The 230,686-nt window shown below is 44.3% G+C and carries 219 protein-coding genes, 2 tRNA genes, 1 other RNA gene, 3 pseudogenes and 1 riboswitch (2 of these 226 only partly in view); of the genes and pseudogenes, 71 read left to right on the top strand and 154 right to left on the bottom strand.

Translation table 11 applies throughout. The features are described from left to right. Positions 1-719: the 5' portion of a family 78 glycoside hydrolase catalytic domain gene (locus AC58P7_RS02520; RefSeq protein WP_497339827.1), read on the bottom strand. The gene continues 2,110 nt to the left of window position 1, outside the view; 719 of the gene's 2,829 nt are visible here — the first part of the coding sequence; it begins with the start codon at positions 717-719; the stop codon falls past the left edge of the window. A 911-nt stretch (positions 720-1,630) separates the two neighbouring features. Between AC58P7_RS02520 and AC58P7_RS02515 the strand changes: the two genes are divergently transcribed. Both AC58P7_RS02515 and AC58P7_RS02510 read left to right on the top strand, forming a co-directional pair. Continuing rightward, positions 1,631-1,912 carry a cupin domain-containing protein gene (locus AC58P7_RS02515; protein WP_497339826.1) on the top strand — a complete coding sequence of 94 codons (282 nt, stop codon included), beginning with the start codon at positions 1,631-1,633 and terminating at the stop codon, positions 1,910-1,912. Positions 1,913-2,376: 464 nt separating this feature from the next. Beyond that, the gene (locus tag AC58P7_RS02510; protein WP_497339951.1) at positions 2,377-2,703 is read left to right on the top strand and encodes a helix-turn-helix domain-containing protein; all 327 of its coding nucleotides are present in this window, start codon (positions 2,377-2,379) and stop codon (positions 2,701-2,703) included. 203 nt (positions 2,704-2,906) lie between these two features. Here AC58P7_RS02510 and AC58P7_RS02505 read toward each other — a convergent pair whose 3' ends face one another. From AC58P7_RS02505 to AC58P7_RS02475, 7 genes and pseudogenes are all read right to left on the bottom strand, one after another. Beyond that, on the bottom strand, positions 2,907-3,053 hold the full coding sequence (locus AC58P7_RS02505; RefSeq protein WP_497339950.1) for a helix-turn-helix domain-containing protein: 147 nt from the start codon (positions 3,051-3,053) through the stop codon (positions 2,907-2,909). A 431-nt stretch (positions 3,054-3,484) separates the two neighbouring features. After that, the gene (locus tag AC58P7_RS02500; RefSeq protein ID WP_497339825.1) at positions 3,485-3,874 is read right to left on the bottom strand and encodes a hypothetical protein; all 390 of its coding nucleotides are present in this window, start codon (positions 3,872-3,874) and stop codon (positions 3,485-3,487) included. Between the two features lie 16 nt (positions 3,875-3,890). Further along, positions 3,891-5,129: a competence protein CoiA family protein gene (locus tag AC58P7_RS02495; protein WP_497339824.1), complete on the bottom strand. Its 1,239-nt coding sequence runs from the start codon at positions 5,127-5,129 to the stop codon at positions 3,891-3,893. Between the two features lie 12 nt (positions 5,130-5,141). Next, on the bottom strand, positions 5,142-5,492 hold the full coding sequence (locus tag AC58P7_RS02490) for a hypothetical protein (protein WP_497339823.1): 351 nt from the start codon (positions 5,490-5,492) through the stop codon (positions 5,142-5,144). A gap of 745 nt (positions 5,493-6,237) precedes the next feature. Beyond that, positions 6,238-6,675, bottom strand: a pseudogene (locus tag AC58P7_RS02485) (ABC transporter ATP-binding protein); the annotation flags it as partial. A gap of 155 nt (positions 6,676-6,830) precedes the next feature. Continuing rightward, the gene (locus tag AC58P7_RS02480) at positions 6,831-8,546 is read right to left on the bottom strand and encodes a TniQ family protein (RefSeq protein ID WP_497339822.1); all 1,716 of its coding nucleotides are present in this window, start codon (positions 8,544-8,546) and stop codon (positions 6,831-6,833) included. Next, entirely contained in the window at positions 8,546-8,878 is a 333-nt protein-coding gene (locus AC58P7_RS02475) for a hypothetical protein (protein WP_497339821.1), read from the bottom strand. Before AC58P7_RS02475 ends, AC58P7_RS02480 begins: the two co-directional genes overlap by 1 nt. A gap of 146 nt (positions 8,879-9,024) precedes the next feature. Between AC58P7_RS02475 and AC58P7_RS02470 the strand changes: the two genes are divergently transcribed. Further along, positions 9,025-9,369, top strand: coding sequence for a helix-turn-helix domain-containing protein (locus tag AC58P7_RS02470; RefSeq protein ID WP_497339820.1), 345 nt, complete (start codon positions 9,025-9,027; stop codon positions 9,367-9,369). Positions 9,370-9,425: 56 nt separating this feature from the next. Here the strand turns inward: AC58P7_RS02470 and AC58P7_RS02465 are convergent, their stop codons facing one another. From AC58P7_RS02465 to AC58P7_RS02435, 7 genes are all read right to left on the bottom strand, one after another. Next, positions 9,426-10,376: a TniB family NTP-binding protein gene (locus AC58P7_RS02465; RefSeq protein WP_497339819.1), complete on the bottom strand. Its 951-nt coding sequence runs from the start codon at positions 10,374-10,376 to the stop codon at positions 9,426-9,428. 123 nt (positions 10,377-10,499) lie between these two features. After that, positions 10,500-12,605: a transposase family protein gene (locus tag AC58P7_RS02460; protein ID WP_497339818.1), complete on the bottom strand. Its 2,106-nt coding sequence runs from the start codon at positions 12,603-12,605 to the stop codon at positions 10,500-10,502. A 6-nt stretch (positions 12,606-12,611) separates the two neighbouring features. Next, positions 12,612-13,361, bottom strand: a complete 750-nt coding sequence (locus AC58P7_RS02455) for a hypothetical protein (RefSeq protein ID WP_497339817.1) — start codon at positions 13,359-13,361, stop codon at positions 12,612-12,614. Between the two features lie 401 nt (positions 13,362-13,762). Further along, positions 13,763-13,981, bottom strand: coding sequence for a sporulation protein Cse60 (locus AC58P7_RS02450; protein WP_497339816.1), 219 nt, complete (start codon positions 13,979-13,981; stop codon positions 13,763-13,765). Positions 13,982-14,088: 107 nt separating this feature from the next. Beyond that, on the bottom strand, positions 14,089-14,343 hold the full coding sequence (locus tag AC58P7_RS02445; RefSeq protein ID WP_497339815.1) for a hypothetical protein: 255 nt from the start codon (positions 14,341-14,343) through the stop codon (positions 14,089-14,091). Between the two features lie 618 nt (positions 14,344-14,961). Beyond that, positions 14,962-18,606, bottom strand: coding sequence for a YobI family P-loop NTPase (locus AC58P7_RS02440; protein WP_497339814.1), 3,645 nt, complete (start codon positions 18,604-18,606; stop codon positions 14,962-14,964). Positions 18,607-19,075: 469 nt separating this feature from the next. Continuing rightward, positions 19,076-21,721 (bottom strand): adenosylcobalamin-dependent ribonucleoside-diphosphate reductase, encoded by a 2,646-nt coding sequence (locus AC58P7_RS02435; RefSeq protein WP_497339813.1) that lies wholly within the window; start codon positions 21,719-21,721, stop codon positions 19,076-19,078. 276 nt (positions 21,722-21,997) lie between these two features. Here AC58P7_RS02435 and dat point away from each other — a divergent pair, with 276 nt between their 5' ends. The 4 genes from dat (at position 21,998) to AC58P7_RS02415 (ending at position 25,953) form a co-directional block, all read left to right on the top strand. Continuing rightward, positions 21,998-22,828 (top strand): D-amino-acid transaminase, encoded by an 831-nt coding sequence (gene dat, locus AC58P7_RS02430; protein WP_497339812.1) that lies wholly within the window; start codon positions 21,998-22,000, stop codon positions 22,826-22,828. Positions 22,829-23,117: 289 nt separating this feature from the next. Next, positions 23,118-24,170 (top strand): ABC transporter substrate-binding protein, encoded by a 1,053-nt coding sequence (locus AC58P7_RS02425; RefSeq protein WP_497339811.1) that lies wholly within the window; start codon positions 23,118-23,120, stop codon positions 24,168-24,170. 74 nt (positions 24,171-24,244) lie between these two features. After that, positions 24,245-25,159: an ABC transporter permease gene (locus tag AC58P7_RS02420; RefSeq protein ID WP_497339949.1), complete on the top strand. Its 915-nt coding sequence runs from the start codon at positions 24,245-24,247 to the stop codon at positions 25,157-25,159. Beyond that, the gene (locus AC58P7_RS02415; protein ID WP_497339810.1) at positions 25,159-25,953 is read left to right on the top strand and encodes an ABC transporter ATP-binding protein; all 795 of its coding nucleotides are present in this window, start codon (positions 25,159-25,161) and stop codon (positions 25,951-25,953) included. The genes AC58P7_RS02420 and AC58P7_RS02415 overlap by 1 nt, the downstream gene beginning before the upstream one ends. 123 nt (positions 25,954-26,076) lie before the next feature. On the opposite strand, the gene AC58P7_RS02410 is transcribed toward AC58P7_RS02415, so the two are convergent. Continuing rightward, a complete protein-coding gene (locus tag AC58P7_RS02410; protein WP_497339809.1) occupies positions 26,077-26,916 on the bottom strand; it encodes a lipoate--protein ligase family protein in 840 nt (279 codons plus the stop codon). 217 nt (positions 26,917-27,133) lie between these two features. Between AC58P7_RS02410 and AC58P7_RS02405 the strand changes: the two genes are divergently transcribed. The 3 genes from AC58P7_RS02405 (at position 27,134) to AC58P7_RS02395 (ending at position 30,968) form a co-directional block, all read left to right on the top strand. Next, complete coding sequence (locus AC58P7_RS02405) at positions 27,134-28,924, top strand: DEAD/DEAH box helicase (RefSeq protein ID WP_497339808.1); 1,791 nt, start codon at positions 27,134-27,136, stop codon at positions 28,922-28,924. Beyond that, positions 28,921-29,916, top strand: a complete 996-nt coding sequence (locus tag AC58P7_RS02400; RefSeq protein ID WP_497339807.1) for a YqhG family protein — start codon at positions 28,921-28,923, stop codon at positions 29,914-29,916. Before AC58P7_RS02405 ends, AC58P7_RS02400 begins: the two co-directional genes overlap by 4 nt. A gap of 116 nt (positions 29,917-30,032) precedes the next feature. Then, complete coding sequence (locus AC58P7_RS02395) at positions 30,033-30,968, top strand: hypothetical protein (protein ID WP_497339806.1); 936 nt, start codon at positions 30,033-30,035, stop codon at positions 30,966-30,968. 300 nt (positions 30,969-31,268) lie between these two features. Here the strand turns inward: AC58P7_RS02395 and AC58P7_RS02390 are convergent, their stop codons facing one another. Further along, entirely contained in the window at positions 31,269-31,460 is a 192-nt protein-coding gene (locus AC58P7_RS02390; protein WP_497339805.1) for a YqzE family protein, read from the bottom strand. Between the two features lie 92 nt (positions 31,461-31,552). After that, entirely contained in the window at positions 31,553-31,834 is a 282-nt protein-coding gene (locus AC58P7_RS02385) for a hypothetical protein (protein ID WP_497339804.1), read from the bottom strand. Between the two features lie 179 nt (positions 31,835-32,013). Between AC58P7_RS02385 and AC58P7_RS02380 the strand changes: the two genes are divergently transcribed. After that, entirely contained in the window at positions 32,014-32,226 is a 213-nt protein-coding gene (locus AC58P7_RS02380) for a hypothetical protein (RefSeq protein WP_497339803.1), read from the top strand. An 82-nt stretch (positions 32,227-32,308) separates the two neighbouring features. Here the strand turns inward: AC58P7_RS02380 and AC58P7_RS02375 are convergent, their stop codons facing one another. Together AC58P7_RS02375 and AC58P7_RS02370 are read right to left on the bottom strand one after the other, a co-directional pair. Beyond that, positions 32,309-32,962 carry a Bax inhibitor-1/YccA family protein gene (locus tag AC58P7_RS02375; RefSeq protein WP_497339802.1) on the bottom strand — a complete coding sequence of 218 codons (654 nt, stop codon included), beginning with the start codon at positions 32,960-32,962 and terminating at the stop codon, positions 32,309-32,311. A gap of 141 nt (positions 32,963-33,103) precedes the next feature. Next, positions 33,104-33,187, bottom strand: a tRNA-Leu gene (locus AC58P7_RS02370). A 111-nt stretch (positions 33,188-33,298) separates the two neighbouring features. On the opposite strand from AC58P7_RS02370, the gene AC58P7_RS02365 reads away from it, so the two are divergent. Further along, a complete protein-coding gene (locus tag AC58P7_RS02365) occupies positions 33,299-33,478 on the top strand; it encodes a hypothetical protein (protein ID WP_497339801.1) in 180 nt (59 codons plus the stop codon). Positions 33,479-33,609: 131 nt separating this feature from the next. Here the strand turns inward: AC58P7_RS02365 and AC58P7_RS02360 are convergent, their stop codons facing one another. Together AC58P7_RS02360 and AC58P7_RS02355 are read right to left on the bottom strand one after the other, a co-directional pair. Next, entirely contained in the window at positions 33,610-34,386 is a 777-nt protein-coding gene (locus AC58P7_RS02360; RefSeq protein ID WP_497339800.1) for an adenosylcobinamide amidohydrolase, read from the bottom strand. Continuing rightward, positions 34,373-34,636, bottom strand: coding sequence for a hypothetical protein (locus tag AC58P7_RS02355; protein WP_497339799.1), 264 nt, complete (start codon positions 34,634-34,636; stop codon positions 34,373-34,375). Before AC58P7_RS02355 ends, AC58P7_RS02360 begins: the two co-directional genes overlap by 14 nt. A 175-nt stretch (positions 34,637-34,811) precedes the next feature. Between AC58P7_RS02355 and AC58P7_RS02350 the strand changes: the two genes are divergently transcribed. After that, positions 34,812-35,129 carry a hypothetical protein gene (locus tag AC58P7_RS02350; protein WP_056615935.1) on the top strand — a complete coding sequence of 106 codons (318 nt, stop codon included), beginning with the start codon at positions 34,812-34,814 and terminating at the stop codon, positions 35,127-35,129. Positions 35,130-35,193: 64 nt separating this feature from the next. Here AC58P7_RS02350 and AC58P7_RS02345 read toward each other — a convergent pair whose 3' ends face one another. Both AC58P7_RS02345 and AC58P7_RS02340 read right to left on the bottom strand, forming a co-directional pair. Then, entirely contained in the window at positions 35,194-35,520 is a 327-nt protein-coding gene (locus tag AC58P7_RS02345; RefSeq protein ID WP_057309824.1) for a hypothetical protein, read from the bottom strand. Positions 35,521-35,600: 80 nt separating this feature from the next. Next, positions 35,601-36,170, bottom strand: coding sequence for a xanthine phosphoribosyltransferase (locus tag AC58P7_RS02340; RefSeq protein WP_497339798.1), 570 nt, complete (start codon positions 36,168-36,170; stop codon positions 35,601-35,603). 266 nt (positions 36,171-36,436) lie between these two features. Here AC58P7_RS02340 and AC58P7_RS02335 point away from each other — a divergent pair, with 266 nt between their 5' ends. Next, positions 36,437-37,150, top strand: coding sequence for a DUF4309 domain-containing protein (locus tag AC58P7_RS02335; protein ID WP_497339797.1), 714 nt, complete (start codon positions 36,437-36,439; stop codon positions 37,148-37,150). Positions 37,151-37,211: 61 nt separating this feature from the next. Here AC58P7_RS02335 and AC58P7_RS02330 read toward each other — a convergent pair whose 3' ends face one another. Further along, positions 37,212-37,847, bottom strand: a complete 636-nt coding sequence (locus tag AC58P7_RS02330; RefSeq protein ID WP_497339796.1) for a DedA family protein — start codon at positions 37,845-37,847, stop codon at positions 37,212-37,214. Between the two features lie 144 nt (positions 37,848-37,991). Between AC58P7_RS02330 and AC58P7_RS02325 the strand changes: the two genes are divergently transcribed. After that, the gene (locus AC58P7_RS02325; RefSeq protein WP_497339948.1) at positions 37,992-39,032 is read left to right on the top strand and encodes a YkvI family membrane protein; all 1,041 of its coding nucleotides are present in this window, start codon (positions 37,992-37,994) and stop codon (positions 39,030-39,032) included. Positions 39,033-39,266: 234 nt separating this feature from the next. On the opposite strand, the gene AC58P7_RS02320 is transcribed toward AC58P7_RS02325, so the two are convergent. From AC58P7_RS02320 to AC58P7_RS02300, 5 genes are read right to left on the bottom strand one after another with little or no spacing between them, the layout of a single operon-like run. Continuing rightward, complete coding sequence (locus AC58P7_RS02320; RefSeq protein ID WP_497339795.1) at positions 39,267-39,401, bottom strand: hypothetical protein; 135 nt, start codon at positions 39,399-39,401, stop codon at positions 39,267-39,269. 29 nt (positions 39,402-39,430) lie between these two features. Beyond that, complete coding sequence (locus AC58P7_RS02315; protein ID WP_497339793.1) at positions 39,431-39,709, bottom strand: hypothetical protein; 279 nt, start codon at positions 39,707-39,709, stop codon at positions 39,431-39,433. Between the two features lie 26 nt (positions 39,710-39,735). Beyond that, positions 39,736-42,960 carry an AAA family ATPase gene (locus AC58P7_RS02310; protein ID WP_497339791.1) on the bottom strand — a complete coding sequence of 1,075 codons (3,225 nt, stop codon included), beginning with the start codon at positions 42,958-42,960 and terminating at the stop codon, positions 39,736-39,738. Beyond that, the gene (locus AC58P7_RS02305; protein ID WP_497339790.1) at positions 42,957-44,234 is read right to left on the bottom strand and encodes a metallophosphoesterase family protein; all 1,278 of its coding nucleotides are present in this window, start codon (positions 44,232-44,234) and stop codon (positions 42,957-42,959) included. The genes AC58P7_RS02310 and AC58P7_RS02305 overlap by 4 nt, the downstream gene beginning before the upstream one ends. A 25-nt stretch (positions 44,235-44,259) precedes the next feature. Further along, positions 44,260-45,423 carry a glycosyltransferase family 4 protein gene (locus AC58P7_RS02300; RefSeq protein ID WP_497339788.1) on the bottom strand — a complete coding sequence of 388 codons (1,164 nt, stop codon included), beginning with the start codon at positions 45,421-45,423 and terminating at the stop codon, positions 44,260-44,262. Between the two features lie 171 nt (positions 45,424-45,594). Here AC58P7_RS02300 and AC58P7_RS02295 point away from each other — a divergent pair, with 171 nt between their 5' ends. After that, on the top strand, positions 45,595-46,731 hold the full coding sequence (locus AC58P7_RS02295) for a GGDEF domain-containing protein (protein WP_497339787.1): 1,137 nt from the start codon (positions 45,595-45,597) through the stop codon (positions 46,729-46,731). Positions 46,732-46,875: 144 nt separating this feature from the next. Next, positions 46,876-47,817 (top strand): aldo/keto reductase family protein, encoded by a 942-nt coding sequence (locus AC58P7_RS02290; RefSeq protein ID WP_497339785.1) that lies wholly within the window; start codon positions 46,876-46,878, stop codon positions 47,815-47,817. A 58-nt stretch (positions 47,818-47,875) separates the two neighbouring features. On the opposite strand, the gene AC58P7_RS02285 is transcribed toward AC58P7_RS02290, so the two are convergent. From AC58P7_RS02285 to AC58P7_RS02130, 32 genes are all read right to left on the bottom strand, one after another. Continuing rightward, the gene (locus AC58P7_RS02285; protein WP_497339784.1) at positions 47,876-48,172 is read right to left on the bottom strand and encodes a DUF6509 family protein; all 297 of its coding nucleotides are present in this window, start codon (positions 48,170-48,172) and stop codon (positions 47,876-47,878) included. A gap of 172 nt (positions 48,173-48,344) precedes the next feature. After that, on the bottom strand, positions 48,345-48,620 hold the full coding sequence (locus AC58P7_RS02280) for a transporter suffix domain-containing protein (protein ID WP_497339782.1): 276 nt from the start codon (positions 48,618-48,620) through the stop codon (positions 48,345-48,347). A gap of 11 nt (positions 48,621-48,631) precedes the next feature. Continuing rightward, the gene (locus AC58P7_RS02275; protein ID WP_497339780.1) at positions 48,632-49,585 is read right to left on the bottom strand and encodes a substrate-binding domain-containing protein; all 954 of its coding nucleotides are present in this window, start codon (positions 49,583-49,585) and stop codon (positions 48,632-48,634) included. A gap of 208 nt (positions 49,586-49,793) precedes the next feature. Further along, positions 49,794-50,768 carry a formylglycine-generating enzyme family protein gene (locus AC58P7_RS02270; RefSeq protein WP_497339779.1) on the bottom strand — a complete coding sequence of 325 codons (975 nt, stop codon included), beginning with the start codon at positions 50,766-50,768 and terminating at the stop codon, positions 49,794-49,796. A 42-nt stretch (positions 50,769-50,810) separates the two neighbouring features. Continuing rightward, the gene (locus tag AC58P7_RS02265; RefSeq protein ID WP_497339778.1) at positions 50,811-51,347 is read right to left on the bottom strand and encodes a chromate transporter; all 537 of its coding nucleotides are present in this window, start codon (positions 51,345-51,347) and stop codon (positions 50,811-50,813) included. A 17-nt stretch (positions 51,348-51,364) separates the two neighbouring features. Continuing rightward, a complete protein-coding gene (locus tag AC58P7_RS02260; protein WP_497339776.1) occupies positions 51,365-52,012 on the bottom strand; it encodes a chromate transporter in 648 nt (215 codons plus the stop codon). A gap of 332 nt (positions 52,013-52,344) precedes the next feature. After that, positions 52,345-53,100, bottom strand: a complete 756-nt coding sequence (locus AC58P7_RS02255) for an MgtC/SapB family protein (protein WP_497339775.1) — start codon at positions 53,098-53,100, stop codon at positions 52,345-52,347. After that, entirely contained in the window at positions 53,097-55,337 is a 2,241-nt protein-coding gene (locus AC58P7_RS02250) for a glycoside hydrolase family 88/105 protein (RefSeq protein ID WP_497339774.1), read from the bottom strand. Before AC58P7_RS02250 ends, AC58P7_RS02255 begins: the two co-directional genes overlap by 4 nt. A 14-nt stretch (positions 55,338-55,351) precedes the next feature. Then, a complete protein-coding gene (locus AC58P7_RS02245; RefSeq protein WP_497339773.1) occupies positions 55,352-57,091 on the bottom strand; it encodes a hypothetical protein in 1,740 nt (579 codons plus the stop codon). 9 nt (positions 57,092-57,100) lie between these two features. Beyond that, positions 57,101-58,048 carry a TIM barrel protein gene (locus tag AC58P7_RS02240; protein ID WP_497339772.1) on the bottom strand — a complete coding sequence of 316 codons (948 nt, stop codon included), beginning with the start codon at positions 58,046-58,048 and terminating at the stop codon, positions 57,101-57,103. Positions 58,049-58,146: 98 nt separating this feature from the next. Next, positions 58,147-59,166, bottom strand: coding sequence for a Gfo/Idh/MocA family protein (locus tag AC58P7_RS02235; RefSeq protein ID WP_497339770.1), 1,020 nt, complete (start codon positions 59,164-59,166; stop codon positions 58,147-58,149). 26 nt (positions 59,167-59,192) lie between these two features. Beyond that, positions 59,193-60,272 carry a Gfo/Idh/MocA family protein gene (locus AC58P7_RS02230; RefSeq protein WP_497339769.1) on the bottom strand — a complete coding sequence of 360 codons (1,080 nt, stop codon included), beginning with the start codon at positions 60,270-60,272 and terminating at the stop codon, positions 59,193-59,195. A 121-nt stretch (positions 60,273-60,393) separates the two neighbouring features. Further along, a complete protein-coding gene (locus AC58P7_RS02225) occupies positions 60,394-62,070 on the bottom strand; it encodes a type 2 periplasmic-binding domain-containing protein (RefSeq protein ID WP_497339768.1) in 1,677 nt (558 codons plus the stop codon). 60 nt (positions 62,071-62,130) lie between these two features. After that, entirely contained in the window at positions 62,131-63,003 is an 873-nt protein-coding gene (locus AC58P7_RS02220) for a carbohydrate ABC transporter permease (RefSeq protein ID WP_497339767.1), read from the bottom strand. A 43-nt stretch (positions 63,004-63,046) separates the two neighbouring features. Next, the gene (locus AC58P7_RS02215) at positions 63,047-64,012 is read right to left on the bottom strand and encodes an ABC transporter permease (RefSeq protein ID WP_497339766.1); all 966 of its coding nucleotides are present in this window, start codon (positions 64,010-64,012) and stop codon (positions 63,047-63,049) included. Positions 64,013-64,185: 173 nt separating this feature from the next. Beyond that, the gene (locus AC58P7_RS02210) at positions 64,186-65,199 is read right to left on the bottom strand and encodes a LacI family DNA-binding transcriptional regulator (RefSeq protein ID WP_497339765.1); all 1,014 of its coding nucleotides are present in this window, start codon (positions 65,197-65,199) and stop codon (positions 64,186-64,188) included. A gap of 74 nt (positions 65,200-65,273) precedes the next feature. Continuing rightward, entirely contained in the window at positions 65,274-66,092 is an 819-nt protein-coding gene (gene iolB / locus AC58P7_RS02205) for a 5-deoxy-glucuronate isomerase (protein ID WP_497339764.1), read from the bottom strand. A gap of 20 nt (positions 66,093-66,112) precedes the next feature. Next, complete coding sequence (gene iolG / locus AC58P7_RS02200) at positions 66,113-67,153, bottom strand: inositol 2-dehydrogenase (protein WP_497339763.1); 1,041 nt, start codon at positions 67,151-67,153, stop codon at positions 66,113-66,115. Continuing rightward, on the bottom strand, positions 67,150-68,028 hold the full coding sequence (gene fba, locus AC58P7_RS02195) for a class II fructose-1,6-bisphosphate aldolase (protein WP_497339762.1): 879 nt from the start codon (positions 68,026-68,028) through the stop codon (positions 67,150-67,152). Before fba ends, iolG begins: the two co-directional genes overlap by 4 nt. A 32-nt stretch (positions 68,029-68,060) precedes the next feature. Then, positions 68,061-69,506: a CoA-acylating methylmalonate-semialdehyde dehydrogenase gene (locus tag AC58P7_RS02190; RefSeq protein ID WP_497339761.1), complete on the bottom strand. Its 1,446-nt coding sequence runs from the start codon at positions 69,504-69,506 to the stop codon at positions 68,061-68,063. Between the two features lie 30 nt (positions 69,507-69,536). Further along, the gene (gene iolC / locus AC58P7_RS02185; RefSeq protein ID WP_497339760.1) at positions 69,537-70,547 is read right to left on the bottom strand and encodes a 5-dehydro-2-deoxygluconokinase; all 1,011 of its coding nucleotides are present in this window, start codon (positions 70,545-70,547) and stop codon (positions 69,537-69,539) included. Positions 70,548-70,554: 7 nt separating this feature from the next. After that, positions 70,555-71,463 carry a myo-inosose-2 dehydratase gene (gene iolE, locus AC58P7_RS02180; RefSeq protein ID WP_497339759.1) on the bottom strand — a complete coding sequence of 303 codons (909 nt, stop codon included), beginning with the start codon at positions 71,461-71,463 and terminating at the stop codon, positions 70,555-70,557. A 20-nt stretch (positions 71,464-71,483) separates the two neighbouring features. Further along, on the bottom strand, positions 71,484-73,349 hold the full coding sequence (gene iolD, locus AC58P7_RS02175; protein WP_497339758.1) for a 3D-(3,5/4)-trihydroxycyclohexane-1,2-dione acylhydrolase (decyclizing): 1,866 nt from the start codon (positions 73,347-73,349) through the stop codon (positions 71,484-71,486). 149 nt (positions 73,350-73,498) lie between these two features. Continuing rightward, entirely contained in the window at positions 73,499-75,055 is a 1,557-nt protein-coding gene (locus AC58P7_RS02170; RefSeq protein WP_497339757.1) for a response regulator transcription factor, read from the bottom strand. A gap of 1 nt (position 75,056) precedes the next feature. Then, a complete protein-coding gene (locus AC58P7_RS02165) occupies positions 75,057-76,847 on the bottom strand; it encodes a sensor histidine kinase (protein ID WP_497339756.1) in 1,791 nt (596 codons plus the stop codon). A gap of 212 nt (positions 76,848-77,059) precedes the next feature. Further along, positions 77,060-77,860: a pyruvate, water dikinase regulatory protein gene (locus AC58P7_RS02160; RefSeq protein WP_497339755.1), complete on the bottom strand. Its 801-nt coding sequence runs from the start codon at positions 77,858-77,860 to the stop codon at positions 77,060-77,062. A gap of 23 nt (positions 77,861-77,883) precedes the next feature. Beyond that, positions 77,884-80,565 carry a pyruvate, phosphate dikinase gene (gene ppdK / locus AC58P7_RS02155; RefSeq protein ID WP_497339947.1) on the bottom strand — a complete coding sequence of 894 codons (2,682 nt, stop codon included), beginning with the start codon at positions 80,563-80,565 and terminating at the stop codon, positions 77,884-77,886. After that, positions 80,565-80,741 carry a hypothetical protein gene (locus AC58P7_RS02150; RefSeq protein WP_497339754.1) on the bottom strand — a complete coding sequence of 59 codons (177 nt, stop codon included), beginning with the start codon at positions 80,739-80,741 and terminating at the stop codon, positions 80,565-80,567. Before AC58P7_RS02150 ends, ppdK begins: the two co-directional genes overlap by 1 nt. Beyond that, a complete protein-coding gene (gap, locus tag AC58P7_RS02145) occupies positions 80,720-81,775 on the bottom strand; it encodes a type I glyceraldehyde-3-phosphate dehydrogenase (RefSeq protein ID WP_497339753.1) in 1,056 nt (351 codons plus the stop codon). The genes AC58P7_RS02150 and gap overlap by 22 nt, the downstream gene beginning before the upstream one ends. A 503-nt stretch (positions 81,776-82,278) precedes the next feature. Beyond that, positions 82,279-83,376: a mandelate racemase/muconate lactonizing enzyme family protein gene (locus AC58P7_RS02140; protein ID WP_497339752.1), complete on the bottom strand. Its 1,098-nt coding sequence runs from the start codon at positions 83,374-83,376 to the stop codon at positions 82,279-82,281. A 38-nt stretch (positions 83,377-83,414) separates the two neighbouring features. Further along, positions 83,415-83,546 carry an SDR family oxidoreductase gene (locus AC58P7_RS02135; RefSeq protein WP_497339751.1) on the bottom strand — a complete coding sequence of 44 codons (132 nt, stop codon included), beginning with the start codon at positions 83,544-83,546 and terminating at the stop codon, positions 83,415-83,417. A 290-nt stretch (positions 83,547-83,836) separates the two neighbouring features. Continuing rightward, on the bottom strand, positions 83,837-84,709 hold the full coding sequence (locus AC58P7_RS02130; RefSeq protein ID WP_497339750.1) for an AraC family transcriptional regulator: 873 nt from the start codon (positions 84,707-84,709) through the stop codon (positions 83,837-83,839). Positions 84,710-84,849: 140 nt separating this feature from the next. Here AC58P7_RS02130 and AC58P7_RS02125 point away from each other — a divergent pair, with 140 nt between their 5' ends. The 4 genes from AC58P7_RS02125 (at position 84,850) to AC58P7_RS02110 (ending at position 90,180) form a co-directional block, all read left to right on the top strand. Then, on the top strand, positions 84,850-86,307 hold the full coding sequence (locus AC58P7_RS02125) for a HEAT repeat domain-containing protein (RefSeq protein ID WP_497339749.1): 1,458 nt from the start codon (positions 84,850-84,852) through the stop codon (positions 86,305-86,307). 161 nt (positions 86,308-86,468) lie between these two features. Continuing rightward, positions 86,469-87,959 (top strand): spore germination protein, encoded by a 1,491-nt coding sequence (locus tag AC58P7_RS02120; protein ID WP_497339748.1) that lies wholly within the window; start codon positions 86,469-86,471, stop codon positions 87,957-87,959. Then, entirely contained in the window at positions 87,956-89,041 is a 1,086-nt protein-coding gene (locus tag AC58P7_RS02115; RefSeq protein WP_497339747.1) for a GerAB/ArcD/ProY family transporter, read from the top strand. Before AC58P7_RS02120 ends, AC58P7_RS02115 begins: the two co-directional genes overlap by 4 nt. Next, positions 89,038-90,180, top strand: a complete 1,143-nt coding sequence (locus AC58P7_RS02110; protein WP_497339746.1) for a Ger(x)C family spore germination protein — start codon at positions 89,038-89,040, stop codon at positions 90,178-90,180. Before AC58P7_RS02115 ends, AC58P7_RS02110 begins: the two co-directional genes overlap by 4 nt. A 5-nt stretch (positions 90,181-90,185) precedes the next feature. On the opposite strand, the gene AC58P7_RS02105 is transcribed toward AC58P7_RS02110, so the two are convergent. Together AC58P7_RS02105 and AC58P7_RS02100 are read right to left on the bottom strand one after the other, a co-directional pair. Next, complete coding sequence (locus AC58P7_RS02105) at positions 90,186-91,133, bottom strand: DUF5107 domain-containing protein (protein WP_497339745.1); 948 nt, start codon at positions 91,131-91,133, stop codon at positions 90,186-90,188. A gap of 2 nt (positions 91,134-91,135) precedes the next feature. Then, the gene (locus tag AC58P7_RS02100) at positions 91,136-94,468 is read right to left on the bottom strand and encodes a DUF5107 domain-containing protein (protein WP_497339744.1); all 3,333 of its coding nucleotides are present in this window, start codon (positions 94,466-94,468) and stop codon (positions 91,136-91,138) included. 115 nt (positions 94,469-94,583) lie between these two features. Here AC58P7_RS02100 and AC58P7_RS02095 point away from each other — a divergent pair, with 115 nt between their 5' ends. Beyond that, on the top strand, positions 94,584-95,474 hold the full coding sequence (locus AC58P7_RS02095) for a helix-turn-helix domain-containing protein (protein ID WP_497339743.1): 891 nt from the start codon (positions 94,584-94,586) through the stop codon (positions 95,472-95,474). A gap of 98 nt (positions 95,475-95,572) precedes the next feature. Here AC58P7_RS02095 and AC58P7_RS02090 read toward each other — a convergent pair whose 3' ends face one another. Together AC58P7_RS02090 and AC58P7_RS02085 are read right to left on the bottom strand one after the other, a co-directional pair. After that, positions 95,573-95,872 (bottom strand): hypothetical protein, encoded by a 300-nt coding sequence (locus AC58P7_RS02090; RefSeq protein ID WP_497339742.1) that lies wholly within the window; start codon positions 95,870-95,872, stop codon positions 95,573-95,575. 1 nt (position 95,873) lies between these two features. After that, entirely contained in the window at positions 95,874-97,376 is a 1,503-nt protein-coding gene (locus AC58P7_RS02085; protein WP_497339741.1) for an aldo/keto reductase, read from the bottom strand. Between the two features lie 295 nt (positions 97,377-97,671). Here AC58P7_RS02085 and AC58P7_RS02080 point away from each other — a divergent pair, with 295 nt between their 5' ends. Beyond that, a complete protein-coding gene (locus AC58P7_RS02080; protein ID WP_497339739.1) occupies positions 97,672-98,235 on the top strand; it encodes a helix-turn-helix transcriptional regulator in 564 nt (187 codons plus the stop codon). Positions 98,236-98,287: 52 nt separating this feature from the next. On the opposite strand, the gene AC58P7_RS02075 is transcribed toward AC58P7_RS02080, so the two are convergent. Beyond that, positions 98,288-99,100: a phytanoyl-CoA dioxygenase family protein gene (locus AC58P7_RS02075; protein WP_497339738.1), complete on the bottom strand. Its 813-nt coding sequence runs from the start codon at positions 99,098-99,100 to the stop codon at positions 98,288-98,290. Between the two features lie 159 nt (positions 99,101-99,259). Between AC58P7_RS02075 and AC58P7_RS02070 the strand changes: the two genes are divergently transcribed. After that, on the top strand, positions 99,260-100,033 hold the full coding sequence (locus AC58P7_RS02070) for a helix-turn-helix domain-containing protein (RefSeq protein WP_497339737.1): 774 nt from the start codon (positions 99,260-99,262) through the stop codon (positions 100,031-100,033). A 50-nt stretch (positions 100,034-100,083) separates the two neighbouring features. Here AC58P7_RS02070 and AC58P7_RS02065 read toward each other — a convergent pair whose 3' ends face one another. After that, a complete protein-coding gene (locus tag AC58P7_RS02065; RefSeq protein WP_497339736.1) occupies positions 100,084-100,302 on the bottom strand; it encodes a helix-turn-helix domain-containing protein in 219 nt (72 codons plus the stop codon). Positions 100,303-100,552: 250 nt separating this feature from the next. Here AC58P7_RS02065 and AC58P7_RS02060 point away from each other — a divergent pair, with 250 nt between their 5' ends. Beyond that, entirely contained in the window at positions 100,553-100,915 is a 363-nt protein-coding gene (locus AC58P7_RS02060) for a helix-turn-helix domain-containing protein (protein WP_497339735.1), read from the top strand. Positions 100,916-100,945: 30 nt separating this feature from the next. Here AC58P7_RS02060 and AC58P7_RS02055 read toward each other — a convergent pair. Together AC58P7_RS02055 and AC58P7_RS02050 are read right to left on the bottom strand one after the other, a co-directional pair. Continuing rightward, a pseudogene (locus AC58P7_RS02055) lies at positions 100,946-101,230 on the bottom strand (MBL fold metallo-hydrolase); the annotation flags it as partial. Further along, positions 101,230-101,385 (bottom strand): hypothetical protein, encoded by a 156-nt coding sequence (locus tag AC58P7_RS02050; RefSeq protein ID WP_497339733.1) that lies wholly within the window; start codon positions 101,383-101,385, stop codon positions 101,230-101,232. The pseudogene AC58P7_RS02055 and the gene AC58P7_RS02050, both read right to left, overlap by 1 nt. Before the next feature lie 140 nt (positions 101,386-101,525). Between AC58P7_RS02050 and AC58P7_RS02045 the strand changes: the two genes are divergently transcribed. The 3 genes from AC58P7_RS02045 (at position 101,526) to AC58P7_RS02035 (ending at position 104,054) form a co-directional block, all read left to right on the top strand. Beyond that, entirely contained in the window at positions 101,526-101,819 is a 294-nt protein-coding gene (locus tag AC58P7_RS02045) for a Rieske (2Fe-2S) protein (protein WP_497339732.1), read from the top strand. A gap of 80 nt (positions 101,820-101,899) precedes the next feature. Next, complete coding sequence (locus tag AC58P7_RS02040) at positions 101,900-103,243, top strand: amino acid permease (protein WP_497339731.1); 1,344 nt, start codon at positions 101,900-101,902, stop codon at positions 103,241-103,243. A 49-nt stretch (positions 103,244-103,292) separates the two neighbouring features. Continuing rightward, positions 103,293-104,054, top strand: a complete 762-nt coding sequence (locus AC58P7_RS02035) for a MerR family transcriptional regulator (RefSeq protein ID WP_497339730.1) — start codon at positions 103,293-103,295, stop codon at positions 104,052-104,054. Between the two features lie 163 nt (positions 104,055-104,217). Here AC58P7_RS02035 and AC58P7_RS02030 read toward each other — a convergent pair whose 3' ends face one another. From AC58P7_RS02030 to AC58P7_RS02020, 3 genes are all read right to left on the bottom strand, one after another. Then, positions 104,218-105,600, bottom strand: a complete 1,383-nt coding sequence (locus AC58P7_RS02030; protein ID WP_497339729.1) for an MATE family efflux transporter — start codon at positions 105,598-105,600, stop codon at positions 104,218-104,220. A 167-nt stretch (positions 105,601-105,767) separates the two neighbouring features. Next, on the bottom strand, positions 105,768-106,787 hold the full coding sequence (locus AC58P7_RS02025; protein ID WP_497339728.1) for a Gfo/Idh/MocA family protein: 1,020 nt from the start codon (positions 106,785-106,787) through the stop codon (positions 105,768-105,770). A gap of 1 nt (position 106,788) precedes the next feature. Next, positions 106,789-107,631, bottom strand: coding sequence for a sugar phosphate isomerase/epimerase family protein (locus tag AC58P7_RS02020; RefSeq protein ID WP_497339727.1), 843 nt, complete (start codon positions 107,629-107,631; stop codon positions 106,789-106,791). A 149-nt stretch (positions 107,632-107,780) separates the two neighbouring features. On the opposite strand from AC58P7_RS02020, the gene AC58P7_RS02015 reads away from it, so the two are divergent. Further along, positions 107,781-108,689 carry an AraC family transcriptional regulator gene (locus AC58P7_RS02015; RefSeq protein WP_497339726.1) on the top strand — a complete coding sequence of 303 codons (909 nt, stop codon included), beginning with the start codon at positions 107,781-107,783 and terminating at the stop codon, positions 108,687-108,689. A gap of 71 nt (positions 108,690-108,760) precedes the next feature. On the opposite strand, the gene AC58P7_RS02010 is transcribed toward AC58P7_RS02015, so the two are convergent. The 7 genes from AC58P7_RS02010 to AC58P7_RS01980 form a co-directional block, all read right to left on the bottom strand. Further along, complete coding sequence (locus tag AC58P7_RS02010) at positions 108,761-111,862, bottom strand: efflux RND transporter permease subunit (protein ID WP_497339725.1); 3,102 nt, start codon at positions 111,860-111,862, stop codon at positions 108,761-108,763. 99 nt (positions 111,863-111,961) lie between these two features. Continuing rightward, the gene (locus AC58P7_RS02005) at positions 111,962-113,362 is read right to left on the bottom strand and encodes a sensor histidine kinase (protein ID WP_497339724.1); all 1,401 of its coding nucleotides are present in this window, start codon (positions 113,360-113,362) and stop codon (positions 111,962-111,964) included. Next, positions 113,359-114,036 carry a response regulator transcription factor gene (locus AC58P7_RS02000; RefSeq protein WP_497339723.1) on the bottom strand — a complete coding sequence of 226 codons (678 nt, stop codon included), beginning with the start codon at positions 114,034-114,036 and terminating at the stop codon, positions 113,359-113,361. The genes AC58P7_RS02005 and AC58P7_RS02000 overlap by 4 nt, the downstream gene beginning before the upstream one ends. Before the next feature lie 28 nt (positions 114,037-114,064). Further along, positions 114,065-114,760, bottom strand: a complete 696-nt coding sequence (gene queC, locus AC58P7_RS01995) for a 7-cyano-7-deazaguanine synthase QueC (protein WP_497339722.1) — start codon at positions 114,758-114,760, stop codon at positions 114,065-114,067. Positions 114,761-114,825: 65 nt separating this feature from the next. Next, entirely contained in the window at positions 114,826-115,506 is a 681-nt protein-coding gene (locus tag AC58P7_RS01990) for a 7-carboxy-7-deazaguanine synthase QueE (RefSeq protein ID WP_497339721.1), read from the bottom strand. Further along, positions 115,506-115,979, bottom strand: a complete 474-nt coding sequence (queD, locus tag AC58P7_RS01985) for a 6-carboxytetrahydropterin synthase QueD (protein ID WP_497339720.1) — start codon at positions 115,977-115,979, stop codon at positions 115,506-115,508. The genes AC58P7_RS01990 and queD overlap by 1 nt, the downstream gene beginning before the upstream one ends. A gap of 72 nt (positions 115,980-116,051) precedes the next feature. Beyond that, complete coding sequence (locus AC58P7_RS01980) at positions 116,052-116,333, bottom strand: hypothetical protein (RefSeq protein ID WP_497339718.1); 282 nt, start codon at positions 116,331-116,333, stop codon at positions 116,052-116,054. A gap of 212 nt (positions 116,334-116,545) precedes the next feature. Between AC58P7_RS01980 and AC58P7_RS01975 the strand changes: the two genes are divergently transcribed. Next, complete coding sequence (locus tag AC58P7_RS01975; RefSeq protein WP_497339717.1) at positions 116,546-117,175, top strand: nitroreductase family protein; 630 nt, start codon at positions 116,546-116,548, stop codon at positions 117,173-117,175. 71 nt (positions 117,176-117,246) lie between these two features. Here the strand turns inward: AC58P7_RS01975 and AC58P7_RS01970 are convergent, their stop codons facing one another. Further along, positions 117,247-118,335 (bottom strand): hypothetical protein, encoded by a 1,089-nt coding sequence (locus tag AC58P7_RS01970; protein WP_497339716.1) that lies wholly within the window; start codon positions 118,333-118,335, stop codon positions 117,247-117,249. Between the two features lie 154 nt (positions 118,336-118,489). Here AC58P7_RS01970 and AC58P7_RS01965 point away from each other — a divergent pair, with 154 nt between their 5' ends. Continuing rightward, positions 118,490-118,576 carry a YjcZ family sporulation protein gene (locus AC58P7_RS01965; protein WP_497339946.1) on the top strand — a complete coding sequence of 29 codons (87 nt, stop codon included), beginning with the start codon at positions 118,490-118,492 and terminating at the stop codon, positions 118,574-118,576. A gap of 56 nt (positions 118,577-118,632) precedes the next feature. On the opposite strand, the gene AC58P7_RS01960 is transcribed toward AC58P7_RS01965, so the two are convergent. The 7 genes from AC58P7_RS01960 to AC58P7_RS01930 form a co-directional block, all read right to left on the bottom strand. Continuing rightward, positions 118,633-120,084, bottom strand: coding sequence for a glycosyltransferase (locus tag AC58P7_RS01960; RefSeq protein WP_497339715.1), 1,452 nt, complete (start codon positions 120,082-120,084; stop codon positions 118,633-118,635). 1 nt (position 120,085) lies between these two features. Then, positions 120,086-121,909 (bottom strand): hypothetical protein, encoded by a 1,824-nt coding sequence (locus AC58P7_RS01955; protein WP_497339713.1) that lies wholly within the window; start codon positions 121,907-121,909, stop codon positions 120,086-120,088. A gap of 81 nt (positions 121,910-121,990) precedes the next feature. Beyond that, positions 121,991-122,791 (bottom strand): Cof-type HAD-IIB family hydrolase, encoded by an 801-nt coding sequence (locus AC58P7_RS01950; protein ID WP_497339712.1) that lies wholly within the window; start codon positions 122,789-122,791, stop codon positions 121,991-121,993. Between the two features lie 112 nt (positions 122,792-122,903). Further along, on the bottom strand, positions 122,904-129,359 hold the full coding sequence (locus AC58P7_RS01945; protein WP_497339711.1) for a PKD domain-containing protein: 6,456 nt from the start codon (positions 129,357-129,359) through the stop codon (positions 122,904-122,906). Positions 129,360-129,395: 36 nt separating this feature from the next. Further along, positions 129,396-130,610: an S-layer homology domain-containing protein gene (locus AC58P7_RS01940; RefSeq protein WP_497339710.1), complete on the bottom strand. Its 1,215-nt coding sequence runs from the start codon at positions 130,608-130,610 to the stop codon at positions 129,396-129,398. 253 nt (positions 130,611-130,863) lie between these two features. Beyond that, positions 130,864-131,616, bottom strand: a complete 753-nt coding sequence (locus AC58P7_RS01935) for a pseudouridine synthase (protein ID WP_497339709.1) — start codon at positions 131,614-131,616, stop codon at positions 130,864-130,866. Between the two features lie 5 nt (positions 131,617-131,621). Next, on the bottom strand, positions 131,622-133,223 hold the full coding sequence (locus AC58P7_RS01930; RefSeq protein ID WP_497339708.1) for an RsmB/NOP family class I SAM-dependent RNA methyltransferase: 1,602 nt from the start codon (positions 133,221-133,223) through the stop codon (positions 131,622-131,624). Positions 133,224-133,399: 176 nt separating this feature from the next. Here AC58P7_RS01930 and AC58P7_RS01925 point away from each other — a divergent pair, with 176 nt between their 5' ends. Then, the gene (locus AC58P7_RS01925) at positions 133,400-133,909 is read left to right on the top strand and encodes a thioredoxin family protein (protein ID WP_497339707.1); all 510 of its coding nucleotides are present in this window, start codon (positions 133,400-133,402) and stop codon (positions 133,907-133,909) included. A gap of 53 nt (positions 133,910-133,962) precedes the next feature. Here the strand turns inward: AC58P7_RS01925 and AC58P7_RS01920 are convergent, their stop codons facing one another. The 8 genes from AC58P7_RS01920 to AC58P7_RS01885 all read right to left on the bottom strand — a co-directional run bounded on the left by AC58P7_RS01920 (position 133,963) and on the right by AC58P7_RS01885 (position 142,126). Next, a complete protein-coding gene (locus AC58P7_RS01920) occupies positions 133,963-134,382 on the bottom strand; it encodes a DUF309 domain-containing protein (protein WP_497339706.1) in 420 nt (139 codons plus the stop codon). A 3-nt stretch (positions 134,383-134,385) separates the two neighbouring features. Next, on the bottom strand, positions 134,386-135,183 hold the full coding sequence (gene yjbM / locus AC58P7_RS01915) for a GTP diphosphokinase (protein WP_497339705.1): 798 nt from the start codon (positions 135,181-135,183) through the stop codon (positions 134,386-134,388). Positions 135,184-135,209: 26 nt separating this feature from the next. Then, complete coding sequence (locus tag AC58P7_RS01910) at positions 135,210-136,307, bottom strand: quinone-dependent dihydroorotate dehydrogenase (RefSeq protein ID WP_497339704.1); 1,098 nt, start codon at positions 136,305-136,307, stop codon at positions 135,210-135,212. Positions 136,308-136,464: 157 nt separating this feature from the next. Beyond that, entirely contained in the window at positions 136,465-137,298 is an 834-nt protein-coding gene (locus AC58P7_RS01905) for a PRD domain-containing protein (protein ID WP_497339703.1), read from the bottom strand. Between the two features lie 32 nt (positions 137,299-137,330). Continuing rightward, positions 137,331-138,755: a PTS transporter subunit EIIC gene (locus AC58P7_RS01900; protein WP_497339945.1), complete on the bottom strand. Its 1,425-nt coding sequence runs from the start codon at positions 138,753-138,755 to the stop codon at positions 137,331-137,333. 146 nt (positions 138,756-138,901) lie between these two features. Beyond that, positions 138,902-139,741, bottom strand: a complete 840-nt coding sequence (locus AC58P7_RS01895) for a carbohydrate ABC transporter permease (RefSeq protein WP_497339701.1) — start codon at positions 139,739-139,741, stop codon at positions 138,902-138,904. Positions 139,742-139,782: 41 nt separating this feature from the next. Continuing rightward, positions 139,783-140,688: a carbohydrate ABC transporter permease gene (locus AC58P7_RS01890; RefSeq protein ID WP_057310671.1), complete on the bottom strand. Its 906-nt coding sequence runs from the start codon at positions 140,686-140,688 to the stop codon at positions 139,783-139,785. Between the two features lie 88 nt (positions 140,689-140,776). Then, on the bottom strand, positions 140,777-142,126 hold the full coding sequence (locus AC58P7_RS01885; protein WP_497339699.1) for an ABC transporter substrate-binding protein: 1,350 nt from the start codon (positions 142,124-142,126) through the stop codon (positions 140,777-140,779). A 350-nt stretch (positions 142,127-142,476) separates the two neighbouring features. Here AC58P7_RS01885 and AC58P7_RS01880 point away from each other — a divergent pair, with 350 nt between their 5' ends. Then, positions 142,477-142,629: a hypothetical protein gene (locus AC58P7_RS01880; protein ID WP_497339698.1), complete on the top strand. Its 153-nt coding sequence runs from the start codon at positions 142,477-142,479 to the stop codon at positions 142,627-142,629. A 188-nt stretch (positions 142,630-142,817) separates the two neighbouring features. Here the strand turns inward: AC58P7_RS01880 and AC58P7_RS01875 are convergent, their stop codons facing one another. The 7 genes from AC58P7_RS01875 to AC58P7_RS01845 all read right to left on the bottom strand — a co-directional run bounded on the left by AC58P7_RS01875 (position 142,818) and on the right by AC58P7_RS01845 (position 152,061). Then, complete coding sequence (locus AC58P7_RS01875; protein ID WP_497339697.1) at positions 142,818-144,341, bottom strand: L,D-transpeptidase; 1,524 nt, start codon at positions 144,339-144,341, stop codon at positions 142,818-142,820. A 130-nt stretch (positions 144,342-144,471) separates the two neighbouring features. Next, positions 144,472-146,076 (bottom strand): NHL domain-containing protein, encoded by a 1,605-nt coding sequence (locus AC58P7_RS01870; protein WP_497339696.1) that lies wholly within the window; start codon positions 146,074-146,076, stop codon positions 144,472-144,474. A 44-nt stretch (positions 146,077-146,120) separates the two neighbouring features. Continuing rightward, on the bottom strand, positions 146,121-147,899 hold the full coding sequence (locus tag AC58P7_RS01865; RefSeq protein WP_497339944.1) for a FecR family protein: 1,779 nt from the start codon (positions 147,897-147,899) through the stop codon (positions 146,121-146,123). A gap of 31 nt (positions 147,900-147,930) precedes the next feature. After that, complete coding sequence (locus tag AC58P7_RS01860) at positions 147,931-149,778, bottom strand: CHASE2 domain-containing protein (RefSeq protein WP_497339695.1); 1,848 nt, start codon at positions 149,776-149,778, stop codon at positions 147,931-147,933. 170 nt (positions 149,779-149,948) lie between these two features. Then, the gene (locus AC58P7_RS01855) at positions 149,949-150,182 is read right to left on the bottom strand and encodes a ferredoxin (RefSeq protein ID WP_127454548.1); all 234 of its coding nucleotides are present in this window, start codon (positions 150,180-150,182) and stop codon (positions 149,949-149,951) included. Between the two features lie 67 nt (positions 150,183-150,249). Beyond that, on the bottom strand, positions 150,250-150,753 hold the full coding sequence (gene mobB, locus AC58P7_RS01850; protein ID WP_497339694.1) for a molybdopterin-guanine dinucleotide biosynthesis protein B: 504 nt from the start codon (positions 150,751-150,753) through the stop codon (positions 150,250-150,252). Between the two features lie 6 nt (positions 150,754-150,759). Then, positions 150,760-152,061 carry a DNA polymerase IV gene (locus AC58P7_RS01845; protein WP_497339693.1) on the bottom strand — a complete coding sequence of 434 codons (1,302 nt, stop codon included), beginning with the start codon at positions 152,059-152,061 and terminating at the stop codon, positions 150,760-150,762. A 235-nt stretch (positions 152,062-152,296) separates the two neighbouring features. Here AC58P7_RS01845 and cimA point away from each other — a divergent pair, with 235 nt between their 5' ends. After that, positions 152,297-153,916: a citramalate synthase gene (gene cimA, locus AC58P7_RS01840; protein WP_497339692.1), complete on the top strand. Its 1,620-nt coding sequence runs from the start codon at positions 152,297-152,299 to the stop codon at positions 153,914-153,916. A 51-nt stretch (positions 153,917-153,967) separates the two neighbouring features. Here the strand turns inward: cimA and AC58P7_RS01835 are convergent, their stop codons facing one another. Then, positions 153,968-154,501 (bottom strand): TlpA family protein disulfide reductase, encoded by a 534-nt coding sequence (locus AC58P7_RS01835; protein ID WP_497339691.1) that lies wholly within the window; start codon positions 154,499-154,501, stop codon positions 153,968-153,970. 177 nt (positions 154,502-154,678) lie between these two features. Between AC58P7_RS01835 and AC58P7_RS01830 the strand changes: the two genes are divergently transcribed. Both AC58P7_RS01830 and AC58P7_RS01825 read left to right on the top strand, forming a co-directional pair. Then, positions 154,679-155,935: an MFS transporter gene (locus AC58P7_RS01830; protein ID WP_497339943.1), complete on the top strand. Its 1,257-nt coding sequence runs from the start codon at positions 154,679-154,681 to the stop codon at positions 155,933-155,935. Positions 155,936-155,975: 40 nt separating this feature from the next. Next, the gene (locus tag AC58P7_RS01825) at positions 155,976-156,404 is read left to right on the top strand and encodes a M67 family metallopeptidase (RefSeq protein WP_497339690.1); all 429 of its coding nucleotides are present in this window, start codon (positions 155,976-155,978) and stop codon (positions 156,402-156,404) included. Here the strand turns inward: AC58P7_RS01825 and AC58P7_RS01820 are convergent. Genes AC58P7_RS01820 through AC58P7_RS01810 form a run of 3 tightly spaced genes read right to left on the bottom strand, consistent with a single transcriptional unit; the run spans position 156,398 to position 159,691 of the window. Then, positions 156,398-157,132 carry an exonuclease domain-containing protein gene (locus AC58P7_RS01820; RefSeq protein ID WP_497339688.1) on the bottom strand — a complete coding sequence of 245 codons (735 nt, stop codon included), beginning with the start codon at positions 157,130-157,132 and terminating at the stop codon, positions 156,398-156,400. The two genes, AC58P7_RS01825 and AC58P7_RS01820, sit on opposite strands and share 7 nt — an antisense overlap. A 51-nt stretch (positions 157,133-157,183) precedes the next feature. After that, positions 157,184-158,266, bottom strand: a complete 1,083-nt coding sequence (locus AC58P7_RS01815; protein ID WP_497339686.1) for a DUF294 nucleotidyltransferase-like domain-containing protein — start codon at positions 158,264-158,266, stop codon at positions 157,184-157,186. 39 nt (positions 158,267-158,305) lie between these two features. Beyond that, complete coding sequence (locus tag AC58P7_RS01810; protein ID WP_497339685.1) at positions 158,306-159,691, bottom strand: ammonium transporter; 1,386 nt, start codon at positions 159,689-159,691, stop codon at positions 158,306-158,308. Positions 159,692-159,996: 305 nt separating this feature from the next. Here AC58P7_RS01810 and AC58P7_RS01805 point away from each other — a divergent pair, with 305 nt between their 5' ends. Then, complete coding sequence (locus tag AC58P7_RS01805) at positions 159,997-160,437, top strand: MerR family transcriptional regulator (RefSeq protein ID WP_497339683.1); 441 nt, start codon at positions 159,997-159,999, stop codon at positions 160,435-160,437. Positions 160,438-160,458: 21 nt separating this feature from the next. Next, a complete protein-coding gene (locus AC58P7_RS01800) occupies positions 160,459-161,148 on the top strand; it encodes a zinc metallopeptidase (protein ID WP_497339682.1) in 690 nt (229 codons plus the stop codon). Positions 161,149-161,199: 51 nt separating this feature from the next. Here AC58P7_RS01800 and gltC read toward each other — a convergent pair whose 3' ends face one another. Continuing rightward, on the bottom strand, positions 161,200-162,084 hold the full coding sequence (gene gltC / locus AC58P7_RS01795; RefSeq protein WP_497339680.1) for a glutamate biosynthesis transcriptional regulator GltC: 885 nt from the start codon (positions 162,082-162,084) through the stop codon (positions 161,200-161,202). A 158-nt stretch (positions 162,085-162,242) separates the two neighbouring features. Here gltC and tpx point away from each other — a divergent pair, with 158 nt between their 5' ends. Further along, the gene (gene tpx / locus AC58P7_RS01790) at positions 162,243-162,761 is read left to right on the top strand and encodes a thiol peroxidase (protein ID WP_477592160.1); all 519 of its coding nucleotides are present in this window, start codon (positions 162,243-162,245) and stop codon (positions 162,759-162,761) included. A gap of 48 nt (positions 162,762-162,809) precedes the next feature. Here the strand turns inward: tpx and AC58P7_RS01785 are convergent, their stop codons facing one another. Then, complete coding sequence (locus AC58P7_RS01785; protein WP_497339679.1) at positions 162,810-163,199, bottom strand: DUF1499 domain-containing protein; 390 nt, start codon at positions 163,197-163,199, stop codon at positions 162,810-162,812. Between the two features lie 147 nt (positions 163,200-163,346). After that, positions 163,347-164,681, bottom strand: coding sequence for an Nramp family divalent metal transporter (locus AC58P7_RS01780; protein WP_497339677.1), 1,335 nt, complete (start codon positions 164,679-164,681; stop codon positions 163,347-163,349). A gap of 327 nt (positions 164,682-165,008) precedes the next feature. On the opposite strand from AC58P7_RS01780, the gene xylB reads away from it, so the two are divergent. Then, positions 165,009-166,547, top strand: a complete 1,539-nt coding sequence (gene xylB / locus AC58P7_RS01775; protein ID WP_497339675.1) for a xylulokinase — start codon at positions 165,009-165,011, stop codon at positions 166,545-166,547. A 48-nt stretch (positions 166,548-166,595) separates the two neighbouring features. Here xylB and ssrS read toward each other — a convergent pair. From ssrS to cshA, 3 genes are all read right to left on the bottom strand, one after another. Next, positions 166,596-166,777: non-coding RNA, 6S RNA (ssrS, locus tag AC58P7_RS01770), on the bottom strand. A gap of 49 nt (positions 166,778-166,826) precedes the next feature. Next, complete coding sequence (locus AC58P7_RS01765) at positions 166,827-167,663, bottom strand: YesL family protein (protein WP_497339673.1); 837 nt, start codon at positions 167,661-167,663, stop codon at positions 166,827-166,829. A gap of 360 nt (positions 167,664-168,023) precedes the next feature. Then, positions 168,024-169,643: a degradosome RNA helicase CshA gene (gene cshA / locus AC58P7_RS01760; protein WP_497339672.1), complete on the bottom strand. Its 1,620-nt coding sequence runs from the start codon at positions 169,641-169,643 to the stop codon at positions 168,024-168,026. A 286-nt stretch (positions 169,644-169,929) separates the two neighbouring features. On the opposite strand from cshA, the gene AC58P7_RS01755 reads away from it, so the two are divergent. The 7 genes from AC58P7_RS01755 (at position 169,930) to AC58P7_RS01725 (ending at position 175,411) form a co-directional block, all read left to right on the top strand. Continuing rightward, positions 169,930-170,466 (top strand): DUF4178 domain-containing protein, encoded by a 537-nt coding sequence (locus AC58P7_RS01755; RefSeq protein WP_497339670.1) that lies wholly within the window; start codon positions 169,930-169,932, stop codon positions 170,464-170,466. Positions 170,467-170,527: 61 nt separating this feature from the next. Beyond that, positions 170,528-171,217 carry a DUF4247 domain-containing protein gene (locus AC58P7_RS01750; protein WP_497339669.1) on the top strand — a complete coding sequence of 230 codons (690 nt, stop codon included), beginning with the start codon at positions 170,528-170,530 and terminating at the stop codon, positions 171,215-171,217. A 149-nt stretch (positions 171,218-171,366) separates the two neighbouring features. Then, the gene (locus AC58P7_RS01745) at positions 171,367-172,188 is read left to right on the top strand and encodes a YitT family protein (protein WP_497339668.1); all 822 of its coding nucleotides are present in this window, start codon (positions 171,367-171,369) and stop codon (positions 172,186-172,188) included. Between the two features lie 243 nt (positions 172,189-172,431). Further along, complete coding sequence (locus AC58P7_RS01740; protein ID WP_028556555.1) at positions 172,432-172,626, top strand: hypothetical protein; 195 nt, start codon at positions 172,432-172,434, stop codon at positions 172,624-172,626. A 124-nt stretch (positions 172,627-172,750) separates the two neighbouring features. Next, entirely contained in the window at positions 172,751-172,984 is a 234-nt protein-coding gene (locus tag AC58P7_RS01735) for a Sec-independent protein translocase subunit TatA/TatB (protein WP_497339667.1), read from the top strand. 146 nt (positions 172,985-173,130) lie between these two features. After that, positions 173,131-174,324 carry a putative glycoside hydrolase gene (locus AC58P7_RS01730; RefSeq protein ID WP_497339665.1) on the top strand — a complete coding sequence of 398 codons (1,194 nt, stop codon included), beginning with the start codon at positions 173,131-173,133 and terminating at the stop codon, positions 174,322-174,324. Between the two features lie 130 nt (positions 174,325-174,454). Further along, entirely contained in the window at positions 174,455-175,411 is a 957-nt protein-coding gene (locus AC58P7_RS01725) for a D-2-hydroxyacid dehydrogenase (RefSeq protein ID WP_497339663.1), read from the top strand. A 234-nt stretch (positions 175,412-175,645) separates the two neighbouring features. Here the strand turns inward: AC58P7_RS01725 and serS are convergent, their stop codons facing one another. The 5 genes from serS to AC58P7_RS01700 all read right to left on the bottom strand — a co-directional run bounded on the left by serS (position 175,646) and on the right by AC58P7_RS01700 (position 180,279). Further along, a complete protein-coding gene (gene serS, locus AC58P7_RS01720; protein WP_497339661.1) occupies positions 175,646-176,926 on the bottom strand; it encodes a serine--tRNA ligase in 1,281 nt (426 codons plus the stop codon). A gap of 303 nt (positions 176,927-177,229) precedes the next feature. Beyond that, complete coding sequence (pfkA, locus tag AC58P7_RS01715) at positions 177,230-178,198, bottom strand: 6-phosphofructokinase (protein ID WP_497339659.1); 969 nt, start codon at positions 178,196-178,198, stop codon at positions 177,230-177,232. 36 nt (positions 178,199-178,234) lie between these two features. Continuing rightward, a complete protein-coding gene (locus AC58P7_RS01710) occupies positions 178,235-179,260 on the bottom strand; it encodes a tetraprenyl-beta-curcumene synthase family protein (RefSeq protein ID WP_497339942.1) in 1,026 nt (341 codons plus the stop codon). Between the two features lie 43 nt (positions 179,261-179,303). Next, the gene (locus AC58P7_RS01705) at positions 179,304-179,936 is read right to left on the bottom strand and encodes a hypothetical protein (protein ID WP_497339658.1); all 633 of its coding nucleotides are present in this window, start codon (positions 179,934-179,936) and stop codon (positions 179,304-179,306) included. A gap of 28 nt (positions 179,937-179,964) precedes the next feature. Continuing rightward, positions 179,965-180,279, bottom strand: a complete 315-nt coding sequence (locus AC58P7_RS01700) for a hypothetical protein (RefSeq protein WP_497339657.1) — start codon at positions 180,277-180,279, stop codon at positions 179,965-179,967. 170 nt (positions 180,280-180,449) lie between these two features. On the opposite strand from AC58P7_RS01700, the gene AC58P7_RS01695 reads away from it, so the two are divergent. The 3 genes from AC58P7_RS01695 to AC58P7_RS01685 all read left to right on the top strand — a co-directional run bounded on the left by AC58P7_RS01695 (position 180,450) and on the right by AC58P7_RS01685 (position 183,774). After that, positions 180,450-181,784, top strand: a complete 1,335-nt coding sequence (locus AC58P7_RS01695) for a multi antimicrobial extrusion protein MatE (protein WP_497339656.1) — start codon at positions 180,450-180,452, stop codon at positions 181,782-181,784. Between the two features lie 65 nt (positions 181,785-181,849). Further along, positions 181,850-182,983 carry an MFS transporter gene (locus AC58P7_RS01690; protein ID WP_497339941.1) on the top strand — a complete coding sequence of 378 codons (1,134 nt, stop codon included), beginning with the start codon at positions 181,850-181,852 and terminating at the stop codon, positions 182,981-182,983. Positions 182,984-183,126: 143 nt separating this feature from the next. Continuing rightward, on the top strand, positions 183,127-183,774 hold the full coding sequence (locus AC58P7_RS01685) for a nitroreductase family protein (protein ID WP_497339655.1): 648 nt from the start codon (positions 183,127-183,129) through the stop codon (positions 183,772-183,774). A gap of 257 nt (positions 183,775-184,031) precedes the next feature. Here the strand turns inward: AC58P7_RS01685 and AC58P7_RS01680 are convergent, their stop codons facing one another. Then, positions 184,032-184,229 carry a cold shock domain-containing protein gene (locus AC58P7_RS01680; protein WP_028556542.1) on the bottom strand — a complete coding sequence of 66 codons (198 nt, stop codon included), beginning with the start codon at positions 184,227-184,229 and terminating at the stop codon, positions 184,032-184,034. Between the two features lie 139 nt (positions 184,230-184,368). Then, positions 184,369-185,073 carry a class I SAM-dependent methyltransferase gene (locus AC58P7_RS01675; protein WP_497339654.1) on the bottom strand — a complete coding sequence of 235 codons (705 nt, stop codon included), beginning with the start codon at positions 185,071-185,073 and terminating at the stop codon, positions 184,369-184,371. A gap of 197 nt (positions 185,074-185,270) precedes the next feature. On the opposite strand from AC58P7_RS01675, the gene AC58P7_RS01670 reads away from it, so the two are divergent. The 5 genes from AC58P7_RS01670 (at position 185,271) to AC58P7_RS01650 (ending at position 189,560) form a co-directional block, all read left to right on the top strand. Then, on the top strand, positions 185,271-185,516 hold the full coding sequence (locus AC58P7_RS01670) for a hypothetical protein (protein WP_497339652.1): 246 nt from the start codon (positions 185,271-185,273) through the stop codon (positions 185,514-185,516). 258 nt (positions 185,517-185,774) lie between these two features. Next, positions 185,775-186,611: a TerC family protein gene (locus AC58P7_RS01665; protein ID WP_497339651.1), complete on the top strand. Its 837-nt coding sequence runs from the start codon at positions 185,775-185,777 to the stop codon at positions 186,609-186,611. A gap of 89 nt (positions 186,612-186,700) precedes the next feature. Continuing rightward, positions 186,701-186,883, top strand: coding sequence for a hypothetical protein (locus tag AC58P7_RS01660; protein WP_028556538.1), 183 nt, complete (start codon positions 186,701-186,703; stop codon positions 186,881-186,883). 456 nt (positions 186,884-187,339) lie between these two features. Continuing rightward, complete coding sequence (gene pepF / locus AC58P7_RS01655) at positions 187,340-189,130, top strand: oligoendopeptidase F (RefSeq protein WP_497339650.1); 1,791 nt, start codon at positions 187,340-187,342, stop codon at positions 189,128-189,130. A 124-nt stretch (positions 189,131-189,254) separates the two neighbouring features. Beyond that, positions 189,255-189,560, top strand: a complete 306-nt coding sequence (locus AC58P7_RS01650) for a LapA family protein (RefSeq protein ID WP_497339649.1) — start codon at positions 189,255-189,257, stop codon at positions 189,558-189,560. Between the two features lie 19 nt (positions 189,561-189,579). On the opposite strand, the gene AC58P7_RS01645 is transcribed toward AC58P7_RS01650, so the two are convergent. Beyond that, complete coding sequence (locus tag AC58P7_RS01645) at positions 189,580-190,392, bottom strand: DUF92 domain-containing protein (protein ID WP_497339648.1); 813 nt, start codon at positions 190,390-190,392, stop codon at positions 189,580-189,582. Positions 190,393-190,584: 192 nt separating this feature from the next. Here AC58P7_RS01645 and AC58P7_RS01640 point away from each other — a divergent pair, with 192 nt between their 5' ends. After that, complete coding sequence (locus tag AC58P7_RS01640; protein ID WP_497339647.1) at positions 190,585-191,772, top strand: HD domain-containing phosphohydrolase; 1,188 nt, start codon at positions 190,585-190,587, stop codon at positions 191,770-191,772. 83 nt (positions 191,773-191,855) lie between these two features. On the opposite strand, the gene AC58P7_RS01635 is transcribed toward AC58P7_RS01640, so the two are convergent. Continuing rightward, positions 191,856-192,482: a fumarylacetoacetate hydrolase family protein gene (locus AC58P7_RS01635; protein WP_497339645.1), complete on the bottom strand. Its 627-nt coding sequence runs from the start codon at positions 192,480-192,482 to the stop codon at positions 191,856-191,858. Positions 192,483-192,501: 19 nt separating this feature from the next. Next, positions 192,502-193,770, bottom strand: coding sequence for a CapA family protein (locus AC58P7_RS01630; RefSeq protein WP_497339644.1), 1,269 nt, complete (start codon positions 193,768-193,770; stop codon positions 192,502-192,504). A 150-nt stretch (positions 193,771-193,920) separates the two neighbouring features. Here AC58P7_RS01630 and AC58P7_RS01625 point away from each other — a divergent pair, with 150 nt between their 5' ends. Then, a complete protein-coding gene (locus AC58P7_RS01625; protein WP_497339643.1) occupies positions 193,921-194,742 on the top strand; it encodes a metallophosphoesterase family protein in 822 nt (273 codons plus the stop codon). A 454-nt stretch (positions 194,743-195,196) separates the two neighbouring features. On the opposite strand, the gene AC58P7_RS01620 is transcribed toward AC58P7_RS01625, so the two are convergent. Then, the gene (locus AC58P7_RS01620) at positions 195,197-195,832 is read right to left on the bottom strand and encodes an O-methyltransferase (RefSeq protein ID WP_497339642.1); all 636 of its coding nucleotides are present in this window, start codon (positions 195,830-195,832) and stop codon (positions 195,197-195,199) included. 136 nt (positions 195,833-195,968) lie between these two features. Between AC58P7_RS01620 and AC58P7_RS01615 the strand changes: the two genes are divergently transcribed. Then, positions 195,969-197,114, top strand: coding sequence for a THUMP domain-containing class I SAM-dependent RNA methyltransferase (locus AC58P7_RS01615; protein WP_497339641.1), 1,146 nt, complete (start codon positions 195,969-195,971; stop codon positions 197,112-197,114). 315 nt (positions 197,115-197,429) lie between these two features. On the opposite strand, the gene gloA2 is transcribed toward AC58P7_RS01615, so the two are convergent. The 4 genes from gloA2 to AC58P7_RS01595 all read right to left on the bottom strand — a co-directional run bounded on the left by gloA2 (position 197,430) and on the right by AC58P7_RS01595 (position 200,799). Further along, positions 197,430-197,825, bottom strand: coding sequence for an SMU1112c/YaeR family gloxylase I-like metalloprotein (gloA2, locus tag AC58P7_RS01610; protein ID WP_497339639.1), 396 nt, complete (start codon positions 197,823-197,825; stop codon positions 197,430-197,432). A 70-nt stretch (positions 197,826-197,895) separates the two neighbouring features. Further along, a complete protein-coding gene (locus tag AC58P7_RS01605) occupies positions 197,896-198,810 on the bottom strand; it encodes an exopolyphosphatase (protein ID WP_497339638.1) in 915 nt (304 codons plus the stop codon). Between the two features lie 145 nt (positions 198,811-198,955). Then, positions 198,956-199,261 (bottom strand): hypothetical protein, encoded by a 306-nt coding sequence (locus AC58P7_RS01600; RefSeq protein ID WP_497339637.1) that lies wholly within the window; start codon positions 199,259-199,261, stop codon positions 198,956-198,958. A 107-nt stretch (positions 199,262-199,368) separates the two neighbouring features. Continuing rightward, a riboswitch (cyclic di-GMP riboswitch) is annotated at positions 199,369-199,462 on the bottom strand. Positions 199,463-199,575: 113 nt separating this feature from the next. After that, the gene (locus AC58P7_RS01595; protein WP_497339635.1) at positions 199,576-200,799 is read right to left on the bottom strand and encodes an MDR family MFS transporter; all 1,224 of its coding nucleotides are present in this window, start codon (positions 200,797-200,799) and stop codon (positions 199,576-199,578) included. 201 nt (positions 200,800-201,000) lie between these two features. Here AC58P7_RS01595 and AC58P7_RS01590 point away from each other — a divergent pair, with 201 nt between their 5' ends. Both AC58P7_RS01590 and AC58P7_RS01585 read left to right on the top strand, forming a co-directional pair. Then, positions 201,001-201,891, top strand: a complete 891-nt coding sequence (locus AC58P7_RS01590) for a TIGR01777 family oxidoreductase (protein ID WP_497339634.1) — start codon at positions 201,001-201,003, stop codon at positions 201,889-201,891. A gap of 70 nt (positions 201,892-201,961) precedes the next feature. Further along, positions 201,962-202,456, top strand: coding sequence for a glutathione peroxidase (locus AC58P7_RS01585; RefSeq protein ID WP_497339633.1), 495 nt, complete (start codon positions 201,962-201,964; stop codon positions 202,454-202,456). A gap of 59 nt (positions 202,457-202,515) precedes the next feature. On the opposite strand, the gene AC58P7_RS01580 is transcribed toward AC58P7_RS01585, so the two are convergent. Beyond that, positions 202,516-202,737: a YuzB family protein gene (locus tag AC58P7_RS01580; protein WP_028556521.1), complete on the bottom strand. Its 222-nt coding sequence runs from the start codon at positions 202,735-202,737 to the stop codon at positions 202,516-202,518. Continuing rightward, the gene (locus tag AC58P7_RS01575; RefSeq protein WP_065855741.1) at positions 202,737-203,039 is read right to left on the bottom strand and encodes a heme biosynthesis protein HemY; all 303 of its coding nucleotides are present in this window, start codon (positions 203,037-203,039) and stop codon (positions 202,737-202,739) included. The genes AC58P7_RS01580 and AC58P7_RS01575 overlap by 1 nt, the downstream gene beginning before the upstream one ends. A 213-nt stretch (positions 203,040-203,252) precedes the next feature. On the opposite strand from AC58P7_RS01575, the gene AC58P7_RS01570 reads away from it, so the two are divergent. Genes AC58P7_RS01570 through ytvI form a run of 3 tightly spaced genes read left to right on the top strand, consistent with a single transcriptional unit; the run spans position 203,253 to position 205,527 of the window. Beyond that, positions 203,253-203,612 (top strand): winged helix-turn-helix transcriptional regulator, encoded by a 360-nt coding sequence (locus tag AC58P7_RS01570; protein ID WP_497339632.1) that lies wholly within the window; start codon positions 203,253-203,255, stop codon positions 203,610-203,612. 37 nt (positions 203,613-203,649) lie between these two features. Next, positions 203,650-204,396, top strand: coding sequence for a type I methionyl aminopeptidase (gene map, locus AC58P7_RS01565; protein ID WP_477589691.1), 747 nt, complete (start codon positions 203,650-203,652; stop codon positions 204,394-204,396). Between the two features lie 18 nt (positions 204,397-204,414). Then, complete coding sequence (gene ytvI, locus AC58P7_RS01560) at positions 204,415-205,527, top strand: sporulation integral membrane protein YtvI (protein ID WP_497339631.1); 1,113 nt, start codon at positions 204,415-204,417, stop codon at positions 205,525-205,527. Here the strand turns inward: ytvI and AC58P7_RS01555 are convergent. Next, positions 205,524-205,745, bottom strand: a complete 222-nt coding sequence (locus AC58P7_RS01555) for an AraC family transcriptional regulator (protein WP_497339940.1) — start codon at positions 205,743-205,745, stop codon at positions 205,524-205,526. The two genes, ytvI and AC58P7_RS01555, sit on opposite strands and share 4 nt — an antisense overlap. A gap of 117 nt (positions 205,746-205,862) precedes the next feature. Here AC58P7_RS01555 and AC58P7_RS01550 point away from each other — a divergent pair. Together AC58P7_RS01550 and AC58P7_RS01545 are read left to right on the top strand one after the other, a co-directional pair. Then, a pseudogene (locus AC58P7_RS01550) lies at positions 205,863-208,109 on the top strand (FAD-dependent oxidoreductase). A gap of 259 nt (positions 208,110-208,368) precedes the next feature. Beyond that, a complete protein-coding gene (locus AC58P7_RS01545; protein ID WP_497339630.1) occupies positions 208,369-208,548 on the top strand; it encodes a hypothetical protein in 180 nt (59 codons plus the stop codon). A 199-nt stretch (positions 208,549-208,747) separates the two neighbouring features. Here AC58P7_RS01545 and AC58P7_RS01540 read toward each other — a convergent pair whose 3' ends face one another. From AC58P7_RS01540 to AC58P7_RS01520, 5 genes are all read right to left on the bottom strand, one after another. After that, positions 208,748-208,960, bottom strand: coding sequence for a hypothetical protein (locus tag AC58P7_RS01540; protein ID WP_497339628.1), 213 nt, complete (start codon positions 208,958-208,960; stop codon positions 208,748-208,750). A gap of 103 nt (positions 208,961-209,063) precedes the next feature. Continuing rightward, positions 209,064-209,939: a M14 family metallopeptidase gene (locus AC58P7_RS01535; protein ID WP_497339627.1), complete on the bottom strand. Its 876-nt coding sequence runs from the start codon at positions 209,937-209,939 to the stop codon at positions 209,064-209,066. Between the two features lie 127 nt (positions 209,940-210,066). Beyond that, entirely contained in the window at positions 210,067-210,876 is an 810-nt protein-coding gene (gene racE, locus AC58P7_RS01530) for a glutamate racemase (protein WP_497339626.1), read from the bottom strand. 111 nt (positions 210,877-210,987) lie between these two features. Beyond that, entirely contained in the window at positions 210,988-212,007 is a 1,020-nt protein-coding gene (locus tag AC58P7_RS01525) for a polysaccharide deacetylase family protein (RefSeq protein ID WP_497339625.1), read from the bottom strand. 89 nt (positions 212,008-212,096) lie between these two features. Further along, positions 212,097-212,486, bottom strand: a complete 390-nt coding sequence (locus AC58P7_RS01520) for a disulfide oxidoreductase (protein ID WP_497339939.1) — start codon at positions 212,484-212,486, stop codon at positions 212,097-212,099. 237 nt (positions 212,487-212,723) lie between these two features. Here AC58P7_RS01520 and AC58P7_RS01515 point away from each other — a divergent pair, with 237 nt between their 5' ends. Beyond that, complete coding sequence (locus tag AC58P7_RS01515; RefSeq protein ID WP_497339624.1) at positions 212,724-213,386, top strand: helix-turn-helix domain-containing protein; 663 nt, start codon at positions 212,724-212,726, stop codon at positions 213,384-213,386. Between the two features lie 116 nt (positions 213,387-213,502). Further along, a complete protein-coding gene (locus AC58P7_RS01510; protein ID WP_497339623.1) occupies positions 213,503-214,621 on the top strand; it encodes a phosphodiester glycosidase family protein in 1,119 nt (372 codons plus the stop codon). Positions 214,622-214,674: 53 nt separating this feature from the next. Here the strand turns inward: AC58P7_RS01510 and AC58P7_RS01505 are convergent, their stop codons facing one another. Both AC58P7_RS01505 and AC58P7_RS01500 read right to left on the bottom strand, forming a co-directional pair. Then, on the bottom strand, positions 214,675-215,040 hold the full coding sequence (locus AC58P7_RS01505; protein ID WP_497339622.1) for a YtxH domain-containing protein: 366 nt from the start codon (positions 215,038-215,040) through the stop codon (positions 214,675-214,677). 14 nt (positions 215,041-215,054) lie between these two features. Next, a complete protein-coding gene (locus AC58P7_RS01500; protein WP_497339621.1) occupies positions 215,055-215,501 on the bottom strand; it encodes a DUF948 domain-containing protein in 447 nt (148 codons plus the stop codon). Positions 215,502-215,680: 179 nt separating this feature from the next. Between AC58P7_RS01500 and AC58P7_RS01495 the strand changes: the two genes are divergently transcribed. Further along, complete coding sequence (locus AC58P7_RS01495) at positions 215,681-216,316, top strand: bifunctional 4-hydroxy-2-oxoglutarate aldolase/2-dehydro-3-deoxy-phosphogluconate aldolase (protein WP_497339620.1); 636 nt, start codon at positions 215,681-215,683, stop codon at positions 216,314-216,316. Positions 216,317-216,426: 110 nt separating this feature from the next. Here AC58P7_RS01495 and AC58P7_RS01490 read toward each other — a convergent pair whose 3' ends face one another. The 3 genes from AC58P7_RS01490 to AC58P7_RS01480 form a co-directional block, all read right to left on the bottom strand. Beyond that, positions 216,427-217,677 carry a S1C family serine protease gene (locus AC58P7_RS01490; RefSeq protein WP_497339619.1) on the bottom strand — a complete coding sequence of 417 codons (1,251 nt, stop codon included), beginning with the start codon at positions 217,675-217,677 and terminating at the stop codon, positions 216,427-216,429. A 215-nt stretch (positions 217,678-217,892) separates the two neighbouring features. Then, a complete protein-coding gene (locus AC58P7_RS01485; protein WP_497339617.1) occupies positions 217,893-218,525 on the bottom strand; it encodes a helix-turn-helix transcriptional regulator in 633 nt (210 codons plus the stop codon). An 83-nt stretch (positions 218,526-218,608) separates the two neighbouring features. Then, positions 218,609-219,040, bottom strand: coding sequence for a DUF86 domain-containing protein (locus tag AC58P7_RS01480; RefSeq protein WP_497339616.1), 432 nt, complete (start codon positions 219,038-219,040; stop codon positions 218,609-218,611). 272 nt (positions 219,041-219,312) lie between these two features. On the opposite strand from AC58P7_RS01480, the gene AC58P7_RS01475 reads away from it, so the two are divergent. Further along, positions 219,313-220,371 carry an acyltransferase gene (locus tag AC58P7_RS01475; RefSeq protein ID WP_497339615.1) on the top strand — a complete coding sequence of 353 codons (1,059 nt, stop codon included), beginning with the start codon at positions 219,313-219,315 and terminating at the stop codon, positions 220,369-220,371. An 11-nt stretch (positions 220,372-220,382) separates the two neighbouring features. Here AC58P7_RS01475 and AC58P7_RS01470 read toward each other — a convergent pair whose 3' ends face one another. Next, positions 220,383-221,048 (bottom strand): tetratricopeptide repeat protein, encoded by a 666-nt coding sequence (locus tag AC58P7_RS01470; RefSeq protein WP_497339614.1) that lies wholly within the window; start codon positions 221,046-221,048, stop codon positions 220,383-220,385. A gap of 158 nt (positions 221,049-221,206) precedes the next feature. Between AC58P7_RS01470 and AC58P7_RS01465 the strand changes: the two genes are divergently transcribed. Next, positions 221,207-221,470, top strand: coding sequence for a hypothetical protein (locus AC58P7_RS01465; protein WP_497339613.1), 264 nt, complete (start codon positions 221,207-221,209; stop codon positions 221,468-221,470). A gap of 18 nt (positions 221,471-221,488) precedes the next feature. Here AC58P7_RS01465 and AC58P7_RS01460 read toward each other — a convergent pair whose 3' ends face one another. From AC58P7_RS01460 to AC58P7_RS01445, 4 genes are all read right to left on the bottom strand, one after another. Beyond that, entirely contained in the window at positions 221,489-223,306 is a 1,818-nt protein-coding gene (locus AC58P7_RS01460) for an ABC transporter substrate-binding protein (RefSeq protein ID WP_497339612.1), read from the bottom strand. A 242-nt stretch (positions 223,307-223,548) separates the two neighbouring features. After that, the gene (locus AC58P7_RS01455; protein ID WP_497339611.1) at positions 223,549-224,067 is read right to left on the bottom strand and encodes a VanZ family protein; all 519 of its coding nucleotides are present in this window, start codon (positions 224,065-224,067) and stop codon (positions 223,549-223,551) included. 19 nt (positions 224,068-224,086) lie between these two features. Then, a complete protein-coding gene (locus AC58P7_RS01450) occupies positions 224,087-224,374 on the bottom strand; it encodes a hypothetical protein (RefSeq protein ID WP_497339610.1) in 288 nt (95 codons plus the stop codon). A gap of 221 nt (positions 224,375-224,595) precedes the next feature. After that, complete coding sequence (locus AC58P7_RS01445; protein ID WP_497339609.1) at positions 224,596-226,302, bottom strand: recombinase family protein; 1,707 nt, start codon at positions 226,300-226,302, stop codon at positions 224,596-224,598. Positions 226,303-226,430: 128 nt separating this feature from the next. Between AC58P7_RS01445 and AC58P7_RS01440 the strand changes: the two genes are divergently transcribed. Beyond that, a tRNA-Ala gene (locus AC58P7_RS01440) sits at positions 226,431-226,503 on the top strand. 41 nt (positions 226,504-226,544) lie between these two features. Here the strand turns inward: AC58P7_RS01440 and AC58P7_RS01435 are convergent. From AC58P7_RS01435 to AC58P7_RS01400, 8 genes are all read right to left on the bottom strand, one after another. Continuing rightward, positions 226,545-226,721 carry a hypothetical protein gene (locus AC58P7_RS01435; RefSeq protein ID WP_497339607.1) on the bottom strand — a complete coding sequence of 59 codons (177 nt, stop codon included), beginning with the start codon at positions 226,719-226,721 and terminating at the stop codon, positions 226,545-226,547. An 87-nt stretch (positions 226,722-226,808) separates the two neighbouring features. After that, a complete protein-coding gene (locus AC58P7_RS01430) occupies positions 226,809-227,306 on the bottom strand; it encodes an ArpU family phage packaging/lysis transcriptional regulator (RefSeq protein WP_497339606.1) in 498 nt (165 codons plus the stop codon). Positions 227,307-227,397: 91 nt separating this feature from the next. Continuing rightward, positions 227,398-227,853 carry a hypothetical protein gene (locus AC58P7_RS01425; protein ID WP_497339604.1) on the bottom strand — a complete coding sequence of 152 codons (456 nt, stop codon included), beginning with the start codon at positions 227,851-227,853 and terminating at the stop codon, positions 227,398-227,400. An 892-nt stretch (positions 227,854-228,745) separates the two neighbouring features. After that, on the bottom strand, positions 228,746-228,898 hold the full coding sequence (locus AC58P7_RS01420; RefSeq protein WP_497339603.1) for a hypothetical protein: 153 nt from the start codon (positions 228,896-228,898) through the stop codon (positions 228,746-228,748). Between the two features lie 30 nt (positions 228,899-228,928). Further along, positions 228,929-229,333 carry a hypothetical protein gene (locus AC58P7_RS01415; RefSeq protein WP_497339602.1) on the bottom strand — a complete coding sequence of 135 codons (405 nt, stop codon included), beginning with the start codon at positions 229,331-229,333 and terminating at the stop codon, positions 228,929-228,931. Positions 229,334-229,364: 31 nt separating this feature from the next. Further along, positions 229,365-229,817 (bottom strand): hypothetical protein, encoded by a 453-nt coding sequence (locus tag AC58P7_RS01410; RefSeq protein ID WP_497339601.1) that lies wholly within the window; start codon positions 229,815-229,817, stop codon positions 229,365-229,367. Between the two features lie 2 nt (positions 229,818-229,819). Beyond that, complete coding sequence (locus tag AC58P7_RS01405; RefSeq protein WP_497339600.1) at positions 229,820-230,473, bottom strand: dUTP diphosphatase; 654 nt, start codon at positions 230,471-230,473, stop codon at positions 229,820-229,822. 35 nt (positions 230,474-230,508) lie between these two features. After that, a protein-coding gene (locus AC58P7_RS01400; protein ID WP_497339599.1) for a hypothetical protein crosses the window boundary here: on the bottom strand, positions 230,509-230,686 show its 3' end. 185 nt of this gene lie beyond the right edge of the window; the window shows 178 of its 363 coding nt (coding positions 186-363); its start codon lies off the right edge, out of view — the gene reads right to left on this strand; its stop codon occupies positions 230,509-230,511.

Here is a 230,686-nt window from a genome sequence, read left to right as displayed (position 1 = left end):
TACCATCCTTCCGCGATAACGGCTCCCGCCACATTGACACCTGTTGTAAGAAGGTGAGTAATGTCATACGTCTGGTACTGCAAATACTTCCCATACGAAGTAGCTTCCGGAGCCAGCTCTTGATCACCTACCCGAACGCCATTCACTTCTAGAGCATACACACCGTGAGCGGTGGCATATATCCTTGCACGGCTGATATCCATTCCGACTCGGAACGATTTACGGATGAGCTGCGGCGGGTGCAGGCGATCGATTACAGCAGGATCATGGTTATATTTTCCCATGAACATCTCGAACAACAAGATTTTATCTTCCATCACAACCGGCTCCTGCTCCGGTTCTATCCACTTTGCCGACCAGTCCTCTTCCTGAAGCAGCCCCATTTCCCAACGTGCGCTATCGCTCCATGATGACTCTTGGCCGAACTGATCCCAGACCTTCACTTTCCATACATAGGTCCTGCGGGACTGCAGCTCCTTCCCCTTATAATTCACGTGAATGGATTCATCTGACTTGACTTTCCCCGAATCCCACACGAGATTGGCTTGACTATCCAAATCCGCTTCGTTCTCTGCCACCAGAATCTGATAATCGGCTTGGACGACTCCACGCTTGGAGGAAATGATTTTCCAGCTCAGATTGGGTGCCGGAATATCCATTCCAATCGGATTGGACATAGCCTCAACCTTCAAATCCTTAACATTCAAATGTATACTCATGTTCAATATCACTCCGCTTTTTCAAATTAATAAAGAAGGGCATCAGGGCGCCAAAGGACTTTCCTTTTCCTACATGCCTACAACCGAACGAATGCTTTCTGTTCCACTTTCGCCTTCATTTCAGGAATAAGCGCTTCAGCTACAGCACTTAATATTCCGACTACTGCAAGTATTCCAAAGAAAAGAGGAACCCGCTTAAAGTAAGCAACATATTCGAGAAGGACGACACAATCGAATTGGGCAAATTACCTGTGGTATTCACGATACCGAAGTGTTTAGCCGAATCCACCTTATGCGGAGTAATTCAGAAAGGATACCTCGAGCACTTCGAATACGACTAACACAGTGTTTAAATTAGGGTGTTCAAAGAAACCAGACCAGTAACCTAGGCACATCAAACTTCTGAATCAAGTAAATCGCCGTAACGTTTGGAAAGCGTAAGCGATTCCATTAGGAACCTGGTTATGAATCCCCATGTTCACGCAGGATATTTGTGCGGACTCAGGAAGAACGACAATCAGCATCATTGGAACAAACGTCACCTAAAATCCCATAAAACTATACTGCTGACTAATCTGCCAATGGCATTTGGATTTTCATGGCTGGAACCGATGAGAATTGATTACCTGTCGTAATAGCTCCAATGAACCATTCATACCCAAATCTTGTTGTATTGGAACAGTTAACAACATTAACAAATTCAAATATTTAAACAATAATGTTGTAACCGCTTATATATTTATAATATTCGATTTTTACATAGTTAGAAATAACATAATCACTCAATATTTTATATCATTTTCAAACCTCATCATTTATGTCATAATATAAAAATCGAAACCTTCGAACATTTCGTGAAAGGAAGATGAGTTGATGCGATTTGAAAGGATTGTAGCAATATTTTATATGCGATGAATGATATTGAAGTGGAAGCTTATAAGAACCCAATTGTTCCGCGTATTCACATTGCGCAGTCTTCGCCTGGACAAATTACTGAGAATTCTTTCTTGAAGCCTGAGCAGAGAATCGCATTCATGAAGCATCCCAGATATATGTTAGCTCCTGAGCATAAGCACGATTTTCTAGAAATTAAATATGTCTATGCCGGACATTGCGAACAAACCATTAATGGAAACCAAGTCACCCCTGCAGGAGGGAGAACTCTGTATCCTGGATACCAACGGCCAACGTGATACATTCAATTCAACCGGCTGGCGAGAACGATATCATCATCAACTGCTTGATGAGAAAGAGCTATTTCGATACCGATCTGTTAAGCCGGCTCTCCAGGAACAATCTACTCTCTCAATTTATTATCAACGCAGTTTATAAGAGCAAGGAATATAACCAATTCATTGTGTTTCACTCCGCATCCAATATGCGAATTCGACATGTCATGAACGAGATATTATGCGAATATTTCGATCCGAGTCTTTGTTCCGATGAAATTATTATAGTTATATCGTTATCTTCTTTTCGGAGCTGCTACGCTTATATAACAAGAGCTCTGATGTACAAGAAAGCCCAAATATGCACAAAATTATCGTTACCTATATTTTGCTATTTATAGAACAACATTATCAGACGATAACCTTGCATTCCGTTGCCGATTATTTCAGTTTTCATCCCAACTACTTAAGTCGATTGCTAAAAACACATACCGGCCTATCCTTCCTTCATCAAAATCGTGCAGGACATTAAGGTTAAACGGGCGTGTGCTACACTGGAAAACACGACGTTACCGATCGCGAAAGTCGCTAAGGATGTGGGGTTTACCAATATGAATTCCTTCTACGAGCATTTTCAGAAGCGTTACGGAATAACGCCAAAGGAGTACCGGAGAAACAACAGAATTAGACATAATCGAGTAGGCCCATGCACAATTGCATGGGCCTCTCACAGATCCGGACATGCGGGTGGGGATGAAGTTCAGATCCATCTGCTGATTCATCTGCCTAGTGGCCTCGATCTTGCACAAGAATGATGGAAAAACACTAAATACGCATTCAATCCGATACATTAGACTCAAGTTTTGTTGCTCTTAATTTTAAGTTTTACTATTTCAAAAGCTTCCATTTGATTGTTGGTATCCAATTCTCTAAAGGCACTAATTATCTCTTTTTCTAGAGTCCTAAGTTCAAATTTAGATATTACATGATTTGATATATTTTGACTCTCAGTGTTTAATTACCACTCCATAGAACACCCAAATTTCAGATGTATAGAAACGACAGTTTCTACAGAAGGATTACATTTTCCAGATTCTATATCACTCAAACTCCCCTGTGATACTCCTATTAACTTTGCAAATTCAATTTGATTAAGGTTATGTATTTCCTTAGTCTTCTTACATTTTCCCCAATAACTTTCAAAGAAATCCCTCTAAATCGATACGGATTATGACAGAAATTACTACAGAAAATTTTAAGACGTTTTTTAAAAATATTTTTTAGCCTTTTTTAAATTTCTCCAAAAAAAATCAAACTTATAAAATACGAAAAATCCTGATGTATCAAGGCTTTGAGCCACATCAGGACTGACATAGTTGTGACAAATCAACGTTCCAAATCGATGACAAACTATATTACAAACGGTGACAATCTGAATTACAACTCACAAGAATATTTTCCATTTTGATTTATTCTCCTATCTTTATCAAAATAAACGATTTAAAGCTTAAATGATTTAATCAGCATATTTAATATATGAACGCGCGCTTAAATTTTAGCAGGCCGAATTCGACCTAAACTATTCTCTCTAGCTACTTACTTGAGTTCTTTTTTTGAACCACAGAATGTGCATGTTTCGTTTAAGTACTTGGGCATTTTACAATTCATACATATCTCAGTTGGCTTGTTTCTTGCATCTGGTATTTTCTTTGATTCAGAAATTTGAGTATAAACCGATTTCATAACATCTAAGTATTCTTCTGTGATATCAGCACCATCAATATCAGGGTTCAAATAAATCTTCAATGCAATATATTGTACTTCAGTTTTTTGATCAAGTTTTGGAAAAACATTTCTGTAATTGTAAATGGCTTCTACTGCTTTCTCTTCAGTTAAATTAAACTCGATAACTAGATAATCTTTGACTTTAATTCGAAAGGCTGACATAAATACAAATTCTTCAGGGCTAACATCATCGAATCTCATATAATTCAAACCACCTCTATTCAATTTCAACTAGCCATTTGCGTATTTTCACATTTCCAATACTGCCAAGAGCACGTTTAGCCAGCTGTTTAATAGCCGAAAAGCTTAAGCCGTAATCAGCTAAATCGGCCTTATTCTTTTTAGTGAATATATAGAGCTGGTAAGCTTCTACTTCATTAATCGTAAGGCTCTGCAACTTTAGAACGAGTTCAAGTGGATCGATGTTTGTGATGGGTTCAGCTACAAAGACTTCTTCTATTGGCTGAGGTTCTACATGTTCATGTACTATGTACAATTCTTCTTGAAGGCGATAGTACTCATCCCGGAATAAGTCTCGATCTAGATCATCTTGTTCTAGGCGACTAAGCTGAATTGTATCAGAGACAGTAAGCGCAGTTGAGAGACTGATTCGGTATCCACTATTTACAGCAAAGGAACGGAAGGGTGATGACTTTTCATCCAACACGATGCGATGCGCTGAAAATTGAATTTCATCCTGGAGCGAGTGGACGTAATATAGACTTCGAACATCAAGGGTTAAATCCTTTCTAGCCTTATATCCCATCACTTCATACACGCGGTGATTTGAGTCTTCGGCATCCAACTCGTGAAGCAGGGCATCCCAAACCTCATCTTGTTCGGTTTTAATGGCGAGGTTATATTCAGCCTCCCATAGGTGGATAACCCGATTTTCCATATCATCGGCGAGTTCGCGTTCCTCCACAAACCAAATCACATCCAACCCTTTTTCACGAAAGAATTGATCCCTTTTTGTGAATTGTCTGACCGTTTTTCGATCTCCAATATCATGAACATTTGTAATGATGTTAATAGCGATTTCGCGGCTGCCGGTTTGCAAACAAATATCAGGTACGATTTTCCATTGCTCATCGGCCTTAGCGATATACCCATAATCGACACGCAGTTCTTTTTTAATCTTTTCCTGGCTTTTCAGCTCGTCGTAAATCAAGTCACGTATGACGGAATGCTTTTTGTTTTCTCTTTGGGTTTGTTCGGTATATGTATCATATGATGAAGCAATTGCACAAGAACGGCCCTTCCTATGTGCAAAGTGAACTTCGTTCTTTTCACCAGCGCGGAGTATCATATTTTCATCGCAAAACGGGCAAAATAGGACACTTTTCTCTCCATAGCGCTTTAATTTTTCAAGCGCCTTTCTTTCTCCAATATCTTGATGTTGAACTAGGAAGTTAAAAATCGTTAGATCTTTACCCTCATACTTGGCATATTCCATTCTGGCATCCCCTTATTCTTCAACATCTATTTCAACATGTTTTAGTAGCAGCTGGGCCATTTGAGAAAGTTCTTCACGATCAAATTTGTCCGGTTTGTCGATAAAAGTTGTGAACTCTTCCCCTGTAATCACATTTTTTCGTGTAACAAATATCGTTTTGCCGTCATCAGATAGATCCTGTGTTTCATTCCATCCGCTTTCAATGAACGCTTTTGTCCATTGGTGCATTGCGAGAAGTGCAGCACCGTTTTTCGGTACTCCTAAATAATCACCAATGCTCTGCAAATTGTCAGAGAGCAGCTGAGGGAGGTAAATTCTCATATCGATTTTGGGTGTGGGATTTTCCTTTTTTGGGCGTACCATTCTATCAGTCCTTCTTTTCACGGATTTATAATCCGAATTTACTATAAATCATTTTCAATGTCCAGTACAACCTATGATAGACATTAATCTAATTTTTTTAAAATAAGCGGGACCCGTAGCCTTCGATGCACAGTCAGGAGAAATTTCATGAATTAGTTACGATATGGCAACAAGCTCATTCCCCTCTTCTTCTCCTGCTGCTGCCAACGGACCTCTTGGTCGAGGATGTACAATCAATACCTGTTTTGTGAGTCCATAAATTTCCTGCGGTTTATAAGCCTTTGCAATAGGCCATATTTATCATGAATAATTTTCAGTTCTACTTGGAAGAATTCCGATAAATAGTTCAAATGAGACTTAGTAGTAATTCGAATCCAATGATTCATGCTGCAGTAAACTGTCCTATTGTTGAGGGAGAACAAAACCGATACAATCACTATCCGTTCCGCTATATCCCTCATAAATCAACGAACCCCGAGTAATAAAAAATGGATGTTCACAAAAGTGAACATCCACTAACGAACTCTATTTTCCGCTAATGGACTTTATTTTCTACTAACGATCTTTATTTTCCTAGATCATCAGCAATCTTTATTTTCCTTGATTAATGAAGATCATCATCACACGATTTTTACCTGACTTTTTCGTATGATACATTTATACATCAAGAATAAACCCGCGCAATTTGAACGGGTTTACAGTGTAATCAATTCTGATGTTTAAATTTCACTAATACATTCCGTACTCAATGCACCAGTCGCCCATCCCGGAACCTAACAACCCGCTTTGCCTGCTCCGCAACCTGCCGATCATGCGTAATCACAATAATCGTCCGCCCCTGCTCATTCAACCGCCTGAAAATATCCATGATCTCCGCACCAGTCTTTGAATCCAGCGCCCCCGTAGGCTCATCCGCCAAGATAATCGACGGATCGCCTGCCAACGTTCGCGCAATCGCCACACGTTGCTGCTGCCCACCTGAAAGCTCCGAAGGAAAGTGCTTCCTTCGATCCAGCAAATCAACCGCTTCCAGCGCTTGCAAGACAAGCAGCTCCCGTTGTTTTCTCGTTAATCCACGATAGATCAATGGTAATTCCACGTTTTCATAAGCGTTTAATCTCGGCAACAGGTTGAAGTTTTGGAAGACAAACCCGATCTTTCGATTCCGGATCTCAGCCAATTGTGAGTGTTGCTGACTATTTCGCGAAAAATAAAATGACAAATAACGCTAAACTAAAGAAATACAAAGCATTCCCAACAATCTTTTAGTAATATGCTTCCTCTCCACCTACACGGTTTTGGAGAGGATTTATATGTCCGCCATTATCATTAGCTTCGTCAGTAGAGACTCTTTGCCTGTAGGGTCTCTTCAATTCTCAATTTAGTCGTTTCTTTGTATAAGAATCTAGTCCTCCCATCCTTATAGTGACTTATAATATCCGGCTGTATGTTATGTTCCTCGAGTAAACGATGGAGTCGTTTCTCTCCAATTTTAAATGCTTTAAGTAAATCAGAAAAAAAATATCCCCGCTCATTTAGACTTCTTGTTTTAAGATCAATCAAACATTTATGAAGCATATCGTTTTCAAGATATAAGTCACGAAGTGTCGCCTCAGAGTTTTTACGAACAGGCGTTAGTACACCAGATAATATCAATTGTATAAGTGATAAGATTGATAAGTTAAATATTGTGTACTTAATTAGAGCATCATGAAAACTAATACAATTAGGAGGAATACTCCTAACTAATTGCCCTCTGCACCGTATAACCAGGTTGTTAACGTCATCCAGATTTAACCTTTTTGATTTCCCCGAGTAGTTCAAACTCACTTGAAACAGATTAGCTCGAATGAGACTTTCTATAGAAGCAACATGTATACCAAGGATAAACGCGGCTTCTTTTTTTGTTATCCATCTCTTCTCTTCCTTTAGGTACAAATTGAGGGTAGTCTGATCAATAAAATACTCATTCTTCGTACTCTGATTCATTTGAACCAAGTTGTTCTTCGTTATTCGAAACAATTTCCCGTAAGTAACCCCTTTTTCAATCTTAACCTCCTCGCGGCGAATTACTTTTCGTTTCTGAAGTAACTCCGGCTCCTCCTTAAACACTCCAAAATCTCGTCTAATTACACCTATTTCCAACTTCTGAATGCAGTAAAGATGAAATGCCTCTCTTATTTCAGAGTAACAATCACGTTTTACTAGTTTATCAAAGTTCTGAAATGCGCCGTATCTTTTCATACCATTATTTTTTGCTAAAAATAAATCAAGCACATGAAAAAAATGATTTGGGAACTTCGCATACATCCAGTCGGCATTCGAAAAGGCTATGGCATGTTTCAAACTGTTTTTTGTCCTACTTTTACTATTATGGAATATTTCCAATTTCTCATGACAAAAACCCGTTAAATCAGTTAATCCGTCTAAGAACATGAAGCTGGCGAATATTAATTCTACATAGTCATTGGCTTTCAGTTCAAAAATAGCTGACTTTTCTTTATTAATTAAGCAATTTACAAGCTTTAATTGAGAGTATGAAAAGTTATCACAATGAATCTGTTCTATACTGAACTGATTAAGTCGCGTTAAACAACATTTACAACGCTTCTCAATAAAATCAAAAAGATCTAAGGGCTGACTGCAACTATTGCATCCTTCCTGAAAAAACACGAAATGTTTAGTACACATTCGCAATGGTAAGATACACCACTCTAAGCGATGATAAAAACTTTCCTGAATACATAACGGACAATATTTGAGATTATTTTTTTGTATTAACTTATTGGACCAAGAATGGTTAAGAGCACTTAAAATACGATTAGTATTGTTTAATAAGTTATTTTCCCCAAACAGAATCCATGGGCAAACTTTTAATAAGACTTGTTCCTGAACTTCATTGTTTAGAAGTTGCCCGTAAGTTAGTCCACAATCCCTTAAATAATTTGCATTAGGCATGAAAGAATTTGCTTTAAATAAACGAAATAAAAAACCGGATAAACTTTCATCATTAAAATGTTTTGGACGTCTTGGCAAAAGTGAAATCCAATTCATTAATATCTCTTCCGCTTACGTTCTTTAATTTTCTTTTTAATATTATTTAGTAATTGATAATAGTCCTCTAACTTCTCCGTATTTACTTTATTATGTTGTATTTGAAGTGCAATTTCTAAACAACCATTCTCCAATGTGATTAAAAGATAGTCATCGTTATCTGTATCCACGAAAACCTTTAGCATTCTTGCATTGGATGAAGATAGAAACCATTGATTTCGAACTGCCCAATGACAGGAATAATACTTATCTTTGTATTTAATACCTTCCTGTGTTACTTCTGAGAACGCCGGTATGAACAAGCCAATAATATCATCCTTATATGTCTCCATATGATTCCTCCTATGAATCTATTAATAATAGAGTTTCCATTATTCATAGATTTGATACGTATACATAACATTTTATAAATAATGTTATTTTTACGAACATGTTTTTCTTTTCATATGTTGTCTACACTTTTTATGAGGTGTAGACAATGACAGATCGAGAACAGGTACTACTGGGAAAACGTATTCGAGATTTAAGAAAAGCAAAAGGATACTCTCAAGAATATTTAGCCGAGATTTCCGGTTTTCATTACACTTACATTGGTGGCCTAGAACGTGCACAAAAAAATGTCACACTTGCTAATTTAATTAAAATTGCAAGTGCTCTAGAAGTTGGAGTTTATGACTTGTTTGAATACACCAAAATAAATTCTTTTGTAGATAAAAAATCGTCAGACATCGAAAAAATTATGGAAGCACTAATTAAACTTCCTACTCGAGATGTAAAAAAAATAAAAGATTTTGTGTACAACATGTTTGAAGAAAAAATATAAGCGGTGGCATAATTGCCACCGCTTATATTTTTAAATCATGATTAAATTAAAGTCAGCTACGCGCTGCTTTCCTCTTCCGACATTAGTTCATCAGCCAGAATTTTAGCCATATCGTTATCAGCAAATTCTCCAATTATATTTTTTTGTGCTTCTGCGATGACGGTCCCATCTAATTTCTTCAATACATTAAAGTCATTAAAGTCCTCCTCCATAACTCCAATAATATCAAAAGCTTCCCTTAGTATAGGTTTAATCCATCCAACTAGCCCACCTGTAATTTCATAAAGAAACTCGGGAAAAACACTTCCATCTTGAGTCCAATCCAGAAGCCCTGGAGGCGGTGATAGTTGAACTTCAATATTCTTAATGAATGATTTAAACGCGTCGTCACACTTCTCAAAATGACGTAAAACTGTTTTAGGATAACGTCTAATGTGTTGAGTATTCAAAGTTCTAAGCTCTTCAATAGCAAGGGTCCCAACACATACTAAGCATACATCCGCAGAATTAGCAATATCTTTAATATTCTCCATTACAGCTTTTCGTTGGACAAAAGTTGAGGCTAATAAGTAATCCAACTCATCAATGATGAGCATTTCTACCTTCAGTGCCTTCATCAATTCAAATGCTTGAGTCTTTATTCGATCGACATCTGCATTACGAGGAGGTAAGTTCATAGCCTTAAGAATATTATTATAGAAACCTTTATATGTGAATGGAATAGGCAAGGTCATATAGATTACTGGCTTAATATCAGTTTCCGTATAGTCCTCATCTATCACAGTCCATCCCTTATTCTGTTTCACATATTTTTTTAAAGTCATGGATTTTCCAGCGCCAGACTTCCCTTCAATAAATATATGTATAGGGGAATCATCACTCTCTATACCCGCTCTTTTATTCCTACGATTTTTATCCAACCTTTTCCATATTCTTGTAACCTCATCATGTTCAATGAATAAGTTACTAATTCGAGTTTGAAACTCTTTATGCTCATTGTTTTTCATTAGCACCTAGCCCCCCTCTAAATATAATTGTTAAAAGGATTGCCAACTTATACTAGGGTTATTCTCCGTTACTGCAGCCTTCATGGGAAGTTAAAACAAAAAGAGGCCAATGACCTCTTAACATTAACTTTCTTTACTAATTCGCTGATTATTGTATCTTTCAATTAGACTTTGCTTTTTACTAGGAGCAGCTCTCTTAGTTGGTTCTCCAGCTGGTAAAGCAACTGACAAAGTACCACCTTTATTCAAAATATGTTTCCTCATTGAGCTGTTTTTGTTCACCATTGTTTCAAACCGCTCTTGAATTAGTTTCTTTCCCTCAATGATTTGATCCGTACCAGGTATTTGTCTTTTATTAATTTTCCCTTTCTCAATTAGTATTTTGCGAATTGCTTTGTAGAGATCACGACTCATTCCTTGCACTTGCTCAGCAGGGGGAGATATAGATGGTACTTCAATGTACGATTGATTAATCGTATCCAAAATATAGATGTGGGATATATCACGTACATCAAACTTAATCTTCACATTTTTCTTCATACGAGTATTAACAAAACGACTTGTCTCTGGTGAAGCATATCTTACATTTTCCTCACGAATTCCGTCTTTATCGTATGATTTCATGTCCACTGGTAGCAACTTAATTAAATAGCTTGTCTCTTGATTAGCTGGAATACTTGGAGGGTAACCCATTATATCAACAGCACAATGAAATCGCACAGCGGGGGTTTCTTCTTCAAGTGGTAAGCCCCTATGGGTATCAAAGTGATACACATCAACAAAATAACGAACCAGTAGTTCTCTTAAGTCACTTAGGGTAAGAATAGCTTCTTTTTTAGCTGCTTGACGCTCCTCTGCCCTACTCCCTTTATTATAAAAACCCAACAATTGATCCAAAAACTCATCATTGATTGTTCTAAAAAATCTTTCAATAATTCCTCCATATCTAGGAGTAGCTACAGGTCTGAATCTCACTTCTGCCTGTAATTCATCTTCAATCATACTTTTTACATATGCATTGTTAAACTCTGGACCGTTATCCATATAAATTACAGTTGGAATTCCATGCATCTCCCAATCATTAATTGTTCCATACATTTCTTTCGATCGTTTGAGACAAATCCCATTGTAAATTGCACACATAACTTTATGGCCAGATGGATTTTGAAAAGAAAGGTCAAATCCCCAAATCATCCTGGTATACACATCAATAGCAAGAGTTAGCCATGGCTCCCCAAGATCACTACCAGTTGTCTCATCAATCAGTTTTATTGGGAGTTTAACATGATCAATCTCAATAACATTAAGTGGGCATTTGGCAAAATAACCTGAAACTCTTTGTGTTATTGGATCATGATATTCTGCTTCCATAATCCCTTTCGTTAACCTATCATAAATTTGTACATTAATCCTTTTAACCATTTTATAGACAGTATCGTAAAGTAGCGGCTCTAAATTCTTAGAAGAACACAGAATCTCCAAATCAGAATGTAGATGAGTGATCTTCCTTCTTTTTTTTGATAGGAATCGCTTGATTCCTTGCTCGATTAGTGGAACATATTCTTCATTTTCAACTCTGCAGTAAATTGTATCTAAGATGATTTCATCCTTTTTCGGATGAAGAATTTGGATAGCTTTTTCATCTTCCCTAGAATGAGAATTATAATAGGCTTTTGAGATGAGGCCTTCAACTCCGAAGTTTTCCCTGTTGTTTTCAGATTCATAGTAATCTTGTAGATACCTCTCCAATTGCCTTGGAGATATTTTCTTTTCTCCACTCTCCTTTGATTTCTTTGACACTCGTTCTAAAAGTTCTTTTTTTGTTAACTTGGCTATGGTTTTATTACCATTCAGATATCCTTTATATATTTCATTAAAGGAATTTAAAGCGTACAAATCCCCTTGTTTAGCCTTATCGTAAAGAAGTATCGGCTTTATTAAATTGAGCCGCAGAATAGTCTTCTTTTTTCTATCTGGAATTAAGGTATCTAACATGAAAGTTACTTTTTTTTCAACTTTAGATTCATTTTTAGCTGATCTCTTCATGACTTCATCTGGGCCTATGAATGTAGAATCCTCTAGTAAGGAAATGTAGCTTATCTCCCTTATTTTTTTATCTCCATCTTCCCTATAATACAAAATATTAGGTGCTTGGATATCTTGAACGAAGAATTTAACACCATTTAAATAGAATTCGTCATCTATTGCTAAAGGATTATGTAACTTCATTTGCAGCTACTCCCTCTCAAATAGTAAATTAATGTCATCGAAAATTGTTCCAAACGAAACTTCACTTGTGTGGTCAATTTTTTTATTTATATTTGTCATCAAAATACCTGTTGCAATTAGATGAAATATCAGCGGCAGCACATGGCGATAGTCCACTTTGGGTTCAAAACTTTTTGCCAAGCGTATCACTTCAACTTTATGAAGGTATTCTACCCTGCGTTTAACTTCTGGAATCAAATTAGTAAAATACTCTCTTGGTCGCAAGTAATTCACTAGCCACAATATATTATCCTTTATGATTTCTGGTATTGTTACCTTTGGATTTACCAAACTATATTCCCAACCCTGTTCTCTAGCATAATTCTCACAAATGGTATATAGAATGGGGTCCTGCTCAACCTTACTGTTTCCACCTTTTATTTGAAATAGGATAGGTCTTGAACCATCTCTGAAAGTTAGAGCATCTGGTACATGTACTTCTTCTTTCAATATGTACTCTTTAGTTAGTCTCTTTTTTGAAACATTGACTGGCTGCTCATAGTAACGAATTGTTAACCGATCGAGCTCAAGTAAGTAATAAAAAAGGCACTCACCCCAAAATGATTCATATTGAACCCCTCGCTTCATTTTGTGACTGTAAATACTCCCTATTAGATGCTCGAATTCTCGGCTGCCTTTATTCGTGACATTTCGTTTCCGCGAGTATAATTTATCCTCATTGCTCCAATCTTTTTTAGTACTCCAGTTGTAGTCCATTTACCATCCTCCTGAAAAGTGACAGAATATGTTCCAGATATGAATACTTTTCAGTATTACCCATTCTTTTGTGGATAAACGCAAAGAATTTACTGCTAAAATAAACTAGATTGACCTGGTTTACTAGAGCATCTAAGTTATGGAAAATTAATGATTAATAAGAAATATATTAAATGAGAAATTGGGGTCATTGATGATACACTCAAAAAACCTCCCCAGTGTGAGCATAGAGAAGCCCAACTGACGAGGATTGAGAATGATGTCGCGCGTCTACTTCTCTTCCCAGTACATTTGCTGAATGGAATTGAAGCGAAGTGAAATGACTCGCTTGTCATTAGTCCGTTATTCTTTACACTGTAAATCACAATGGACGACTAAATGTGGTAAATCTGTACCTCACTTTAATAAGGTTTCCGTAAAGGTTTATACTCAGGCGGTTGGTAAATTACAAGTGCAGAATATAATTCGTGATTATGCGTTTCATCAGCAGCAAATGCGCAGTTAAATTTAATATCAACTAATTTTGCTCCTTCATTTTCTAATGAAACCAAAAAATCATTGATGTCTTTTTCGAGTTCACTTTCTTTAAATTCAGCTAGGATTTTAACCTTTGTTCCCATTACTGCCCACCTCCATGATTAATAACTAATATATACACAATAAAAAAAAGCTTATTCCATTAGGAACAAGCTGGTATGCATAAAAAATATTGTTACAACCTTACTTCTTACAACTTCTCATTCAACCAATTTGCCAAAGCATTTCTAATAATCTGTTTCGCTTCTGACAATTCCATAGGAGATGCTGGCGGTTCATCTTCACTATATCCATGTCTTGAAAGGTCACCGATTACTGGACTATTCGCAGTACGACTAAAGAGCTTCTTTTTACTTTTCGACGCCCAACCCTTATCCGCTATACTTACTCCGAGATCACCTTCAATAACTTCAAGAATGCGATATAAATTCACCCAATTATCCATTCCATTGTTCAATAACCTGATTACTTTATTTACGTTCTCATCTATATGAGAGAGTCTTACCTATTTTTCTTGTAGTGATAATCCCACGTGTTCCTCACTTGGAACTTCTTCACCATCTCTAACAACAACCCCGTTAGCGGTTAAATAACTTCTACCTATTAATTGAGCTGTTCCAAAAATTGTAGCCCCTCGCTTACCACCATCTTCACCAATTCTAACGACGGTATCGATAGCTATACTATTATAAAAGCTGATTGTGAAATTACCGATACCATTTAACTTTTCAATTATTTCATTGGCTTTTCGAAATACATCATGGGCATTAGTTAATTCGGAGAAAGTGTTTGATTTTAAAATAAACTGATTTTCTTCTCCTTCTTCTAATTGGATACAAGCATCTTCTGAATTAAAAACTTCTGCTAGTGAATAAGTTCAAAACTTTTTCCCTTTACTCTTACATACCAGTCCATTTTAGACCTCCAAATTGGTTAACTCGCCCAATTAGTTACGTCATTCTATTCCATAAAAAAACAACCTACTTAAAGAGGGAGATAAATGATGTTCTCAGAATCAAGAATAAGGCCGTAGCACCCATTTAAGGAAGTCAAGAACTTCCTCTTATCCATTCATTCTTTGTTTAGTGTGTACTCGAATTAACCCGCGCTCATTTTTATATGAAGAAATCAAATCTTTTTGGGATAAAGTCTCTACTAATTTTTGCGTTAATTCATTTGCATCAAGTAAAGGCCTTTTTCTTTCTGTAATTTCTGAGTATGGAGAACCGAGTTTCGTTAAATTTATCATTATCTCTTCATTATCCATATCATTAATTTGACTTAACATTAAGCGTAGTTTGGATTCTATAGAGATTTGAGTCTCCATTAAATAAGTAAGGAATTCGGTATTTATTTCTATTCCATTCTCTTGTATAATTTTGGTAATAATCTCTGCCGACTCTAATCCAGTTGGGAGATCACTAACACTTAAGCTTTGGACAATCTTCCACTTTTGGTCTGCATTAAAAAATCTTGAACGTAATAACATAACAACTTCTTCAGGGGTAAGATTATAGTCACTTAGTTGTTCCATAAATTTCCGCGGTTCTTTCTCAATTAGTAGAATCTGCAAATCTTGATTGGAGTTCAATTGTTTTAATTCCGAATAATTTTCCGGTGATATAGCCAAAATTCTGTTGTTTATCAAGGATTGAATTCTTTGAATTGGTAATTCATTTAGCGGATAGTGGATAAATCTATGCAAGCTTTTTGAGATAATGTTAAAAGATTCATAACTAATATTTCTAGAATTAATAATCATCTCGGATATATCTTTTAGTTCTTTGCCTGAAGTACTTTCTAAGTTGGTCAATTTAGTTTTTGATAATTCCTCACAGTTATTAGTCTGATTTAAATAGACTATTGCCGCGTCATCGAGTTTGTACTTTTCAAGGTATCTAATAAGATTTTCCCACGTTGGTAACATTCTATTGTTCATGAGCAAAACTGACCAAAGTTCAGTTTCCTCAATTAAAATTAGATCTGTTATCATCATCTCTTGTTTTTGTACTATTCCTTGCTTTAACTCAAAAGTAATTCCGCTATTATTCAGTAGGATCATTAATGCAGTTTCATCCTCATAGATAATTATCTGTGCCAAATAAACATGTGAAATATATTGATTAATGTTTTCCTCTACATAGTCAATAAGTTCAGTACAATTTGATTTCAAGATACTATCGTAATTATGATGAGCTGTTTCTGTTGGTAGATTTCCAAAGATTCTCAGCATTAACTCAATGTTCTGCCTATTGATTTCATAATGGTTATTTAAATAAATATGTTTTAACACTTTATTATTTGCTGTAGAACTTGAAATAACTTTAAATTTAATTTGCAGAGAAGAAATAATTTCGTTAACTTTTTCATGCTTTGATTCATCTAATAACAAATCTAAAAAGTTATCCTTGTTTACTATGTAATTTAGTAATACATTATCAATGTTCAGTAGTTGTATGTCTCCTATAGAACCATAATATAAAATATCTAACAAATAATCTTCCTTTTTTGCCTCTGGATACATTGACTTAAGATCGACGAACTTCCAAATTCCAGTCCATTCTTTGCATAGTTCTTCTATAAACTTCTCCTTATGTATTGTGCTCTTTCTGAATATGTCAACAAATTGAGTCGAGCTCTCTGTTTCGTCGGACAGCTGTGCCATTATCAACTTAAGAAACAGCGTATACTCACTTGCAGTGTTGATAATAAAGTTTAGAAGATTGATGTTTAGTATCTCTGGTCTCTTAAAATCGTTCGCATATAGTCTCTCAATTACTTGTTGTACCTTATTCAAATTATAGTTGGATGGCAAACTTTCTTGATTTTTCACACTCATAATAAACCGCATATCTTCAATTGATAGGCTACCTGGATAAAAATAAGTTATATATTGATGGTAAGTTTCATCAATATGACCATTTCTTAGTAAAAATACTAGCAATTTTTCGCTAGCGATATCCTCCGTGAAGATATCATCAAATGGACTCTGTTGAATTATGTCAATCATAGACCATAACTTTACTTCTTCTCTCAATTCCTTTAGCTGCTGCAATTCAACTTTTAAAACATTTAATCGATTTTCAATTTTATTCGTTATAGCTTCTTGACGCAAATAAAAGTTTTCTCTTGTATTGAATACAGTTAACATTTCTTCTTTTGAATAATTACTCGTATTCCCGTTTCGAGATACTCTTATATTTCTAGCCGATTCAATATTATTAAACAACGTGGATCCGTGACTAGCGTTGTTGTAATTTGAATTGTCCATATAAACTGTAACATTGTTGTGATAACCGAATATAGCGATTGCATAAGCAGTTGTTAATTCTTCAATTGAATTTAAGCTCTCATGTTCAACCCGAATGATTTTTAACTCGACAACTTCAATATCGTTATTTATGGCATTTATCCGCTTTTGAATAAGTTCATTTTTCTTCTCAAAAATGTTATAAACCATCCCCTCGTTAAACTGTAATTTTGCAAAGTCTGAGGGATAGATATTTTTATAGACAATCATGGCAAGTAAAGTATTAGGAATTAAATTAATACTCCCCAAGTTACTTTTATATAGGACGAATTCATTGAATATATTTTTTAACAATCTCATATCATCAATAAAAATTGTTATATCACTTATAAAACTTTCTGTAATCCCAAGTCCAATGTTCTCGTTCTCTAATTTCTTCTTCAAAACTTCACCGGAATTAGAAGAATTTATTATTGGTACTACTGGTAAAATAAAATCAAAAAACTTAGTTCTATTCCTGCTAGTTTCTAACTTATCTTTCTCACCAAACATGTCATCTTTAATAGCATATATAAAAGTTACTTTTCTCCTTATCTTCTCAGAATTATTAATTAGTGCATTGAGTTCACGCAAGTTTTCGAATATCTCTAAATTTTTAAATCGATCTAAATCTTCAAAATACACTACATTATATTTAGTGGCTTCAAAAAAGTATAAAATCTCATCAATATATTTGGAAAAGACTGATTTTTCAGCCATTACTTCTAAAGTTGTATTCTTAAGAGTAATTTTACTCAACCTCAAATTTTTATATATCATTTTATAACTACGGTACAAAAAAACTAATAAAAAAGTTATTGAGTATGCCACAATAATACTTTTATACAACCCCTGATTAGTAACTTCAACAACAAAAAACGTATTACTTAATAAATTTTTTAAAAATCCTGTTTTAAATAATTCAATCATACAAAATAGGAACAATGAAGAAGTAAACAGCCAATAAAAGAACGATACATCCTTTACATTATTGATTCTTTTGAAACGAGAAAAGGGTATTTTTTCATCCTTTACTTTGTAGAACATTTGTTGCAAAATACTTTTTTCTAAGGTATCAACTGCCTCATTATCAGATCTTTCTGCTTGCGTTGTTAATAAAGAAATATTCAAAAAATCATACCTATTAGAATTTTTCTTTTCAAAGGTTTTTAATAAACTACTTTTACCTGAACCATAAGGACCTGATAATGCAACATTTTTAATTTCTTTATTTTGTAGAGACCAATCTAATGCTTTGGAGTAGTTTCCTTCGGGATCAACATTATCGCTTGGTACCAAGGATTCATATATGTTATTGCTTGTATTGTTTTTGGATGTAACAAATATATGCACCTTTTCTACCATTTTAATTATTAAGATCAGGAAGTTCCCTATATGGAACAGTAATTTCGCTTTCATCGCGCACCTCATTAAATACTTTTTCGACTGCAATAAAACATTCTTACTAAATATCTATAAATTGGTCGTGTGTTTATGAAAGAAATTCAAATTTACCACCAACCTAAACCAGTGTATTCTCAGATAAGCCATATGTGTATTTATTCGCTATATATCGACAAATTCCTTTTATTGGAATCGATTGCTAAAGCAGCATGCTCCCCACTCAGAATGGTGATGGAGCAACTTAAAATGAAAAAGTGACATTCTATATTCAATTTTTATAAACCATTCCCTCTCATTAACTACTGAGATTTTAACAGTCAATAAAGCCATGATAATTCGAATAAAAAATAAAAAAAGCCCATACCATAAAGGTACGAGCCAACGTCATTTATGTTCAAGCTCAACGACATTTCATATTCCAATCACCGACATTTCAAGTTACAACTCACAAAAAAAAACCAGGGCACCCCGCCCTGGCTCTTACCTACGAACATCTGCTGTAGCCGCAGTTGACGCAATTCTTACACCCTTCGCTGTTCACTAGCGAAGCGGAACCGCACGACGGGCACAGGTCCTTAGACGCGACAGTCGTCGCGCTCGGAGCTGCGTGCCCGTGAGAACTAGCCGCGGCTGCCGCCGGCGCTGCCTCAAGCACCTCACTCGTCGCGGTCACGTAGTTCCGCGCGTCGTCTGGCTCGCTCATCACTTCGTCGTGCTGCTCGAGCGCTTTGGCAACCGCGTCCGCGATCGACTCGACGCGGTTGTTGCCGAAACCAATGGCGCCAGAGCCGCCAATGCCTTTCAAGTGCTTCACGAGCAGCTTCACTTTGTCACCGTGATCGCCATACCGCAAGAACAAGGAGCATACGCGGCCGAGTGCTTCGGACATCGCGAACACGTCAGATCCCGCTTTTCCTACGTTAAGGAAAATCTCGCTCGGTGTTCCGTTCATATCATTAATGGTGATATACGCCATACCGAATGGGGTATTCACTTTATAGGTAGCGCCACGCAGAATTTGCGGACGGCGCTTGTATTGTTTATCAAAGACTTGCTCAGTCTTAGCATCCACGTTCACTGCGAGCTTGCCAGACAAGTGAGATAAGCTCTCTGTTTCCGCAACAGCCTCCGCCGCGACAGCTACTGGAGCAACTTCAGGCTGTACCTCTTTTACCTCCGGCTTCTCATCCTTCTTATCTGAACTCGTGCTCAATACTTGTACATCACGACTGCCATCGCGATAGATCGTCACACCTTTACAACCCAGATCATAGGCCAATTCATAGAGTCGTTTGGTTTCTTCAACCGTGAAGTCGGCTGGACAATTAGCTGTCTTCGAAATCGAGCTATCCACCCACGTTTGTATCGCAGCTTGTGCACGAATATGATCTTCAGCGGATAAGCTCATGGAAGTAACGAAGTAATCCGGTAAATCTTGATCTGGATTCGCATCCTTCCAATTCTGCGCAATCGGCACATACTGTTTATCGAAGCCTAGACGGCTCTGACGATAGTATTCGAAGGCGAAGTAAGGCTCGATTCCCGTAGAAGTACCAACCATCGTACCCGTACTTCCCGTTGGCGCTTGGGTAATAACGGTAACGTTACGCATCCCATGCTGACGAATCGCTTCACCAACCTCTGGATAGACGCTGGTCATCTTCTTCATAAAGCCGCTCTCCATAAACTTATCTTCGATGAAGGCTTGGAAGGATCCTTTCTCACCAGCAATCTCAGCTGAAGCCAAGTAAGCTTCTTTCGCCATGAAGCCATAAATCTTGTCCAAGAACACCAACGATTCCGGGCTGCCGTAGCGAATTTTCAAAAGGATCATAAGCTCGGCCAGACCCATTGTTCCTAGTCCTACACGACGTTCATTATGCTGATTCGCACGATTTTCTTCAAAATGATATGGCGTTTTATCAATGACATTATCAAGGAAACGCGTCGAATAGCGCACGACTGTAGCTAATTCTTCCCAATCAACATCATGGTTCTCCGCATCATAGAACTTAGAAAGATTAATCGCAGACAAGTTACAAACGCCCCAAGCCGGAAGCCCCTGCTCCCCACATGGATTCGTACAAATAATCGGGTTAAAGTACCAACTGTTGGACATTTGATTGTAATATTCCAAGAATACAACGCCTGGCTCCGCCGATTTCCAAGCCGACTCAATAATGGAATGCCAAACATCCCGCGCACGAACAGTGCGATAAGGCTTAACAGCCTTGCCTAGCTTTTTCCATGCATCTAAATTGCCGTCCCACAATTCATTGTACTCAGGATCGGTCGTATCAGGGAAAACAAGTTCCCACTCCAAATCTTCCTTCACAGCTTTCATAAAGCCGTTGCTAACGCACACGGACAAGTTCGCGTTCGTAATTTGCCCCATGGTAGACTTCACCGTAATGAAATCCTCCAAATCCGGATGCCAATCATTGATCATGAGCATCAACGCCCCGCGACGACTCCCACCTTGCTCGATCAGTCCCGTTGTGTAGCTAAAAAGTCCGCCCCATGAAACAGCACCGCTTGAAGAACCGTTAACTCCCTTCACAACAGAGCGTCTTGGACGAAGGGAAGACAAGTTGATCCCAACGCCACCGCCGCGTGACATAATCTCAGTCATTTCGGTCAGTGTACTCATTATTCCACCACGACTATCTTTGGGCGAAGGAATAACGTAGCAGTTAAATAGCGTTAATTCATCACTTGCATCCGCGCCAGCTGCAATACGTCCCCCTGGTACAAGCTTCCAATCGTTCAGAATGTATTTGAATTTCTCCGTCCATTCTTGACGCTTTTCCGCTGTCTTCTCTACAGATGCCATAGCACCTGCCAAGCGGTCCCACATTTCTTCCGGTGTTTTCTCCATATTTAAAGTAAGTTTCTCAACGGCAGATTCAACGGTTTCCCCACTGCGCGTTCGAACCTTCACGATATTTCCTTCACGACTAATAATTTCGCCAACCTCTTTGGCTGGGAATTTCGGATCATCTTTTGTCAGGACAAGGACCGTGTCTCCTACCTTTGCATGACTCGTGTCCGCATTCTTCAACGCGTATCGATCCAAAAATATTTTCTCACTTAGTCCCGTAAGCTTCTTGCTCTCATAAACATTCCCCATGCCTTAAGCCTCCCAATAGACTGCATATTCAGCTGCAATTAAGATAGTAGCTACAAGAGTTTGTAGCCAATAATTCTCAATATATGGTATTGCCAACTTATTATACTACACAACATATGGTTGAGCCATTGGCAAAAGAACCAAATTCACTCTATCCGCAGATTTACTAGCTTTGACGCATCTCTCTTCCTTTGATAACCTATAAGTAGGATACCACATCAGAGTATTTTTTAGAACATATGTTCCATAAAATATTTTTATTAGGAGCGCATCGACATGTATTTTTATAAAAATGATTTCGTACATAAAAAAGACATTCAGATTTCACCTGATGATCGCGGCTATTATTTCGGTGACGGCATTTACGAAGTATTTCGCGTTTACAATGGACACATTTATGAGGGCGCGGCCCATATGGAAAGGCTCGAACGTACAGCGAGCGAAGTACGCTTACAATTACCGTACAACAATGATGAAATCATTGACATTCTGGGAAAGCTCATTCAGCAAAATGAACTCATCGAAGGCACGGTTTATTTGCAAATCACCCGTGGAGAGGCGCCTCGCGCGCATCCTTTCCCCGCCAAGGCTGAACCAATTCTCCTAGCGTACTGCTCCGAAGTGAAGCGCCCACTAGCCACGATCCAGAACGGAATCAAAGCGATCACTCAACCCGATATTCGTTGGCTACGATGCGATCTCAAGACCCTAAATTTGCTCCCAAATGTGCTCGCAAAACAAGCTGCTCTTGATCATGGTGTGCAAGAAGTCGTTCTGCATCGCGAAGGCACGGTAACAGAGTGCAGCGCATCGAATGTGATGATGGTCAAAGATAAGATCCTGTATACGCATCCAGCGAATCATCTGATTCTGCATGGCATTACACGTGCTGTCGTGTTACGTTTGGCACAAGCACTCGAAATCACCGTCAAAGAAGAAGCTTTCAGCACGGAGCAGCTCTTGCAAGCGGACGAAGCCTTTATCACAGGTACGACAGTGGAAATCACACCAATTCTACAAATCGACGGACAAGCAATCGGAACAGGTATACCTGGGACGATCACCCAGCAGCTCCAAGCTGAATTCGAAAGGACCTTTCTCAACTAGAGGGATCACACTACCAAACTTTCAATTTCAAATGGGCAGCCACAGTCATCTAACATGGCTTCTAGGATGCCCTCTTTCTAGCCCACAGCTATTGCCGACACATGTTTACAAAAAACACACAAATGTGGATAAAACAATTGACGGAAACCCAAGAGCCAATTAAACTATGGTTAATTATATAAGACCTTGGATATTCCGCACCCACACACTTTGCCAAGCAAAAGCGTTAACGTGGTGGGCGGGCAATGCGTCCAAGCAACAACTAGGATTCACGAGAGGGGTATTAAATTTGAAAAAGAAAGCACTCGTATCATTCGTATTATCAGCAGCACTTATGGTCGTAGCAGGTTGTGGTCAGAAGGCTGATCCAACTCCTGCGGCAGGCGGTACAGCTTCAGCAACTCCGGCAGCTACGGCAGCCGCAGCAAAGACTTACAAGATCGCCATTTCGCAAATTGTAGAACATCCGTCTTTGGATGCCACACGTCAAGGCTTTTTGGCAGCGCTAAAAGATGCTGGTATCGTTGAAGGTACGAACTTAAAGATTGATTACAACAACGCACAAGGCGATCAGCCCAACAACTTATCCATCGCCCAAAAAATAGCTTCCGCTGACAACGATCTCGTGCTTGGAATTGCAACCCCATCCGCACAAGCCATCGTACAGCAAGTGAAGAAGGCTCCGATTCTTTTCGCAGCTGTTACTGACCCGCTTGCAGCCAAAATCGTGAGTAATTTGGACAAGCCAGGTGGTAACGTATCCGGAGCTTCGGACACGAATCCAATGGCCGTTGCCCAATTAATGGATTTCGTTGCTGCAAACATGCCAAAGGTAAAGACAGTTGGCCTTGTCATCAATGAAGGCGAACCAAATGCTGTTATTATGGCCAAAAATGCCGAAGAATCTTTATCCAAACATGGCATTAAGCTCGTTAAAGCACCTATAACGAATACGTCTGAAGTGAAACAAGCTGCCCAATCCCTTGTTGGCCGAGCAGATGCTTTCTTGATTACGCTTGATAACACAGTTGTTAGCGGTGTGGATGGGATCATTCAAGTCGCAAACGAAAAGAAAATCCCTTTCTTCTCCAGTGATCGCGATACCGTGGAAAAAGGAGCTTTCGCAACGGTTGGCTTCAAATACTATGATCACGGCTACCAAGTCGGCCAAATGGCTGTCGATATTCTCAAGAATGGTAAAAAACCAGCGGATATGAAAGTAACCGTGCCTGACAAAATGGATCTAATCCTCAACCTGAAAGCTGCCAATGCACAAGGCATCGAAGTAACGGATGCGATGAAAGCTGCTGTAAAGGATAAAGAGAAAAACATCATTCAGTAACAATGAAAGACACAAAAAGGGGTGAACGTCACTTTCGTTCGCCTCTTTTTTTCAAAGTAAGGAGGAAAATAATGATGATGGATTCAATCAGTGGTGCCATCGAGCTAGGTCTTCTCTATGCGTTGATGGCGCTAGGTGTTTATATTACGTTTCGTATTCTCGATTTCCCCGATTTAACGGTCGATGGAAGCTTTACAACAGGCGGTGCCATTGCAGCGATTCTGATTGCTCATGGCTACTCGCCATGGCTAGCTTGTTTAGCCGCTTTTGCAGGTGGGCTTGTGGCTGGAGCTTGTACGGGACTGCTTCATACGAAGGGAAAAATTAATGGGCTTCTGTCAGGGATACTCATGATGATTGCCCTGTATTCGATTAATATGCGCATCATGGGCAAACCGAACATTTCGCTTCTCGGAGCAGATACTTTGTTCACCTCGATGTCGCCAATTGTGGTCGTGCTCATTATTGTGATTGTATTCAAATTACTGCTCGATGCGTTCCTTCATACCGATCTTGGGCTTTCCCTGCGAGCGACAGGGGACAATGCACGAATGATTCGCAGTTTTGGTGCAAATACAGACAAAACAACCATACTAGGCTTGAGCTTATCGAATGGGTTAGTGGCGCTATCTGGCGCACTCATCGCGCAGCAATCGGGCTTCACAGACATCTCGATGGGCATCGGGATGATCGTCGTTGGACTAGCTTCCGTTATTATTGGGGAAGCCATTTTTGGTGCTCGGTCGGTTTTCCAAGCAACCTTGGCTGCTGTACTCGGTTCGATCGTATACCGGATTGTTGTCGCATTGGCGCTCAGAGTCGAGTGGCTCAAAGCATCCGACTTGAAGTTAATTACCGCGATCATCGTGATTATCGCGCTCGTTCTACCTTCGGTGCAGCGAGCGATTAAGCAAAAAGCGACCGCGAAGCGACGTTCGGCTGAGCTCATCGCTCGCGCGATGCAAATGAACAATGGAGGTGAGCGATAATGCTGCAGCTCTCGCATGTTTCCAAGCTTTTTAACCCCGCTTCTGCGGATGAGAAAATCGCACTTATCGGCATTAACTTAAACCTGAAGCCCGGCGACTTCGTCACGGTCATTGGCAGTAACGGCGCCGGTAAATCGACGCTGATGAACATCATTTCTGGCGTTATGACGCCGGATGCGGGCGAAGTGCGTATCGGCGGCGAAGTTATCCACCACCTGCCGGAATACGAGCGCAGCCGCTGGATCGGCCGCGTCTTTCAAGACCCCATGGCGGGGACCGCTCCTCGAATGACCATCGAGGAGAATCTCGCCATGGCTTATGCCCGCGGCAAGAAGCGCGGGCTGAGCTTTGGCGTCACCGCGCGTAAGCGCGCGCTGTTCCTAGAACAGCTGCAGCGCCTGGGCATCGGCCTGGAGGGACGTCTTCGCGCGAAAGTTGGTATGCTCTCCGGTGGAGAGCGTCAAGCCCTCAGCTTGCTAATGGCAACGTTCACCAAGCCGCAGATTCTGCTGCTTGATGAGCATACCGCCGCCTTGGATCCCGCGCGTGCTGAACTCATCACACGATTGACCGAGGAAATCGTACGTGAAATGAAGCTGACCACGCTCATGGTCACGCACAATATGGAACAAGCGATTCGTCTAGGCAATCGCCTGATCATGATGGATAAAGGCCGCATCATTCTGGATGTGAGTGAGGAACGGAAGAAAGACCTCACAGTGGAACAGTTGCTCGGTGAGTTTGAGCACATCAGCGGCAACAAGCTATCGGATGACCGTGTGGTGCTTGGTTAAACAACATCCGGTACAATCTTTTAAACAAACACAAAGGGCAGCCCCAAGCCATCTTTCACGGCTTCCTGGACTGCCCTCTTTCTTTATAATACGTGGTCAATGTTACTATATTAATTTTTTTGATTAACGACGCAAATTCCACTCATCCGTTCCATATTTCTCATGGACAAGACGCTCCGTAAGTTCAATCTCATAGTCCGTCAACGATGCCTCCACGAGTTCAACGCCAAGCCCTCTTGCGATTTCGCGTCGAAACGCTTCCTCAACCTCAACCAGCGTTACTTCCTTTTTCCCTTGTGCGCGCAGCAATTCATTAATCGCCACAGCTTTCTTCAAGAAGCTCTGTTTCATCCGATCCGCTACCTTCTCATTGGAAAAGCGCAGCATCCGAAATAACTGATCCGTATCCATATCGAGCAGGATGGAGCCGTGCTGCAGCACGACGTTTTTCTGCCGAACCTGTGCGCTGCCTGCCACTTTGCGCCCTTCCACCACCAGCTCGTACCACGAAGGCGAATCGAAGCAAGCCGCAGAACCAGCGGATGCATATTTCTCCTTCTCTTCGTCACTAGCTAGCTGCACCATTTCCGCTTCAAGACCAAGTGCACGAAAACCTTGCAATAGCCCCTCACTCAGCACGCGATAAGCTTCCGTCACATTACGCGGAATGCCTGGATAATCTTCTGCCACAATGATGCTGTACGTCAGTTCTTTATCATGAAGAACGGCTCTTCCGCCCGTTGGACGTCTAACAAAGCCGATCCCCTCGTTCGCGACAGCTTCCTGATCCACTTCTGCTGCCTTTTGAAAATAACCAATCGATAAGGTGGCTGGATTCCATCCATAGAAACGCACCGTCGGAGGAACTTTGCCTTCACTATGAGCGGTTAGAATCGCTTCATCCAAAGCCATATTTTCAGCAGGAGAACGATCTCCTGTATGTATAAATCGCCATGCTGTCATCTCAATTCGTCATCCTTTCCTAAACCGCGATACCTTTTCCCCAAAATCAACTTCTATCATATCATACTCCGCCCACTCGTTACGACCTCAGAGCTCTACCGTGCAGTAAAACTCTTACATGGGAAAAGTTATGAAAGATTCTACTCTGGACATACTAACATGTATTCGACGTTTGCGAGGGTTGGAGCACAATCAGAACGTTTAGGAGGGCACAGCCATGCGTCAACATGATCAGCAAGAGAACATTCGCCCCATTCATAAACAGCTGGATATGCATTTTGAGAGGGACTGGTTTACCGAGCTGGACAATCGTGTACGTGGAGGAGGTCCTTGGGACGACTGGACCTTATACCAGCTTGCCTACGAATCGGAAGAGTCGGGGCTTATTTCTACGTTTGATGATATGCAATGCCTCGCACATCTTGGGACACTTGAGCCTATGGCGCATCAGATTGATACAGCGAAGCGAGTTCTAAATGAGATGCGTGGACGTGCCATTTTGGCCGATGAAGTTGGACTTGGGAAAACGATTGAAGCCGGTTTAATTTTAAAAGAATACATGATCCGCGGACTTGTCCGCAAAACACTCATCCTTGTACCCGCTTCCCTTGTGCTGCAATGGGTTCGGGAATTGAATACCAAATTCGGCATCCCTGCCGTTGCGCATAAAAAGGCCTACATGTGGCAGCAAGCTGACATTATCGTAGCCTCGATGGACACGGCCAAAAGAGATCCGCATCGCGACATTGTGATGGGACTTGAATACGATATGCTCATCGTCGATGAAGCGCACAAGCTCAAGAACAAAAAAACGACCAACTACACCTTCGTCAACGAGCTGCGCAAAAAATACTGCTTACTCCTCACAGCTACGCCTGTGCAGAACGATCTCAAAGAGCTCTACAACCTGATTACCTTGCTGAAGCCAGGCCAGCTTGGCGGTCAGAACAGCTTCAAGAGCAACTTTGTTGTTGGCAAGCGTACACCGAAGAATGAAATTCAACTGCAGCAGGAGCTCTCCAAAGTGATGATCCGTAACCGTCGCGGAGACGGGGGTGTTCATTATACGAAGCGGATTGTGCGAAATATTCCCCTCACGCTTTCGGATGATGAGCAAGCGCTCTATGATGGGGTTACGAATTTTGTGCGAACTCGCTATTCCGAGAGTGGCGGCGATCTCAGCTCCATGCTTTCTATGATTACTCTCCAGCGCGAGGTATGCAGCTCACGGGACGCTGTGTTCATTACGTTGGTGAATTTATTTAAAAAGACAGCCGAAGACTCGCCAGTACGGCCCAAAATATGGGAGCTCGTCGAGCTTATTCGCAGCATCAAGTCGAATAGCAAAGCGGAAACCACCATGAGGCTCATTCAAGACATCAACGATAAAGTGATTATTTTCACCGAGTATCGGGCTTCCCAAGAATATTTATTGAACTACCTCAAAGAACGTAAGATAACCGCCGTCCCCTATCGCGGAGGCATGAATCGCGGCAAAAAAGATTGGATGATGGATCTTTTCCGCAATCGCGTTCAAGTGCTTATTGCAACCGAGGCGGGTGGCGAAGGGATTAATCTCCAATTTTGCCACAACATGATCAACTTCGATCTTCCGTGGAACCCTATGCGCGTGGAACAACGGATCGGCCGTGTTCATCGCCTCGGGCAAACGCATGATGTCAACATTTACAACTTATCCACAAGGAATACCATTGAAGAACATATCCTCTCGTTATTGCATGAGAAAATCAATATGTTCGAATTGGTCATCGGGCAGTTAGATACGATTTTGGAGAAAATCGAGAAACGAGGCTCGCTCGAAACGTCCCTTTTCCGCATGGTCATGGAAGCAGGTTCTGGCGAAGACATTCGCCGCAAAATCGACGAGCTCGGACATTCCTTCAGCGAAGTGAAGCAAGAAATCGAACAAAATCCGCAGTATGGCGCACAGTTTCAGGGTATCCTTGATGCGGTAGGCGGATCGCATAGTGTGGAGGTAAGACCATGAATAAACGAAACATTCACACGTTCGTCATGCGTTTTCTCGAAGCCTATGACTGTACGATTCTGGAGAAAACGCCAGCCTATGTCACGGCTAAGCTCTCCCCCGAAGCCGATCGAGAAATGACAGGTCGTCCATACTATTGGAGCTTTATAGAGCGTACCGGGACGGCTGCTGAGACGATGACCTATAAATTCATTTTCGACCCCGAGCAAATGAAGCTGGAAGCGAAGCACAAAGCGGCCGTTACAGCTGTCAAAAGTCCTGCCACCACGGGCTACGGACCAGGGGGTGCCCAGCCTACCAACCAGCCTGATGGGGCGTCGGATAGCATTCTCGGCCGCTATTTCGGCTTTGTTCCGACGACGATCACTACGCGAGTTCCGCAAGATGAAGTCACCTTCGGCAGCCGACGACTTGACCAGATCTTTGGCATCGTGCGCGAACGAGGACGGTTCATCCATTTATTCGAAGAGCCCTTCCCGACGGGGGCGACGTTTCATGCTTCCCTCGTCTATAATACGTGGCTCTGTGTGAACTACAAGGTTGAGCTTCTCTGTGATCGTAAGCGAACAGAAATTCATTCCCTTGCGATTCAGCTTAATAGCGGGGAAATTCGCGAACATTTTCATAAGCATATGTTAACGAAAAGTCTCTCTCCGAAGCTTCCTGCGAATAGTCACATTTTACCAGACACGATTTCTATACCGAAGGCGATCAACGCCCTTGAGATGACGTTAGAGCGCAAAATTAGTACCTACGACCATCGATGGGCTGATGAAGCGAACGCACAGCACCGCAGTGAAATCGATCGTGTGGAAGGCTATTACAACGCTCTTTTACTCGCAGCAGAACCCGACAAAAGAGACGAAATCGAAATTCAATGTCGGAATCGACTGGAAGAAATCGATTGGCAGCATAAACCGCGGATCGCCGTTTCTGTCATTAATGGCGGTTTGTTTCATTTAAATGCGAGTCGATTATCATCCAGAAACTGACGCAAGTCGCTAAAACTTCGCAAATAACACGCAACAGGTTCTAACATTCTTTTTAAAGCATACGCATTACAATAGTCACATACACTAGTAGGTTAGCGAGAGGCAGGTGAACGAAGATGAAGCCGTGGACCACTTGGACAGCCACTTGTTTAATCTTGTGCAGTATTGGCTTCATGCCCTTACACACCTCAGCAGTTGACAACTTAGTAGGGACAAGCCTTACCCACGTTCAAGAACCAAATAAAGCAGCATCCCCCGCTCCTGAGTTAACTAGCAAAAATTCTTTCGGTTCAACGATCAAAACGTGGCAATCCACACTGGCGAAGGAAAAAGGCTTTGAAGATTGGCAGCAAGCGAAATGGAACAGCTATCCGCTCGGTCCTGGCACACATGGATGGGTGATCATCCTATCGGATCAGGGGCAAGAGGTCGGCTATATGATTGTTCATGCCACAGAAAGCGGCGGTTACCGTTTGACCGAATATGGGACAGGCAAATCCCCGCTATTCAGCTTGGGCACGTTGTATCGCTCTTTGATACAACAGGAACTCATTCCTTCTACTACCTTATACGACGATTTTGTGCAAAATGAAACGATCATTGAAGACCGCTTATATATGAATACCCTTACTTCGGTTTGGAAAATAAAACTCGCTGACGACACCTATTATCTCGATGCCAAATCGGGGGAATTGCTTCCCCTCACAGAGGATCCGACGCCACGAATCACAAATGATCTGGTGATGGCAACGGATTTATCACAGGGCTCTCAAACCTTTATACGTCCAGCGTTCGATCCGTATGAGCGACTTCCATGGATTGAAGAAACACCGCTGCCTGTTACATCGTTGCCTGAGCTTCAGGTTGCGCTGGAGCAGCAAGGCAATCTCACCTATGTCATTGAGCTCTATAACGGCCTGGTCACCATGCCTTTAGCTGTTCTAGGTTATCAACAATGGCTACATGGGGATAACTATCTTGTCTTGGAACATGAAGGCCCTCGTTATGTGCTATTAGACGCCTCTCTCGGGCAAGGGGAGATTTATCCTTAAGGAAAGGGAACCAGGATGCACTATTTGCAGCTAAACGCTCAAAAAATACATCAAAGGGGAACGTTAGTGCCTTATTTAACCGAAAAATGCAATAAAACACGAAAATCGGATAAATAGCGTATCCTCGTTCCCCTTCTCGCCAAAAACCGCCGATTTCATCAAAATAACGCACTTACGTTCCCTTTCGACACGGCTCGGCCGTCGTCTGTCATTCAAAAAAGTGGCTGACCCTCAAGTAGAAGAATCTACTTCTGGGTCAGCCACTTTTTCTTTGCTACTGTATTGGTACTCAAGGATGCCTCATTTTCTCGATTTCGTCCGCCCGAACAACATCCGCGCTGCTAATGGCAGCATCCCGAACCAGCGGGTTTGCCAACCCTCACGCTGTTCTTTAATAGACGCTTTGGCCTGTTGTCGAACTTCCTTCGGCGTGTCGATATAAGTGACAACTTGCTGTGTTATGTACTTCACTAGATCATCGCTCTTTGCCATACGTCCACCTGCCTTTTTACCCTTATTCTAACCAGAGAAATTAGGCTTTAAACTTCGTAAAGACAGGTGGCTAACTGCTTAAACATTGCCCTTCATCCTGGCCTTCCGCCACTCTCCGCAATAATTTTATCAGCGAAAGATTTGATCGTACCGCAGCCTAACAGCATTGGCTTATTATCGCACTGCAACAACAAGGTCTGTGCATTCGTATCCCAGGCATATTGAAAGCCAACATTCATGCTGACTACTGAAATATTAAATTTGCCTGATGCGGTGTTAGGTATGGCAAAACCCTGCCTCCTGCCCACTTGTTGTAATGCTCTGAATACCGAAGGCGAAATCCCTCTATACATCCACGTGCTACAAGTTGCCATAGGTCTTCTCACCTCTTTCAATTAGGATCATTAAATTGTATGAGGCATGAGCTGAAATCGTGCTAATTTCCATAAAAAGCGTTTGTTCTGTTCACGACATCCACTTCTAATCACGTTGACCAAGCATATGCTAGACTAACTAGAGAGAGAAAGAGGTGTTGGTTTGAATGTGGGAACTAATGCTACAAACAGAGCAGTATGATATTTATATGGATGAAGCTAATCTTAAGCTTGAGCTACAAGTAAAAAACGATGAAACGAATGGAATAGTCACTATCCGAATGAACCACGCTGATCTCACTCAATTACTCCATACTCTTCTGGAAATCAATCGAAGCTTTCGAGGAGATATTCCTTTTTTTCATACGAAACAGCTGCCAAGCAAGCCCTAGCCTGCTCGCAAAAAAGCACGATGAACTCCCCCACATACTCGTGGTTCGGAGCCATCGTGCTTTTTTATTGTAGACCGCATAATTAGTTTCTGTTAATTCCCGCAATCGAAGCGATGAAGCGCAAAATGTATAGGAATAAGTTAATAAAATCAAGGTAAATATTCAATGCAGCGAGCGGAACTGCTTCCGATGCGACACCGTTGCGATACTGCGCGACATCATACAGGACCCAACCGCTGAAGATGAGAATCCCGATCATCGACCATACCAAATTCATCATGGAACCGAAATGTAGGAACAAGTCTAGCACACTCATCAGCACAAGCCCAATCGTTCCTGCAAACAAGAAACCGCCTAGGAAGCTAAAATCGCTTTGGGAACGGTGTGCGTAGAAGGCCAATGAACCGAAAATCGCTGCCGTTGCAAAAAACGCACCCGAAACTACATTAGCCCCAAGCATTCCGCCGTAAGCCATGATGACAGGATATAGCGTTACGCCAGAAATCGCTGTAAACGCGTAGAGAAATCCGTAGCCGATATGTTTGCCGCGAATTCGAATGACGATAGCGGCTACCAGCATGACGACCTCTGCAATGATGAAGAGCATAATCATGGATTCTGGTACAACCATCGCTCCAATCAAAGTTCCAAGGAATGAAACCAAGAGGGATATGGCAAACGTTTGAAGCACATGAGCAAAGCTGCCGGATTGTGATATCGTAACTGTTCTATCCATGAAAATTCAGCTCCTTTAGTTAAAAGAAATTGTACAATCTATCCTATGTATTATACTTGTATTTCATGAAAATCGCTACAGGGCAGCGGTTTGACAAAGAAACACCCTATTCTGAGAGGTTAGAATAGGGTGTTTCAAGGATGCGATCAAGAGGACTCGAACCTCCACGGGGGTAAGCCCACACGGACCTGAACCGTGCGCGTCTGCCAATTCCGCCATGATCGCGTTACAAAAAATAATATACCATGTGACTCGAAAGCTCGTCAATGAAACTTTTGCACGTGTGTATAATTCCCCTGCTCGTTCCTAACTCTAATCTCAAAGGAGGCATGACCTATGAATAAGAAAGAAATCGAAGAGCTGGAGCCGAAATACACCGGTAATCAGCGGCATCTAACCGAAGGTGAAGCACAGGCGATCGTTCATGATCCGAACTACAAAAGTGAGGATGAAGATATCTCTGACATCGACGCGTTATCTGTGGGACTGGCTTACGGGGTATTCCGTAAGACGTAAAGTTGACCTCTCGCCCTTGGGGGCGGGAGTTTTTTTGGTATGGGGTTGAATTGATGCTGAGACTACCGTTTTTACAGGCTCAGTTAACATTCGCTGCAGTTTTTGCTTCCCCCAACAAAAAAACGCCCCGCTCATCCTTTCGAATGTGCAGCGCGTTTGCTCATTTCAAGTTCATACTGCTGTCCAGAAGCCATAATGGCTTCATAAACCGTTCTGCCTATCAGGTAACCGAGTGTTGTCGCTGTACCTGCGTAGCGATACGTCGTTCCTCTGTCAGTTGCGGCAATCAACACCGCATCTGTCGACGTTCCTGTGGCTATCTGACCATCAATTCTAATGTTCAACGCTTGGAGCGCGGCAGCTTTGGCTTCAGTTGCGGTAATGACCGCATTGACCATAGCGGCGTCCGTTAAAGTCCCCTCAATGACAACGATCGTGTTGATCGTTCCAGGGTAAAGCGAGGTTGCTGGCAGAAAAGCACCTGCTCGCGCTTTATTCCCCAACCCGACAGTCACCCAAGCGGCAACACGAAGCGATTCCTCCGCATTTACCCCGCCTTCAGGCTGCTCTCTGTTCTCGGCTTCCGGCGGACAAGCTAACTCGCGATAACCAACATCCTTCACCCATGCCGCGGTAAGCATGCCGGCTGTATCTTGAGGATCCAATCCTTCCCGAGCAATGAAAGCCTCCATCTCCACCAATGGGTCAACTTCATTATATGTCTTGTCCACTTGTCGATTCATCAAAATCCGATGATGACCAAATCCGCTACCCCAAGGGGAAGAGTTAAGTGTTCGCAGTGGGTTTTTGCTTGAAATCTGCAGATACTGTCCTTGTCGTGACGGCACCAGCTTCATCCAAACACCTGCAATTAAGCTGCCTGCGGATGCGCCCTTACTCTGCATCATCGGATAGATCATCCGGCGCTATCGTTTCCTGAGGCAGCATGAACGCTGGCGGCCTTTCACTTTCATAAGGTTGGTACACGTACCCGCGAGCAAGCTTGACCACTCTACGGTTTTTTTTGCGAATGAGTACCGTCTCATCATCCCAAGCAACGACAATACCTCGCACATCGTTGGCAGGACTTACATCTCTAATGACACGCAGCAGTGTACTATCTACGCGATATTGATCCAATTGTTCTTCCGAAATCATCTATATAGCACCTCCATCATTTCTCAGGAAAAATAATTTTACTACCTAAGCATACACCAATTCGCGATTCGGTGAAACTTTACATAAATCCGCTTCGCTTCGGATAACTTAACGAGGACGAGACAAGCGACAAGGCAAAGGCAACCACATGCCTACCGTAAGGGAGGACATCACATTGGAGAAAAGAACGTACTACGTCAATGTAGGCACGGGAGAAGTACTGGAAGACAGCACAGCACTTGATTATGAATTTGAAATATCCGCAACAGAAGATGACATCGCCAAGCTGCAGGAGCTGTTTGAAGAAACCGACAATTCTTCACAAGGCAGCTATGCGACCTCCTGGCTCCCTTGGAAAGTATACTACTCAAATGAAACGAATCAGGAGTATGATTATTACTTAACAGAAGTATACCGGACGCTGCACAGATTAGGATCCGAACAGACGAAAAGACATATCGAAACCATGAACGTCTTAGAAAATGGCATTTAATTAAATTTAAAAAGGCCAAGAATCCATTTGGAATTCATTGGCCTTTTTGGTTATATGGGATTTATTAGCTTACATGCTCTTTCGAATCATTCGTTTCAAACCAGAAATCAAGGACTTTGCTTGACATCACACGTTTCTTAATATAATCCGCTTGTGCAACAGAGAACTGCTGCTCCCACTCGATCGTTAGCTCCGTACAAAGCTTCACGATAGTTAACAACTCGGACCAGGCTACATAGCGCTTATACCAGAAAAATTGAGGGTGTTCAATCATATACGGATACAGATCATCAAACTCTGTATGTTTACAATCAAGCGCACGTTCAAAGTGAGTCTTTGCTTCCCCAAGCTTTGTCATAAAATAGTCAATGGAACCATTTTCGATACCCATAGATGTCAGCCTCCTCTCTTACCTTGTAATCATTATAAAGGATAAATCGGATTCAGGGAAGTCATTGACTCCATGTAAAATCAGTCAAAAGTGATCTGCCCATTCGCAAGTGAGGCAATACGCGCCAGTGACTCCACACGAATACCGCGTTCGCGGATGGATTTACCGCCATTTTGAAAAGATTTCTCTACAACAATACCGACACCTACAAGCTCTGCTTCTGCTTTTTCCACAATACGGATTAAGCCGCGGGCTGCATCACCATTGGCAATGAAATCATCAATCAGTAAGATACGTTCCCCTTTGCTAAGCAAATGCGAGGACACCATAATATCGGTAACAATCCCTTTGGTAAAGGATGGCACACGTTCGCTATACGTATCTTGATCCATCGTCAACGTCTTCTTACGACGTGCGAATACCATGGGAACACCAAGCTGTAAGGCTGTCGTATACGCAATAGGAATACCGGAAGATTCCACTGTTAACACTTTGTCTGGCTTCGTTTCTCTAAACAATCTTGCAAATTCTTTCCCCATCTCCATAATGAGAACAGGATCTACCTGGTGATTCAAAATAACATCAAGTTTCAGTACTTGATCTGAAGCAACGACGCCGACCTCTAAGATCCGCTGTTTTAATAACTCCATGAAATCGGCCCCCTATAGCTGTTCTATTATGAGTAAGTTACCATATTGCTCCTGCCTGTTTCAAGTCCATTTAGAAAATAACAAAAACACTGAAACTTTTTGGGCGTCTGAAGTGTCTATATATAGAGAAGAATTTCAATCAACTGGAATTCGTTCTAGAATTGCTCACATTTGGGCATGAAGATGCATTGAAAACATTTGATAAAACAGTATCATTAATCTTACTTATATTTTTTACTTCAATTACTCCTCGGAGGAAAGGAAAGATGGCAATGAACAACCTGATTAGACCCCTCCTCGTAGGCTGCTTGCCTGTTGCAATTGCATCATTCTTGGTAGCTGGATGCCAAGAATCATCTGCTCCTGCTCCAAAGGCTACTATAAACGTAACAACGTATACACCAAACCAGGTCCAGCAGGAGCCTGCGCCTTCCATCGTAGTTGCGGTACCAACACCTACACCTGCGGTAGATGATAGCACGAAACATGAAGCACAAGTCGCCGGTATTACCAAAGTGGATCAAGGTGATCTTGCACCATCGCAAGCCTTCACAAGTCCGAAGCCAACCGCTAAACCGAAGGTTAAAGCTGAGGATGCGTACCGACAAGAGAAGCCGACCCTGATGGGATTAAAGCTTGGAACAGCGAAAGCCGCAGTACTCGAACGTTTTGGCAAAGTGAAGAAACAGTTCGTTATGGAAGAAGACAACATTGAGGTCTACGATTTCACCGATTTCTCGGTTGGTTTCAATAGCAAAGGAACGCTGGAATTCGTAGATGTACACTCCGTTGACATTGACCCAGGCCTGCACGGTTTACGTTTGGGCCAGAGCGTACAAGATGCGATCAACATCCTTGGAAAGCCAGATGCCAACTCAACGTACGTGCTTTCCTATAAAGCACAGGGCACCTTGCTCAAGCTCGACATTGATCCTCATGACAATACGATTCAATCGATTAAGCTTTTTGCAAATTCCTAATAAGCATGCCAGTACGTCATAACAAACAGAAGACCATGAATTCACCCGTAAAGGTTGAATCTCATGGTCTTTTTTTGGGTTTTCGCTTCAACACAACAATGTGGTGTTTCCGAAACCGAAGGTAGACAAGCACGCCTATTGCAGCAAGTATGACCAGTACGAATAAGGAAACCCCGAGATAGGCATGGATCAAATGAAACAAGCCTTCCAGATTACTGCCGATAAATCGACCTAGTGTCAAGAACGTCGCGCACCACAGCAGTGCGCCAGTACCTGCATACAGGATATATTTATAGAATTTCACGCCGCTAACGCCTGACAAATAGCATGTAAAATGACGAACACCAGGAACAAAATAGCCAAAAAATACCGTCCACAAACCGTATTTCTTAAACCAACCCTCCGCCCGTTCAATTCGGCTAGGGGTCAGCTTAACCCATTTGCCATAACGCGTAAGGAAAGGCTTACCTACACGGTGACCGATCAGATAACTAATCGTCATGCCCGTCATTGTGCCTGCATACGTAACGAGTAAGGTCGTGCCGAATTCGAAAGGACCTCCAGCTACGGTCAAGGAGCCGACGAAAGTCATCAAAGTTTCGTCTGGGAGAGGTAGGCCTAAGAGACCCGCAGACATCAATAAATAGAGCGCGATATAGCCAAATTGACCAATAAAATCAAACAAAGCTTCCTTCACAAATCAACACACTCCCGTGCTTTTCTTCCTCTGCCAGATCCACGCAGACAGGCATCCACAATGGCTTGCCCCAAGTTCCAGTCATGCATGCTTGTTCACAAACATACCTTGTACTATATCAAACGAAAGAAAGCGAGGCAATATATGCGAAATGGTGCACAGATTGTCCGTGTCGCCTTCACCTACATCGGAACCGTCGTTGGGGCTGGTTTTGCATCCGGGCAGGAAATCCTTCAATTTTTCACTCGCTATGGCTCGCTAGCTTCACTAACGATCGCCTTATCAACGTTGTTCTTCATATGGATAGGCATTCAACTTATGCTTATGGCACATGAGCTGAAGGCAACCTCCTATGAGGATTTGAATAAAGAGCTTTTTGGGGATAAAATCGGAAAATGGATCAGCTTATTTATGATGGTCGTACTCTTTGGTATTACGACTGTCATGTTAGCGGGTGCAGGCACTGTTTTTGAAGAACAGCTCCATCTCTCGTACACGACAGGCCTTGTGGTCACACTGGTGCTTTCTTATGTCATTTTGACACGCGGGATCAAAGCTATTATGACCGTTAACTCCATCGTTGTTCCGATTATGCTGATTTTCAGCGTCGTCATCGTCGTCTACACCTGGCATTCGCCAGCGTCTGGCAATTGGCTGCGCATCACAAGCGATGATAACCTTGTTCAAATCTGGTTTGCACCATTTCTCTATACAGCGTTTAACTTGGCAATGGCTCAAGCGGTGCTAGTTCCTATGGGTGGAGCGATTCGCGATCGTTCTGTGCTCTATTGGGGGGGATTACTTGGAGGTGCAGGCATCGGACTGCTTCTGTTTGCTGCACATTATGCCCTATCAGCACAAATGCCAGGTATCTCTCAATTTGAAATTCCCATGGGGAATATCATGACCAAACTAGGCTATCTCCCACAAGTTGCTTATTTGCTCGTCATTTATGGTGAAATTTTCACCACTTTTATCGGCGATGCCTACGGGTTATCCATGCAGCTCCAGCAACGAATCAAGCTTCCTCCGAAAGTGCTCCTGATCTCCATCTTACTTCTCAGCTATGCCATCAGTCACATTGGCTTTAAAACATTGCTATCCGCTTTATATCCGTTATTTGGCGTGATTAGTGTCGTTTGGCTCGTGTTGATGATTTGGCGTAATCGCAGAAGTACGCTGTAGTGTATCGGTGGGTAAAAAACTGAGAACGACAATCAATCGGATGAACAACAGCAGCATGCCCATGACAGACATAATAATACCCGTAAGCAAATAAGCCCAATGAAAATTGGCAATTTCCGTATGATCTCGTCCAACTGCCACAAGCTCTGCAAGCATTAGTAAAAGTCCAATAATAAATAAGCCAACGACGGAATAATCGATGATCGTCCATCTGGAGAAATACGTAACCGCAATCTAGGCCTGACTGACGGCCCTTGGTGATGCAGCTTGCTGCCTCCAGAGTTGGTGTACCGTCCATGCTGTATAGATACCGGCTCCTGTCACAAATAGACCGACGACCGCACCCACTATAGCTAAAAACAAGTTCATTCTAGTACCCTCCCTTCGTTTTTCTGTAGCTAGCGCTGACGCAAACCATAGATGAGTAGTAACGTACAGCCAAAGCTAATGACAGGAATTGTATACAGCAGAGGCATTAACAACACCTGGGGAAGCTTCATTGCTGGAAACCACATCAGCTTTAGTCGCTTCCTTTCGGTTGCTCCGTCGTCCGAATCTCCCCTGTGCGCTCGAAGAGCGTCCGTCGCTCCCTCATTCCACTGGATCTTTCCTTTTTTCCATCCAACCTGATAGGAGATTTCCCGGTGATCTTTCTTCTTCTCGTTTCCTGACTCCACATTAACTGCCTCCCGTCCCGTTACTGCTATAGGTGAATATAAAGGTGTCCAGGAATCACTCTCGCCGCCGCATCACGTACATGTCCATGACAAGTAAATAGAAGCACCTGGTGACGCGTACTTAAATCCGAAAGAACGCGCAAACAGCTTTCCATCCGTTCCTCATCGAAATTCACCAGAATATCATCCAACACCAAGGGTAAAATCGCCTTCCCTGCATACTCCTCTACAAGTGCAAAACGCATGGCTAAGTAGAGCTGCTCGGCTGTTCCACGACTCAGTTGATTCGTATCGACCGTTTGTCCGTTCGCTCTTACAGCAAGTAATCGCTGCTCGCCAAATGGTGCTTTGACGGCCACGAATGACCCATTCGTCATCTCTGCAAAATACGTCGAAGCACGAAGCAGGACGCCAGGCTGACGCTCCTGTTCATAGATATCACGCGCTTTTTTCAACAGAAGAGCCGCAAACGAAGCCACGGCATACTGATTCACTTGCTGAGAAAGCGTCGTACGAATCGATTCCGCCTGCAAGCGTTGATTCGCCGCTTCCGCCCCCTGCTCCAGCTTCTCGATTTGGCCCGTAAGCTTCCCAATGACTTCTCTTAATTCATTCGACTGCGCGATTGAGTTCGCTAACTTGTCTTGAACAGAGGATGCTAGCAAGGCAAGATCTTCTTCCCCCTGCGATTCCAACAGCTCCATAAAGCTCGCCATGAGGGAGCGGCTCAACAACGATTCCAGAGAAGATTCCAACACATGTCCTTCGTCAGTAAGCTTTTTACGCTCCATCTGTTCCCGTTCCAAAATCCGCAGCTGTTCACGGTCTACGGCAGCCGCTTCCTCTAGAAGCTGTTGAAGACGAGCCTGTGCCCTCTCCTGATGTTGCTCGACTAGCACGAGCGCTTGCTCCGCTTCTGTAAGCAATTGCCCGTTTTTCTTTTGGTCTTCGAGGAGTCCAAGTTGTCGATGCTCTGCCTCTTTCCAGCGTTTCAACGCGAACAAATAATCGTGGTAGGAAGGTGGCAAATTAAGTAACCCACTTATCGTTTGTTCAAATGTATGGACGTTTCCGTTAAACATGTCTAACTTGGATGCCATTTTGTGAAGCTGACGCAACCCCTCTTGTGCCTGCTCAATGACCTGAATCGTTTCTAAGAGCGCGTCTGTCGATAAATGTACGCCTAACCCTAAGTCTTGCAGCCATTCTTTCCATGCGGCTTGAAGCTGATTCGTCTCCGATTGAACTTCCTCCGCATATCGACTGCGCTTCTCATACTGCTGCTCAAGAGTCCGCAAATTTTCTCGAGCATCTTTCCATTTCTCGAGTTTACGAAGCTGCTCACTATACTGCTGCTTACTCTTTTCAGCTTCACGAAACCATGCATCAAGATGAGGCTGAAGCGCTTGAAGAGACACAGTAGGAAATGGGAATGACTCAACGCTTGCAAATTCTGTAGCAGCAGCGGCTTCTTGATGGCTTGCTTGATGCTGCAGCTGCAGCTGAAAATTACGAATCTGATCCTGTAAACGGCGTTCAAGCTGCTGAAGTTCTTGCTCCAAGCGATGATCTTGAGCAATCGCAGGGGGCATAATACGTGACGCTCTGCCGCCGGCATCAGCCTGACGACCCGAAAACCTAATATAACAAGCCGAAGCTGCGAAAATGAAGAAAGCGCATAAGGCCGCTATCCAATTGTTTTGCCAGCCAAAAATTAACGGTATAATAAGAGCTAGCAGACCTGCGACCATCATCATGCGTTGACGCGATTTACGAGCATTTGCTTTACCTGCCTTGGCTGCTTCTTCGAGCCCTTGAAGGAACTGTTGCTGCTCCGCAAGACGTTCTTGCTGATGTGCTAGTTGACTTCCTATGAGTTGCCACCGTGCATAGTCAGAAGCAAGCTTCTGTAGAATGGAAATTGGGTCAGAGCCAGCGCTCACCATGCCCCCTTGTAAGCCCCTGCTTGCTACTGCCAAATTAGCTACAAGCTCTTGTCCGCGCGTTATCTGCCCCTGTAAGCTTTCCAGCTCGGTCTGAATTCGCAGCTCATTTTCCATTCTATTACGGAAATTTTCTTTATAGATACGCACTTGTTCACGAAGCGAAATCGTGACCGCAAACGCGGTGACATCGGTTTCGTCCCATTGCACATCCAGATTGGATAACAGCCTGTCTATATGTGTACGTTGGTGCGCAAGTTCGACCTGAAGCTGCTCAATCTGGCGTTTGTGCTCCTCGTAGCTAGCGGCTTGTTCGAGCCAGTGGTTCAGTTCGACTTGATGCGCGAGCACCCCTGGTTCCAGCGGGAGCGCAGCTAGGTCGCTGCGCAAGCTCTGCAGCCGCAGCTGCAGCTTGTCGCGCTCCGCTTGCAGGCGCTCCTGCTCGGCCTCGAGCGCCTCAAGTCTTGCCGTGGCCTGCTCCGGGAAGCCCGGCCTCGCCGGCAGTCCCTCCAGCTCGCGGCCGATCTGCCGCAAGCGGAGCCATCCGCTGCGCGCCTTGCCGGCCAGCCCGAGCCGGTGCAGCTCCGCGCGCAGCGCCTCCTGCTGCCCCTCCAGGACAGCAGCGCGCGCCTCCGCGGCACGTCGCTCATCCTGCAGCCGATCGTAGTCGGCTGCTCCGTCACGGCTGCGGCGCAGCGACTGCTCCAGACCCTCGAGCTCCTTCAGGAGACGGTTCATCTCCTGATTGCGTCCACGGGGTCTGTACAGGCCGTCGGCCTGCGCCGTCAGCTTGCGCTCGGCCTCCATGATGGCCGAGCCGCTTACTCCGAGCCCAGCGCTATACAGATAGCCGCTGAGCTCGTCTGTCTGCAGGGTGCGAAGCTCTTGCAGCTCGGTTAAACCAAAAGCGAACAAGCTGCGATAGAGGTCGGCCGATAGGCCGCCTAGCAGCGTGTTCAGCAGCTCTTCGCCGCCGGTGGTACCATCGCCGAGCGTGACCTTCACGAGCCCCGCAGAGGCTCGTTTGCCGCCTGCGGCGGGCGCGTCGTAGCGTTCGACGCGGATGCGTTGACCATGCTCATCGAGCAGGGTTAGGACGCCCCCATGGGCGCCGCCGCCCAGCGGCTCGTAGCGCTCCGAGCGACTCGCTCGCGTCGGAAAGCCGAAGAGCACCGCGCGGACGAAGCCCATGAGCGTGCTCTTGCCCGCTTCGTTGGCGCCATAGAAGACGACCAACTGGCTATCCGTCTGCAGCTTGCGATCTCGTAAGCTGCCAAAACCATCGACTTGGATGTCTATGATTCTCATCCTGGCCACCCCCCATCCGCGCTAAGCAGATCTGCAGCTAATACTTCTGCCGCTCGCAGCCATTCGCGCAATTGCTCTGGCGTTGCCGCAGATGGATTCCCTGCAGATTGTGGCAACCCTTGCAGCGCAGCAAGCGCCTCGCCTGCGAAGCTTCCAAGCAATTGCTCATCACTTTGCAATGCAGCTGCATACCTTAACAGATCCCCAAGAAAGCTCTTCTCTTCCAAAACTGCTGTCAAATCAAGCTCGCTAGCCGTGCGATCTTCGATTGACTCCATCCACACGAAGCAGCCCCGCTCCACTTCTTCCTCTCGCAGCTCATCCATCAAATCTTGCAAGGCACGTCCCTTACGCAGCCGTTCATGAATCTCGCTACGCCCTTCCAAGACGATGCGCACAATCCCATCCCGACCATCTGCCTCACGGCGAAGACGATCCAAAAGCTCACCCAAGCGATCTTTCAATCCCTGCTCGGATTGGATTGTAACGACTGAAAGTTTTTCCTGAAACCAGCGGACAGTGTCTAGTGCGTGAAAAGTAAGTTCAGCAAGACCATACTCATCCATGTCTACCAGATAACACCCTCGTGGTCCCGTTTCGCGAATACTTCGACCTTGGATGTTTCCTGGGTACACAATGGCTGGCTGTTGGTTCAAAATATTTCTTGTATGTACATGGCCGAGTGCCCAGTAATGCATACCCGTGTCCACTAAATCCTGTTTGCTGCAGGGCGCATAGTTATCGTGATGGGGATCTCCATCGACATTCGTATGCAACAGTCCGATCTGGCACACCTGCGCTTGTCCCTTTTTAAATTTCAAAGCCAGGTTTTCGGTTACCGCCGAGCTCCGGTATGAAATTCCATGAATCTCAGCGATCATGCCGCGATCTTGCTTCACAACCTGATAGGTCTCCACGTGCTCAGACGCAAAAAAATGAACGTCTGCCGGCCAAACCAGCTTTGCGGCACGTCCATCCTCAGGGTCATGATTACCATGTATGATATAAGCAGGAATGCCTTCAGAGGCTAATTGTTCCATTGCTTTTTGAAAGCGAATTTGCGCTCGCAGCGAACGATCGGAAACATCGTAGACGTCTCCGCTTACCAGCACAAAATCTACTTGTTCTTTGATTGCGAGCGCCACAAGCTCCTTCAGCGCCTCGAACGTCGATTCTCGAACTCGCTCGCGAACCCGCTCAGGAAGCGCCGACATGCCTTTAAATGGGCTATCTAAGTGCAAATCGGCCGCATGTATAAACCGTAGTCTTTTCATGGCTCTAGCGCCTTCCTTAGTTACTTTATTCCTGATGATCTACGTCCTCTGGATCCGTCTGTTCCGTCACTTGATAGCGTTCATACACGCTTTTCAATTGACGAAGCACACGATTCAACGAGTAGGTCTTTTTCGCTTTTTCCCATGCCGCTCGCGCCAAATTATAGCGGAAACTTGGATCTATGACAACTTTCTCTAGTGCATGACTTAGTGCCATAGCATCCCCAACAGGTACCAATAGGCCGTTGTGACCATGTTCGATTTGTTCAGCAATCCCACCGACATTCGTACCGATCAAAGCTAACCAGCACAGCGCTGCCTCAGCAAATACGGATCCAAAGGCCTCTGCACGAGACGGCAGCACGAACACATCGAAGAAAGGCATGAATTCTTCGGGATGGAGCATATACCCGTAAAAAATGGTATCTTCATAAATATTTTGCTCGATCGCCAATTTCTCCAGCTCTTCACGGCTTGGTCCATCGCCAATGATATGCAGAACAAAGGGATGGCCGCGCTTCTTCAGCTCGCCGCAGGCGATAAGCAGCGTATCCAATCCTTTGGCAGGTACTAACCGACAGACAGTTATGAATTGCGTAACTTGATTCTCATGTGAGATCGGACGGAATCGTTTCTCATCAAAGCCGTTCGGAATAACGCCAATGCGTTCACTATCCTGAACATATTCAGCCATGTACTGTTTAAACGAATTAGATACAGTGATAATCTGATCTACCTTGGCTTCCAGTTCCCCATAAATCTGGGTAAGAAATTGATGCTCTACCCCATTTTCAGCAATGCGTCCATTAAGAATGAGCTCTCGTTCAAAGCTGGAGTGAATAGTCAAAATGACCGGTGTTTCCGGATAAATTTGTTTCATAACCAGTGCAGCTATTGGATGATGGGCATGTATAATATCAAATTTCTTAGAAATTCTTAGCTTCGTCCACCATACATAATCTTTATAGGTTTGAATGTATTTATCGATAATCGGGTTTCCGGCATACTTCCGCCAATCGAAAGTAGCGAATGTTACTTCTTCGGTCCCCTTGCCGCGAATCCGCTTAGGCAGCGAAAACAGTTCCATTTCCCAACCTTTTTTATTAAATCGGTCCAAAATATAGGGAACCATGGATGACACCCCGCCCGGTTGTTCCGGGGGGAAAAACAATGCTTGCAATATGTTCATTGCATGAGCCCCTCTCCCAAATCCTTGAGCTTACCTTCTTATTGTAACTTGTGTACGACGAATAGAAAAGAGAACACGACCTTAACAGCACAAATGTTCTATCCCTCTTCCTCATTTTCCTTTATAATAGACTCTAACTATGTCGAAAAATAAGTCTTCTTGGAGGAACACATGAACGTCATGGATCTGCTTTTCGGTGAATTAGCCTCATTTTTATCTCATGCCATCATCGTTGTGATGGTTGCTCTTATGTTCGTTATTTCACTTCGTTTATTCCTTGACCGCCGCAAAAAAGGGTATATGTCGATGACGATATCGCTGATTTTTGTAGGCATTCAATTTGTGCTTCAATTATATTTTACGCTGAACAACATCAATACAAGCTTCACTGATTATACGCAGCACATGCTCAAAATTATTTCTTTTGTTCTTATAAATATGGGAATTTATCAATTATATAATCGCACGAACCGGAAGCAGTACATATTTTTCTATGGCTTAATCGTAATGGGGTTGGTCGTATCTTTGCTTCATTTCATTGTGCCTAACCTGTATAACGGGACCGAACAACAGGTTCGACTGCTGCAGGATATTGGCCTAGAGCTCTATGTATTTGTGCTCATCTTTCTATGTTTCTATATGATTCCTCCATACATTGGTCAACAAATGAAATACCAACTGGCTTTGACGATTTACTTTTTCTTTCAGTCGGTACAACTAATGAATACCTATATGTATAATAACGAGCAGCCAGTGCTTAGCTTCGCTGGTAATTTATTGCCCATCATTTTTTATTTTCTCTTATTTATGATCCTCTTTGAACGCGTAGTCGAGCTCATGCAGGCCATATATAATTCATCGATTACAGACGGACTAACTCGTCTCTATAATCGCAAATTTTTCTACAATCGCGTGACGCAGCACGTGCAGCGCCATTTGCCTGTTTATATTTTATTCAGCGATATCGATAACTTCAAGAAGTTAAACGATACACAAGGACATCAAATGGGGGACAATGTTCTCAAGCAGGTTGCTCAAATTATGAAGGATGAAGCGGAAGAATGCGGGATTGCCGGGCGATATGGAGGCGAGGAGATGGTCATCATGGTTTCCGATCCCCGTGTGAAAATGGACGCCTTCGCAGAGCGAATCCGCAGCCGAATTGAGAAAGAAACGATTGTAACAGCCAGCATCGGTTATAGCAAATACAAAAATGGTTTAAGCGCTGAAGAGCTCATTAAGCAAGCGGATGAAGCGATGTATCGTGCCAAAACAACAGGAAAGAACAAGGTTGTGAAGTTCGCCTAACTTACTCCGCCAATCCGTACCGCACCTGGAGGTAAGTAACTCACTTGCTTTTCAGTTCTTATTTCTTACCGCTCCATGCCTTATAATAGAAATGTATAGTGCGTTACCGTACACATTTCATGTTAGAGCAGGAGGCAATGCAGCATGCAATCTCGTAAACTCGGAAATAGCGGTCTCAAAGTTAGTGAAATTAGTCTAGGCAGTTGGCTCACCTACGGCGGTTATGTCGGTGAAGATCCTGCTGTACGTTCCATTGAACAAGCTTACGACTTAGGTATTAACTTTTTCGATACAGCCAATGTGTATGAACGCGGTGAAGCCGAGCAGGTCATGGGCAAAGTACTATCCGCTTATCCTCGGGACTCCTACGTTCTAGCTACGAAAGTATTTGGTAAAATGGGAGAAGGACCCAACGATCGCGGACTTTCCCGTAAGCATATTAAAGAGCAGGCTGAAGCTAGTCTAAGGCGTCTAAATGCGGACTATATTGACATTTACTACTGTCACCGTTTTGACACTGAAACGCCGCTTGAAGAGACATTGCGTGCTTTGGATGATTTGGTTACCCAAGGCAAAGTGCTTTACATAGGCGTAAGCGAATGGACCCCGGCTCAAATTGTGGATGCTTATGCAATTGCGGATAAGTTACTGTTAGATAAGCTGATCGTGAATCAGCCTGTGTATAATTTGTTCAATCGTTACATTGAAAAAGACATCATCCCGCTCGGCGAAGCAAAAGGCTTCGGCCAAGTCGTATTCTCGCCCCTTGCACAGGGACTTCTAACAGGCAAATACCGTGCAGGGCAGCCTATCGCTGCCGATAGTCGAGCAAGCAGCAAGAACTGGGATGAAAAGCAGCTGGGCGAGGCTTCGCTACATAAAGTAGCTCAATTATCCAGCATCGCGGATGAATTAGGCATCAAAGTATCCCAGTTGGCGATCGCGTGGATCCTACGACAAAACAACGTCGCAAGTGCCCTTGTCGGTGCTAGCCGACCGGAGCAAGTCGTTGAGAATTGTAACGCAAGCGGCATTCGCTTGACCGATGACGTGCTCAGCAGCATTGAGGCTATTCTGCAAGGGTAATAACTAAATCCTGGCGTAAAAAAAGAGGAGCAACACTGCTCCTCACCTCTACTCTTCCTTATTCATTTCCTTCCAAATAATGCTCCTTACAGAACGCTTCTACTACCGCTACTTCATCATCTTCCAGATCGAAATCCAGATAAAGCTCCGTCGTTTTCTCATATAGCTCATATTTCATAAGTGCTGACGTTTCTTCGGTCACATTGTAAATCGCTCTGATATATAAGCCACTCTCGGAATAGAGTTCATCATCTTCCTCAACCTCAATATCAATCAGAAATTCATAGCGTTGCCCCTGCAAAATCCCAAAAGGATCCCTGACTAATTCCACTGTATAACTCGTAATCGTAAACATCGTACCGCCCCTTTCTCTTCTGCACCTGTTAGTATACCTGAAATATGCACAAAAGAAAAAAAAGCATCTCTTAATCACGCTGTGAGTTACCCGAATTGGCCTGCTCTATAGGTTACAAACCAGGCCAAGAAGCAAAAAAAGCAGCATTCCTGTTTGAGGAATACTGCTTTTCTCATTCATCTTGTTTGATGGCCACCTTGTCAGGTTGATCAGGCACTTTTTTCGCCCGTGACCAGTTCTTCGGGTTGAGATAGCTTCTATATTTCTTTGCGACTTCTTTGCCTAATAGAATGCCGCCCGTCCAGAAAGTAACTTCACTAAATATGAGCAGTCCCGCAATCCATCTGGCCATCCCGCCACCAGAATGTACGAAAACTGGAATGATAAAAGCACTCAAAAATGCGATCGTGGATAGGATTAACAAGCTGATTCCAAGCTTTTTGGCCACGTAATCTCCCCCTATGTTTCAAATAATACTTGCCCCGTTTGTGATAAATCATAGCCTTGGATAGGTCGTAGTTCGTGTTGGAAGGCCACCGACTGGAGCACCTGCTTTACCCCCTCGATCCAAGCGAGGTTTCCAGGTTTCTTGAGCATAACCAGATCGACACGCTCTTGAATCTGCGGTATAAAATCTACGCCGCCTACCATAAAGGCCGCCTTCTCAATGCCAACGCCATAATCGGCTTCTCCAAGTGCAACTTTGCCCGCGACGCCCATATGGTTGGATTCTTCCTGATCGTAACCTTGGATGCTTAGAGTAGGAATGTTGTGAAGTCGGAGCTGCTCATCTAAAAGAACGCGAGCTCCCGAGCCCTTCTCACGATTGGCAAGCTGCAGATCTGGCTGGCTAAGATCAGCCCAGCTATGAAGCCCCTTGGGGTTACCTTTTTGAACATAGAATCCCGCTGAGCGAGAGACAAGATTAATGACAACATAAGAGGATCCGATCAGTAATTTGCGTATATAGGGAATGTTATACTCACCCGTGTCTCCGTCCAGTAAATGTGCATTGACAATGTCTGCTTCCCCTTTGTACATGGCAATAAGGCTATCCAAACTTCCTACATAGGAGCGGAGTGGTCTGATCTGTGGTGCTTTTTTCTCGATATGTTTCGCTAAAATATCCAAACTAACATCCTGCCCGGTAATCACGAGCGATTGTTGGGAAACGGTGTTTGTTGTGACAAGTTGTTTTGGCACCGCTTCTATTGGCTCGGTCTTGATCGCATGCCCTCTTCCGCTTTTGGCTCGTGCTTTATACGCCTCAAGATCAGCCGCGTCGACACGCATTTGCTTGCCAACTCGATACGCAGGGAGATCCCCTTTTTTGATCAAGTCGTAGACCGTTAGCTTAGAGATTTTCAAAAGCTTGGAGATGTCTTCCGTTGTATAGGATATGTCCGTTGTCATCATTTTCCTCCATGGGTCGATGTGTTCTTCTATCATAAGCGCAAGTTCTGTGTAATTCAAACTTTAGTTATTTACGAAAAGACGTCGATCAACCGTCTAGTGTTGAGCTAACCATTTCTGCTGCTGCAAGCTTGACTGATGCCATGAAATACACACAAAAAGCCACCTTTTCCATAACGGAAAAAGTGGCTTTTCACTTACCATTGCGCTATTCAACATCCGCCGCACAGCGAAAACCGATGTTGCCCGTGGAGCTGTCCGGCGTATTTTGACTGCGAGCTGCGACGCGATACCGATTGCAGTACGAACGGTGGCACAAGTACGAGCCGCCGCGAAGGACGCGCGTGTCTCCGGATGGAGGGCCAACAGGATTGTCCCTTTTACCCTTTAGATGGAAGTTCGGGCTGAACCAATCCGAGCACCACTCCCATACGTTGCCTGCCACGTTATATAACCCGTACGCGTTCGGCTCGAACGCTTTGACTGGCGCTGTGCCTGCGTAGCCATCGCTTTGGTTGTTTTTGTACGGAAACTTCCCTTGCCAAATGTTACACATGTGTTTTCCGCCTGGCTTAAGCTCGTCTCCCCAAGGATAGCGCTTCTGGGCTAGTCCGCCACGCGCAGCGAACTCCCACTCGGCTTCTGTCGGAAGACGTTTGCCTGCCCATTTGCAATAGGCCATCGCATCTGCCCACGACACATGGATGACCGGATGGTCCCAGCGGTCTCCGACATGCGAATCTGGACCTTCTGGATGCAGCCAATCGGCCCCCTCAACCACCCACCACCACGGAGTTTGCTGCACCGTATTCTGCACACGCTCCGCCGTCGTTTTAGACACAAACAAATGAAAAACAAACGACCAGCCAAATGACTCAGCCTCCGTTTTGTAGCTCGTTGCGTCAACAAATTGCTTAAAATCAGCATTCGTTACCGTACAAGGGTCTATGTAGAAGGGTTTTAAGGATATTTCACGAACTGGCCCTTCCCCATCAGCTGCAAAGCCTTCGCGGTCATCTGTTCCCATGAGGAATTTCCCACCGGGAATCAGCACCATACCTTCTTTGCCTATCGGACTTGCCGCTACAGGTATCTCAACCGAAACCGAGACGTCTGGTTGGATAGATGGCTGCTCGGATGACGCGCGGCTCGCGGAACAACAGGTTGGTTTATTCGTTTCCATAACGGACGTCCTCTCACGTTGGTTCTCTCATATTGCTTGCTATTAACTAAATATAGCAATTCCTATTAGTGCCGACAACACGATCGTTGTAAGCGGATGCCATTTGTACTTATGTACAACGAGAAACACACCAGCGGCAATTAGAACGGTGAATAACGCCTGCCACGTAAATAAGTTTTGCATTCGATCCGAAAAGCCAAAATGAATAGCCGCGTAAACGATTAATCCCGCTACAATCGGTCTCAAACCATAAAAAGTCGTGTGTACCGCTCTGCTTTGAACTATTTTATAGAAAAAAGAAGAAATAATAAGCACAATGACAAGCGACGGCAACACCATCCCAATCGTTGAAATAACTGCACCAAGAATCCCATCGGCCCTATAGCCAACTAGGGTTGCTGTATTCGTTGCAATCGGTCCTGGAGCCATCCCCGCCACAGCCACACTCTGCGCAAAATGCTCTGTCGACATCCATTCATGCTGTTGGGCTTCATGCTGGATGATAGGAATCATGGCATAGCCACCACCGAATGACATGAACCCGATTTTCAAAAACGTAATAAAGAGCTCCCACAACATCTACATCCCCACCTTTCTCAAATACCATCCGCGATATAGTAATCATAGTAGGTGTAGCCATTGTACGACGTGTGAACAGGTTCTTTGCCTTTTTCCAGGCTAACTTTGAACCCAAACGTTTCTTTCACTTTGACAAAAACAAAACCGATAAACAGACCAATCAGAATCATAAACAGTGGATGAATAGGAAGAAATAACAGAATCGCTACAGTTCCTACTGCAGTTATTAAGGTTGTTTTATCAAAAATAGCCTTTCGAGCCATATTGTAAGCCGCCAACACGATGAGACCGATAATTGCACCATGAATGCCTTTGAATGCGGCCACGACTTTCGGGTCAGACTGCATGAACATCAGAAACATGCTAAGCACTAATGCAATTATGAAAGTTGGTAGGGCAATGCCGATGACGGCAGCTGCTGCACCAGGTATGCCTGCCAATCGATAGCCGATAAAGGCAGATGCATTTACGCCGATGCCGCCAGGGGCTGAGCCCGCGATCGCTACAATATCGGATACCTCATCTTCTGCGATCCATGATCGCTTTTCTACCACTTCCCTCTCAATGACGGGAATCATCGCATATCCCCCGCCAAACGTAGAAGGTCCGATCTTGAGAAACGTCCAGAATATATCCAAACAAAGATGTAGTTGATGATTTCGCATATGGATTCCTCCTCTTGCCCATTTGTATGGTCTCTCAATTATACTTCACTTAACTTCAAAATGGAATAAACAATTTCGAATATAGGGTGATTTTGAAAATCAACCTCCGATAAACGCTATAAATTAATTCCTTTAATCCGATCGTTACACTTAATTTAATTCAAATTGATATTAAGAAACGAAAACAGGAGCGCGATATGGCGTATTTTGCTCGCAACCAGGCGAGCTTTAGCTCGATTTCCGCACAAAAAAACCAAGCGATGGACATCCATCACTTGGCTATCTTGAAAAATCCCGCTCTAGCCACATGACTAGAGCGGGATTTCCCATGCTTAAGCTGCTTGTTTATGAAAAACGAAGTTGGCCGCTTCCATCCGAAGGACGATGTCCAGCGCAGATATTTGCTCGTATGCCGCGAGCAGTTTCTCATGCTTTGGACATCTTAGGCTAAAGATCAAGTGCATCACGGGGATATTCCCCTCAATCCCTGATCTCTGCGAAGATACGCTTACTGGCACCATCTTGAGATGAATCACCTGGATCCCTTGCTCCCCAAAACGAGAGGTAACTGAGCTGAGAAATCCGGGATGTTCATTGATCATAATTTCTACTTCGTGCGTTCGGCGGTGTCTGAGGATATGCTTCTCCAGCTTATTCAAGACATAGAGGCTGATGAGTACTAAACAGGTACACACTAGCGCTCCAGTAATAAAGCCTGCACCAACACTTAAACCAATAGCCGCGACTAGCCACACGGAAGCGGCGGTCGTCAATCCTTTAATCACAGAGCCGTTTCGTAATATGGCACCTGCACCTAGAAAACCAATGCCGCTCACAACCTGTGCAGCCAAGCGAGAGGGATCAATACGGACGTTGGCTTCATTCACAAAATCTGAGAATCCATACTCCGACAGCAGCATAATGGTCGCCGAGCCTAAGCAAACTAGGATATGTGTTCGAAAGCCTGCCGCGTGATTGTTCCATTCCCGTTCAAGACCGATTAAACCACCCAGAACGACCGCCAGTACCATTCGGATGATTAAATCCAAATGACTGATTTGCCACACACTGCTGCTGGCAGCTGTCATCGCATAACCTCAATCGAATTGGTCAACCATTGGTTCAACTTTACAACCTCCGAACCTGCTAGCATCATAATGCCAACACCATGGTTGTCATTGGTGACGGTGAGCAGATCCTTTTTATAATAATCTGCAGTAAACGCATATCTCGAGCCACTGCATACGCCATGTACGTTGCCCTGAGCATCAATGGCGATTCGGGTCAGACCGTCCCACGCCTTCAAAGCCGCTTCAATGAAACGCTGCGGTTCCTTGAGCCAGCCAAAACGTACGCCTCGCGCAAAGGCATAGGAGAACATCGCTGTACATGAAGCTTCCTCATACGCATCCCGATCGTTTAACACCTGATGCCAAAGGCCGCTTTCCGCTTGAAGATCCGCATAACCCCCGCACAGTTCGTTAAAGAAATCGACAAGCGCCGGTCGTGCTTCATGTGAAGTAGGCAGCGCCTCTAATACTTCCGTTAATGAAAAGAGTGTCCAACCATTTCCGCGCCCCCAAGGGATTCCCGTCGGCATGCCGTATTTAAAATCAAACACGTGCGACATGATGCGTTCTTCCGGCATATACAAGTACTTGCGAAACAGCAGAAATTGTTTCGCCGCTTCATCAAGCGCTTCACTCCGGCCCGTTATCCGAGCATAGCGGCACAAGAATGGTGTACTCATATAGAGGTCATCGGCCCACATCGTATTCGCTGAATATTCATCCTCACATATGCGATAAAAGGCTCCGTCTTCCTTTCGTTCCAGGCTGTACAGGATGAAGTCAGCGATTCGATCCGCAATGACCATGAATCCCTCATCGCTATCTTCCTGATAAGCCTCCAGCATCGCGGAGCCAAAGGAGCCGCAATTATCGAGCATTTTCATCATAACCAATTGTTGATTGATGGCTGGGAACCCATACTGCTCACGATCCCATAGTGAATACGCGAACATATCGGTACAGCTCTGAACATGATCCAGCGCATATTGGGTAATATCAGATCGCTCCAATAAGCGGCCAGTTTGCAGCAGCCCATAAATCGTAACGCCGAGCGGGTAATCCCAACGTGCATAATTCGTAACATTGCCAACGGTCCACTTATTGCTCAGCATGGCATTCTCATAATAAGGGCGGATCCATGTATCAGGACGATCCAAGCGCCAATAGGTCTTCTCATCGAATCTAGCATCCATTGTATAAACGCGATCCGTCCGCACCAAGTCCTCGTAGGCTAAAGAAACGTTGGCATCCAGAGGGCCTAGGTACAACCAAGACTCTGCAGAGCCATGAACCTGATGTGGTGAGCAGAGGGAAACAACCGCTTCATCTATAGAAGCCTCCAGCGTGAACCCCCAAGTACTATTTCCACAAACACTCCGAATGAGTAGATTGTGTTTACCATAAGTAAGCGGCACCTCCACCTGAAAGCTGCCTTCCTCCGCAAGCTCCAGCACTTGCTTGCCTTCCAACCAAACGGTTAGCGCACCTGCTGCATACCCCTTTAATAGACAGGTTGCTTGGCCTGGTCTTACGTTGTTCAGATTCGTCCATGCATACGCATGTTTACCAGGTTGTCTGCCAAATAATCGCTCGCTAACAGGCTTCGAGAGCTCTTTCTCGTTCCACTCAGAGGTTGGCAGCCAACGCAAGCCATTATTCGCCTCCGAAGACATAGCATCAGGCAAAGAACGCCCCTCGAAAATATCTGTGTCAACTGGCGCGGAAAACACCCAACCCGCTTGTCCTTGACGTTCTGCAAACGGCGCAAGCACATTCAGAATTCGCACCTTGGCTTCATCGGAACCGAATAAACAGCCGAAACCAGCGGCGGTATGTTTGGCCTTGATGAAGAGACGATTCCAGCCTTTTACGAAGTTCACATTTAGTTTTACAGTGGCATCCGGCTTGATCTCGTCAATCACATTGGAACGGTACGTCAGCTCATCGTTGAAATAAAACTGGATCGGCCCCAAACAGCTCAGCAATACATCCAGATTACGTTCGCCATCACTCCAAACTAAAGCATACGCATAAGAAAATTGGCCAGGCTTTGCCTCAGGAAATCTGCGGCCCAAGTCAAGATCAAACATGCCTTTTTCATTTTGCATAATACCTGCTCGGCTAAAAGCTCGGAACGCGAAAGGAACAGGTGGATTAGCACCAATATAGCGATCAGCAAGCACCTTCAACGTTCGTTTATCGTCATTCCCTAAACGGGCTTGTATACTTACTTGTTCATTAAAATAGATCGTCATAACGAACTTCCTTTCTACAGTAGACGGATCTTGAATGTCCGATCATAAGGTGTAACCAAGTTGACGTGGACATATTGGCATCCGGATGGATGCTGATCTTCACGAACGATAGGCAGGATATGCTCGTAGGCACCGGATGAAATTTCAATCACATCCCCGTCTGCCTCGTACTTTATTGCACCGCTCCTGAGGAAGTACTTGCCTTCTTCTCCTGCGAGCAAATCATCGCCATGAATCGTCCCTTCGTTTCCAAAAATGAAAGTTAATTGTGTGAAGACATCTTCACGCTCGTCAGAAGACACACGGATCGTCCATTCGGAATCTCCTGAGGATATTTCCGCTTGCAGCTCAAGCTTTTGCAGATGGGTCATTGGCCGATGCTGATGCGGAAGCAAATACCATGGGCTGAGTGTCGAGCCCTCCGCTCCTGCAGGCAACAAATGACGCGGGATCGGACCGTTGTATCCTTTTTCCAGCACAGTGTCAAGCTTATAAACGCCTTCGTTCGCAGTCAGATTCGTGAACTTCACAATGCCGGGCGAGAACGAAGTCGCCAATTTAATACCGAGCAGCCTAGCCTTGCCATGACGAAGTGAGAAGAAAGACGGCGTTTGGGGCATGATCGTCACACTTTGGTCCAGCTCACGAATACGAACCACGGGAGCTCCGAAAGTTAGATGCATGGAGCTGTGTTCAATTTTCATGTTGTGGCCAACTTCACCGATTTGTTGCAAATGCTCCTTCATCGGATGCTGCGCATTCAGTACTTTCACATAACGATCAAGCAGCGGTGCTCGTTCCAACTGAGAAATATCCGCTTCCGGGTACACGAGAATATTCATCAGAGGGTGGTTGTTCACACCTTCATTAAAGCCTGTGATAACGGATCCCGCATAATCCGCCATTGCAGCAAAAATAGGATCCTTATCATGCGCCGCCATTAAGCGGTAAATCGGAAAGTAATTCGCCATAGTAAATGTCTGACCAAAATCTTGACGTCCGGAGTAATCCGTTACCACTTCGCCTGACGGGTGGATCAAGTACATCATCATACGTAGATTACGGCGCACACATTCTATTAATTCAGGACGGTTCATCAAACGTCCCGTATGATACAGCGCAATGTCGCTAACCGCGTTGTAAATCCCGTTGCTGCGCTCCGTCCATTCACCATCCTCGGTGATATCCAATCCTTCTGCCAGCCAGTCTTCCGCTCTTGCCAAAAGCTCGGGCAGCGGAAAAATTTCATACAACAAGGAAAGAGCAGCGGTAATGACCCAACGATGATTCGGCGTGTGACAACCGCCAGTCAGCATGGCTGGTATGGTTCGTTCTAGGAAGAGCTTCAACTTGGCTACGACAGGAGTCAGTTCTGCCCAATCATGCCTGTTAAGCAGCTGGTACATCTGTGTTACGCCACCTACCACGAAAGCGGTATCCGGTGGAGAATTATAATTCGTTGACCCCAGTGAAACGGTACCGTCCGCATGCTGTCTGTTCAGCATGAACGCGACCGCTTTATCCAAGGCGTTCAATAGAAAGCTATCATGATAGTAACGTGAATCCGGATTCACCAAGGCAGACGCCCATCCAGCTATCATACGCGGTGTACTCATATGACTAGCGCGAGCAATGCCCGACTCATCCAGGATGCCACCGTAATATTTGGATTGGGGATCCAGGATCTGCTGCAGAAGAGTCGCTTCCGTTAATTCATCATTCAGGGAGACTAACCGACTATAGACATCGTTCATTTCGTCACCTTACCCTTTCATAGCTGCAATTTTACTGGTGATGAGGTTGTGACTTTCATGAATCGCACCCGGCTCACATACGGCTTTCAATTCATATACTTTGACTTTGGCATAGTCGATGGCTTCGAGGAAATGATCAAAATAGTGCATATCCTTACTGTGTACATAAGGGCACCAATGATCAGACAGTTCAAGTGTTTCATGGATGTGTACGCCATAGATATATTTCTTTACTTCTTGCAGCTCTTTGAGATTATCGTACAAGCCCATTCTGTCCATCATCATCGCGTGGCCAATATCGTACCATAAGTACACGGGACTGCCAGCTAGGTTATCACAGATGGTTTTGGCTTCCATTAAGGAAGGCATCTGATAGGATCTGGAGCGAGTTTCAATTCCGACAGCGACATTCCAACCTTTTTTTGCAGCATGCTCGCTGACAATCTCCAGGCTTTCTTGAATCCGTTTCGTGTATAGTGGACTCAACCGATCACGTCGTTCAAGCATGACACTCCACAGCTGTTGATACTTAGTTGAATCTTTCCCGTGATCTCTATAGAGCTTCTTTAAATCTAAATCGATGTTATAGTCAAAAGGGACTTCACCCGGATGAACGACCACGGCTTTGGCGCCATAGCGATTGGCATATTCCATGGATCGAATAAGCAGTTCAACGGATCGCTTACGCTTCTCTTCATCATCGAAGCCCAGCATGACGGAATCCGTATCATAATCTTTATCATTGATGAAGGGGAAGACGTTATGCACGCTTGAGACACAAATTTCACCTTTCTCTATCATGGGTTCAATTGTTGTCATCATCTCTTCAGTTACATTATAGTTGAGCTCGACATTTCGAAAACCCAGCTCCTTAATTTCCTCAATCATGCCTCGTCCTACCGAATGCTTCTTGATGTTCCAACAAGTTGAAAAGGAATATTCCCCTTTATCGATCATGTCTCTTCCTCCTATATGCTCTTCAGTTATTAAAAGAAAGGTCAGAATTCCCTAACTTCTATGAAGGGGATACTCTGGCCTTTCCATGGGGGACATCTTTATTCTGAAAGGTCACTCAGCTTCACAGCAGCACCAGAACGTGCTGACAAGGTGGATGCTTCCATCAAACGCGTCAAATCAAGTGCGAGCTCAATGTTCTCTTTCGCCTTCGTTCCATTCTGAATGTGGGATACCCATTGCTCAAAAGCAGACGGCAGCTTAGGTAAATCTGTCACCACTTGCCAGCCTGTTACGGCTTCCCCTGTCATTTGGGAGCTGCGAATGCGTAATTTATCATCGGTTCGGGAATACATAAGATTACCCTCTGTTCCCTGGATCTCCAGGTCGAATTGTGAATAGCTATTGACGAAGCCAGCTTCGACAATACCTAGCGCACCACTAGGATAACGTAACGTGGCTACAGCGCTATCCTCAACTTCACGATCAGTGATATAACCGAAGCTAGCACTTACGCTTTCAGGTAAGCCTAGAAACAAGCGAGTTAGGTACATCGGATGACAGCCTAGATCCATCAGGGCTCCGCCGCCGGTTTGCTCTAAGTTAAAGAAATGGGAGGGGAGTGCGCCATCTGGATTTTTCTCCGTTCGCAAAGCACCGTTATGAGCAAGCCTGATGCGAACGGTTGTTAAGGTGCCCAACAGTCCATCGCGAATGAGGTTTAGCGCCGATTGTGTAAAGCCCATATACAGCCGCGGTAAGGATACGGTTAGCTTGACTCCCGTTTCCTCAACAACAGCAAGGATTTCATTACATTCTTTCGTGGTGGTTGCCACGACTTTTTCGGTGAAAATATGTTTACCCGCTCTAGCGGCTGCAGTAATCACCTCATGATGCCTATTGGTTGGCGTAACCACGATAACGCCGTCTATTTCGGGATTACTCAACAGTTCTTCCAAATTCCCGTAAAAGGTAACACCGTATTCCTCTGCCTTTTGCTGTCCTCGTTCCTGGATTTCATCCCAAACAGCGACGATTTCGGTATCCGGGTGTTCAACTGCCATACGTGCGTAATCTTTGGCATGGACGTGCCAAAAGCTTAACATCGCTACTCTAATCATGGTTCCACTGCCTCTTTTCCGATGATTTAGTCAAAATAGACAGCTTTCCCAGTTCTATTCGATTCATAGATCGCTTCGAGAATCTCGGAAACAACACAGGATTGTTCTGGGGTTACGACAGGCTCTGTATCATTGATAATGGCATTGATCCATAAACGAATTTCTTTATCCTGCATCGTTTCTTTCTTACCTTCGTAGAAATCCGCGCCTTTCGCTTCGAACTGCATTTGGTTCACATAGAGGCGGCTATGCTTTTCGCCATTAATGCGCAAGCCATCCTGCATATCCGCGCCACCTTCAGTCCCGCAAAGTGTCGTTTTCGCTTCCTTCGTATCTAGTGTATTGAGCGCCCAGCTCGCTTCCACCATAATCGTTGCGCCATTCTTCATAACGATCATAGCAAATGCTGAATCTTCAACTTTGAATTTCTCCGGATCCCATGGTCCCCAAGAATTAGCGGCATTTTCTTTGCGTGACAGTTTATGATAAGCGGTGCCAAGCACCACCTTAGGTTCGTAGTTATTCATTAACCAAAGCGTTAAATCGAGGGCATGCGTACCAATATCGATCAGCGGCCCGCCGCCTTGTTTCTCTTCATCTAGGAAAACTCCCCATGTTGGGACCCCACGTCTGCGAACAGCATGCGCTTTAGCAAAATAAATTTCGCCCAAATCACCATCTTCAATAACTCGTTTCAGATGTTGGCTGTCAGCGCGGAAACGGTTGTTGTAGCCAATCGTTAGTTTCTTACCTGTACGTTTAGCAGTTTCCACCATACGGCGGGCATCTGCCGCTGTTTTCGCCATCGGTTTTTCACACATCACATGCTTACCTGCTTCCAAAGCAGCAATCGAGATTTCGGCATGTGTATCATTTGGTGTACAAATGTGTACAACATCAATCGTAGGATCTGCGAGCAATTCGCGGTAATCGTCGTATACTTTGGCACCCGGTGCGCCAAATTTCTCAGCTGCCTTCTGTGCACTTTCAGGGAATATGTCAAAAAATCCAGTGATTTCTGCTTGTTCAACTTTACTCAAGCTAGGCAAATGTTTCCCCGTTGCAATACCGCCACATCCAATGATGGCTACTTTAACCTTGTTCATAGTGGTTCCTCCCATGCTGTAACCCTTAAATCTGATAATCAAAGAAGATGCTGGACAACGATGAGATACCTGAGTGGTCAGGCATCCCTAATCGTTATCCAGCTCCTTCATCAAGAATGAATTATTTTACTGTTTCCATTTGTTGTTTCGCAATTGCCATTACATCTTTGGCAAGGAACGCTTTATCTTTATTTTCTGAGTACCATTTGTTCATGAAATCTTCGAGTTGCTGACCGCCAGCTTTCGTCCAAGCCGCTTTTGCATCTTGAATAGCTTGATCTGCTGAGTATTTGGAACCACTTAGAATCGCCTTAACGAAGAGGTCGCCTTTTTCTTTCAGAATCGTTGTGTTAATCACTTGAAGATCTGCGTTATACACCGGCATATGATCGCCAATCGCGATACCAGGGTATTCTCTTGTCGGGTCGAAGTACAATTTTTGAACTTCTTTATACATATCATAAGCTTTCTTTTGTGCAGGAATTTCAGTATTTACGCCGCTCAAGACGAAGCTGCATTTATCCTGTCCGAGAGAGTAAAACATATCATAATCTCCCGCATAGCCTACTTCATTTTTATTCTTAGCTACATCAATTGGTTGCGGACAACCATTAGGACCTTTCTTCCAGTGCACGCCTTCATCACCATTGAAAATCTTACTAGCCGTTTCTGGCTTCATCATGAAGTCAAGATAGCGACCAACAGCCTCTGGATCTTTGGCTTTTGCATTTACAACCGTTGTCATTTGAACTGGGTTATCAATGGCACCGGTAAATGTCCCTAACGGTGATTTCGGATAGCCTAATGGTGCGATTTCTGCTGTTGGCACATTTTTCTGTAAAGTAGCCATGTCATTCAAAACAAATTCATTCCAGCCGCCAGTAAACTTAACGTAGATACCGACCTTACCATTTAGGAAGTCCTGCTTCGCTTTCGCGCCGTCTTTATCATTGATGTAGTCTTTGTCGATAATGCCATCTTCGTATAGCTTTTTCTTGAAAGTAAGGGAGGCAAGCTCTTTGTCCCACGCACGAACTACTTTGCCGTCCTTAATATCCCAAGCCAATAGGCTGGCGGATGAACTCTCACCAAACATTTCATTGATCGCTTGTTCCGAATATGTGCTCATGTTCAGACCATACGTATCTTTCTTACCATTACCATCCGGATCTTGGTCAGCAAACGCTTTCGCTACAGCATATAATTCATCCGTTGTTGTCGGCATGGCCAAATTCAGCTTTTTCAACCAATCGGAACGAATCAGTAGAATATGAGCGGGTACAGCTTCTTTTACTTTTCCAATTTCATAAACTTTGCCGTCAGGCTTTGTTCCAGCTTTTTTCAGCTGAGGATACTTGTCTAGCAGCTTTTGATATTCAGGCATATATTTCAGAATATTATCAATCGGCATCAGCTGCTTTTGATCATACAAGGAGCCACGAAACGGCGTGCTATATTCATTGATGATATCTGGTGCTGAGCCGGATGCGAATAGGACATTTAATTTCTTCACAGAGTCGCTTCGCAGGACTGGGACGAATTTCACATTCTCAGGACCATTTTGGTTAATGTACTTGGTCCAGCGATTTTCTTCATAAGTTCCTTCTGCAGCAGGCACTCCGCCACGATCATACATGGTTGACGTCACATCTCCACGTTTGACTACTGCTTTTTCACCTGAACTAGTTGTTGCTGGTGTTGTTGTTGTTTCTTTCTTGTCATTGCTGCAACCAACTAACGTTGCTCCTAGCGCTACAACCCCAACTGTCATCCCAAGCCATAGTTTCTTATTTGTCATGTTCATTTCCCCCTGCAAAATTTTATTATAACGTTTTGTTAAACGGGAATACCGATTTGATCAACCCTTGACGGATCCAAGCATGACACCCTTGACAAAATACTTTTGCAAGAAAGGATAAACAACTAACATGGGCACAACCATTATAACAACGCCTACAGCTTTAACCATTTCCGTAGCGACCTGTGCCTGCTCCTCCACATTAAGTGAAGGTGAATTCAACAGATCATTCTTTTGCAGCATCCCTTGGACGACGACGGTTAAATTCATCAAATCGCTCTTATTGATGTACATAAGCACGTTCATAAACGAATTCCAGAAGCCAATTCCATAGAACAGAGCAAGTGTAGCCAACATAGGCAGCGATAGTGGAAGAATGATACGAATGAGAAGTGAGGTATCGCTACAGCCGTCTATACGGGCTGCTTCTTGCACCTCATAAGGAATATTCTCAAAATAACTTTTCATCAGCAGCATATTGTACGTACTAATGAATCCGGAAAGCCATAATGCCCAATAGGAGTCGATGAGATGCATACTCTTAATAACGAGATAAGTGGGAATTAATCCACCTGAGAACAGCATTGTGAACACCATACCCAGAACAAGATAACGTCGACCAATCAGATACGATCTGGACAACGGATATGCTGCTAATATGGTACCTAATAAACTAAATGCCACTCCCACAAGCGTAATGATCACACTATTTTTAAAGGCGCTAAACGCGGGACTAGCAACAAAGAATATTTTGTAAGCCGTGAATTCCAACCCTACCGGCCAAAAGAAGACATGCCCTGAATCTACAGCTGAACGTTCACTTAGCGATAGCGCTACGATATGGATAAACGGTAGAATACAAGTTAAGGCTATTAATCCGAGTACGATATAGTTGATGGTATAAAAGATGTTTTCACCCCTGGTCGCTTTCATGCAACCCCTCCTCTCCAATGCTGCCTTACATGATGCTTAAGCTCTAGAATAATGCTTGGTCAAACTTTTTAGCGATACGGTTAGCAATCAGCACGAGACTACAACTTATGATGGATTCAAAGAATCCCATGGCCGTTGTTAGACTAAACTGTGAACTCCCTAGGCCTATTTTATAGATGTAAGTACTAATAACTTCCGACACGTCAGAAACCCCGGCGTTCTGCAAGTTGTATACTTGATCAAAACCAACCTCCATAATTTTACCCATTGCTAAGATAAGTAATAAAATAATGGTGTGTCGAATACCCGGAATCGTGACATGCCACATTTGCCGCCATTTCGCAGCCCCATCCATCGCAGCAGATTCATACAGAGAAGGATCAATGGTCGTTAGTGCTGCTAAATAAATAATCGTACTGAATCCCATTTCCTTCCAAATGCCGGAACCAATAAAAATAGCTAACCAAGATTTGGACTCGTAGAGAAAGTTCATCGGTGCAATATTGAACAACTTAAGCACCTTATTAATTGAACCATAATCCGTTGCGAATAAAGATAACACGATCCCGGAAACTATAACCCAAGAGAAGAAATGCGGTAAGTAGATGATGGTTTGTACCCATTTTTTAAACCAAGATCTTCTAACCTCATTTAGTAAAATAGCTAGAAATATGGGCATCGGGAATCCGAATATTAAGCTTAGAAAACTCAACCAAAACGTATTCCAAATAATTTGCAGTGTATTCGAGCTAGAAAACAAAAGTTTAAAATTCTTCAGTCCCACCCAGGGGCTGTGCAATATCCCGTCAGAGAAATTGTAGTTTTTGAAAGCGATAACAAGTCCACCCATAGGCCAGTATTTGAACAGAATATAGTAAGCGATAACAGGGACTAGCATGAGAAACAAAGGAATGTTTTGCTTCAACCTACGTCGTCGTTTTAGCTGCAAGGCTTTTCGTTCACTGATGGCATAGTCGATGATAGGAGTTTCAATAGTATTTCCATTCATGTATGCTTCACTCCCTTACTTCAATCTTTATAAATCTATAATAAAAGTTTTCAGGTAAAAAACCCTTAAAATATTATAGAAGAAACTATAAATTCATTGGGTCATTTCTAGCGGATTTTCTATAAAAAAACTGCTTCCCCCTAAGGGAAAGCAGTCTTCACTTCCTATGAACATCACTTCGCCGGAGAGGCTGTAGAATGCCTGATAATTAATTCCGGCGGCATGACAACGCGCTGTATGGCCTGTGATTTCTTCTTCAGCTCGAGAATCAGCAGATCGACGACTTTCTTGCCCATGGGCTCTATCGGCTGCGCAATTGTCGTTAGCGGTGGATCCGTTACTGAAGCAAGGATCGTATTATCAAATCCAATGACAGAGATGTCTTCAGGAACACGCAACTTTAATTGTTTAGCAGCTTGTAAGGCGCCAATGGCGAGCATATCATTACAGCAGAAAAGTGCGGTTGGCCTTTCGGCTGCGGGTTTCTCCAGGAGTTCAATTGCCTCACGTTTTCCATCTTCTACGGTGTAACGACAGTTACGCACTCGCTCTTCAGAGAGCTTAATACCCGCTTCCTCCAAGGTGGTTATGAATCCTTTTACCCGCTCACGACTACTGGAAACTTTGGCGTGTTCTGCAAGAACTGCCATTCGTGTATGGCCTAGCTCCAACAGATGCTTAGCTGATAACGTGCCGCCAACAAAATCGTCAACAACGACGGTGTGCACAGCTAAATCTGGCATCTCCCTAGCAATCATGACAACTGGAATAGCTCGTTCCATGAGCGGTGTAAGCATATCCTTATTATCCATCCCGGTGCCGATAATCATACCGTCAACGCTTTTTTGCTGAAGTAAGGACAAATATCGCTCTACGCGTTCGTCCTTATTATCCGTGCTGCATATGACAAGACTGTAGCCCAAATTATGGCCTTGATCCTCAACTGCTCTAGCTATTTCTGCAAAAAAAGGATTTGAAATATCAGGGACCAGCAGGCCTAGTGTATATGTCTTTTTACCTGTAAGTGCCGAAGCGATAACACTGGGCTGATAGTTCAGCTTTTCCATCACTTTCATAATTTCAGTGCGCCGTTCTTCGCTAATTTTGCCCTTTCCGTTCATGACCTGCGAAACCGCTGCAATGGATACACCGGCCTCTCGGGCCACATCGTAAATGGTTGCCTTCATCCTACTACCCCATTTTTCTTGAAGAATACATTTATTCCCCATTATGACGGGGCTTTTGGAAACTTGCAACCGCTCTACGATTCGCTTGGTTTGGTCATGATCCAAGCATGATCAGGGTCATTGTGGAATTTCCATGTCCGGGTAGGCCCTGCCATGACATTCAAATAATATACATCATAGCCAGGAGGCGCAGAAACGGGATGATAGCCGCGCGGAACAAGCACAGCTTCTCCGTTTTTGACAATGAGCGTCTCATCCAGAGAACGATCATCCGTGTAAACCCGTTGAATCGCAAAGCCGTGCTCAGGTTGAATATTGAAATAATAAGTTTCTTCCAATAATGATTCCTCAGGCAATTGGTCACGATCATGCTTGTGCGGAGGGTAGCTGGACCAGTGTCCATTCGGTGTAAACACTTCGACAACAAGCAAACTATCCGCTGGCTCGCTCTCAGGTAAAATATTATGAATATAACGCTCAATATTGCCATAACCGCGCGTTTCTACGCCTACTTGCCCAGGAGCAATCAAGCGTGAACGATGGTTCCCCGCGCCAGGGGCTGAGCAAACAGCCAACTTCAGGGACGTTAAAGCGGTCACTTCATAGCTATCGTTATTCGTCACATAGACAGAATAAGGAGGAATTTGCTCAAACACGCTCATCCGCTCGCCAATATGAAGCCATTGCTCTTCCTTCGTATGAACGTTAGCTTTCCCGCTCAACAGCACGAGGCAAACTTCCTGATCAGCGGTTTCGCGTTTCAGGGTTTGTCCTTCCTCGAGTTGTACAACTTCGAAGCCAACATACTGCCATCCGGCCGATTCCGGTGTGACTTGTAAGATGCTCCCTTCCTCACTCGGAGAAGTTGCAGGTGTTACAATCAAATTGGACATCGTAACGTCTCCCTCTCTCATTAAACTGTTGAAGTTTGTTTGAGCAATTCCAGCGCCTCGCTCACTTTCACCGGGCGTCCTAAGCGAGAAGACAGCTTCGCGGCTAACGCGATCCGCTCTGCTTGAACACCGTCATCGCCGTTGACAGGTACAATTTTATCGTTCAAAATCGCATCGATGAACATTTGCGTTTCTTCTACATATGCAGCTTGGTAGCGCTCAAGGAAGAAATGCAATGGCTTATCGCTCACGATCGCGTCTGCCGTTGCGATGACTGCCGTGTTGGGATGATCGTTCGCAACCGTAACACTGCCTTTAGAGCCGAATACCTCGACACGTTGATCATAGCCATATACAGCTTGACGACTGTTATCAATAACACCAAGTGCGCCATTCGCAAAACGAAGCGTAACAACTGCTGTATCTACGTCGCCATGCTCTGCAAAAGCCGGGTTAATGAGGACATTCCCCGCAGCATAAACTTCCTCAACCTCGCTGCCAGATACGAATCGAGCCATATCAAAATCATGAATCATCATATCCATGAAGATCCCGCCAGAAACTTTGATGTAATCCTCATGAGGCGGATTAGGGTCGCGAGAAGTGATTTTAATAATGTGAGGATCGCCGATCCCGCCGCCTTGCACCACTTCTTGAACACGCTTGAAGTTATGGTCAAATCTGCGATTAAAGCCAATTTGCAGCTTCACGCCTGCTTTTTTAACTTCAGCAATCGCCTCTTCGGTTTTCGTGATATCCATAGAGATCGGTTTTTCACAGAAAATATGTTTACCAGCACGCGCTGCTTGTTGAATCAACGGGACATGCGTATCTGTGGATGAACAAATAAAAATGGCATCAATATCTGGATGAGAAATAAGTTCGTTGCTATCCTTTGTCACGATGGCGATGTTACGTGCTGCTGCCCATGCTTCCAGCTCAGGCCCTGCAAACAAATCACTCACCGCGATAATTTCAACTTGAGGTGTCCGAAGTAAATTGTCCGCGTGGATCTTACCAATTCGGCCTGCACCGATAATTCCGATTCTGATCTTTTTCATCCTACATTCCCTCCCGCTTTACCTGCACTGCCGAATAATTGAATTTTGGCCCTCACCGATGCGATGATGGCTTCCCGCGCTGGAATTAAGTAATTCCTAGGATCATAAGCCTCAGGATGCTCATTCAAAAATGTGCGAATCGCAGCTGTGCAAGCGATTTGATTATCTGTATTCACATTAATTTTGGCTGTGCCGCAAGCAATGGCTTGACGAATTTCATCGTCTGGAAGACCGCTTCCGCCATGAAGTACAAGCGGCAGACCTGTCAGATCTCTAATTTCAGCCATCCGTTCAAAACCAAGCTTAGGCTGTCCGCGATACGGACCGTGTACCGATCCGAGCGCAGGTGCTAAACAATCGATGCCTGTTTCCTTGACCAATTGCACACAATCCTCAGCAACCGCGTACATACCTTCCGCTTCATCCACGACCAGATCATCTTCACGTCCGGTAATCCGACCAAGCTCCGACTCCACGGTAACACCGAGTACATGCGCTGCTTGCGTCACTTGACGCGTAACTTCGATATTGTGCGCAAGAGAGTGATGCGAAGCATCGATCATGACGGAGGTAAATCCGGCATGCATCGCTTTGATACACAAGTCATAGGAACTGCCGTGATCCAAATGAAGCGCGACTGGCACGGTAATGCCATAGTGCTCAATCAATGCTTTGACCATGCCCACGATGCAAGGAAGCCCACCCATATAGGGGATGTAAGCTTCACTAACCCCAAGAATCACAGGTGCTTGTTCTAGTTGGGCAGCTTGTAAGATCGCCTGCGTAAATTCGAGATTATTCAAATTAAACTGACCAACTGCATACTTGCCATCTAAGGCTTGCTGCAGCATATTTTTCATCGAGACGAGTGCCATGATGTTCTCCCCTTTCTGGCGGAAACTCGCTGTTACCAGCGAGCCGTGACCATCTTTTTACGTGTATAGAATTCCACGCCATCCGTACCGTTGGCATGCAAATCGCCGTAGAATGATTTTTTCCAGCCAGAGAACGGGAAGAAAGCCATCGGCGCAGGTACACCAAGATTTATGCCAAGCATCCCGGCATCAATGGTTTCGCGGAATTGACGTACGTTGCTGCCATCTTGGGTAAACAGGCATGCCCCATTCGCAAATTCGGAACGATTGGAAAGCTCGATCGCTTCCTCCAGTGTTGCAACGCGAACAATGGAAAGGACAGGAGCAAAAATTTCATCTTCCCAAATTTTCATCTCGCATTGCACTTGATCGAAAATCGTCGGCCCTACGAAGTAGCCCGCTTCACCCGTCGCAGCGTCTTTACGACCATCGCGGACCATAATCGCGCCTTCTTTTTCTCCGATCTCAATATATTTCAACGTACGTTCCTTATGCCCGCCACGAATGACTGGACCTAAGAACACGCCTTTATCATTTCCGTTGCCAATCGTAATGTTATCCGCCGCTTCAAGCAGCTTGCTTACGAGCGTATCCGCTACATCACCTACCGCTACCACGACGGAGCATGCCATACAGCGCTCACCTGCTGAACCGAAAGCAGCGTTCGTGATTTCCTTCACCGCAACAGACAAATTCGCATCTGGCATTACGATAGAGTGATTTTTCGCGCCTGCAAGTGCTTGAACGCGTTTCCCGTTGGCAGCAGCTGTTTTATACACATACTCAGCCACCGGCTGGGAGCCAACGAATGAAATGGCTTTAATATCTTTATGTTCGAGAAGGCCATTGACCACGTCATGTGCCCCATGAACGATGTTAAGCACACCAGCTGGTAATCCAGCTTCATGGAATAGCTCCGCCAATCGGTTCGCCAAAAACGGCGTACGTTCCGATGGCTTCAATACGAATGTATTGCCACAGGCAATCGCGAGCGGGAACATCCAGCAGGGAACCATCATCGGGAAGTTAAATGGTGTGATTCCACCGATAACACCAATCGGATAACGGTACATACCGGATTCAATATTAGAAGCAATATCCGGAAGCTGTTTGCCCATCATAAGGGAAGGTGCGCCAGCGGCGAACTCAACACATTCGATGCCGCGAAGCACTTCACCATAAGCTTCGGAGTAACTTTTGCCGTTTTCTTTCGTAACGATCCTTGCAAGCTCTTCCCAATGATCAACGAGGAGTTGTTGGTATTTGAATAATACGCGTGCTCTCTTCGGTACAGGTGTGCGGCTCCATGATTGAAAGGCTTCTTGCGAATTACGAACCGCTTGATCTACTTCTTCTTTTGTCGAAATTGGAATATAAGCTAGAATCTCTTCTGTTGCAGGATTATAAACAGGATCCGTTTGTGTAGAGGTTGATGCGACCCATTCGCCGCCAATCCAGTTTTTCAATGTATGTGTCATATCGTTAACGCTCCTTTTGGTTTCATAGTATTAAGAGGCTGTAATTTCTCCGCGATTGCAACGTTCGATGTAATCATCCACTTGGTCAGCAGTTGGCATGGCATCCGAGCAACTATGGCTTGAAATGACAATACAAGCAGCCGCGCTTCCGTATTCCATGCTTTTCTCCAGCGTCCAACCTTGCATAACGCCATAGATAAAGCCTGCTGCATAAGAATCACCGGCTCCAAATGTCTTAACTACCTTCGCTGGGAAGCTCTTCGCGCGATGACCAACACCATCAGGTGTATATGCGATAGAGCCTTCTTTCCCGTGCTTGATAATGACAATCTTGGCTGAGTAGTCGAACCATTTGGCAGCTGTGATATGATCATCCTTTTCCGGATTGTGTTCGAACTTCTCCATCATATCGAACTCTTCACGCGTACCGAGAATGATATCGCATTTCTCAGCAGCCAAGTTATAATATACAGCCGTCTCTTCCGGCGATGTCCATGTGTAAGGACGGTAATCTAGATCAAATACGATAACAGCTCCGTGTTTCTTAGCATAATTCAGCGCTTGAAACACCGCTTCGCGTGAAGGACTCTGAGCTAGCGCCGTTCCGGAAATCAACAATACTTTCGCACCAGCAATCAGGGATTCCTGAACCTCATCTGGCGTTAACTTCAAATCAGCAACGTTATCGCGGTACATCAAGATGCTGCAATCTGTCGGGCTTTTGATCTCGGTAAAAGCTAACCCAGTCACAGCGCCGGTACGATCTGTTACCACATTGCTTGTGTCAATCGCATTGCGCTGCAAGTAGTCAGCAATGAAACGGCCCATTTGATCATTGGCAATTTTGCCGATAAAGGCTGTCTTCATCCCTAATCTGGACATGCCGATCGTAATGTTTGCTGGCGATCCGCCAACATACTTCGTGAATGTCATCGTCTCTTCCATTGGGCGATGAATTTCGTTTGCGTTCAAATCAATACATAATCTGCCGATGGCTACAAAATCTAGCGCTTTCGCTTCTGGGAAAGTCACATAGGTCATGGTTGGATTACCTACTTTCTTTGATTAATAACGAATGTATATAATTCAGTGCGTTTTTCGCGTATTCATACGGATTGTGTGCAGCCGGGTCTTGCTCGCCTTCGAGCATCGCCCACCCTGTATATTCTCGAGCCAATAACTCCTTGTAAATAGGAGCAAAATCAAGGCATCCATCCCCTGGAACCGTAAACACACCTTTGCGGATACAGGTTACAAAATCAACCTGCTCGGCGCGCGCTTCATCTAGCACGGCTTGACGAATATCTTTCAAATGAATATAAGCGATTCGGTTGTAATGTTTGCGCAGTACGGTCAACGGATCGCCACCGCCATAGTAGGTGTGTCCTGTATCAAAAAGCAGATAAACCAAGGACGGATCGGTCAGCTCCATTAATTTATCGATTTCTTCCGGTGATTCAACAACTGTTCCACCGTGGTGATGATAGGTCAGCTTCAGACCATATTCTTGCGCAATCGCTCCAGCTCGGTTCAGCCCTTCAGCCAAGCTCTGCCAGCCTGCTTCGTCGAGGCGAAGCACTTCTTTCTCGTTCGGAGTACGACGCGGGTCAAAATGGAGCGAACCCCCGACTTCCGCTGTAGAAATTACCGTGCTGCCCATTTCCTTAAGGAATTGTGCATGCTTGCGGTATGCTTCCAGCTCTTGTTCTCTATAAGTTGGGTCCGAGAAGAGGACCGATTTCCATTGCGATACGAGGCTGATGCCACGCGCGGATAGCTCTTTCTTTAGCACCTCAATATCAGCCGGATATTTTCGGCCCATCTCGGTGCCAGTCAATTCTAGTCGCTGTATATCATCTACGATTTGCTCAAACGTGGTATCAGCGCCATGTTCCTTGACGTCTTCACCCACCCAATTAATCGGATGAATGCCTAGCTTAAACGGTAGTTCTTTCATCGTTAGGTCACCTCTTATCGTTAAATGGGCTTAGCCGCTTGGATATTTTTCTTCATTTCTTCATGAGCTGCGACCACTTTCGCACTCTCAGAAACCTCCGGTACGCCAACCTGCCACCAAGACTCATAGCCACCCGTGTTCGTTCCAGGCACGACAGGAATTTCAATTAGGGTAGTCACTGTTTCTTTTTTTGCTTGAAGTAATGCCGCCTTGAGCTCATCAGGATTGCTTGCTTTATAAGCCTTCGCGCCCAAGCTGCGAGCATGTGCTGTGAAGTCAATCGGCATGTAGCCTCCTGTCAGCTTACGTGTACTCTCATCACGATAACGGAATTCATTTCCGAAGCCATCGCTTCCTTGACTGCGCTGCAGATTATGAATGCACTGGAAGCCATGATTATCGAACAGCAAGATCGTGAATTTCTGACCCTCTTGTAAACTGGTTACCATTTCCGAATGCAGCATCAAGTAACTTCCGTCCCCGACTATCGCATAGACCTCGCGATTCGGTTCTGCTAATGCTGCCCCGAAAGCACCACTCACTTCATATCCCATACAAGAGAAGCCATACTCCATATGGTACGTTTTGGGCTCCGTTGATCTCCATAAGCGGTGTAAATCGCCGGGAAGACTTCCCGCTGCGCAAACGACAACAGAGGAGGGATCAATCGTTTCATTGATAACACCTAACGCACGTGTTTGAGCAAAACCTTCCGCACACTCCGCTTGATATAAGCGGTCTACTTCAAGATCCCACTCGGCTTTCAAAGTGGTTAGATACCCCTCTTCGTAGCTGCTAGCATACTGATGGGATCGCAATGATTCGCCGAGCAAGCTTAGTGCTTCCTTCGCATCAGCTGTAATGGAGATGCCGCCTAATTTCGAAGAATCAAAGCCGCTGATATTGATATTAACGAATTGCACATCGTCATTAGCGAACGCCGATTTAGAAGCTGTGGTAAAGTCGGAATAGCGAGTTCCTACCCCGATAATCAGGTCCGCCTGTTTCGCCAGCTTATTTGCTGCGAGTGTTCCTGTTACGCCAATCGCGCCAACATTGAGCGGATGATTCCATTCCAGAGCGCTTTTCCCTGCCTGCGTTTCTGCTACAGGAATACCGAACGATGCTGCAAATTCCTTCAGTTCTTTCGTCGCTTCCGCATAAAGTACACCGCCGCCTGCAATAATTAACGGGCGCTTCTTGCCGAGGATTAACGCCGTAGCTCGATGAATAGCTTCCTTTGTAGGTTGGCGCCGATCGATATAGTGAATCATCTTATCGAAAAAGGCTTCCGGATAATCGTAAGCTTCAGCTTGCACATCTTGAGGAAGAGCTAACGTCACTGCTCCTGTCTCAGCAGGATCTGTTAGTACCCGCATCGCCTGGGTAACTGCACTCATCAACTGTTCAGGGCGAACAATCCGGTCCCAGTATTTACTCACTGTTTTGAAAGGGTCCGTAGCTGATACTGTGTAATCGCTCGCGATCTCGAGCTGCTGCAGTACAGGGTCAGGCTGTCGTGAGGCAAAATTATCTCCCGGCAGAAGTAGAACTGGAATACGGTTGACCGTCGCAGTTGCTGCTGCCGTTACCATATTCAGTGCACCAGGTCCAATTGAGGTTGTGCACGCATATATTTGTTGACGGTTCTTTTGCTTCGCGAAAGCGGTTGCGGCATGGACCATACCCTGCTCGTTCTTGCCTTGTATGTAAGTAAGGTCACCCGCACTGCGCTCCAACGCCTCCCCGATTCCCGTAACATTGCCATGGCCGAATATCCCCATGACACCTCGAACAAATTTAGTCTCTTGTCCATCCACGGAAATGTATTGTTGGTCTAGAAATCGCAAAAGTGCTTGTGCCATTGTAAGTCGAATTGTACGCATGATAATCTCCCTTCGCTCAAAGGTTAAGCGCTTAATCCTTGAAAGTTAAACACTTAACCAGTTGGGTTAAGCGCTTAATCCGATAATACAACATATTTATTTCAATCGCAATGTCTTTTTTTTACATTGCATTTAACACATGCTTGGCACTATGGCGAAGTCTTGCCGCTTCTATATTCTTTGGGTGACATCTGGAATTGCTGTTTGAATACATTCGTAAAATAATTGGGCTCATCAAACCCAATAGCAGTCGCAATTTCAAATATTTTCATATCCGTATTCCGAAGCAGTAAAGCTGCCTTATCCATACGGACACGGGTGACGAAGCGTGTGAAGCTTTCACCTGTAGTCTTCTTGAAAACGACACTGAAATAGCTCGGATTTAAATGAATATGAGTCGCGACATCCGTCAAGCGGCATTCCTCATTATAATGTTCCTCGATGTATTTGATAGCTCTTTCGATCACATTATCACTTTTGGAAGCCTGCCACTGATTAAATTGGAGCAAGAAGTGCTTCACTTGCTCGGCAGCCCAGTCAAGTACCTCTGTAGAGGTCCAATGACTCTGTGGCATTTCATTCGGAATCCTGGCTAGCGCATGGTTGTCCTCAGGATCAAATTGCTTCTGTATCGTTCCATGTAAGGCAATCGAAAGTGACAACGCTCCAATTCTCATTTCCTCTGGCGACGTACGGCCTAGCTCCGCGAGTACACGATTCAATAGAACCTGAAGGCTGTCCTCTTGACCGACAAGGATCGCCGACATAAGCCCAACTTCCATTTCTCTGACCTTTGCCTGATTCAGAGAAAGCATTAATCCAGATCCAGCCTCACTGCCGCTCACTGCAGGGATTCCAATCGGATCGGAAACGGTACCTTTCGTTAGCAGATATAGTTCCGCCAGCTCATGAGCAGAAGGTGCAAGACCCATGGAAACCATACCCGTACGAATTTTCAAATATTCCAATGAGGCAGAAGGAATCGCATCCTTCAGACTCTCTTCGACTTGATGTAATTCTGTTACAAGTAGAAAGGTGTCATGCTCCACTAATAGGAGTCGCGCTTCCAGTCCCGCTCCCTTCACCAGCTCTTCGACAATATTGGAGAAGGCAAACTGAAGCAAACTTATGTCTCTTTTTCCATTCGCTCTATTCGCTAAATCTTCATTATTCAGGTGCAACAGCCACAATTCCTTACCGGCTAGAGCTTCGTTCAATGCCGTAATCGTGCTCATCTCATACGGCAGGTCTAACAAAACAGCTCGTAGCTCTAGATCTTGTTGCAGCTGCAATTGCAATTGCTCTTTCTGCTGCTGCGCATACTTATCATAAAACCGCTCGGATGCTTTATTCATAATCTGACGTACGTCATCTTCTGTGCATGGCTTAATCAGAATATCCAGCGCACCAAGCCGTACAGCTGCTTGTGCATATTCGAAATTCTTGTATCCGGTCAAAATGATAACAATCATATCGGGGTAACTCTTTCGTAAATGACCTACAAATTCGAGTCCATCCATGATGGGCATACGAATATCCGTAAGAACCAAATCAGGCTTAAGCTCAGATAGCATCGCCAAAGCATCCTGCCCATTGCCGGCCTCGCCGACCACTTGCCAGCCCAGATCGCCACCTTGCAGCATCTTTATTAGCCCTTTTCGGAAATTCAGCTGATCTTCCACAATCAATACTCTTCCGCTTCTCATCCTACTGATCTCCTTTCTTGTTATTCGTACGAAGAGGTAAAATAAGACGCATCGTGGTACCACTCCCCAACAGGCTTGTGATTTCCATGCGGAACGGCTTACCATACACCAGTTCGATCCTTCTCACAACACTCCGAACGCCTAGACTTTCTCGACCATCTATCCGTTGTGGCAATGATGAACCCTCGACACCCAGGTTTTGGGAAATAGCCTGCTCATCCATACCACAACCATTATCTGTGACATCGATCTCTAGAAAGCCATCGCGGCTGCTTGCTTTGATTAACAACACTTTATGTGACACCATATTGCGAAAAGCATGCATAAACACATTTTCAACCAGCGGTTGAAGAAGTGAGCGCATCACCTGAACGTTCATAACGTCCTCGTCCACTTGAATGATCGTCTCCAAATCGGTTTCAAACAGCTCTTTCTGTATTTTCAAATAGTTTCGAATCTGCTGGAATTCTTCTTTCACGGTGGTAAGCGTTCGCACTGGCATCAACGAATACTTGAGCATTTCGGATATGGCCGCGATCAATGCCGCCGTTTCAGTTTCATCTTGTAAATACAGTTTCCAATAGATTTCATTAAACATGTTGTGCAGAAAATGAGGATTCAGCTGGGCCTGAAGCGCCTTAAGCTCAGCTTCTTTCTCACTTAACTGCGTCATATATACTTCCTTGATCAGTCTTCCAACCTGTTCAGCCATCGCGTTAAAGCTCTCACCAATATAGGCTAATTCATCATGGGTACGAATTTCGATACGTGCATCAAAATCACCCGACCTCACCTTACGCAGTCCAAGTAATAAATCCTTGAGCGGCCGGAGCAAATTTCCTGTGGAAAGTACGATCAGTACACTTGCAAGTAAAATGCTAATCAAACCAGAGTAAACGATCATCTTGAATAAATCTCGACTCCTCGATTGAATCTCTGTTAGCGATGTTCCACTTACTAGCTTGAAGTTAGTCACTTCTGACTGACCCTGCACATATAAATGATGCTCCATTAGCTGTGTTTGGTTCATTTTTCGAAGCAGCTCTAATTGATCTAAATCAACTGGCGAATTCGTAAATAATAGCTCGTTATTCTTATTAAACAGATAAACCTGGCCCTGCCCTGCCTTCGTCAGCTCCTTCAGAGAGCCTGAGAAGAAGGATTCGTCAAAAGCCATCACAAGCACACCATAGGTAGTCAAATTACTATTTTTCATCCACCGGGCGACAATGATCGTATTTCTAAACCCGCTGGGTTCAACGGAGGATGGCAATGGCATGCTAATCCAAACGAGATCGCCAGATGTGTCGCTAATTTTGGAGCGAATCGCTTTGAATACGTTCTCATCAGGAACATTAATCGCCGAGGTCGTATAGCTGAAATACGAAGGGTTCCCCTTTAAGTCGTATAGGTACATCCCTGTGATATAGGGCGCATCCGATTTGATCTGATAAATCTGATCTTCGATTTGCTTTTTATCAAAGTAACGATTGAATGCATTGGAGTCTGCACTCAAATTAATACGTGAAATTACCTGTTCGATAGCTGGATTAAACACAACCGTTTGCGATACACGAACAACCTCTTGGACTTTGAGGTCCAGCTTCGCCAGCGCCTCTTCGTTCGTACTGGAAAACTGCTTACTGATCTCTTCTTCAAACAGCGTTAGGTTATAGCGATACGTTAAATAGCCTGTCAAACAGAACGCTAACAGAATAATGATAGAGATACTGAGAATCAGTTTTACCCTGAAGCTGCGATTAAACCCTACTATACTACGAATCCAGGACATCATCTCATTTCCCCTTTTGTTTATTATTGACCGATCCTGTGACGATATTATAACAACATTATACGTATTTCCGCTATCCCACTGCTCTAAAGTAACTATTTTGCTTGATCCTACTGAAAAAATAATAAGGATAGCCCCATAATAATCATGGGGACTATCCTTTTCCTACATAGTGGATCATGATGGATCCTGTCACATTTGCTTTACAACTATCACATGGCATCCAAAATAATGCCGGCCGTTTCCTCAATTGCTTTTTCCGTAACGTCGATCACGATACATCCAAGCTGCTTATACAAGTCATACGCATATTCTAGCTCTTCCGCGACTCTTTCAATTGCCGAATATTTAGCGCCGAATGGCAGCCCTACTGCTTTCAGCCGTTCCGTACGGATCTTAACGAGCTGAGCTGGGCTCATCGTCAAGCCGATCAATTTGCTTTTGTTAACTGTAAATAATTCTTTCGGCGGTTTGACTTCGGGCACCAACGGATAATTGGCCACTTTATACCCTTTGTGTGCGAGATAAATACTTAACGGTGTTTTCGATGTCCTTGATATACCCAGAAGAACAATATCTGCTTGTTTTAAAGCACTTGTATCTTTGCCGTCATCGCATTTTACTGCAAATTCAATGGCTTCGACCCGCTTATAATAATCTTCATCCATCTGATGCAGCAAGCCAGCTTGCCTTTTAGGAGAATCATTGAAGTTATCAATGAAGGCTTGCATGACAGGACCAAGGACGTCTATGCTTGTCACATTTAAGCGAATCGCTTCTTGACGCATCATCTCTCTTAATTCGGGAAGTACAAGCGTATAGACGACAAAACTACCAAGCTTGGAAGCTTCCTCCATCATCATTCGGATTTCTTCTTCTGTACGCATCGTACCAAAACGTCTTACATGAACTTGACTTGCGTTAAACTGACGAATTGTCGCTTGAACAACAGCGTCTGCCGTTTCTCCTACCGAGTCTGAACAAACGAAAATGGTATGGACTTTCTCCTCCACCCGTGAATTCCTCCTAATTTGCATTAAATGGCTTGGGCTACCTTACCTTCTTCAGGAACACCATGTAGGATAAACGCTTGTGCTGCGGCGATCCGAGCCAAAGGAATTCGGTAAGGGGAGCAGCTAACATAATCCAATCCGGTCAAGTGGCAAAAGAAAATCGACTCTTTATCTCCGCCATGTTCCCCGCAAATCCCCGTTTTAAGCGATGGCTTAACGATTCGTGCTGTATTCACCGCTATGTCTATCAATTGTCCTACTCCTTCCGTGTCGAGCACCTGAAACGGATTATGAGGCAGAAGCTTCTGATCGACATAATGGGTAAGAAATTTCCCTTCCGCATCGTCACGGCTGTATCCGAACGTCATTTGCGTTAAGTCATTCGTGCCAAAGGAGAAGAAATCAGCATGAGCCACGATCTGGCGCGCAGTGAGTGCGGCACGTGGTACTTCGATCATGGTGCCAACCTTGTAAGGACAATCTCGAAGTTTGTCTTTCCCCAATACCTGCTGCGCAACGAACTCAACAAGCTCTCTCAAGATTTTCAGCTCATTGGCATGGCCAACGAGTGGAATCATGATTTCCGGAAGCACTTGGATACCCCTGTCGATACAGCGTGAAGCTGCGCGGAAGATAGCCTCAATCTGCATATCATATATTTCCGGAAATACGATCCCCAGTCTGCAGCCCCGTTGTCCTAGCATTGGATTCGTTTCGTGGAGAGCTTGCACTTTGCGCAGAAGGTTCGTGACCTCTTCTCTCTCGTCGTCTGAACCCTCTTTCTCATAAGTCAGCTGAGCATGTCTCTTTTGGAGCTCTTCCAGGTTGGGTAGAAACTCATGAAGAGGAGGATCGAGCAATCGGATCGTTACCGGGAGGCCGTCCATTTCCTCGAACATGCCTTCAAAATCGGACTGTTGCATAGGAAGCAGCTGGGTAAGAGCCTTCAAACGTTCCTCCTTATCTTCCGCCAAAATCATTCGTTGAACGACAGGCAGACGTGTGGGTGAGAAAAACATATGCTCCGTTCGGCATAAGCCGATCCCTTCTGCTCCTAATTCTCTCGCAATTCTCGCATCATGCGGATTATCGGCATTCGCGAACACTTTCAGCGTGCGAATCTCATCCGCCCACTTCAGCATTACGAGAAGTTCATCCGTCATCCTAGCTTCTTGTAGTGGCATAACCCCCAGAATGACGCGCCCCGTTGCTCCGTCCAGTGTAATCCAATCGCCTTCTTCCAAACTCCTGCTTCCAGCCAACATCCGCTTCTCGTCCAGCACGATTCGGATTTCTTCACAGCCGCATACGCAGGGTTTGCCCATTCCCCTTGCCACAACAGCGGCATGGCTCGTCATCCCGCCTCGGCTTGTGAGCACACCTTCCGAAGCGATCACGCCATGAATATCTTCCGGTGTCGTTTCGGTTCTAGCAAGAATCACCGTCTTGCCGGCACGGCACCATTCTGCTGCCGTATCAGCGTCAAATACCAACTGACCAACCGCTGCGCCCGGTGAAGCCGGAAGACCTTTTGCCAACACATCTTTTATGGCTTCTTCATCGATCCCGCGATGCAAAAGCTGATCCAGATGTGACACTTCGATGCGGTCCACTGCCTCCCGTTTCGTCAATACACCTTCATGGACCAAATCGACTGCAATCTTGAGCGCAGCTTGAGCGTTTCGTTTACCGTTTCGTGTTTGCAACAGGTAAAGCTTGTTATTTTCCACCGTAAATTCGATGTCTTGCATATCTTTATAGTGCTTCTCAAGCTGTTTGGATGCCCTAAATAACTGTTCATAAATTGCGGGCATTTCGTTTTGCAGCGCAGCAATCGCTAGCGGCGTTCGTATACCAGCTACCACATCTTCCCCTTGTGCATTGATCAGGTATTCACCAAAAAACGTATTTTCCCCCGTGGATGGATTTCGCGTGAAGACAACGCCTGTGCCGCAATTGTCACCCATATTCCCAAATACCATGCTCTGCACATTGACCGCTGTCCCTTGCTCATCCGGAATTCGATTGATTTTGCGGTAAATCTGCGCTCTTTGGTTGTTCCAGGACTTGAATACAGCTTCAATGGCCATGCGCAATTGCTCGTACACATGCTGAGGGAAATCCATGCCTGTTTTCGCCAGAATACACTTTTTGTAATCTACGATTAGAGCCTTCCAACCTTCAGCCGTTACATCTTGATCGCTATCCACGCCCGCTTTCTCTTTCAAACGGTGCAGCAGCTGCTCGAAATGGTACGATTCTATGCCCAGCACTACGTTTCCAAACATCTGCATTAGACGGCGGTAGCAATCGTATGCAAACTTTTCATTCCTTGTAAGCGTCGCCAATCCTTGAACAGTTACATCATTGAGACCGAGATTCAATATGGTATCCATCATCCCCGGCATCGAGCTTACAGAACCTGAGCGTACGGACACAAGCAGCGGATTGCTCCCATCTCCGAACTTTTGTCCCTTCTGTTTTTCTAGCTGCCCAAGAGCTGCTCCGACTTGTTCAAGCAGTTCTTCTGAGATCCGGTTGCCAATTTTAAAGAAATCTAAACAAGCCGATGTTGTAATCGTGAAGCCCGGAGGAACGGGGAGACCTGCCCGTGTCATCTCTGCGAGATTGGCACCTTTTCCACCAAGTAAAGCTTTCATTGAAGCATTTCCCTCTTGAAAGGGTACCACTTGTTTCTGGGTCATCATTTGTTTGCCTCCTTATTCTTTTCCATACATTTGATTGAATTGCACACAACATAAAATTTTTTATATCCGTCCGTTGGTAACGTTGCAATCACTTCATTACACGATTTACAAATGATGACACCAAGATCATTCGGGTGAATGGCTACCAATGTTACATGGTTTGTATTAGACATCTCGCTCCCCCCTCTAGTTGCGTGCTCTCCGCACGAGAAATATAAGAGACTAAATCAATGACTCGATTTGCATAACCCCACTCATTGTCATACCAAGCGAGCAGCTTGATTTGGTTATCCTGCGTCATAATGCTAAGACCGTCAATGATGGCGGACTTCTCATTGCCAATATAATCCGCAGAAACAAGCGGCAATTCATTGTAGTCTACGAATCTTCCAATTTGTCCAGCAATCGCCTGTTTGATGGCAAATTTCACTTCGTCGATTTTCACTTTACGGTCGACAACGACTTGTAGATCCAGCAGTGAAACGTCCTGCGTCGGCACACGTACGGAGACGCCTTGAATATGGGATGCAAGATGAGGAATAACATCAATAAGTGCCTTGCCCACCCCAGTAGAAGTCGGAATAATAGAATTCGTGCACGCCCTAGCACGGCGAAGATCTTTATGCGGGTTGTCCATATGGTTTTGATCATTCGTGTATGCATGGACCGTTGTCATCCACCCCATCTTGACTTGAAAAGCTTCATCCAGAATACGGAGTATAGGTGCGATACAGTTGGTCGTACAAGAGGCTGCGGATACTAAACGATGCTGCTTTGGATCATACCGGGCTTCATTCACTCCCATGACAACAGTCAGATCCATGTCCGTACCCGGTGCAGTAATCAGAACCTTCTTGGCTCCCCCAAATAAGTGTCGTTCAGCTCCTTGCCGATGATTGAACTTTCCGGTTGCATCTACGACTAACTCGGCACCATAATCCTCCCAAGGTAGTAAATCTGGTTCTCTTTCACAGATGACAGGTATCCGCTGTCCATTAATCCGAATTAGGTTGTCATGTAATACTTCGATGTTAGCGTCCCAAGTGCCATGAACCGAATCATATTTCAACAAATGGGCCAAAACATGAATGGGACTTGTTGAGTTGATCACTTTCACTTCGAAATCCTGCTGACTATGGGTCAATGCTTTTCTTAAACACAACCTACCAATTCTTCCTGTACCACTTATACCAACTCTCATCTCCATCCCCCAACCCTCATTTAGTATGTCATAAATGTATCATAAGGATAAATAATACACAATATATATTCGCACATTGTAACAAAATAGACACTTCATCTACTAAAAGACTAATATTATTATATATATGACGTCATATATAACAAAAAAACCAGTCAGCAAAAAAACATTGCTTTACTGGTTTTCTAACAAATTACTAGGCATCTTCTATAGTTTTTTCTTTTACTTGCTATAACAACTAATCGTTGTGAAACACTTCCTCCATCGACGCCCACCACTCGCCATCTCGCCGCGTTTCCAGCGGTTCCTGGCAATGTTCGTCAACATATTCAAAATAGCTTAATAGGTAACCGTCATTGAATGTTATAGAAACTTGCCGCCGTTCCACCTAGAATAGCTGATCTGTCTTGTTCCGAATCCAGGGGTAAGCAACTTTTTCCAGATTCCAAACATGTTGATGAGCGTCTATTTTTCACCATGCTAACCCCCTGTTTATTGGTATGGAAACCTTATCTAATCCGATATTCTGCAAAATATTTAGGAAGAATCGTCGTGGAAGCGCCAGGCATTTGAGGCAGTACATAATGACCATTAATCACCGTAGCCGGCTCTTCAAAAATATGACGAATCCATGGAATGTACTCAAGCATAATAGCGCCTGGCGTAGATGCTACAAGGTGTTGGTGAATTTGACCCATATCGCCTACGTGCGGGCAGATTGGCACATCATAGGAAGCAGCGAGGCCTGCCACTTGCAGCCATTCCGTAATACCGCCGACACGCGTTACGTCAACTTGGCAATACTCGATTGCGCCTTGGTGAATATAGTCTCTGAAAGCGTATTTGTTATACACATGCTCGCCTAAAGCAATCGGAACGTTTAACGCGTCAGCGAGCTTTTTGTGTCCCATGATATCATCAGGATTAAGTGGCTCCTCTAGCCAGAACAAATCGAATTCTTCAAGCTTTTTGCCCCACGTCATAGCGGTATTCATATTCCACTGTTGATTGACGTCGATCATGAAGATCACATCGTCACCGATCGCCTTACGTACTGCCTTACAACGATCATAATCCTCACGCGAATCCGGTTTGCCGACTTTGATTTTAACCCCTGTAAAGCCTGACTCAACAATTTCCACACAATCCTTAACCAGACGCTCTTTCGACCAATTCAACCAGCCGCCATTCGTATTATAGGCTTTAATCGGTGTTGATCTAGCTCCCCCAAGGAACTGCCACAGCGGCTTATTGGAAGCTTTCGCCATGATATCCCAGATCGCAATATCCACAGCTGCAAGTGCCATGTGCGTTACGCCGGATCTGCCGATCCAGTGCATTTTGCCAAAACGCATGTCATTCCATAGCTCTCTTACCATAAACGGATCTTTGCCAATCAGCAGTGGCGCATAGTATTTATCGATTGTATCGACGATCATATCATCACCATGGGCACACGTACCTGTGTAACCGTATCCGACGAAACCTTCATCCGTAAAGATGCGAACGCCAGCTAATCCCCAGTGTGTTGCGACGTTAATTGCGTCTGTAATCGGCGGTGTAATGGGTACGTGCAAAACAAAACTTTCTACTTTTGTAATTTTCATCTGTTACATCTCCCTATTTTTAATGTTTTCACTATGTATTAATAACCAAGCGAAGCTCCGCCATCGACGGGAAGTGCAACACCTGTAACGAAACCGGATTGAGCGCTTGCAAGAAACAGTGCAGCTTGAGCAATTTCTTCCGACGTTGCTGGTCGGCCAATGGAATGCATACCGGCGCCTCATTTCAATTTTTCGTATATCGTGTATGATTGTCTCGAAAAAAATTATGAGAAAACTGCCTCAATCACATGCTGAGCGATCTCTTTATGGATACCAGCTCTTGCAGCGACATTTCGGCCACATACATACCTTTGAAAGGTAACGTATTCACCAAGCCTTCTGCCGTTAATCTAGTGAGTGCTTATCGAATCCATATATCGTAAATCATACACGATATATTATTATAAATAAATAGATTTTTGTATTTCCTCGGCAAAATAATATTCTACAATAAACTTCTTCATTGACCTTTACCGTTCTCTTCTCGGTACTCCCGTGGGGATAGGCCATATATCTTGCGAAATAGCTTCGAAAAATAATGCAAAGACGAAAAACCGTGCTTCTCTGCAATCTCGGTGATGGTTAGATTCGTAAAAAGAAGGTCATCTTTCGCCCGATTAATCTTGAATTGGATGACATACTGTGTAGGTGGCAATCCGGTTGCCTGTTTGAACAAATCAAAAAAGTAACCACGACTTATGTGTAGCTCTTTATAATAGTTTTCCAAAGGTTGCAGATTGCCTTGCACAAGATCCTGATCCAATCGCTCGAGCAACTTGGACATACGTAGATTGGGGATATGCTCCTCTCTCAGGGCAAAAATCAGAAAAAACTCGATAAACTGCTGGAAGCTGCTCTGGATCTTTAAGTTGCGAACGAACGTCCTCTCGTTTGTATAGTCATTTTCCGTATAAAACTTCTCAAAATAATCGATCCACAATCGCAGCTTCTCCACCTTCATATGCTCGGGTAAGGCATAGGGAAAAGCTGGTCCGATCAAAGCAGGAACCAGAGTGGCTGGATCATAACAGATCCTGCTCGGGTGGGTGAATTCGACCCGACGATCGATGTAAGACCAGTCGAAATAACAGCAGACGTGGACCATGGGGTCACGGCTGTCGGCAACCCAATGGTGGGGCTGCCCTGCTGGTATATACACGAGAGAGCCGGCTGACGTATCATAAGTGCGACCATTCGTGTGAATAACACCTCTTCCCTCGCTAATCAAATAGAGTGAAGAGTTATAACAGATCCGATTGTTGGCAGACTGCCCCTTGGAGAATGGGTACCGGGTTGCATAGTACACGTACGGATGTAAGTCGGCGAAATCCATCCATGAACACCACCTTATTCGTCATATAAATAGCAATTGATATGACGATTGTACAAATTATTGACGATTTTGCAAATACAAAATATGCCGAATACTGTAGTGTTTATAAGTGAAGATGACAATTCCAAGGAGGACAAACGATGATAGAGACCAAATTCTTATTGACAGATGAGCAAATGATTCAGTTTATTACGAAAGGCTATCTTGTGCTTCAGAACGACATTCCTGGGCAGCTTCATCAGAGCATCATGAACCAGGTCAATCATGTTATGCATAATGAGGGCAATCCTGGCAACAACATTCTGCCTCGTGTTCCGGACATTCAGCAGCTGTTCGATACGCCAATCGTCAAGGGAGCACTACGCAGTGTACTTGGGCCGGATTTTTATATGCATCCACATCGCCACTGTCATTACAATCAACCGGGAAATGAGACGCCGGGTGGCGGAAAATGGCACAAAGACGGCTATTGGTCATCCATGCGCAGCCATCGACCGTGGTGGGCAATGATTTTCTATTATACGCACGATATTACCGAAGATTTGGGGCCAACTGCGATCATGCCAGGCACCCAATACTACGAAAAATTTCTTGGCGCCCGAGGTGAGACGCTGTTGCCCACAGGCAAGGCAGGTACGATGGTCCTAGTCCATTTTGACTTGTGGCATAGAGCTTCGCTTAATGTGTCAGAACTAGATCGTTATATGCTTAAGTTTCAATTTCTCAGATTGAGTGCTCCTGAGTTCCCGAGCTGGAATCATCAAAGCAACGAAATGATTGTGCCACAAGGGACGCCAGCTATCCATATGAATTTATGGCAAGACGTATGGGATTGGCTCCGCGGAGAACAATCGGCTGGTGGCACTCCACCTAAGGAGGAGCGATTGTTGGCTTTGCGACAAGAGCTAGAGTCGGATGAGGAAACGATCGCATTGAATGCAGCCTATGAGCTTGGACAACTTGGCACACAAGGGATCGAAACGCTGATTGGGCAAATTACAGAGGGGGCGAACCTGACAGCGGAACGGGCCGCATATGGACTGCAAGGTGCTGGTATTGAGGCTATTTCCGAGCTTCTCCGTATTGTGAAGCATACAGATGAGAAGCGCCGGGCGTTGGCGATTTTCGTACTCGGGATGATCGGATCTTCTGAAGCTGAGGTAGTCGCCTCGCTTATCTCAAGCGTACAGGATGAGAGCGAGTGGGTTCGCCGAAATGCGGTCGAATCATTAGGTATGCTCAAGCATGCTGGTGAAAACGTTGCTTCGGCATTAGCGAACGTATTAAAGGATTCTCTACGATCTGAAACTGATGAAGATTCAAAATCGAAAAAGTTGGATGTACACCATCAGTCCTACATTATCAATAAGATTGAATATACGGCAGCACTCTCACTGCTTCGCACCGGTAAATCTGGCGATGTACAGGAAGTTGTCAGCTCCTTGGAGCAAGCGCTTTACAGCAAAGACCGTTACGTTCGAGCTTATGCAGCGGAAGCACTTACCCATCTGCGTACGAAAGAAGCAGTTGATATCTTGATCCGGTATTACCGTTCTTCCCGCTGGTGTCCGGATACAAGTAAAGTCAGTACCTTCTAGAGCACCCATACGAACTTACACAACTCCAACAGCATCCTGTTGGGGTTGTGTTTCCATGTAACCGCTATCTCAAAAAGCCCCCTCCCCAAATTCCTAAAAATAATTACCGAGAAAGTTGTTAATAATAGGAAAAGGATGATTAGCCGCGGGGTGATGATGACATGAAACATTTTATAAATAGAAACCAAACAACCATGAAATCAGAGCCCTCGACAATTGAGTTAGTGCCTGGAGATCTCGAATTTCTAATTGCTCAAATTCAAGAACACTTATCATATACTGAAGACCTGAACATCCATAGCCTCGCATTTAACAATCAACCATGCGCATTAGTTTATATAGAATCGCTTGTACAAGCCGAACTAATTCAATCCAATATTATCAACCCGCTATTGGAATCAAATTCCGGCGTTGTTGAACAAATCGTAACTTCAATCGTAGTCAAAAATTCTAACGATGTTGTTCAAATCGGGAAATTTTTACTAGGTGGTTCTTGCATCATGGTCATGGAGAATGATCCAATCGCGATCATGATGTTAGTCGCACAATCACAAGGTCGAACTATTCAAGAACCCAAAGCTGAACAAGTCATTCAGGGTTCACATGAAGGCTTTATTGAAAGCTTAAGCACGAATATTTATTTGCTCCGCAATCGGATCAAAAGCCCTAAATTGAAGGTGAATTACTTTACAATTGGCCGTGTCACGAATACAAAAGTAGCTATGATCTATATGGATAACATAGCTGATCCAACCATCATCCAAGAATGTGAGAAAAGGATAAGGTCTATTGATCTTGATTATTTATATTCCGCAGGAAATATTGACGAGATGATCGAGGAGCACCCGTTTTCGCCTTTTCCTCAATCCCTTCAGACCGAAAGGCCGGATCGTGCTGTTTCTTATTTGATGGAGGGAAAAATTACTATTGTTGTTGACGGCAATCCCAGCGTTTTGGTTCTTCCCATCACTTTTTTTTCATTTTATCAATCCCCCGATGATTACAACAATCGATGGATAACAGGGTCGTTTTTTCGGTGGATTCGACTAATTAGTTTTATTTTGGCCATTTCTTTACCCGCGATCTATATTGCTACCGTGTCCTATAATTCCGAAGTGCTACCGATTGGCATTCTATATTCCGTTAAGGTCTCTTTAACCTATGTGCCATTACCGCCAATCTTAGAAGCGATCACTATGCAAATCATTCTAGAATTGCTGAAAGAGGCTTCGATCCGATTGCCTTCCTCCATCGCCCAAACGATTGGTATTGTAGGCGGATTAGTTATAGGCACGGCCGTCGTGGAAGCCCATTTGGTTTCTCATACGATGATCGTTGTCATCGGATTGACAGCGATTGCCTCTTTTGCAACTCCGATCAACGAGCTTGGAACCAGTTTGAGGATTTTAGGATTTCCGACCATGCTTGCCGCATCTTTGTTTGGCTTTTTCGGAATCGCCATCATGATGATGATCATCTTTATACATCTGTGCAAGTTAGAGACATTAGGGGTAGCATATTTCGAACCATTTGGTCCTTTTACTGGTAAACAGGGTCTAAAAGATATTTTTCTAAGACTCCCTACATGGAGGAACAATAAACAACCTGGCAAAACAAAACACTCCTTCTTCGTGAGGTGGAAGCGCCCTTGAAACCTACGATAAGTAAATATCATTTGTTTTTTTTAATCATTAAGACGCAAATTGGCATTGGTTTGTTATCTTTGCCTTCTAAAATTCAGGGCTCAGCGAAAGGAGATGCTTGGATCTCCGTACTTGTGGCTGGGGTTGTTATTCAGTTATTACTTTTCGTATATTGGCAACTGCTCAACAAATTTCCAAATCTCACCTTAAGTGAAATGACGGTTCGAATGTTTGGAGTCTACATTGGAAAAGCTCTAAACCTTATCTATTATGCTTTTTTCATCGCTATAGCGGGTTATGCGTGTACACTCTATGTGAAGTTAGTGAATACTTGGATGCTCTCGCTTACGCCTAGTTGGGTACTACTTTTGCTCATCATAGGGACCGGTGTCTATCTAGCCATTGAAAATTTGCGCGTGATTGGTAGATTTTTTGTATTATCCTCCGTCCTATTTGCCCTGTTGCTCATGATCAGTTTTTTAAACTTTTCAAACGAGATGCATTTTACTAATATTTTGCCGGTAGGTCAATCCGGTGTTGGGCCAATATTCAAGGGTAGTGAAAACACCTTTTTTTCTATGCTTGGTTTTGAGGTGATCCTTTATTTCTCCGCCCAAGTTCAAAACAACCCCAAAGGTTTGCTCCGTGTGATCTCGTTTGCAAATGGCTTTGTTACCTTATTTTATACTTACTTTGTCTTCATTTGCCTGATCGGATTTAGTCCTATCGCGTTAGCACAAGTGAATGAACCCGTTTTGTTTATTTTTAAAGGGTTAACTTATCAATTATTTGACCGCTTAGATCTGATCTTTTTGACGATTTGGATTATCCCAATGACCGCCACCATTGTTTCTTATCTATGCTTAGCCGGAAAAAGTTTAACCACAACTCAAAACGCTTATCGATGGATGATATTGTTCAGTGGGGGGCTTATCTTTCTATTAGCGTCCTATCTATCCACAATGGAAAATTTTGATCCCTTTAGTAAATGGTTAGAATATGGATACTTAATTATGATTGTCGTGATTCCAATTCTGTTATGGATGATGTCCTTCCTGCTCAAAAATAATAAGAAGGTGGGGTCAACATGAGAAAAAAAATTGTTCTTACCGTTTTCTTAGGGCTTCTCGCTATACTCCTCACAGGCTGCTGGGACCTTCAATATATAACAAGTAAAAAGATGGTAAATGGCGTAAGCCTTGATACCGCGAAAGATAATCAAATCCTCGGAACGGTTAGAGCCGTTATTTTGGAGAGTAAAGGTGGCGGACAATTCGATGTTAAGGATGAACTCATGCAAGCAACGGGGGATTCCGTTTCCAATATTGGTTACACATTAGATAGTATGCTTCCAGGTACCATTGAAGCAAGCAAGACGCATGTGATTATCATCGGTGAAGATCTGGCGAAAGGAGGGTTAATGTCATCTTTAGAATTTTTTTATCGGAATCCTAGAGGGTATCTGAAATCGTATATTATCATAAGTAAGGGAAGAGCGTCTGACATACTCTCATTTAAACAAATAGAAAAGGGTCCTGTTGCTTTTGGCATTAAACAATTGATTGATGGCTCAGTGCGTACGACGATTGTTCAAGAGCAAACGCTGTATTCTATATGGAGTCAAATCACGGATCCAGGAGAAGATGCGGTAGTTCCCGTGATTCGTAGAATTGATAATAAAGCTTTGGTCGTTGACAGTATCGGATTTTTTGATGGGGACAAATACACCGGTGTGACTTTATCCCGTGAGGAAAGTATCATCCTATTACTTCTAAAAGACAAGCTAAACAAACATGCCTTCATGGATATTCCAATTGATCAGAGTGCTGGACAGAGCAAGCCTGAAAAGCTAAGGAATACTTTGATTACATTTGAAGTACGGAAATTAAAGAGAGACTTCGAAGTTTCTGTTGATCCAACTACGCAAGAAATCGAATGCTCAATTAAGATTGACCTTTATGGTGCATTAAGTAGCTCCCCTAGTAATTTTGGCCAAAAAATCGATCGCGAGCAGCTTAATCAAGAATTATCTGCAGTAGTAAATAAACAAGCTGATGGCGTCGCTAATAAATTGCTAGAAGCGAATTGCGATGCGCTTGGAATAGGAAGAAAGCTCAGAGTAAAGTACCCTGAGCTTTGGAAAAACATCGACTGGAATAACAAATACAAAGAAGTGAAGTTGAATACGAACATTCAAGTGCACATCACAAGTACAGGAGTTATCAGGTGAACATATTAGAAGTCATCCGTAGCATCACGCCAATCTCCTTGACCTATGGAAAGCTCTAAATACCATTCAAAGGATCCTTTTGCAGGTATCATTTGCGCAGTCCCATTACTGACTGCCATTTCAAGTGAATCATAATAGCCAATGCTAGGCTCCAATGCACAAGTGACCCGATCGTTGAACATACCTTTGTCCATCCATACACCTAAGTAGGGAACCTTTTCCTTTGGAACGGAAACGATCAAGAAATTACCGCTTTCTTCGCCGTACAAGCCTGACCAGCCCAATGGCACTTGGCCTTCGTAATAAAACTTTCGCGCATCCCCGGTAACCTCTGGGGAAAGCCGAGAAACATCATCCCAGGCATACAACTTTCCAGCCTTCAGGGTATGACCTTCATACACGCATAGCATCTCCTCCATGGATTCTGGAAGAAGAATACGAGTCTGTTCCGTGACAGTGAATTGTGGATGCGGCACCCACAAAAAGGGTATAGGTTGATCACTATAATTGTAAGCATGGTAATCAAGCCGCACCCGATCCGCTGAAGGGAATGAGATTCGTCTCATGAACCGATACGGAAGTGACGGACTACGAACTGAGCAGACAACCGCGTTCTCTTCAATTGTGTATTCCCACGGAAGCGCCCAAAGTTCACCATGATCGGGCAGGTTTAAGTCCATATCCATGCCCAAGGAACATGAAGATATTGTAGGGAAGCATTCATCCCAACCACTCATATCCCCATCTGTGAAGGTGGAGCCGTATTCTGGCTGTCGTAAAGTACGATGACCTGAATCCAGCATCCATTCCTTCCCTGTCGGCTTATACAGGATGGAAACCAATTTCCCTCCAAGTTCGGGTACCATTTCAATACGAATCTGTTCATTTTCAATCGTTATGGACTTGATACCTTTATAGGTTCCCGTTGTTACATTGACCATTCTCTCTTTCATCACTAGCACATGCCCCGATGAATTCGCGCACCAGTATGATTAGCTTCCTGATCAAGTGCTTTCTCAAACTGCTCTCTCGCTAGTTCCAAATTCCCAAGACCGAGATGCCCGAGCCCCATCATGTAGCGGCAGTGAACTTCATTCCGTACGTTCAAATTGTCCTCGAACACCAGGAAGTCCGGCAAGGAAACAGCGAAATAGTCGAACTTCACTTCGTCGAACAGATGCTTCTCTGCGTAATCAATCAGCTTATTGAAGCGACGCTTAGCTTCTTTCTCATTGCCCAGCGCAAGCCAAGCCATTCCTTGGTAGAAAATCATATCCGGCGGTTGGTCGTTGTAATACATCGCGCTAGCTGGCTCCTCTAATCCTTGGGATGCAATCGTGAAGCAATCTTGTGCATGCTCAGTCTCGTTTAAACCTTCATGTGCGAGTCCGAGATAGTAATAAACATTGTTTTCTTGTGCGCCCGACAGCTTACCTTCTCCTAGATTATCCGGATAGATGAGTGCTTGCTGCAATAAGGTGACTGCCTCTTCAAATCGTTTTTCGGCCAACGCTAGCTTGGCTAGTTCGATATGGGCAAAAACATGCTGACCCGTCACTTTGCCCTCGCCGCCTTCCCATGGGTGGAAGTTGCGTGCCTGTAAGGCTTGAACGGCTTTCTCATGGTAACCTTGCGCATTCAGGAGCGTGATATACTCCACGTAGAGATCGTCGCGTTTGTTAACTAGTGCTTGGTGCTCCTCCAACTTGTCACAGCGAGCCTCATCTGTGTAACCAAGCTTTTTGTACAGTTGATCGAGCTCATAGAATACGCGTGCGTCGTCCTGCCTGCAAGCAAAAGCCTTCTGCATGGCAATAAGGGCGGATGTTGCATCCCCGCGTTTGTTGAAATAAGCGAGCGACAGATTCCGATGTACGGTCGCGAAATCATCCCGAATGGAACATGACGCTTCCCAGTGGGTGATCGCATCTTCGTGTCTTCGTTTGTCATAAAACCAATTTCCCAGGTAATAATGTGCTTTATCATCTTTAGAATCGGCCGTAATGACACTCGTCAACACGTGCAGATCGAATAAACTATTCGGGAAACAATAATCCGATGTTGCCGCATTCCCAGCTTTCCTATGAAGCTGTGCCAGCTCCGAATTCCCTATTTTCTCATGTAGATAACCAAGTGTGTAATGAAGCATCGGGTACACTTCTGTAGAATCGTGACCTTCGACGATTCGACCCAGCAATTCAATCGCGTCCTCGAATAATCCACAATTCGCATAATCGGATGCCAAATTCAAATAATTATGAGCATCTCCACGCATGAGTCGCACAAGCTCAGCTTTCACTTCACTAGCAAGTGCTTGTTCGTCGCCTTGGCTTAAAAGAGTCAGGTATCGTTCGTTTGCTGAACCGAAATCAGCGATATCAAGTAACAGTGTCTCCTGCGAGTAGACTAATGCTTCCTGCGTTTGACCCAGCTTGCGAAGAAGCGCAGCTTTCAGATGACGTGCTTTGTAATTGCGGGTATTACGGACAAGCGAACGCTCAACTAATTCCAGCGCTTCTCCGTAAGCACCCTTCTCGCAAGCGATTTGTGCAAGCGTGAAGAAGCCAGCATCCTGCCAAGCCGCGGACCACGTCGATTTGTAGAGCGCCGCGAAGGCTTCTTCCAAACGACCTTGAAGCTTAAGCGCAACACCTAATTGATAGAGAGCTTCACTGTCATAAGGGTTCGGATTCCGCCAAGTTAGAGACTTGACTGCCGTCCGGAAGTGCCCTTCTGCCTCGGCAAACAGCCCGCGGCGCAGCAGTAGTGTTCCGTATGCCACATTAATACGGCTATCGCTTGGGTCGCGCTTTAAACCTTCCAGATAGTAATCTTCTGGTTCAAACGTTGCATGACGATATTGCTCGAGGTGCAACCCTGCCAAGTAAAGCTGCTCATTCGTTTTCAATTCCGAAGGCTCTTGCAACGGCTTTGCTGCATCCGGGATCTGCTCGATCGATGGCTTGGCAGGCTGATAGGCAATGAGTAAGGTGCCATTCGCATCCCGTACAGTTAGCTTCAAGTCGTGTGCTTGATCGTTATCATCAATCGTAATCACAGACTTGAATGTTTGCGTCGGAGACAAAACAGCGGCTTCCTTTAAATACGTGCGGCTGCGTCCTTTTAGCTCTACAACAGCGCCTTCGAACACCGAGGTCGCATAGGCAAGTACGACAGCTTCACGCGTCTTCTCGTCAACTTCTAAGTTGACGGCAGCATCGATGGAAGCATTTTTAACGACACCAATATTTTTGTATGGCATGAAATATTGCTTGAACGATTTCTCTTCATACGGCTGCAGCCACGTGAAATCCGGTTGGTTGTCTGTGTAGACACCGGTCATCAACTCGATATAGGGTCCGTCCTCATCAGTCAAATTGCGATCCCATGCTTGCCCGAATTCGCCGTTGCCCCAAGTCCATTGTTTCTTACCAGGTGAAACGTGATGGTTCGCAACATGAAGCAAACCGGCTTGAACACCATGGTCATAACCCCCGACGAAGTTATAGTCGGATTTATAGGCCATATAAGAAGTCGGAACAGGAATGTTTTTGTAGCGTGAAATATCAACACCTGCGGAATAATCCATTTTGTAGTACGTGCCTGTCGCAATTGGAAACCTCGATACGTCGCGTTTACCGTGGTCGAAGACAGCCGTTACATCTGGAGGAAATACGGATTGCGTATTTTCATTTACCGCAACCGCAGGATTCGCCCACCACAGGAATGTTTGAGGCTCCGGTGTCCGATTATACAGCTGTGCGGAAATTTCCAGATAGGCTTTACCTGGATATAACGTGAAACCAGCTGTTACTTTCGTTCCATACATTCTGTCAATTTCGCTTACCCAAACTGTCGCGCTTCCATCTTCATTTTCGGTAAGTTTGTATTCAACTGGACCATACGTATTCGGACGGTGATGCTGTGGCCAATTGAACTCGATGCCGCCAGAAATCCAGGGACCGGCTAGGCCGACCAGTGCTGGTTTAATAACCCGATTGTAATAAACGAAATCGTAATCATTTGTCTTGTCCAACGCTCGATATATCCGTCCGCCAAGCTCGGGCATGATCTCGATGCGAACATATTCATTTTCCAAAATCACCATTTGATACGACTGAGGCTTCTTCTCATCTTCAATTTTATCGATAACCGGATGCGGATATACCTTACCGGAGCTTCCTTGATATACACGCTTCTCTAGGAACATCGGATTGCGATCTGGCTCCCCGATGCCATAAGTCGGAATCGAAGTCACTTCTTCCCAAATACGAACTTTCTGACTCATTATCATCACTCCCTTATCTTATTGTCTCTACTTTACCTCGGAGGAAGGCAATCGCCAATTGACAAAATGCTTAATGTGATGGATTATATTCTTATTTAGTCGAGGGGGTTCATATGTGGAAATAACTAGAAAACCGGAAGGCTTTAAAGAAGAGAAATTGTTTGTACTACCCGATTACATGCAAACGGAACTATCCCGCTCCGAGCTGACACGCGACTTATTCGTAAGTGATATTGGATTCTTCCCACATGCCCGTCATCATTATCGGGAACGACCCGAAGGAAGCAACTCCCATATCTTCATTTTCTGCTCTGATGGCGAAGGCTGGATCGAGCTAGATCAGCAGAAAGCAATCCCTTTAACCCAAAATCACCTAGCCGTTATTCCTGCCAAAACACCGCATCGTTATGGAGCATCCACGCATGCACCATGGAGTATTTACTGGTTTCACCTACTAGGTGAGCATGCAGCTGCTTTTATACGTATGTACGGAATGGATGCCGGACCGCTTCACCTACCAATCGGTGCTATGTCCGAGTTCAAGGATGTTTTTGATAAATGTTACGTCCTACTTTCTGACAAAACCTACTCATTGCCCATCCACACGCACGTATCCCAGTCAATTCGCCAGCTGATCAGTGGCATCGGGATCAGCGCGGGAGGTACAGCCAAGGACAAAAAAAGAGAGCAATATCTAGAACTCGCCATCCGATACATGAATGATCGTTTGGAGGATTCGATAAAGCTCCCTGAATTGGCCAAGCACACGGGCTTGTCTAAACAGCATTTAATTTTGTTATTTAATGAAGAAACGGGATTCCCGCCGATTGAATACTTTCTACGTATGAAAATTCAAAAAGCAGCCCAAATGCTCAGTTTAACGGGTCTGTCGATCAAGGAAATTGCCGCGAACATCGGGATGACTGATCCTTATTATTTTTCTAGATTGTTTAAGAAAATGACAGGTTCCTCTCCTACTGTTTATCGGAACGTACCGAAGGGGTAATGGTTAATACCCAGGTCATTGCTCAAGCCTGCTCTAATGAGAAATGAAGCGCGATTTCCTTCTTCACATCCATGCTAGTCCATTGAGCGAGGCGATAGTTACCCATTTCGATTCGGCATCAGCCCAGGAAGAAGCTCTAGTTCCACATCGTCAGATTCACCAACAGGCTGAATAGCATAGATGGCATTCGAATAATGAGCGAATAGCATATTCCCTTCGATGCGGATGAGCGTATCATCGCTTCCGTTAGACACGAGCACCGGAACCGTTACACCGATGCCAGATAATTCCGAAGCCTCCGCAGCTTCCACCGACCATGACGTTGTCACCCCATCTTCAGCAATCCGATAGGATTCGGTGATATTCGCTATCCCTTCGATGCCAGGCCTTGGCAGCATATCAGTGACAGCTGAGCTCCACATAATCCGTCCCTAGACGTTTAAGACTTTCCTCAACAGAACGTATCGTATTCTCGTAGGTATAGGGCTCACCGCGCATAACAGCCTTAGTAGCAAGGAAGACTCTGTCCCTTTTCCCCTGAAGCGCCAACCCAATGCGCCATTCGCTTTCTCCTCTTCCATATAAAGGTGCTGTATCGATAAAGTTGACCCCGAGCTCCAAGGTCCGATCGATCACCTCAATGACTTGCTCATCTGTGACAGGACCGTAATCCCCGCCAAGCGGAGCGCCCCAAGACCTAGCTTCGAAACTCGAACTCCTGTTTTGCCAGCGGTCGGTTACATCGAAAGGCAAACGAGCGAGCTCAGTTTTCAGCGTTTCTCCCAAATAAATCATATCGTAGCTTCCAGCTGGAAGTGTCAAATCACTGAAAATCAACTTCCCGTCTGGTTGGGAAATCGTTTTGGTTTTTATCCAAGCAATCGGCTCTAAAGGATCCGTCTCACTCGGTCTAGCGTCTCTCTGGAATATGCCGAAGGCATCTTCTCTCAGCGAACCTATGTAGCTGACCTCAATGGGTTCGTTTGGCTGAAAAACGGATTTGTTAATGATCATAGTAGGATGACGGAGTGCAAGATCTGGATCTTCCACAGGGTCTACCACCGGAATTGCTGCTGGGAGATTTACTGTATATTCCGCATCAGCAACCCATGTTTTCGTGGCAAAATCTCTTCCTTTTACCACGACCTTATCCTCGAAAACTTCCACATAAAACCCCTGTGAGCCCTCTTTCAAGACGTCGTCATCTGTCCACAAATACGCTATGGATGCCGTATTGAACATGGTTGCATACTTCGTGTTGTACATCGTATCCTTTGCGCCCAGCTCCCAATGTGTATGACCAGTAAATACGATAGATTGTGGGTGTTTGGCCAGAATCAACTTCAATTCTGCGTCTTGCCTGATCCCATGCCAGCCGAACTCGGTTTGTGATCCTGCGACTGTATTCTTTAAGGGTTCATGAACAAAAATAAACGCCGGTTTCTCCACCGCTTCCCGCTCGGACAACTTCTGATCCAACCATGTGAGCTGGGTCTCTGATAAATAAGAGCAGTCTTTCAACCCTATCTCTGTGCCAAGGAATATAAAATGATACCCCTCCATCCAAAAATCATAATACTTCTGATCGATTCCTGTGGTTGCTGAGAATAAGGAAATCTGCCTATCTAAGTCTTTCCAACGTACATCATGGTTGCCATATGTAAAATAGATGGGCGGCAGCCCCTCCCTGTTCTCGCTCCAAATATGGCCCATTGTTTCGAATTCCTCTTGTTCCCCATTGTCCGTGATATCACCGACATGCATGATCCCGTGACTATCGGGAGAAATTTCTATAATATCTTTTAACGCCTGATCAAAATTCCGTGAATGTGTGCTTTCTAAAGAAGCGTCAATATGTGTATCCGTCATGACTACGAACTTGAGATTTGGTTTCTTCGCCATTTCATTCTCTCCCTTGGGCTTGTATCACTTCGCAATCCATATCTTTAATTCATGATAACCATCCCATATCCTTTTCCTCCAAAAGCTTTGTTTGCATGAATATTACGAAACACGATTTATATTACAAAGACAAGTTTACAAATTTCATTATTTTGCAAAAAATTGTTGTTTTCTTGTCATGGTGAAATAGGACGTATTACACTATTCTGAGTTGATCATCAGGAGGCGTATTACATCACATTCAAGTTGATTAGAGCCTTCTATATTTGAACAATATTTCACTTCATTCCCACATTTGAATGCCTACTTTCAACATTTATGGAAAAAAGAGCTCGAGGAACAGGTGCTCCACCAAATTGATACTAACAGCTTTATCAGCCAATTATTTCAGCATCATAAAACGGTATTCACCAACTATCAGCACGATGCTAAACAGCAGAATTTCGCCTTACTCATCCTGCAGGTTTTCCAATTTCTTTATGCAAAAGGGTTCGGAGACCCGATTGAACATAGTTTAACGCCGCAAAGGCAGCTTCGTTATTCAGAAAAAATCATGAATTGGCTCGAGGGGCATTATTCAGAGGAAATCTCACTGAATACGTTAGCGGATCATCTGCATATATCCAAATATTATGTTTCTAGTATCTTTAAACAAGAGACTGGGGTTACATTGATGGACTTTATTCTCGCGAGGCGGATCAAGCAAGCCTGCCAGTTATTAATTACTAGCAACAAAGGGATCGAGCAGATTAGCATTGAGGTAGGAATGAACAATTTCCCTTATTTCTGCCAGGCTTTCAAAAAACTTGTCGGCACGACACCGATGAAATATAGAAAAAAGCTGCAACAACAAGATTGATTAACAAACAAGGTCAGTCGAATTAACATCGACTGACCTTGTTTGTTGCCTATTAATGCGGATACAAGACCTCAAATTCAGTGCCGCACGGCCCGCCATCAGGGTTGATATCCAAATCCACGCTTGAACCATCTCGTTTGAACAACGGACGATAGTATTTATTAATTTGACTCGCAGACGAGTTCGCGTAGTGACAGATGAAGGCTCGGCGAAAACGATCCTTCGATTTATTCCGATAAGAGCCATGAATCAGATTGCCGTTAAAGAAGAGCACATCGCCACGATCCATGATGATTGGCATTGCCGGTTCGTCCTTCGGCGGCTTCACATAGTGCGTTGTAAATGATTCTTTGGCATCTGCTAAATCAGGGCATACTAGCTGATAGTCATTCGTTTTCGGAATAACCAACAGCCCCCCATTTTCTTCATCAGCCGCATCCACAGCCGTCCAAGCCGCGATACAGTTCCCTGGCTCCACCTGCAAATAGAAATTATCCTGATGCAGCGCCTGTCCACGTGAGCCTGGTGGCTTATAATAGAACATACTCTGTGCAGCAAATGCTTCTTCCTCATACAAATCTGCTAAAACGTCCAGTACTGGCTCATGCAGCATATAGGATCTAGCCGTTTCATTAAAGCGATGCGGATGCATCACTCGTGGATATCGTTTCAGCGGCTCCTCTGGCCCGGCTTGCATATCTGGCTCAAAATAACCAGGTATCGTTTGATGGCTGATCTCTTCAAAAGTTTCATCCAGTTGAGATAAATCCTGCTGATTAAATAACCCTTTTACAACTAAGTATCCCTCATTTGCGAAAAATTCCTTCTGCTCTAATGTTAAACGCAAACGTGTATGCTCTGTCATTTCACATTCCCCTTTCAAACGTTCATACTTGGTGTTCTGTAACTTCAGCATACCGAATTCGCGGTTTACAATGAAGTATGAATTCTGCTAATCACTCCTATAATTCTGCTATACTAGTATTTAAACGTACGCCAAATTTAACGAGAGGAGGCAATGATCTTGAGCTTCGATGAATCTTCTTTATTTGCTGGCTACTTTCTGGAAAATGACACGTATATAACGAAGCGTCCACAAGGTAAAAGCGATTGGTTGCTTACCTTCACCTTAGATGGCGAAGGTTATTTTAACATACAAGGCAATGTACGAAAATGTCATGGCGGCGACTTCAATTTATTGCGTCCTGGAACTCCGCAGCACTATGGGACAAGTGCAGGTACAACCTGGCAATTTGTCTGGGTGCATTTCCCTGATAGCTTCATGGAAACAAATCTGCTTCCCAATCAACAACTTCTGCACCTATCTATTGAAAGTGACTCCCTGCGCGATCGTATTTATCGTGCCTTTATACGTATTCTGGAGGATTCGCGTGAACGCAATGAATTCTGGTTTGAGCTCTGCAGTTCCTCTGTCCGAGAACTCCTATTGATCATCGCTCAGAAATCAAGCAGAAAAATCGATGCACGCATCGAGGAGGTCCAATACTTGCTCTCCAAGCAAATGCGCCAACCTATTCGGATTGACGAGCTAGCCGCTACAGTAGGCCTCTCCCCCTCACGTCTGTCCCATCTTTTTAAAGAAAGCACAGGCCTTTCCATAATCGATACCTTAAATCAAATGAGAATTCAACAGGCCGTTCTCCTCCTGCAACATACGGATCGCAGCGCATCTGAGGTTTGCTATGATGTAGGCTTCCAAAACTACAACCATTTCACGAATCAATTCCGCAAATGGTATGGAGTTAATCCCAGTGTATTCAAGAAAGAGAGTCGGTAAATGAAAGAAGATCAGTCGAATAAAACTCGACTGACCTTTTTTCATTTACCTCACGCTATATTGATGTGGAAAAGCTCCTCTACTTCCATCTCTAGCACATCGCTTAATCTCCTAGCTGTCGAAGGGCCGACAGATTTAATAGATCGCTCTAGTAAGCTTATGTATGCATGGCTCAAGCCTGAGTGCCTTGCCAGCTCTCGTTGTGAGTAACCTTTCGTTACTCTTGCTTTAATGAATGCATCTGTTTTGGCCAATATTCGTATATGCATTGTAATTCTCAGACCCCCATCCTCACTTCGTCTCATCCTATTAGAATCATTATACCTCGCACTCATTCGCTAATGCAACCACAAAAGTTTACTTTAGTAATCAAACAAGTGAGCACCCGATGCCATAAAGTTCATATATACTTGACGATTGTAATTACTTTAGTAAACTGTTAGTATTAAATCGTTTACTAATGTTTACTTCGATGAGTGAGGATGAGCCGTTATGTACTTCTACGATAAATTAAGAGATATGCGTAAATTGAAAGGTTTCACCATTCGTGAGCTTGCTGATCGTTCAGGTGTATCCGCGGCCTATATCTCACAGCTCGAAAATGGCAACCGCGGAATTCCTTCACCTGACGTTTTGATGAAATTATCCGAAGGGCTTAACATGTCTTACTCTGAATTGATGGACATTGCCGGGTATCTGGAATCTTCCCAAACGAATCAAAATTTCCAAAGCAATCCTGTTAATCTGCGACGTTTTCTTCGTGAAAATGAGTTGATGTTCGATGGCATCGTCCTAACCGCTGAAGATAAGGAATGGGTCGAACGCATGCTCACTGTCCTCTTCTGGAAAGATCGTCAAACGAACAAAAACAGCGAAAGTTAACCCTCACCTGTAGAGGATCAAATCGCTCGACTACAGCGTTATTTGTTGCCCTGGCGCCATAACTAATCCTTCCATGCCTTCCTCCGTTAAGCTTTCTACAAACGCGTTTGGATCTTGTTGAATCACCGGGAACGTATTGTAGTGCATAGGAACAACGGTTTTGGCTTTCAGGTATTGAGCAGCAATGACAGCATCCTCAGGCCCCATTGTATAATTATCACCAATTGGCAAGAAGGCGAGGTCAATGTCATTCAATTTGCCAATTAGCTTCATATTGCGAAATAACCCCACATCCAATTTCTCAAACGTGCGCTTCAGCACACATCCTTCGGAATTTTCGCGAAAGCATCGCCTATACTTACTTCAAACGAACAGATCCCTTCGCTCAACTCTCGCAGATAATGGATCAACCCTACACTCGTCTCGGCGTACAACCCGACCAGGATCGGCTCGAGCTTTTCTTTCGGCATCGCGATATGGAGGTAATGTGCTGCTCATGTGAATCGTGCTCCTTCGTTTTTTGCCATAAGAGTAGAGATCTTTGCTATCTTTTGGATTATAATGAGGCTATCTGGTAACAAGAAAACCCATTTTAAAAAGGAGAGTCCCTATGAATGAAATCCTTATTGGATCTAAGGATCAGTTTACCGTAAGTCCGACCGAAGTGAAAGTTAACGGCAAACGATTCTTCCTCACGGAAGCAGATGGTGTCTATACTTTGCTCTCCAGTCGTTGCCCCCACGCCGGCTATGAGGTTGAGCTTGAACATGGCGAACTCGAATGTCCGCTTCATGGCTGGACCTTCGAAGTGCATACGGGTCGGTGCCACAATGTCCCAAATGCGAGACTCCAGCCTCTCGAAGTCATTGAACGCGAAGGCCAACTGTTCGTTCTGATGGACTAGCCTATTCAGTATATTTTACCAATGGACAAGCTATACTATGGGCTGATATTCAATCTCTCTTGAACAGCTTAGGAGGCGGCATGTCCACAAAAGCAACCCCAACGAAGAACGACACAATGACTTGGTGGCAGTTCGCGCTGCTTGGCGTCGCCTGCACGCTCGGAACCGGCTACTTTTTAGGAGCTGGTATCGGACTAACCATGGGCGGCGCTTCGATGCTCATTTTGTTCGTTTTCGCCGCATTAGGCACGTATTTCGTGCTTGACGCTTTGATTCAAATGACAAATGCGAATCCCCAGCAAGGTTCATTCCGCTCCTATGCCAAACTAGCATACGGTCGCTGGGCCGGCTTCAGCTGCGGTTGGATTTACTGGGGATCGCAGTTGATGATCATGGGGAGTCAACTAGCAGCTCTCTCCCTGTTTACGCGATTCTGGTTTCCAACAATACCGATGTGGCTGTTCGCGATGATCTATGCCTGTCTCGGTGTAGGTGTCATTTTACTTGGGGCAAAAGCTTTTGAGCGCTCGGAGCATATTTTCGCCCTCATCAAAGTATCTGCTCTCCTGATGTTTCTCCTCCTTGCTGGTGCCGCGGTACTAGGGTGGATCTCAGGTGGGCTTCATCCACTTTCGTTCCCAGTCACGAATGAAACCTTTTTGCCATCAGGGCTCAAAGGTTCTTGGTCATCCTTCATCTATGCCTTCTATGCCTTCGGCGGCACGGAAATGATGGGGCTTTTCGCCATGGGCTTGAAGAAACCGAGTGAAGCTTCCAAGGCAGGATCCATCATGATCCTCCTTTTAGCTATCCTCTATATCGTCTCCCTCTTCCTGGTCTTAACTTTACTACCTTTGCATGCCCTTCATGAGAAAAAAAGCCCCTTTCAGGTCAGCTTGGAAAGCTACCCGCTTCCCTATGTTCCGCATGTATTCAATGCGATCCTCATTATTGCAGCCTTTTCCACGATGGTCGCATCCTTATTCGCGGTTACCGCAATTCTCGTCGCACTCGCGAAGGATCACGACGCCCCGCTGATTTTCACCCGAAAAACAAGCGGAAAGAGACAGATCCCTTATCCTGCTCTCGCTTTGACAACAGGAGGCATGGCTGCTGCCGTCGTCCTTTCCTTGCTTTTACCCGAGGCGTTGTATACGTATATTTCAACAGCTGCTGGTCTCACCTTGCTCTTCATTTGGCTATTTATCTTACAGTCTTCGGGACTCTTATTAGCCAACACGCCTTGGAGAATGTTCAAACGTTGGAGTGGCATTCTGCTCCTACTTTGCGCCATCACGGGCGCCGCCTTTCACCCTACCACGCGCCCAGGCTTTTGGATTAGCCTGCTCTTCATCCTACTGGTTGCATTCCTAACCTTCGTCATGCACGTTACATGGCCTAACATTTCACAAAAAAGGGATTGACATTAACGCTACGTAAAGCTTTACAGTAAAGAAGTCAGGAGGTGAGCAGATGGAGTACACGGTACAGCACTTGGGGAAGTTGGCTGGAATAAGCACTCGTACACTTCGCTATTATGATGAGATTGAACTTCTTATGCCGGCAAGAATCAACTCATCCGGATATCGTATTTATGGGCAAGCGGAGGTGGACAGACTGCAACAGATTTTATTTTATCGGGAGCTAGGCGTCCCTCTGGAGCAGATCAAAGACATCATGTCGTCGCCATCCTTTGACGGAACTAGTGCGCTGAGGAACCATCGAGATCAGCTTCTCGACAAACGAAGGCAACTGGATATGCTCATAGCAAATGTAGAACAAACCATTGCTTCTAAAGAAGGGAGATTAACTATGTCCGATAAACAGAAATTTGAAGGCTTCAAACAAAAGCTAATAGATGATAATGAGAAGAAGTATGGGAAAGAAATTCGCGAGAAATACGGCGATGACCAAGTGAATAAAAGCAATCAAAAAGTAAAAAATATGACGCAAGAGCAGCATGATGAGGTTACACGTTTGGCCGAAGAAGTATCCGTAACGCTAGCGAAAGCTTTCAAGCAAGGAGATCCTGCCAGTGAATTAGCTCAAAAAGCAGCAGACTTGCACAGGAAATGGCTATGCTACTATTGGAGCGAATACAGGAAAGAAGCCCATGCAGGACTTGCCCAAATGTACGTGGATGATGAGCGCTTCAAAGCGTATTATGATGAGAAGCAACCGGGTACAGCGGAATTTCTAAGAGATGCGATTCACATCTATACAGGGGGACACTAGCACGTTTTCTATGATTTCCTGCAAACATCCAATTTTTCTGCAAGAAACTGAATATAGTATAATTACCAGCCGCCAGCAAGCAACCTTCATGTCACCCTTTTTATATGAAAAGAAGCACAAGACTCTCACTACGAGTTTTGTGCTTCTTTGTTTAGCTGTATGATTAAACCGTTTTGGCCAATGCTTCGCCGTTTGGTCGAACTAGTGATTTACTTTGCCATACTCGGCTTCGCCAACGTAGATACATCAGCACACCTCTCGTCCACTCATCGACAGTAAAAGCAATCCAAACACCAAGTAGCCCCATCTCCAGATGTATACCGAGCCAATAAGATAATGGAACTGCTATCCCCCACATGGAGATGACCCCCATCATGACTGGGAATCTAGCATCTCCTGCTGCTCGCAAGGAATTGATGACAACTAAATTGAAGGTTCTCCCCGGTTCCAGGATGATAGACAGAAGTAGAATCGTAGAACCCATCGCAATGATATCTGGATTATCTGTGAAAAGCCCTAACAGCTCTTTACGGAAAATCGACGTGATACCGACAACAACAAAGGTCAGTATGAAGGTAATCTTTAAGCTTCTCATCAATTTATGATACGCTGCTTGGAAAGCCCCTGCACCAACCATATGTCCCACAATAATTTCCGTTCCCATACCAATCGCCATGCCTAAAGCTATAAAATAATTGGTCACGTTCATCACGTACACATGGGTACTTAATGCTGTAGCCCCAATAATATTAATGAAACTGAAGATCATCAAATAGTGCGATTGCCAAGAAATATGCTCACCTGCAGATGGTAATCCAATGCTGAGGATTTGCTTAACGATGTGAGACTTGAAACTCACATAATGCTTGAGCAAAATCGGTACCTGTAGACGGCGATACAGGATAACAACAAGTACAATGAGACCAATGAGACGACTCACAATGGTTGATACTGCAGCCCCTGTGACTCCCCACTCTGGGAATCCCAAATTACCGAAAATCAACAGAGAGTTACCAACAATGTGGATCACATTGACCCCCAACGTTACGAACATAACGTCCCGCGTCTGTCCATTGGAACGCAATACCGAAGAAATCGCATACGACAGTGCTTCGATCCAAATAAAGGCCGAGATCAAATTCAAATACTTCTTGGCAATACCGATTTGCTCTGGTGCCAAGTTCATCAGGTGCATCAACGGCTCACCAAAAATGACCAATGCGATACTCACGATAACACCGAAAATCAAGTTTATAGTAATCGCTAACGCGGAAATCCGACTGGCTTCCTTCACCTTGCCTGCGCCCAGATGCTGTGCAACGGCCACGCTCGTTCCAATTCCAACAAATCCAAACATCAGAATACAGAACATAATAACTTCATTGGCCAAGCCTACAGCTCCGGTAACTTCATCTGAGATTCGGCTTAGCATGAACACATCCGCAGTTCCTAACATCATGCGCAAAACAGAGTCAATAAAAATCGGCCAAGTGACTGCGAATAGACTAAGCTTTTGCCAAGATGCTGTTGAATCTTTGTCTTTCATTCGTACTCACCTCTGGTTCTTGCAAATGTTATTAGCATAGAATACGAAAGCGATTGCAGTCAAATGATAATCATTAACTCAGCTCTCATCACCTCTGCTGCAACATATATATATGCAAAAAAACCTTGGAAATCGCGTTCGATTCCCAAAGTTACATGAACTCTTGTTTACTTCACCTGCACCCAAGCACCTTTATTGTCAGCAGATTCGATTTCCGCTACTGCAATATCAATCGTGCCCATTGTACTCTCAGGCGTTGCCGTCGTCACCGATTGCCCTGCTAGCAGCGTCCCCACGAAATATTTCAGCTCCAGGTAATAACCCATCTCTGGGGATATCTCCGGACGGAACCCAGCTCCATCGTTAGGATTCACTTGCAGACCGCTCGCGTTGAAAATCAGATTAGCTTTCTCAAAGTTAACACGATACAGCATTTCGAAACCATAATCGCCTTCCAATGTCCAGTCAGCTTGCGCATTGATGACTTTGCCATCTCCGTACAAATAGTTCGTCGACACGACATCATAGCCGCTGCCAGGAACCACATTGCGTGCCAAGCAGGAAACGGATTCCGGTTTTCCGAAGAGCCAATTCACCATATCGATATCATGAACATGCATATCCAATAAAGCGCCGCCGCTCTTCTCTTTATCGATTAGCCATGGTCCCCAAGTTGGCGTTGCGCCGCCGCGATAGAAATAACCACTTGTCACTTTGCCGAATGTCCCTTTCTCCACAGCTTCTTTCAAGTACACATAAGCTGGCCAAAAGCGCAGACACTGACCAATCATCAGCTGCTTATCATTCGCTTCTGCTGCCGCAATCATCTCTTCACACTCTTCCGAATTCGAAGCCATCGGCTTCTCACAGAGGACATGGAGACCTTTATTTAAACATTCAATCGTAACATCGCGGTGCAGGTACGTCGGGAGCGCCAAATCCACGAAATCCAACTGTTCCTTCTCGATCATCTCTGTCACACTTGTATACTTCGAATAGAGACTAAAATCGATTGCGGAATCACCTGTATCAATATTACCAGCAACCGCATTACCTTCGAGTTTCTCAGGGTCAATATCACATAATGCGACGACTTTAATCGCAAGCCCTTCTGCCTCTAGTCGAACATAATTCTCCAAATGGGTTCTTCCCATAAACCCTAATCCAACTAATCCGATTCTTAACATGTTACTTCCTCCCCAAAATAGCATCCATAGCACCAGATGTGTTATAAACAATTTGCTCGCCGTGATAGGTATAGCCAGGAATCATTTCGGCGATTACATAGTCTTCATATCCTATGGTTTGAAGGGCTTTCATCACTTCCGGATAATTCACATCACCTGCAAGAAGATCAACGAAACCATGCAAGCCGCCAGCTGCGCGGCGATAATCTTTGAAATGCACTTTTTTGATACGATGACTCAAAATAGAAATCCAATGCTCCGGGTACCCTGAGAATATGACATTCCCTACATCGAAATAAGCACCTACATAAGGGGAATTAACTTTATCAATGAAATCCCGCATTTCCAGCGGTGATAGTAAGAATTTGTTCCATACATTCTCGATCCCAATCGAAACCTTCAAAGACTCGGCCACTTTCGATAGCTCCTGAATGGCTTCTAGGGAGTAGTCATAGGCTTGGTCATAGGGTACCACTTCAGAATCAGGGATGAAATCAACACCCACTGCGCCTGGCACGACTAGAATGGTGTCTACACCAAGTACCGCGGCGTGCTCTAGCTGCTTCTTGACGATATCTTTTGCCTTTTGACGTGTTTGCGGTTGGCTGCTTGTCAATGAATAGGACCAGAATAAGCCTGTTGCTAAGCTGCTTAGTTCGATACCTGTTTCGTCCGCATGCTGACGATACGTACGAACTTCACTTTCCGTGCTTTCGAGACTTAGTTCGCCTTTTTCGTTCAAAGCTAACTCGATGCCGTCGAAGCCGGCTTTTTTCGCTGTAGTCATACATTCCTTTACGCTCATTGAGCCAGGAAATGACCAAATATTGATCCCTTTTTTCATCGCTATCTCCTCCGCTTCTTTCCTTTATTATAAAAGAGGACCGTCCGATTGGATTTATCTTTAAAGCCGAATTATTTGCACTTTAGCCAAAATGAATGTGGTAAAATAGCTGTAATCGGGCAGAAAATCCCCTAGAGAGGACGGACAGCATGGAATTCCCAAGGATATACTTACAGGAATCACTTTCGATTGAACACCTCATTTCCTTTCATTATTTTGAATATGCCAAAGGCTTTGTATTCGATGGTGAACAACACGACTTCTGGGAAATCCTCTATGTGGACAAGGGGGAAGTCGAGGTTCGTGCCGATGATGTCATCCATACCCTTCAGCAAGGGAATATGATTTTTCACAAGCCTGAGGAGTTCCATACGGTTCATGTCAGACACGCGCATAAGCCGCCAAATCTCATTGTCATTGCTTTCGAATGCCGTTCTGAGGCTATGTCCCCACTTGCGAATAAAGTTGTATCTCTAGGAGATCGAGAGCGGAACATCCTATCAATCATCATGCAAGAGGGGTTTCATGCTTTCCTTCCTCCCTTCGACTCTCCTTCCGTTCATTTGCTAGAAAGAAACATGAGCGCGCCGTTTGCTAGTGAACAACTCATCAAAGCTTATTTAGAAATACTCTTCATCACCCTCATCCGTAAACAAGAAGCTGGGGCAAGCGTTCAGGAAACACAGAAATTAAAGCAATCCTCTTTGCAAAAAGAAAAAGCCGAGCATGGCTTGGTTGCACAGATTATCGATTATTTGAGGGATCATCTTGCCGATTCCTTTACCCTAGACGACCTATGCCAAACCTTCCATCTCGGCAAAAGCCGCATGAAGGAGCTGTTTCAATCCCAAAAGGGGATGGGCGTCATGGAAGCTTTTAAATCGCTCAAAATCGAGCAGGCCAAAACCTATATGCGAGAAGGGCCATACAATATCACAGAAATTGCGAGCCTGCTAGGCTATGCCAGCATTCATTATTTTTCTAGAGATTTTAAGAAAACAGTCGGGATGTCACCCTCTGATTATGCGAAATCGGTGAAAGCTAGAGTCCATCAATAAACGTATTTCCATAAAAAAGCTGCCCTCAAGTAGATTGTGTCTACGGAAGGGCAGCTTTTTCATGTAACTATTTATGCATTAATCTGGTGGCTATCATGTCTTTTATTGCGTTTAAACATGCGGCTGAATCGGTTTTTGGCACTATCAATCAACTCGTAAACAATCGGAACGACGACAAGTGTCAAGACTGTTGAAGTAATCAACCCACCGATAACAACGACGCCGAGGCCTTTCCCGATTAAACCACCCTCGCCAGAAATACCGATGGCTAACGGAACCAACGCCATTATCGTCGCACCTGCTGTCATGATAATCGGACGCAGTCTGATTTTCCCTGCTTCAATTAAGGCATGACGAACCGTGTAGCCATCTTCGCGAAGCTGTTGTGCCCGGTCGATCAAGACAATCGCATTCGTGACGACGATACCGATCAACATGAGGAACCCGATCATCGAAGTTACCGTTAACGGTTCTTTGGTAATGACAAGTCCTAGCAATCCACCGATGACGGCCAGTGGCAGTGAGAACAGGATGGCAAACGGTGCACTTGCATTTCCGAACGCTAGAACCATGATCAAGTAAACCACGAATACGGCAGCTGCCATTGCAACAAACAACTGCGTAAAGCTCTTCGTCACATCTTCGGAAACCCCACCTATTTTCGGGGTAACCCCCTCAGGTAATGTAAGCTCCTCAAGTGCTTTAGACAGCTTTGAACTTACTGCTGTTTTGTCAGCCGAATTGATTTTGGCCGAGACTTTGACAAGCTGCGCTTGATCTTCTCTGACAAGGGAGACCGCCCCCTTCGTTTCATTGATCTTGGCAACGTCTTTTAATGTCAGTGGTGAGCCAGTCATCCCCATCAAAGGAATGTTTCCTAACTTCTCTATCGAATTTTTATCCGATTGATTCATAGAGACCGTTGTCGTATAGACCACATTATCAAATCGCATATCGCCTAGATTTTGCTTTTGAATCCATGCACGTGCTGTATCTCTGACAGTGGCAGCGCTCATGCCATATTCTCTCGCTTTTTTCTGATCAACCACAATTTCAATTTCAGCTTTGGCATCACTTAGATTGTCTTCAATTTCGGCAAGCTCAGGGAAGGTTTTCAATTTCTCAATAACCATGCTTGCTGCATTCTCTAGTTGAGCTTGATCATCACCTTGAAGTGTATAGGCGAAATCTGTGTTCGTTGCCCCAAAGTCACCTTCCATAGACTTCGGTTCAGCCTCGGAACCATTCGGTAATTGGGATAAAATATAGGCTTTCGTTTCGGCCTTCACTTGTTCTGGATCTTCGCCTTTATTGACTTGAAGGAAAATCTGTGACGCGTATGGAACTCGGTCATCATCATTCCCCGCGTAGCCAACAAGAGTTTCTACGAACTTAAATACCGGCTCACCTTGGGCATCTTTTTTATCTAACAAGACCGTTTCAATGTCTTTCGTTTTGGTATCTGTTGTTTCAAAAGAAGTTGAATTTGGCAATTTTAATTGGAAGTACATGGTTGCCGATGCTGATGAGCTAGGTAAGAACGAAACGGATAGGAATGGAATCGTTCCTGCCATTGTACCAACGAGTAGGACTAGGGCAATAAGTAACGTTTTAATCCGATTTTTCAAGCTCCAAGTGAGTACTTTTTCATAGAATATCGTTAACTTACTAGATTTTGTATCATCATGATGTACTTTACCTGACTTACTGCGTAATACGAGCAGTTTAGAAAGCATCGGAATGACAGTTAAAGCCACAATTAAGGAAGACAAGAGTGCACAAGCAATCGTTAAGGCGAAAGGTCTAAAGAATTCCCCTACAATTCCTGTTACCAAAGCTAGTGGAGCAAATACCCCAACCGTTGCCAAGGTAGAGGATGTGATCGCCATCGATACCTGTTTGGTTGCTAGTGCGATAACAGATTCTTTCCGTTCCTGCGCTTTTTCCAAGGATGCATAAATATTTTCAATAACAACAATCGAGTCATCGACAACCCGTCCTACGGCGATAAAGATACCACCGAGCGTCATCGTATTGAGTGTCAGCCCTAACTGCGACATTAACAATAATGTGATCAAAATGGAAAGCGGAATCGATACGAGTACAATTAATGTCATGCGTACGTTACGTAAGAAAATCAGAATCATCAGGGATGCGAGTACTGCACCAATGATCCCTTCACGGACAAGTCCAGAGATCGATTCCTTAATTTGATCCGCACTGTCGTAGGTATTCTTAAACGTAATGTTCGGTAAAGACGTCTTCCATTCTGTAAGGTGTGATTCAATTTCTTCGGAGAATTCAACGGCGTTCGCACTGCCAGCTTTATATAAAATCATTCCAATCGCTGGCTTGCCATCTAATCGCCCATTGAAATTAGATTCCGTGATTGTTTTTACTTTCGAAACCTGATCTAGTGTAACAACTCCCTTAGGCGTTGCAATCTCTATTTTTTGCAGATCATTCAAGCTGGATAAGTTGCCTGTTACACGCGTCATTTTGCTAGTACCTTCAACTTCGATTGGTCCAATTGGCGATTTTGTCGCGGCACCATTAATAGCAAGGCTAACTTGACCTGGTGATAATCCATAGGTAGCTAGTGCGGCAGCGTCGAGTTCAATATCGAGTGAAGTCGATCTAGCACCGATAACGTCCATATGGTCAATCCCTTTGATGCCTTCGAGTCCGGGCTTAATCGTATCTTTGAACGATTTATCCAGCTCGGCTTGGTCTACACCTTCATTCGCATAAGCGACTAAATAATTCGACGGGAAGGATGCCGCACCGAAGGTTGATGCCTTCGGTGGACTAGCTGTCATCGGCAAGGAAACGGTAGACAGAGCATCTTGTACAGCCTGCTTCTTTTTGTCAATATCCACATTTTGCTTGAAGAAAACAATAACCATCGAGAAATTATCACTTGAGGTAGACTGCATGGAATCCAAATCCTCTAGATTCGCTAACTTTTTCTCAATAGGTACCGTAACTCCATCCATGACATCTTTAGGTGCGCCTGTATAGGTCGTTGTAACTGCTACAACTGGGAAGGATACGTTGGGCATATTCTCTTCCTTGAGCTGTGTTGCTGAATACAAGCCTCCTACAAAAAGCATGATCATAATGATGAAAACGGCTGAAACGTTTTTCATTGAAAACTTTGTGAGTAGATTCATTCCTGTACTCCCCTAACATTTGTTTGTGAGATAAAGATACAGGTTGAATATGAACCCAATATGAACAAGAAAAAAAATCTTAGTGAACATCACCAAGATTCATTCTTTGCTCTTTTTGGAGGGAGCGTGTATGGTAGGCAGCACAATTAGAAATTGAGTTCCCTTGCCCAATACACTCTGAACCTCAATCGTTCCTTCATGCATCTCAATGATTTTCCGCGTAATGGCAAGACCAAGCCCGCTTCCACTGCCTCTCTGCCTTGCTTGATCAACCTTGTAGAAGCGATCGAAGATGCGACCTTGCTCCTCTTCTGGAATCCCGATCCCATTATCCTGTATCCACACTTGAACCCGATCTCGCTGGGCGACAAGCTTGATGTGAATATGTCCCTGAGCTGGCGTAAATTTAATCGCATTGCCAATCACATTCATCCACACCTGATTTAATTGATCCGCATCCGCAATAATTTTCACTCGGGGCAAAGCTAGATCCATTTCCAGGTCTTTCAGTGACCATTGCGGTTCATAGAAAACGACAATACGACGCAGCTGCTCGTCCAAATCATAGGTGGTAGGATGAAAAGGGTGATGCTCTGACTCTAAAGAAGCCAGCTTCAGCAGATTGTCACTTAAGCGAGAGAGGCGTTCGCTCTCACGTTCAATGATTTCCAAATATTTGCTGCGATCACTTTCATCCACATCAGACTCTCGTAACGCTTTGGAAAAGCCGCGAATTGACGTTAGCGGCGATTGAATCTCATGCGAGACATTCGAAACGAAATCCTGCCGCATCTGCTCAAGCTGCTTGAGTTCCCCAGCCATATGATTGAAGCTTTCAGCTAATTTGCCTAACTCATCCTTGTTATTCACGCTCACATTGACATTGAAATTACCGCGAGCCAGCTTTGCTGTCGCCAGGGTCAACTTTTTCAGCGGGTTCACCAGATACCTTGATGCGATTAGAATGAGAATGCTCCCCACTATGAGAACAAGAACAAGTACAAATATGATTACCGTTTGAACTTGATGGCGTGCAGTCTCCGTAAAATTTGTATGTATAAACAAAGCATAGCTCTGATCACCAACGGTAATCGGGATCCCCACTTTAATCGACGTAATCTCATTTAAAGGAGCGATAGCATCCAAGCTTTTATAGACATTCCCCTTCAACACATCCGAAACTTCTGAGGGTTGGATACGCGGCCTCCCCTTTTTATCCACAGGGATACTCTCCAACGTTTCTCCATGCGCATCAAACAGCGTAAATAGGTAGTTCTCATTGAGTCGATTGCTGCCCGCGACAAAGGCATCTAAATTCTTGGGCTGAACTTCATTCGTTAGCGTCACAATTTGACGGCCGATCGCGAGCATCTCTGATTGAAATTGGGTCGAAATGATATTGGTAAAAAAGTACATAGCCAATGGAAAAGCGACGAGCACGCTGACCACTACAATCGCGAGAAAAGTCACAACCACACGTAAATACAGCGTTTTGATCATGCCTTCACCTCAAGCCTGTACCCTAATCCACGTATGGTTGTAATTTGAAACCTTTCTGCGTAAGGCTCAAAACGTTCCCGCAAACGTTTAATATGAACGTCTACGGTGCGTTCATCCCCTTCATAATCTATGCCCCATATTTGTTCGATGAGTTGTGTACGGGTGAAAATTTGCCCAGCATGGCTAGCGAACTTATATAACAACTCAAATTCCTTCAATGGCAATGTAATCCGCTGATCCTGAAGCCGAACTTCATACGTCGTCCGATCAATGGTCATACCGCCGATGAGGATAATTTGAGATGAGTTAATCCGATACCGCTTGAGCAGCGCTTTGACTCTCATGACCAACTCCACAGGATCAAAAGGCTTCACCAAATAATCGTCGGTACCGAGCTGGAAGCCCTTCACTTTATGAACAGACTCGCTCTTCGCAGTCACCATCAGCAACGGGAGGTCTGGGTAATGCTTCCGTAATTCGCGGCACAGCTCCCAGCCGTCCATGAAAGGCATCATGACATCCAACACGACTAAGTCCGCAGGCGTAGATTCCATCAGGCTTAGCGCCTCTTGTCCATGGCTTGCTTGCACAACCGTTAGGCCTTCCCCTGCCAAATAAACGCGAATCAGCTCTCGGATATCAGCGTCATCATCAACAACCAGTATACGAGTCATGCATGCACCGCCCTTCTCAAACCAGCAACTACGCTAAATAAGCAATCGGATCCTTGGAGCCGGCTTCTTCAAAGCCTTTCAAACGCAGACGACAGCTATCGCATTCGCCACAAGCTTCTGCTTTTCCATTGTAGCAAGAAGTCGTCAACTCGTAAGGAACACCGATTTTCAAGCCTTCCTCTACGATCTTCGCTTTGGACCATGAAATGAGAGGCGTTTCAATCGTTATGCCTTTACCTTCCACTCCCACCTTGGTCGCCAGCACAATAACTTCTTCCACCTTGTGAATAAACTCCGGACGGCAGTCTGGATAGCCGCTATAATCTAGGGCATTTACACCGATATAAATGGCTTGAGACCCCGTAACTTCTGCATAGGACGTAGCGATCGAGAGAAATAATAGATTGCGTCCTGGCACATAAGTGACAGGGATTTCTTCCGACTCAGAACCATTCATCACATTCGGAACATCAATGGTATCGTCCGTCAGCGCACTTCCACCGAAATCACGCAGGAAATCCAGCTTAATGATTTTGTGACGCCCGCTTACCCCATAATGCTCAGCTACTTGTTTGGCATTCTCGATCTCAATCTTGTGACGTTGTCCATAATCAAAAGAAATGGGAAACAACTCGTAGCCTGCCTCCTGGGCTAGTCCCATACAAGTCGTACTATCTAAACCGCCGCTGAGAATAATGACGGCTCTTTTTTTATTTTCACTCATGTTTAGCACCTCTTTTATTAAAATTAGAAAATGGCCTTGTACACAAAGCGTACAAGGCCTGAAGGCTAGACGCCTCGCATCGCTGGATCCCAAATAATCTTATGCAACTGCATATTTAGCTTTACCTTCGATAGCCCCTCGGCCAGCATCAGGTCAACCAGCTTGCGCGGCGGCATTGTCTCCCACACAGGGCTGAACATCGGCAGCGCCTTGGTCGGATGCTTAGCGAGAACCTCAACTGCGGTGCGGAAGTCGAGATCGCTGCCGATCACGAACTTCAGCTCATCCTGCTCGCGCAGCAGCTCGAAATTGCTGTAGATCATCTGATCCATTTCACCTGAATCAGGCAGCTTGAAATCCATCACATAACGTACCTTCGGTGATGTGACCTTCTGGACGAACGGTGCAAGATCAATCGCACCATTCGTTTCTATATGCAGGTCATCGACCTGCTCGAGCTCAGCGAGCGCCTCGATCAGCGCGAGCGATTTGTCGCCGTACAGGAGCGGTTCGCCGCCTGTCAGGCAAATATGCCGGGAGCGGAACGTCCCCACCTTGCTGATAATTTCAGCAAGGGTCATGACGTTCTCGGCTTCTGCTGGCGGGTAGCTGTACGTAGTGTCACACCAGGTACAACGCAGGTTGCAACCAAAAAGACGGACGAAGATCGTCGGGAACCCGGCACGGGTTCCCTCCCCTTCAACCGTCTCGAAGATCTCGACCATGGGAATGCGGATATCTCGCATTACAGATCCTCCTCCATCATCGAGCGTGTGATGGCTGCATAGCTTGTCGGCGTTTCCCATAGGCGAATCTCGTCCAAAGTAATCGCAGGATACAGCTTCTCATCAATCAGGGCTTGGTGAATTTCTTCGTAAATCCAAACCACCATATTCTCAGCCGTCGTATTCATCGGCGGCAACACGTCGTTCAAATATTTATGATCCAAACGATCAATCACGCGTTCTTTCGTAATTCGTTTGATATCCCCAAAATCAATCGCGATCCCTCGGCTATCTACTTTTCCGCGCATAATGACTTGCAGCTTGTAGGTGTGGCCATGTAGACTTTTACATTTCCCCTCATAACAATGCAGATGATGCGCACTGTCAAACGTAAATTCTTTGGAAATCAAAACGGATTTATGGTGATATTTCAATTGGTTCTCTTGGATGTCACGCCCCAACTCTTGTACGTCTCTTGGGATTTCATAGCTCATTATTATCACCTCATAGAATTCAAAAAAAACAGTACTCTACATTATATCATAAATAGACGGTTTGTCACCTTACTACATCGGCATGGAAGAATTTCGCTCCTTCTTTTGCATCCAGTCTAGGTGGCCTCGGATTTCCTGCATACGCTCGTTCTCCTCACGCAAGTCAGCTTCAATTAAAGCAGTCAGACTCTCGATCTGTCCAACAACAGAATCAGGAAGTTCCACTTCTTCAACTGATTTCACGATATAGAGCAAGCATTGCAGCGTTTCGTCCATGAGACTCTTCTTTTTCCCCGTCAGCACGACTTCGCTCAAAAAAACAAGGTGATTCAACTCTTTTTGCGTCAATTTCAAGAGGAACAACCCCTTTCTTTTTCCATTATCCAACATTTTACGACAACGGGAAAGACTCTCTTGACAATCACAACTATAACATTTATGATTACAGTAATTTGTTAATATGTTATTTACAGTTCATCGATCGAATACCAACGAAATACATACATGACTTTGGATGGATGAACAACAATATAAAGAACTTATTCTAATTTTTGGAGGAATCCATAATGAGCACACAAGTACAAAATGAAGTTTTGAAAGTAATTGAAGACCGTCATTCCGTTAAACAATACCAAGCAGGTCACAAAATTCCACAAGCTGATCTTGAGCAAATTTTAACTTCAGCTTCCCTAGCGCCATCTTCTTGGAATCTTCAACATTGGAAACTTCTCGTCATCGACGATCAAGCACAAAAAGAAAAATTACTTCCTATCGCATACGGTCAAAAGCAAATCGTTGAAAGCTCCGTTGTAATCGCAGTTCTTGGTGATCTCGAAGCGAACAAAAATGCGCAAGCTGTATTCGGTCCTGCTGTTGCTGGCGGATTCATTCCTCAAGCTGTGATGGACACACTTGTTGGCCAAATTGAAGGCGCGTACCAATACCCACAAGTTGCTCGTGACGAAGCGATTCGTAACGGTTCCTTGGCAGCTATGAACTTGATGCTTGCTGCAAAATCCCTTGGCTACGATACTTGCCCAATGGGTGGCTACGATGCTGGTAAATTCGTTGAAGCTTTCAATGTTCCAGCGCGTTATGTACCTGTGATGTTGATCAGTCTTGGTTTGGCTGCTACTCCAGCACGTGCTGCTGGCCGTCTTTCTTTAGATCAAATCACCGTTTCCAACACATTCTAATATTGACTGATGAAGCAAAAGGCATGACTCTCATTCTAAATGAGAGATCATGCCTTTTTTGTGCGCTTTACTTAGTGAAACTGTTCCGTTTCGAACATAATCTCATCGATGAGCTTATTCCGATAAAGCATAGATAAATTGAAGGTTTCATATTCCTTCTCCTTATCTAACTCATCCAGCAACAATGTTGCAATCAATTCCCTGTCATCGGAATCTCCCGGTTCACGAAAATCGATAAACCCCGTAAGCTGCCGCGAACTAATATCTACCGTCGCTGTTCCGATGGGCAAACCGCCATAAGATTGTTGATAAATCTCATAAGATAACGTATCCGAATCGTCGCGGACCAATACGATCGAGTAGTCGTCTCTTGTTGGTATCCACATATCATCTTCAACCTGGATTTCATCCACCAGATCCAACATATCGATATGCGTCAATTCCACTGTATCGACCGTATCGCCACCATAAATCATATGAAAGACGAACGAATCCGTTTGCTCTTCATTAAAGTCTGACACGATAAGTTCAGTCACGATGTCCATCTCTTCATCAAAAGGGTCAAATTTCCATGTGATGTCTCCGATCACCTCAGATCCATAGATGTGCAAAGCAGCTTCAGCAATCAATTCTGCTTCCTTATCATAGACATGGTACTCGACACTGCTCCTATTTTCGTTAACAATAACGAGCTCGTACCCCGCTTCTTGCTTACGCTCCTCCAGCATGTCCAGCTGCTCCGAACGTAGTTCCGACTCATGATCCTCATCTAAACTGAGATCTTCTCTCAACCACGAATAGTCCAGCTCATCATCATGTAGAAGATCCACACTGGATATAAAATCCTCTGGGAACGTTGACGGCTGAATCGCATGTTCCGTGGCGATTACAAAATCATAATCACTATAACTGACGGTTACCTCGCACTCCACAATGTCAAGCGCATCAATAACATCTTGAATATAGGACTGGGCAAAATCATATACCGCCTGCTTGTTCACGATCGTAATAGATTGCTTTTCCAGATGAATCGCGCCTTTGAGACGATCCGATTCCCTGTAGACTAGCGTTAATGTACCGACAAACTCCCCATTGTACATAATATCGCAGACTTCGCCGCCTGCTGTTTTCAGGTCGGGTCTTAGCATAATATCGGCCACGACTTACTCGCCTCCTCTACAGATCTTATGTCATTCTTCTGTAGCATGCCCATTATCGTCCAAAATATGAGTAATCAGGATATCCGTCTATACACTTCTGCCCCAGCGAACATATCTTATCTTATAACACTCATCACGAAAGGAGGTAATGTCCATGTCAGGAGTTGTAGGTAACTCAGCAGCTGCGATTTTAGTTCTTTTCATCCTTCTTGTCATTATCACAAGCGCATTCGTTATTTAATATGTGATATAAAAGCAAAAAGACGATCTCCTGCCCTTGAAGCATGGAGGTCGTCTTTATTTTCGGGGTTGCTGCGCGGCTTGGTTTAGACGTTGCTGTTCTGCTTCGATGGCAGTGAGCTTAGCTGCGATGATCTCGGTAGCACCTGGCTTATCCTTATGGAGCGAGAAGATTTCTCTAGCTCTGGCTAGCTTCCCCGAGCGCATGGCTAGTTCGCCCAGTGACGTTGCCGCCTTCCACTCACCGATGTGGTAATCCGCACTTACACTGCCGCGGTAATTGGGTAAGCTTGTCAGCGATTGCTTAATACTGGCCTCAGCCAATCGCAGTAGCTCGTCCACCTGTCTCATGCGCACTTGCGCGAGCAAGTAATGGGCGTCTGGGAAGTCTGGGGACTGCTGTAACGCTTTGTGGCAGTACGCTTCCGCTTCGGTGTAATTTTTGCGTTGCATCATGATTTGAATGAGGAGTCGGTAGATCTCAAGCATCCTGCCGAATAGCTCTGTTTGTAAGCCTAGACGCTCTGCTTCAAGTAAGGCTGTGAGAGCTTGCTCTTCCTGTCCGAGTCCCAGGGATTCACGACCGTAAAAAAGCCAATGGCCTGGATTCTCCGGTTCTTCTTCAAGCATAAGCTTCAGCAATCGGAGATTTCGTTCTATCTTTCCTTTGCTTTGTAGGACAGCCGGCTCATAGCCATGATGATCCAATCGGATTTTGACTGCTCGTCGGTAAGTATCAAGCTGATAAATTCCTTGATCCGTACCGATTTGCTCATGAATGCGACCATAGTAACGCAATCCCCTTTGTGCCGGGAACATGCGAACTTGGGAGAAGTCATGTTGGATTGTGCCATTTATCTGATTCAAGTGCCAGACATGTAGGGCCGGGATGATCTGTAGTTGATTGAATACGTTTGCTGCTTCCCTGATCGCGTTGACATCCTCTGGAATTAAGACCTCATCCGCATCAATCCAAATCACCCAATCCGTTTGGACATGCTGTAGACCGATGTTGCGCGCGGCACCGAAGTTATCCTCCCACACGATCGGGACAACCTTGACCTTCGGATACTGCAAAGCAATCCTTCGCGTATCATCCGTCGATGAATCCACAAGCAGAATTTCATCGACAGCCCCTTGCAAAGCAACGATACACTTTGCGATATTCGCGGCTTCGTTATGTGATAAAATCGCCGCGGTCACCGTCACCTTGGGAACATACAGGAGATCCTCGACGTCCGGTCGTGGTTCACCAGGGGGCATCTGCTGTATGTTTTTGTAGATGTGATTGACCCATTTCGCTTGCGGATCCAGCAGCCAAGCACGGTCGAAGACCCGCTTCGCTGCGCCAGCTTGTTGCCTAAGGAGCAGCGTTTCACCGAGCATCACCCAGAGCTGCGCTTCCAAGGGCGTCTGTCGAATGGCTTGGAAGAGCTCGGTTTCGGCTTCTTGGAGTTTATTTCCTTGGATTAGGGTGATGATGTGTTCGAATTGTATGCATATTTTCATGCTATGGTCTGCGGTAAATAAACTTATAGATACGACTTCCGCTCTCATCTTTTCCGTAATCAGGATCTATGGTTAATTCGGTTGCTGTATTGTCGATACCGTCGATCGTAACAACAAATGTGCCAGTGCCATTTGAATATGTTACTTCTGCAACAGTGGAATATGAGACAAAATCATCGAAATTCGTATTAAAATTGTCCCAATATGTATAATCGTCGAAATGATCAGGGAACAAAGGAGTTAGATTAATTGTTTGTACAACCCCATCTTGCTCAGTGCGATTCATAACATGAATTGTTATTTCGTTCTGATACAATGCTGAACCCCCAGACTCATTTAACGTTGAATAAACTTTGAATTTTGTATCACTATTTAGATTAGTATCAGCAACAAATGTGATATTATCTTCGCTTGTAGTAAAAGTAACTCCTGAGTTTCCAGCTGTAGGTACTGATTGAACATCTACTAGACTTACAGGATCGAACCAATTCATGCTGGAGTTCACAGTGACACTACTCTTACTAATATTCGTCGATGCATATAAATTAAAGGTATGTGGTAAAACAGAAGTTTCATTGGATGATTTTTCAATATCAACATTTAATACAGCTGGTTGGTAAAGATGAATAGAATCATAAGCAAGAATTTGCTTAATTCTAATAGCATTGGACTCAAGTTCCTCATCAATTGATTCCCAAGTAATTAAACTAGTATTTCCAAGATCAATCGTAGTGTTGACATTGTTTGGTGATCCATAAGACTCTACCACCAGCTTATAGTGCATATCATCAGTTTCAACATCATAGAAAATCTCATCCAAATCAATTTCTCCATTTTCGGGTAACTGTAGGGTTGGATTGATTACATGATCTAATTGAAAGTGCTTAGCTAGCACACTATTTTCATTAAGCTCTGGGATAGAATTCTCAGTTGCAATTTGAAAACGGATTTTTGCTTTCGTGAATCCACCTTGATGATCAGTGACCACGGCATCTAATAAATAACTCCCTGCAGTTGACGGGATAAATCCATAACCTAATGAAGTATGACTTTCACTAAATACTTGAAAAAGATTCAAGTTAGCACTTTCTGAATTACTAATAATGACAGACAACTGATCTTCGTTAATATCTGAAAAATACCGCGTAATCTCTTCATCAATTCTGCTAAATAGTATCGGCTCCCCAATAACACCTCTAATACTGAGCTCATTTCCGCTATTTTGATATGGTGCTGAATTCATATTATTGTATGAAATTGGATCAAAATTCATATTACTCATTGGACTAATGTTTTGAAGCAATCCCACTGCCTGATCTCTCGTCTGATTAACTGTAGGCATATGGATTAACTGATCAACGGCATTCAAAATATCAAATTTATAATCAGCTGAATTTTCGGAATCAGGAACGACAATCACTTTAAATTGGTCAATTTCTATCGGGTTCCCTTCAGTCATGTCATATTTGACCGTAAAAGTAGTAGTGCCAATACTATTACTACTAGCCTTTATTTCATAGATGCCATTATGCCCTAATGCATATTCACCTGATGCGCTGGATCCCGTTGTTGTAACGTCCAGATTACCATCGCTGTATAGTGTTGAAAAATCAATGTACTTTGTTCCGTGTAATGGTAAAACAATCGTATGTATTGCATCGACGGGTAAAATTTGTTTGGCATAACTATGTTGTACAGGCATCATCATCAACGGCGCAGCTATCGCGGTTACACCTGCTATCGTTCCTATGAGCTTTTCTTTCCTTCTTGATACTTTCAATTTCCCCATTACCACACCACCATCGTCTATTATTCTTTCTCTCATTCTACCATAGGCAATTTGTACTAAAAACCCCTTAAACGACAAAAAACCTCAAAAATCGAGGTATTTTATCGAATTTTTATATTAGAATAAGTACTTTCGTATGGCTTCATGAACACCCTCGTCATTATTGGAAGAGGTCACTGCATCAGCGGCTTCTTTCACATCGTTCGGCGAATTCTCAACCGCAATTCCAAGTCCGGCAAATGCCATCATTTCCAGATCATTATAGTAATTCCCGATGGCCATAATATCTTGTGAATCAACCTCTAGTGAAGCAGCCAAAGCCTTCAAAGCATTTCCCTTATTGGCTTGCGGGCTCATCACATCAATGAACAAATCACCACTGCGAATCATACGTAAATGTCCGTAAAGCTTTCGGTCCTCCCACTCCTGCTGAACACGATCTAACACATCAGGTTGAGCAAAAAGTGTAAATTTGACGATCGGCACGCCAAGTTCTGAGACTGAAGTCACAAGTTTTGGGTTGATGAGGAATTTCTTGTACATTTGCTTCTCATACTCGCCTACACGTTCGATATACATATTGAACGCCGTGCACACATCGAAATGAATCCCTTCGCGGCGAGCGTAGACCAGCATTGGCTCTATGTCTACCAATTCAAAAGCAAACTCGTTCACCAATGACTGCCCTCGCTCATCCGCATGAACGGTCACTGCACCATTGTGTGTGATCATCGTCCCTTCCAAGCCTAACTGCTCCAGAATGGGCAATGTGCTCGCAGGTGCTCTCCCGGTACACAAGACAATATGACAGCCTTGATCATGAACCTCTTGTATGGTTTCAATCGTTTGATCCGTTAACTCATGATCATCATTGAGAAGTGTTCCATCAACATCCAGTGCGATTAATCGATAGTTCAAGGTGGTCGCGCTCCCTCGTTCGCATTTTATCGACTAATTGTACCATAGGCGCATGTTTAGTTCACCGCTTTTACACAAAAAAGACAGTTATCCGAAGATAACCGTCCCTCTTTTATTGAACCCGATGCACACCGACAGATTGCTGGGCATTCCCAATGATTTCGATGGGGATATCTTCTTTTTTCACAACGCCATTGCTATATCGAATTTGAAAATGAATCGTGTGTACGCCTCGGGGTAACCCTTCCATAAAAGACTGGAACTTACTATTGAATAGCTCGTCGCTAAAAAGGTTGTGATCTTCCGCATCCGGTTCTAGCTTTTCAGATACATACAGGGACTGGCCGTCCAGCCCAACTGTGTCAATCCAAGCAATTACCTCCTCAACAGGGGCTGCTGCACTTTGACTTTTCACAACAAAAATCTCCCCAGAGTAAAATTGTTTGGGTGTTACTTGTGTTTGGTGCCCCATCTGGTTATGCAAAATGAACCATTGATCCGTATACGTCACATCCGAGTGTATGGTGAGCGGTAGGGCCCTTATTATTTTGACTGCCGTCGTGGTGAGCATGCCATCGGTAACGGTTAGTGTCACTTTATAATCACCAGGTTCGAGGAACTTTTGTGTGAAATTGAGGGATGTAAAAGACTTCGTAACCCCAGCCGGCCCTTCAACAGTCCATGTATAAGAAAGTGCATCGCCATCAGGATCGATCGAAGTATTAGCGCTTTGCACCTCATCTCCTTCCCAGACGGGTTTAGGGCTCCAATCGAAATCAGCAATCGGCGCTCGATTAATATACATCCATGTTTGAGGTGAAAAGTCTGACCATATGATTCCGTCAAAAACCCGTACTCGAACACGCAGCTTTTGCCCAGCTGGCAGTTCTTGATTCACTGTCCAGCTCCCAATACCAGAGGTATTACCTTGCCAGTATTGCCCTGAGTCCACAATCATGACGTTATTCGCTTCATTCGTTATTTGAATTTGAAAATACTGAAATGTAGTTCCTGGATCAGCGTCAGACTGAGCCCATTGTAAAGTAGGCTTCAGCGTACTAAATACCGTTGGTACGTTTTGTGTACCATTTGGCACCGTCATGTTTGCTAGTGGTGGACTATTTACTTGCATCCAGCCAATATTCGACCACTCTGACCAGTTATAGACATCTTCAACTCTGACCTGTACTTGATATTTAGCCCCTGAGCTAAGTGCCATAGGTACATCCCATGATTGAGGGCCATCAAATTTGTTTTGACTGACGATACCGCTTGCTGTTACAGGTCCGCCACTATTATCCAAAATACGCACTTCAAATCCCGTTAGGTTATATCCGTTTGGATCCGTCTGATTCCAAGAAATAGTTGGATGTGCTCCTACCATTGAAGGTGACGCTTGTGTTCCAATAGGGAACGTTAATTCAGCCTGCGGTGGAGGTGCTGGAGCAACAATAGCTGCCGTTGTAAATGTAGTAGTTGCTGGATAACTTAGTGCTCCATACTCATCAATGACCTGCAAATAAACCGTATAGCTTCCTACTAACGAAGGCCGTGAAGGTTTTCCTTGTGAGAAGTTTCCGTTAGGATCTACAAATGAATATTGCCTTGAGAGTACGCCGTGATTGGCGCAATAATCTATACCAGTCACATCCTGAGCTGAACAAACTAGCGTCGATGGATCATAACGATCTGGATCGTAGGCATCATCAGCAAAAATCACAGTACCATCACCCTGCATCGAATTTGTAAAAGTAGGGATAAGCGGTCTTCTATGTACCACTATGGAAGCGTGAAATGAGTTGGATGTTTTGCGATACATTTCGAATAGGACACTAGGATAAAGGAATGCTGGGTTAGGATCATCTTTGGCCGATAGCGTGATATCATAGACACCAACCTTATCAAAAGCCGTTTGTGAACCACTGTACGTTTGCCCATCTAGCACCGAAATACCTTGGTTATTCAAAAATTTAGCCGTGTGCTTGTAAAACCATTGATATGTACTGCTTGCAGGGTCATTCTCTGAGTCCGTGTATGAGATGTTATCATATTTAACAGATGCAGAAGCCGCTCCGCTTTCCCAAAGAGCGAACCCAGCGTACCAAGCCGTTTGAGGAGGAATGATTGGTTTCCTCGTGATGTTGGAGAAAGTCGTAAACGACTTATCTGTAAAAGGACCGAAGGTCCCTTTCACCCATGTGCCGTCTTGAACACTAAGATAGGGAATGCCATTGAGCTTCAAATCAATCTTATTTCCAGACATGCTTACGTTAAACGTATAATTGGTATGATCCAAAAACGGATAATTAGCACTACCTAGTATCGTAGGAACACCATTCACATACTTGGTCAAATAAACAATAGAGCCATTTGTTTCAGCCGCATAGCGATTTTTAGGATCTTGCATACGGAAGGATAGACCGGCTTTATTGTTATTTCCATTAGCCTTGGACATGTTCAACGTAAATTCCAACTCAACATCAGACACAGTAAAATTAGAAACGAATTGCCCTAATCTTGTCGGGTAGCCTAGGGCTGGTACCGTGCTTGGCGTTCCAATTGCCAACCAAGGTGTGAAGCTATGGTTATCGTATCCTGCATTTTGAGATGAGAATAAGGCCATGAGCATACCGTCACCAACGTATTCAGAGCTGAAAATTGAATTGGTTGTTGCCGCAAAAGGACCATTTATGGCAAGTATACCGCCTAAGCCACTTATCGTTCCGAGGGTTATTCCTGCTGCATTTTTAACAGTGGCACCTGATGTACTATAACCATCAATTGTGTGTACGCCACTACCGTAGCTGCCATCCCAATTTATTGTTGGCTGTGTGGCGTTAGTCCAAGTCGCGGTATCACTCGTTGTGGTGGCTCCTGTATTTTTATCCAGAGATTCATAATACGCATCATATCCAAAACCATTGCCCGAATAGCTTCGCACTAGAACTTGATTCCTTGATGGATTTTCTACCAACAATGGGATAGCATCACCTCGATCACCAACAGCCCAGCTAAAAGTGCCAGCATATGTTGTCTGCTTACCCTTAAGCTTCGTTTTCCATGCAAATGATAGATCTGCATTTAATTTTATAATGGCAGCTCCAACTGGTGTATTATACGTGTTTCCCCCACTCTCGTAAGAGCAATTTTGCTGGGAAATATAATAAAACTCTCCATCGGAGCCCCTGAAGCTTTTTTGTATATTGTCCCTACAAGTTGTTGTTGGATAAACTGAGGGATCACTCCAAGTCGTGTTAGCCAATGGAACTGACTTTACTATTTGTCCCTGACGATTAATTTGACGGACTGTGAGATTATTGTAGTAGCTGTGTCCTACAGCTATTACCAAGTCATCACCTATACTCTGCGGGGGAAACATGCTCTGTGCAGTCATTTCAGAGTCATCGCTATAAAAACGTCCATCACTCAAAGTATAATCTACGGGTGCATACCCATTTAACGTGGAACTGCTTAGGTATTGTCCAGTAGTTGCATCAAACGTTCGTATCTCTGTGGTTCTAACACTCGTGTATTGCACGCTGCCATTTTCGTAGTATCCAGAACCATAGGGGTCCTCCCACCTTATTTTTGCATATATCGTATTGCCGGTTACTTGATACCCTAGAATAGTAGCTGTTGTGTATAGTTTGATAGAAATTCCTTGGGCGTAAGTGTAGTTCTTGTTGTAGTAAGCTAAATAATTACCAAATATGGCATATTTGTAAGTCGCTTTTGGTCCTAGACTTCCAGCCAAAAGTCCTTTTACTGTGATAGTGAAATCATAGGGTGAACCATCCAAGTATTTATGCTCATAACTAGCCCAGTAACAGCCTGGACATACATAAGTACTACCATAGTAACGTCCGATTTTATGCTTATTCATACTGTAAAAGGAGTAACCTCCTGCAGTATAAAGATTCCCCGTCCCGAAATAAATATGATCTTCGGTCGTCTTGAAAACAGGCGGGCCTTGGCTCCAAGATACTGGCTCCCAAATCGTATTATCCGCATTAGGAATCAACAATGGTTGCGTGTTTAGTGATCCAAAACTAGCAAAAGATCGATATGGGGACTGCCCATTTGAACCTAATCCATAATCTTGTGCAGGCGTTATAAACTGACGATACTGCGTGTTGCTGTATTGCTCGTAGTTGAAGTTGTAATAGTCAGGGGTCTGCGTATTTCGACCTAAACCCGCAACTAACTCATTTGAAGTTCCTGCTGTCCAGCCTACTCCCTTACCAATCGCTATGTTGGTATTGGTATGGAATAGATTCCAGTTTGTGAGTATTTCACTTGCATTGTACTTAATTGCAGGGACTACGCTTGGTTGACTGTTTTCACCTGCAATATCGAAGCTAACAACGGGCCCATCCTTGTTCACCACAACTAATGTTGTTTCAGAAGTGGTTTGAGTACTGTTGTCACTACAGCGACCATAATCCTCACAACTATTTACATAGAATAAATATTCCCCTACTTTGGTAGGAGTAAAATCAATACCTGGGACGCTGCCGCCGCTAAGTGGTTGCCAAACGTCATTTTGAAAACCGTCATTGTCGGCATCATACTTGTATTGATAAGAAGTGGAAGCAATTGTATCTCCATCTGCGGAGTAAGATTGATTCTGAATATGGGTTGAAACGCCTCGTGCGCTGAAAGCTGGAACGCCAAGTTTGGCTATTGGGGGCTTGTCCGGATGCACCGTAATGTGACAATCGGAGCTTTCAAGAGAAACCAATCCTGCTGAATCCGTTACGCTCTGTAGTGTGACGGTTGCCACGATGTCCGACATGGTCCCATTGATATAAGACATGTGAAGATTCGACCAAACATCCTTTGCGTGATCAATCGTGCGACCGAGTGGACTGTAACTGGAAAAAGCGTTAATAGCGCCGTTGGGGATAGTTCGGTTTTCCTTGATCTCACTGGGTGCTGTGCAAACGGGGATTGGGTTTGGAGGTAAAACTTCGATGATGGCAGTTCTTGTTGTGGAGGCCCCCCATTGATCGTGCATGGAAGCTTGAACCGTATGGTATCCTGGTGTATCCATTACAATATTGTGATAGCCATCGGTGTAATGACTAACTCCACTCTTTCCAGGGACACTTTGAGTCCATGTATCAGCAGAATTAAAGTTGAAATCATCCCAGTAGATGAGATCACCATCGGGATCACTTGGTGTTGGAACGGTGGAATCATCGATATAGATTAAGTCCAACGTGTCGCCAACAACGGCGGTTTGCAGGGGATTTTGGCGGTTAGATGGTTGTACCCAACCGACTTTGAAGTCCGGTGGACTGTTGATAGAGGGACCATTCACCGTCAGTGTTTTGGTAGCAATAAAACCTGATGAACCACAGGATGCTTCAATCATTAACGAGATATCGTGTGAGCCTACTGCAATGATGGAAGGATAGTTGCTTGAGGTATAAACAGTATCTTGTATTTGGCTAAATACCTTGGGAGTATGAATGTAGCTGCTGCCACGGGCTATTTTGTAGTAGTGATCAGTGTAGGTGCAGCCAGTGGGAATTGTGAAAGGGAGAGGGTGGAGTTTGAAGGTGTCACGATAGTTGATGGTTGAGGGGGTTAGTTGGAAGTCGCCGGTAATGGAGGGTGGTAAGGGAGTTGGTGTTGGGGTTGGCCCACCCGAGTATGTAACTTCAATGTGATCTGGATACTTGTATGTCCTAGAAGTTATTGTCACTTTAAAAGCTGCAAAATACACCATTACCTTTGCACCATTTGGAGGGTTAGGATCATTTAGTTCTTTGCTGTAAATACTCGAGTGATCGAACCTCTGAGTGTACTTTACTTTAAATTGATCAGATGTGTCGATAATAACATCCACAGGTGCTGTCGTACCGTCAGTCTTTCCAGCAATATTAAGCCCATCAGGTCCCGGAATCGTAAGACTGTTGTCCGTCGAGGCAATGCCAGTTGCACCCACTTCAGTAACTACTGTTGATGGTAAAATTGTAGTTGAAGAATCAACTGCGGTATAATTTGCAGTGCGCCCACCAGACAATTCCAAATTGGTATTTCCTGAACAACCAGGGTATTTTGGCATGTTATATCCATTGATAGACTCTGTCGAAGCACCGCCGCAATTAATCCTCCCAATTTCAGGAATGTCAGCATACCAATTAACACCTTGAGCGCCACCGGGTATGTAACGATACCAAGCGTAGTATCCTTGAGCAGAAGTGTTATTTATTGATTCAACAACTCTCTCATATCCCCAATAAGTCAATTTTCCGGACCAACTACTTTGCCCAACTGCCGAAGAAATACTATCTACTTGAACCCCGTCACGAAAAACAGCTACACTTGCTATAGTTTTACCACTGACAGCAGGAATGGTTATGTTGTCAGTTGTTGCACTCACTTCTTTGTTGTAAACTGCCTGGTAACCTGCAACAGAATTAGGATAGGTCAAATTAATGGTCTGATCAGCTGCTGCATTGGCCGTAAACCAGCTAAAATCTAAATATTGAAAAGGGAAGATTTGCAAGGTCAACAATGCTATTACCAATAGGCCTATTTTTCTTCTTGCGTACCACATCTAGCACCTCCTTAATTTAGTTTAGATCAATATACTTTATTGTAATTTTGTTTGTACACTCAAAACGGTTTGTGGATAAAACTCATGAGGTGGCCGTGCAGGAGCATTCACTGTCAAAGACAGAGATCGTCCCAATTTCACTGTTTTTTTTGGAATTATAAATGCTGAAATATCATCAATTTTATTAACGTATAAGCTAGCAGCTTGATTCAAATTATGCGCTGCCAAATCTTGAGCAGTGCCATTAAATCCAGTAAGCGAATAGCTAGGCATTGTCGCAATATTACTGTAAACACTTGTATCCTTGTTGTAATCAACATGACCTTTGAAATATAGAACATAACTATCCATATAGCCGTCAGTAATAAGGGGAGAACTTTCATAAGCCATCAAGTCAAACCAATGAATTTTACTCAGATCACCTAACAAGAACAAGTTAGGGTCATTTGGGTCCTCTAGATCGATAGCAATGATTTGATCAATAGAACCTTTCCAAAGACCATCTGGAGTTTCTACAGTCAATTTATTGGTATCCCAGTTAGCACCACCATATTGTACACCACCAAAGAACTCTGGCATTTTGCTGAAAATGTTTGTATGCTTTAAATCCAATTCCGCGTTATTAACCGCATCTTGATCAACTTCCAACTTCCCGCCACTCTTAACACTCAAAATCCGCTCAATAATCGTTACCGACTGCGCTCTAGTGGTTTCTTCCTCTTCCCCTAGTTGTCCCCCAGATAATCCCTGAATTAACCCCAATTTTGTCGCGTTATACATAATTGAAGGGTCATTCGTGATAGCAGTTGGATCTTGGTAATCTTTATCGGCCGAGCGCAGTGCAACTCTCGCCATTTCCATGCGTGTCATGGGCTTGTTCATATCATCCAGACTAAAGTCCGATCCCTTATATATGCCTAAAGTAGCAGCCGCAGTGGCAAATGGCACATACCATTTTGAACCAGTCGTATCTCCTTTGACAGGGAGGTTAAGTGCAGTTACAGCCATTTTAATAAACTCTGCACGGCTTACGTTGATCTCTGGTTTAAACGTCTGATCCTCATACCCATCGATATAGCCCTTTTTAATCGCTGTTTCGACGGAACTTTTTGCCCAGTGTCCTGCGATATCCTTGAATTGGACAACTGGCAAATTATTAGTACTAACAGCTGCAGAAGTTTCAGTACTATTGCACCCTGTAGATGTTATAAATGTTAGTGAGCTCACCAGAACAAGTATCTTTTTTTTCATTACGAAAGCCTCGTCTCTGTCAAATATTTGAAATACTTGCTATTGTGCGTGCATCTATTTATTGTTGCATTACGACGCATCAAACCAATTATTGGTAGTATCTCATTTCATAACTGTAAATGTCTACCTATTTTCACTATATAAAGCAAAAACCGCCCAACCATCGCTATCATAAGCGACACCTGGGCGGTTCTTCCGCACAAATTAAATTTCTTATAAAGAAAATACCATATTCTAGTATTTTTGTATATTGTTATTTTTGAGACTCGTGTGCGCTGCGTAATGCTTGAAGTTCAACCGCACTTAGCTCTCTGACTTGACCCAAGGCCAAATCAGGATCCAAAGTCAGCGGGCCCATGGAAAGTCTTTTCAGAAAAACAACTTGCTTGCCAACAGCCTGAAACATGCGCTTCACCTGATGAAATTTGCCCTCCATGATGGTTAATTCGATTTCTGAAGGTACACCGTCCGTTTCATTTCCTGATTTTAAAATGTTTAAAATCCCCGGCAGCGTCTCATAACCATCGTCCAAGGTAACGCCTTGGGCAAAGGCTTCGCGATCTGCTTCGGTAACTTCCCACTCTACTTTGGCGAAGTAGGTTTTCGGAACGTGTTTGCGAGGTGAGAGCAGGTTGTGGGCTAGTTTGCCGTCATTGGTTAGCAAAAGGAAGCCTTCTGTGTCTTTATCCAATCTGCCCACAGGGAACACCTCGAACGGTGCATAGGCATCGTCCAAGAGATCCACAACCGTGCGATCCCGATTATCTTCGGTCGCCGAGACAACCCCTTGCGGTTTGTTCATCATGAGATAAACAAACTCACGATAAGTGACTACTTCCCCGTTTACCTTGATGTTGTCGGTTTCTGGGTTCACCTGCATACCGCTGTCTTTTACTTTCACACCGTTAACGTAAATGGCGCCTTCTTTAGCGAGGCGTTTGAGTTCAGAACGTGTGCCAACGCCCACATGGGCGAGTATTTTATCGAGTCGTTGTGTTTGTTTCATGACCGTTAGGTCCACCTCCAACCGGGTGGATATTCATTCTTCAGCATCCCGTCGAGCCACTTGCCCCAGCCGACGGGATGGTCATCAATGCAGACCAGGCAGTAGCCTTTGGCTGCCTTGGTCTCTTCCGGATCGCGGAGAATTTCGCTCTCCGCGACTTCGAGCGTCTCGCCCTTCAGGTACCGAAGGGCTCGCTCGTCGCGCGAAGCCAAGCTCAGCGCTCGCTTGGCTTCGCGCAAACACAGTCCCATTGCTAGCGCATGGGACGGTTCAAATCGGCCGCGGTGCAGCGCGCCGATGTACCAGCCCGGCCGCACGACTTTCAGTCCGTGCAGCTCGGGCAAGCCCGCCGGCGACGCATACGCGTGCTCGCCGTAACAGACCAGCCGCCTCAATGCGAAAGGTTCGCTGCGCAGCAGTTCACCGGAGAACGCATCCAGCGGCTCCAAGTTCACCCCCGTGCTAGGCGGTGCCTCAGCACGGCCCTTCCCGCGTAGCGCCTGACGGCCGCTACGCTTTCCAGCTGCCGCCACAAAGTCGGCAGCCCCCGCCTTTGCACTCGCACTTGCACTTGCACTCGCACTTGCACTTGCACTTGCACTCGCACTTGCACTCGCACTCGCACTTGCACTCGCACTCGCACTTGCACTCGCACTCACACTACCACTACCCAACCCCAAAACCGCCACAAAATGCCCCTCGCCCCGCAACCGGTGCGGCCACAACCTCGCCGTCCCTGCAACCGCCGCCTTAGCCCGCTCCGAATAAGCCTCCGCCTTACACCAAGGCTCACGCAACCAATCCGGCCGGCCAGCACTGAATCCTTTAATGGGCACTACATCAAACCCAGGATGCTTGTCCAAAAACTCCGCAATCTGTGCCTCATTCTCCTCCGGTGAGAACGTACACGTCGAGTATACGATCCTACCACCTGGGGCTAGCATAACAGCAGCTTGTCCCAACAATTCACGCTGCATGGCGGCAAATTCCTGAACAGAATGACGCTCCCATTGGCCCATCATTTCTTCTTCCTTGCGGAACATGCCTTCACCCGAGCAAGGTGCATCAATTAGTATTTTATCAAAATAACCCTCGAAAACAGTCAACATGCGCTCTGGCTTTTCGTTCAAAACAACGGCATTTCGCACGCCGAGCAGCTCGAGATTTTTAACCAGCGCTTTGACCCGATCGGAATGGATATCATTCACAACGAGCACGCCTTCACCTTGCAGCTTCGCGGCGATTTGCGTCGATTTACCGCCTGGCGCTGCGCATAAATCAAGAACCCGCTCCCCTGGTTTTACCTCAAGCAGCTCCACGGGTGCCATCGCACTTGGCTCTTGGATGTAATAAAGCCCAGCATGATAATAGGGATGCTTGCCTGGACGCTCCCCTTCTTCATAATAAAAACCCTCAGAAGCCCAGGGTACAGGACTGAGATTGAAGGGACTTTGAGCTACAAATTCAGCACGTTCCGCCTTCCCTGTATTTACCCTTAAGCCGAACACGCGCGGTTCATCATAGGAAGCAAGAAATTGCTCAAATTCTTCTTCACCAAGTAAATCAATCATTTTCTCCCTAAAAAGAGGTGGTAACTGCTTCGCCATTCGACATCTTCACTTTCTATGTAAATTCCCTAATTAACTTGAACTAAAACAGATCAATGTAACGGTATTATAGCTGACTTGTCACGAAACAGCCAATATTTTTCCGAAATCGGACAGGATATGCTATACTTTTTATAGAAGATAGTAGAAAGTAGACATATTAAAGAGGTGCATGCATGAAGAAGCTGCTTATTTATTTAGGCATTGTAGTCGTTTTATTCGGTGGTTTATACTTCGTTAATCAACAATCTACCAAATCTTCGGATGCCAAGAATGCAGGTAATCCCTACGGTGTTGCCGCATCCAAGCTAAATCCAGAAACTGTAAAGCAATTGACGGATCCTAACTACCAGAACTTGATTCTACCGAAAGATCTGGATGCTCGATTGAAGAACAAAGAAACCTTTTTCCAATATTACTATGCGTCAACTTGCCCACATTGCAAACTAACAACACCAGTACTAGTTCCCTTGCAGAAAGAGCTTGGACTTGACGTTAAGCAGTTCAATTTGGAAGAGTTCAAAGAGGGTTGGAATAAATACAAGATTGAATCCACACCTACAATTGTTTATTACAAAAATGGTGTAGAAGTCGATCGCATCGTTGGCGGGGTTCCAGAGGCTGGAGCAACAGGCGGCAATACACCAGAAGTATTCAAAGCCTTTTTCCAAAAGTATAAAGGTTAATCCGGTCAACAAAAGGACTTCATCACCCATCGGTGAGAAGTCCTTTTTCCTTATCACTCATGATCTTCGCTTTGAGGCTGATTTAGCCTTAACTCTTCCACTAAATCCAAGAGCACCGGATCGAGAATCACGATGTCCAAATCATAGGGAAGAAACGGTTCCTCTTTTAATCCCATCAGCTTTCCTAGATAAACCTCACTATCTTTCTTCAAGAGTTCTAGATCAATACCCAAGATATGATCAGGATATGGAGCCAGCTTCTCTAGCCCAGCACTAAACAATTTAATAGAACCGCTCGCATTTCCATTCGAATGATGATAAAGGCCTACTGCAACCTGCAGCAGGCCTTGATATAACGGATTTCGGCCTTCCTCCAGCCAAAGCTCCTCCATCACTTCATGACACTCGAAATAATCCCGCTGTTCGTTGAAATAGTACAGAAAAGCGACATACAATCGGTCATATCCGCTCATAGATTAGCTATTATCTCCTTTTTTAGCCCTCGAAATGGCAGCCTCGATATCAGCAGATAAATCACTAAGCCCTTCTTCCGTTTCCCAAATTTCATTGAAACGCAATTGAAACTGGGCAGCTTCCCGTACCCGATGATAGAAATATAATTCTTGTATGTTGTTCAGAACGCGATTGATGAGATTAGAGTTATCTTCAAACATCCGCTGAGAGGCCATAATCTCACCTCGTATACTAGACATTTCCTGATCTAATAAATAAGCCGCTTCTGCCGCTTTACTCAAACGCGCACGAACCTCAACAGGTAATTGTTCTTTATATTTATAATTCAAAGAATGCTCAATCGTCGCCCAGAAGTTCATAGCAAGGGTTCGAATCTGCACTTCTGCTAAAATTTTCTTCATGCCTAAAGCAGTTTGAACAGGATATTCGATAATAATATGAAAGCTTCGATATCCGCTTGGCTTTTTGTTCGTAATATAATCTTTCTCGTAGACAACACTCATATCTTGTCTGCTGCGGATGAGCTCAGCAAGAGTTTCTGTATCTTCTACAAATTGGCACATAATGCGAATGCCTGCGATATCTTCAATACCTGACTCTAATTGATCCATCGGAACGCTCAAACGCTTCGCTTTCTCCAGCACGCTTGATATTTTCTTAACACGTCCCGTTACAAATTCGATTGGTGCGTATTCTTCACGACTTTTAAGCTCGCCACGTAATGTTTTGAACTTTACTTTCAACTCTTCTACCGCTTGCTCATAAGGCAGCAGAAATTTCTTCCAGTCTCGTCCATCCATCCATGTATCCTCCATCCTGAATGAAGTTAGTGCGAATCTACGCCTATTGCCTGGGAAATATGTGTGAAACCATCTTTCTTTAGTAACACTTGAAGCCCTTTATTTATGCGGCCTAGCAGACCTGGACCCTCGTAAATTAATGCCGTATACACCTCAACTAGGCTTGCACCGGCACGTATTTTGTCATACGCATCTTGGGCAGTAAAAATTCCGCCAGCCCCAATAATCGGAAGCTTGCCTTCTGTCAATTGATACACACGTCGAATAACGTCTGTTGAACGCTGTGTTAATGGGATACCACTCAGACCGCCCGCTTGCTCACGGTTAGCATGGCGTAAGCCTTCTCTGCTAAGTGTTGTATTCGTAGCGATGATCCCTGAAATGCCGCTTTCTTTAATGATCTCTACGGTAAGAACGAGTTCTTCATCCGTAAGATCTGGCGCTATTTTGACGAGAACAGGCTTCGCGGTACTACCATGCTTCTTATGCTGAATCTGCATCTCATCTCGCACTGTAGACAACAAGCGTTTCAAATCATCACCATGTTGTAAATTACGCAAATCAGGTGTATTTGGTGAGCTTATGTTCACAACAAAGAAATCACCATATGTATATAACGCCCCAATACAAGCCCGATAATCTTCCTCTGCTTGTTCGTTTGGCGTTGATTTATTCTTACCTATGTTTACGGCTACTGGAATCGCACGCTTCCCCGTTTTCTCGAGATTGTGTGCCATCTCAGCCGTGCCTACATTGTTGAAACCCATGCGATTAATGAGTGCTTTGTCCTCAGGAAGACGGAACAAACGTGGCAGCTCATTACCTGGTTGTGGTTTAGGCGTAATCGTACCAACTTCCATAAAGCCAAAACCAAGTTGTGTAAATCCTTTCACTGCTTTCGCATTTTTATCAAGCCCTGCAGCAAGGCCTACTGGATTACCAAAGTGTAATCCCCATAATTCCTGAGTTAATTCCGGTGAATCTGGTACGCCATACATGGATTTAAGCAATTGTTTTCCACCTGGTAAATTTCCTACAACACTTAGTCCGTCAATTGTCAAATGATGCGCTTTTTCCGGATCCATTCGGAACAAAATTGGCTTGGCTAACTTCTTATACAGCATGTCCTATGCACTCCGTTCTCTAAGTACTCTAACAGTCAGTTTAGCTGACAATGTAGAAATATGCAATCCACTTAAGGCCTAAGACCTCGCATTCACACAAAAAATCCCCGCTCCACGAAGGTTGCAAGGGAATGCGCTCAATCTTATTTATTTCATCCTACACTTCTGTGCGTTGCAGCAACCGTTCCAGATGCATGGTTAAGTAACCAGTCTCATCGTCAGGTACTTCTAATTGAAGTGAATCACTTAGCAGCAAGGATAGAACCTTTGCCTTCACATACGTATCGCCATATTCTTCTTTAATTTTGGAAAGGAGTGAATTTTGAAGTGTTTTCTTCTGCTTCACCCGTTCGATCACACCTTTTAAATGGGAGATAAAACGAAGTGTTGAGAACGAATCATCGAAATTAAAGCCCAGCTCCTTCGCCGATTCGATCGTTTGAGAAACCACTCTCACCACCGCAAGAGAATCGGATGCTTGCTCTTTCTTACGCGCACTGTTGAAATGCATCGTCAAAAAGGCGACCTCATCCTCAGGCAATTTCACATCCAGGTGCTCATTAAGGAATTCGACGGCTTTCTTAGCGACCTTGTATTCCTCAGGGTACATGTAACCAATTTCATAGGCAAATGGGTTCGTAATGAAAATCCCGCGCTTCTGCCGCTCAACAGCAAAGTTAATATGATCTACAAGAGATGCATGGATTGTCTCCGAGAAATCCCCTTCTAGCATGCTTTGTGCGTAGGCGATAACTTCCTCGGTAATCCCGATAATTTTGACATCAACCGCATTTAGAATTTGCTCATAATTCTTAAGCACTTCCGAGGTATGTAGGAGGAATTCCTGTGTGATTTCACCTTCGCCAATCATCATGCCCGGTGTTTTTTTGAACCCAATTCCCTTACCAAATGCGATGGAGTTTTTTCCTGAGCTTAAATGCGCCATCACGACGTTATGGGATAGTACATGTATGATCGTCCGATCAATCATAAGACACCTCCGCGTTCTTAGGCTTGTCCTGATTATTTCTCATTTGTACTCAGCAAAGGTTTTATGCTTTCACGAATTTGTTCCGACTCTGTTCCAAAAACAACATGAACGTTGCCTTTTCCTAGCCGGATAACACCAATAGCACCAAGTTCCTTAAGCTCGCTATCTTTGACGAGAATCTCTTCTTTGACTAGTAAACGAAGTCGTGTAATACAAGCATCAATAGATATAATATTAGAAGCTCCGCCAATGTATTTTAGAATACTTGTTGGTCGATCTTCCTTAGTCGTTATGTTTTCGGCGGTTTCTACCGGATCACTTTGGTCAACATCATCTTTAGTTGATACTTTCATTGGGAAAAAATGCAGATAGGCCCGAAAAGTTATAAAATAAAGAATAAAATACCCTGCGCCAACGATAAGTATCCAATATGGATTCGTCGCCAAATGCCAATTTAGCACGAAATCGATAAATCCTGCAGAGAACCCAAACCCCATTTTGACCTGAAGGATATTCATGATTACCATCGAGAAGCCAGTTAACACGGCATGAATCACATAAAGGCCAGGGGCTACAAACATAAACGCAAATTCTATCGGTTCTGTAATGCCTGTTAGAAAACTTGTCAGTGCTGCGCTTAACATTACAGGTGCTACAAATTTCCGCGTGGTTGAAGATGTACTTCGCACTACGGCTAGGGCAGCTGCTGGCAGTCCGAACATGATGACTGGATAAAATCCTGTCATAAACATTCCTGATGTGGGATCTCCCGCGAAAAAACGTGAAATATCCCCATGTACCATTTTGCCTGCAGGCGTAACGAAATCTCCAATTTGAAACCAAGCGATATTATTAATCACATGATGAAGACCCGTCGGTATGAGCAGGCGATTCATGATGCCGTAAATGAATACGCCAATGTTACCGTTGTCGACAATCCACAACCCGATTTCACTTATCCCTCGCTGCACGGGTGGCCAAATAAGCCCTATCACTACCCCGAGGAAAACCATCACTAGGGATGTAACAAGTGGAACAAACCGCTTTCCACCGAAAAATCCAAGCGCCTTTGGTAATCGAATATGCCCAAATCGATTGAATAATGTGGCAGAAAGCATCCCCACCAGCATGCCTCCAAGCACGCCAGTATCCAATGGCTCTGAACTACCTGAAACCATTTGGAAATGTTTAAGCACGTTGTCAAAAACCAAATATCCAACGGCCGCCGCTAAAGCAGCAATGCCATCCCCAGAAGTGAGTCCAATCGCTATACCTATTGCGAATAGGAGTGGTAAATTATCAAAAATGGCACTTCCTCCAAGCTCAAAAATCTGAGCCACATGTACGAGGAAAGGATCGCTAAACGACATTTTACCAATACGAAGAAGAATGGATGCTGCCGGCAGCACCGCAATAGGGATCATCAGTGATCTCCCCATCTTCTGAAATGCATACATTACACTCATCAGTTTCACCTATTGCCCACAAGTTTGGCCGTTCCTTGTTTGCTTTTACCTATCCCAATTATAGTAGAAAGAACACCCCACCGAAAGGATAAATTCCTCTAGGTTAAGGTGTTTTTTCTATGCAAAGCCTTATACAGTTATTTCACGGCTCCAGCCGTAATCCCACTTGCAATTTGGCGTTGATAAATCATATAGACAATCAAAGTTGGCAATGTTGTGATCAGCAATCCTGCGAATAATGGACCCCATTCTACCCGATATTGCATCTCAGCTTGCATAACTGCCAAACCAATTGGAAGCGTGTACTTCGTTGGCTCATTCGTTAGAACAACCCCTAAGAAGTATTCATTCCAGTTATTCAGCATGTTTGTGATCATAACCGTGATAAGCCCTGGCTGTGATAAGGGTAGCATAACACGGAAGAATGTTCCATAGTGTGAAGTTCCATCAATAATCGCCGCCTCTTCAATTTCTTTCGGAAGCGATTTATAGAAGCCTACAAGCAAGAAGATCCCGAACGGCAAGTTAAGTGCCGCATAGACGAGAATTAGCCCCAGCCACGTATTGATTAAATGTAGATCATTCAACAAGAAGAATAATGGGATCAAAGCTAGCGCAAACGGAATCATCATGGAAGAGATGTAGATCGTTAGGAGAACTTTGTTCCCTTTAAAATCGTATCTCGCCAGAATATAGGCCGTCATGGCAGCAAGGATCATGCCCAGCAGCGTACTTCCTACAGTCACAACGATTGAGTTTAGGAAATATGTGCTGAAATTATATTTACTCCACACATAGGAGAAATTCGACCATATCAATGGGAATTTAGGCCATGCCCATGGGGCATTTAAGAAAAATTGTTCATTATTTTTGAGCGCATCGAGCAACGTCCACACAAGTGGATAGAGCACGGCCACACTCCATATGATTAGAATGATCCAAACTAACATTTTAGCTAATGGATTTTTGATAGCCATACGATGGTTTCCCTCCTTCAGTATCTTTGTCTATGATGACTTTAGTGCATTTCGATTGTCTCTTGGCGCATGATACGTTGCAAGATAAGTGTTGTAATAAGTGACACGATGAGGATCATGACACCAATGGCAGCTCCATAACCGAAATGATACTGTTGAAAAGCCATACGATACAGATAAGAACCCATAACTTGCGTCGTATTATCCGGTTGTCCACCATTGGTCATTAACTGAACAATAACGAATGATCCGTTGAGCGTAGTAATTACGATGTTAACAATGGAAACCTTAATTTGCTCCCAAATGAGCGGCATGGTGATATGGCGGAATTGCGACCATTGACCGGCTCCGTCTATATTAGCTGCCTCATAATAGGAAGCAGGAATATTCACGATTGCAGCAATCATGAGGATCATGTAGAAACCGATACCTGCCCAGATTGTAGGAGGTAGAAGCATCCAGATCGTGTGCTGTGGAAATCCTAGCCAAGTAATATCAACTTTCTTTTCGGTAAAAAGAGACAGGAATGCATTCAAGAAACCGATTTGCGGATTGTAAATGAAATTCCAAAGTACACCGATAACAACGACTGAAATGACATTCGGGATAAAGAAGATAGCCCGGAAGAAACCAGAACCCTTCAAATTAAATCTTGTTAACGCAACGGCGAAGAAAGTCGCCAAAATCATAATCCCAATAACTTTACCTACAACTAGGAAGTAGTCATTTCCAATTGCTCTAAGTACAATCGGATCTTTGAATAGTTCAACGAAGTTGTCAAACCCAATAAACTCGCTATTTTCAGACATTCCTGACCAATCATAGAACGACTTCTGTAAAGCCTGTATAACGGGGTAAATCGTAAATACGCAGAAGAATAGAAAAGTCGGAATGATGAATGAAGCGATGAACAAATTCCGTTTCAGCTTTTTCGCGTTGGTCTTCATTCTATCGTCACCGTCCTATCATTAAAATGGCGGAGAACGCCTTAGGCAGCTTTGCCCTTGTTGTTCTCCGCACTGCTTCATTCAGTTCCTATTTCTTTTGTTTGGCAACGACATCAGTTACACGAGTAACCCATTGTTCAGGTGTAATTGTTCCGATTGTCAAAGCAACCGTTGCATCTTGCATAGCTTTATCAACGTCAGCAGCGAAGGAAACGGTTGGTACTACTACAGTGTCAGGGGAAGACAAGAATTTCGCAGCATCCTTAACGAAGTTAGGAGCTTTGGAGGAAGAAATGTCCCCTTTCACGTTGGAAGGAGCTCCACTTAGCTCAGCCCATTGGGATGCTTGTGTTTTGGAGAATACGAATTGCATAAATGCTTTAGCAGCGTCTTTGTTTTTCGCTTTTTTCGCGATACCGAAAGTAGCAGTGGACGTGTTGGCTACAACTTTTCCACCTTTATCTTGCGTGATGGATGGAATGAATCCGAAGTCAAAGCCGCCTGGAACGTCTTTCGCCATTTCATTTGGTAACCATAGACCGTTCGGGATGAACGCATCTTTGTGTTGTAGGAACAAGGATTGGGAATCCGTGTGATTGATTTGTACGGATGCTTTGTCGATGTAGCCTTTGTCACGCATTTGAACGATTTTATTCAAACCTTTTATGATTGCAGGGTTTTTCCAAGCTTCAAGATTGTTTGTGGACATATCTTGCAGCAATTTGTAGTCATTGTTGTTCGCAGATACGATCGCTGGAAACAATACGCCACCGTTGATGTAGTATGGATATTTACCAGTGTGGATGAAAGGATTGATGCCAGCACCTTTGATTTTTTCACTTACAGCCAAGAATTCTTCGAAGTCTTTCGGCTCAGCCCAACCTTTGTCTTTGAAAAGAGCTTTATCATAGAAAATACCCCATGAGCTCATGACGAAAGGAATGTTGTAGATTTTGCCGTCAAACTCTTGTGGTTTTTGAGCAAGCAAATCAATGATTTTCTCGCCATCCACGTTTTTAGCGTCTTTGATCCAGTCAGTCAGATCTTCCAGTTGTCCGTCTGTAACCATTTGACGGTCGAACAACTCAGGTCCATCGATGTATACGAAATCAGGTGGGTTACCAGCGATCCAACGTGGTTTCATTTGTTCGTTGATTTTGGGTCCCGCACTTTCTTTAATTTTCAGATCAGGGTTTGCTGCTTGGAAGTCAGCAATTACTTTTTTCCACCACTTGTCGCCGTATCCGCCAACAAAGTATTGAATTTCAAAATCACCAGATAGTTTTTTCACTCCCGCTGCAGTTGGAGCTGCAGAAGCTGCTGGAGTTGCTGAAGCCGCTGGTTTTGTAGTTTCTACAGGTGTAGATTTACCGCAACCTGCAGCTACGAGTACCATGGATGCTGCTAAGCCCATTGTTGACCATTTCTTCATGTTCATGTGATCATCTTCTCCCTTTTTTAATTCATCTAGTTATTTATTGGTGAAACGAGTACCCGATAGTAAATCTTGCCTTTAGTTTGCACTACCAACTCCTTTCATAAATCATCTATTGGAAAAATAAAAAGGGCATAGTTATAGAAGAAAACTTGCATTTCTTCTAATAACTAATGCCCTTGCGGTAACATGTTATTAAAACTGACATATTTAATTGTTTTAAGTGTTCCGTGTGATTAAATCTTACAATAAAATGACATGAGCGTCAATACTTCTTTTTCAAATCACTCATTTTTTCTTATTCATTGAATGTGCTTACTTATGATATGATAGAATCATCTCGATTAATCCTAATGGAAAAGGTGATTCTTATGGCCAAACGCAAACCAGTAGCCGCTTCTCGCAGACAGAAAAATGAAGTGAATATGAAAGCCATCTACTGGACAGGATCGATTTTCTTAGTTGTTATCCTCTTAATGACTTTACTGCTCATTTTGAACAAATGATTTCGTTAAAGTGATTGAAAACTTCACATTTCGAATTGTAATCGCTTTCCGTTCTCTTGTCAATAAGAAAACTTGCACTCTTTTTTGCAAGACGACATTGCTTCTAAGTCCGAAAATTACATACAATATTGAGTACACATTTAACACAAAAAGGAGAGGGCAAGTTCATTCTTGCCCTCTCCTTTTTTCTAATCCAACCATTTATAGACCTTTCCAGGGTTACTATCCTTCGTCTCCAAAGGCAAACCAATCACTTGCTGAGGTTTACCGCCCCCCGCTCCCTTTCCGCTCTCCATCTCAGAAGGAGGCAACAAACCTTTGCCAATCGTCACCCTCGTTTGTTCGGGGACCATGTTATATAGCTCTTCCACATCATCTTGCAACATTCGGACGCATCCATGTGATTCATCTTTTCCGATACTCTTCGGCTTATTCGTTCCATGAATCGCATAGAGCGTGTCAGATAAGGTCATCCCTCGGCTACCAAACTCACCATTCGATTTTCCATTCGGGTTACGGACTTTTTCACTAATGGTGAAATCACCTTGTGGCGTTTTAGTCCCGCCCAGACCGACTGGATAGCGCCGGAGGATATAATCTCCACTTACAACTGCCAATTGATGCTGATCGGTATCTATGATAATCCTGAGTGGCTCTACAAACGGTTCAGGGGATGCTTTGGATTGCGAACTGCTTGCCGTCGGCGTTTGATCTACTTTGGACGGTGCAGCTTGCTCAGCTTCCTTCGTACTCGTTGGCATCGGTGCCTGAGCTGCTTTCCCTTTTGCGAGATCTTTTATTCGTTGTATAGCTTCTGGAAAGGCTTCTTTCATCTGCGGCGTAAGACCTGGCAATAGATTATCCGGATAAGGCTTCGTTAATTGCTGAGGCTTATCTGGAAGCCCTCCAGTCTTTTTCTCGTAGGCTTGAATCGCACTTTGCAAAATAATAGCTTCCTCACGTTCATGCATCCAAGAAGCAATGATTGGAACCATCCTCGCGCTATCCGCAACCTGACAGGAGCAAATTTGCGCCTGATAATACTTCAGAATAGCTTCATTTCCACCAGCCCCCGTATGTTCCACGCTTAGAAGCGGACTAACCGTGCGATACCATTCTTTCCAATGCCCATCCTTACTTGCTGGGGCTTCCATGATAACGGATTCTCCTGTTTCTCCTGAGGATGGCAGTAAAATCTGTTGTAACTTCTTTCCCCAATCCCCTTCGGAGAAATACAGTTTCAGCCCAGGATTGTCCTCCAGTTGGTTTGATATAGCAGTTTCTATGACGGTTGGTTGCTCTTCAACATAGCTCCCTTGCTCATCCGACTTAGCTAGATCCATTCCCGCGGGTATGGCCAACAGCATAAACATAACAAGGTACGGCAGCCATCTCCGCTTTCTACTTGATTTGGATTGCCGTTCTATCGGCACAGCCCCTTTGTTTAAAATAGATGCTGCTAAGCTGGTTGGCAAAGGTCCATCTAACACTATTTTCCGCTGCTCAAAAGCTTCATATATTTCACCAGCTTGTGCAAAACAATACGCTGCTTTCCCCGTTTTGCCCTGATCTGTGTACTCTCTACCTAACAAATACCATGCCATTTTGTGATCAGGATGCTCTTTGACATATTTCTTGAGATACTGATGATCCTCGATCGGATTATGTTGGAAGAATCGTTCCAATTGATCGTTTCGTTGTTTCGACTTCAAGCTGTCTAGCCCCCAATCCGCTTCACACTTCTCTCCGTTTTTATCGGCAATAAAGTTCTAAAGCTGAAGCCCAAACAAAAAAAGGCTTGAACAAGGATCTCTCCTTGCCAAACCTTTCTCTTTTCCAAACCTATTTCGCATAGGATTTTACGCGCAAAATTGCTGTATGATGCGGAGCATCCCATTGAACATCTAGCCCGATCTGTTCTGCGAAGAAACGAACAGGAACATAGGTACGATCTTGCTTCACATAAGGGGCAACATCTGTTTCTACCTTACGATCTGGCACGCCAGCTTGCTTGCGAACAATACCAGTTTCACCAATCGTTAACTCCACTGTCAGATCACCTTTGGAGAGTTGTACGAGTGATTTACCATCACGCTCCACATAGGTCACCTTGTAGCCAAAAGTTTCACTGATCGCACGAATAGGTACCATCGTGCGCCCATCTTGAATTTCCGGTTGAGCATCAAATGTAATTAATTTATTGCCGTTAACAACCTTCACTAACCCATCATTTGATACATTTGATGGCAACTGATAAGCTGTTATTTTGCGAATTTTGTTATTGGAAGAATCTGCTACCAACAGGTTTCCTTGCGTTGTAGCAAGTACATCAGTCGGATTATAGAACTCAGCGGATTGCTCAACGCCATCAGTTTCACCTGTTTGAAGCGTACCCGTGAGTGTCGTTACTTGTCCATTCAACAAATAGCGAACCGAATGATTTAAACTATCTGCGATCAGCAGCCCGCCTTCAGAGGTCACAGAAAGACCTTTAGGGAAGTCAAACTTCGCTTTCAAAGCCTCACCATCTGCAAAATCACCTTCAGCATATAACTCGTTCTTCCCATATTTCGACGAAGTACCTGCAATTGTGGAAACAACTCCCGTTTTGAGGTCAATATAACGGATTAGTTGGTTCCCTGTGTCACTAACATAGAGATTCCCCTTGCTATCTAGTGCTAGGCCAGAGGGCTCATTAAACAAAGCCGTAGAAAGGCTGCCGTCGTGATAATCTCCCACGAATGAAGCTTCTCCTGGGCGAATTTGAATAACACGAGAAACCGGAGCTGTCAGTGTTGTCACTTGACCATCCGCAGTGATTTTACGAATAGCATGATTGAGAGAATCCGCCACATAAATGGATCCGTCAGCCGCAACAGCGATATCACTTGGGTGGTTGAAACTTGCAGATGCACCTTTACCGTCTTTATTCCCCGGTACACCATTTCCTGCGATCGTTGACACAACACCATTGACATCAATCTTCCGGATAGCATTGTTGCCAGCATCCGCTACATAAACATTTCCTTTAGCGTCTAGAGCAAGACCTGATGGCTCATTAAAAAATGATTCTGACGCTTTGCCATCAAGGAGTCCGCCTGTTGGGAACCCCTGACTATTCTTCAAGACAGCAATTTCTGGTCCTGCAAAAGTGGTCACCTGACCACCCGATACTTTACGAATCACGTGATTCCGTGTATCTGCAATAAGAATACTGCCATCTGCAAGTTGCAGCACACTGCCTGGAGCACGGAAGGCAGCCTGCAAGGCACCGCCGTCTATATCTTCGAAATCGCCTATCCCAGCGAAGGTAGACACATCGGAAAGGATTTGCCCGTTGCTGGATTTCAAAGCATCCGCATCTAAGCCAGCGGCCCATGCGGATGAGCCGCCAAGCAACGTAGCAACGATTATACTAGAAACAAATATTTGTTGTAATGGTTTCATATGGATCTCCTTTATTTATCTAATGAATATTAATCATTTGGTCCTTAACCAGAGGTATAATGGCCTACTGTTACCGAGGCTATTTCTGGTAAAGTAATTTTTTCTACAGTGCCGTCACTATGCTTACGTACGATTACAATTTTCCCGACACTAATATTGTCTAAGTGGTATGCATATAGCGGTATGGTTACTAGAGTTGTCGAATTATCAATTTGAATATTTTTTGCATTTTCGCCGAAATTCGTTACTGCATAAATAAGTTCTTGAGTGTTGTTTGACGGTACAACATTGTAATATTCAGCACTTGTCGCAGGACTGAAAATAAGTTTACTGCTTAGATCAGCTTCCGTGCCAAATTCAGTTTGAGTACCGGAAAGTAAGTGAATCTCAAAACCATAAATGTCTTTGTTACTAATAAAACCACTTAAATTAATGTTTAAATTAAAATTGAATTCTTCACCTGAAACAATAGGTTTTACATCCAACTTAACCACAGGATTAGCTTGTGGTGTTGTCGGCACCGAACCCGTATTCGTTGTCGTACTTCCTGTCGTATTATCCTTCTTGGCGTCATCAAATGCCTGCTTCTCTTGCTCCGATAAAGAGGCCTTTAATTTAGCTTCCGCATCAGCTTTGGCCTTCTCTTCAGCGGCATTCTTTTCTTCTTCAATTTTTTTCTTTTCTTCTTCAAGCTTCTTCAATGCAGCAGCAAGCTTTTGCTTAGCTTCTTCTGCGTTCTTTTCAGCTTCCAGCTTCGCTTTCAACTTCGCTTCTTCTAATTTTTTCAACTCTTCTTGTTTCTTTTTCTCTAACTCTTGATCAACACCAGCTGTTTCATCAAGCGGTTTGACTTTATCTAGATCCAGCTTCCTCTCAGTTAGAGCAATCTTTTTATTTGCCTCTTCAATCACTTTATTGAGCGAATCTTTATTTACTTTATTTTCAGCCAATGCTTCTTTCGCAATGTTACCGATCAAATTATTTAAGTTTTGTTTGACTTTATCCAAGTCAGATTGATTTTTGATGCTCAGTGAAGTTTGATCACCCACAACAAGCCCCGCATCAATTTCCTTCTGCTTTTTCGCAATAAACTCGTCGTTTTCTTTATCAATCTCCGCTTTGTTTAAAATCATCTCTTTAATAATTTCCGGAGAAGCCTGTTTAATAAAATCTTCTAGATCCAAGAACTCCACTTTCAAGTCCAAATCCGTTGTTTCATCGCGATTATCCAATGTAATTTGTTGCGTCGGATTCAAATAAGTAATGGTTGTCGTTTGAGACTCATCTGGATTTGAGGTTACCGTTGAAGCAGAAACTCTTCCTGACCCAACAGCCATTTTGGTTTTACCCGTAACAGGATCAACTGAAACGTAGAATTGTGTTCCACGAACACCCATAACTGCCGTAGGCGTTTCAACTTCAAATTCATCATCAGCTCCAGCCAATGATTTGACTTTCACCCACATGGAACCCGCCCAAACTTTAAGCTTGGATTTCTTATTTCCATTGGAAGTATTAAGATCCGAAACATTGAGCTCAGCATTGTCACTTAACGTGACATCCGCATCGCCGCTTGCTAAGTTCAGTGTTACAGAGGAACTGTCACCCGTATAAACGGTATCTCCCTGGTTTAAACTCATATTCTCATAAGCATCATAAGACTTGGAGCCGCCCCCTTTTTTAACTGTAACGTCTCCTGATAATGCAGAAATAATGGCAACACGAACCGTTTTTGCATCCACAGGCTTTACTAAAAGCACGGATACTAAACTAAACACTAAGCTAAAACTTACTAATAATGAAAAAAATGATTTCTTTGTCATTCCCACTCTGCATGCCTCCCAGCAACTCTATTCATAAATGACCGATAACTTCGTAAACAGCAACCGGTTTTTCTTTTCCTTTTACTTTAATCTCACCGATGGACTCAATTTCAAATAAGCCTTTGACACGCTCATACGTCTGCTCACTTATTAGAATTTGTCCTGGTTTGGCATTGGATTCGAGACGAGCTGACAAGTTAACGGTGTCCCCGATCGCAGTATAATCCAACCGAAGATCTTCGGATCCAATATTACCTACAACCGCTGGACCACTGTTAATCCCTAGTCCAAACTTCACGCCAATACCATAGTTCTTAATCAATTTCTGCTCAAGAATATCCGCTTGTGATTTCATTTCAATCGCTGCGCGCACGGCCATTTCCGGGTGATTATCATACTCGATGGGAGCGCCGAACATCGCCATAACACCATCACCAATGAATTTATCCAAGGTGCCATTAAACTTAAATATTGCTTTCGTACAAACATCCAAATACTCATTCAACACTTGAATAACCTGTTCAGGCTCTAGTCGTTCCGACATTGGTGTAAATCCGCGGATATCAACAAAAATCAACGAAATGTCTTTGCGGCTTCCACCAAGTTTCACATCTTCGCCTGACTGAAGGAGCTCGTCCACAACCGTTTTGGAAACGAATCGTCCGAAAATACCGGTAACCCGATTCCTCTCTTTCCGCTCTTCTAAATAATGGTTAACTAGTGACCATACATAGATGGTTACAAGCGCGAATTGTGGGTAAACAAGTGGCAGGAACATCGAACCAATGGTATAAAAAGCTAACCAAATTCCACCATAAATGACGAACAGGCCTATGAAAATGAATAGTGCTGTTTTCCCATTGAACTTCTCAAATAAGAATATAGCTAGTAATGAGATAAGAAGAATGATGGCGATACCAGCAGACTTTGAAGCATCTTTGTAAAACACACTCTCTAACAAAGTTTGAATCATATTGGCATGAATTTCAATTCCGAACATCTTTACTGAGGAAATCGGAGTCGGATACTCATCCTGCATCGCCGTTACGAACGGCCCCACGAGTACAATGCTTCCCTTGAGTGGCAGTGCTTTCGTACTATTAAGAACATCAACAAAAGAAAGCAATTCGTAACCTGTTGTAGCATCTACTTTTTGTCTAGGCAGCGTGAAGAATTCGGTTGTGACTTGATTTCTATCATTCGTTGGCAAGACTGTATTTCCGCGCATCCATTGTCCAGTTTCAGCATTACGCTTGACCTTCTCGCTATCTTCCAAAACAAAATTCGCAAGAGCAACACTGAATGCTGGTATGTAGGAACCTTTATCATCAGGCAGACCGACTGGCAGTTTTCGTGCTTTGCCATCCTTATCAACAAATACATTAATATGTGCCATCTGATCTTTTTTGGTAGTTAAAGTTGAGGAGGGATAATCAATTTTCTCAGGAACGAGATCGCCCGCTGACTGTTGTTTGGAGGGATAATTGATTTGAACAGGTAAAATAATATTCGAGTATTTGGCTAGCACATCGGCTAACGCTTTATCGTCAGCAGGGTTTTTGGATGGTTCTGCCAGCACGACGTCGATTCCAATGGCCGCTACGCCTGACTGCTCTAGTTTCTCAATGACTTGTGCATATGTACTTCGATCCCATGGAAACTTACCGATGGCCGAAAGTGATTTCTCATCGATCTTAACAATCTTGATACGATCATCCGGCTGACGCTCATCGACTGATTTCGCTTTACGTAAACTATCTTGAAGAGGGCCTTCCACAAAGTAAAACAATCCACTCGTGTTAACTGTGTAGAAATATGTCGAAAACGCCATCAATACAAGTCCTACTACTAAAGTCTTAATCCATTTCTTCTTACCCATATAATCCTCCCCGAGTTTACTCCTTTCATTGTAAGATGCTATCTACAAATTGGCAATAAATTGTTACAAATTTCACGCTTTTTCAGCAAAAAAAAGAGCCCCTTCCTTCTCAGGAATCGGGCTCTTTCGACATTTCATGATTTTCACACGAAATGATTTTTCAATTATGATTAGTTAAAAGGTGAATCCGCAACTTTAATGGAGTCAGTTGGGCAGCCATCTTGAGCATCTTGTAGATCATCAAATAGATCTTCAGGAATTTCAGTTACCCCTTTGTTTCCATCTCCATCAAAAATCACTTCTGCCAAACCTTCATCATCGTAATCATAGATATCTGGAGCTGTAGCTCCGCAAGCGCCGCAAGCGATGCAAGTATCTTTATCAACGAATGTATACTTAGCCATGTTTTCTACTCCTCCTCAAATTATCCTCAATGTAAAATATAATATAAATACGGACAAAGTTCAAACCTTAAAATTGACAATCCTTAAAATAATGCTCAATAAAGTCTGTAATTCCGTTGATATCATTCAAATTGAACATGGGCTGCAACACTTCCTGATCCTCAATATCCAAATCTGTCGCGACTGCAATGGGACTCGGTGTCAGGCTTTTGATCATTTCTCTTTGTTCTATTGTACGGTAAATGACAATCTTAGGATGCTTTCCCTTCTTGAATCCTTCAATAAAAATATAATCAAGATGGGCATACGCTAGTAATTGCTCTTCCAAGCTCGGAATTTTCTTTTGCTCATAGACATGTACAGCATCTGGTGAGAGTGTCACGACAGCATCCGCTCCCGCACCAATGAAAGTAGTGGAATCCGCTCCTTCCGCTTCTTTATAATGTCCATGCGCATCATGTTTCATTACCGCAATCCGGTGGCCGCGGAGTTTCATTTCACTAACCAGCTTAGCTATCAGCGTTGTTTTCCCGCTATTGGAATATCCCGCGAACCCCAAGCAATGAGCCATGCCTCATCACTCTCCTTTTTCCTTATGAAGAGGATTATTTCGCAAATGATCCATTTGCAAGGACGTTCCTCTCACTTTATGATTTCGAATTAAGGAAGATGGATCATCACTCATCATCCCCGCGGTAAGAATCACACCCTCACCAAACTTATCACGCAGCCCGTCCATCACCCGGTTTAAGTTCTCTCTACGCGGCTGTTTCTTATAATCGAATAGATCGAGCTGCACATAAGATTCTTCCTTGGTGGTCAAATTCTGCAAGGCGATCCCTAGTAAACGAACAGGATTCCCATCCTCCCATTGATGATCATACAACTGGCAGGAAGTCCGATAAATATCGTCCATATGCTCCGTCGGAGTAGGGAGTGTAACCGATCTTGTAATTGTTCTCATCTCAGGATCGCGAATTGTAATTTGAATCGTCGAGGTCATAAGTTCCTGCTTACGTAGCCTTCTTGCCACCTGATCCGCCAAATTCAGAAGAACGCGATGAATTTCGATGCGATCCGTGTAATCTCGCGGCAATGTCGTCGTATGTCCAATCGACTTACTCTGCTCTTGTTCTGGATTTACGATAGAGGGATCAATGCCATTGGCGGATCGCTTCAAGTGAGCGCCCAGTACGCCAAAGTGCTTACTTAACAGGGCCTCATCCCCCACGGCTAGTTGCCCTAACGTATGAATACCAAGTCTCGTAAGCTTTTCTGCTGTTTTTTTACCGATTCCATACAAGTAGTTACAAGGTTTATCCCCAAACACAGATGGTACATCTCTTAGTCGCAAAACTGTGATACCATTCGGCTTCTTCATATCTGAACCCATTTTAGCGAGCAGCTTATTCGGCGCGACTCCTATCGAACATGGCAGGCTCAACTCATGCATAATTTTACTCTGAATGCTATTCGCAATTTCAAGCGGTGTTCCAAACTGTTTAGATCCAGTGATATCTACAAAACATTCATCGATAGACATAGATTCTACCAACGGTGAATATCCATAGACTATCTGCATGAACCGCCTGGAGAAATTCCGGTAGAGATCAAAGTCAGGTCTGATTAAGATTAAGTCTGGACATATTTTCAACGCTTGCCTAACTTGCATCCCTGTCCTGATCCCTAGCTTGCGCGCTGCATATGATGAAGTAACGATAATGCCCTTACGGAGCTCAACACTCCCTGCCACAGCGAGAGGCTTCCCTTTATATAAGTCAGGCTCTACCGCTTCATGAACCGAACAATAGAATGCATTCATATCAATATGTAAAATGACTCTGCCTTGCTTGGGATAATGATGCTCGACTGACACCATATGCGTTCCCTCCCGGTAAATGAATCAGATTTCAGAGCCGTCATATCGAGTGAAACATATACAACCTTTTATGTCAAAAAAATAATCATTCAAGCGAACACAATTTTACGTTATGATGTCTTTAGCTGTACATTTATGTTATAATCGTAAATTATACATTAGCGCTTTAAAGCAAGCGAAACTACTCACAACACTTACACCGAAGTCACTTTGCTAGCTTTTGAAGGAGGAACCCATGCCAACATCAGTCAAAATCTTCGACACCACCCTACGAGACGGAACTCAAGGAGAAGGTATTTCCCTATCCGTCGAGGATAAAATCAAAATTGCCCGTAAGCTCGACGAGCTTGGGGTTCATTATATTGAAGGCGGATGGCCGGGCAGCAACAGCAAGGACATTGAATTCTTTGAGCGGGCTCGCAGCATGACATTCAACAATGCCAAAATTACCGCTTTTGGCAGCACGAGACGGAAAGATTCGATTGCCGCGGATGACATTAACCTAAATAGACTCGTAGAATCTGGCGCTAAAGTCGCTACGATTTTCGGTAAGTCATGGGACTTTCATGTAACCACCGCTATCCAAACAACGTTAGAAGAAAACTTGAATATGATTTATGACTCCGTACTCTTTTTGAAAAGCAGCGGCATGGAAGTCATTTATGATGCTGAGCATTTCTTCGATGGTTACAAAAACAATCCAGACTATGCGCTGCAAACGATCACAAAGGCTCAGGACGCAGGAGCTGATTGGATTGTCCTTTGTGATACCAATGGCGGATCTTTACCCAATGAAATCACAGCAATTGTTACAACAGTCACACAGCATGTGACAACACCAGTGGGCATTCACGCCCATAATGATTGTGAATTAGGTGTAGCCAACTCATTAGCTGCCGTACAAGCCGGTGCAAGACAAGTCCAAGGGACGATTAACGGCTACGGAGAACGCTGCGGGAACGCAAACCTTAGCTCCATTATCCCTAACCTTCAATTAAAGTTAAACTATAATGTCATCTCTGAAGATGAATTGCAATCTCTCACATCGGTTTCCAGATATATCAGCGAGATCGCTAACATGCATATGCCAGTTAACCAACCGTATGTCGGTAATGCGGCATTTGCCCACAAAGGCGGTATTCACGTCTCCGCTATCCTCAAGGATGCGAGCACATATGAGCATACGAAACCTGAATTAGTTGGCAATAAACAACGCGTGCTAGTTTCCGAGCTTGCAGGTCAAAGCAACGTTCTTGTAAAAGCACAAGAGCTCAACTTGGATTTCAACAAAGAACATCAGAAAACCAAAGAAGTCATCGAGAAAATTAAGGAAATGGAGCATCAAGGTTATCAATTTGAAGGTGCGGATGCCACACTTGAACTCTTGTTGCGTGAAGCTTTTGAAGGACTTGAAGAGATCTTTACCTTGGAATCCTTCAAAATGCTCGTAGAGAAAACCGCAAACCACGCTGTCGTTTCCGAAGCGATCGTGAAAGTGAAAGTGCATGGCGAGACGATTTATACCGCGGCAGAAGGAAACGGCCCTGTCAACGCCCTTGATAATGCCTTACGGAAAGCACTGATCCAGTACTACCCGGATATCAAAAATGTACATCTATCTGACTACAAAGTACGTGTATTGGACGAGAAAGATGCAACAGCCGGTAAGGTTCGCGTCTTAATGGAGTCAACTGACTTTAATTCAACTTGGAACACACTAGGAGTTTCAAGCAACATTATCGAAGCCAGCTGGTATGCACTTGTGGATAGCTTACGCTATGCGCTCATCAGCAGACAGCGCGTAGAACCAGCGAACAAAGAACAACAAGAACGATTAGGACTTGTGAATCATTAATAAGAAAAAGCTGCAAGAGAGCATATAACCAGTGCTCTCTTGCAGCTTTTTTCATTCTTTCAGAAGACTCGCCATCTTCTTGTCGAGCTCCTTCGGAGAAAGCACATGGATGATTTCGCGGATTACGCCATTTTTATCAATTAGAAAGCTTGTAGGAATGGCAATAACATTATAAGTGTCAGCATTCGTTCCTTGTTTATCCAATAAAACAGGGAATGGATATTTATAGGTTTCCACGAATTTTTTAATATTGTCCATCTTATCCCCTGGCGTCACATTCACCGCATATAGATCAAATTTCCCTTGATATTTATTATACAGGTTGACTAGATCAGGAGCTTCTTCCTCACACGGTCCACACCAGGATGCCCAGAAATTCACGAACATCGGCTTCTCGCGAGGCCCGCCGACCGAATACTCTTTCCCATCCAGCGCTTGCAGCGTAAAGGAAGGAGCTAAGAAATTCACTTTTGCCGCTTGCTCACTAGGCATCAGGGTTTGTTTATTTTCATGTCGTACATTCTGATAAATCGCAAAGCCCGCCAGTAAGACGACGAAAGCGATCACGATGAGATTCTTCTTCACAGTATCATCCTCCACTCCCTCTATATTATCTCCAAATTAGCGAAAATTCCAACATTACGATCCATAAGTATGCTTTCATCCAATTGGGGAAAAGTAATCCTACTCTTAGCGATGAAAGGAAATGTTCATATGAAGCAAGCTGCCGTCAAACATAAAGGTAAAGCGCCAGTAAAGCCAATGGATTTTTACGAACACAAAGGAGCTTCCGACAAAAAAAAGACAACCGCCAGCGAGAAAGGGAGCATTTGGCAATATCTCGCACTTGCATCCATCCCATTAGTGCTTGTGCTTGGTAATTCCATGCTTGTCCCTATCCTGCCTGATTTGCAAGAGAAAATGAACATCTCCCGATTCCAGAGCTCACTGATCATTACCTTATTTTCGCTAACAGCTGGCATCATCATCCCCGTATCTGGCTATTTATCTGATCGCTTCACCCGAAAAGCAATAATTATCCCTTCTCTGATCGTATACGGTGCCGCAGGAGTCCTAGCAGGGCTTGGAGCCGTTTGGAACTCTTACCCTATCCTCATAGGTGCACGAGCAATACAAGGCCTTGGAGCGGCAGGTACAGCCCCTATTGCCATGGCCCTAGTTGGAGACATCTACAAAGGTCCCAAAGCCAGTAAAGCACTAGGTCTTATCGAAGCCTCAAACGGCATTGGTAAAGTGGTCAGTCCCATACTAGGATCGCTCCTCGCTCTACTGATTTGGTTCGCACCTTTTATCGCTTTCCCATTTTTTTGCTTGCTTGCTTTGCTCGCCGTCATATTTATGATCAAAGAACCTGCCAAAGAGAAAGAAGCCGAACCCCTAAAACAATATTTGAAGCAAATCAAAACCATATTGAAAAGCAAGGGACATTGGCTCCTGCCCGCTTTTGTTGCCGGCTCGATTACCTTATTCATTTTATTCGGGGTACTGTTCTATCTCTCACAAATTTTAGAAGAGAAGCCTTATAGCATCGAAGGTGTCCGTAAAGGGCTCGTCCTCGCAATCCCTTTGCTTTGCCTAGTCATTACCTCATATACCACTGGGGCTAAAATAAAACAAAATGGCACGCTCATGCGTTGGTTAATGAATATCGGCCTGATAATCATGACCGTATCCCTCGCATTAGCTACATTCCTAAACGGAAACCTCTACGTCTTCATCGGCTTATTATCTCTCAGCGGAATAGGGACAGGTCTGCTCCTTCCTTGTTTAAATACACTCATTACCGGATCCGCGAAGCGTGAGCAACGCGGTATGATAACTTCCCTTTATAACAGCCTTCGCTTTATCGGGGTCGCTTTCGGTCCACCTTTATTCGGCTGGCTGATGAGTATCTCGCATAAAACACTGTTTATAACAGTCGCCTCATTATCGATTCTCATGCTTGCGTTAGTGTTTTTCTTCATAAAGCCAGAGGCAGAACTGAAGGAACAAACATGATATACTAACCTCATGCTAAAAGAGTGAGGAGCGAGTGCGCATGCGAGTATATGTAACGATGAAGCTGTACGACGAAATTATCTCACACAGCACACGTTCGCTCCCCAATGAAGCATGTGGCATCCTATTAGGAGATGCTCCATCCTTTCCGTTGGATGAGTTACGTCTACACTCTTTCATTCCTTTAACAAATCACGCTAAGAACCCCACCCAGCAATTCGTCATCAACCCAATGGACATACTCCCTTATCTCAACGATAGTGTGAATCCAATTATGGGTCTCTTCCACTCACATCCCACGGCCGCCCCAATTCCTTCTGTCGAGGATCTCCGCACACTTTGGCACACCATGCCAACCCACTGGATTTTATCCTTACAACACGCAGGTAAGCCCGAACTCCAGGTCTATGAAATAAAAAAAACCACCACGACCGCATATCACAAACTTTCGTTTGTCATCGGTCAATGATGGCTTAATAACGCATATAAATCGCCGAGCGTATCAACATCTCTAGCTCTTATTTCTTCCATAAATCGTGACCATAATTCTGCTGTCATGAGCGCATCTTCCAGGGCATGGTGACGAACAGTAACCGGAATGTCATAAGCATGGAGAAGTGAGTCCAAACTCAAATTTTTCCGCTTTGGCATCAGCCATTTTGCAATCATCATGATATCCAGCACACGATGGGATAAGCTCACTTTCGATGTACGCCATAAGGCTGAATTCAAGAAATTCTTATCATGCCCGATTGCATGAGCAACCAGAATTTTCTGTTGAACAAATTCCAAGAAATCACTTAATACTCCGATTAAATCTGGCGCATCACTCGCCATTTCATTCGTAATGCCAGTGAGCCGCACGATTTCATCAGGTATTTTGCGCTTCGGATTCACCATTTTATAGAAGGTATCTCCTTTCTGTACTTCACCGCCAATGACAGATACAGCTCCAAAGGAAATAATTTCATCACCGTTATAAGGAGAGAAACCCGTTGTTTCCAGATCAAACACCACGATTTCCATCGAGTGTAAGGGAATTTCAAACAAAGAATCCTTCCTTTGCTCCTTTAGCATCGACCGTATAAACGCCATTTGCTGTGCGCTTTGTGCATCAAACATGGATGTTAGCGCTGGTGTTAAGCCGCCCATTTTATATAAATGCCACATTCGACCTGCAGGACGCATATCTTTCATTCGAGTCACCTCTCCCTACACAATGAACCTGGTTTTCCGATTCCTATCGTTCTAACCTTTTTCTCTCTCTATGTGTGTTTCAATGGATTTACTAACATACTTCTGCAATTCAATTCCCTTCCGTAAACACTGTTTAAGAGACGCTCGTGTTTCCTTGGTCAATTGCTCTGCAGTCAACTTGCCCCTTGTCGTATATTTCTCTTCTTCCAATTGAAAAGGAGTCATATCCCTCAGCCTTAACGCGATAGAAAAAGCAACTTCCCAATCACCTGCTAACTGCTCAGACACACCAGCATTCGCCTTTAACTGTTTAATTCGTTCCAATGTAGAAGTAGCCAGTATTCCTTCTTGAATAGCAAGTAACCTAATTCCATTTACAATCGGAATATATGCACCATATTTGATATCTACCCCGCCTGCATCTTCACCATATCGTTCCGTAATTAAATGACCAAATATACCTAATGAAATTTTGTGATGCAACGTATTCGATAACAAATATTTCAAGAGACTTGGGTGCTCCTGGATATAAGTGAGAAACAATTGCTTCAGCTGTGCAACTAACTCCGCAGAGCCATACATACAGCGCATATCCGCCATAATCAGCAGGTAACGCACATTTTCCCAATTAGGTTCCATGAACCAATCTAACATCATCTCCGTGTATCCACTAAGCGACTTACGCCATTGCGGATTGCTCGAAATCACATTCCCTTCACAGGGTGGATAACCCAGAACATCCAAACCACGAAGAATATACGAGGCCAACTTTTCAAAATATGAATCTAATTCCTCGTTCGTATGCGTTTCGCTTTCTGCATAGATAAGTCCATTATCCTGATCGCTCCAGAGAGTCTGTTCCCTTCTTCCTCCACTGCCCAATAGGATAAAAGCATAAGTGACAGGCGGCTTTCCATACCCTTCATCCTCAAGCAAATGCTCAGCAATCTGGACAGTCCTCTGAATCAAGGCATCATGCACTTGATTGATTTGCTGCCCAAGTTCAGAAGTATAGGAAAAAAGGAGATGCTCCCGAAACATCTCATGCACCTGATCTCTGGTTATTCGCATCTCATCGAATTGTTCCGATTGATAAATGCGTTCCAGGATCCGTTCCATTGAGAGATGATTCATGTTGCATCCCCTTTGCTCTAGTAGAAAGTATATGTGTTATTAAACGGACATGCCGTTTTGAGCTGCTTTTTTCATTTGTTCTGGGTATCCATATGAACCGTGCTCGGAAAGATCCAGACCAATGATTTCTTCTTCTTCAGTAACACGAAGACCAATTGTAGCTTTAAGAATACCTAGGATAATGAAGGAAAGAACAAGTACGAATGCAAGAGCTCCCGCAAGACCAAGCGCTTGAACACCTAATTGGTGGAAGCCGCCGCCGTAGAATAAACCTGCACCACCGATACCAACCTTCGCTGAAAGTTCAGGCGTTGCGAACAAACCAGTGGAAAGTGTACCCCAGATACCAGCGATACCATGTACAGAGAAAGCATAGATCGGATCGTCGATTCCAGCTCTTTCGAACCATTGTGCTGTGAAGAATGTCACGATACCAGCTACAGCCCCGATAACAAGAGCAGCCCAAGTGTCTACGAACGCACACGCTGCAGTAATAGCAACAAGTGCAGCTAGAACACCATTCAACATGCTAGGAATATCTGCTTTACCAAAGTACATCCAAGAGATAATCAGTGCAGCTACGCCACCTGCCGCAGCAGCCATATTCGTTGTCAATGCGATGTAACCGAAGAACCCATCACCCATTGCACTAAGCGTACTACCTGGGTTGAAACCGAACCAACCGATCCAAAGGATGATAACACCGAGAACAGACAATACTTGGTTGTGACCAGGAATCAAGTTTGGCGTTTTATCTTTATTATATTTGCCAATACGTGGTTTTAGCAAGATCGTTGCAACTAAAGCTGCTGTTGCACCTTGTAAATGAACAACTGTTGAACCCGCGAAATCTTGCATACCTAATTTGCTCAACCAACCACCGCCCCATACCCAGTGCGCTACGATTGGATAAATAACTACAGTGAACAAAATTCCGAAGATGAAGTAAACTGGGAGCTTCGCTCTTTCAGCAAATCCGCCCCAAGCAATTGCAAGGGAAACACCTGCGAAAGCGAGTTGGAACAAGAATTTAATACCAATTGGAACATCAGAGAAGGAAAGTGATCCGAAAGCTGCACTAGCTTGATCTTCCAAGCCTGTAACGAAGAACCCTGTCGTTCCGAAGAATGCATTTCCATCACCGAAGGCGAATCCAAAACCTACAGCCCAGAAAGCAATCGCACATAATCCGAAAGTTAAAATCGTTTTACCGGCTACGTGACCGGCATTTTTCATTCTAGTTGACCCCGCTTCTAAAAGTGCAAAACCAGCTTGCATGAAGATGACTAAGATTGCTGCCAACATAACCCATACTGCATCAATAGCGCTCTGAAGTTGAGGTACTGTCGCCTCATCCGCTGCAAATGCGAGAGTAGGGAACAGTAATGACATAACGCCGAAAGCTAACAACAATTTCTTAACCATACGACCACTTCCTTTAATGTTAGATTAAGTAACATATAATGAAACTCTTAATGTCATTATATACAGGTTATTTGGGTTTGACAATAGGATTTTCTTTAAAAAATTGAAAAAAGCGAAAAATAACCTAACATCGATCAGGCATAATTCGTGTTTCGCCTCATAAGTGGTGATGAACGGACGTATTTACACCATTATCCAATGTTAGCTTTCCGAAGTATCACGTTTGACTGTACGGTTTGTAATCAGTTATCATGTTTATATATAGAAGAAAGAAATCAAACCATTGGAGTAGAGGTGAATTTAGCATGGGGAATGAGAAGCTTTATAAAATTGGAGAGCTCGCGAAGCTTGCCGATGTCAGCCCTCGAACCATTGATTACTACACCAAGCTAAGCTTAATTGAACCCGAGAAAAGATCGGATACCAACTATCGACTCTACAGTGATGAAACCTTGCATCGTCTCAAACGTATTGAATCAATGAAGAACGAGAAATATACCTTAGAGGAAATCAAAGCGAATTTACAGCAATGGAGTAAGGTGTCCTCCGATGACACCGTGAGAGATAAGCTTACATCTCTGCAGCTGCATCTTGAACAGTTAATGAAAGAAGCCAAAGAGCTGAGCCCTCTTATCCAACAATTAAAGCCAAATCAAATGAAAAAGCTGTATCGCATTTTAACTCAGCCTACAGCCGCTTGTATTGAAGCGCTCATTGTCCTTCTAGGTAAAAATCCGTTCTCATAATGAATTACGGAGGAGTGCCCTATGTTTTTTCACCCGATGGATTTTCTAATTATTATTGCATTCGCTCTTTCTATGTGGGCTTCATTCCGAGTCCGCGGAACATTCAACACTTGGTCTAACGTTCCCGTCTACTCGCGCATGACAGGTGCCGAAGCAGCTAGACGCATGTTAGATGCTAATGGTCTCTACGATGTACCCGTTGAAGCCGTCCCTGGGACGCTAACCGATCACTATGATCCAACAGCTCGAGTTGTACGTCTATCAGAGCCCGTTTACCACCAGAGTTCAATCTCTGCGGTTTCCGTTGCTTGTCATGAAGTTGGTCACGCCATCCAGCATCAAGTTCACTATCCGATGCTTGTTGCTCGGCACAAGATGTTTCCGGCTGTTAATTTCGCCTCTGGCGTAGCGCCTTTTCTGATTTTAGCTGGTTTCATTTTTCAGCAGATCCCTTTTCTCCTTACGCTCGGCATCATTTTCTTCGCCGCAGCTGTCGCCTTCCAATTAGTTACTTTACCTGTTGAGTTTAATGCCAGCTCAAGAGCACGTGATGAGATGATTGCACAAGGATTCATTTCAAATGAAGAAGAGCGCGGTGTTGCTAAGGTTTTGAATGCTGCTGCACTAACTTATGTAGCCGCGGCGTTGATCTCCGTTTTGGAACTCTTGAAATACATCATGATTTCTAATAGTCGCAATAACGACAATTAACGAAAAAGCTCTTCCAGCAGGATGCCGCGGCACCTGCTGGAAGAGCTTTTCTCATTTGAAATACTCATAAAGAAACCGTCGGAACACTTCAGCCACCAGCGGCAGCTTCACATCTTTGCGGCATATCAAGCCAACAGTCCTAGTTACTTGTGGATCCGTAACACGAATTTTGACGGGCTGCATTTTGCCACTCTCCAATAAAGCCATAGATGGCAGCAAGCTCACACCCATACCCGCGGCAACAAGACCTCGAATGGTATCCGTTTCTTCGCCTTCAAATTCAATTTTCGGAACGAACCCTGCCTTCATGCAAGCTTCCATCACAATCGTTCGTAATGTGTATTCTTCACTAAACATAACAAATGGCTCATTTTTCAATTGCTCAAGTCGAATGGATGTGTAGTCTGCGAGAATATGATTGGATGGGATAATCGCAAACAACTCTTCGGTCAAAAGTATCTCTCCAGACACATGGTCATGTGATTCTGGAAAAGGAGAAATAAACGCAAGATCAATTTCACCCTTCGAGACATCTCGTATCAATGACGTGTAGGTTCCCTGACGCAGTCTAAACTTCACATTCGGATGATTTTTCTTAAATGCCGCGATCACAGCAGGAAGTAAATTAATGACTAAGCTATGAGGGAATCCAATTCGAATTTCCCCAGCTTCCGGATCGAGAAATTCATGAATTTCGCCAACCGCACGTTCCAAGTCTGTCAAAATCCCTTCTACCCTGCTTAGAAACAAATGACCAACAGAGGTCAAATGTAAATTCCGCCCCTTTTGTACAAACAAATCCACACCTAACTCTTCTTCGAGCAAATGAATTTGTCGGCTTACTGCTGACTGGGCCACATGCAGTTCTTCCGCCGCTTGCGTCACATGCTGTTTCCTAGCTACTTTCACAAAATATTGCAATTGTCTTAATTCCACGTGAGTAAATCCCCCGACTTAACTACTTGATGACAAAACTTAACTCGTTCTACGACTCCGATTATAGTGTCACAGCAACGATTGGACAACATATCTGCAAAAAGCTTATAATAAGTGAGTTGTTATTTAGCATGGATAATAAAGGAGGAAAACATTCAATGGCACAAGAACGTACTGGTGTTGCTACCCTGAAAAGCAATCCAATCACTTTAGTAGGACCCGAAATCAAAGTGGGTGACAAAGCCCCTAACTTCACAGTTAACAAAGACTTGATGACACAAGTTACACTAGCAGATTACGCTGGTAAAGTTAAATTGATCTCCGTTGTTCCATCCTTGGATACAGGCGTTTGTGATGCACAAACACGTCGTTTCAATGAAGAAGCAGCTGGCCTAGGTGAGAATGTTGCTGTTCTTACAATCTCAGTTGACCTTCCATTCGCACAGGCTCGCTGGTGCGGTGCTGCAGGTATCGACAAAGTAATCACATTGTCTGATTACAAAACAAAATCCTTTGGCGAAGCTTACGGCGTATTGATCAAAGAAATTCAACTGGACATGCGCGCTATTTTCGTAATCGACGCTAACGACACTGTTCAATACGTTGAGTACCTTGGCGAAATGACAGCTCACCCGAACTACGAAGCAGCTGTAGAAGCAGTTAAGAAATTAGTTTAATACACACAAATAAAACAGCAAGGAGGCCATGCTTCCCTGCTGTTTTTGTTATCCATCGATTTTATATGGAGCAAGCTTACGATCTAATTGTTTATAGATATCTAGAATTGTACGATAATTGGAACCAAGGTCCCCCATTGAACCACGCGAAGCGGAATAAATATCAACCGCAGTTTTCACAGGATTTATCGCAAACAACGTCAATGTCACGTCTTGGGTTCTCCCAGTCATTGTTCTACGTTCAGCAAGGATTTCTCCAACGTTCGGAACCTCGTGAAGCAGCTTGTAACCAGGTGTTTTTTTCAAAACTGCCGTTACCTCTTCCCAAACTTGCTCTTTCGACAGCTTAAAATATCTAGTTTTAAGTAAAGGATCTCTAGCTTTTTCCCCTGTCGTTTCATGACTACGTACTAATCCGATTAAAGTTCTCTTTAGCAAAAGCCCTTTCCCCCTTCAATGAAGTGCATGTAGACCACTTGCCATTTCAACACTATTCTCTATAATACCATTGATTAGGCTTTAGAAAAAGAGGAAAAAAATAAAATCGGAGGAACTCCCCCGATTTTAGAATGAATCTATTCATTTTCAACCAAAAAAAGTACTGTATAGTAGATAAACGTTTAACCCAGCTATGACAATGGCTACAAACCAACTCAAAATTGCCATCCATTTTGGGATAACAAGCTCTCCCATTTTCTTGCGGTCAGATGTAAAGCTGACCAACGGAATGACTGCGAAAGAAAGCTGTAGGGATAAAATGACTTGGCTGAGAATCAGCAGGTCCGTTGCCCCGCTCTCTCCATAGATGCCAATCACAATAACTGCTGGCACAATAGCGATCAAACGAGTAATTAATCGACGCAACCACGGCGTCAGACGGATGTTAAGAAAGCCTTCCATGACAATCTGCCCAGCTAGTGTACCAGTTAGTGTTGAGTTTTGCCCGGAAGCGAGTAGCGCGACCGCGAACAATATACTTGCTGCACCTGTGCCAAGCATAGGCCCAAGCAGATGATACGCATCTTGGATTTCCGCGACTTCTTTCCCAGCTGAATGAAAAGCTGCTGCAGAAAGAATGAGGATCGCCGCGTTAACGAATAATGCGAGCATTAATGCTACCGTTGAATCGATGGTCGAGAATTTGATCGCTTCGCGCTTCCCTTCGATTGTCGGCTCAATTTTGCGTGTCTGAACAATGGAAGAGTGCAAATATAAATTGTGCGGCATAACAGTCGCACCTAGAATACCAAGAGCGATATATAACATAGCTGGATTCGTTACAATTTCAGTTGTAGGGATGAAACCAGCAGCTACTGCGGCAAATTCAGGCTGAGAAAAGATGAGCTCCATGATGAAACAAACCATAATAAGTGCAATCAAGCTGATGACCATTGCTTCAATGTAACGGAAGCCTTTCTTCTGGAGCATAAGCACCAAGAGAACATCGAGTGAGGTTAGAATAACACCATAGATGAGTGGTAATCCGAACAATAATTGCAAGGCAATTGCGGCACCAATGACCTCTGCAAGGTCACACGCGGCTATCGCAAGCTCACATAAAAACCATAACGCATATGAAACAGACTTACTATAATGATCTCGACACGCTTGTGCCAGGTCTCGACCCGTCACAATGCCAAGACGTCCAGACAAAGCTTGTAAGAGAATAGCCATTAGATTAGAAATTAAAATAACTGAAAGCAGTGTATATCCATATTGTGATCCGCCCGCCAAATCAGTCGCCCAGTTTCCTGGATCCATATACCCGACAGCGACGAGATATCCAGGTCCCACGAAGGCTAGAAGCTTGCGGAAAAATCCCGCCTTTTTGGGTACCTTCATACTATGATGAACTTCAGGCAGACTTGGCATGGATGAATCCTTTCGCCATCCATTAGGTTCCTGATCCGTTTTTTTCATTGCAACTTCCATCGCTTTACCCTTCTTTCGTATGACCAATAATGTTGTTCTAGGGAAACTTTTAAATGAATTATACTACATATCCCTATCTTATGCTATAGGTAAACAATTATGTTCCTATGAAATTGTTTTTCCCTAAGGAAAGTTTTTAGACAAGTTTTTACAAACATAACTGTCCCTCCACAGCGACCAAAGAAAATTAAGAGAGAAAGAAGGATATTAGAGCGAATAGACGAATAGTATGGTATAGTTATCTTTGTATATTCAATGAACAAACAAAGAATGACGCAGTAATCACATAACTATTACAAAAAAAGGGTGATCCTCATGTCTTATTTTATGGGTTTGGATTTAGGCACTTCTGCAATCAAATGTATTCTAGTGGATGAAGCCGGTACTGTCATTGGCTCACATTCTGTTGAATATCCGCTCTACCAGCCTCATCCTGGTTGGGCCGAGCAAAACCCCGAAGATTGGTGGAACGCCACCGTCGCGGGCATTCGCGGCCTCTTTGCAAGCACTGGCGTTAGCAGCGACGCGGTAGCAGGTATTGGCTTCTCCGGCCAGATGCACGGGTCAGTGTTCCTTGACGAGGCGCAGCAGGTCATCCGTCCTGCGCTGCTCTGGTGCGATCAGCGCACCGCGGAGCAGTGCGCCTACATCGAGGCGACCGTCGGCGAAGCCGAGCTCGGCCGCCTCACAGGCAATCGGGCGCTGACCGGCTTCACCGCGCCCAAGCTCCTCTGGCTCCGGCAGCATGAGCCGGAGCACTACGCCCGCGTTCGGCATCTGCTGCTGCCGAAGGACTACGTCAGGCTTCGCCTGACGGGAGCGTTCGGCATGGACATGGCCGACGCCAGCGGCACGCTGCTGCTCGATGTAGCCCATCGCAGCTGGTCCCAAACCGTCGCAGAGCGGTTGGAGATCCCGCTCGAGTGGCTGCCGCCGCTCTATGAGTCCGGCGACATTGCCGGGCACCTGCTGCCAGAAGCAGCAGCGCTCACCGGCTTAGCCCCAGGCACGCCGATCGTTGTCGGCGGCGGCGACCAAGCATGCGGCGCCGTTGGGGTTGGCGTCGTCCGCCAAGGCATCGCCTCGGTGGCGCTTGGCACGTCCGGTGTCGTCTTCGTACACGACGACACTTACCAAGTGGATGAAGCTTATCGGCTTCATTCCTTCTGTCACGGCGTGCCAGGCAAATGGCACCGCATGGGGGTTATGCTCGCAGCAGGCGGCTCCTTCCAGTGGTGGCGTAACCACTTTGCGAGCGAAGAGCTTGCTCAAGCGCAGCAAGAAGGCAAAGATGTCTACGAAATTCTGACTGCTGATGCAGCAACAGCTCCACTCGGAAGCGAAGGCTTATTGTTCTTGCCTTATTTATCTGGGGAGCGTACGCCTCATCCCGATCCGAAAGCACGTGGCGCTTTCATTGGGCTCAATCTGAGACATGGGAAAGCACATTTGACCCGTGCTGTACTCGAAGGTATTACCTTCGGTCTTCGCGATTCCATGGAATTAATTCGGGAGTCAGGTATTGAAGTAACGGAACTTCGTGTTAACGGCGGCGGTGCTAGAAGTCCATTCTGGCGTCAAATGATCGCAGATATCTTCGGAATTCCAGTCGTTACGGTCAATTCAACCGACGGCCCTGCCTACGGCGCAGCGATCATGGCCGCATCAGGCGTTCTCAATGTAGATATTACGAAATTATGCGAAGATTGGATTAAAGTCACAGATCGTGTAGAACCGATTGCGGCTAACCAACAAAAATACGAGGCTTATTATCAAGTCTACCGTAGCCTTTACCCTACGCTGCAAAGCACCTTCCATCAATTGACGGATCTTGTGGAGCAATCAGAAAACTAAAAAAAAGGTTGAGCAGGTCATTGACCTGTTCAACCTCTTTTTTATTCGAAGAAACCCGCCTATGCCGTCCGGTTTTGGTGCTTCAAACCCGCTCTCGCAGGTGGGTGTCCGCAGAGGTGTATTTGAGGTCCCCTTTCGAGGGCATGTCAGCCACACTTCAATATAGGTCTCCCTAGAAACAGTCATTGGTTTAAAACAACTTAAAACCGTTACGAGCATCGCAGATTTCTTCTGTTTTCTTATTATAGATCCAACCTCGCTGATTATCAACTGGAAGGATTAGTCTCTAGTCTTGTCATTCTCATCTTTTTTATTCAAGCTAATTGTAGAATCGGTTTCTACAAGCTCAGCTTCTTCGCCATTTTCCTCGTCAGCGGCTTCTGCTTCGGCCAATCTCTGCTGCTCCTTCTCTTCCAACTCCTGTTGCTTCGTCTGCAATTTTGTAAAGCTGCGGTTAAACTGCCAGAACGAGAACGTTGCCACAATAGCTCCCATGAAGAAAACAACCAAGAAGAAATTGAACTTCGTTAAGCAAATATAAACAATAACCCCATTACAAATGAGCAGGACGATGGAATTAATCGGATTACCAATTGTAATTAAAATGGAGTTTTTAACAATTTGAAAAATCTTCATGTGCAAATGTACGATAATCGAGAAAAAATTAAACAAGGCAATGATCATAATTACCGTGAAGGCAATAAATAGGACGGCTAGCACCTTCAACGAGCTACCTTGCTTCAAGTAAAAGAAATAGTTCACTGCAATAATGACGAAGATTAACACAAAGAAGATACCGCCAAGCATGCTTTGCAAATAGTTTTCTTTGTATCCACGGAAAAATGTTTTTAACAATGGAACATCTTCTTCCCCGGTTACCCATTTCCTAGCTACTGCAAACATAGCCGTCGTTGCGGGAAATAAAGTAAACGGTGCCAAAACTGCAAGAATCGGCAGCGTAGCTTTCAGCGCGTCCGGTGTTTGACTTACCAACCCCATAAAGAGGAAAAAGAATACCGGAATCGAGCAAAGCATCCAAAGCAAATTAATAACGGATAACCGCATAATCCACTCCGATATTCTGTACAGTCCTCCCATAACTCCCTTAAACTCCAAAACTGCTTCCTCCTTAGCGTTTCCATCTGGAAACTTTCTACGTTGTTTGCTACTGACATGATGATAAGCATGTCTTATTTGTATATGTACTTAATTATAGCCTATTTTTCATCATATAGGTAGACGTCTAGTCGTTATAGGTTCTTTTACATACTATAGTATTGTCTAATCGCACCACCCCCATATCTTTATTCAGGAGGTTGATACTATGTCTCATCCAGTTGGAACATCCGCAGGTGCTATTTTGGTGCTATTTATCTTGTTAGTTATCATCACTAGCTCTTTTGTAATCTAATCTCTATATACAACTTGTTAAAAAGGCGGAGATCCTCAGGATCTCCGCCTTTTTAGTGAAACATCTTATTTGTTTACAAGTGTATCTTCACTTTTGCGTGGCGCTCTGGAACGATCACGGTTTCCGGAGTTATTGCTTCCGTACTCGCGGCTTCTGGAGGAAGAGCTGCTTCCGCCTTCTCTGTTTGAACCATAATCTCTGCTATCCTTACGCGGGTAACGGGAACCGCCGCTGTTGGATCCACCTGTTCCTGATCCACCGTAACCACCGCCGCCTTGACGACGATCTCCTGAACCTGATCCTGAACCATATCCGCCGCCAACACGTCTACCTGAGCTGCGAACGTCGAATTTTTTCTTTCTTGCACGAATCGGATCTTCTGGCGTCAATTCAATGTTAAGATCTTTCTTGTCGCCTGTTAGAAGCTTCATCGCAGCTGCAAGCAAGTTTACGGAATCGTATTGCTCAAGCATTTGAATTGCTAGGCCTTTAAATTCGGAATGTTCTTCTTTTTGAAGCATATCCAAAATACGCTCAGCCGTCATTTTTTGTTTTCCTTCAACCGCTTCAGCTAAGCTTGGCAAAGGTTTTTTGTTGATTTTATGACGAGTAACCTTCTCGATGAAGTGAAGGTGATCGATTTCTCTTGGCGTTACGAAAGTCCAAGCTGTACCTTCTTTACCTGCACGACCTGTACGGCCGATACGGTGAACGTAGCTTTCTGGATCTTGCGGAAGGTCAAAGTTAATTACGTGTGTAACACCAGATACATCTAGTCCACGCGCAGCAACGTCAGTTGCAACAAGGACATCGATACTGCCATCGCGGAATTTTCTCATCACGTTATCACGTTGATTTTGGGACAAGTCACCATGAAGGCCTTCAGCAGCATAGCCTCTTTTTTGAAGAGCTTCTGCCAACTCATCTACCCGACGTTTCGTACGTCCAAAGATAATAGCCAAATCTGGTGCTTCCATGTCAATCAAACGGCTAAGTGCTTCAAACTTTTGTTTCTCATGCAATTCAATGTAAGCTTGCTCGATCAATGGAGCACTTACTTGTTTCGGGATAACGGAAACGTGTTCTGGGTTCGTTAAGAATTGTTGTGCCAATTTTTGAATGTTAGTTGGCATTGTAGCAGAGAACAACATCGTGTGACGCTCTGCTGGAACTAGCTTAAGAATGGATTGGATGTCATCCATGAAGCCCATATCAAGCATTTCATCCGCTTCATCCAAAATAACCGTTTGAACATCATCTAGCTTGATTGTTTTGCGGTTAATATGGTCAAGAAGACGTCCTGGTGTTCCGATGATGATTTGCGGTTTCTTTTTCAAAGCGCGGATTTGTTTCACGATATCCTGTCCACCGTAAATTGGCAGAGAACGAATGCCTTTGAAACGACCGAGTTTTTCAATCTCTTCCGCAACCTGAATGGCAAGTTCCCGTGTTGGACACATGATTAAAGCCGAAATGCGCTCTTCTTTTACATTGATTTTATTAACTAGTGGAATACCGAAAGCTGCCGTTTTCCCAGTTCCTGTTTGTGCTTGCCCGATCAAATCACGGCCTTCCATGGCCAATGGTATTGTTTTCTCTTGGATTGGTGTGGACTCTTCAAAGCCCATTTCCGTAATCGCACGTAATACTGATGCGTCTAAACCAAACTCCTGAAATGTTTTCAAATAAATTCAATCTCCTTTTGTACAGGGCAGGCTAATGCCTTGTATCTTTTTTACCCTTAAGTACGACTTCCTATCCGTCTCTATAGTTTCTTGGTGGAATACACTTTCGACTCGTCATCTTCCATGATCCAACTGGCCGCCCTTAAGAACATCTAAAATATTATAGCACAAGTGATACACACATTGCCAGTGGCTACTTTTGATCATTCGAACGAAACCGAATGAATAAGTAACTCGTATTAAAAGGGAGAACAATAAAACGGAATCAAGCAGAGGAGAGTTTTCAATGTCCCTATTTAAACGTGTCAGCAATATTCTTCGTAGTCAGAAACAAGTACCTACAACCGCATCCACTGGTAATCCACTAGAAGATTCTCGTGTTGGCGATATTGTTAATGTTGACTTAGAGGAATATGTTATTTCCGGTAAGGTCGTTTATTTTGACCGCGGCTTTGCTCCACATCGTTATGCTTATTATCTACAAAGCGGCAAAAATATTCAGTGTTTGATTGTGGAAAAAGGCAGAACCTATGACTGCTTCTTATGCAGCTTTGTTGAAGGAGCGTTAGACGATCCGAATGATGTTCCTACTCGATTAGAGCTGGACGGAGATGTCACTTTCGACTTGGAATTCCATCGCAATGATGTCTCACGTACAGAAGGCAACACGGATTTCCGTAGTGGAGATGATATTATTTTTTGGCGTTATTTCGGGCCAGATCAGCGCTTCTTCTTCCTACAATGGCAGGATGGTAAATTCGTAGCCCTAGAGGGTGAGCGTACACCAGGCAACCAGATCAAATTTTTGAAATCGACGCCTTAGACGCAGCTATGTTATCATTGAAATATGTTTCGTTTGTTTCGGAAAGGAGGACTACTAGAATATGAAGAGATGGACTTCATGGCTTTCTTTCTTAGTTATTATCGCTCTTCTAACTGCATGTGGCGCTGATGCCGGACGTTATATCAAGGATGAATATCCGTTAGTAAGCGTTGATGGCAAGGGAAGCAATATGTCGAAGGTTTATGCAGTTGAAGGCAAAAACGTGCCGACAGTTGCAAACGAACTTGCTGCTAAAGAAACACCAAAAGAGAAGAGTAAGGAATCTGAGGATCAGATGTTCCTTGTTTATAAGGACAAGGTTATCAACATTCAGAAGGATCCAAGTGATAACAAAAATACATTAGTTCAACTAGACAGTATCGAGTATGCCAAGAGCCATTATGACTCCTCTTTCTTACAGGGTTATTTAACCGCCACACTGCTTCAATCCTTATTTGGTGGAGGATGGTTTAACAATAGAGGATCCTATGATTATCGCGGCTACACGCAAACACCGAATTACAAGTCGGGAAAGGGGACAACAACTTCACCGGGGGCGGATTCTAACAAGGCGACAAAGCCTACTACATCTGATCGAACAGGGGGCTTTACGAGCGGCGCAGCAAATCCGAGCTCTGGAAGCTCCTCAACAACACGTAAGAATGATGGTTCAACGCCAAATAAAGTAACAAAGCCAACAACAAGCAAGCCAAGCACTACCAAAAAAACTGGCTCCTTCAAGCGCCGCTAAACCCTTATTGTAAGCTGTTGTCCAAGACTTGGACGCAGCTTTTTTCATGTCCCCCCATTTATTTATCCGATGGTTAAATAATCATTGCAGTTTTAGAAGAATGAATTATACTTGCAATATGCTGCATACTATTTTAGAGGTGATTTTTTTTGAAAAAGGCGCTAGATGTTCTAATCATTCTAGTTGGCGCACTGCTTGTCGCAGTCGGCTTCAATATGTTTCTCATTCCCCATCAACTGCTAAGCGGCGGAGTTTCGGGAATCGCCATGATAATTGGTTATTTTACAGATTACAACATCGGATTTCTTTATTTATTGTTTAACATGCCTTTAATGATTTGGGGACTCGTTTCGATTGGTCGACGTTTCATCATGATCAGTGTTGCATCAGTTGTTTTAACAACGTGGATAATGCAAATTATTCCAACCAGTTTCGTTGCTCAAGATTCCATGCTAGGTGCTGTTTTTGGTGGCGTGCTCATTGGAATCGGCAGCGGTATCACGCTTCGAATCGGCGGCTCCAGCGGTGGATTTGACATTGTTGGCCTGATTTTAACCCGAAAGTACGATTTTCCACTTGGTACCATCCTTTCCTCGATGAACGGAATTGTCATCGTGGCACTTGGCTATTTTAAAGATAATTGGGATCTAGCCTTGTTTTCAATGTTAGCCATTTTCATAAGCGGGAAAACTGTTGATATGATACATATCCGCCACATTAAAGTAACAGCGTTCATTGTCACGAAACATAAGGATGCCATTATTAATAGTCTGCTAATGATTCCACGAGGCGTTACCTTAATTAAAACGGAAGGTGCGTACACGAAACAGCAGCATGATATGCTAATGACGGTTACGACGCGCTATGAGCTCGTAGAATTAAAACGAATTATTAAAGAGATTGATCCGAAAGCGTTCGTGAATATTGTGGAAACAGTTGGTGTTGTAGGGGAATTTCGTAAGCCCAAATGAGAAAACCTTTTTCGAGGCCATTCAATATGAGCGACCTCGTTTAGATGTAGGTTTTATCGCCAATAAGAAAGTTGTATTCGGTAACCGAATACTTTCCTTTCTTATGTGGACATAAATCGTGCCAACTGCCCCTTTATTCCAGGTTGAATTGTGTTATAATGAATGTAATTTCATATAGTTCTGGTTTTCATCGATGGTAGGTTCAGGCGTAGTTCTTATTCTAATCTTCTGATTGGAAGGGTGATGCTTGTGGAGACAGTCAAATTATCCAGGATTGTAATGAAATTAACGCCCGAGTTGTATCCCTCTTTAACCAGCTATGAGTTGGAATCCGAGATCGTCTTAAGGTTCGGTATAGAGGCACTCGCAGCGGAAGATGTCATGGAAATTATTCAATTCAGCATTTCGGAACATCATAAGGACACCCTGTACCATTGAGGGTGTCTTTTTTGGGATCGCTTTTCCTTATAGATTTATTAAAATTGTAATAAATAGGCTATATAGGTTATGATAAGTCCATGATATAATAAAGCTAACTTAAATTTTACTGGAGGTGTCTGGAATGGGAGCTTTATCTCCTTGGCACATCATTCTCATTGCGATCGTTGCCCTATTATTGTTTGGGCCGAATAAACTGCCTGAACTTGGTCGTGGTTTTGGCAAAATGTTCCGCGAATTCAAAGATGCAACAAACGGAAACAGCGGCAATTCGTCAACGGATGATCAACCGTCCATCGCACGGAAAGAAATTAACCCTGAAGTAGCAAATACGGACTCAGGACAAGTTAATAAGTAAGTTCTAGAACCCCCGAAGCGTACGAGCTTTCGGGGGTTTTATTTGTAACAGATTTCTACAAAAGCCTACAAATTTCCTATGTGCGTAGTTGCTTCCTTGCTTTATAATAAAAGCTAGAAACAATGATTGGAGTGGACTTATTCATCATGGAAATATTACTCGCCTCACTTGCCCTCATTTGGGGTAATGTTACGGCTGCTAACCCCGATGCAAGCTTTGAACAGCTTGTGCAGGCTTCGCTCGATGCGAAGAACGCTGTAGCAATCGTACAACCTGTAACGCCTGCAACACCTTCTGACGTGACGGATCCACTCGCACCTGTCAACAAACAAGATCCGCAGAAGGATGCCCCCGTGGTCAAAGGGATTTACTCAACTGCTCATAGTGCAGGCGGTTCCCGACTCAATACGCTTGTAAAGCTACTTGATGATACGGATCTGAACGCGATGGTTATCGATGTGAAAGATGACTGGGGCTACATCACCTGGGAAACCGGGAATGCCGAGCTTGATACAATGGGAACAACTCAGAAAATCATTGGCAATATGCCAGGTCTTATGACAACGCTTCAAGAACATAACATTTATCCAATAGCACGTATTGTCGTCTTCAAAGACACGGTTCTTGCTAAAAAGAAACCAGAATTATCTTTTGTTAATCCAGATGGAACTTTGTGGGGTAACGGGAAGAACCCTCCTGATAGCTTTGTTAATCCGTACAACAAAGAGGTTTGGGACTACAATATTGCCGTTGCCAAGGAAGCCGTCAAAGCTGGATTTAAAGAAATTCAATTCGATTATGTTCGTTTCCCTGAAGGCTTCGAGAAAAGAGCAGACATTCTCAGCTACACCAAGGATGAACGTTCACGGATTGACGCTGTTTCTTCTTTCGTGAAATACGCTAGGGAACAATTGTCACCTCTCGGTGTCCGCGTTTCGGTCGATATATTTGGCTATGCGGCTTCCGTCCCTGCTGCTGAAGGTATTGGTCAAGATTTCGAGAAGATCTCGCAAAATGTTGACGTTATTGCTCCGATGATTTATCCAAGCCATTACAGCACGGGCTGGTTCGGTTCCAAAGTACCTGATGCTGCACCATATGTCACAATCAACGGTGCTTCCAAGGATACCATTAAGAAACTAGAAGCGATTGATAAGAAGGGCTGGAAACCTGTTATTCGTCCTTGGATACAGGACTTCACCGCATCTTGGGTGCCTGGATATATTAAGTACGGCAAACATGAATTAGATGAACAAATTCGTGCCCTGAAAGAAAACGGGATTAACGAGTATCTCCTGTGGAATGCCAACAATAACTATACAGCCAATGTAAGCTATTAATGGTCGCAAGTACCCTGAGAGCGAATTATGCTCTCGGGGTATTTTTATGCAGCGTCCGGGTTTACATCCGGTTTCTATTTCATTTATCATTGTAGGTATTCATTTCGAAACTCAAAAAGGATGTGATGACATGTTGAAAATTGTTGCCATGACTGGCATGGATTTAACTTCTATGCATGAGCAAATGCCCCATGACTTAAAGGAACGCTGCCAATTCCATTGGTTTGCGTCTTCGAAAGAAGCTGCTGAGCTGATTCCGAATGCCGATGTTCTCCTTTCAGCAGGTCGCTTGCACCCTGACATCCTCACCCGTGCAACGAATCTGAAATGGGTACAAACGATATCAGCAGGCGTTGATAAGCTGCCTTTAGAAGAGCTCGCGCAGCGCCAAGTAATCGTAACGAATGCTCGTGGTGTACACACCATTCAAATGAGTGAATTTGCCCTCAGTCTCATGCTGCAATGGGTTCGGAAATCTAACTTGCTTCATGATAATCAGCAACAACATGTGTGGGACAATCAAGTCCTCTTCGGGGAGTTGCACGGCAAGACGATTGGCATAATCGGTGCAGGTGCCATAGGTGAAGCAGTTGCTCGTAAGGCAAAAGCATTTGATATGTCAGTCATTGGCCTGAATCGCTCAGGGACCCCGCAAGCCGCTTTCGACACAACCGTTCACGGGGAAGATGGCCTGCAGTTGCTGCTGTCACAAAGCGATTTCGTCGTCGTGCTGCTTCCGAGCACAGTGAAAACACGAGGGTTTTTACGTAAGGAGCATCTAGAACTGATGAAGCCGAGTGCCTTTTTCATTAATTTGGCTCGAGGTGACGTCCTGGATGAAGATGCTTTGATCCAAGCCTTACAGGAAGGAAAGCTTGCTGGCGCAGCATTAGATGTTTTTGCCCAAGAACCTTTACCCTCCACTTCTCCACTTTGGGGCATGCGCAATGTCATTCTGACTCCGCATATCGCTGGGTCATCCGTCCATTATACGGATCGGGTATCCTCCATCTTCTATCACAATTTACGTGCGATGCTGGATGGCGGAGACATGATCAATGTGGTGGATTTGGCGGAAGGTTATTAGTTAGGCGAACACGTGGTTACATGCTAAATCCCCCTAAATGGGAGCCTGTCAGAGAAAAACTTCTTTCTCGGCATCCCCTATCGGACACATCGGTCGTTATTTCTGCCCATATAGCTAGTTTCTTGATCTAACGGACACGATTGCCGTTATTGTGGCATTATAACCTAATAAAAACCGCCCTCTCAAACAAAAAGCACCTTATCCTACTGAAACACTTAGGATAAGGTGCTTTCTTTACATGCTAATTGCGTCAAGACCTCGCATATAAGGTCTCAGCGCAGGAGGCAAATAAATCGAGCCATCTGACCGTTGATGATTTTCCAGCAAAGGGATTAGGATACGCGGCGATGCAACGGCTGTATTGTTCAGCGTGTAGCAATAGCGCAGTATCCCCTCCTTATCCCGGTAGCGCAAATTGCTGCGCCGAGCTTGAAAGTCCAACAGGCTCGACGACGAATGCGTTTCGCCATAAGCCCCGCGGCTAGGCATCCATGTTTCAATATCGAATTGCTTGTAGTTTTTGGCCCCCATATCCCCCGAACACACCGCTACAACACGATAGGGTAGTTCTAGGAGAGCAAGTAAATCTTCGGCATTTTGAGTAATCTGATGCAGCATCCGATCCGCTTCATCCGCATTATTCTCACAAAGGATTACTTGTTCAACCTTCGCGAATTGATGAACACGATATAATCCTCTTACATCTCGGCCCGCCGAACCCGCTTCTTTGCGGAAACAATTCGACACAGCTGCTAACTGAATCGCTCCCTCCGATAGATCAACGATCTCCCCTGCGTGGTACGAAATCAATGGCCCTTCCGAAGTCCCGACTAACCACGTGTTGTCTTCAGGCAGTTCATAAGTCTGATCTTTGCCCGCTGGGAAGAAAGCCGCATTCAGCAGGGTTTCCTCCCTTACCATTAAAGGCACATCCATCACTGTGAATCCTCGGTCTGTCAGCATGTCTATCGCTAACTGCTGAACGGCTCTGTGCAAATAAAGCCCCATCCCTTTGAGATAATAATTTCGGCTACCGGCCACTTTAACACCGCGAGTGACATCGATCATGTTTAATGCTTCACCCAGCTGCAGGTGATCTCGCATTTCGAATGCAAAGACCGGGATTTCGCCAACGACTCGCAACTCAACGTTCTCTGCATCGCTAGTTCCGTATGGCGTATCCGGCGAAAGTAAATTTGGTATTTTCAGCATGAGCGCATTGAATCGTTGTTCGTATTCCGTTAATTCGGCTTCTAGTTCAGCTAAGTTCTGATTCCAGCCGCGCACTTGCTCCTTCAAGCTTTCTGCTTCAATGGTCAACTTCCGCTTCATATACAACGCAATTTGCTCCGAAGCGCGATTGCGCTCTGCACGCAGCTGATCCACATGCCCAAGCAATTCTCTTTTCTTTTCATCAACTTTGAGCAGTTCCTCTATGTGGCATTCTACCCCTTTTTGAGTTGCTGCTGCTTTCACTTGCTCTTGGTTACCCCGAATCCATTTGATATCCAGCATTTCCCGTCACCGCTTCCTTTTCGTATGTTTGAAAAAGACAAAGAACGCCCTCAGTCCGATTGGGACGAGGAGCGTTCTGCTCGCGGTGCCACCCAACTTGATGAAGACACTATCTGTCATTCATCCGCTTGGTTCCGCGATAACGGGCGGTGCCGGTTTATTTAGAGAAGGACTCTTAAGATCCTTCCGATCATGAACGTCTCCGAGTTGGATGCTCTTCATAGACATGATGTCGATTTATATAATGTTGGTTATTATAGCTGAAATAACAATGAAGTTCAATACTCAAACCGGAAATTAGGCTTATTGCGACAAACGGCTTGCCAATTCGTAAAGCTCCATGTTAAAGGTACGTTTTGTGTTCACAACAAGATCAATATCCGTAGCGACTAGTTCACCTTTGATGATACCACAAGCTTTGGAAGAATCACCTTCCATTAGTTTACGAACAGCGAAATCACCTAGACGACTTGCCAAAATACGATCATTGTGAGTTGGAGCACCACCGCGTTGAATATGACCAAGAACGGTAACACGAGGCTCAATCCCGTTCGTTTCTGTGATCTTATTGGCAATGCCTTCGCCAGTTCCTGCACCTTCAGCAACGAGGATAATACTGTGACGCTTGCCATGGTTGAAGTTCTCCTTCATCCGATTAGCCACCTCAGTGATATCCACGTCCACCTCTGGGACAATAATCGTTTCAGCACCACTAGCTAGTCCAGCGTAAAGTGCGATTTCACCGCAATGACGCCCCATAACTTCAACAACCGATGAACGTTCATGCGATGTCATGGTATCGCGTAGTTTGTTAATTGCATCTACTACGATGCTGACTGCTGTATCAAATCCAATCGTAAAGTCTGTAAACGGGATGTCATTGTCAATCGTACCTGGCAGTCCCATCGTTTTGATTCCTAATTTACTAAGCTTGTTCGCACCTTGATAGGAACCATCCCCACCAATAACAACCAAGCCATCAATCCCGCGTTTACGCAAGTTATCAGCACCGATTTGTTGACCTTCAGGTGTCATAAATTCTTTACAACGAGCCGTTTGAAGAATCGTCCCTCCGCGTTGAATGATGTCACCTACGCTGCGCAAGTCCATTTTACGGATATCATCATTAATGAGACCTTGATACCCACGTTGAACAGCATACACTTCGAGCCCATGGAACAATGCGCTTCGAACCACTGCTCGAACGGCTGCATTCATCCCCTGAGAATCTCCTCCACTGGTTAAAACGGCAATTGATTTTACTGCTGACATTTTAATTTCCTCCTTCATAATTCTTGTGAATGACATTCATGATGTCGTACGGATATACATGCTATTTATCCAGAAGAACAGTCGTGTTAATGGGCTGTTTTTCATTAAACGCTTTGAGATTTTCTTCACTTGGTGTTGACTGTTGACCTTAGGGTCAGATAAATAGAGAGCAAGCAAACCTTCGATTATCATACGATGAAATCGCGGATGTTCCAAGAACAAAATTTTACTACGTGCCTCTTGGGCGATGAAAGCGATTCGCTCTACGGTAGTATCCAGTGAGTCGTAGTAGGTACAGAAATTCAGATCTCCGCCTTCACTATCTTCTTCCTGATCAATTAAATAATCAAGCAGGATATGAAGTCCGCACACATATGGAAAATAAGCTTCCCGAATGGAATCCACCTGCTTGTCCGTCAGAAATGGGTCACAGGCAGCCAAAAACAACATAAACATACCTAAAGTTGATCCTGTGGCGGCAGCAAATTCATTCCAATCGATCTGGCGGTATTTCTGATGATGATCATTCCACCAGTGATGCAGCTGATCTTCACGCAGATCTTTACGAATATGCTTGTACACCTGTAAATCACAGTACAAACCAACGAATTCTTTTACCTGATCAGCCACTTTCAGATACGATGGCATCTGGCTGATACACGCCTGACATTGCTCAACAAGCTCCGTTAAATAGCCACCATCTTCTTTCTCAACACGATAAGCATAATATTCATGCCGAGGCTGGGTAGGGTCAACGGCGTCTAGCATCGATTGATGCAATTGCCGAAAATCCAGAGGATCCAATGAAGTACTTCGATCACACAAGTTATCTAAATAGTCACTGATGGTTTGGAAAGCTACAATAAGCGGAATGAGTACATGACGCATCGATAAATGAGCAGCTGCATATACAGCTCCTCCTTGACAATGAAATTGCTTCGTCGCGATACTAGCTAAGGCTTGGGTACGAAGCTCTTCATCGGGAATATGGGCTGCTTTGCTTTTCCATAAGGTCAGCTGCTCATTTACTTCCGGTAATATATAGCGATATACACTAATCATTAATCGGACGGGTCCTTGCGGAACCCTCGCATGACTTCTTGTGCTACTTCTGCCCAATTGCTTCAAGTAAGCTTCCTCCACAACTTTGTTCATAGCAGAATTGAAGTAATAATTGCATTTCAGCTCGCTGGATATGTCGCAGCCAACTATCAACCGTTGGGTTCTGAACAAGCGAAACCTGGATTTCAATCACATCAATAAAGACATATGGATTCCAAACTGGCGATGTTACAAGAACCTCAAGCTTATGACGAAGAGCTTCATTCTCCAATTCAATGAAGTCCTTGAGCGATAGGCTATCTCTTACACATTGGATTAGGTTAGAAAAAATAGGATGATGGCCAACATCGTTAAACCAGTATTTCGCATTGCTATAATCGCCTTCCATCCGATGCATCAGTGCATGCCAGTAGCTCCCAGTAGCATTCGTAATTTCCTGCGAAATATCGTGCGATTTATCCAGGCTCTCATTGAGTAGAAAGAGACCCGCTTTAATCGCTAAGCCATAGGGCAACTGCTCTGGACTTCCTTCTGTTATCGCAGCTGGCGATAGAGCTTCAATACGCGCATCCATGGCAACATCCCATTCTTCAATCGGATACAATGCCGGGAGATGCTCTAGAAGTGGTTTCGCTATCGTTCCAAGCCAGTTATTCCCATCCTTATTGCTTTGCATGCAGTCATTCTCCCTTCATTGACAACCATTAATGGTGGGTTTTAGATTCTAAATCCTGATTAGTGCGGAACCAGAGATGAAGATCATTTATGATTGAAGCCAAGTCGGCAATATCGGAATTCAAACGGCAGGAGGTTACAAAGTCGTCTTCCAGATCGAGTTTATTTTGCTTTTCAATGATTTGTGCTTCCAATTTCATAATGCGATCAGGGATTACGCCCCGAATTTGTTCCCATTGTAATAATAGATGTATACGAATTGCAGCGTCATACATGTCCCACTCCAATTCCAAAACGGGAATCTCGATGCCTAACCGCTCATCATACTGAAAATAATTGTTCATTGCTATGTACCTCCTTGCAGGCCAAACAGTCTGTCTTGTTAAAGAAACATTCTACCTTTAAATGTATCACTTCAAACCTTGGGTTTCCAGTTAAAATTGTATGTCAACCACATTTCATTTTCTGATATACTTAGTAAATGTTTTGCAAAACGCGAAGGAGTGCGATTTGGATGAACGCTAAGACATTAAAAGAAACGATCACATGGAAACAGCTCATCTCCTTTTTCCTCCCCCTCGGTCTTTCTGCAACACTTGTTACCCTCTCACATGTTATTATTAATAGCACTTTGGCTAGAGCGGATAATCCCGAAATGGTCATTGCCAGCTATGCCATCCCCTTAAGTCTACTAGGACTAACTGAGAAACCCGTTGTATTGCTCCGGCAAGCTTGCTCTGCACTTGTAAGGGACCGCGTATCCTTCCGCGCCATGGGTGTTGTCAGCTCTTATGTATTTGCTGCAATCATTCTGCTTGGCCTTATACTTTGCTACACACCGGTTGGCGAATGGGTGTTTATTTATTTTTTTGGCGTAGAACGCGAAATGTTAGCCGCAACACTGAGTGTATATCGCATTCTCATGTACGTCAGCATCTTCTCTGGCATGCGATGTTTGTTCCACGGTATTATTATTTTCAATATGCGGACCAAATGGCTGACGATCGGAATGGGTGTCAGAATCATCGCGATGTATGTATTATCCTTATATTTCATCACGACGGATCAAGTGTCCAGCGGTCGAGTTGGTGCGATTATCTTCCTTGTAGGTATGATCATTGAGGCAACTGTTGCTATATGGGAAGGTACTAGCTTACTGAAGCGTGTCATTCCAGAGAAAGCACCGAATCATCCTATTGAGACGAAGAAGCAAATTTTCAGCTTTTATAAGCCGCTATTATATTCCTCTGTAATTGCCGTTATTATCGGACCGTCGATCAATGCCATGTTAGGCAAAACGACACATATCCATCTAGCCATCTCGTCCTTTGCCATTGCTGGCTCCTTAACTCAGCTTGTTATGAGTTTTTTTTCGTACATACATCAGATCGTCCTTAATTTCTATCGTAAAGATGCTGTACGGGTTAAAACGTTCATTCTCATTCTGAGCTTCATCCCAGGAACGCTCATTGCGATTCTTGCCTATACACCAATCGGTCCCTGGTTTATGACCCATATCATGGGCGTGAATGCCGAGCTGCGACAAGCCAGCCTTAGTGCAATGCGTATTTTCATGATTATGACGATTGTATTCCCATGGCTTGATTATATGAATGGAATTATCATGCTGAGAGGCCAAACTAAAATCATGGTTTTCTCGCAATCCGCGAATGCTACTATTACGGTATTAACTTTATTCGTTGCCATTGCAACTGTTCCAGGCTGGAATGGAATGATTGGCGCTCTTGCGCAATCGGTGGGCATGCTGGCAGAACTGCTTGTCGTCATCTATGTGCTAAAAAGGACTGCGGAACTTCAGCAACCTAGCCTAAAGCAACAAAATATGTAATGAAATGGTGATGATTACGTTTGTCAAATTCAAATCCGGTCGAGAAGAACGATCGATTGCTTAAAATGTTTACTCTTTCCTTTTTCATGACGATGGGAATTGTTGTTACCTTTTTCCCGCTTTATTTCGATTATAAAGGATACTCCAAAATTCAAATCGGCTTGCTGTATGCCATCGGGCCGTTAATCGGTATTGCAACCAACCTGCTCTGGGGTTTCCTGAGCGACCGCTTTCAAACCGTAAAGAAAATTATGATCATTCTGATCCTCGGTCAACTCGTGACAGCAATCTTAGTATTTACAGCAGGTTGGTTCTCCCTTCTCTATGTCTGTCTGGCTGCATTTTTCTTCTTCCAGCAACCGGTAAACTCCTTAAATGACAGCCAAGTCATGCTGCATATCCGATCCAGCGGGAAGAGCTATGCCTCCTTCCGCGCCTATGGGTCCATTGGCTTCGCACTTTCTGCAGGTGGCTTCGGCTTATTGCTGCGAGCATACGGAACGGGACTTACACCCGTACTCCTTTTTATGACGATAGGCTGTACTTTAATCATTCTTTTATTGCTGAAAGATACGCGTCAAGGCGGCAAGAAGATGGCATTCGGCGGCATGATAAATATCATACGATCCAAAAAATTCATATGGTTCCTTGTGCTCGTAATCATCATGTCGGTTTCGCATCGGTTCAATGATGGCTTCCTTGCACTGTATATGCGTCAACTAGGTGCTTCCGATTCACTCATCGGCTATGCTTGGATGACATCTGCGTTAAGTGAGATTCCAGTATTTTTCTATCTAAGCAAGCATGGCCATCGCTTTAAGGAACTGCCGTTACTTGCCTTTGCCGGTGTCATATATGCCTTCCGCTTCATCATGATGAGCTTCATTCAAGATCCAACTTGGGTGATTGGCATTCAACTCCTTCACAGTCTAACTTTCGGTGTTTTCTTATTTACAGCGAATCGCTATTTGAGCCAGATTATTCCGGATGAATATCGATCCTCAGGTCAAGCGATATTCGCGGTAGCTTGGTCCAGTATAGCTGGCTTGATTAGCGGCACGGCAGGTGGCTGGATCTACAATTCAGCTGGTGGCAGCACTGTCTATATCATTGCCGCGTGCTTATCGACAACCTCAGCCATTGGTTTTCTATGCACCTATCTATTCCAGAAGAATGAGGACGCTCTTCCTAGTCGATGATAAGAAAACCTTTATCGAGGCCATTTGGGTGTCGCGGCAGTTGTGCTCCTAGCCCATCTCCCCTATAATAAGGATATAGTCTTAGTACCAAGTAATAAATTACACAGAATAATATGAGCAGCAAAGGTAGGTACACATTTACTATGAATTATGAAGATTTCAAAGCCATCGTCCTTGAACGACGCAGCATTCGTAACTTTACAGAGCAAGAAGTCGCAGCCCAAGATATTCGTGAGATTATTGACTGTGCGCGTTATGCTCCCAGTGATACGAATTCACAAACGTGGAAATTTATCGCCATTCGAAATACAGAAAAGATCAAACATATTGAGCAATTGACTTGGGATCAGCTTCACTTACGTGCCGCGGCTGCCGAGGAAAAAGGACTATCCAGAGAAGCACGTATGCTCGTTAGATCCTTCGGACCTTACGCGACGGCCTTCTCGGATGCCCCTGTTCTCATCATTTGCTTGGCAACACCGTATGAATCCAAGTTCCGTGATCGCATTTTCGACCCGATTGAGCTCGTCGATGATCATGTCTGGGCCGAAGAAGGCATCAAGAGCTCCTGTTTAGCTTCACAGAACCTGATGCTTGCTGCACATGCACGAGGCTTAGCAACGTGCCCTATGACGGGCCCTGTGCTGCTAGCACAGGATCAAATCCGAGCTTATCTTGAGATTCCGGCAGAATATCAAATTAATATGGTTATTTCCCTAGGTTATCCGAAGGAAAGACCAGGGAAAATGGCACGCAAAGAAGTGGATGAGATTCTTCAGATCATCGACTAATTGGAAAGGAGCTGTCCGCGAGTGCGGGCAGCTCCTTTTTTACATACCACAAGACTAGTTCTTAGATCCAGACACTTGTAACGATTTATGTTTCCTCATGAGGGTGAGGCCGTTACACAAATTATCGACATTCTATGGGATGGCTTATTCCCGCCGAAATAAGTTCAAGAAACAAAAAAGACAGTCCCGAGCGAACCCGAGAACTGTCTTTGTTGCTTGTGCTATGACACTATTTATAAGTAGGGAGTCCCAGTATCTTATAATTTGGTGACGTTAGCTGCTTGAGGACCACGGTTACCTTGAGTAATATCAAACTCAACGGATTGGCCTTCTTCTAATGTTTTGAATCCTTCGCCCTGAATTGCGGAGAAGTGAACGAATACATCGTCGCCTCCATCAACAGAAATAAAACCGTACCCTTTTTCTGCGTTAAACCATTTCACTGTACCCTTCAAATGAACAACCTCCTAAAAATATCGCCATCTATGACGAATAAGGAAATTATACCATTCGCAAGGTGAAAAATCAACGGAAATTACGAGTCGGACATGCTGAAATTTGTTGATGTACCAAGGTATTTCACTATGCAGAGGGCTATTTTTTTATGCATAAATATTGGTGAGAATTTGGTAAAAAAGGTAGACTAGCTTCTCTCTTTTGAACGGTAAATCCGTCACGCTCACATTCACTTATTAGCTCATGAAGATGTGAGTATTCCACTGTGCGGAAATTCATCAGCGGGTACACTCGTACTTCACCACCCGGCTTGCAAACACGAAGTAATTCTCTGATCGCGGCAATGTGAAATGCATAGTCGAACTGTTCTTCATATAAAAAAAGAAAATGACTGCACATCACGAGGTCAAAGCTTTCCGATACGAACGGAAGCAAAGGTAAGGAAGCTGTATGATATCTCGCTGCGCCCTCTGAGCTTGAAAAATCTTCGATAAACCGCTGTAAGGCATGAATACGCCCTGCCTTATGCCTCTCAACAGATCCGTAAAACGTCCAGTCGTAGACATCCGCTAATTTCGCCATCTTCGCTGCGACATGCTCGATCTCTTGCATGCCATGTTCCGCAATTGCGCTGGGTGACTTCTCATATAAAGGGTCAACCGCTTCAGCGTCAATTCCAAGCTGACATGCTTCTGTCGTAAACGACGATGCGCCACCTGCAACATCTAAGACACGTTTTCCGATCAAATCCTCTGTCTGCAGCATAAACATCTTCTCGTATTCCACTAACGATCTCGAGGTCATTGCAACCCCAACTTGCTCATACACACGTTTCTGTTCCATGCTCATCTCTCCTCAACTCAGCTCATAACCCCTTCCCTCTGGAAAGGATTAGGAGGATTTTATCATGAGAGCTTCACAGCTGCAACAAGAAATTTACGAAAAATAACGAAAAATACGATCAGCCTGTTTGGAAATAGCAGCATTTTATGATACGATTGAAGACATCTATAAGCTTATTACAGAAACGAGGATCAATCATGTCACATCAACCCTTTAAAAGACATACGATTTATAAAAAAGATAAATGGAACATGCTCAATGTTGAGGTGCAAGGTACGAAAATCGTCCTAACCGAAATCACCGATCAATGGGGTGAAGAATGCCACACATTTATTGGACGACCTGCCATGCTGCACTGGGCCAGCGAGCGCTTTGCCAAAGATAAATTCGATGGCACGGAAGAAGAATTGCAAGCCATTATGGAAGCTTTTAAAAACGTATAAATCTTGACTATTTTAAGAGGTGCTGCATATAATAAAAGTATAATATAATAGCAATACTCCAAAGGGGAGTAGCTGATACAGTAAAGTCGTCAATTCGGATCCTCATCAGATCCCGGCTTTATTGGCAACGACAACGTTGTTAGCAAGACCTTTGCCATTTTTAGTGGTGAAGGTCTTTTTTGATGAATTAGAGCCTTCACCGGTCATCGGTGCTGGGCTCTTTTTGCATCTAAAAACCTTGAAGGAGTGTGTTCGCGTATGGATTGGTTATCAACGGGCTTTTTCGTTTCTCTGCTTAGTATTATTCTGATTGACTTGGTGCTTGCTGGGGATAACGCCATTGTCATTGGGTTGGCTGCACGCAATTTGAAAAAGGAAACACAGAGGAAAGTTATCCTCTGGGGGACGGTTGGTGCGATTATTATTCGAGCACTCGCCACGCTAATTGTTGTAACGCTGCTTAAAATACCTGGACTACTGTTAATTGGCGGAATCTTGCTCTTATGGATTGCTTATAAACTCTTGAGCGAGAAAAAAAATCATGAGAATATGCAAGCGAAAGATGGCATGTGGGCTGCTATTCGAACCATCATTATCGCCGATGCCGTCATGGGATTAGATAATGTCATCGCAGTCGCTGGTGCAGCACACGGGAATTTCCTGCTCGTTATCATTGGTCTTCTGGTAAGTGTGCCTATCGTCGTCTGGGGCAGTACGCTATTCATTAAGTGGATCGAGAAGTTTCCCTCCATTATTTATATCGGTGCAGGAGTACTTGCACTTACCGCTGGGAAAATGATTACTGGAGAAAAGTTTCTGACTCCCTTCTTCGCATCCAATCCACTAGGTAAGTGGTTGTTCATTGGTTTGCTCATCCTCCTTGTGCTTGGTGCAGGCAAATGGTCCAAAATGATTGGTTATCAGGTAAGTGTCGGAGACAGCGGACAGTTAACACTTCCCAAGGAGCTAAGTGAAGAGGCTCAGATCTCGCCTGAGGATCGCTATACCGTCAAAATGGATTCGCGCGGCAAGTTCATTCTCGTGAAAGAGGAAAATGATGATACGACCAACGAAACGATGCAGCATGCAGGCTAAAAAAGGAATTTTGACGCGAGGCAGCGAAAATTAGTATCATGCACTTTGAAACAAGTGACATACTCTATTGGAAAAAGGATGATTTCCCCATGACCGATTCTGGATCTATACTCACATTTGTAATTGTATCCTTTTGTCTGGCGATCATATTGATTATGAAAAAAGACAGCCTTCCGGCACAAATGAAACGCTATCTTGCTCTACTGGCGATTGTTATGGTTTCCATATCCTTCGTTCTGATCTTGCTTAGCTTTTTCCGAGCAGGAACTTGAATTTAATCCTAGACAAACGTGCTCATCCTCAATGGACGACGGAGTCGTTTGTTTTGTATAATGAGAATATCTCTATCGAGGTTATTCAAAGATGAGCGACCGCTATTCTACCCCACAAATTGACGCTCACCTTCGAAGAAAAATCCGATTACTTTGTGGGGACCCCTGGAGAGGTAGATATTATCGCCAATAAGAAAGCTGTTTTCGGGAACCGAAAGCTTATACTTTCTTATGTGGTCATAATTGAACACGCAATCGGTCATACTAGGTGAAAACCATGTTATGGGATTTCAGCTAGAACATTCCTCATGGGAATATGCCGGGAGCGTGACCGCAATGCGCCTTCTTTATGTAACGGCTGCAATGGGAATTCTTCTAAGCTCAATCCCTGTAGCTGATTTACACGCAAAGGATACCAGCTTAACCCAATCTCAAAACAAGGACAGGAGGGCTCCGATGACTCAATTATTGGAACGCAAGCAAGTACCGGCCGAGCACCGTTGGCAGTTGGAGGATTTATTTGCCAATCAGAAGGCTTGGGATCAGGAATTTCAAGATGTGAAAAGCTCGCTTAGCAAAGTCAGTGCCTTCCAAGGAAAACTTAACGATGCTGCTTCCGTGAAGCAAATTTTCCAGTTGGAAGATGAACTCTCTGTGAAAATGGAAAGATTATATGTCTATGCCAACATGAAGCATCATGAAGATACAGCAGAACCTACTTATCAGGCTTTATCCGAAAAAGCCAAAAAGCTCAGTGTCGAGGTAGGCGAAGCCGCTTCCTTTATTTCTCCAGAAATTCTAAGCCTTTCGGACGAAAAACTTCAGCAGCTTGTGAGTGATCCTTCCTTATCTTTTTATAAAGATACGCTCGAAGAAATGATTCGTCAGAAGCCTCATACGTTAACCAAAGAACAAGAAGCTCTTCTTGCTCAAGCGGGAACAATGGCGGGAGCACCTAGCACAATTTTCGGGATGCTGAACAATGCGGATTTGAAGTTCCCGAAGGTGAAGAACGAAAAAGGTGAAGAAGTCGAGCTTACACACGGCAGCTATATCCAGTTCTTAGAGAGTCGCGATCCTGAAGTTCGGAAAAATGCGTTCAAAGCTGTTTATGAAACGTACCGCAACAATAAGAATACGATTGGCGCCACACTAAGCGCGAACATCAACAAAAATATTTTCTACGCGAAGGCGCGTCATTACCCTTCAGTTCTTGAATCCACCCTGTTCGGTGACAATATCAAGAAAGAAGTGTATACGAACTTAATTTCCACCATTCACGAATCCTTGCCTCAGCTGCAGCGGTATCTCAAACTCCGTAAAAAGCTGCTCAAGGTCGATGAACTACATATGTATGACCTCTTTGCACCGCTAGTCGAAGAGTTCAAAATGGACATTACCTACCAGCAAGCGAAAGAAGAAATCAAGAAGAGCTTAGCTCCGCTAGGCGAGAATTACTTGAAAATTCTTCAAGACGGCTTCGACAACCACTGGATTGATGTTTATGAGAACAAAAACAAACGTAATGGTGCTTATAGTTGGGGTGCTTACGGCACTCATCCTTACGTGCTGTTGAACCATAAAGACAACTTGAACAGCATGTTTACGTTGACGCATGAGATGGGCCACGCGATTCATTCCTATTTGTCGGATGAGAACCAAGAGTATCGTTATGCGCAGTACACGATTTTCTTAGCCGAAGTCGCGTCTACGCTGAACGAAGCTCTTCTCATGGATTACCTTCTGAAACGCGTAACGGATCCGAAGGAAAAAATGTACCTGCTCACATACTACGCAGACCAGTTCCGGACGACCGTATTCCGGCAAACGATGTTCGCTGAATTCGAAATGATCACGCACGAGAAATCGGAACAAGGCGATTCCTTGACGCCACAAGAGTTCAGTGAAATCTACTATGGCTTGAATAAGCTCTACCATGGCAATGACATGGTTGTGGATCAAGATATCGAGATGGAATGGGCTCGTATCCCACACTTCTATAACAGCTTCTATGTGTATAAATATGCGACAGGCTTCTCGGCGGCTACTAGCTTTGCTAAACAGATTTTGGATGAAGGCCAGCCAGCGGTTGATCGCTACCTCGGCTTCCTCAAAAGCGGCGGCAGCGACTACTCGCTGAACATCCTTAAGAAGGCAGGCGTAGATATGTCAACGCCTGAGCCGATTAAGCAAGCGATGAGCGTATTCAGCTCATTGCTGGATCAAATGGAAGAGCTCACGAAGTAAGCGATTCAGGGATTCATCCTGCCCCTCGGTTACACGCCGAGGGCGGATAGCAAGAAAAGAAAAAGGTTGAAAGCAGAGGCTTTCAACCTTTTTCTCAAATAGAGATAGAGAGGATGATGGCTAGATGAAGATGCAATGGATTCTCATCAGCGCTTTAGTTTTTGCTCTAATCACCGCAGTTTTTGCTGTCGTTAATGTGGATCCGGTACAAGTGAACTTCATGTTCGCGACAACTTCCACGCCTTTGATTCTTGTCATTTTAACTTCGACCTTATTAGGCGGTCTGATTGTTGGCCTCTTCGGCATGGTTCGTCAATACAAGCTGCAGCGCAAAGTAAAACAACTGGAGAAACAGCTTCATGATGCTTTACATCCTACAGCTGTGTCCCCATCTGGTGCCAATCTCGAACACAGCGAGCCCAGCGTATAATGTGCTCAAAAGTTCACAATCAGAGCGGTAATGTGCTTAAGATTAGGCAAATTACCCCTCCGATTAAAGAGGACCCTGCGTTCACCACATCATTACTCATCCCTCGAAGACCACGGATTTGTCTTGCCTTCCGGTTACAATGATCCTGCTTCTCGATCGTTTTACCACAAACCTCACAGCGAAACATAACCTGCAGTGTCGCACCTAACCAGGAATCCACGAGAGACCCTGCTAATCCAGCAACTGCACTAAGCGAGATTAAGATGAGTATGGAGCTGTTCACCACATCTGACCCCCCAAACTGGTTAAACAGTCCCCCTACAAGACCTATAAATGCCCCACCGATTAAAGAAGCTATCAATCCTAAACCCGTAATTCCCCCTGATGTTCCTGCATCGACTCGCTTTCCACTCACGATAGACCGAGGAATTGACTTGCTCATTCCGCCGATTTCAGTTGCCCACGTATCCGCGTTTACTGTTGCCATTACGCCCAAAAAGAGCAACCACCATACTGGATTCGGCCAGATCGCATTTCCGATACACAGTAACAAACCAAGGCCGCCATTGGCAGCAACTTGACCCGCGTCACGCCTTCCCCCCTTGGCATAGCCACTTTCTGCTGCTGCTTTGCGCTGATGCTTAAGCTTCGACAGCAGGCTAGACGAGATGAAAAACGCGATAAGTGTACCGAACCAAGCTAGGCTACCCCATGCATACATCGTCGTTCCGAGCAGCACTGCCGCGATCCCCCCGGATAAAGATAAGGATTTTTTCCAATACGCTGCGCCTGCAATGATCACGCTTCCTATGAATCCATATAGCCACGGCATAAACAGGGTTCCCCCTTCTTTTCACTTTCTTTTCAAAGAGTCATTATGTACATTGTATCATATTCGATCTAAGTCTCTTATCGTCCCTATCTGTTAAATAAATTCGACAACATTCGGGTTTTCCTGCAGAATATTAACCATAAACAGCCAATTATATGATAATATGAAAGTGATAAGCGATAGGAGGCTGACATGGAGCAAGAAAAACACACTACCAATCCCCGTTTCAAAAGAGACCTGGAGCCCGAGGAAATGCTGCGTGTCATTTTCGACTATGCTTCTAAAATTGCGAATGAACGTACGCTAGAGAATGTACTAATGCTAATGGCGGATATGGGCCGTGAGATGATAGTCTCCGATCGTTGTACTGTCTGGCTGCTCGATACACAAAAGAATGAACTTTGGTCCAAAGTAGCTCATGGTCTGGATGAAATTCGAATTCCTAGCTCCGCTGGCCTTGTCGGCTATGCGGTAAGTAATGATCAAGCTGTCTTTATTCATGATGCTTATACCAATGAGGAATACAAATCTTATCTGCAAAATGGCGCCTTGCGCACGGATCAACAAACCAGTTATCGCACGAAAGCCTTAATGGTCATTCCTTTCAAGAATAGTCAAGGTGAGATTATGGGCGCCTATCAAGCGATTAATAAGCTGACGGCTTGCGAGCAATTTTCCGATAAGGATATGGAATATTTAACTTTGGCGTCCTCCTATGCAGGAAAATCACTTGAATCTGCGCTGCTCACCATAGAGATTGAAGAAACGCAGAAAGAAATTATTTTCCGGATGGGCGAAATTGGCGAAAGCCGCTCCAAAGAAACGGGAAATCATGTGAAGCGCGTTGCTGAGTATTCGTATTTGCTAGCACTTGAGCTAGGCATGGGTCAGGAAGAAGCAGAACTTCTGAAAATCGCATCTCCCATGCATGATATCGGTAAGGTAGCCATTCCGGATGCTGTTCTGAACAAACCTGGTAAGCTAACGGATGAAGAATTTAAGCTCATGCAAAATCATACCTTGATCGGGTACAACCTGCTCCGAAATTCGACTCGCCATATTCTCAAAACAGCTGCGGTCGTTGCCTATGAGCATCACGAAAAATGGAATGGGCGTGGCTACCCGCGCGGCATTAAGGGTGAAGAGATTCACATTTACGGACGCATCACAGCAATTGCCGACGTTTTCGATGCGCTTGGCAGTGAACGTGTCTACAAAAAGGCCTGGGAGCTCGATCGGATCCTCCAATTATTTCAGGAGGAGCGTGGAGAGCATTTTGACCCGGATGTGGTTGATGCCTTCTTCAAACAATTACCCGCCATTCTCCGTGTAAGAGAGCTTTACTCTGATGTAGCTTTAGCCAATCCAATAGAATCCTAATGCAACTCATACATAAAGTGCCATACATATAAAAAAGGCAGTTCTCTCAGGTCAAATGTAACCTTGGAGACTGCCCTTTTTTGCTATAAGTTAACGGTAAAAGCTCCGAACTGCTCTTCTCCCCAGAGAAGCTCTAAACGGTCGCCGTCTTGGACAGGGCCTACACCTTCAGGCGTTCCTGTGTAAATGATGTCGCCAGGTCCAAGGCCATAGTGTTTCGCAATGTAATCGATGATGGTCTGAAGATCAAAGATCATGAGGGAAATGTTTCCATCCTGAACAACTTGTCCATTCTGACGAAGCTGGAAGTTTGACTCTGTCAATTGGGATGCACCCGGGAACGGGCGGAAAACCGTGATCGGCGCCGACTTCAGGAAGCCTTTGGCAGGCAACCAAGGTTGCCCCTTTTTCTTGATCACATTCTGTACATCACGAAGTGTGAAATCAATCCCCAGTGCGTATTGATCCACGAGCTCATCGACTTTAATACCTTCCGTATATGGCTTAGCGATATGTAAAACGAGTTCAGCCTCATAGTGGATTTCACCTTGATCACTTGGAAGTGTCAACGCTCCTCCATCAATTTGAGCTAGTGCATGGGTAGGTTTCGTAAAAATCATCGGTTGATCAGGAACATCGTTACCAAGTTCTGCGGCATGTGCGCGGTAGTTGCGACCAACGCAATAAATATTTCTTATCGTAGCTGTCATGTAAGATAAACCCCTCTTCTTATTTCTTGCTCACATTTCCTTGTGCATCCACCACAGCCCCAATTGAAATTTGGCTTAGACGTTGAAATAACTTTGCCCCATCTTCTGTATTCATAGGCGTAGGCAAGGCAGACTTGGTCAAAATCGGTACCAAGTGAATATTGCAGGACTTTTCCTTTGTACAGGCTGCTTCTAAAATGACGGTTTCCCAGGTTTTCGGGGTGTCATTCGTTGTAAAGATGAAGTTACCTAAGCTATAGGCGATCCATTTGCCTTTATATTGCTCGAAGCCTTGCATCACATGCGGATGTCCGCCAACAACCAGATCAGCTCCGGCATCGATATAACGGTGCGCGAGCTCCTTTTGATTTTTATCCGGATTATCATCGCGTTCTACGCCCCAGTGAGTCACAACTACTACGAGATCAGCTGATGCTTTGGCTTTCTCAATCGCCTCAACAGGCGGCTTATAGTTGTAAGTTTCCGCAACACCAGGATGCCCAGGACCAGCTTTCCAAGAAGCTTCTGGCACGACACGGCTGAAACCAAAAACAGCAATCTTCACGCCATCTTTTTCCACCATCACAGGTTGATAGGCTTCTGAATTATCCTTGCCCGCTCCCACCCGCTTAATGCCCTCTTGGTCCAGCGCTTGCATCGTATCTAACAAGCCTTCTGTCCCATAATCCATTACATGGTTGTTGGCTAAGTTAACGATATCAACGCCTGCTTGTTTAAGCGGTGGCAACGCCTCAGGCGAAGAACGATAGACATACTCTTTGCTCTGAACACTGCCTCGAGTCGTTATCGGAGATTCCAAATTGGCAATTGTAAAATCAGCTTTGGTTAAGAAATCTTTCACATTCGTATAAGGGTAGTCATAGCCTTTTTGTTTTAAAATATCTTCCACTTTGGAGGCCATAATCACATCACCTACAAAAGTTAACTTCACTTGTGCGCCTGTTCCCTCTTGGTTAACCCCGGTTGCATTTGTCGCTGGTGTAGGTGTCGAAGTAACGGCAGTAGAAGCTTTGGGACTAACCTGAGCACCCGAATTGACATTCGAAGTGGATGTCGTTGGTTTAGGCGAAATGACCGCCATAGGTGTTGAAGCAGCGCCCTCTTCTTCCCCATTATTATAATTGGAGGTCCAATAGGAAGCCCCGATACCAATGGCAAAACAAGCAACCGCTGCAACTGTGAAGCCACCCAAAACTTTAAGTGAAGGCTTTTTGCTCGGATTGTGATCTTTTTTCGATTTACCGTGACGTTCTTGTCTGGATTCCAATTAAAACATTCCCCTTTCCCCCTACAAATTATAACAGATGTCGACATCGTTGGGTAATAGGAAGAGACTCACATTTTCAGATTGACTGCCATGTGGTATAACAGAAGCATTGCAACTCACGTTTTTTGTAAAAGAAAGGAAACGAGCCCTTTGGAAAGAATCGCTATCATTTCAGATATTCATGGAAATTTACCTGCCCTCGAAGCTGTTCTTCGTGATATCGAGCGCAGAGGCATCACACGTATCTTCTGTTTGGGTGATCTCGTTGGCAAGGGACCTAACTCGGCCGAAGTCGTCGATCTCATCAAGCAAACCTGTGAAGCCGTTGTTCAAGGCAACTGGGATTTGGGGATAACGCTTCCGCAGGAGCTTCCTGCTGGCTTGTGGCAACAGCAATCGCTCGCGGATGAGCGTCTAGCTTATTTGAAGCAGCTCCCTTTCTCAATTGATTTAACTCTGAGCGGGAAGCGTATTCGATTGTTCCACGCCTCGGCTCAGAGCGTATTTCATCGATTAAAACGAGAAGCTTCTAAGCAAGAGCGATTAGCGATGTTTGAACATACAGAGATGACAGGTTATCCTACCGACGGGAATGGACCGGATATTGTCGGTTATGGGGATATTCATATCCCCTATATGTTGACGTTGGATAATCCTTCGGAGAGGAATGTGCGTGGTAGGCTGCTACTGAACGAAGATTCTGAGAAGAGTACAAGTGTCGAGGAGCGGAGTGGGCTGATGCTCTTTAATGTGGGGAGCGTCGGTGTTCCGTATGACGGCATACCTCAGGCGTGTTACTGCATTATAGAAGGAGAGTCTGATCCCATGATTCAAGCAGGGTTTGCGCTTCAATTCGTACGCGTGCCCTATGATGTCAAGCGCGCTGTAAAATTGGCTTACGAGGTTCAGATGCCGGATAGTCGACGGTATGAGTTGGAAATTACAACGGGGCTGGTACATTTGGGGATTTGAGTGGATGTGAGTTGGGTTGAAGATACGTTGATGAATCGCTGCCGAGAGACAGAAGCAAGATATGTCACCGTGATTCTGCCGAATCGGTAATGATTTTACCTTTGGATGAAAACTTATGGAAATTAATTCCACTACATGCTAATATAGGTGTATGATGGAAAGTGAGGCATGGTAACGAATGAAGCTAAACTGGCGTAAAATCATACTGATTATCGTTTGTGCTGAGTTTTTGTTTATCTACTGGAATAGCCTCAGTACAATGAGCTTCAAGAAACAACAAACGACCCACACAACCCCGACGTTACAACCTCAGGTTCCTATAACACAGGTTCAACCACAACCAAAAGACACTAATCGGATCAATTCTGATTTACATATGAAGGAAAAAGCATCCTAACAAGAAAAAGAGCGATCCGCTGCCCCGCAGCTAATCGCTCTTTTTTCACGCAGCACGCTATTTCACGCGAGCCAAAGCCAACCCATCGTACGCCGGAAGAATCGTGCTCTCCAGCCTTTCATCAATCGCGATCCGCTGATTAAACGTACGCATCGCTTGAACCGATGCCTTCGTTTGCTTCTCATCGACGACTTTGCCGCGCATCAGTGTATTATCCCCAGCAATGATCGCACCTGGATTCGCCAGCTTAATCGCCAGTTCTAAATAGTTTGGATAATTCACCTTATCCGCATCAATAAAGAAGAAATCGAAGCGCTCGCCACGCTCCAGCAGCTCATTCAAGCGATCGATCGCCTCGCCAATGCGATACTCCACGAAGTCGCCGAGGCCCGCATCGGTCACGTTTTGCTTCGCTACATCAGCGAAGTCTTGTTTCAGCTCCAGAGAGATGAGCTTGCCGCCCTCTTTTAACCCTCTCGCCAAACAAATCCCACTGTAACCACCTAATGCGCCAATTTCCAGCACCCGCTTCGCGCCAATCATTGTGACCAGCATCGTTAGCAATCTGCCATAACCTGGAGCGATGGAGATCTCAGGCATATTCTTAGCAACTATGACTTCCTTCACCCGAGTTAGTACCGCATCTTCTTCATATAAACCTTCCATATAGCTTTCAGCTGTGATGGTTTCCATGTATTTGTCCTCCTAAATTCGCATCATTCGTATGTGCTTTGCAAGACCTGTTTGTAAGTGTAACCTATTTGTCCTATACTTGTTAATTGTATGAGTTTTCTGAGCGTTGTACAACCCGGATGGAAGGACTATACCTATGCCACAAAAAATTGAACTAATCGCCACATGCCCAATGGGTCTTGAGGCTATCGTTGCCCGTGAAATTCGTGATCTCGGCTATGAGGAAATGACCGTCGAGAATGGACGTGTCCGATTCTTTGGTGACGAATTGGCCATCTGTCGCACCAATCTTTGGCTGCGTACGGCAGATCGTATCCTCGTACTTATGGGGCAATTCAAAGCAACAACCTTCGATGAGTTGTTCGAAGGCACCAAAGCCCTCGCTTGGCCAGACTGGATTCCGAACGATGCTGAATTCCCTGTTGAGGGCCGTTCCCATAAGTCTCAGTTGTCCAGCGTTCCCGCTTGCCAAGGGATCGCCAAGAAAGCTGTTGTTGAGAAAATGAAGCTCCGCTACGGTACTGAGTGGTTCCCCGAGAACGGGGCACGCTACGTGATTGAAGTCGCGCTTCTGAACGATATCGCAACGCTGACGATCGACACAACCGGCGCCAGCCTGCACAAGCGCGGCTACCGCAAGCTCGTGACCGAAGCGCCGCTGAAGGAAACCATGGCGGCGGCGATGATTCTACTGAGCCGCTGGAGCGTAGAGCGGCCGCTCTACGACCCGTTCTGCGGGTCGGGGACCATCCCGATCGAAGCTGCGATGATCGGCTGGAACATCGCGCCAGGCCTGCGGCGCAGCTTCCCAAGTGAAGCTTGGGGGAACGTTCCCCGCAAGCTGTGGGACAAGGCCCGCGACGAAGCCTTCGACGCGGTGAAAGATAACGTGCCGCTGCACATCGTCGGCAGCGATATCGATCCTGCTGCCATCGAAGTGGCAGAGGCGGCCGCCAAGGCAGCTGGATTGACGAAGCAGTTCCAGCTGAAGGTTGAACCCATCGCCAAAGCGCGCCCGCGCGGCGACTATGGCTGCTTAATCACCAACCCGCCTTACGGCGAGCGTCTTGGTGAAGCACCAGATGTCGAGCTGGCGCTTCGCGAGCTCGGCGCTTTAACTAGACCGATGCCTTCGTGGAGTCTGTTTATCCTAAGCCCGAGCACACAACTCGAGCATTATATGAACCGCCGCGCCGATAAGAAGCGTAAGTTATTTAACGGACGGATCGAGTGTAATCTCTTCCAATATCTAGGTCCATTGCCTCCGCGTAAGCGTACCTAGCGAGAAAAACTTCTATCGAAGTCCTTCGAGGATGAGCGACCGCGTTTTAGATGTTGTTTTTATCGCCAATAAGAATTTATAAGTTTCCGAGTACCGGAAACTTATAAATTCTTATGTGGTCAAACAAAATCCCTCAAAAGTGTCTCAGATCTCGCTGCCGATTGTCAGCAGTCCGATCGAGCCCTTTGAGGGATTTATTTTATCCAAATGAGATAAATCAACACCACCCATAAGGGAATCGAGAGCAACAAGCTCCAAAGACACCCTCTTGCCAACGCTAACTTGGGTTCCTCCTCTGTCCGTTTTGAACGGCCATTATCCGACATACTCCACCAGTTCCAACGGCAACCCATCGGGATCGGCGAAAAACGTGTAACGATTCCCCGTGATGGGATCCATCCGTACCGGCTCAACCGCGATACCCTTACTTTCTAACTCTCCTACACTTTGATCCATATCAGTAACAACAAAGGCCAAATGCCGAAGCCCCCGCGCCTCTGGTTGATTAACACGTGCTGGCGGATCTGGGAACGAGAACAATTCTATCTCTTGCTCCGTTTGCCCAATACGTAAATCTAATTTATACGAGTTCCTTTCGGCGCGATACGTTTCCTGAATGACCGTGAGTCCAAGTAAATCAACATAAAAATGCTTAGAACGCTCGTAATTCGAACATATAATCGCAACGTGATGAATCTGCTTAAGTTCCATTTGCATATACCTCCTTACAAAGAAAAACCGCATGCTGGGCTGCTCCCATCCTGCGGCTTGTTCTCTTATTTTACCCTGCTGCTTGCATCGTTTCAACAATTTTGTGCAGAACCTCGTCAGCATGGGCATATTCCACTTGGCAAGTGCCTGCTGCATGGTGCCCGCCTCCACCATTTTGGAGCATCAAATCACCAATGTTCGTTCGTGCTGTACGATTCACAATGCTGTGACCACAAGCGAATACGCAGTTTTGTTTATTTCGGCCATCTACGATCCAAATTGACGTGTTTTGCTCCGGATAGAGCGCATAGACCATAAAACGATTGCCTGGGTAAATAGTCTCCACATCGCGAAGATCCGTAATAATAACATTCCCCTCTACCCGCGTGTACGTTTGCAGCATATCCCGGTAAAGAGCATCCAATTCAAAATAGCGAGCTACACGCTCTTTCACATCCGGCAGTTCCATAATTTCACTAACGGACTTCGTTGCACAATGTTCAACTAGATCTTCCATGAGCTGATAGTTGCTGATTCGGTAATCCCGATAGCGTCCTAAACCTGTACGAGCATCCATGATAAAAGAGAGCAAATCCCATCCACTCGGGTTCAAAATATCTTCCTTGCTAAACTGCGCGGAATCCGCTTTGTCCACGCCTTGCATGATATCGTCGATGTCACCGAAGGTTTCTTTCCCTCCATAGTAATCGTAGACTACGCGTGCAGCGCTTGGAGCAAGTCGAGTTTCTCCCTTAAATTTAATAGATTCCCCCATCCGTGTGAGTTCACTGGAGTGATGATCGAACCATAACCCGCAGCCTGCGACATAGGGCACATTGGCCAAAATATCATTTTCGGTTACTTCAATCAGCCCGTCCTGCATATCTTTGGGATGGACAAATTTCATTTCATCCACCATGTTTAATTGTTTGAAGAGCATCGCGCATACTAAACCATCAAAATCGGAACGTGTGATCAATCTCATGCCATGCATCTCCCTCAATATAGTCCCTAAGAACTACTCATTGTAATGGTCATATTATATCAGCTAGTGTCGATAGGTGACAATGAGAAAATCACTAATAACAGCCATTCAACGCTATACGAACGCAAAAAAAAGAGCAATTCGCCTAGATAGGCTGAACCGCTCTTAATTTGGATGATAAACATTGAAATAGTCTAGTTAAAAAGCCTTCGATTTGAGCCATTGGGGGCATTTTCACCGAAAGTTTCACTTCGCCCTTCCAGTAGAAGATGAGAATGCTATTGTTTCTTCCGTGAAACATTTCGACATCCCAACAGGCTTCATTTAATGCGTATTCTTCCCGATTGATCATGAGTTTAGGGCCATCCGTGGATGGCACCAAACGTGCAACATGGTTGCCGCATAATGATGTCGCTTTTTGTTCCTCATGCAATTGATTTTCCGATTTCATACCCTAGGGCCTCCTTAGTACAATTTGTTCAAATTACTTTGTTATGACATAGAAAAACCCCACCGTTGTGAACCGACACGAGGGGTTCTAATGTGAATTCCCAATCGTTCGGCGGCTGGCTGGCTGCTTATCCTTTTCAGGAGAAGTAAGGCCCCTGTAGCTTTGCGTCACTGGCTTTCGCCAGCTTTGCCTTTTCGAGATAACGTTCTTGATACATGATAGATGACTATTAATCTATTATAGCTATATTCTCAAGGATAAGGGAAGATGATTTGAAATCGAATAGTTCCCAGGAACTATTTTTGCGAAATTCATCAAAAAGTTTGCATTTTCGACGTTATTTTTACCGAATTTTGACGTTTTGTGCCTCTCCAATAGAAAATGGAGCCTACCAATGATAAAAAAGCAATCAAGAGGAAGAGTGTAGTCCCGCCATACGATACTAACAAAAAGCCACCAATCCACGGTCCCATAAAGTGACCAATGTTCGTTAGTGTTTGAGCGCCATAGTACGTGCCACGCATTTGTTCAGGTGCAAGCTTATCAATCAACATGTTCGCGGCAGGATAATTCAGAATTTCACCGAATGTGAAGATCCCCATCGAAATAATGAGCCATGTGAGCGAGTGCGAGAAGGCAAAGCCTATATCACCTAGTGCAAACATCAGGTTGCCAACGACAATAGCTGTTAATGGTGAGTACTTCTCCGCCCATTTCCCCAACGGGATCTGCATGGCAATGACGACAATCGCATTGGCGCTCATGAGAATCGCAAACATTTTGACCCCATTGGCAAAATCCCTTTGAAGGTACTGCGATAAAGTCACCATAACCTGCGAATATCCAATTGCACCGATAATGCCCCCGATAATATACAAACGGAAGGTCACATCCTTACGAATGACGCCTAGTGCCGAACGGAACGTAACGAGAGCCTTCTTCTCGCCTTCAATTTTTTTAATGCCGAACTTAATGAGAAGTGCGTATAACGTGACACCATAAATTAAATAGATGATACCTGTAAGCAGGAAAGGCAAAGCTCCGTTCATTGTCGCAAAGAATGCTCCCAATAATGGACCTACCGCCACACCCACGTTAATCGCCATGTATCGGAGCGAAAACACCTGTAATCTTTTGGCTGGCTCCGTTAAATCTGCCATTAAGGCTTGCGACACAGGCTCATAGAAAGAGCGACAAAGTCCATTCAGCATATTGAGCAGCATAAACAAGACCGGTAATTTGACAACCCCGAAACCAAGGAAAACGAATCCCCACCCGAAGAGTGCCGCGAGCATAATTACACGTCGACCAAAGCGGTCCGACAAAGTGCCACCGACAAAACCACCGAAAGTTCCAGCTAAAGCACCCATGCCAATTACAATTCCAATGAGCCCTGGGCTCATATCCGAATGCTTAGCCAAATAAATAGCAAGGAACGGCAAACTCATGGAAGAGGCAGCTCGAGCCATAACCGTGCCCAAAATTAGCGTATGTACAATAGGATGATAGGAATGAAGAAAACTGCGAATTCGATTCATAGACGATGACTCCTCTCACTGACAAAAGAATTACCCTACGGTTAATTAATAGACACCGAATTCCAATTATACACGAAAATGAGAGGAACGTGTCGTAATTTCAAACTGATATCTTTCCCTTTAGACAACTGTATGAGCTCCGTTGGTATTTAATGGGTAAAGTCAATTATAATGGCCATAGAAGATATGGAGGTGCTTGATATGAAAATAGCGATTACAGGCGGCAGCGGGTTTATTGGCAAACGGTTAATCTCATTCTGGTTGGGACAAGGTCATGAACTTATTAATATATCTCGCTCATCATCCAAGCAGATACCTGGTGTTGTAACGGTGACTTGGGACGAACTGCAAAGCAACCCAGATCAGCTTCAAGGTCTTGATGCCATTGTGAATTTGGCTGGTGAATCGATCAGTCAGCGCTGGACAGCCACGGCCAAGACTCGGATTGTGCAATCCCGATTGCAAGCAGCTGAGCGTGTAGCCAAGCTTGTCGCGAACATGGCCCCGAAGCCTAAGGTTGTCGTGAATGCTTCTGGCATGTCATTTTACGGCATTTCGGAGACGGAAACGTTTGATGAAGAGAGTCCTTATCGAAATACAGACTTCTTAGCAAGCGTCGTCAAGCAATGGGAAGAAGGGGCTGATCATATCAAAGGGACACGTTTGGTGAAAGTTCGGGTTGGACTAGTTTTGGATAATAAAGAAGGCGCATTCCCCAAGATGGCGCTCCCTTATAAGCTTGGCGTAGGTGGTACTGTTGGCAGTGGCAGACAATGGCTTTCGTGGATCCACATCGATGATATGGTGAGACTGATTGATTTTTGCGTTCAAAAGGAGTCGATTGTCGGTCCGGTCAATGCCACCGCCCCAAATCCTGTCACGAATAAGGAATTCGGACGCGCGATTGCAACAGCTATGCGAAGGCCGAATCTGTTTCCGGTTCCTGCTTTCATGATGAAGCTGATTTTCGGTGAACTTTCCGTTCTGCTTCTCGAAGGTCAAAAAGTTATTCCTCGTGTATTGCAGCAGCAAGGTTTTGAGTGGCGCTTTCCTTTACTAGCAGACGCACTTAAGGATCTGGTGAAAAAATAGCTTTTCATTCGAATTAAAATTGTGTACAATTAATTTGTGTAAAATAATAGTAACGGAAGGTTGTGACCTAATGAGCATTCATCAATTTCAAGTGAAGACGATTCGCGGTGAAGACAAATCCCTGTCCGAGTACAAAAACCAAGTCCTGCTCATTGTAAATACAGCAACGAAATGCGGATTTGCTCCTCAATTCAAAGGGCTTCAGGAGCTTCATGACACTTATAAAGATCAGGGCTTCAGTGTTCTTGGCTTCCCATGTAATCAATTCAAGGATCAGGAGCCTGGTGATGACGCTCAGGTTGAACAGGCGTGCCAGTTGAATTTCGGCGTTAATTTCCCACTGTTCTCCAAAATCGATGTGAATGGCGCGGGAGCTCATCCTTTATACCGTTATCTGAAGAGCAAGGCATCTGGCTTATTCGGTTCGGGCATTAAGTGGAATTTCACCAAGTTTCTCGTGGATGGAGACGGCAATGTAATCAAACGCTTTTCTCCAACAACGCCGCCCCGTAAAATTGAACAGCAAATTCGTAAGCTGCTTGAGACGTCTGCTGTTCATGCTTAACTAGGTTTATGGAGATGAAAAAAAAGCATCCTGTCCTAAATGGACGGATGCTTTTTGGTTTATTTCACGTATTTCTTCGCTTTTTCGATGGCTTCGTCTTCTGTTGCGCCCGTAATGTAACGGCCATTAATAAAGATAAATGCGAACCGCGAACATGGACCGCAATACGATTTGCACGCAACTTTGACTTCCGTATCCGGTGCAATGGCACTTATTTTGGCAAGGGCCGATTTCACCTTCATGTGTTTGCATTTATCACAAATGCGAATATCATTGCGCATTAGTGGTCTCCGTGGTTCCCCTTACTCGGGTTTGTAATCATGAAACCCTCTTCTGGCGTATAGAAGTAGTCAATGCGGATGCCATCAAGTAAAGGCTCAGTTTGATCTAACAGAACATCAATCCCTTTATCCGTGCTAACCACGACATCATTTGCAGATTTATCGTCAAGACCCAAACCATAGTGAGCATGATCACCATGCTTATGCGTCACTTGTACACGAACCAATAATCCTTGGTTTTCTTCTTTATTAAGCTCCAATTGAAGTACTTTTGCTGCATTACGAGAAATTTTGACTTTCATATGTACACATCTCCTGAAACAATAAATTTTAATTCTATTGTAAAGAATCTACGGCACGAAATCAACCTGTCCGATTCCAGCCCTTCTATTGCCAAATGCCATGAGGAACTTTAAAATACATAGTAGTGTGACTAATAGACCCTTATTACAGATTGTTAACTTACTTACCTTGATGTAAGTACCATCACAATTTTGATGAAAGGAAGCGATCTCATGTCAACTCTTGAAAATGAAAAAGTCGCTCCGCTTAGCAATTATGTTCCCAAAATCCCCAAAGAAATCGAATGTTCGATTGAACGAACACTTGAAGTGCTTGGCGGCAAATGGGCATTTCTTGTTCTACGTGAATTATTTTGTGGGACGAAGCGTTTCGGAGAGCTTCAGCGGCAAATTACGGGTATCAGCCCGAAATCCCTCACGGATATTTTGCGCCATCTTGAAGAACACGGTGTTCTTGAGCGCATGGCGTTCCCAACGGTTCCTGTTACCGTCGAGTATACCTTGACACCAAAAGGTCAGGACCTGCATCAAATTATTAAAGAGATGAAGCTTTGGTCTGCAAAATGGACATAATGAACAATTAGTGCTCTATGAAGAGGAGAGGAACTTGATGATTACAATCAAAACAAAAGAACAAATTGAAGCCATGGGGAAAGCAGGCAGAATCTTAGCCGATTGCCATAAAGAAATTGCGAAGTTGATTCGCCCAGGCATTACTTCGTGGGAAATCGATCAATTCGTAGAAGGCTTTCTTGCCAAACATGGCGCAACACCAGAACAAAAAGGCTATCACGGCTATCCTTATGCAACCTGTGCATCGGTGAATGACGTCATTTGCCATGGCTTCCCAAAGAAAGAGCCTTTGAATGATGGGGACATCGTTACGATAGATATGGTCGTTCGGATTGATGGCTGGTTAGCAGACTCCGCATGGTCTTATGCGGTTGGCAACATTTCTCCTGTTGCCGAGAAGCTGCTCCAAGTTACGAAGGAGTCCTTATATAAGGGCATTGAAAAAGCCGTTGTCGGTAATCGAATCGGGGATGTCTCTCATGCCATTCAAGTATATGCGGAATCGCAAGGCTTCTCTGTTGTTAGAGATTTCATTGGTCACGGGATTGGTTCCGAGATGCACGAAGAACCACAGGTACCTCATTATGGACCTGCTGGAAAAGGACCGCGCATTAAGGAAGGCATGGTTTTCACGATAGAACCGATGCTCAATGTTGGTAAATATCATTCCAAGGTCGACCAAGATGGATGGACAGCTAGAACGTACGATGGCAGCTTATCTGCGCAGTATGAGCATACGATTGCAATTACAAGCAATGGACCGATTATTCTAACTGAACAATAATGATCTGGAGGAACAGGGATGCTTTCTTTTTACAAGAAATATTGGCGAACGGTTTTTGACATTGGGCTCATCGTATTAACCGTCTACTTATTCATGCTGTTATTCAGTTATTTGTACGCCATTGCCACGCCAATCTTTCTGGCCTTGATCATCTTCATGATGATCGAGCCTCTGGCTCGATTCTTGAATCGCAAAGGGATACGCAAATCGCTCGCTTCGGCTATTTCGACCTTGGTGTTCGTCTTGATCATCCTAGGCGCATTGGCCGGGGCAGTCGTCATTTTTACTAGCCAGATCATGAGTCTTGTCGATAAAATCGATGACTATGTGGCGATTTTTAATGACCAGATCATTCATCGGATTGCTGAGTTGAACGATCGCTTCCAGACCTTGCCTACCGATGTGAGTGACAAAGCCAAAGATTATGCGGGTCAATTTGCTGGAAAAGCTTCTACCTTCCTTGTTGCCTTCTTATCGGGACTGGTCGCTTCCCTGACTTCCTTCTCCACGTTCATGTTCAATTTCATCGTCGGCATCATTCTCGCATACTTCTTGAGTATTGAAATTGAATCTTGGAAACGTATTGCAAGTGAACAAACGCCGAATACGTTCAAATCAGCGTTCTTTTTCCTTAAAGAGAATGTCGTGAAGGGTATTGTCTCTTACATAAAAGCGCAAGCCAAGCTCATTTCCTTGACCTTCATCGTCATTTTTATTGCTCTGCTTATTCTTAATGTGAACAACGCTTTCTCTATTGCGCTTTTGTCGGGTATATTCGATGTTCTGCCGCTTCTGGGTGTTTCTACCTTATTCATTCCGTGGATTGTCTACTTGTTCATCGTTGGCAATACGACACTGGCGATTTGGCTAAGTGCACTGCTTCTTGTCGTTATACTCGTTAGACAAATTATGGAGCCCAAAATCACTGGTGAATCCTTAGGTGTTTCCGCGTTTACAACTTTAGCGTTCATGATTATCTCCTTGTCGCTTTTTGGCGTGGCAGGGGTTATCCTCTCACCAGTTCTCATCATTCTGATCAAAGCCTTACATACACAAGGATACCTACAACGATGGATTCGTAAGCCTGAAAACGAATATACCGAAGGAAAGCTGCCGTATACCGGCAATTAGCTTTCGTACATGCAGATGAGCCCCCATTCTTCTAGTTGAAGAACTGGGGGCTTTTTACTGCACAAGCAATGGTTAAACTTGGTGCATGCGGCGATAACGGAAGGCGCCATGCCGATTTTTTGCGTGAACACGCGGCTCAAATAGAATCCATTCTCATAGCCGCATTGGGACGAAATCACGTCCAGTGTGAAGGTCGTATTTTCTAATAGATGCCTCACACGCTCCAATAGGATGAAATAAAGTGTATGCTTATGGTAACTCACTGCATGTTAAATGGAAATCACCTATTCTACAATGAAAGATGAGATATTCCATAACTAGTGAGGTGCTTATAGATGAAGCATGAAATTGTAACCTCTGATATCACGGTCGTTGGCGGAGGCTTGGCAGGCGTTTGTGCAGCTGTGGCAGCAGCGCGATTAGGTCAAACTGTTTCTCTGGTCCAAAATCGTCCCGTTCTTGGCGGCAATGCAAGCAGCGAAATACGCGTTTGGGTATGTGGCGCCACCTCACATGGTGTCCATCGCAATGCCAGAGAAACCGGCATCATGGGTGAATTATTCGTTGAGAATCAATATCGAAATATCGATGGCAATCCCTATTTCTGGGATTTAGTTGTGTTAGAAAAAGTGAAAGCGGAACCGAATATTACATTGTTCCTGAACACGGATGTACACGAGGTAGATGCATCAGGTGATGAAAATAACCGTACGATTCAGGCAGTCACGGGCTGGATGATGGGCTCTGAACGACGAATTCGTTTTGAGAGTCGTGTGTTTCTCGATTGCACGGGGGATGGCTTGGTTGGCTTTCTAGCAGGTGCTAAGTTCCGTATCGGACGCGAAGCTCAAGAAGAATTTAATGAGGAATGGGCACCCATCGTCTCGGATGATATCACGTTGGGCAGTACATTACTCTTTTAAACGAAAGATATGGGTCGTCCTGTTAAATATATTGCTCCTAGCTTTGCCAAGGATATTACGCAAACCTCGATCCCTTTGAAGCGTGTGATTCGAAGCGGTGATAATGGATGCGCTTACTGGTGGATTGAGTGGGGCGGTGAGTATGACACCGTTCATGATAATGAGCGGATTCGGGATGAGCTCTCCTCGGTTATCTATGGCATTTGGGACTACCTCAAAAACTCTGGAAAGTTTGACAGCGCTAATTTGACGCTGGAATGGATCGGATCGATTCCGGGTAAAAGAGAATATCGCCGCTTCGTCGGTGACTATGTGCTGAATCAGAATGATGTCATTGCCCAGGAGTTGTTCGAGGACCGCGTCGCTTTTGGCGGTTGGTCGATTGATTTGCATCCGCCGCAAGGCATGTATGCGACAGCTAAAGGCTCTAAACATATGCATATGAATGGTTCGTACCATATTCCGTTTCGTTCCCTCTATTCGACCAATGTGTCGAATATGCTTATGGCTGGACGCAATATCAGCGCGTCCCACGTTGCTTTCGGCACAACGCGTGTCATGGCGACATGTGCAGTGATCGGCGAAGCCGCTGGCACAGGCGCAGCGCTTTGCGCGGAGAAAGGGATTTCGCCGCGAGAGCTGCACAAGCAGCACTTGAGCGAGCTGCAGCAGACGCTGCTGCGGCAGGATGCTTCCATTCTCGGCGTGGTGAATATCGACGAGGCCGACCTCGTACGATGTGCGGCATTGACGGCCTCCAGCATGCTGACAGAGCTTGCTTTGGAGCAGTCGGCAGGTATTTATCCTTTGAAGACACACGTCGCTCTTCTGGTACCTGCAGATCCGTTTATTGATGGCTTACAGTTGCTGCTAGACGCCTCTGTTGATACAGAGCTTACCGTCGAACTGTGGCACACAGGTAAGCCTCAGAACTATGTCCCGCATACCCTCGTGATGTCAGTCGTGGTGTCTGTTGAGGAAGGGACTGAGCAATGGGTCACGGCTGCATTGAAATGGGAACCTGAACTCGCTCAGAATGCGTTCATTATTCTCAGAAGCAACCCGGCATTGTCCGTTCATCTGTCGGATCGACCGCAATCCGGTGTTCTTTGTTTCAAACATGATGCCGCTTCTGGGGATACCGTGGACTTCGGCGATATGTACCATCATCAGCCGGTAATTGACTGGAGTGCAAGGTACTTCGTTCGGAAGCCGATCTGTTTCCGACTCCTCTCGCCCACTTCGGCTTATGCGGCTGAGAAAGCAGTTGACGGATACAAGCGGCCATATGGAGGTCCGCGTCTGTGGTCTTCGGCTAAAGTCAGTGGTACAGGGGAATGGCTGGAGGCCAGCTGGTCTGAGGCACAGAGCATTGGGAAAGTGCACGTCACATTTAATGATGATGTCAACGAAGATTTAATCAATTTGCATCACCATCGCACCGAATTCGAAGTCATTCCTGAATTAGTCCGCGATTACAAGCTGCAAGCTTGGGTTAGGGAAACGTGGTTAACGGTTGCTGAGGGTGTGGGCAATCATACAAGACATCATGTTCATGTGTTGGACTCTGCAATTGTAACCCACCGTCTGCGTGTTGTTGTAGAGGCTACCAATGGATCCCCGCATGTAGAAATCGTGGAGCTACGTTGCTATCGTTAAAATTCTAAGAATAAAAGGACCGATATGGCCACATGAATCGTGGTTAATATCGGTTCTTTTTGCACATGTTAGCTACCAAAGAACGATAGTGGCTACCCACTTTCTAAATGACTAACATGGTATTTAAGTTGGACAGGCACCCCTAAATATTTGATAAATAGGCACCAATTGCTCTTGCTTAACCTAACATGATGTGTTATATTAAAAGTGCGTAGAATCAATGTTTTCGCTTTAAAAAGCTGACATAGGAGTGATGAAAATGCCCAACAATTTCGTACAAATTCCGCAAGGTGAGGAATTAATTCGTGTTGAAATGACGGTAAAGGAAGCGCTTGCACTGACTGGCACGAAATTTAACCAAAACCACAAATTGGAAACTGACGCTATCAAGAAGCTTAAACAATCCTTAGCAGATAAACTACTCACACCCCACCATTAATTCATACACATATTGGCCCCGCGACTAGATCGCGGGGCTTTTTATTTTATAGCGGTGTGTGGCCGAATTGCCGTGCTTTTGCTCGTGCTGGCGGTCGTTTAAGCACGGTTTCCGAGCTTATCGCTCGCGTTGGCACGCATGCAGGTTTCGAACTCTCCACAATAAAAAAATCCGCCCCACAATGAGGGACGGACCATCTTTAATTTATTTTCCTTCGCGTCAATATACAAGGAACACCTCTGCCAACAGCCCCTGGCTGTGACATCAATTCCAAATAGCGCATTCCCCTTGCGCATGGTGTTTTGCACACCGCACAGGTGGCCGATTCCACCATTCTCATGGTGTACTGTGCACGGGACGAAAGTTCCTTCTTCTTCTTAACAACCTTGCCTTTTCCTTTAGGTGGTGCCATATTCACGCCTCCCCAACTGCTTCCTTTCTTCAGTATATGAAGTCTGGGCTAATCGGTTCGTGGCGAGCAAGATCAAGTTAGCGTGACTTGTCTAAGGTTCTTTTTACAACTCCAAGGCTGTCAAAAGAATAGGAACTAATTCCTCATAGAGAGAAGCAAATGTTTCTACAGGCAGCGGATTCACGCCGAAGCCGACCTCGACCGTAAAGCCTGGTCGCCTAAATTGCTGGATGAACCAATCCTTGTACCCAGCATCACTGTCCGACAGCTTTACAGCTTTATAATCACTGGCTAGGGCCAAACGCTCCGCAATTGCTTCTGACTCCGCAGGCTCAAAGTCGCGATAATTCCAATAAATTTCTCTGCCTTGTGTATGTAACGCAACGACGAGTTCAAAGTCATGGCTCTCGGTAAATTGAGCAAGTGCCGCGGCTTCCGGTTCAGACAATGGAGCTTCTCCGCCATAATCACGCTCTCCAGGTCCGTCATGTTCTCTTCTCAATTTTTCTTCTTCCCAATGCGCTGGGAATTGATCATTGAGATCTACACCTCGAATATTCGCTTTCCAATTTAGAAACGACAAGGAACCTTGATTCCATGCCACTAACGCTTCCCGATGAGGATGTGATTCAGGCAGCCCGTGTAAAACAAGTTCGACACCGTCGGGATTGACCATGGGCACGACCCACAGTGAGTATTCCGACAGAATGCGCCTTACATTGCGCCCCTGCCAAGCCGTCCCTCTAGCATACGAACAAGCTAGATCCTCTACAAATTGCATCAGCAGCGGCGCAGTGATCCATTCGTTCGCATGCATAGCTGCATTAAAATGAATTTCCTTAGAACCATGGCCAATTCGCAGCGCATGTATACCCTTTCCCATCACGCTCTCGCCGATACATGAGATTTGTAAAAAGGGGTATATTTTGCCTAAACGATTCAGCTCCTCACCCAATGACTCATAACCGTACCCTAACACACAACCACCTCACAACCATTTACTTGTTTCGTATGGCTATGCTTATGCCTAGGTTCCAGGAATCATGCGGTATCGCAGCTACGGCGCTGGAAAAAAAAATAGACCCGCGGGGGTCTATTTACATTGTTTAAATAATAGTAGGCACCTGCCATACGACAGGTAAAAAGGCAATATACTCCTTTAGCCAGTTCTCTGCAATCTGCCTGAATACGTTAGGTGCGCCGCTGCAGAAAAACTGATGAATCGGCATTTCTTGAGATATCGTTTGCATTCCTCGTTGATATAGGATCGTGCTTATATCTCTGGCTGTCTCCTCCGCCGAAGAGATTAACTTTACATCCGGACCCATGACCTCAGAAATGGATTCCATGAGAAAAGGATAATGTGTACAACCCAAGATTAAGCAATCGATCGGCTTTCCTTTCAAGCGGCTCAAAGATTGTTCCACGACGGGCTGCGCACTATCGCTACTAAAAAGCCCTCTCTCAACAAATGGAGCTAGTAACGGACAGGCCTCACTATAGACATGGATGTCCGGCGAAATCTGCTTTAATGCTGTTTCATATGCTTGACTGCGTATGGTACCATCGGTGCCTATTACCCCGATCATGCCGCTTCGTGTCATTTTGATGGCTGCTCTAGCTCCGGGTGAAATCACACCTATAACAGGGATCGAGACACGAGCACGAATGTCTTCTATCGCGACAGCAGTTGCCGTATTACAAGCAATCACAATCATTTTGGGATTAAACTGAAGTAAGTAATCTACGATTTGACGAGTAAAGTGACGAACTTCATTGGCTGGCCGGGGGCCGTATGGACTCCTGGCCGTATCTCCAAAATAGATGACTTTTTCATGCGGCAGCTGTCTCATTACTTCTTTTACAACAGTCAATCCTCCGACTCCGGAGTCCAGTATGGCTATCGCTTGCTGCACACATATCCGCTTCCTTTGCCGGTTGATGAATTAATAAACCACATGGATAGGATATGTGCGGTCAAGCTCAAAGGTACCATTAGTACTACACAGATTTAGACCAAATCTTCTTTACTTTTTAGGCTGAAGGTCCGTCACAAGCCCGAATTCGTACCCTCTCTTTTTGATTTCTTTGCAAATACGATCAAGTGCATGCATATTCTCCACAGATCCCTGATGCATCAAAATAACATTACCCTCATGCAAATTATTCATAATATCGTTGTAGGGATCCTCAGCGCCATTCGCTCTGGGTTCCCAGTCACGCATGGCCGTAGACCAGAACACTGATGTATAGCCCATCCCTGAGACCAAGCTTAAAATATGAGGATTGTAGTGGCCATAGGGAAAACGGAAATAATGCCCGACCTCTTTCCCCGTTATTTGCTTATAAACAGCTTCAAAATCTGTAATTTCCTTGCGAATCTGATCGTCCGTCAATTCATTAAAATCGGTATGTGTCATCGTATGGTTGGCTACAAAGTGACCGTCTGCAACGATTCTTTTCAAATAGTCCGGGTTCTTCTTGATATTATTTCCAGTTATAAAGAAATTCGCTTTGACATTGTTTTCTTTGAGCGATTTCAGCATGAGATCAACCTCGATTAAGGGTCCCCCTGCGTCAATCGTTAAATAGACTTTTTTACCTGTGCCTACCCAGACCGCCTTCTGATCGCTGCTAAAGGATTTCGTTTCTTTCGGAAAATCAGGAACCTGGCCTGTTTTTTTCTTCATATAATACCAAGAATACGGTGTGCGGTCTGCTGGTAACGCCTTCGCTTTTGAGGCTTCCTCCGTGACTGCAGCTTTGGGCGTTGCCGTTGGTGCCGACGTAACTACTGCGCTTGATGCCGCACTTGGCGCTGGAGTCGCGTTTGGCGTAACATTTGGCGTAACATTTGGTGTAACCGTTGGTGTTGGCGTAGCCACTTGCTTAGGTGATGGTGGTTGAGATGATTTAGGGGAAGAGGAAGACACTGCCGTCGAAGCAGCGTCATTGCCAACTGGGGCTGTCAGGCTTATGTCTGCACAACCGACCAAAGTTACGCTTAGGATGATCAGGAGTGCAGCTTTATAGGTAAATTTTGTCATGAGTTACACCTCAATAGGGAATGAATTCTTCCTTCATCCTATTCGACAGTGATTGACAAATAACCTGCCTAACCATAGATTCATGGGGGTTATTTCGTAGCTCGATAGGTCAAGAATTGCAAAATGGTAATGAGGATAAACGCCGTTCCAGCTAACATAGGAATCGTAATAAAACCAAGCCAGTTTAAGTAATCAGTATCACATGCAATCGGGCCGCAGCCTGTACCTGTTTCTTTGAAAACACCCATTTGCAATAAAACGTGATAGATCGAGATGCAAGCTCCCCAAATCGTTAGTGGCAGCACGTAAATCGTTAATTTGTAATCTCTTCGCACAGCTGCAATCCCAAGAATAATAACCAATGGATACATAAGAATCCGCTGATACCAACATAGTTTACATGGTGCCAGATGCATAATTTCAGAAAAATATAAGCTTCCTAGCGTCGCAACTAAAGCAACTAACCACGAAAGATGCATGCCATTCTCTCTTAACCATTTGTTAGACACTTTGAAATCATCCCCTTTCTTCCTCCCTATTATAAAAAAATAGAAGAAAGAAGTCACGGGATTGATTCTCTCGACCTACTAAATCCGCAAATTGCTTACGAATAGTATAAGAAGTCCATTAACAACTCAGGTAATTAGTACCAATAAGTGCTATTACGTTTCTATTTTGAGCAAATTCAATTACAATTAACATATGGAGGGATTTCTATGATGAAGCAATTTGAAGGATTCGGCAAATTTTTGGAGAGCTTGCGAGGGAAAATGTCCTTACGTGAAGCAGCATCGAAAAGCGGACTTTCCCATGCCTATATTCGAGATCTCGAATTAGAACGAAATCGCTCAACTAATGAAAAGATTAAACCATCCCCTGTCACTTTAAAGAAACTGTCGGACGCTTATAAGTTTTCATATACAGATCTCATGGAGAAAGCAGGCTATCTTGAAAAAGAGAATCTTGATGGACAGAATATGTCATTGACGCTTCCCTTCACAGACATCCTCTTTATAGAAATTAGTTCAACAGAAATGACCTATCATACACGGATCGGTAATCGCAAGATCTCTATGCAGTCACTGCTGGATTTCAGTCATTTCCTGGACCAGTTAGAAGAACACGGATTTAAGAAAATGGATACGGATTTATTCGTCAATTTGTCCCACATCAAGAAATATAATGCCAAGGAAGGTAAGCTTTATTTTGACCCGCTTGGTGTTAGTTTATGTGTGATCATTGCCGCTTTTCGTCAAAAGAAATACCATGATCTCATCGTTCGCAGTGTCGCAAGCAATACGGGAAACGACCTCGAATTTCGTTATGAAAAAAATCGGATGACGGAATCTAATCTGACAGTGATCCAACGACACAATTAAACATTTGACATAAAAAGGAGAAAAATTCAGGTAATCTGAAACTTATTCTCCTTTCTTTTCGTCTTATTAGATGACTATATAGTTTGATTTGCGTTAGAGAGGATAGATGCCTGACCATGGCTGTTCAACAAACAACCTCCCTTCAGACAACTAGACAAGCGCGCGTGAAGCGCAAACAATCTGTGGGAATACTTCGCTTTATGTTGTATACAATTCTCAGCTTTACTTTACTATCGACCTTAGGATTATGTTGGTTTTTCCTGACTTCCTCGGGTTCGAGCCTGCGCTTCATGATGGCAGATACGATCATTACAACCCAGCATCGGGATTGGGCCAAATACTTGATAGGTTCAACCGAATTACAGAAGCGTGTTGCGGCGTACACGAAAAGCTTTGACGATATGGGCACCGAGAAGGATCTAGGACTCGTTGATATCGCGCCTAATCCATCCCAAGCCCCTCTTGAGGTCAAGAAAGACCTAGTGACGATTGAAAACATTTCGGGTCCCAACTTTAAGGGTAAACTCGTTACGATCTCTGATCCTACTAAGCTGCGAATTGCTGTGCCCGAAAAAGCAGGCAAAGGGGAGAAGGTATCCTCGATGGTCAAACGTACAGGCGCCATTCTTGGCGTTAACGGCGGCGGATTTATCGACCCCAACTGGGAAGGCAACGGCTTCCAGCCTGAAGGCGTCGTGATCTCAGGAGGCAAAATCTTTTACAATGACAAAGGCATGAATGGTACGGTACAAATTGTCGGGATTGATAAGCAAGGCCGGATGATTTCAGGCAAGTACAAAGTATCCGAGTTGCTTGAAATGGGCGTTCAGGAAGCCGTTTCCTTCAGCCCACGATTCATCGTAAATGGTGTTGGTCAAATTAAAAGCCAAGCGGATGGCTGGGGCATCGCTCCGCGTACGTGCATGGCTCAAACGAAGGACGGCGCCATTTTATTTGCCATTATTGACGGTAGACAGACGCACAGTATTGGCGCAACGCTCTATGATGTACAGGAAATTTTCTTAGCCCACGGTGCCATTACCGCGGCGAATTTAGATGGCGGTGCTTCAACGGTACTTGTCCACAATAATGCCATCATTAATAAACCTTCCAGTGAGTACGGTGAACGATATCTTCCTACCGCTTGGCTCCTCTTCGATCATCCTGAGACGGCAGTCATTAAGAACGTCTGGGAAGGGCTGGATATTAGTAAAATCGATCCATCCAAATGGTAATGATAAACAAGCAGAGTACTCCGGTTAAGGAGACCCTGCTTCTTTTTTTGATTCTAGCGGCCTACGATGACTAAGTCTTCTGCGGCTTCCGATGCTTCGATATCATCAAGGACTTCATCGATTGTTTGCGAATCTTTCCAAGAACGAACAGTCTCGACAACACTTGCTGCCGTATCCTTTGCTTTGCCAACGAGTTCCGAAGTTGTGGTACTTACTGTTTTGGCAGCTGCTTGTGTTTTTTGACTAACGGTGCTTGCTAGTTGAACCGTTTTGTCGCTAACTGCTGTAGCTCCTTCGGCGATGTCACTGCGCAGCTCACGACCGGATTTCGGTGCGAACAACAGCGCTGCTGCAGCTCCTACTAAGCCGCCTACAACAGCACCTACGAGAAGATCTTTCCCTTTTTTTCCATTGGACATGTAATAACCACTCCTTAATGATTTGATTTTGCATTCCGATGCGCCTGCCATCTCTGCCATAGCTCAAACCCTGTCGTTGCCCATTCCATAACGTCGTGGATACGCCTCTGGTGCGTATGTACGACCTTTTCCGCACCAAGCATCGATTCGTTCATCATACGTGAGGCCTTGCGCAGCGTGGAAGCGACTTCTCCGACAGCCATACCTGCCTTTTCTACCGATTGGATACTCGGCTCTAACGCTAGGAGTTGCAAATGCACCTCTTCCGTAAGCTGCCCTAATTGCTTCATTAGATTCTCCGCTTGCTCTGTTGTTTGGACAACCTGCTGTTTGACTTCAACCACCGTGTCTCCTAACACGCGAAGCGTTCGTGTAGCCGTGATGAACATACGAACGGTAAACATAATGAGCACTAAACAAGCAACAGCCAAGCTAAAGATACTGATCTCGCTCCATGTCATGTGGGTCACCTCCTGTGAGCTGAAAGCTGTGAGGGTTGATGGGGCTTCTAGACGAATGCCTATGAATTACTACAGTATAGGTAGGTAGGGCTCGTTTTGACACAAACTTACTGGAAAAATTTCTGGAACCTGTCATAATAAACATCAAAACAATGGATATGAGTTGGGGGAATCAAGACATGCACCGAGAACAAGGCTTGCAAGAAATTGAGCGCACACGTATTATGGCGATCGTCCGCGGTGTACAGGAGTCGCATATCCTTTCTGTTGCTGAAGCACTTTACAAAGGCGGCGTCACCGTTATGGAAGTGACATTAAACACACCTGGCGCGCTAACCATGATCGGCAACCTCCAGAAGCAATGGGGAGATCAGATGTTCATCGGAGCTGGCACTGTGCTGGATCTGGAGGATGCCAAACAAGCCGTTTTGGCAGGCACAGCCTTCCTCGTAACACCGAACTTGGATGAAGAAGTTATTGGATGGTCGCGGCAGGAAGGCATTCCAATCTTCCCAGGTGCCATGACACCAACTGAAGTCGTCAAAGCATGGAAAGCTGGAGCTACTGCCGTTAAAATATTCCCAAGCGCAAGCTTAGGTCTGCCTTATATCAAAGAATTAATGGGACCTTTGGATAAGATCCCGATGATGGCTGTCGGTGGCGTTACAGAGGGGAATATCAAGCAATTTCTGAATATCGGCTGTTATGGCTTAGGAATTGGCGGCTCGCTCATTAACCTGAAAGAAATCGAAGCTGGCAATTTCGGCTGGATTACGGACAAAGCGGTACAACTGATCGCGGCTTCACGCGCGTGAGATCGATGGGATGTCCTGAGTAAATAGAAAACGGAGATCGCGAACTTTCGCGACTCCGTTTTTGTTGTTTACGATTGCGAGGAGATTGCCCCCTGCTCAGCACAAATCCATTAACTTTGATAGCCGGTTACGGTATTTTTATCCCCAACTTTAACAGATACATCCTTCGCCTGACCATCACGCGAGATCTTTACTTTCAACGTATCACCCACTGCTGCAGCTTGGACCGCTTTAGTCAATTCCGCTGTATTAGCAATTCCTTTACCGTTCACATCCAGAATTACGTCATACTGACGAATGCCCGCTTCAAAAGCCGGAGAACCTTGCTGCACCTCAGCAACAACAACGCCATTTGTACTATTAATTTTCAAGTCTTGCAGCATGTCATCTGAAATATTTTGTAAAGCTACACCAATATAAGGCGCTGGATCTTTCGGGATCGTTTCGTTATTTTTCAGTTTATCCACGACAGAACTTATCGTACTTGCGGGAATCGCAAAACCCATTCCTTGCGCTTCGGCGTTTACAGCCGTATTAATACCGATGACTTCACCGTTCAAATTTAAAAGCGGACCGCCAGAGTTACCTGGGTTGATGGCTGTATCCGTTTGAAGTAGATGCTTGTAATTCCGTGTACCTTGTTCGTCATCAATACTGATCTCGCGTTCCTTGGCGCTTAATACCCCTGTGGTAACGGAGTAATCAAAGTCATACGGATTGCCGATGGCAACAACCCACTCACCCACTTCCGCCGCGTCCGAGTTGCCAATCTTCAGAGCCGGAAAAGCTTTATCCCCTTCAATTTTGAGGACAGCCAAATCTAAATCATAGCTGCTTCCAAGTAGCTTTGCCGTAAATGGGGTATCATAGCCTTGAACATAAACATCGATTTCGTCGGCACCGTCAATGACATGTTCATTCGTTAAAATATAACCGTTGGCATCAAAAACGAAGCCTGATCCAATCCCATTTTCGATGGTATCTCCACTTTCAGTCCCCTGCTGAAGTGTGTTTCTTCTATTCGAACTAGTATTCGTTTGTTTCACTTTGGTCTCAATTTTGACAATAGCTGGACTCGACGCTTTCGTAATTTGTGAAATGCTATTCGTACCAAGGTTGTTTAACGAAGCGGTTTGGACACCGGCTGAAGCCGAATTTGCTGCGGCAGCAGCGACACTGGTCTGAACCGTTTGAGCATCATAGCCAAAAAGATTCATCTTGTCCGAAGCGAACATTAATCCACCTACAGCGAGCGCCCCCGCCATAAAAGCTGCAAAAACGGGTTTCATTGAGGAACTGCGCGGTTTGCTTTCAACCTTTATATCATTCATGTTATTTCGATTGTTCATATCTTCATTCATATGATTACCGCCTTTCGTTAGCGTCTGATTGGTTTGTCTTGATATCCATAAGTATAGGACGCTAACCTGAAGCCATACTTAAATTGGGCTGATAGCTGTATGAATGCTAGCTGAAAGTATGCTGAAGGTTATGGACATAAATTGGTTTGTGAGGGGAAGTGCTGTACATAAAAAAAGAGCTAAGCAGATCATACCTGCTTAACTCTTCTTCAAAACTATTTATTTTGACGTATGATATACACACATTTGTTAGCACCTTTGGCAAGACACTCTGTACGCTCAACATTCGCATCCAGCAAATTACGGAACAAGGATAACTCACACTGACATGCTTGCTGAAACGTGTTGGCCACTTTCGAGATTGGACAGTTGTGTTCACTGAAAATATACGCATCTTCACCTTGCGCTGACCAATCAACCATATAGCCATTTTCATTCTGAATGAGAGCTAATTCAGCCACACGATCCTCTAGACTCTTCGCTTGCATCCTCGATTGATATCGAGCTTCGAGCTTATCCTGCCTGCCTTCAAAAAGTCGATCGATTTTCTCGAGACCTTCGTCCTCCAAAAGCTCATCTAATAAATCCAATGTTAATTGCAAATATTTCTTGGGAAATAATTCGTCCGCTTGCGGTGCTAAGGTATACACACTTGTTGGACGCCCCATTGCTTGTCGAACCAGCTTCGCCTCGAGCAAATCATCTTTCTCCATCGAATGAATATGCCTTCTAACGGCCATTTCAGTGATCCCAAGCTGTTTGGCAATATCTTGAACACTTAACGGCCCTTGCGTTTTGAGCATGGAAAGAATCACTTTACGTGTTGATGTCTCTAGTGTTTGATTCACGCTCTCACCTACCCTCGGACCTCATTTAGGACTCATTTTACAGCATCGCAAGCAATAAGTAAATTATGAAACACTTATGTATGTTATGCCAATTCGCTCTTAATGAATGACCGAACGCTAGCAGTAAATTCCTCAAAAGCCGCTGGGAGTTTCGGTATTAACGGATGTAACGTCTGGCGATTCAAGTCCACATAATCCTGGACAAGCGGTTTTCTTAGCTTTACTAATTGAAGCAGCGTCTCGGTCAAAGACTCCGAATAAGCTCCTTCTCCGTGGACAATTTCTACGATATCTTCATAGCTGCTTGCATCTCTTAAAATAAAAGCATCGATCAGCAAGCTTCCAATGTCCGTCACGGTTTCGATAGCCAGATGCAGAACACGCTCTTGTGAAAGCTGCCAGACAAGATCCTTATTCCCTTGTGCCCACTGCGCTTCTAATTGCTGACTCGCCTCTGCGAGAACTGCCAGAAATTGAATGCGCCCATCAATTTGTTCATGATTAATAAAATACATGATCTATCTCCGTCCTCTTTTTCGCCATTTGGTCCAAACTAACATCGCAAAAAAAGTGATAATCACCAAAAATATGAGCAAAACTGCCTGCATCAGATATTCATAACTCACGTTCATTCACCCTCTTGATTGTTCTCTTAGTACATGCTATCAACAGTTTATCTCGGGTAGATGTGAGCGTCAAGCTAAGCAAGCCATCGTTGATAGAGTGATTGTCCTCCTCTTGGGATCATGTTACAGTGAACGAAGAGAAAAGAAGGAGAATTTTCAACATGGTATTCAAACCTAAACTATCAGAAATCGACATCGTACGCGCGATTGCCATCATTGCCGTCGTGCTCATTCATGGTACTTCCGGCGCCACTCAACTGCCAGTTGGGACAGGCTCTCAGGCATTCTTTTTCATCGTCAACAAAGCTAGTTTGTTTACCGTTCCTTTGTTTATTTGGATCAGCGGCCTTGTGTTGTTTTATTCCTATTATGACCGCTGGGAGCCGGGAATGGCGCGAGTTTTCTGGACGAAAAGGCTGCAAAAGGTTCTTATTCCTTATGTCTTGTGGTCTCTATTCTATTATTTGTATAACCAAATCATGTTTCATGGCACGATTCATTTCGATGCTTTCTATCTGCTGAAGCTGCTCCTATCCGGCAATGCGAGCTACCATTTGTATTATATGGTCATTATTGTCCAATTTTATGTGTTATTCCCTTTGATGCTTACGACTGTAAAACGTTACAATTGGCTGCGTCGCGGCCTGATTCCTTTAGGTATCGGTATTCAAGCAGCTTCCTATACCTTTCATCATTGGGTATTTCCACTTCCCGAATACGCCTCATTGTTCCTGAGCTATACCGCCACTTTCAGCTTCGGGGCTTTCATGGGCATCAACTATGCTACGATGGTGACATGGGCTTCCCGTTTCAAAAGGTGGATATGGAGCGCCGCGCTTCTCGCCGGGTGTGCTTTTGTGGGCATGCTTCTGCTTCAGCAATACGGGTTTGCCGCTATCGAAAATACGTGGTTCGAGATGGCGCTTCTCGCCTACTGCATGAGCATCCCACTCGTCTGCGTGCCGTGGGCTCGCAAACAACTGGCACGCGGCTCACGCTTCAGTGCCTTCTTATCTGCCTTAGGCGCAGCCTCCTTCGGCATCTACCTCGTGCATCCCGCGATCCTCACATTGTGGGATCGCGCCAGTACAGAGCCAGCGCTTGGACGCATCTGGCTCTATGATCTGCACACCATAGCAGCCGTACTTATTGGGCTGCTTGGTTCTTGGCTGCTCGCGCGCGGGTACGCTCGCATGAAAAAAGGTTCCGCTCGCCAATGAGCGGAACCTTTCTATTTCATGCGCGCCAGCCAAGCCCAGCGCCGCTGCTTTCTGCGGCTGTAGCGTGGCAAGCCGCGGTAAATGTCCAGCGCTTCGCGATACGCGCGCTTGGCATCGTTCTGGCGGCCCAGCTGCTGATACAGCTGGCCGAGCCTGTAGTACGCCTCGACCGACGAGGAGTGCAGGTCGCGGAAGTGTTCGATAAACTGCGCCGCCCGCTCCGGCGCAAGGGGAGCCAAAGCCTCACCGAGGCGCAGGTAGGCTTCGCCATATTTTACACGCGGATTGAGGTCAATCGCTTTCAGCATGAAGGCTTCACCCTCGGCCATTCGGCCCAGTTTAAGGTGACACAGTCCAACTTCATAATGAACGTCCGCAGATTCTTGCATGATCGGTAGTGTTTGCTCCAAGTAGGGCAGCGCTTCTTGAAACTTTTTGCGTTCAATCAGGATACGTGCCAAATCCAACTTTGCTGAGGTATTGTGCGGGTTTGCATAAAGGTCCGAGCGCAGCCTAGTTGCTCTGCGGCTTAACTGAAACGGCCTCAACATATTTGGCAGTATGCCAACGTATCTTCTGTCCAAGACATACAGAATCACGAGTAAGATCAGTAGTGCAAGAAACGGATTACCAACGAGTTTCCAGAGTAAGCCGAATAATAATATTTTGATAAGCAACTCTTATTCCCCCTTTTCAACTTCCTTATACTACCATATTATGCTGATCTTGTTCACCCCTCTCCTAAGAAAAAACACCTTGTCATAGCAAGGTGCTTCTATCATTCGAGATTTTTCGTCAGCAGTGCTATACTAGAAAGAAAAAAGGGAGCTTTGACATGAAAGACTCGCATAAAGCTATTTGGCTCAAAAGAAAGAGATTAGGCCGCTCCAAATATTTGATTATGTTCGGAATCGTTCCTTGGGGGATCGGAGCCGCGCTGATTACGACTCTGCTTGAATTTATAAGTTTCCAATCCGTCAATTCCATTTGGATTCCGATCCGACTGCTCGTTTTCGCTTTCATCGGCTTCTTCGTTGCTAATGGACGTTGGGTAGCGATGGAGCACCGTTTTGAGCCGCCGGCTCCTAGACGACCGTAAGGTCGTTTTTTCTTTTTCTCACACACTTGGCGTAAACCAAATTTCCCGGAAATCAATCCATCCTAAGTCATTGATTGTTACACCTTTGATCGAGTCATGATACGTCGTTTGTTGTGATCGATGCAGAACGAACAAGAACGATTTCTCCGCTTGCAGCTCATCAATCAATTCATGCAAATCCGCAATACGCTCATTCATACCAGGATTGCTTAGAATCCCCTCCATTTTAGAATCCACCCACGCCACTCGCTCTACATTCAAATGCGCCCGAACATAACTGTTGCTTTGCTTCAACGTCTGTATGATATGAAGGTCATAATTGCTTTCCATGCAAATGTGATACAAAATAAGATCCGCTTCATCAATCGTATCCAGCTGCATCATATCGGACTCACTCCGAATCGTGATTTCAATGGGAATCCCAATCTGCACACACTGGCGGCAAATCCACATCGCATCTTCATTATTATTTCGATAGACGTACATGTGAAGGGTTTCCCCCCGATAGCCCATTTCATCTAGCAGTCGCTTCGCTTCAGAGATATCCGTTCTCGCCCTGGTTAGAGGATCCATCGTTGGTAAAAAACTACTCGCTGGTGCTTCTCGGAAGCCGCCTAGTTCTTCAATCATTCGCTCACGATCAATGACGAGATCAACGGCTTTGCGGAAATTCGCATGGCCCTGTGGACCTCTTTTATTCCGATTAAACGTCAACAAGCTACAGCCCATAATCGTCTGTTCAATCTGATGCCATTCTGATTCTTTATCAATCGCACCTACGGGATTATGCGAATTTGATCCTCCGCGAAACACTTGAACCTTATCCCAGCTTGGTGTCGCTTCTTTCAGATCTGAGGGCAGCAACCAAATTTCGATGAGATCCATATGAGGCCTAACACCAAAATAATTATCAAACGCACGCAGCTTACATATGTAATCATCGTTTCGTTCCAGCCGGAACGGCCCTGTTCCAATCGGCATTCGCCCAAAAATCAACTCATTATCACGGCAAATCTCCTCCGGAACAATGGCCATTGACGTATGCGCTAGCTGCTGAAGAAATAGCCTATTAGGCTGACTCAGTTCGATCGCAATTGCACTTCGGTTTAACACCGTGATCCTCTCGATACATTCTGTCATCCAGCCTTGCGTAGCAGCCTGCCCCAGCTTCTTCAATCGGGATAATGAATAACTCACATCGTGTGCTGTCATTTCTCTGCCGTGATGGAACAATACGCCTTTTCGTAAATAAAAAGTATAATGCAAGCCATCCTCGCTAATTTCCCAGTAGTGAGCTAAGTGCGGCTCAATCACCTTGGTTTGCGAATTGTAACGAATAAGCGTATCGAAAATTTGACTCACCAGATGATAATCAAATGCGAAAAAACAGTGCGCCGGATCCAATGTTACCAGCCATTTGTAAACAGGAATACGCAGTGTATCCTTGAAACGCTCCTCGTGTTCAACCGCACGGTAACCAAAAAAGCTGAACAACCACTCGATAAAGGAGTCTTGCAACGCTTCTCCCTTACCCAGTTGATGAATCAGCTCAATCGTACCTAAATAATCACCTCGACTTGCAAGCGCCATCGCTTGTTTCGAGATCATATCTTCTGCGGAGGCCAAAAAAGTAAGCTCAGAAATATTCCCTCTGCCTCGTCCAGGCTTCCAGGAAATCCAATTGTGATCGCTCATTTTCTTTAATAAAATCTTCACATTCCGTGTCGAGCAATACAATCTATCTGCTAATTCTTCTAAAGTAATGGGCTGCGGCTTATGCTCAACACCATGCTCAAAACCCGCGCGTAGCTCCAGAAAATGAGTCAGTAGCTGCATCTTCAACTTCCTTTCCATAAAAGGGGAAATCATTGAAGTGAATTATACTCTTTTTGTTCCCCTTATTCCAGCGTAAACTAAGTGTATCAGGAAAAGAAAGGAAAGTGACCCTCATATGCAACCTACTGACCTCTATGTCTCAGAGAAATTAATGGAGTGGCAGCAGCACGATTTGGAAAGTCAATCCCGTGACCATTGGAAATGGAAAGCTGTTAGAAAAAGAAAAGTCTACGTGCTACTGACTAGCTTGTTCTTCTGGATTTAAATCTTCTTCGTAACGTAACTACAATTAGAATCAAAATGAGCGCGGCCAGTATGCCTACCCCATCAACCACTACATCGATGCCGTGACCCGTTCGATCCTTCACGAACGACTGATGCCATTCATCCGTCATTGCGTATAGCAATGAAATCAGGAAGGAGCTGAACAAAGCTATGTACATTCTAACAGGCTTCGCTAGCAAAGCGATCGACCAAAGCAGGGCAAGTACAGCGTATTCGCTAACGTGCCCTGCTTTTCTTATGAAGAATTCAATGACATTAATGGGATCCTGCCATGAAATCACCTGATGATCATAGGTGAATTCAATATGAGGGAAATGCTCCCTTAATTGCGTACTGGAAAACTTCGATTCCAAGTATGGCTTCAAGCTCTGCTGTTGATACGGCTCGGCAGACTTCATATAGATGAAGGCCATCCATAGAATAGCTGCAACTAGGAACACGTAGAATACCGTCTTCGATCGTGTTAACTTCGGCATAACTTTACGGCTCCTCCTCTTACGGATTCAATTTTTTGCGAATGCTGAACAAAGCAAAGAATTCAATGACCATCAAATTCACTGCGGATACGCCATAAAAAGCCATCCCGAACATCATTTGAAACTGATCCGTCGTTACCGACTTCCACCAAAAGGCTGCGAGTCCAGTCAGCACAAAATTCAAAACCGTGGTGATCCAAAATGAGAACCCTAAACGGTTCGTTTTCCGCATCAAGAGGACACCTATCACAAATGGCACCACAAAAGCGATCCCCAAGTATATCCAATACAATACTGCGTTTGACACTTCATCTTCACTCCCAAACGATCAACTAGTTTATGCTTCTAGGTTAGCATGAAAATGCGGATGAAAACAACGGTTGGCCCTCCTTTGCTACAGAAACGACAAACTGCTGGATGGAAAGATTTGTGTTGTAAAAATCCTGTCATACAGGTATTGCCTCACTCCGCATATTCATGTATAATACGAAAAGTCGACGCTTGTAAGCGACATCACGGGGCCTTAGCTCAGCTGGGAGAGCGAGTAAGCTTATTATACTGCCCATCAACGGAGTGAATCAAGTCCGTTATTTTGATTTTTATTTTTAATTCAATACGGTCTCTGTGAACTATGATGTAATCCACAATTGTGCGGAGCATCATTTTTTGTTTTTCATGAGGTGCGCCCCTAAATAGCTCTTTCCAGACTGGGATATAACTGACGAAGTTCTCCATTTCTACTTGTTCGATTTTCTTGGATTTGACCTTCCTTTCTAACCTCAACATGTGATCTTCAATCAAAGACAGCTCCATCTCTTTTTGTTCAATCAGGCTATTCAACAACTCTGGCTTAAAAGAACTTTTCCCTAAGATACTTTTCGTCACTTCATCCGTTAGAGTTTTAAGTTCTTTCCTCAAACCTTCTGCTGTTTTATTCAATTTCTTATATTCAAGTTCTTCATCGCTATTAGTTTTTTTCTTCATATTCTTGAGCTGATCAGTCATATCTACTGTCGCTAGCTTTTCAAGAAACTTATCGATTTCCTCGAGAGCAGCTCCTTCAATCTTCGGTTGGGAATATATCGTTTGACCTTTACAATCAGTTTTTCCCATTGCCTTACCACTACAACGGTATTTTGCTTGTCTCCATTTTTGGACAGTACCATCAGCAAGCACATATTTCTTTGAGTTGTAAGTCGTCGTTAGCGGAGATCCGCAATGACCGCACTTTATTAGGCCAACAAAAAGCAAAGGGCTGCTTGTTATATTAACTTTTTCAATATCAGGGTTATTGGTATTTTTTTGATTTCTTCCTGATCTAATCTCTTGCACTCTTTCCCACATATGCTCTGACACCGTAACTAATTCAGGGATTATTTCTTTCGGAAGAGTCCATTCCTGTTCAGGCACTGTTACTCTATTACCTTCTTCATCCTGTGACTTCTTACCATGTGCCGGGTATCCCTTGTAAAGAGGGTTCTTGAGTATGAAGTTTACAACCCCTGTCGTCCATGTCCCGCCTGTTGGGCCCGGTATATTTACCTCAGGGCTATTTAGATGCTTCACAATTTTTTTTGATCCAAATCCCATGGAGTAAACTAAATCATAAATCAGATTGGCTGTGGGATTAGTTTCTTCATCTTTTTCACGACGCATTAACTCTTTGCCTTTTTTATTAAATACCCCCGAAGGAACTAACTTGTATCCATACGCAGCTCTACCGCCAGTAAACAGTCCATCTTCTGCCATTTGTTCATGATTCTTGCTTACACGTTGTGAGGTTTTCTTGCTCTCCCCGCCAGCTTGCCAGAATCTAATATAGTTCATGAGGTCATCTACATGCTCAGTAAATTTCTGTTGCCCTTCCATCACCGACCATACTTCAACTCGCTGAGCAAACCACTTGACTACAAATGGAGTCTCGTCCTCTTTTCTTCCAAGACGGTCGAACATAAAGCAAAGAAGGATATCGAATTCTCCATTCTCAGCATCTCTCTTAGCTTCTTGAATTGCATCTCGATCAGCTGCTTTAACCTTATATCCGGATACTCCCTTTTCGACATACTCCTTCACGAATATCCAACCCCTGGATTCAATGAAATCCATGCAAGATCGTCTCTGTGATGGGATATCATCGCCGCTAAGTTGACCCTTAGTTGAAACTCTATAGACGCATGCTACTCGCTTCTTATAATTGGTTAACTCGACATCTTTTTTCATTTTCCGAACTGCCATCATTCCGACCTCCGATTAAGCTAGTTTCACTACTATGAGATTAATAAATTTCTATGTATAAATCAAATTTATTTTCTTTGTTGCGCTATCGTTCTATTTTTTGTATAATACAAAAGCAAGTCCAGTAAGGGGTTATGGCGCAGCTGGGAGCGCGCTTGCATGGCATGCAAGAGGTCAGGGGTTCGATCCCCCTTAACTCCATAAATTAAAGTCCAACACATTCGACGTGTTGGACTTTTTCGTTATTGAAACTTTTTTATAAACTCAGATGTCAGCATTTGAATAAGTTCTTCTGTTTCTGATATTTCACTAAAAATAACAGTAACCCACATTTTGTGTTTTTTATTATAACGGGTGACAGAATTTTGCTCTGGGTTGTATTTGTATTTATCATTGCCAATTATGATTTCCTCGTCCATTCCATCACCCTTTGTTACGACATTAGAATTAGTTTGGATAAAAAACCTCCTCCCCGTTGTAGATTTATACTTGATACACAACTCGTCTTATGACTTCGACTTCTTCTCCAACACTACACTCGCCTTATACACTTCAATATCCAACGCCAGCGCAATCTTATAAAACGCCTTATTCCTGATTTTGCGATAGAACGTCTCACCGATCGGCGGGCTAAACTCATGACAATACACTTGATAGTCCGTGAGATAATCCGCATCATCAGCCAAGTAACGTTTCTCCATCAGGAACCGCTCAAGCCTCGGTAACTTCCGAACAGCCGCTTCTAACCTCTCGCAGTGCTTCTTCCTTCTGGCCGGCTCATCGACATTGTAAATCGCAATATTGGCTGTTTGATCAGTTGTCACATTAGAGCGCTGACTCTCGCTAACACCATCGCCATAGGCTGCTGTCATTGTCGCCTCGCGCTCTTCAAAAACAATGTGCTTATACATCCGGTACTCCGCCAAATATCTCTCAACAGCCTTTTGCGTCAACTCTCTATCGATGTCCTTCAGAAAGTCATCACCCAAACTTAACTGTGCCAATTCAAGGGTCACTCCTTTGCTGGGGAGCTATTCTCCGTTACATTTACTTATGATCGTGCTATGTTTAGTTACCTTATGGGCAGACTGATGCTTAATTTAACTCCCCAGCTTCAATCTCAGCTTTAAGCTTCTCCAGTATTTTTACTTCCGCTTTCCAGCCTGCTATCTTTTCGGGCTTATCATTATTGTCATAAGGCTCTGAAGCAACGAAGATTCTTTCATCGATCCATTGCAGCAGCTTTGCTTTGTCTACAGCTTCCATCATGGGGTCAGCAGTTTCATACGTCTTCTCGAAAATATCCAGTTTACAAGGGTATATTTCACCTTGAACACCTGTAATAAGCATATCTTGCGGAGTGAAACGCATTATTCCTTCAAGCGTGGGGATAAGGTAACATTCGTCATTTTCATGTGTAACTGGGTGACCGTTGTATTTGAATGACCACGGAAATCCATTGACTATATTCCCGCCATTATTTTTTCCGTACTCAACAAACTCACTAAAAGTTATTGCTTCAATCACAACTGGCTTTTTCCTGAATTTCATCGTATTAACCTCCCATGTTCCTTAATATTCAAGACAATGGTTATTTCTAATGAATTTCTAATGAATTCTTTACTACGTTTTAGCATAGAGCCTTTGAACAATGGATATAAATGGATTTAAAAGGAGGCGAAGACTGTTCATCATGACGAAACAGTATCAAATGGCAACTCAGCAGGAACTTATTGAGATAATCCAGGCTTGTGTTGAACAGAGACAATGGATCGCTGCAATAAAGCTAATCGAACTTCTACAGAATATGGAACATAAAAACAAAAATTCTGTGTTAATAGAGATTAAATCAGCACCTTAGCCGCTTTAAGAGTGGCTATTTGTTCTGCGTTCGTCTTGTATCCCAATATTCAGTCGATTCTTACTTTTCGCTCTACCGAGAAATCTTTACCGTTTGATAAATCTATTCCGATGAATCCAATAGGCGAGAGCATACCAGAGCATCCTTTACACACTCTTCCATCAATTATTGGATCGCCGGCAAGTACAATTTCTGTTTGTTCACATTCGATGCATTTATACAGAGTGTCCATATACCCTCCCAAGATCCTCGATATTCAGTCGGTGTTCATCATTTATGCTTCTTTTTATCTGCTTTTTGACAGTTATTATTGCACCATAAAAACTTGCTCCATAAACCATAATGATTGAACTTTTTGCCGCAATAATGACACTTCACAATCACACACTTCGACCTCCATGTGACCTGAGTAAGTGTTCCAACGTATCTATTAACCAAACCTTCTGGGCATTAATGTTGTCTGTATCGAAGATGGTTCTTTCCTGTAAGTAACGCAACCAATAAGAGTCATCGTATTGTTTTATCTCTTCTAGCTTGTGTTTAATTTCAGCTAGTTCTGATTCTGTTAGCATGGGTTCCTCCTTATGATCTTCTGTATTCAAACTTGTCCGTCAAAACCCATAGTGCACCTTTATCGTTTAGTTCTTTCATAAGCGGTTCAGCTTCTTCTCGGGAATCAAAAACTCGCTCATTACGCTTACCGTCAGCTAACCAAATTATCTTAACTTTTTCCAACAAGAACTATCACCCCATGTATTTAATTATTCAGTCGGTGTTCGTCGGCAAAACGTCGATTTCTACCTCTGGACCATCAAGCATCCAATATACTGTCGCGTGGTCGCCTTTAAATGCTTCATCCAAAATAGCTTGAATCTGTTGGTAGTGCTCTGGCTTCAAACAATCGAATGCGCGCTCGTCCCAACCCTCGTACATACCGTTGTCGTACTCATTTTCGATATATTGTTCAACCATTCGTTTAGGATCTGGCGTCCAACGTCTCGGGGTAGCAACGTACCAAGTTATTGCCCCTCCTCTGTATTCACCGTCAGCCACTCTTTCTCTTAGATCCGCAGCAGTTAAGGTATAATGCGCGTCCTCGTAGCTGAGCATTGCTTCATCATCAAGTAAGGATAATTGGATAGTTGCTTTTACTGGTGCTTTTACATTCATTGTCAAAACCTCCCAAGATCTTTAATATTCATTAAGTATCCAACTTCTTACCAGACATCTTCTTCTTATAAGTCATTCCATTCATCACATGATTCAGCTGCAGCTTGCTGATTCCCATTTCCTTAGCCAATGCAGTTCGCCCCATCGAATCCCTATTCTCCTCGAAGATTTGCATTTGTTTGTCGGTTAACTTAGTTGCGCACATTTCCTTCAGAAGCAAATCAGGGCTCATAGCTTGCATTGTTTCCTTAGACGCCTTCCTAGTTGGAACAACCTCGTAGCTAACATCGACAACGGTATAAGTGGATCTCATTTTGCTACCTGTTCGAATCACAGCGCCTTGGTTAATCAGCCAATTCTTTCTCCCGGAAACGTTACGCGAGTACTTAGGATCCAGTTCACTTGTGATTTGCGGAAGCGTCTTCCCTGCTTTTATTCCTTCGTAAATTATGGCCTCCAGCGGTAGGAATTTAAGTTTGGCCATAATTAGTATCCAGTAGCTTGCCGCTCATGGTTGACTGCATTTTTGTCCATATATGCTTTCTCGATCTGCTCCCAAGTGAATCCGAGCATTTCGCCTAATCCTAGAAATATACTTAATCCAAAATCGTATTTATCATAAAAGTTGTGTGTAGTGAAGTTTCCTGATTGATCCACCATGTATGCAAAATTCATCATTCCAACTTGTTTATTAAGGGATAAAAACTGTTGTAACACTCCACCTGTGCAAACTTTCGGTTCAATCTCTTCCGGTTCATGCCACGTTACTATTCCAAGAGACAAGAAGAAGTGCAGGCAGTCAACGTACTCTTCTAGGAGTGGATTCTTATGGTCGTGGTGATCATCTGTTACATCATCAAAAACAACTTTTCCAAATCCATCTCTTAACTGGAATTCATAAGCGCCAGTTTGTGTAATGTGTAAGTGTTGGAATTCCTTTTTTAACATGTGCTCACTCGTTCTCGGAGCCCTATCCTTACTCCAGTACTTAAACCCTCGCCATTCATTCGCACATTCCCCGAGCTCAACCTGAAGCGCCAGAATCAAGTAAGGCAGCCTATCCATGTCCTGCAATCCTTTTTCCTCGATGATCTTTGCATCCAATACCTTTTGCATCTCGAATAATTTAGTTAAGTTCATTCAATTTCACAACCTTCCTCGTTGGTATGATCACGTCAATTACTGATCTCTGCTTCTTTTGTCTTCACAAAATAACCGTATCCCGCGTCCTCAATTAATTCAGCATTGTGGCAGTGAGGGCACTCGACTGCAGATTGATCAATGCCTTCGTAATCTTCGACTGAAAAAGTACAGAAGCAGTCGGTACATTCATAAAGGTGCATGTATACTTTG

Source organism: Paenibacillus sp. J22FR5 (assembly GCF_059691975.1).
This window is presented reverse-complemented; position numbering and strand designations above follow the sequence as displayed.

Excerpts from the sequence above, each read along its gene's own strand:
- AC58P7_RS02515 (WP_497339826.1), top strand. The coding sequence starts at position 1,631 with ATGAATGATATTGAAGTGGAAGCTTATAAGAACCCAATTGTTCCGCGT.
- AC58P7_RS02500 (WP_497339825.1), bottom strand. The coding sequence starts at position 3,874 with ATGAGATTCGATGATGTTAGCCCTGAAGAATTTGTATTTATGTCAGCC.
- AC58P7_RS02495 (WP_497339824.1), bottom strand. The coding sequence starts at position 5,129 with ATGGAATATGCCAAGTATGAGGGTAAAGATCTAACGATTTTTAACTTC.
- AC58P7_RS02490 (WP_497339823.1), bottom strand. The coding sequence starts at position 5,492 with ATGGTACGCCCAAAAAAGGAAAATCCCACACCCAAAATCGATATGAGA.
- AC58P7_RS02480 (WP_497339822.1), bottom strand. The coding sequence starts at position 8,546 with ATGAATTGGATTTCACTTTTGCCAAGACGTCCAAAACATTTTAATGAT.
- AC58P7_RS02475 (WP_497339821.1), bottom strand. The coding sequence starts at position 8,878 with ATGGAGACATATAAGGATGATATTATTGGCTTGTTCATACCGGCGTTC.
- AC58P7_RS02470 (WP_497339820.1), top strand. The coding sequence starts at position 9,025 with ATGACAGATCGAGAACAGGTACTACTGGGAAAACGTATTCGAGATTTA.
- AC58P7_RS02465 (WP_497339819.1), bottom strand. The coding sequence starts at position 10,376 with ATGAAAAACAATGAGCATAAAGAGTTTCAAACTCGAATTAGTAACTTA.
- AC58P7_RS02460 (WP_497339818.1), bottom strand. The coding sequence starts at position 12,605 with ATGAAGTTACATAATCCTTTAGCAATAGATGACGAATTCTATTTAAAT.
- AC58P7_RS02455 (WP_497339817.1), bottom strand. The coding sequence starts at position 13,361 with ATGGACTACAACTGGAGTACTAAAAAAGATTGGAGCAATGAGGATAAA.
- AC58P7_RS02450 (WP_497339816.1), bottom strand. The coding sequence starts at position 13,981 with ATGGGAACAAAGGTTAAAATCCTAGCTGAATTTAAAGAAAGTGAACTC.
- AC58P7_RS02445 (WP_497339815.1), bottom strand. The coding sequence starts at position 14,343 with ATGGATAATTGGGTGAATTTATATCGCATTCTTGAAGTTATTGAAGGT.
- AC58P7_RS02440 (WP_497339814.1), bottom strand. The coding sequence starts at position 18,606 with ATGAAAGCGAAATTACTGTTCCATATAGGGAACTTCCTGATCTTAATA.
- AC58P7_RS02435 (WP_497339813.1), bottom strand. The coding sequence starts at position 21,721 with ATGGGGAATGTTTATGAGAGCAAGAAGCTTACGGGACTAAGTGAGAAA.
- dat (WP_497339812.1), top strand. The coding sequence starts at position 21,998 with ATGTATTTTTATAAAAATGATTTCGTACATAAAAAAGACATTCAGATT.
- AC58P7_RS02420 (WP_497339949.1), top strand. The coding sequence starts at position 24,245 with ATGATGGATTCAATCAGTGGTGCCATCGAGCTAGGTCTTCTCTATGCG.
- AC58P7_RS02415 (WP_497339810.1), top strand. The coding sequence starts at position 25,159 with ATGCTGCAGCTCTCGCATGTTTCCAAGCTTTTTAACCCCGCTTCTGCG.
- AC58P7_RS02410 (WP_497339809.1), bottom strand. The coding sequence starts at position 26,916 with ATGACAGCATGGCGATTTATACATACAGGAGATCGTTCTCCTGCTGAA.
- AC58P7_RS02405 (WP_497339808.1), top strand. The coding sequence starts at position 27,134 with ATGCGTCAACATGATCAGCAAGAGAACATTCGCCCCATTCATAAACAG.
- AC58P7_RS02400 (WP_497339807.1), top strand. The coding sequence starts at position 28,921 with ATGAATAAACGAAACATTCACACGTTCGTCATGCGTTTTCTCGAAGCC.
- AC58P7_RS02395 (WP_497339806.1), top strand. The coding sequence starts at position 30,033 with ATGAAGCCGTGGACCACTTGGACAGCCACTTGTTTAATCTTGTGCAGT.
- AC58P7_RS02390 (WP_497339805.1), bottom strand. The coding sequence starts at position 31,460 with ATGGCAAAGAGCGATGATCTAGTGAAGTACATAACACAGCAAGTTGTC.
- AC58P7_RS02385 (WP_497339804.1), bottom strand. The coding sequence starts at position 31,834 with ATGGCAACTTGTAGCACGTGGATGTATAGAGGGATTTCGCCTTCGGTA.
- AC58P7_RS02380 (WP_497339803.1), top strand. The coding sequence starts at position 32,014 with ATGCTACAAACAGAGCAGTATGATATTTATATGGATGAAGCTAATCTT.
- AC58P7_RS02375 (WP_497339802.1), bottom strand. The coding sequence starts at position 32,962 with ATGGATAGAACAGTTACGATATCACAATCCGGCAGCTTTGCTCATGTG.
- AC58P7_RS02365 (WP_497339801.1), top strand. The coding sequence starts at position 33,299 with ATGAATAAGAAAGAAATCGAAGAGCTGGAGCCGAAATACACCGGTAAT.
- AC58P7_RS02360 (WP_497339800.1), bottom strand. The coding sequence starts at position 34,386 with ATGATGCAGAGTAAGGGCGCATCCGCAGGCAGCTTAATTGCAGGTGTT.
- AC58P7_RS02355 (WP_497339799.1), bottom strand. The coding sequence starts at position 34,636 with ATGATTTCGGAAGAACAATTGGATCAATATCGCGTAGATAGTACACTG.
- AC58P7_RS02345 (WP_057309824.1), bottom strand. The coding sequence starts at position 35,520 with ATGGGTATCGAAAATGGTTCCATTGACTATTTTATGACAAAGCTTGGG.
- AC58P7_RS02340 (WP_497339798.1), bottom strand. The coding sequence starts at position 36,170 with ATGGAGTTATTAAAACAGCGGATCTTAGAGGTCGGCGTCGTTGCTTCA.
- AC58P7_RS02335 (WP_497339797.1), top strand. The coding sequence starts at position 36,437 with ATGGCAATGAACAACCTGATTAGACCCCTCCTCGTAGGCTGCTTGCCT.
- AC58P7_RS02325 (WP_497339948.1), top strand. The coding sequence starts at position 37,992 with ATGCGAAATGGTGCACAGATTGTCCGTGTCGCCTTCACCTACATCGGA.
- AC58P7_RS02320 (WP_497339795.1), bottom strand. The coding sequence starts at position 39,401 with ATGAACTTGTTTTTAGCTATAGTGGGTGCGGTCGTCGGTCTATTTGTG.
- AC58P7_RS02310 (WP_497339791.1), bottom strand. The coding sequence starts at position 42,960 with ATGAGAATCATAGACATCCAAGTCGATGGTTTTGGCAGCTTACGAGAT.
- AC58P7_RS02305 (WP_497339790.1), bottom strand. The coding sequence starts at position 44,234 with ATGAAAAGACTACGGTTTATACATGCGGCCGATTTGCACTTAGATAGC.
- AC58P7_RS02300 (WP_497339788.1), bottom strand. The coding sequence starts at position 45,423 with ATGAACATATTGCAAGCATTGTTTTTCCCCCCGGAACAACCGGGCGGG.
- AC58P7_RS02295 (WP_497339787.1), top strand. The coding sequence starts at position 45,595 with ATGAACGTCATGGATCTGCTTTTCGGTGAATTAGCCTCATTTTTATCT.
- AC58P7_RS02290 (WP_497339785.1), top strand. The coding sequence starts at position 46,876 with ATGCAATCTCGTAAACTCGGAAATAGCGGTCTCAAAGTTAGTGAAATT.
- AC58P7_RS02285 (WP_497339784.1), bottom strand. The coding sequence starts at position 48,172 with ATGTTTACGATTACGAGTTATACAGTGGAATTAGTCAGGGATCCTTTT.
- AC58P7_RS02275 (WP_497339780.1), bottom strand. The coding sequence starts at position 49,585 with ATGACAACGGACATATCCTATACAACGGAAGACATCTCCAAGCTTTTG.
- AC58P7_RS02270 (WP_497339779.1), bottom strand. The coding sequence starts at position 50,768 with ATGGAAACGAATAAACCAACCTGTTGTTCCGCGAGCCGCGCGTCATCC.
- AC58P7_RS02265 (WP_497339778.1), bottom strand. The coding sequence starts at position 51,347 with ATGTTGTGGGAGCTCTTTATTACGTTTTTGAAAATCGGGTTCATGTCA.
- AC58P7_RS02260 (WP_497339776.1), bottom strand. The coding sequence starts at position 52,012 with ATGCGAAATCATCAACTACATCTTTGTTTGGATATATTCTGGACGTTT.
- AC58P7_RS02255 (WP_497339775.1), bottom strand. The coding sequence starts at position 53,100 with ATGACAGCTGCCAGCAGCAGTGTGTGGCAAATCAGTCATTTGGATTTA.
- AC58P7_RS02250 (WP_497339774.1), bottom strand. The coding sequence starts at position 55,337 with ATGACGATCTATTTTAATGAACAAGTAAGTATACAAGCCCGTTTAGGG.
- AC58P7_RS02245 (WP_497339773.1), bottom strand. The coding sequence starts at position 57,091 with ATGAACGATGTCTATAGTCGGTTAGTCTCCCTGAATGATGAATTAACG.
- AC58P7_RS02240 (WP_497339772.1), bottom strand. The coding sequence starts at position 58,048 with ATGATCGATAAAGGGGAATATTCCTTTTCAACTTGTTGGAACATCAAG.
- AC58P7_RS02235 (WP_497339770.1), bottom strand. The coding sequence starts at position 59,166 with ATGATTAGAGTAGCGATGTTAAGCTTTTGGCACGTCCATGCCAAAGAT.
- AC58P7_RS02230 (WP_497339769.1), bottom strand. The coding sequence starts at position 60,272 with ATGAACAAGGTTAAAGTAGCCATCATTGGATGTGGCGGTATTGCAACG.
- AC58P7_RS02225 (WP_497339768.1), bottom strand. The coding sequence starts at position 62,070 with ATGACAAATAAGAAACTATGGCTTGGGATGACAGTTGGGGTTGTAGCG.
- AC58P7_RS02220 (WP_497339767.1), bottom strand. The coding sequence starts at position 63,003 with ATGAAAGCGACCAGGGGTGAAAACATCTTTTATACCATCAACTATATC.
- AC58P7_RS02215 (WP_497339766.1), bottom strand. The coding sequence starts at position 64,012 with ATGAATGGAAATACTATTGAAACTCCTATCATCGACTATGCCATCAGT.
- AC58P7_RS02210 (WP_497339765.1), bottom strand. The coding sequence starts at position 65,199 with ATGAAGGCAACCATTTACGATGTGGCCCGAGAGGCCGGTGTATCCATT.
- iolB (WP_497339764.1), bottom strand. The coding sequence starts at position 66,092 with ATGTCCAATTTGATTGTAACACCTGCAACTTCTCCGAGTGAGGAAGGG.
- iolG (WP_497339763.1), bottom strand. The coding sequence starts at position 67,153 with ATGAAAAAGATCAGAATCGGAATTATCGGTGCAGGCCGAATTGGTAAG.
- fba (WP_497339762.1), bottom strand. The coding sequence starts at position 68,028 with ATGGCACTCGTCTCGATGAAAAATATGCTGCAGCAAGCCTTAGATGGC.
- AC58P7_RS02190 (WP_497339761.1), bottom strand. The coding sequence starts at position 69,506 with ATGACACATACATTGAAAAACTGGATTGGCGGCGAATGGGTCGCATCA.
- iolC (WP_497339760.1), bottom strand. The coding sequence starts at position 70,547 with ATGACCTATGTGACTTTCCCAGAAGCGAAAGCGCTAGATTTTGTAGCC.
- iolE (WP_497339759.1), bottom strand. The coding sequence starts at position 71,463 with ATGAAAGAACTACCGTTTAAGCTAGGCATTCATCCGATTAATTGGGTG.
- iolD (WP_497339758.1), bottom strand. The coding sequence starts at position 73,349 with ATGCGTACAATTCGACTTACAATGGCACAAGCACTTTTGCGATTTCTA.
- AC58P7_RS02170 (WP_497339757.1), bottom strand. The coding sequence starts at position 75,055 with ATGAGAAGCGGAAGAGTATTGATTGTGGAAGATCAGCTGAATTTCCGA.
- AC58P7_RS02165 (WP_497339756.1), bottom strand. The coding sequence starts at position 76,847 with ATGTCCTGGATTCGTAGTATAGTAGGGTTTAATCGCAGCTTCAGGGTA.
- ppdK (WP_497339947.1), bottom strand. The coding sequence starts at position 80,565 with ATGACCCAGAAACAAGTGGTACCCTTTCAAGAGGGAAATGCTTCAATG.
- AC58P7_RS02150 (WP_497339754.1), bottom strand. The coding sequence starts at position 80,741 with ATGTCTAATACAAACCATGTAACATTGGTAGCCATTCACCCGAATGAT.
- gap (WP_497339753.1), bottom strand. The coding sequence starts at position 81,775 with ATGGAGATGAGAGTTGGTATAAGTGGTACAGGAAGAATTGGTAGGTTG.
- AC58P7_RS02140 (WP_497339752.1), bottom strand. The coding sequence starts at position 83,376 with ATGAAAATTACAAAAGTAGAAAGTTTTGTTTTGCACGTACCCATTACA.
- AC58P7_RS02135 (WP_497339751.1), bottom strand. The coding sequence starts at position 83,546 with ATGCATTCCATTGGCCGACCAGCAACGTCGGAAGAAATTGCTCAAGCT.
- AC58P7_RS02130 (WP_497339750.1), bottom strand. The coding sequence starts at position 84,709 with ATGGATTTCGCCGACTTACATCCGTACGTGTACTATGCAACCCGGTAC.
- AC58P7_RS02125 (WP_497339749.1), top strand. The coding sequence starts at position 84,850 with ATGATAGAGACCAAATTCTTATTGACAGATGAGCAAATGATTCAGTTT.
- AC58P7_RS02120 (WP_497339748.1), top strand. The coding sequence starts at position 86,469 with ATGAAACATTTTATAAATAGAAACCAAACAACCATGAAATCAGAGCCC.
- AC58P7_RS02110 (WP_497339746.1), top strand. The coding sequence starts at position 89,038 with ATGAGAAAAAAAATTGTTCTTACCGTTTTCTTAGGGCTTCTCGCTATA.
- AC58P7_RS02105 (WP_497339745.1), bottom strand. The coding sequence starts at position 91,133 with ATGAAAGAGAGAATGGTCAATGTAACAACGGGAACCTATAAAGGTATC.
- AC58P7_RS02100 (WP_497339744.1), bottom strand. The coding sequence starts at position 94,468 with ATGAGTCAGAAAGTTCGTATTTGGGAAGAAGTGACTTCGATTCCGACT.
- AC58P7_RS02090 (WP_497339742.1), bottom strand. The coding sequence starts at position 95,872 with ATGCTGCCAAGGCCTGGCATCGAAGGGATAGCGAATATCACCGAATCC.
- AC58P7_RS02085 (WP_497339741.1), bottom strand. The coding sequence starts at position 97,376 with ATGGCGAAGAAACCAAATCTCAAGTTCGTAGTCATGACGGATACACAT.
- AC58P7_RS02075 (WP_497339738.1), bottom strand. The coding sequence starts at position 99,100 with ATGACAGAGCATACACGTTTGCGTTTAACATTAGAGCAGAAGGAATTT.
- AC58P7_RS02065 (WP_497339736.1), bottom strand. The coding sequence starts at position 100,302 with ATGCATATACGAATATTGGCCAAAACAGATGCATTCATTAAAGCAAGA.
- AC58P7_RS02060 (WP_497339735.1), top strand. The coding sequence starts at position 100,553 with ATGCGTAAATTGAAAGGTTTCACCATTCGTGAGCTTGCTGATCGTTCA.
- AC58P7_RS02050 (WP_497339733.1), bottom strand. The coding sequence starts at position 101,385 with ATGCCGAAAGAAAAGCTCGAGCCGATCCTGGTCGGGTTGTACGCCGAG.
- AC58P7_RS02045 (WP_497339732.1), top strand. The coding sequence starts at position 101,526 with ATGAATGAAATCCTTATTGGATCTAAGGATCAGTTTACCGTAAGTCCG.
- AC58P7_RS02040 (WP_497339731.1), top strand. The coding sequence starts at position 101,900 with ATGTCCACAAAAGCAACCCCAACGAAGAACGACACAATGACTTGGTGG.
- AC58P7_RS02035 (WP_497339730.1), top strand. The coding sequence starts at position 103,293 with ATGGAGTACACGGTACAGCACTTGGGGAAGTTGGCTGGAATAAGCACT.
- AC58P7_RS02030 (WP_497339729.1), bottom strand. The coding sequence starts at position 105,600 with ATGAAAGACAAAGATTCAACAGCATCTTGGCAAAAGCTTAGTCTATTC.
- AC58P7_RS02025 (WP_497339728.1), bottom strand. The coding sequence starts at position 106,787 with ATGTTAAGAATCGGATTAGTTGGATTAGGGTTTATGGGAAGAACCCAT.
- AC58P7_RS02020 (WP_497339727.1), bottom strand. The coding sequence starts at position 107,631 with ATGAAAAAAGGGATCAATATTTGGTCATTTCCTGGCTCAATGAGCGTA.
- AC58P7_RS02015 (WP_497339726.1), top strand. The coding sequence starts at position 107,781 with ATGGAATTCCCAAGGATATACTTACAGGAATCACTTTCGATTGAACAC.
- AC58P7_RS02010 (WP_497339725.1), bottom strand. The coding sequence starts at position 111,862 with ATGAATCTACTCACAAAGTTTTCAATGAAAAACGTTTCAGCCGTTTTC.
- AC58P7_RS02005 (WP_497339724.1), bottom strand. The coding sequence starts at position 113,362 with ATGATCAAAACGCTGTATTTACGTGTGGTTGTGACTTTTCTCGCGATT.
- AC58P7_RS02000 (WP_497339723.1), bottom strand. The coding sequence starts at position 114,036 with ATGACTCGTATACTGGTTGTTGATGATGACGCTGATATCCGAGAGCTG.
- queC (WP_497339722.1), bottom strand. The coding sequence starts at position 114,760 with ATGAGTGAAAATAAAAAAAGAGCCGTCATTATTCTCAGCGGCGGTTTA.
- AC58P7_RS01990 (WP_497339721.1), bottom strand. The coding sequence starts at position 115,506 with ATGCGAGATATCCGCATTCCCATGGTCGAGATCTTCGAGACGGTTGAA.
- queD (WP_497339720.1), bottom strand. The coding sequence starts at position 115,979 with ATGAGCTATGAAATCCCAAGAGACGTACAAGAGTTGGGGCGTGACATC.
- AC58P7_RS01975 (WP_497339717.1), top strand. The coding sequence starts at position 116,546 with ATGAGCACACAAGTACAAAATGAAGTTTTGAAAGTAATTGAAGACCGT.
- AC58P7_RS01965 (WP_497339946.1), top strand. The coding sequence starts at position 118,490 with ATGTCAGGAGTTGTAGGTAACTCAGCAGCTGCGATTTTAGTTCTTTTC.
- AC58P7_RS01960 (WP_497339715.1), bottom strand. The coding sequence starts at position 120,084 with ATGAAAATATGCATACAATTCGAACACATCATCACCCTAATCCAAGGA.
- AC58P7_RS01955 (WP_497339713.1), bottom strand. The coding sequence starts at position 121,909 with ATGAGAGAAAGAATAATAGACGATGGTGGTGTGGTAATGGGGAAATTG.
- AC58P7_RS01945 (WP_497339711.1), bottom strand. The coding sequence starts at position 129,359 with ATGTGGTACGCAAGAAGAAAAATAGGCCTATTGGTAATAGCATTGTTG.
- AC58P7_RS01940 (WP_497339710.1), bottom strand. The coding sequence starts at position 130,610 with ATGAAAAAAAAGATACTTGTTCTGGTGAGCTCACTAACATTTATAACA.
- AC58P7_RS01935 (WP_497339709.1), bottom strand. The coding sequence starts at position 131,616 with ATGAAACAAACACAACGACTCGATAAAATACTCGCCCATGTGGGCGTT.
- AC58P7_RS01930 (WP_497339708.1), bottom strand. The coding sequence starts at position 133,223 with ATGGCGAAGCAGTTACCACCTCTTTTTAGGGAGAAAATGATTGATTTA.
- AC58P7_RS01925 (WP_497339707.1), top strand. The coding sequence starts at position 133,400 with ATGAAGAAGCTGCTTATTTATTTAGGCATTGTAGTCGTTTTATTCGGT.
- AC58P7_RS01920 (WP_497339706.1), bottom strand. The coding sequence starts at position 134,382 with ATGAGCGGATATGACCGATTGTATGTCGCTTTTCTGTACTATTTCAAC.
- yjbM (WP_497339705.1), bottom strand. The coding sequence starts at position 135,183 with ATGGATGGACGAGACTGGAAGAAATTTCTGCTGCCTTATGAGCAAGCG.
- AC58P7_RS01910 (WP_497339704.1), bottom strand. The coding sequence starts at position 136,307 with ATGCTGTATAAGAAGTTAGCCAAGCCAATTTTGTTCCGAATGGATCCG.
- AC58P7_RS01905 (WP_497339703.1), bottom strand. The coding sequence starts at position 137,298 with ATGATTGATCGGACGATCATACATGTACTATCCCATAACGTCGTGATG.
- AC58P7_RS01900 (WP_497339945.1), bottom strand. The coding sequence starts at position 138,755 with ATGTATGCATTTCAGAAGATGGGGAGATCACTGATGATCCCTATTGCG.
- AC58P7_RS01895 (WP_497339701.1), bottom strand. The coding sequence starts at position 139,741 with ATGGCTATCAAAAATCCATTAGCTAAAATGTTAGTTTGGATCATTCTA.
- AC58P7_RS01890 (WP_057310671.1), bottom strand. The coding sequence starts at position 140,688 with ATGAAGACCAACGCGAAAAAGCTGAAACGGAATTTGTTCATCGCTTCA.
- AC58P7_RS01885 (WP_497339699.1), bottom strand. The coding sequence starts at position 142,126 with ATGAACATGAAGAAATGGTCAACAATGGGCTTAGCAGCATCCATGGTA.
- AC58P7_RS01880 (WP_497339698.1), top strand. The coding sequence starts at position 142,477 with ATGGAAAAGGTGATTCTTATGGCCAAACGCAAACCAGTAGCCGCTTCT.
- AC58P7_RS01870 (WP_497339696.1), bottom strand. The coding sequence starts at position 146,076 with ATGAAACCATTACAACAAATATTTGTTTCTAGTATAATCGTTGCTACG.
- AC58P7_RS01865 (WP_497339944.1), bottom strand. The coding sequence starts at position 147,899 with ATGACAAAGAAATCATTTTTTTCATTATTAGTAAGTTTTAGCTTAGTG.
- AC58P7_RS01860 (WP_497339695.1), bottom strand. The coding sequence starts at position 149,778 with ATGGGTAAGAAGAAATGGATTAAGACTTTAGTAGTAGGACTTGTATTG.
- AC58P7_RS01855 (WP_127454548.1), bottom strand. The coding sequence starts at position 150,182 with ATGGCTAAGTATACATTCGTTGATAAAGATACTTGCATCGCTTGCGGC.
- mobB (WP_497339694.1), bottom strand. The coding sequence starts at position 150,753 with ATGGCTCATTGCTTGGGGTTCGCGGGATATTCCAATAGCGGGAAAACA.
- AC58P7_RS01845 (WP_497339693.1), bottom strand. The coding sequence starts at position 152,061 with ATGGTGTCAGTCGAGCATCATTATCCCAAGCAAGGCAGAGTCATTTTA.
- cimA (WP_497339692.1), top strand. The coding sequence starts at position 152,297 with ATGCCAACATCAGTCAAAATCTTCGACACCACCCTACGAGACGGAACT.
- AC58P7_RS01830 (WP_497339943.1), top strand. The coding sequence starts at position 154,679 with ATGGATTTTTACGAACACAAAGGAGCTTCCGACAAAAAAAAGACAACC.
- AC58P7_RS01825 (WP_497339690.1), top strand. The coding sequence starts at position 155,976 with ATGCGAGTATATGTAACGATGAAGCTGTACGACGAAATTATCTCACAC.
- AC58P7_RS01820 (WP_497339688.1), bottom strand. The coding sequence starts at position 157,132 with ATGAAAGATATGCGTCCTGCAGGTCGAATGTGGCATTTATATAAAATG.
- AC58P7_RS01815 (WP_497339686.1), bottom strand. The coding sequence starts at position 158,266 with ATGAATCATCTCTCAATGGAACGGATCCTGGAACGCATTTATCAATCG.
- AC58P7_RS01810 (WP_497339685.1), bottom strand. The coding sequence starts at position 159,691 with ATGGTTAAGAAATTGTTGTTAGCTTTCGGCGTTATGTCATTACTGTTC.
- AC58P7_RS01805 (WP_497339683.1), top strand. The coding sequence starts at position 159,997 with ATGGGGAATGAGAAGCTTTATAAAATTGGAGAGCTCGCGAAGCTTGCC.
- AC58P7_RS01800 (WP_497339682.1), top strand. The coding sequence starts at position 160,459 with ATGTTTTTTCACCCGATGGATTTTCTAATTATTATTGCATTCGCTCTT.
- tpx (WP_477592160.1), top strand. The coding sequence starts at position 162,243 with ATGGCACAAGAACGTACTGGTGTTGCTACCCTGAAAAGCAATCCAATC.
- AC58P7_RS01780 (WP_497339677.1), bottom strand. The coding sequence starts at position 164,681 with ATGAAAAAAACGGATCAGGAACCTAATGGATGGCGAAAGGATTCATCC.
- xylB (WP_497339675.1), top strand. The coding sequence starts at position 165,009 with ATGTCTTATTTTATGGGTTTGGATTTAGGCACTTCTGCAATCAAATGT.
- AC58P7_RS01755 (WP_497339670.1), top strand. The coding sequence starts at position 169,930 with ATGTCCCTATTTAAACGTGTCAGCAATATTCTTCGTAGTCAGAAACAA.
- AC58P7_RS01750 (WP_497339669.1), top strand. The coding sequence starts at position 170,528 with ATGAAGAGATGGACTTCATGGCTTTCTTTCTTAGTTATTATCGCTCTT.
- AC58P7_RS01740 (WP_028556555.1), top strand. The coding sequence starts at position 172,432 with ATGCTTGTGGAGACAGTCAAATTATCCAGGATTGTAATGAAATTAACG.
- AC58P7_RS01735 (WP_497339667.1), top strand. The coding sequence starts at position 172,751 with ATGGGAGCTTTATCTCCTTGGCACATCATTCTCATTGCGATCGTTGCC.
- AC58P7_RS01730 (WP_497339665.1), top strand. The coding sequence starts at position 173,131 with ATGGAAATATTACTCGCCTCACTTGCCCTCATTTGGGGTAATGTTACG.
- AC58P7_RS01725 (WP_497339663.1), top strand. The coding sequence starts at position 174,455 with ATGTTGAAAATTGTTGCCATGACTGGCATGGATTTAACTTCTATGCAT.
- serS (WP_497339661.1), bottom strand. The coding sequence starts at position 176,926 with ATGCTGGATATCAAATGGATTCGGGGTAACCAAGAGCAAGTGAAAGCA.
- pfkA (WP_497339659.1), bottom strand. The coding sequence starts at position 178,198 with ATGTCAGCAGTAAAATCAATTGCCGTTTTAACCAGTGGAGGAGATTCT.
- AC58P7_RS01710 (WP_497339942.1), bottom strand. The coding sequence starts at position 179,260 with ATGATTAGTGTATATCGCTATATATTACCGGAAGTAAATGAGCAGCTG.
- AC58P7_RS01705 (WP_497339658.1), bottom strand. The coding sequence starts at position 179,936 with ATGCAAAGCAATAAGGATGGGAATAACTGGCTTGGAACGATAGCGAAA.
- AC58P7_RS01700 (WP_497339657.1), bottom strand. The coding sequence starts at position 180,279 with ATGAACAATTATTTTCAGTATGATGAGCGGTTAGGCATCGAGATTCCC.
- AC58P7_RS01695 (WP_497339656.1), top strand. The coding sequence starts at position 180,450 with ATGAACGCTAAGACATTAAAAGAAACGATCACATGGAAACAGCTCATC.
- AC58P7_RS01690 (WP_497339941.1), top strand. The coding sequence starts at position 181,850 with ATGTTTACTCTTTCCTTTTTCATGACGATGGGAATTGTTGTTACCTTT.
- AC58P7_RS01685 (WP_497339655.1), top strand. The coding sequence starts at position 183,127 with ATGAATTATGAAGATTTCAAAGCCATCGTCCTTGAACGACGCAGCATT.
- AC58P7_RS01675 (WP_497339654.1), bottom strand. The coding sequence starts at position 185,073 with ATGGAACAGAAACGTGTGTATGAGCAAGTTGGGGTTGCAATGACCTCG.
- AC58P7_RS01670 (WP_497339652.1), top strand. The coding sequence starts at position 185,271 with ATGTCACATCAACCCTTTAAAAGACATACGATTTATAAAAAAGATAAA.
- AC58P7_RS01665 (WP_497339651.1), top strand. The coding sequence starts at position 185,775 with ATGGATTGGTTATCAACGGGCTTTTTCGTTTCTCTGCTTAGTATTATT.
- AC58P7_RS01660 (WP_028556538.1), top strand. The coding sequence starts at position 186,701 with ATGACCGATTCTGGATCTATACTCACATTTGTAATTGTATCCTTTTGT.
- pepF (WP_497339650.1), top strand. The coding sequence starts at position 187,340 with ATGACTCAATTATTGGAACGCAAGCAAGTACCGGCCGAGCACCGTTGG.
- AC58P7_RS01650 (WP_497339649.1), top strand. The coding sequence starts at position 189,255 with ATGAAGATGCAATGGATTCTCATCAGCGCTTTAGTTTTTGCTCTAATC.
- AC58P7_RS01645 (WP_497339648.1), bottom strand. The coding sequence starts at position 190,392 with ATGCCGTGGCTATATGGATTCATAGGAAGCGTGATCATTGCAGGCGCA.
- AC58P7_RS01640 (WP_497339647.1), top strand. The coding sequence starts at position 190,585 with ATGGAGCAAGAAAAACACACTACCAATCCCCGTTTCAAAAGAGACCTG.
- AC58P7_RS01635 (WP_497339645.1), bottom strand. The coding sequence starts at position 192,482 with ATGACAGCTACGATAAGAAATATTTATTGCGTTGGTCGCAACTACCGC.
- AC58P7_RS01620 (WP_497339642.1), bottom strand. The coding sequence starts at position 195,832 with ATGGAAACCATCACAGCTGAAAGCTATATGGAAGGTTTATATGAAGAA.
- AC58P7_RS01615 (WP_497339641.1), top strand. The coding sequence starts at position 195,969 with ATGCCACAAAAAATTGAACTAATCGCCACATGCCCAATGGGTCTTGAG.
- gloA2 (WP_497339639.1), bottom strand. The coding sequence starts at position 197,825 with ATGGAACTTAAGCAGATTCATCACGTTGCGATTATATGTTCGAATTAC.
- AC58P7_RS01605 (WP_497339638.1), bottom strand. The coding sequence starts at position 198,810 with ATGAGATTGATCACACGTTCCGATTTTGATGGTTTAGTATGCGCGATG.
- AC58P7_RS01600 (WP_497339637.1), bottom strand. The coding sequence starts at position 199,261 with ATGAAATCGGAAAATCAATTGCATGAGGAACAAAAAGCGACATCATTA.
- AC58P7_RS01595 (WP_497339635.1), bottom strand. The coding sequence starts at position 200,799 with ATGAATCGAATTCGCAGTTTTCTTCATTCCTATCATCCTATTGTACAT.
- AC58P7_RS01590 (WP_497339634.1), top strand. The coding sequence starts at position 201,001 with ATGAAAATAGCGATTACAGGCGGCAGCGGGTTTATTGGCAAACGGTTA.
- AC58P7_RS01585 (WP_497339633.1), top strand. The coding sequence starts at position 201,962 with ATGAGCATTCATCAATTTCAAGTGAAGACGATTCGCGGTGAAGACAAA.
- AC58P7_RS01580 (WP_028556521.1), bottom strand. The coding sequence starts at position 202,737 with ATGCGCAATGATATTCGCATTTGTGATAAATGCAAACACATGAAGGTG.
- AC58P7_RS01575 (WP_065855741.1), bottom strand. The coding sequence starts at position 203,039 with ATGAAAGTCAAAATTTCTCGTAATGCAGCAAAAGTACTTCAATTGGAG.
- AC58P7_RS01570 (WP_497339632.1), top strand. The coding sequence starts at position 203,253 with ATGTCAACTCTTGAAAATGAAAAAGTCGCTCCGCTTAGCAATTATGTT.
- map (WP_477589691.1), top strand. The coding sequence starts at position 203,650 with ATGATTACAATCAAAACAAAAGAACAAATTGAAGCCATGGGGAAAGCA.
- ytvI (WP_497339631.1), top strand. The coding sequence starts at position 204,415 with ATGCTTTCTTTTTACAAGAAATATTGGCGAACGGTTTTTGACATTGGG.
- AC58P7_RS01545 (WP_497339630.1), top strand. The coding sequence starts at position 208,369 with ATGCCCAACAATTTCGTACAAATTCCGCAAGGTGAGGAATTAATTCGT.
- AC58P7_RS01540 (WP_497339628.1), bottom strand. The coding sequence starts at position 208,960 with ATGGCACCACCTAAAGGAAAAGGCAAGGTTGTTAAGAAGAAGAAGGAA.
- AC58P7_RS01525 (WP_497339625.1), bottom strand. The coding sequence starts at position 212,007 with ATGACAAAATTTACCTATAAAGCTGCACTCCTGATCATCCTAAGCGTA.
- AC58P7_RS01520 (WP_497339939.1), bottom strand. The coding sequence starts at position 212,486 with ATGCATCTTTCGTGGTTAGTTGCTTTAGTTGCGACGCTAGGAAGCTTA.
- AC58P7_RS01515 (WP_497339624.1), top strand. The coding sequence starts at position 212,724 with ATGATGAAGCAATTTGAAGGATTCGGCAAATTTTTGGAGAGCTTGCGA.
- AC58P7_RS01510 (WP_497339623.1), top strand. The coding sequence starts at position 213,503 with ATGGCTGTTCAACAAACAACCTCCCTTCAGACAACTAGACAAGCGCGC.
- AC58P7_RS01505 (WP_497339622.1), bottom strand. The coding sequence starts at position 215,040 with ATGTCCAATGGAAAAAAAGGGAAAGATCTTCTCGTAGGTGCTGTTGTA.
- AC58P7_RS01500 (WP_497339621.1), bottom strand. The coding sequence starts at position 215,501 with ATGACATGGAGCGAGATCAGTATCTTTAGCTTGGCTGTTGCTTGTTTA.
- AC58P7_RS01495 (WP_497339620.1), top strand. The coding sequence starts at position 215,681 with ATGCACCGAGAACAAGGCTTGCAAGAAATTGAGCGCACACGTATTATG.
- AC58P7_RS01490 (WP_497339619.1), bottom strand. The coding sequence starts at position 217,677 with ATGAATGAAGATATGAACAATCGAAATAACATGAATGATATAAAGGTT.
- AC58P7_RS01480 (WP_497339616.1), bottom strand. The coding sequence starts at position 219,040 with ATGTATTTTATTAATCATGAACAAATTGATGGGCGCATTCAATTTCTG.
- AC58P7_RS01475 (WP_497339615.1), top strand. The coding sequence starts at position 219,313 with ATGGTATTCAAACCTAAACTATCAGAAATCGACATCGTACGCGCGATT.
- AC58P7_RS01465 (WP_497339613.1), top strand. The coding sequence starts at position 221,207 with ATGAAAGACTCGCATAAAGCTATTTGGCTCAAAAGAAAGAGATTAGGC.
- AC58P7_RS01460 (WP_497339612.1), bottom strand. The coding sequence starts at position 223,306 with ATGCAGCTACTGACTCATTTTCTGGAGCTACGCGCGGGTTTTGAGCAT.
- AC58P7_RS01455 (WP_497339611.1), bottom strand. The coding sequence starts at position 224,067 with ATGCCGAAGTTAACACGATCGAAGACGGTATTCTACGTGTTCCTAGTT.
- AC58P7_RS01445 (WP_497339609.1), bottom strand. The coding sequence starts at position 226,302 with ATGGCAGTTCGGAAAATGAAAAAAGATGTCGAGTTAACCAATTATAAG.
- AC58P7_RS01435 (WP_497339607.1), bottom strand. The coding sequence starts at position 226,721 with ATGGACGAGGAAATCATAATTGGCAATGATAAATACAAATACAACCCA.
- AC58P7_RS01425 (WP_497339604.1), bottom strand. The coding sequence starts at position 227,853 with ATGAAATTCAGGAAAAAGCCAGTTGTGATTGAAGCAATAACTTTTAGT.
- AC58P7_RS01415 (WP_497339602.1), bottom strand. The coding sequence starts at position 229,333 with ATGAATGTAAAAGCACCAGTAAAAGCAACTATCCAATTATCCTTACTT.
- AC58P7_RS01410 (WP_497339601.1), bottom strand. The coding sequence starts at position 229,817 with ATGGCCAAACTTAAATTCCTACCGCTGGAGGCCATAATTTACGAAGGA.
- AC58P7_RS01405 (WP_497339600.1), bottom strand. The coding sequence starts at position 230,473 with ATGAACTTAACTAAATTATTCGAGATGCAAAAGGTATTGGATGCAAAG.